Origin of the sequence: Corynebacterium ulcerans, assembly GCF_900187135.1 — a bacterium.
Taxonomy (GTDB): domain Bacteria; phylum Actinomycetota; class Actinomycetes; order Mycobacteriales; family Mycobacteriaceae; genus Corynebacterium; species Corynebacterium ulcerans.
Genome location: NZ_LT906443.1, coordinates 1,614,799 through 1,845,484, shown reverse-complemented (window position 1 = coordinate 1,845,484; position 230,686 = coordinate 1,614,799). Strand labels below are relative to the sequence as shown.

Sequence of the window (230,686 nt, the reverse complement as noted above, 5' to 3'; positions counted from 1 at the left end):
TTGGATGCCCCACCACAATCACCTGCTCCGGCTTGGTATTGACCACGTAGCCTTCAGCGGAAACCTGCTCATGAGCAAATATTCCGGCTGCCAGCGGGTGCACGGGGTGATAGGGGGCGGGGGCGCTTGGCTCGGCGATGGTGGGGACATCTTCCAGCCCAGGCACGTCCCATGCTTCATCGCCAGCGATGACGAGGGTGTTGCGGCTGAGGTCTATCTCTACTTCGCCGTGATCTACCACTTCACTTTTTATCGGTGCCTTTTTCACATTCTCGGCAGGCGACTCCGGCAGGGAGTCCCCCACCAAAGGCGTATCCAGCTCCACATTGATATGAACCTGGCCTTTGTTAAAGGCCGCATCGATGAGTTGTACGTCTGCAAGCGTAGCTACGGAGGTTGTAGGAACGACTCCGAAGATCCCTCTTTGGTTGATCGTCTGATTCGCTCCCGTCCCCTGCAGTCGCGCCGGGCGATCCGCCGAAATCATAGCGATGGGAGTGTGTGAGTGGTAGGCCTCCACGATCGCGGGCAGACAATTGGCCACCGCGGTGCCAGAGGTGGTGACGATTCCCACATGCCGACCGGACGCCCGCCCCATGCCTAGCGCTAGGAATGCTGCGCTGCGTTCGTCGATACGCGTATGCACTCGGATATCTCCCCGCGCAAGCAACTCCAAGGAAAGCGGAGAGTTACGCGAGCCGGGGCATATCACCACATCGGTGAGGTGGCGGGCGAGTTCGGCAGCGACGGCGCGTGCAAGCTGGGGCGATGACATCATGTCCCATATTTTAGGCGTTCCTGCACAGCCAATGACAGTGGGGCATGCACCACGGCTTTTGTTTTAGTGGGTAAGGAATTCCCACGAGTCTTGTAGCCGTTGCAGCCACGCGTCGCGGCGGTGACCGCTCACGCTCAGATCAGACAGTCGATCGGGGTCCGGAGCAAGCATGTCCACAGCCAGATGTCCATCGACGATGTGGCGCGGTGCAGTGATGTCTTCTACAAAAAGTCGCTGTGTGGCCAGCCCAGCCGCAGCCGGAGGCACATCAAAGTCTTCATCATCAGTGTGTTTGGGTAGGGCTGCCACCGCCGCCAGCCCGGCGTTCATGCCCACGCCTGTATCGAGAGCACTAGCCACCGTAATGTCCAGGCCGCGCGCACGCATAAACTCGGCGATCCGGAGTAATGTCCGCGGGCCTCCTAATGGGGCGGCTTTCACCACCGCAACGTCTGCCCCCTGGGCCCGTGCCACCTCATAGGGGTCTTCTGCCCTGCGTATCGACTCATCCGCAGCGACCCGAACAAACAGGCCAGCCCGAATGAGGCGCTGACGCAACTCGACGAGCTCCGCAACCGTCGCACAAGGCTGCTCCATATAGTCCAGAGGGCCCAACTGCTGGGCGGCGAAAAAGGCTTGGTCAACAGACCAACCACGGTTCGCATCAACGCGCACTATCGCCGAAGGCATGACCTCCCGAACGGCAGCCACACGAGCGACGTCATCCGCAAGCGACTGTCCTTTCTCCGCAACTTTTACTTTGAAGGTTCTGCACCCAGCAAAATGCGCCATCACCTCAGGCACTTGCTCAGAATCCACTGCGGGAATAGTGCCGTTGACCTCCACGCAATCGCGCATCGCCTCCGGCGGACCCTGGTACGCCATCTCGAGGCCTGAAGAAAGCCAATGAGCGGATTCTTCAGGGGTGTAGTCCGCAAAAGGCGCGAACTCTCCCCATCCAGCGGGACCTTCGATGAGGAGGGCTTCACGTGTGGTCACACCACGAAAAGGCACCGCCATAGGGAGTGCAACCACGTGCGCTCGCTCAAGTATCTCGTCTAACGTGGCGCCCCACGTTGATAGGGGTTTCGCTTGTGTCATACAGCTAGGTTACCGCCCTGTCGCCAATCTTCATCATTAAGAATAAAAATGTTTAACTTATTGAAAACCCTAAGTGGCCCATACTCCCAACTGCCAGGAACCAGCACTCCCGAAACAAAACGGTCAGACATCTTCAAAAATGAAAAACGTCACTTTTAAATTGGAATGTGATTGATGCTGCTAGCGTAATAAATGATTGGTTATAACCAGCCCCTCTTGGGAAGGCCTGCCGCATGCTCTACATCATTATCGCTCTGCTGGCCGTCGCCGCAGTCGTTTATCTGATAGCCAAAAAAGTTCACGCCGCCGCAGCCATTTTCTTTGTAGGCGTACTACTCCTCATGGCTGCCGCTCTCACAGGGCGGACAGAATTCCGTTCCACAGACATAGACCCTTCTGGAAATGCACTCTACGACCAATTGCTCGTCGTAGAGGCTCTATTTAAGAGTCGTTTCTCCGGAATTGGCATGGCTATCATGGTGCTCTTTGGCTTCGTTTCCTATATGCGGCACATCGGAGCTGATGCCAAGACCGTGGTCATCCTTTCTGCACCATTACGTCGCTTTAGAGGATCTTATTGGCTCGTTCCAGTGGGTTTTCTCATCGGCAACCTTTTATCCCTCGTCATCCCCTCAGCTTCGGCTCTGTCGCTTCTTCTCGTCGCCACGCTTCTACCCGCGCTCATAGCCGCAGGGCTTACCCCTCTGACGGTAGGGGCAATCGTGGTCACCTCTTCCACAATCATCCCCACTCCCCTAGAAGCCGGGTTGATTCAGGGCGCCGATCTTACCGATATGACGGTCACGGAATTTGTCTATGGACATGTCGCATGGGCAACCGTTCCAGCACTGGTCATCACCGCTTTTGTACACATGTGGTGGCAACGTCATTGCGACATCGTAGACGCACGACATTCCCACAACATCCCCCAACATGGCATGACCAACCTGGAAGTAAACGCTTCCGATGCTGCCACCAAAGACGCACTTGAGCGTGCTTCTGGTTTGCCTGGCTATTACGCAATCCTCCCATTGCTTCCCCTGCTGTTGATTATTGCTTCTGCCCTCCTCAAACGTCTTGACATACTTTCCTTTGAAGCTGGGATCCTACCGGTTACTGTGGTGTCTCTCTTTACCGCGCTCTTCATCGAATCCTTACGCAAATGCACAGTCACAGGTGCCGTCGACTCTGCCTCAAGCTTTTTCAAAGGCATGGGCGAAGGCGCTGCCGGCGTAGTCGCACTATTGGTGGCCGCTGCAGTATTAGTCGAAGGCATCACTCAGATGGGCGTGATCGACATGCTCATCAGGGCAGCCGAAGATTCCTCCGGCGCAGCTGTACTCATCATCCTCATTTTTGTCGCAGCAACCGCAGCCATGGCTACCCTCACGGGATCTGGCACCGCACCCTACTTTGCATTCTCTGAGGTTGTCCCTTCTTTGGCAGCACAGTCTTCTATTCACGCACCTCAAATGCTTACAGCTATCTGGGGAACCTCTAATTTGATGCGCCAAGTCTCCCCAGTCAACGCCGCAGTTCTTATTGTCTCCGGCGCCATCAATGTCAATCCGATCCGACTGGTCAAACGCACACTTGTCCCCATGACTGTTGCGACGGTACTCAATACGCTGTTTGCTTTCTTGTTTATCGGCTAGCCCGCACACTTTCCCGCACACGTCACATCACCGGCTAAGCAAGAGGTTTTAGCTAAGCTGAGCAGTATGACACTTCTTGCTGAAGCCCTCTCTGAGCGCGCCGAGGCCCAAGCTCGCTTAGAGAGCCTCCGCGAACGCCTCATGTCCGTCGCACGTGTCCAAGAAGGCGACGTTCCCGATGAGGATCCTGCCGTACTACTCGCCGAAGCTGAAGCTGTGGCACGGCGTATCGACGCCCTGGTGATCGCCATCAACGCCACCAACACCGCCACCGCGTTCGATGAGACCAAAAACCTCACGCAAGCACTCGCAGAACGCGATGGTCTGCTCCGGTTGCGCCGGCTTTATGCCGAGGTGGCTAAGGTCGCCGGCACCCGTCAAGACCGCTACTCCCGCACAGAGATCAAGTTCGTCTCTACTCTTCCGGTAGCTGAACTACGGGCCCAAGCCGATACCTACGCTCAGGCTTATCGCGAATTGGATACTCGCATACAGCAGCTCAACTGGAATACTCCGCTGGTAGAGTAACTTTTTACTTGTAGTTGGTAGTCCAAGAACAGTCAGCGAGCGCACCCCTTGCTCAGAAGGACTTATCTGAGCTCATGGCGCCCAATAGCGGTATAAGGGCCGAGGTGTTCGTATCACCTCACAGTACTCATTACCCCGCCGCACTGTGCACATGAGAACATGCGGCTTATAGTCCGCGGCACATCGCACAATTCACCACCACCGCGCTGGGGCTATTTCTTGGATGAGGGTCGGGTTCGGGGACTACATTCTTTATTTATGAGCGAGCAGAAAAAATACAGCACCGACAATCCTTTTGATGCGTCTCAATGGAAGACCGTCGCAGGATTCGAGGATCTTACTGATATTACGTACCACCGCCATGCAGGCGAGGGGCGGGAAAATGGAATTGTACGCATAGCGTTTGACCGCCCAGAAGTCCGTAATGCTTTCCGTCCACACACTGTCGACGAGCTCTACCGCGCGCTCGATCATGCTCGTCGCACGCCCGACGTAGGCACGGTGTTGCTCACTGGCAACGGTCCGAGTGAAAAAGATGGTGGCTGGGCTTTCTGTTCCGGCGGTGACCAGCGCATCCGAGGCCGCTCCGGGTACCGCTACGCTACCGAGCACGCTCACGACGACGCCGTCGCAGACGAATCAACGGTGGATACCGCACGAGAAAAAGTCGAGGGTGGCAGGCTGCATATCCTTGAGGTACAGCGTCTCATCCGCACCATGCCCAAAGTGGTCATAGCAGTGGTCAACGGCTGGGCTGCCGGTGGTGGACACTCCTTACATGTTGTGTGTGACATGACGATTGCCTCCCGGCAGGAAGCGCGCTTTAAGCAGACTGATGCCGATGTGGGATCCTTCGACGCCGGCTATGGTTCCGCATACCTAGCAAAAATGGTGGGACAAAAATTTGCCCGCGAGATCTTTTTCCTTGGCCGTGCATACGATGCAGAGACGATGCAACGCATGGGTGCTGTGAACATCGTGGCCGATCACAAGGACCTGGAACAAGAAGCTATCCAGATGGCGCGCGACATCAATGGCAAGTCTCCTACCGCCCAACGCATGCTCAAGTTTGCTTTTAATCTCACCGATGATGGGCTCATGGGCCAGCAAGTTTTTGCTGGCGAGGCTACCCGTCTGGCCTATATGACGGATGAGGCTGTAGAAGGCAAAGAAGCTTTCCTGGAAAAACGCGATCCTGACTGGAGTGAGTTCCCCTACTACTACTAGGAGATACCTTGATTGGGGCAAGGGATCGGGGCCAGGCGATGTTAGCACTAAACTTTAAGTGTGCATGTACTTGAGCCTCTCGTTGTTCCCGCGCATGACCCTGCCAGCATTCTTGATAGCCTGGAGCAGGCCATCGTGGGACAACGCAGTTTTCTGCCCGTTCCGTCCAACGATAAGGATCGGGCAGATCTTCTGTGCAGAAGCCAACGGGTGGGCCAACCCATTGATCCGGATATTGCCCTGGTCATGAGCACGTCCGGTTCCACCGGGATGCCCAAGGGAGCTATGCTCACCGCACGCAATCTCGTGTCCTCTGCAGACGCTACGCATCAGTTCCTTGGTGGTGAGGCTCAATGGCTGCTAGCCATGCCGGCTCATCATATTGCGGGGATGCAAGTACTGGTTCGCTCGCTGATCGCTGGTTATGATCCCGTTGTCGTCGATGTTTCACGTGGTTTCAACGTGGCTTCCTTTGCCACTGCCGCCGCAAGTCTCGAGGGCGAGCGCGTTTACACGTCACTCACTCCCCTACAGCTGCTTAAAGCAATGGATACGTTGGTGGGAATTGAGGCACTGCGGACCTTTGCTGCGATCCTCGTGGGCGGTGCTCCTTTGCGTGCCGACGACCTCCGCGCCGCCAAAGAACTCGGTATCACCATAGTGACCACCTACGGTTCCTCCGAAACATCTGGAGGCTGTATATACAACGGTCGGCCGATCCCCGGCGCGAGTGTGCGCGTTGTCGGCGAGAGAATTCATCTGGGTGGCCCCATGATCGCGCAGGGCTACCGGAATATCCCCGATCACGACGCTTTCGCTGAGACTGGGTGGTTTGCCACCTCCGACTCTGGAACGCTCACCGGCGGAATACTCAATGTCACCGGAAGGCTAGACAACGTCATCGACTCTGGCGGATTAAAGATCCATCCCGAGGTTCTAGAGCGCACACTGTGCGACATTCGCGGAGTCACTGCGGCGTGCGTGGTAGGCCTGCCGGATAGACGATTCGGACAGGTTATTGTCGCGGCATATGAGGGTAGCGCGCATCCTACAGACATCATCTCTGCACTTGATGACCTGCCGCGTTGGCAACTGCCCAAGGACATCCGTCGGGTGGAATCTTTGCCGCTCATCGGCCCCGGAAAAGTCGATCGTAGGGGCGTCACCGCTCTTTTCACACAACAGTGAGACAATGGACAGCATGTCGAAAGCTACCTTTGCCGATTGGAAAGAAGGCGCACGCCCCCACACGTGGGCTAATGCCTTTGCCCCTGTCATTATCGGGTCGGGCGCTGCTGCCCAGGCTAATGGTTTTAGCTGGTGGCGAGCCCTGCTGGCGCTCGTTGTCGCATGGGCCCTTATTGTAGGTGTGAATTACGCCAATGATTATTCTGATGGCATCCGAGGCACAGACGATGACCGCACTGGCCCACTTCGTCTTACGGGATCCGGGCTGGCGCAACCAGCTTCCGTGAAACGCGCCGCTTTTCTTGCTCTCGGAGTGGCAGCAATCGCCGGTATCGCGCTGTCTTTAGCAAGCGCATGGTGGTTGATCGCTGTAGGCGCTCTTTGTATTCTCGGCGCCTGGTTTTACACCGGTGGGAAAAACCCCTATGGGTACCGTGGACTCGGCGAAGTATCAGTCTTTGTGTTCTTTGGTCTTGTTGCTGTCATGGGTACCCAGTTCACTCAGCTCGGCAGAATCACATGGGTTGGTTTTGGCTGTGCCGTAGCGGTAGGCGCAATGTCTGCCGGGGTAAATCTTGTGAACAATCTCCGCGATATCCCCACAGACTCTGTGGCTGGAAAAACGACCCTTGCCGTCATCCTTGGGGATAGCGCAACACGACGCTTGTATTGCCTTCTCGTGTCCATACCGTTCGCGGTTTCGCTAGGCTTCTTCCTCATTTCCCCCTGGGCCGGCATCGGAATCATTGCACTTCCCCTTGCAATAAAAGCAGCAATCCCCGTGGTGAAAGGACGCCAAGCCAAAGAGCTCATTCCGGTGCTAGGTGCTACAGGAAAAGCCATGGCGGTATGGTCCGTGGCCACCGCACTAGCGTTAGCGATTAGCTAGTTCGCTTTTCACCCAATCCTTCTCAGCCTTGCGTTGTGCACTCCACAGGGCCACAGCCTCAGTGGCGTGTACCCGGATACCTTTAAACACAAACATCGACAGCGGCATGGCCACGATTAATGCCAACGTGGCCGAGATGAGGATTGGCACTGGGGCCCCAATGGCCACCGCGATTCCCTGAATGATTGCGGTCAGCACGATAAATAGCGCGCATCGTGCGAGTCCATACACGATGACGGCCTTGCGGGCAGCCGTCTTTACCTGCGGGTCGACGATCGGTCGAGAATTCTCTGGCATTGCAGTTTCGCTCACACACAGCACCCTACTCAACAGTTCTTCTTTCGGGGTAATCTAGGCTCACAGTCACATAACCCCATAACTTTATCTTTTTGAAAGGATTCTCCGTGGGCCGTCTTATTCTTCTCCTCCTCCTTATCGCAGCCGTTGTGTTGGTGTGGAAGGCATTTGGCCCTAAAACGTGGCAGAAAAGTGTTACTCCGGAACCTCCCCGCATCAAGGGACCAGATGACGATGAGGAATTCTTGTGGCGTTTGGAACGAGATCAGTTTAAAAAGCGTCGCGCGGAGGAAGAGGCAAAGCGCAAAGCTGCCGAGAAAAAGAAGCGCGAGGACACAGAAAATCCTGCGCATCCCGAACGGAAAAATCCACAGGATAACAAGGACTTAGGCGCTTAACCTCGCATTTTGTTGACATATAATACTTTAGAAAAGTTTTACTTGAGAAATAGTTGCCGTTATAGTGCTGTGCATGAATTCTCCCTCGAATAAAGCACAGCGTCTTTTTAGCGCGCTTGCCGATCCCATGCGGATTCGGATTCTTTACCTCGTGGCAGAACACCGCGAAGGTATGAACCGAATGGAGATCACTAGTACGCTCGGGATCGCGGCGCCCATTTTGGCGCAGCATATGGCCAAACTCGCAGAAGCAAACCTGATCTGCACGCACAAAGATGGAAAGCGCATCAGCTACCACGTAGTTCCTGAAGAATTCGCACGAGTTCAAGAGCTTTTCCTTGCTATCAACGCCAACCCACGCATCAGTGCGTTCCTCAACCGGCCCCGTTAATAAGCAAAACCCCTCAGCCGTATCAACGGCCAAGGGGGAACATTCACATCTTATATTCGGTTAATTCAGACCCGCGTACGAGTGCAAACCAGAGACCACCATATTGATAAAGAAGAGATTGAATACCATGGTCACAAGCGCCGCAATATTGATCCACGCAGCCCGCGAGTCGCGCCAGCCAGAGGTAGCGCGCGCGTGTAGATAAGCCGCATAAAGGATCCATGTTGCAAAGGCCACGGTCTCTTTAGGATCCCAGCCCCAGAAACGCCCCCATGCACTTTCTGCCCAAATGGCCCCCAAAATAATACCTAGGCCAAAGACCGGGACGGTGATGATCGCGGTGCGGTAAGCGATGGCGTCGAGAAGCTTCGCAGACGGCAACGGCTTAGCCAACGCTCCCATTATTCCCTTTTCTTGACCTTGCGCCTGATACAAGCGCAACAGATACAACACAGAGGCAACACCAGAGATCATGCCGATGGAAGCGCCTATAGATACTGTGGATACGTGAATCGGGAACCAGAACGACTGCAAAGCGGGTACTACCGGCGCAGAATCCGCATAGAGCTTTGTTCCGCCGAAAAAGAGTAGAGCCAGAATGGGAGTCAGCACCCACGGCCACAGCACACGCATCTCCCGGCGCTGCAAGAAGAATGCTGCAATCCCCACCGCAAAACAGCTGATGACCAAAACATATTCATAGAGGTTGCCAAAGGGGAACCGTGAGGCCGACAGGCCACGCAAGATCGCAGAGGTAGCGTGGACAACAACACCCAGCCACACAATCATCTGGGTCATACCAGCAAACTTTTCCGCGGAGGCTTCTACCTTAGAGATCCGCTCATCCGAGAAGTCCGCTTCCTGGCTAAGCCCACCAGAATTGCTGTCGGACTCGTTCCCCACCGCAACGAGCTCTCGCTCGTCCACTCTTTCCCGTTTCAGGTCAATAAGTGTTCTCGTCCTCATATAGAAAACAATGGAAAGAACAAGCGCAATAAAATAGATGACGAAGCTCGACGCAAATGCCATATCGGATAGCGACGCAAGATTCGAGTTGACGTTCATGGTACCTCTAATCAGAGTTAGTGATCTCGGAACAGAATACCCGTAAAAAGTTTGATGTCTACCACACCGGCTCATGTTCCTCTTATGATCAGAGTTTTCACCCCAAAAGGCGCCATTCTTTCGGCCCCCGCATGCAACGATCCAACCTAATACTCGTCTTCCCCGGCTGTTTTTCAATAAGGGCTAGTGCTACAGTCTGATTTTGGCAATCATTTTCGGCTTGTTGTTACCAGGCAGGGGCGGCCAACTCACCATGCAACGTAGAAGACACCACAGCAAAATCACAACAGTGGTGCTCACAATCATGATGCTTTTCATTCCGGCGTTGAGTGTATCCATCGGAGCCGCAGGTGTTGCACCTTCCCACGTGTTTGGCGTTATCTTAAGCCACGTCCCGTATCTTCCCATCACTATTAGTTGGGACAGAGCGACTGATGCAATCATCTGGCAGAACCGCTTTCCACGAGTGTTGCTAGGTCTTGCAGTCGGGGCGATATTGGGTGTCTCTGGTGTGGTTTTTCAAGCTATGATTCGAAATTCCTTGGCAGAACCCTACGTTTTGGGAGTCAGCTCTGGAGCATCCACCGGTGCCGCTTTTTCTTTGATCACTCTCGGTTTAAGTTCCGCATGGGCCATGGGATTCTTTGCCTTTGTCGGTTCTTTGATTGCCACCTGCGCCGTTTTGCTCATCGCTGGGCGCAGCTCATCTCCGCTCAAACTTGTACTCTCCGGTTTAGCTATTGGCTTTGGAATGCAAGCGCTTACCAACTTCATCATCTTTACTAACGGTTCCCCGGAGACAAACCAAGCAGTGATGTTTTGGATGTTGGGTTCCCTTAGCCGGGCGCGTTGGCAAGCTGTGGTGGCAACAATTATTGTTGCTGTCCTTTTAACCCTACTTATGGCGTTAATCGGGCCAATACTAGATGCACTCGCCAGCGGCGATGAGACCGCGCGAGCGGTAGGCGTGCCTCCCGAAATTACTCGTTTACTCGTCCTCATCGCGGTATCCGCCGCCGTGGCAATAGCCGTAAGCAGCTCCGGTGGTATTGGCTTTGTTGGCCTGATTATTCCCCACATCATGCGCATAGTGTCTGGCTATAGCCACCGTATGTTGGTAATCAACACTGCCTTGGCTTCCGCATTATTTCTTGTACTCGCAGACGCCTTGGCACGAGTGCTACTCAACCCGCAAGAACTCCCCATTGGTGTGTTGACCGGGCTGATTGGCGCCCCAGTTTTGGCAATCCTTATCAGGCGGGCCAAGAGCGTATAGCTTTCCCTCCCTTTTACTCAATTCACACGAGGAGATCTCATGAAAAAGACCGCTGCTAAGTGCTTAGCTTTGGTGTCTATTATGTCGCTGACACTCGCTGCCTGCGGCGAAAGCGCTGCAGACAAGCAGGCTGCTCAGGATAAGACCACAATATCGAACGCCAAGATACACGTGGCTAGCTGCGATGAAACGTTGAGCTTTGACAAAGCCCCTGAGAAAGTCTTGGTCATGTCCGAGACAGATATTTCGATCCTCCACGACCTTGACGTTATAGATAAAGTCGTGGCAAAAGCCGGTACCAAACGGGTCGAGGGTATCAACCCCGGCTTGGAAAAAGCGATAGCAAACATTCCAGCTATCGAGGCCGGTGAGCTAGACACCGGCGGAGCAAAACTTTCTACAGAAGCTGTTATTGCTCTCAAACCTGACCTTGTTATCGGGTTTGATACAGGAGCGGATCGACAAGCGTTGAAGGAAGCCGGCATCCCGCTGTACTCCCCTGATGCGTTCTGTCCTAACGCACCAGAGAAAAAGGCTGATTGGAAGCTCGTGGACAACGAAATAGACAAGCTCGCCACAATCTTTGATGTCAAGGACAAAGGGGAAGAGCTTAAGAAGTCTGTCCATGAAAAGCTCAAGCAGCAAGGAAGCACTCAGGGAGACACTTCTGCTGTCATGCTTTATATCACTCCTGGTTCGGATGAGTTCTATGCCTATGGCAACACCTCAATGGTGCAGCCCATAATGGAGACCAACGGGCTCAAGAATGTCTACGCGGACAACTCAGAGCGTGTTTTTGATTCCTCTATGGAAGAAATCCTGGCTAAAAACCCCGATCGGATCATCCTGCTCTCTGAGTCTGCAGATTCCGACGCTGCCATGAAGACTTTCCTGAATTTCCCCGGGGCAAAAGAGCTCAAGGCTGTTCAGAATAACCACGTTGCCCACATGCCCTTCGTCCTGACGGATCCGCCCACCACCCTATCCGTAGAAGGCGCCTCCTACCTGCGCAATCTGATCAATAGCGTCGTATGATTACTGCTAGCGACCTTCATGTTACGGTCCAGGGCACTCCCATTCTCCAGGGTGTGAATCTAAGCGCGCAGGGCGGGCACACAATCGGCATCGTGGGACCAAACGGGAGCGGAAAAACCACTCTGTTGCGTACCCTCTACCGCTCTTTGGTTCCTCAAAGCGGACGGGTAGAAATAGATGCTGAAGATTTGTCTTCGCTCACGCCACGTCGAATTGCACGAAAAATCGCGGTGGTAGCACAGGAACGCGATTCTTTCCTGCCCTTGTGCGTTTCTGATTGCGTGGGCTTGGGTCGGCTGGCACAAAGCACACTATTGTCCTACTCCGATGCTAAAAATCAAACGATTGTGGCATCCGCCCTGGAGCGCGTAGGACTGACCGGATGTGGCGATCGATTAATCTCGGAGCTTTCCGGCGGGGAGAGACAACGTGTTCTTATAGCCCGCGCTATTGCTCAACAAGCCGATCACGTGCTTCTCGACGAACCGACGAACCACCTCGATCTCGCTCATCAATTTTCCATCATGGAACTTGTTACTGCGCTTAAATCAACATCCGTGGTTGTTCTCCATGATGTCAATCTTGCGGCGCGTTTTTGTACCGAAGTCATTATTCTTAACCACGGCGTGGTGGTAGCGCAGGGCAAACCAGAACAAGTCTTCAACGCGGAAATGTTCGCCGAGGTCTTTGGGCTTCATGCTCAAGTTCTTCACCACGAAGGCTCTCCCCAATTCCTTTTTTCACCGCTATCTTCTCGTACTTCTTAGCATCGAAAGGACACATACATGACACCCCAAGAACTACTTGCGGCATGGCATGAACAGCAGACGGCTTTCATTGAGCATCGCGATCTCAGGACTCGCACGATCATCGATGTCCTCAAAGCACGTTATGCCGACGCTCCCATTACCGTCCTCGATCTTGCGTGCGGCCCGGGCAGTCTGGGGGCGGAGATTCTCCGTAAAATGCCCAGTGCCACGATCATCGGTGTAGACCGGGACCCGGTATTGCTACGTCTGGGCACAGAAACAAACCAATTCGGCGAGCGTCTTCGCTTTATCGACGCCGATCTCGCCGATTCACATTGGGTAGAACAACTTCCTACCACGGACTTTGATGCAGTTATCAGCGCCACAGCATTGCACTGGTTCGAGCCCGATCAGCTGTCTCGGCTCTATCTAGATCTCACCCGAGTAGTGAAACCTGGCGCGATCTTTATGAATGCCGACCACCTGCTGTACGACGCCCACCACAATCCAACCCTAGCCACCCTTTCTGAGACAATCCGGGAGGACTTCCGCACCCGCACGGTCTCAACAGGAGTCCTCACATGGGAGGCCTGGTGGGAAGCAGCCTTCCAGATGCCGGGCTGGGAAAAAGAAACCGAACTGTGGCATCAGCGTTGGGCAGATAAATCCCCCACGGTGAAGGTGGACACGGCCTACCACCTCGCGGCTCTGCGCTCCGCGGGGTGTACAGAAACCGGCCACCTTTATCAGTGGCTCGATGACTATCTGATCTACGGCATCTGGCCCACAAACTAGGGGCTTTTAATCCTCATCAGGGTCGGGAAGCCCAAGGATGCGTCGGTGAATCCGCTCGTATTCACTTCCCCACCCAGCGCGGTCAGTTCGGGCTAGACCTGCGGTCTCCACAAACGTAACGGTGTCTGAGACAGGCCGTATGCGTACCCAGATTCGCCGGCGTCGGATGAGCAAAGAGCCAGCAAGCGATCCCAATGCTATGACGGTGAAAAAGAGCACCCAGAGCTGCGCTGGGTCGTGGCTAATCTGGTAGTTGGCAAATTGTTCGGCACCATCAAATGAGACCACTGTTCCGTCATCGAGCGTCACGGACTGGCCCACACTCAAGTTGACGCGTTCCAGCTTCTGTAACTGCCCGGAGTGGATCAGGGAGCTGTCTAGGCTAAAGAGGTTCTGGCCTCTACCTGAGTCCAAGCCGTTGTCACCCCGGTAGATGTCAATGGCTACCGCAGGATCAGTCATAGCCGGGTACCGGGAGGTCAGCAGCGATTTGTTTTCGCCCTCCCATGAGGCGGTCGGTGCAAACAGCCCTTGAATCGCCAGCTGGTTTTGGCGCTTTTCAAAGGCGTCTTTGTACATCCCGGCCGGTGGATCAAAACGAACCACGCCGTCCGACAGGAAGTTCATAAGGTCAGTGGGCTGCCATTGAACGGTCTGGGTTCGCTTTTCCCCGTTAGGCCACGTAACGGTAAACGTTGGCGCGTAGCCGTGGCCTTGCAGATACACTCGATCGCCAGCGATGCGCAGTGGGTGATTGACTTTGAGCGTGTACTGTTTCCACGTCTCGGTGTCTTTGAAGATCTCTTCACCCTCTGCGTAGGAAACCAAAGAGGTAAACATCTTCGCTTGACCGTTGGGGAGATAATCGGCAGAGAAGTTGTGCGCGATAAAGCAGAAGGGGTTTAATCCGGTGCCGTCGAAAAGCGAGCCGGCACGGAAGGAATCGTAGTTTGCTGTCGCGGTGTTGCAGAATTCCGTGCTCTTTGTCTTATCTTCGCTGGCAACGATGATCACTTGCCCCTCGTAGAAAAACAGTTTGCCCACTGCAATCGCAACCAACATACCCACCAAGCCGAGGTGGAAGGTGAGGTTGAAAAACTCACGGAGATACCCTCGTTCAGCAGAGAACGAGCGCATTCCGGCGCGATCTTGCTCCGGGGTGTATTCCGCCAGCTTCCAACCTTTGAGCTGCGTGCGTATATCTTCTTCAACGTCGCTCAGTGGCTTTTCGACGTTCCCCTCGCCATGCAGCGGCAACCGGCTCAGGTTCTTTGGGGCCCGAACCGGATCGGTCTTCATAGCTTTGTAATGATCCCACGAGCGCGGAATGATGCATCCGATGAGGGAAAGGAACAGCAGCGCAAAGATTGCGGTGAACCAGGTGGAGCTGAAAACGTCGAAAAGCTGCAGCTTGTCATAGATCTCGGCGGTTCGGCCATTATTAGCGATGTATTCCGTAACCTTTGACTGGTTGAGGGAGCGCTGTGGCAACAATGCGCCGGGAATCGACGCCAACGCCAGAAGAAATAGCAGGGCTAGTGCCGTGCGCATACTCGTGAGCCAGTGCCATGCTTTTAGTGGATAGCTCAGCAGCTTCCTCGTCCGATTACTCATTCACATGCTCTTTCTAAATAAAAGTTGCACCGTACTCGACGGTCCACTGGCGCACCCAGTTAATAAACATTCCCCACGTTCCGGAGACTAACGCTGCGCCGACCACGATCAACGCCACTCCGCCCACTATCTGAATAGTGCGCGAATGGCGTCGCAATACCCCTACGCCGTGCATCGCACGCGCAGACCCCAGGGCGACAGCCACAAACGGCAGTCCCAATCCAGCACAGTACGCGAGGATAAGGGCTACTCCCCTAGCCGCGGTGGTCCCTTCTGTGCCAGCAGAAATAGAGATAATAGCCGCCAGGGTAGGCCCCAGACAGGGAGTCCACCCCAGAGCAAAAACCCCTCCGAGCAGCGGCGCGCCCAGCCACGTCGACCAACGTTTGGGAGCCATACGCTTATCTTCTTGCAGGAACGGGACCCACCCCAAAAACACCACGCCCATGAGCACCGTAACCACTCCGCCGACACGCATCAAGGTCTCCGCATTGAGGGTAAGGGCACTAATAGCACCAAAAACGGTTGCCGTAGCCAGGGTAAAAATCACAGTAAAGCCAAGGACAAACAGGAGAGCCGCGCCGGTCACCCGCCAGCGCCCCTTCTTAGCTACCTGCGGACCCTGATCACCGAGTTCCATCTCAACACCTACCACTCCCGCCAGGTAGGACATATAGCCCGGCACCAAGGGGATCACGCAGGGGCTGGCAAAAGAGACTAAACCCGCAAGCGCTGCGGCCAAGAGGCCAAGCAGCAAAGGCCCAGTGGCTGCAGCATCTGCGATCTGCTCTCCAATACCGCTAGCTATGACGTCGGTCATGCGATTTTTTCAATCACATCGATGACGTCCTTGGCTGTAATTTCCCGCAGGAACACCGCTGCCGGACGATGCTGTTTGTCCAGGATAATTGTTGTGGGGACCACGGCGGCCGGGACTCCTCCGAGCTGCGCGGCAGTTTTAAACGGCGGATCATACAAACTGGGGTAGGTCAGCCCATTATCTTTGACAAAATCTTGGGCAATCTGTTTGGAATAATCACGCACGTTGATTCCCAGCACTGTGCCACGCTTTTCCTTTTCCAGGTATTCCTGCACAGTTTGTAAATCATCGGACTCACTGCGGCAAGGCGCGCACCATTGTCCCCATGCGTTCAACACAACGATCTGATCTTTGTAATCATCAAGACTGATCTTGCCGTCCGAGGCCAAAGACTCACCGGAGATGTTCTTCACCGGAGCACGGTCGGCCTCATCGTAGAAGATTTCCGTCTGACCACCTGGGGAATGGAATTGGAACGTCCCGCCGATGGCTACCGCGTCTGTCCCCGCAGTGTCTTCGGAGCTACATGCGCTCAGTACGCACAGGCTCGCTATCATCGCCGCAGCGAGAGTCCTTTTCACTGTTAGATCTCCTGTGCTGGTTCCGTGTAGATATAGTCAACGAGCTGGCCGCCTTCGAATACCAGCGAGCTCACGCTAGCCAAGTTACACTGCCGTACCGCTGGGTTATGTGCCAGTGGTTTTCCTTGGACATGCCGCTGAACACACACAATAGGCAGCTGATGGCTCACCAAGATCGCTTCGTGCCCTTCAGCAGCACGACGAGCCTCTTCCACCACCTCCATCATGCGATCTCGTTGATCCACATAGTGCTCGCCCCAGCTGGGCAGGAGCGGATTGGCCATGAGCGGCCATCTGACGGGATTCCATAGTTGGGACCGCAATCCCTTGACGCGCAGGCCTTCAAAACGGTTGCCGGATTCCAACAGGCGGTCGTCGAGACGCACGTCAAGCCCTAATTTCTCCGCGAAGGGCGCCGCTGTCTCCTGTGCTCGCTCCAGAGGCGAGGACATCAAGACAGTCACGTCGTGTCCCACAAAGGAGCTAGCGGTACGAGCCGCCATGCTGCGCCCGCGTGAGGAGAGGTGGTAGTCAGGGATTCGCCCGTACAGGATGCGCTCTGGGTTAAAGACTTCTCCATGCCGGACGAGGTGGACGATAGTAGTACTCATGAGGCCTTTCAGTGCTTGTGTGCGGCTGCCGCAGCCTGGGCCGCTGGGCGTAGGGCGTTCTCGATCTTCTCGAAATCTTCGTCGGTAAGCGCCGCGGACACAAACCACGTCTCAAACACGCTCGCCGGCGCATAGATGCCATTATCCATGAGCGCGTGGAAGAAAGGAGAAAAGCGGAATGTCTCAGCAGCTTTCATCTCATCAAAGTTGTGTCCTTCGCCTTCTGCGAAGCGTATGGACAGCATCGTAGCGGCCCGCTGAATATGGTGAGCCACGCCCTCACGTTCTAGCGCGGTACTCAACAGCCCCGCCAAGCGATCAGCATTGGCACGCACCACGTCATAAACCTCAGGGGTGGCAAGCTCAAGCGACTTCATTCCTGCGGCCACTGCTACCGGGTTACCCGAGAGAGTTCCGGCCTGATATACCGGCCCCTCGGGAGCAAGGTACTTCATAATGTCTGCGCGTCCACCAAAAGCTGCCGCGGGAAGTCCGCCGGAGATGACTTTGCCAAAGGTGGTGAGGTCGCCGGCCACATGGTCTACGCCAAACCAACCGCTATAGGAGGTGCGGAAACCCGTCATCACCTCGTCCAGGATGAGGAGTGCACCATGAGCGTGAGCGAGCTCTTTAAGCTGCGCATTAAAGTTATCGCGTGGGGCAACCGTGCCCATGTTGCCCGCCGCTGCCTCGGCGATGATGCAGGCAATCTGCCCCTCATTGTCCGCAAATGCCTGAGCAACAGCCTCGATGTCGTTATAGGGAACCACGATGGTGTCTGCGGCGGAAGCACCCGTCACACCTGGGGAATCCGGCAGTGCAAACGTCGCTACGCCAGAGCCTGCAGATGCCAGCAATGCATCGACGTGGCCGTGATAGCATCCATCGAATTTAATGATCTTGGGGCGGCCGGTGAACCCACGTGCCAGTCGAACCGCAGACATGGTTGCCTCGGTTCCCGAGTTGACCATGCGAACTTCTTCCACTGAGGTGCGCTCCACGAGCATATTAGCTATACGCACCTCAGCCTCGGTGGGCGCGCCAAAGGACAAGCCATTCTCCGCTGCCTTTTGCACCGCACCAACGATTTCAGGGTGGGCATGGCCCAAAAGCATCGGGCCCCAAGAACACACCAGGTCCACGTATTCGTTGCCGTCTACGTCGTAAAGCTTGGATCCCTTCGCCGATGCGATGAAACGTGCTTGCCCGCCCACGGATCCGAAAGCACGCACCGGCGAGTTCACACCACCTGGGGTTACTGTGCAGGCTTGGTGGAAAAGCTCACGGGAGCGCTGAACGTTAGAGGAAGTCGGGATAACAGTCATGCGTACCATCCTATTACGTAACGAGCGCGCAAACTTTAGACCCACTCTTTCCTCCGCGCACTGCGAAGAGCATTCCGTCTTCTTTATCATGGCGCCATGACTATTGCATTTCTTGGAACCGGACGAATGGGCACAGAACTAGCGCTCCACTTGCTCAAAGAGCACGACCTCGTGGTCTGGAATCGCACCTCAAGCAAAACTGAACGCCTGGTAGCAGCAGGCGCCACACTCGCTTCTTCTCCCGAGGAAGCCGTTGCCGGTGCCGATATCATCGTGACGTCGCTTTTTGGTCCCGATACAGTGCGAGACGTGGTTATTAACCCTCGCCTTATCCCCGAGGGGGTGTTGTGGGTCGATACGACCACTGTGAGTCCAGAAGACTGCACCGAGTTCGCTGAGGCAGTACCCAGCTATGTCGCAGCCCCTGTCGTGGGTACCCTCGGCCCCGCCCGCGCCGGCTCTTTAGGCGTTTACGTAGGCAGCGCCGATGAGCATTACCGTCATGCCGCTGCCGCACTCGTCGCCCCGTGGGCAGACCCAGAACGGCTTGTGCTTGTCGACGCCGCCCCCAAAGCCGCCGTCGGAAAATTGCTAGCTAATCTCGCCCTTGCAGTGAGCGCCCAGGGACTCAAAGAAGCCCTACTTCTCGGCGACTCCAGTGGTTTGTCGGCTGAAGAAACCCTCGACATGCTCAACTCCACCGGGTTGGCTTTTATCGCCGGGATGAAGCGCCCCTTTGTCTTAGGCGAACGTCCCACCACACCTGGCGATTTCACCGCAGATGCGATTGCAAAGGACGCTCGTCTTATGCTCAACACCGCTACCCAGCCGCTCCCGGCTGTCGCCTCCGCTCTGAACTCCTTGGAAGAACAACACCAGGCCGGGCATGGAGATGAGGATTTCTCTGTGATACTGACGCGCCGCGACAGCTAAAAGTCTTTAGGCAAGCGCGCGTTTGGCCGCAGCCTTCGCTGCGTCGATCACTGCAGGAACGCCGACGCCATCGGCCCATGCGCCGGTAGCGTCGATGCCCTGGACCTCAGCAAGAGCGTCCTTGATTGCAGCCACCGTTTCCAGGTGCCCTGGCCCATACACCGGCAAGCCACCGAACCAGCGTTGGACAAAGATCTCCGATAAACCTGCGGCGCGTCCGTCGAATCCCGTAATCGTCTGCAGATCGTCGAGGGCTGCGTCGACAAGCTCATCCTCGTCTGCGCGTGCGATGGCGTCATCGCCAAACCGACCAAAAGAGGCTCGGACTAAAGCGCCGCCGCGCTCGCCAAGATGAGGCCATTTCTTGGAGGAGAAGGTAAAGGCCTTTGCTTTCACATCGTGAGCATCGGTGGCAACAAGGATCCCTGAATTCTCGGGGAGCCCTTCGGAATGATCAAATTTCATTCCGACTACAGCAGAGCTTGCTAACTTGATGGTTTTAAGCTTCTGTGCGGCCTCCGGTACAAGGTTTTTCAACAGCAGTGCAGCAGTAGGCGCTGGTACCGTCAACAGCACCTTGTCAAAGACACCTTCAGCGCCTTTGAGAGTGAATCCTTCAGCGGTCTTATCGATTGCGGTGATAAAGGCATCGATGTGAATCTTGGCCTCACTGAGCTCAGCAAGGGTTTCATACATCTCCGCATAGCCGCCCGCGAAAGACGCGAAGACGCTAGGAGTATATCCCCGTGCTTTGTTGCGGGTCTCTCGTTCAGAAAGAAGGCGCTGGACAGCACCCGTGATAGTTACGGGCTTCCCCTCTTCTTTGAGCCGGTCAAAGGCCCGTGCTAGCTGGGGTACCGTAGCTCGCACGCTTAGGTCATCTGAAGTGGAAGAATAGACGCCACCTTGCAGCGCCGATACCACGTGATCCACAACGTCATCACCCAAGCGTTCCCGCAGGAGTGCCCCCAGGCTTACTTCTTGAGGCCACTCAATCGAGCCCGCATCTTTCTCCTCATCAATGCGTTTGAGGGTTTCCTCGCTCACCAAGTCCCCCAGTCCCTCACTTGTACCGGGAATACCCATGATCGTGTTAGAAGGCATCCCGTGGAGGCTTCCTCCCACGTACAACAAAGAAGGTAATCCCGAGGGCGAGCGCAAGCTCTCACCGAGTCCTAGCTCTTTAAAGAACTCGGTAGTGTCTTCTCTAAAAGCTAAGTACGCTTCTGCGCCCATATCGGTGGGGCCAGACGCAAACGGAACCGTAAACAGTTTGCCGCCGATCCGATCTGTCGCCTCAAACACCTCTACTTCCACGTGAGGATCGAGTTTATGGATCTCATAAGCAGCCGTTAGTCCCGCTAACCCTGCACCGATAATGGCAATGCGCACGTGGATAGAACCTTCCTTGAAACGTAACTGTGTTGTGACTTGGGAGAACTGGTCTCCGAGACTTTTAAAAGCCGTGAATCAGCTCTACCGCACGAGTGATCGCTTCAGGATCAGTGTGCGGCAATACGCCGTGTCCGAGGTTAAATATATGCCCAGTGGCGTGCCCTGCAGCAATGGCGCGATCGGCTTCAGCACAGATGCGCTCGATCTCAGTTTTTAACACGTCTTCTCCAGCAAAAAGCAACGCTGGGTCTAGGTTTCCTTGCAGCACCTTTGCCCCGGAACGAGCATAAATGCGCTCGGCGGCAACGTCGAGAGGCACGCGCCAATCCACGCCCATCACTTCAGAGCCAGCCTCGCTCATCGTGGCGAGCAGTTCACCGGTGCTTACGCCAAAGTGAATGCGCGGCACATCCGCTACCGCTTCCAAAATCTGAGTGGAATATGGAAGCACGTGATTGCGGTAATCGCGCTCTGTGAGAAAGCCCGCCCAAGAGTCGAAAAGCTGCATGGTCTGAACGCCTGCGTCGATCTGAGTCCGCAGGAATCGCACGATGGTGGGAACCAAACGCTGCATGAGGGCATGCCAGGTCTCGGGGTCGCCATGCATCATGGACTTAGTCTTTTCGTGGTTCTTACTGGGCCCGCCCTCTACGAGGTAACTCGCCAGTGTGAATGGCGCGCCGGCAAAACCGATCAGCGTCTGCTGCTCCGTCAGTTCGTCTTGAATAATCTCGATACCTTGGGCTACTTGCAGAACATCGTCTTCAAGAATCGGGAGGGCATCCACGTCTGCACGGCTTTGAATCGGCCGGTCCATAACGGGACCACGACCAGGGATGATTTCTACTTTTACCCCAGCGGCTTTCAGCGGAACCACGATGTCCGAGAACAATATCGCGGCATCGACGTCGTGGCGACGCACCGGCTGCAGTGTAATTTCCGCGAGAAGCTCTGGCATAAAACAGCTGTCCAGCATGCCAATACCTTCCCGCACCTGGCGATACTCAGGTAGCGAGCGGCCGGCTTGGCGCATAAACCATACGGGACGACGCGTGGGAGTTTTCCCCTGAATGGCGTCAAGAAGTGGCGCATTGAAAGGTTGTGACATGCCACCAATAATGCACAATAAAACTCCTAAAGGAAAGCAAGCCGACCCTATTTCAGCCGAGAACCCTATCAACCATTTGATTGATAGGGTTCTGATGGCACTACCGCCGACACTCGTCGCGTTCCTCAGCTACCTACATGCTGCGCAACCAATGTGAGCGAACCTCAATAATCACGCTCGACCCCAGCATCAGCAGAGGCGCAATCATCGGGTGCAAGACTCCCGCGACTGCCGCCACAATAGCCAGCAGGTTATAGGTCCACGCAAAAATCAGATTTCCACGGATTCTACGATTTAGGCGACGCGCGAAATGGAACAGCCGAGGAATCGGCGCCACGTCCGGCTTGAGCATGACCACATCCGCCGCAGGATGCTCAAGCGCAAGCGCCCCCTGCGGACCCGACATCGCACTAATCATGATGCCCACGTTGGCAACTCGGTAACACTCCTCCACCGACTCATCGCCCACCATGGCGATATTTGCTCCATGGGAACGCACAGATCGAACAGTCTGTGGCTTCCGCCCAGGCTGCACGCCAGCCAGCACGTGAGATACTCCCACCATATCGCCGTATCGACGCGCCACCGGGTACGTATCCCGGCTGAGCATCATCGTTTCCAACCCCATCGACTCAAGCGAATCCACGGCATCCACGGCATCATCTTTGGCACCGTTGTACAGCGTGATCACGCCGCGATCTTTGTTCTTCCACCGAACAACCAATGGACTACTACCGGATACCGCAGCCGCTGCTAGACGACCATGCAAGTCAGAGAGGTTGCGCGGACGCCATAACACAGCTTCCACGCTCCGCAGTTCTTCTTCCCCGTCGCTATTGACTACCGGCAACTCCACGTGACCGCGGAAACTTCCCTCCTCGTCCACCTCCGAGTGGGTGACGTCAATCCAACCGGGAATTGAATCATCGGTAGACGCATCTCGCGCTTCGCGTGCCGCGCGCACCAGGGCACGCGACACGGGGTGCCCGCTTTCCATGGCTAAAGCACCGGCAACTCGAAGCACCAGATCGGGATTTTCCCCACGGTCAGCGGTGACTGTTTCTACAGACATCTCAGGCCTGGAAATGGCACCCACACGATTGAAAATAACCGTGTCCACCTCGTCGACGTTGCGCAGCGTCTCACCCGATTTAATCAGTGTTCCACGACGTGCAGCACCTTCAATGCCTTGTCGCATAGCCAACGACGCAGAGGTCGCAAGCGCTGCCGGAGCCACGCATCCCAATACAGCAAGCCCCGTGGCAAACGCCTGGTTCAGGTTATTAGTAATCAAGGCCCACAGAGCAAAATCCGTGGCCGCAATAACAAACGACACGGGTACGAGCATAGAGGCAGCCTTGGTAGCTATGGCATCGGAGCGATTCTGATGCACATTGGCATCCACCACCCACCGATTTATGGCAGCCAACCAGGTTCTATGGCCAGTCTGCAACACACGAACTTTGAGTTCCTTGCTGCCATTGATGCATCCTGCATACACCCGATCATTGACTTTCACTTCGCATGAGCCAATGCCTAAAGCAGTACCGTCTAGGATGCCTCCACCGCCGACCACTATTCCGTCGACAGGAACAAGTGCCCCAGCGGGAATGATGACGTCATCGCCCACATTCAGTTTCTGGATCGCCTTGTCTTCTTTCCCGACTCCACCGGCTTTCCGTTTTTTAGACACCACTGTGACTGTGGAAGCAGGGTTAGGTTTGTATTTAAGAAGATCATCTTGCAGACTGCTGCGGGCTCTTCGGGCAGCGAGCCTTCCTGCAAGGAGAATCAGGGTCATTCCGCAGGCTACGTCGAAAAACAGCGCGCCAGACTCAAAAATCGTAGGATCGATCGCTATCCACTTCGGCCGCGCCCGATACTCCGGATCTCCCACCGGAGTAAAGAGCACCATACTCAACGACCACAGCCACGCCAGCAGAATTGCTACCGACGAGGCACTGTCCAACGCAGACATTCCCCGACGTGCCCCACCCAATGTTGCCCGGTGAAAAGGCCAGGCTCCATAGAACACGACGGGGATGGAAAGCGCAGCCAAAGCCCACTGCCAGTTATCAAATTGCAGTTCCCTGGAGTAGCTAATAGCAACAACTGGAATCGTAAAAAGTGCGCTGATGCCCAGACGGGTTTTAGTCATGAGCGACCTCGCGGTAAAGAGGACAGCAGTGCTTGACTCTTTACGTGAGGTGTCCTCGCGGCGTTCTAAGAACCCGGCCCTGCGCGCTAGCTCAAAACGACGCTCTTCTTCATCCACGCGAGACCCAAAGCGGCTGATCCGCCGGTCACGTCGCCGTGACCTCTTATACCGGCCTTCTTCCACGTCAGACCAAGCGAGCCGACGACGCAGTGATGAATCTGTCAATGTTGCGGTAATTCCGAATCTCTGGAACACATCCACAAACATCATCGGGTCAATGGTACGGCTCGCGCTCACCCACGCCATCGACGAGGGGTAAACGATCTTTGCGTCTACGCCCTCCAGCTCGCCTAGGGCATCTTCTACTTCAGACACCGAAGAGGCACTGGAGAGGCCTTTGAGTTCAAAGGCAAAAGAGGTTCTCCCTGCGTGAATAGCAGCTGCCGCAACTTCTTCCGGGTCAATGGCATGGAACGCCCCCGTGTTAATGCCAGCCTTAGCGGCTGCCCGTTTCGCCTTTTCGATAGCGTCGGCAAGCCCTTCCTGCGTGCCTAAGGGACGCGCACCTGCCCCGCTTTCGTCTTTGAGGCCTCGATTATTGCTAGGAGTGTCCATTCTTCCCCCTAGAATTTTCCCACTCGCCAGTCCACGCCAAGGTTTCAGGCCGCATCTTAAAGATGAGCGCCACAATGGCCGCAACGCCCATGCAGATCTGGACACAACCATCAACGGCATACACTGCGACGGGGACGGAAGGTGAACTTGGGGTCAACAAGAAGACTGTCACCAGCCGAACACCAAAATAAATAGAGAAATACGTAAGGATGCGGCGTGCTAAAGCTGCAGATTTGTTGCCTTTATAAAGAAGCACGGCTAACCATGCAATGACGCACAGCACGATCAAGGAAAAAAGTCCCGCCAGGATGATGCTGAAGACCGCTGCCAAGTTCATGATTTCGGGAGAAAGATTCTCATCCTTCATCGACTCTTTGAGCTTAGAAATCAACTCAGGTTTGTTGGCAAAACCAACAATGATATTGATGATTTGGTGTACCGTCTCCACGCAGATGGCAAAAATCCACACACGAACCGCCCAGCGAATCGCGTCGGGACGCTCCCGCTTAGCGTCGGGAGTGGTCGGTTGAGATGGTGATCGCTCGAGTCGCTGTTGCTGGTTGGTCATTATTTCCCTAGTGCTGTAGTTTTTTCGCCGCATCGACGGCAAAGTAAGTAAGAATCTGGTCTGCGCCAGCGCGTTTGATAGAAATCAATGATTCCATCATCACACGTTCAAGGTCGAGCCAGTTATTACGGGCGGCCGCATGCAGCATGGCGTATTCGCCTGATACTTGATAAGCGGCAACTGGTACGACCGACGTGGCGGCCACCTCTGCTAACACGTCAAGGTAAGGCATTGCTGGTTTGACCATAACAAAGTCCGCACCCTCTTCAATATCCAGATCGACTTCCACTAGCGATTCCCGGAAGTTAGCAGGGTCCTGCTGATAGGTTCTGCGGTCGCCTTCCAAAGACGACCCCACTGCCTCGCGAAACGGCCCGTAGAAAGCCGACGCGTACTTGGCGGAGTACGCCATGATGGCCACGTCCTGGAACCCATGAGCGTCGAGAGCTTCGCGGATTGCCGCAATCTGCCCATCCATCATGCCGGAGGGACTTACCATGTGTGCGCCTGCCTCAGCCTGCGCCACCGCCATCTTTTTATAAAGCGGAATGGTCGCGTCATTATCCACGATCACCTCGCCAAAGCGATCGGTGCTCAGCACGCCACAGTGGCCGTGATCAGTGAACTCATCAAGGCAGGTATCTGCCATGATGATGACGCTGTTACCAAACTCCTGGCGTAGCGCGGTGATGGCTCGGTTGAGGATCCCCTCTGGCGCCCACGATTGAGATCCCTGCGCATCTTTGTCTGCGTCGAGAGGAACGCCGAAGAGATCGACGCACTTAATTCCCACGGAAATGGCTTCCCTGACGGCCTCGATTAAGGAAGGAATAGTGTGCTGGTAGACACCGGGCATAGAGGAAATCTCGCGAGGCTCAGTTATTCCGTCTGCGACAAACATAGGAAGAATCAGGTCAGCAGGACGAAGCGTCGTCTCTGCCACTAATTCGCGCATCACCGGCGTGTTTCGGAGCCTGCGTGGACGACGAATCAGGTGGAGATCTTCGTTGCTCATAACTCAATGCCTTCTTCCAGTTTGGTGGGTCTGACGTCGTAACAACGTTACTCGCGATTTTTCCGGGCGCGTCGTTTCTTCCTAGGTGGTGGTAGCTGACCAGCTGCACGCAGTTGTGCCACGTGAGCGGCAAGGCTGTTCACCAGGTGTGGGACATCCGCCACCTCAGGAACCACGTCCACTCGCAGTCCTAATTCTTTTGCCGCAGCTTCTGCCATAGGACCGATGCATGCGATGATCGTGCGCTGATGCGGTTTCCCGGCGATACCCACCAGGTTTTTCACCGTCGACGCAGAGGTAAAGCACACTGCATCAAAACCGCCACTTTTAATCATGTCGCGCACTTCCGCACTCGGCGGCGCAGCGCGTACCGTGCGATACGCAACCACATCATCGACTTCCCAGCCCAAGCCCTCTAGGCCTTCCACCAGGACGTCTGTTGCAATATCTGCGCGAGGCAAGAGGACCCTTCCCACTGGGTCAAGGTCTTCCACATATTCCGGGAACACCGACACTAAGCCTGCAGCATTTTGCTGATTCCTAGGCGGCAATAGCTCGGGAGTAATCCCCAGCTCGCGGATAGCCTTAGCGGTTTTTGTTCCCACCGCACCGATGCGTACGCCGGCAAAGGCGCGGGCATCGAGGCCGAAAGAACCGATCTTTTCTCGCACAGCTTTCACCGCGTTAACGCTGGTAAAGATCACCCACTGGTAGCGTCCCTCGACGATTCCCTTAATGGCTTTCTCCATTTGCGCGGGATTGCGCGGCGGTTCTACGGAAATTGTGGGGACTTCTTGCGGAATTGCCCCCTGCGAAGCCAACAATGTGCTCATGGGGCCGGCTTGTTCTTTAGCGCGAGGCACCAGGACTCGCCAGCCAAAGAGCGAGCGATTCTCCCACCAGGAATATTTGGTGCGCTCGTCCACGGCTTTGCCTAAGGTGACCACGAGAGTGCCAGCGAGATCCCCGTCTAGCTTGCTTAGGGCGCTCAAGGTGACGTCAAAGCTTCGCTGCAAACGCGTCGTGCCATGAGCGGTCACCGTCACCGGGGTCGATGCCGCCAATCCACGGGCCTTGAGCTCTGCCGCTATCGTGGGCAGATCTTCTTTGGTCGCCTGCAAGACCAGCGGTTGAGGTGCTGACGCCAGCTGTTCCCAATCCACGTCTTCGCCGGTCACATCAGTTTCCGTATAAGAAGACCCCAGTGCGATGCCGGCAAAAGCGGGAACGGTCGCTGGCAAGGACATACCTGGAACAACATGGAATTCCAGTCCAGCTTGAGTGACCGCAGATATTTCTTCCAAAGTACGGTCGCAAGACAAAGGGTTCCCCTGTACAAGGCGGATAACGTCCTCGCCCGTAGTCAAAAGCTCCTTAAGCTTGTCGACGATCTCCGCCACCGGAACCTCATCGTCCACCTCCGTGATCTCAGCTGCGGTCGGGGCATCTGGACGCTGCGGCTTACGGCGAGCGCCGGCCTCTTTCGCCTCTGCGCAGAGGCGCTCGTATTCTTCCTCAGCCGCCTGAATCTTATCGGCCGGAACATCCAGTTCACGTGCGACTACAGAGCGAACCCCCGGGAGTACTTCTGCGTCTACTACGGCAAAAGCGGTATGGCTGAGAACTTCGCGGGCGCGAACGGTGAGCAGATCAGGGTTTCCTGGTCCTGCTCCTACGAAGATCACTTTTCCCTCCGGCAAAGGGGTAACCGGATTGGGCTGCGGAGTGAGACTCATGAACAAGTATCCGTATTTCTAGGAACTGCAAAGAGCTCCGAGTTGTGGAGTGGGCGAAAAGTAAGAGGGACTGCTAAACACAAATTCACGCCGCTATAAATCACTAAGAGGGGGCCTCGTGATTGAGCGGCGTCAAGCGTGTGGTAATACAACGACCTTTGAGGATAATTGAGCAAGACGTTTAATAAAAACCGGCGGAATATTGCCCTATAACGCCCAGCTCAATTACCTCATAGAACAGGAGAAATTGAGTGCGTCAGGAAAGCACCTCGGCAGCGCCATCCCGGATAAGTTTTGCCGCAACAGCTTCTCCGATAGCTACGGCCTCCGTCACTGCTCCGGTCATCGTGGTGCGAAGAACCTTGCGTCCGTCGAGAGACACAACCGCTCCCGTGACATGCAGCTCTTGTCCGCTGATCACAGAATGCGCAGCCACAGGTGCCGTACATCCGGCTTCCAACCGATTGAGCACCACACGCTCAGCGAGTGCACAGGTCTCATCATCCACGTCCCGGATTGAGTTGATAGCAGCAATAGCAGCCGCGTCGTCGATACGGCATTCGATAGCCAAAGCTCCCTGCGCCGGCGCGGGAAGGAAACGATCTGGGTTGAACACCTCTGTCGCTTCATCGCCACGGCCCACACGCGATAGGCCGGCATAAGCAAGGACGACTGCATCGAGTTCTCCGGAAAAGACCTTGCCCATTCGGGTGTCGATGTTGCCACGCAACGGTACACATTCCACATCAGGGCGCAAGGCTTTGACCTGCGAGATTCTCCGAGGAGCTCCTGTTCCTATGCGCGCCCCCTGGGGAAGTTTCTCCAGCGTCAGGCCGTCGCGGGCTACAAGGCAATCGCGGGCGTCGGCACGCTCCGGCACTATTAAGTGGAAACGTGGATCGCGCTGCGTGGGCAGATCTTTGAAGGAATGCACAGCAATGTCGCAGCCACCTTCAACGAGGACTTCGCGCAGTGCTTGCGTAAAAATGCCCACACCAATGCGTTCCACGGGTGCCATATTGACGTCCCCAGGCGTGGTGACGATGCTCAATTCTGCCGAGTATCCATGAGCAGCGAGGGCGTCTCGCACGTGCCCCGACTGAGTGGTAGCTAAAAGGCTACCTCGCGTACCAATAGTAAAAGTCATGGTCAGTCTTCCTTGATGGCTCGGATAATCTTGTTGGCGTCGCTAACCCCTAGGGCCATAACGTCGGCATCGGGCAAGTCGCGGACGCCGCGCTTTACGCTTTGAGCTTCCACCGGCAGGCCAAAGAGATCCTGCAGAGCGGTCTCGTAGGAAACCGCTCCAGAACTTGCCGCGAGCTCTTTGACTCGAACCGTCGGCTGATGCAGGAGCTTATCCACGACCCGGCGTATCGTACGTTGCACTTCTTCAAAGTCTTCTTCATCCATGCCGGGGGTTCGGGCGTGCAGTCGCTCCAGCTCAGAAGCTATCAGCCCAGAAGCGTGTCGACGCAACGCCGATACCGCAGGCGCCACATCCCGAACCCGCTGCGCAGAGGTATACGCGCTGAGTTCTTCTGCAACGATTTTGTGCGCAGCGCCGTCGACATCTTTTCCTTCAGGCTTAGCCTCATGCAGCTTTTCTATGTTGACCAGCTGAACTCCTGCGATATCTGCAACGTCATCGTTGATATCGCGAGGCATGGAAAGATCAACGAATATCAAACCTAAGTGTTGTTCCGGCACGTCTTGAGCTGAGATCGTATACGTGTGCGCGCCTGTCGCGGAGATAGCGATATGCACCCCGCTCAGGGCGCTCCCCCGCGAAGCAAAATCGACGACCTCCGCGGGCACCCCAGCTTCACGAGAATGCTCGGCCAGCCGTTCCGCTCTACTGCGGGTTCGATTGGAAAAGACGAGTCCTTCTATACCTAAGCGCCCCAGATGGGTAGCCGCCAAAGAGGCCATCGCGCCGGCGCCCAAGACGAGCGCTTTTTTACCACGCAGATCACTCAAACCGGCATCCGACATCGCCTGATCAAAAGCAAAGGAAACCATAGAGGCCCCTGCATCGTCTATGTCAGTCTCCGTGTGCACGCGCTTCCCTGTGTGCAAAGACGCCTGAACCAGACCATGTAAAGCGGGGCCCACGGTTCCCGACTCGATAGCCTGCTGATACGCAGTGCGCACCTGACCAATAATTTGTTGCTCCCCCATCACCATCGAGTCCATACCCGAGGCCACCACCATCATGTGTTCCGCAGCGGCATCCGCATAGCGCACATAGAGATACCCCCGGAGGGTGTCCATGTCCACGCCACTCATGGTGTGGAGCACTTCCACCACGTCATTGACACCCGTATGAAAACTAGATGTCATCGCATAGACCTCTAGGCGATTACAGGTGGACACGATCATTGCTTCAGTCAGCGAGGGACGAGCAATGAGGTCGGTAGCTGTTTGGGAACGCACCTCGTCGTTCATACTCAGCCGTTCCAGGAGCGTCACTGGAGCCGACCGGTGAGACATCCCAACAACCAGCACACTCACGGACCAACCACCGCTTTCATACCGTCTACCTGGATCATTTGATCGATTTTTCTTAAAATCTTAGCTAAAAAGGCAACGCTATCAATCTTTAGATTGACTGTTTCTTCGCCACTCTGATGCATCAACGCTAGTCAAGCGTTAAGAAAGTCACAAGAAAGCATGGGCTAACTACCAAGTTCGGCAGCAAGCTCATCGTTGTCTACTTCCCAACACGCAAACTCTTCACCGTCGATAACAACAACGGGAACCCTATCGCCATATTCGGCGGCCAACGCCCGATCCGTGTCTACGTCGATAATGCTCAGTATCGCCCCCGCTGCGGCGACCACGGGGGCGATCTGTTCAGCTACCCTTGCACAGGAACCACACGTCCTACGGGTCATAAGCTCCACTTCGTGCATATTTGTTACACCAGACACAAAAGAGATCACCGGCCCTTTTTTACTGTTCGACACTACGATGGACTGAGACTACTCTTAAAGCTCCACCCTGTCGAAAGGCCCGATCTTCAGCCGTGAGCACCTCACAACCCGACCCCACTTGGCCCCAAACCCCACAAGAATTCTTGGCCGGTTGGTCCACCTCCCGGGGCAACCTGCGTCGCTTCTTTGAGGAGCACGCGCTTCCCCCTATCGACGCACAGGCGCAGCGTGAAGCCGGAGAAGCTGCTGCAGCACTCGCCGCCGCCGAAATCTACGGGATTGAACTCGATGAATACACTTCCGGGCTGGAGTCTGTATCAGGATCATTCGAGGCCGCTGGCGCTACGCATGTCACCAGCCCCGATCCCAGCATCCCGCAGGACCTCGGTGCCGCCGCATTCTTTGACATCGACAATACGCTGATTCAAGGCTCTTCCCTGGTTGTCTTTGCTCTGGGACTAGCCAAAAAGCGTTATTTTAAGCTCAGCGAGATCCTTCCTGTGGTCTGGAAACAGATCAAATTCCGAGTCACCGGTGCAGAAAATGCAGCGGATGTGGCCGAGGGGCGCAAGCAGGCGCTCGAGTTTATTAAAGGTCGCCGCGTGGACGAACTCGTTGAGCTCTGCGAAGAAATCGTGGGCAACAATATGAGTGAAAAGCTCTGGCCGGGAACCAAGTCCCTCGCAGATCAGCATATTGCTGCTGGCCAGCAGGTCTGGCTGGTGAGCGCCACCCCTGTCCAACTGGCGCAATCGCTGGCCAAGCGACTTGGCTTTACCGGGGCTTTGGGCACTGTCGCCGAGGTCAAAGATGGTGTCTTCACCGGAAGACTGGTCGGCGATATTTTGCATGGCCCCGGCAAGTTACACGCAGTTGCAGCGCTCGCCACCATTGAGCGACTCGACCTCAGCCGGTGCACCGCTTACTCCGACTCCATCAACGATGTTCCTATGCTTTCCATGGTGGGCACTGCGGTAGCCATTAACCCCGATCGTCCGCTAGCCAAGGTGGCTAAGCAGCACGGCTGGGAAATGCATGACTACCGCAGCCTGCGCAAAGCTATGCGAACCTACGGTTTACCCGCACTGATCACCGCAGCATTTAGCCTCGGCGGTTGGAAAGCGTGGCGACGCTAATCCCGTTTGCCTTTCTCCGGCGTCCGGAGAATATAGATCACCAGCCCGACCGCGATAATTCCTAGCACGATCAACACGGACGTCAGGTTGCTCACGTTAGCTGCTACATTGAGCACCCATGCTTGGATTGCGGACTGGGTTTCAATGCTGAGGAGCCCCGGCAGACCAGTCGTGGCGTGCGTGAAGATAAAGACTAATCCGATGATCACAAAAATCACGCCGGAGATCATCGACATAGTGTTGAGCTTTAGCGGGCCCACGTTCACGATCTTGCCGCCTAGCGCACCGCGCGGAATGCGTTCCCAAAACAGTGCCAATATCACCAGGGGAACAACCATTCCCAAGGCATAGCAGCCTAAGACGAGGGCGCCATACGAACTTGATGCGCTCACAACGGCAGTGGTGAGCACCGCACCGAGCAATGGACCTGCGCAGAATCCCGAGAATCCATAAGCCGCGCCTAGCAAAAAGACAGAGAGCCATCCTTGTCCGCGCACTCGGCCTGCCAATCCAGACAAGCCTGGCAGGGATATGCCACCGCCGAAAAAGGTAAAAATACCCAGGACTACGATCACGATCCCGCCGCCGAGAATCAACGTTTCACGGTGCAGCGCCAAAAATCCACCGAGCCGGCCCGCAGCGGTACCCACTGGAACTAGCACAGCCGCTAGCCCAAGGAAGAACACGCCTGTCCGTGCCATGATCTGCGAAGATCGTTGGAACGCATAGGCAAAGAACGCCGGGAGCAGCAGCGCAGAACACGGACTCAGCAGCGCTAGGATTCCGCCCAGAAATGCGCCAAGTAATCCAATATCAGACACGTGGAACGGCAACCTCTCCATCTGCGACCTTGGCTAATTCCGCCTCAATAGCGCGGACAAAGACCTCAGTGGGTTGTGCACCGGAGACATACTGGGTACCCACGACAAAGCCGGGAGTTCCGTTGATCCCCAAGGAACCAGCGTATTCGCGGGCCTTGTTCACCACGGAGTCGTACGTGCTATCGGTGGCCTCTCGGCTAAAGCGCGTCATGTCTTTCACGCCTGCCTGCCTAGCGAACTCCTCGAAGTTGGCCAACTTATTTTCGGGATGTCCCTTGATAGTTTTGCTGGCCTGGAAAAGCGCGCTGCGGAACTCATTGAATTTACCTTGCGCCGCAGCAGCTCGTCCGGCTTTAGCCGCCAAGACCGCATCGGGGCCGTTAACGGGCAGGTCATTCCATTCGATACGAACAAGACCCTTGTCAACGTAGTCTTTAATGATCGTCGGCTCGGTCTCGTTGGACCACTTTGCACAGAAAGGGCACTCAAAATCAGAGTATTCCGAGATCACGACGGGTGCGTCGAGTGCGCCGATCGCAAAAGGATCCTTTGCGTTTCGACGATGCACATTAAGGATGTCTTCCGCTGATTTCAGTTCTTTTCCGGGACCGTAGATCATGGCGTCATAAGAACCGTTTGCCAGTGCGACGGGGCCATCAGTCTTTGTTCCCGGCGTTACCCGGGAGGAACCGGTCTTACCCGTAAAGCCTGGAGGCAAGGAAGGCCCTGCAGATTCTTGTGACGTGCCTGCCTTGTTAGCAGAGGTGCCCTCGTTTTTCGTGGCAGAACCACGGCCCAAGGTATAAGCGCCAATGCCAACGATGAGAAGAATAACGATAAGCAGCGCCACAACCGCTGGACGCTTTGCTGAAAACATAAAGTTAGGGCTCCTTTTGTTGTGAAAAACCTTTTTACACCATAACAAAACCGCCCAGGGTAATCCCTGGGCGGTGAATGCTTTATTTACCGAGCTTTCTACGCTGAACGCGAGTACGGCGCAGCAACTTGCGGTGCTTTTTCTTGGACATGCGCTTGCGGCGCTTCTTGATGACAGAACCCATAACGGTTTCCCTCGCTTTATTGATCGGTGTACGTACTTCCCTGTCAGAAGCCCCACGGTCTCTTTTGCAATGCATACGCGGCCGAAGTGCACATCCGCCCGCGCAGGGTTACTGCCTATCTTGGGAGGGCGGTGACCCTCACTAGACATGCGGCAACCGCCGGTTGGGGCTGTTGTCTGACACGAATGGTCACAATAATACCGACGCTCACACCAGAGACCAAAAACGCCCCCAAGAGTCACACAAATAACGAGGGGCAGTCACCCCAGAAATACTGGCGGAAACTGCCCCTCGGCAAAGCTCTCAAGATGTTTATCCCACGTCGTAGTAGGAGGCATCCAGGTACTCGTTAACAGCCTTTTCGTGCACGCGGAAGCTGCGTCCCACGCGAACTGCCGGAAGCTCACCGGAGTGAACCAACCGATAAACGGTCATTTTAGATACGCGCATAATCTCCGCGACCTCGGCGACTGTCAAAAAAGTGCCATTATCTTCTCTAGCCATAATTTATCTAACCCTTCAGCAAGTCACGCGCTGCAGGCTTCCCCTCCCGCAGAACGAACACGCACGTGCTTAACAAAGCTTAGCGTGAAACGTGTGACACTTGCGACCCACCTGTTATTTTATTTCCTCAAGCGCAACATAAGTCACGCAAATACCCTCCACTTCCCAGTAGAAACAACTGGTCACAGGCGAAACATCAAAACCCCAACCCTCAAGTACAGGTTCAGTAAAAAGGGGAAAGCTCAAGGGGTAGAAGACCTGCATCCATCCCTTGAGCTTTTGACGAAATTAACCCAGCTCGTTATTTCTCTTCGCAGCAGCTTCAGCCGCACGATATACCATTCCCCGCAAGCCGCTTTCCTCCAGCTCACGGATAGCTGCAATAGTGGTGCCTGCCGGAGAACAAACGTTAGAGCGTAATTGCGCAGGTTCCTCCCCAGTCTCCTTAAGCATTGCAGCCGCCCCATAAAATGCGTTAACTGCCAGTTCCTTGGCTTGATCGCGATTCAGACCCAGATGCACGCCGGCGTCGATAAGCGCCTCAGCAAAGAGAAAAACATATGCCGGCGAAGAACCCGATAAAGCGACAACAGCATCTAAATCAGATTCTTCTATCAACGTGACGTTACCGACTGTTTCCAGCAGCTTACACACCTGCTCCACCGCGGATTGATCCGCGAAACGGCCAGGTGCGACTGCTGAATTCCCTTTGCCCACCAACATCGGAGTATTAGGCATAACACGGATCACGGGCGAGCCCGCCGCCAAAATCTCTTCGATAGCCGCGGTACTCACACCTGCCGCCATAGAAACCACGATGGTGTTGGAGTTGTTATCGACCGCGTCTGCGATCTCCTCAACCACATTAATAATCTGTTTTGGTTTGACGCATAAAAATACAACGTCAACCTCGTCAACGGCAGGAATATTCTCCGTAAAAGATACGATGCCGTACTTTTCTTTAAGAGCCTGACCGTGCTCCACGTTCCTGTTGGTGACGTTGATATTTTTAGGGCTCATGCCCGCAGCAATGAGCCCCGAGATAAGGGCTTCACCGATCTTGCCGCCACCAATCACTGCAATTGAAGTCATGGCGACCACTCTGCCACGCTCGACACAGCAACAGCAAAAGAGAAGGGCCGACAGAAGATCACTCTCCATCAGCCCTTAATAGCCTTGACGCAGGGATTAAGCCACAAGCAAAGGCCCGAACGTCATAACCAAGCCGGCAACGCCTGCAAGGATCATAGATTCACGGTCACGTTCAGTACGCAAAGCATGAACAACGCCAACAATAGCTCCAGTCACAGCCACAGCCAACGCCGCCACAATCGCTTTACCCAAGGCACCCCACAACTGTTGGAAGCCTAAGAAAATCACAACGCCGAGGGCGATTCCTGCCAAAGCCATAAAGATGACCCCCATGGCAGAGACTTGTTCCTCTTCCTCATCTTCGTAGTATTCATCGTATTCGTCATACTCATCATCAAACTCGTCTGCGTCTTCGTAGGCCTCGTAGTCATCTTCTACGTCATAAAACGCCTCATCCTCGTCTTCTACAACCGCAAATGTGCTGGTCTCTTCAGCAGCATTGAAGGTCTCCACAGGAGGAATATCTGCGGCCTCGGCAGGATCTGCGGCCGGCACGCCAAGAGAATCAGCCGAAACCTGCACCTCATCATTGTGCGAATTTTTCGACACCGCCGGGAAGGAGTCAGTAGTCAGACGAACCGGATCTTTCTCGTCCACAACACTAAGAACAATGGTTTGTTCCTTGCTGGGGATCTCGGCTACAGAAGTTTCCGGGGCGACAGGTGTCTCTGTCTTATCAGCTGCGAGAAGCTCCTCAGCTTGGTTTGCAGCTTGGCGCTCCTGAGTCTTCTCCGACTGTTCCTTGACCGCGTTAAACGCAGCATCGCGTTTTATGGCTTGAGTCCGAGAAGTCGTGGGGAATGCGTCCGCGAACGGGGCAGGGGCATGAGATGCAGGGTCTGCAAAAGCCGCAGGTTGCGTACGGGGGTCTTGCGCAACGCTCTCCGGTTCTCCCACGCTAGACGACGCGGCAGAGGAAGCAGGGACGTCGATAGGCTGGCTGGAGTGCTTCGACTCGGCGGGTTTAGCGGCCACCTTGGGAATGCTGCCAGTCAACTCCGCAACGGAAATGCCACCGTCTTCCAGGTTGCGGCGTCGACGTCGCGGAGTTTCGGAGCTACCGCCGTTTTTGCCGGAACGCGCCAATAGTTCCGCAACGGTGAGTTGTTTCTCGCTCATCTCTCCCACTTCTCTACTAAAAGGGTTTCCTTTGGCACAATACCCTGTTCTATACGCCGAAGTATGACGCCCTCACGGAGTGCCCATGGGCAAATTTCTAAATGTTCAATTCCGAGCGCTCTCATAGCGGCTTCTGCAACAAGCGCCCCCGCTACAATCTGCTGCGATCTATTAGCACTCACGCCTTCCAACTCCGCCCGATCCGCGGCCGTCATCCTGGAGATAAAAGCAATCAATTGCCGCAGACCAGGGGCACTAAGCTCTCTCTTAACAAAGGGACCGGCAGAAGAAGGAGCAGCACCAGTGAGACGACCCAAGGTGCGGCAAGTTTTTGAGGTTCCCACAGCCAGGCGCGCCTCACCATAGGCCTTCAGTGTTTTCGCGCTCTCAACCAATTCAGCATCAATAAAGTCCCGCAGAAGGTTGATTTTTTTACGCTCAGGGGGATCCGTATCAAACCAATTGTGCGTAAGACGAGCGGCACCGAGGTCCAAAGAGAAAGCTGCATCCGGGTTCTCGTTCTCCCCCGTCGACATTTCTAGCGATCCGCCACCAATATCCAGGTTAATAATCCGCCCGGCCGACCAACCATACCAACGGCGTACGGCAAGAAAAGTCAATCTGGCTTCGTCCCTGCCAGAGAGCACTTCAAGGTTAACCCCCGTATGTTTGGAGACCTCCGCAAGCACCTCTTCAGAGTTAGTTGCTGAACGCACCGCAGAAGTAGCAAAAGGCATGAGCTCTTCACATCCAAGTTGCTGAGCTAAAGCAGCGGCTTCCGCAACCGAAGCCACGAGTTTATCCACTCCGGCAGCGGTGATAGCCCCCTTCTTATCCAGATAGCCCACCAGCTTTAAGGTGGTTTTCCAGTCACTCATTGGAGTCGGGCGACCACCCTGTTGGGCGTCCACCGCCACCAAGTGAACCGTGTTACTTCCCACGTCCAATACACCTAATCGCACTACTCCAGGGTAGACCGTATAGCCTGTCCAGTGTGAATGACCCCAAAACCACTCCCGAATCTGCTCCAGTGCATCTTGGCTTTCCCGAGTTTTCGCCGGCTGCAGAGTCGATCCGACGCGGCGACGAATTACCGCCAGATTTTCCGCGACAATGGTTTGAGTTCACCAATCCGGAAGACCCGATGCATCAATTCAGCATCGACCTCACCTGGATCGAATCCACATATTCCTGTGCCTTTGGCACTGAATCATGCAGAGGTATCGACGCGTCTCTTCCTTCCGTAGGATGTTGCGGCCACGGGGCTTATCTATCCGATGACGAGGACCGCGAGCAGCTGTTACAGGCCGTGTCGCAGATGCCCGCGCGGTATTGGCAGCTGCGCCCAGAAGGAACTGACGCATTCCTTTCCACCTACGACCCCACAGAAACAGAGCCCTGGCTAGTGTGGGATGAGCTAGACGACGATAACGGCGAACCAGAACCAGCATTGAAAACCACAGTGGTCGACGGCGCATGTATCTTTGCCAACCGCGAAGGCTGGCCCACCGGCACCGGCTGCGCGATTCATCAATGGGCGCTCGACACAGGCCACGATCTCACGGTGGTCAAACCAGAAGTATGCTGGCAGCTTCCGTTACGCAGACTCGAAGCATACGAAGAGCGTGCCGACGGCGTGGAGATCCTGCGCACAACCATCACAGAATATGAACGGCGCGGTTGGGGCAACGGCGGCGAGGACTTTGATTGGTACTGCACCACCGCGCCTGCGTGCCACAATAACTCCGATCCGTTATGGGTGACTCATGAGGCAGAGCTTAGGGCACTCATGGGAGATCCTTCATACGAATTTCTAGCGCGTGTATGCCGCACGCGGGGTGACGCCCGGCGTAGCGGCGTTCCCGCAGGTATTTTTAGTCCGCATCCGGCTAGCGTAGCTGCGGGCACTCACGCCCTCGACGGATCCTAATCTTCAAACTTGTAGCCCAATCCCCGCACTGTAACCAGATGTTTAGGAGAAGAAGGTTCTTCTTCAATCTTGGAGCGCAGGCGCTTAACGTGGACGTCCAGTGTCTTGGTATCTCCCACGTAATCTGCGCCCCAGATGCGGTCGATAAGCTGACCCCTCGTGAGGACTCGCCCAGAGTTACGCATGAGATATTCCAACAGGTCAAATTCTTTCAGTGGCATAGAAATGCTTTCTCCTGCCACGGTAACCGTGTGGCGTTCCACGTCCATGCGTACGCGGTCACCACCGAGGATGTCGTCGCCGTCTTCCTCATATTCTGCTACTTGTTGCTCGCCACCGCGTCGCAACACTGCGCGAATTCGTGCAATAAGTTCTCTCGCCGAATAAGGCTTAGTCACATAATCGTCTGCGCCAAGTTCCAGGCCCACGACCTTGTCTATCTCAGAGTCGCGAGCGGTCACCATAATCACTGGGACACTCGACACCTTGCGCAACCGCTTGCACACGTCGGTTCCAGACATGCCAGGCAACATGAGGTCGAGCAGCACGATGTCGATGTCGTTCTTTTCAAATTCCACTAGCGCTGTAGGGCCGTCGCCAGCGACGACCACCTCAAACCCCTCCTTGCGTAATAAAAACGCCAGCGGATCAGCAAGGGACTCTTCATCTTCAACCAGAAGAATAGTAATCATTTAGGCCTTGTCCTTTCGGCGAGAGTCCCCACGAGGCACGCTGGGGTGGAGCAATAATTCTGAATCCGATTCGGTATCAACGGAATCTGCAGACGCAGGTTCCTCGGGGTGATAGATCGGTAAGTCAATGGTAAACGTCGAGCCGGTTCCGGGACGTGACCACAGTTTTACATCCCCTCCATGATTAGCAGCAACGTGCTTCACAATAGCCAGACCCAAACCGGTTCCTCCGGTAGAGCGCGACCGTGCTTTGTCCACTCGGAAGAATCGCTCAAAAACTCGACTTTGGTTTTCTGGGGAGATACCAATGCCGCTGTCGATAACGCGGATGAGCACGAGCTCGTCGAAAAGCACTTTGGTGGTCACTGATACCGGCATCGCATTCGGAGAATAATTAATAGCGTTGCTGATGAGGTTGGATACTGCCGTAACCAAAAGGCTTCTATCCCCCATCACTTCAACGCCGCACTTCTTCCCCCGCGTCAGCTCAATGCCCGCATTCTCGGCGGCGAGGTGATTCCGGCTCAGGGCTTCATCGATGATCTCATCCACCGCAACTGGCTGTAGATCAGGCAGGGCCTCCGCCCCCTGCAGCTTAGACAAGGAGATCAGCTCATTAATCATGTCTGCAAGCCGATGCGCCTCTTTTTGTAGGCGTTTACCAAAGTATTCAACCTGCTCTTGATCATCTGAGCCTTGCGTTATTGCCTCTGCTAGCAAAGCCATGCCCCCCACCGGGGTTTTCAGCTCGTGAGACACATTGGCCACAAAGTCCCGCCGTGCAGCCTCCATACGCTGATTCTCTGATTCATCGGTACTAAAGACGATCACGTAGCGGTCATCCACCAAAGTGAGGGGTTTCACCATCGCCCGTACCGACGTAATGCGCGTACGCCTATCTGCAATAGCCAACTCCAGGGAGTGGGTATCCCGATCCTCAAAAACCTCTTGGGAAAGCGCCCAAATATCAGGATTCAGGGTTCTTTCATGCACAATGCCCATGTCATGAGCCCGCGCATTGGACAAGAGAACACTGCCCGTGCGATCCACCACAGTGACTCCCGTGGGCGATCCCTGCACAGCCAAGTGCAGCATTTGCCCCACCGTAGTCACCTGGTTGGCATGGGCGCCGGCGAGCGTTCGATGGTATCGCCCGGGCCGTCCTTGCACCCATTTAAACGCGGGTAGGGCGAGGCCCATAAGAGCCGCGCCCAATACGAAAGCTAGTAAAACGTTCACTAGCTCACCATCGTAACCTGTTATTTGCCGCCTTGTGCAGCAACTGCCGCAGCACCTGCTGCCGCTGCCTCTGGATCAAGGTAGGTGCCACCCGGGTTAAGAACCTTTCCGTCCTGGTCAAGCTCGTATACCAGCGGAATTCCAGTAGGAATATTGAGCTCGGCAATATCTGCATCCGAGATATTGTCAAGATGCTTGACTAATGCACGCAAAGAATTGCCATGCGCTGCAATAAGAACAGTCTCGCCCTTCTGTGCCCGCGGCAGGATTTCCTCTTCAAAATAAGGAACAAAACGGTCCACGACGTCTTTCAGGCATTCTGTGCGTGGCACCTGAGGAAGATCGGCATAGCGAGGATCGTTGGCCTGGGAGAACTCGCTGGAATCTTCCAGCTCTGGAGGAGGAGTTCCGTAGGAACGACGCCATTCCATGAACTGATCTGCGCCGTACTTATCCTTGGTCTCAGCCTTGTTCAGACCCTGCAGCGCACCATAGTGACGCTCGTTGAGACGCCAGTCGCGCACGACAGGGATCCAATGGCGATCTGCTGCGTTAAGCGCGATGTTGGCGGTGCGGATTGCTCGACGAAGAAGTGATGTGTACACAACAGTTGGCAGGACATCCTGTTGCTTCAGCATCTCGCCGCCACGTTTGGCCTCGGCCTCGCCTTGCTCGGTGAGGTTAACGTCCACCCAACCAGTAAATTGGTTGGAGGCGTTCCACTCGCTTTGTCCGTGACGGAGAAGAATCAGTTTTCCGATAGTCATAGGCTCAGTTTGCCACGAAAATTTTCGCCTGGCAGCGATCACACTAAAATGTGGGATTATTTACACTTATGCCCGACCGGACTTTAGTGGGGCGGCAGCGTCTACCCAAAGAATCCTGACCCATTACCCCTCAGCATGACGCTCTTTACATTCGTCAACATCAATATTGAGCGCAGTCTCATAGACTTCCTCTAGCTTCTCTGCAGAGGCAGCCCACGTAAAGTTCGCAGCATGGCGAACCGCTTCCGCTCCCATCTGGATCCGCAGCGCATCGTCGTCAAGCAGCTGCGCCAGTGCGTCAGCCCAGATTTCCGGCGCGTGACCGTCGACAAGCAACCCAGTCTCCCCATCGGACACTGCAATGGGTAGACCACCTACCCGAGCCGCAATCACTGGTGTTCCGCTCGCCTGAGCCTCCATAGCAACAAGACCAAACGACTCGTTATAAGAGGGCACCGCAACAATATCCGCTGCTTGATAGATAGAAACCAGTTCTTCCGGCGGACGCGGGTCAAGGAACCTCACTCGTTTACCTAGCCCCAAACGCCGGCTTAATTCGATGTAATGCTCAACGGTCGCTGCAGCGCCAGATGGGCCACCACAAAAAATAACTCGAAGTTCACGATCAGGATCGCGGCGTATCAGCTCAGCCACAGCAGCAAGCAACACTTGTGGGCCTTTAAACTCCTGCAGCCTTCCCACAAAAGCAATGACCTTGATATGCAAAGGAATTCCCAGGCACCGTCGAGACACCTCCGTATTGCGCTGCGTACCCGGCGTGAAAAGGGAAATATCCGTGCCCGGCGCGATCACCGCCACCTTGTCCGGCAGTGCATCATAATGACGAACAAGGTCGCTGGTTTCTTCCGGAGTGTTCACCACTAAAATATCCGCATTATCCACCAGTTGTTGTTCACAAATCCGGCGAGCTTCCGACTCACGCATATCAGAAGTCGAGCTATGGAAATTTTTCACAGCCGCCAGCGTATGAGCAGTATGGACCAGCGGAATCTCCCAGAGATCGCGCAGCAGCCACCCCACCTGGCCAGACAGCCAATAATGACTATGCACTACGTCATAAGTCAGCGCATTGCACTTTACAAACTGCACTATTCCGCCTGCGAATGCTGCCAGCTGAGTAGGCAGCTCCTCTTTAGACAACCCTTCATAAGGTCCCGCCACGATATTAATAACCCGAAGGCCTGGCTCTACGTCGACGATCTCTCCGTGACCGAGGCGTGTCGCCCGTGTAAAAACGTCCACGTCTAGCCCACGACGCGCCAGCTCCCGCGCTATCGACAAAACATAAACGTTCATTCCACCGGCATCGCCGCTACCCGGCTGCTGCAGCGGTGATGTGTGCATCGAAATCATGGCTATGCGCATAAGAATCATTCTAAGAGGAGAATGGTCTCAGCGTTGTGGTACCCCTGTGCACCGTCGGTGAATTCATGACAGCCGCAGTAACCATTCCCGCCTTATCCTCACCAGTTAATGCCCTTAGCTGATGGCTTAGCCCTTAGGCCTCATCCCTTTTCGGTTTCCACGCTATCTCGCGCTGCCGCGTCCCCTCACAAATCCATAACGTTCCAAAACCACCAGCGTATAGATTCCCCCGGCGTTCAAACATGAGGGTATGCTCGTATTAAAACTTACCGGTGCGTAAAGTTCATCCAACTTTGAAGGGACATCATGTCAGCATTTGAGACCAAAGCGTGGCTACAGTACTACCCCAGCTGGACACCCCACAGTCTTGATTATGGAGACACCACCCTCCTTGATATTTATGACAACAACCTAGCCATCAATGCCGACAAACCTGCCACTTACTTCTTTGGTAAGCGCCAGAGCTACGCGGAGTTGGATAAGCAAGTACGCAGTGCAGCTGCTGGACTCCGCGCACTCGGCGTCCGCGCAGGCGACCGAGTGGCCATTTGCCTTCCCAACTGCCCTCAGCATGTCGCTGCCTACTATGCGGTGCTCAAGCTTGGGGCGACCGTCGTCGAGCACAACCCTCTTTACACAGCACATGAGCTGGAAGCACCATTCACCGACCATGGCGCTCGCGTAGCTATCGTGTGGGATAAAGCTGCATCTACTCTGGAAAAACTACGACGCACCACCCCGCTGGAAACCATCGTGTCAGTCAATATGATCGACGCGATGCCGCCACTGCAAAAATATGCACTCAAGCTCCCTATCCCTGCTCTGATGAAAAAGCGCGATGCTCTTACCGCGCCGGCACCTAACACCATTCCCTGGCAGATCCTCACCGGTAATGCGCTCGGCGGCCAGGGCGAAGACATTGTCTCTTGCCCCGAAGTCACCAAAGATTCCGTAGCGCTCATCCTGTACACCTCGGGCACTACAGGAGCACCCAAGGGCGCCCAACTTACCCACGGCGGACTCTTTGCTAATCTCCTGCAAGGAAAAGCCTGGATCCAAGGACTTGGCGACCAAGATGAGCGACTCCTCGGAGCCATCCCCATGTTCCATGCATACGGCGTCACCATCGTTCTCAACCTAGCGATCTACATTGGCGGAGAAATGGTTTTGCTACCAGCTCCTCAAATTCCATTGATCATGCAGATCATGAAGAAAGAGACCCCCACCTGGGTCCCTGGCGTCCCCACTCTGTATCAAAAGATCGTCGAAGCCGCAGAGAAAGACGGAATCTCTATTTCCGGAATCCGTAATTCTTTCTCAGGCGCTTCCACGCTGCCAGTAGACACAGTTACACACTGGGAAGCTCTCACAGGAGGACTCCTCGTCGAAGGCTATGGGCTTACGGAAACCTCTCCCATTATCGTGGGCAACCCAATGACTACTGATCGACGCCCTGGTTATGTAGGCATTCCTTTCCCTGACACTGAGGTCCGCATCGCTAATCCCGAGAATCTCGACGAGACGATGCCAGACGGACAAGAAGGCGAAGTCCTCGTTCGAGGCCCTCAAGTATTTGCCGGCTACCTCAATCAGCCTGAAGCCACCGCACGTAGCTTCCATAATGATTGGTACCGCACAGGCGACGTTGGAATCATGGAAGAAGACGGTTTTATCAAACTCGTTGCCCGGATTAAGGAAGTAATCATCACCGGAGGCTTCAATGTTTATCCGGTAGAGGTAGAAGATGTTCTGCGCCAACACCCAGACGTCTTAGAAGCTGCCGTCGTCGGCCTCCCTCGCGGTGATGGATCTGAGTCAGTTGTCGCCGCGATCACTCTCAATGAAGGCGCCGCACTTGATCCCGAGGGGCTCAAAGATTATTGCCGAGAGAATCTCACTCGCTACAAAGTCCCGCGCACCTTCTATCACTTTGAGGAGCTTGCCAAAGATCAGCTTGGAAAGATCCGTCGCCGTGAGGTTCAAACAGAACTGATCCAGAAGCTCAAGAAGTAACGCGGCAACTCTTCTGAACCAGCCCTGCATTTCCATAGACAAAGCGCGCTCTAACGCCCGCTAGAACCCCTAACGTCTATGGAAATGCAGGGTTTTGCTTAATGTCTCATACACATTCGGACTAAAATTCGACACCGATCCACACCGGCTCAGGCTCCAGAGCTACTCCAAAAGTTTCGTGGACTCCATCACGAATATCGTGTGCCAACGCCACCAGATCTGTTGTGGTCGCGTTACCCCGGTTAGTCAGGGCCAAGGTGTGTTTAGTGGAAAGGCGAGCCGGCGCGCCTTCGGGATAGCCCTTCTTATATCCAGCCCTATCTATCAGCCAGGCTGCAGAAAGCTTCCATGCACCGGGACCCATCGCGTAGCACGGCATGGCGGCAGCTTCCTCTGATTCGCAGACTTCCGCCACTCGCACCCGCACTGTTTCCAAGAGAGCATCGCTAATAATCGGATTGGTAAAAAACGATCCGGCAGACCACGTGTCGTGGTCAGCTGGGTCATAGACCATTCCCTTACTCCGACGCAGCTGCAGGACAGCTTCTCTCACTTCCCGGATATTCCAGCGGGTTTCTTCCACACCAGGGGCCTCTACGCCTAACATGCGTGCTAATTCCCCAAATCGCAGTGGCGCAGAAAGCCCGTCTGGGGAGAGCTGCAGCGTAATACCTAGCACTACGGCCCTACCAGTGAACTTCAAGTTGGAATATCTATACGCCAGCTCTAAGTCCGCAGCCGGGACTTCAGAAATCTCACCAGTAGTACGATCCAAAAGCTCGACGCTCACCAAAACGTCCGCGATCTCCGCCCCATACGCTCCAACGTTTTGTACAGGGGTCGCCCCCGCAGAGCCGGGTATCCCGGAAAGACACTCGATGCCCCCGAGTCCTGCGTCGACGGCAAACGCGACGACGTCGTCCCACACTGCACCGGCGTCTGCCACAAGACGTCCAGTATGCATGTCTGCTGAAATTTCTTCGCATTCTACGATCACAGCAACGACTGGAATATCGCCGTCAGCGATCACAAGATTGGATCCCCCACCCACAACAAGCAGTGGGATACGGTGGGCGTCGAGAAGCTTCACCACGTGCGCCACAGACTCACGCGAGCCGCAACGAACAGCGGCGATAGGTGTGCCACCGAGATGGAGAGTAGTCAGTTCGGAGAAGGAAAGAGACTCGACACGAGTATCGGCATGACGCTCGATCTCGGGGCGAATTTCGGCGAATGTTTGGGTCAGCGATGTATCCGTCACCCCTTTAAGGGTAGTCTGTACGCATGACAACGCGTAGCGAGAACACTGTCACCATCAATCAGCCAGCTGAAAAGGTGCATGCAGCCCTGACCAACCCCGATTATTGGGCGTTCGTCGTGGAAAACCTGAGCCCCGAGCCGGGCCAGGTTCACGAGTTCGCAGACGCCAATGGCGGCGCTGTAGTAACGCTTTTTGAGGTCCTCCCCCTTGAGGTCCTCCCCGAAGCTGTTCGTGCAATGATCAGCCAAGCATTGAAGGTTAAGCGTGTAGTAACTGTCGGCGGCCTCAACGGTGATACCGCCCCCATCAGCTACACCGCTGACGTAAAAGGCACCCCCGTAGATTTCAAAGGCGAGATTGCCCTGACAGGCGCTGGACAATCCACCACCCTGTCCTATGCAAACGAGGTCACCGTGAACATCCCGTTCATGGGCGCAGCCATCGAGCCCAAGGTTGGCGAGGCTCTCGGCGAGCTCTTCCAGAATGAAGGCAACCTCACCGCACAGTGGATCTCCGAGAACCTCTAACTCGATTTTTTAACATTTGACCAATGGCCGACCATGCCCACAATCTCCGAACGTCTTTTGGGCACGGTCGGCCTTTGTCGCGTCCTGTCGGCGTGATCACTCGTGGGACGACGGGTTTTAACCGTCTCCGCAGATGCGATAGGTGGATGACTCACCATCCAGACATCAGCGCGGCACTGCGTAGATCCCAAACACCATTGGCCTTGGACGTGGGCTATGGAGCTAGTTTTACCACCACCGTAGAGTGGGCCCGTTGGTTGCGCACAATACGTCCTAATATCCAGGTCACAGGGCTAGAAATTGACCCGGAACGGGTTTTACCGCCACGTGATGGAGTTACCTTTGAACTGGGTGGTTTTGAACTAGCGGGTTACCAACCCACGATCGTGCGAGCTTTCAATGTCTTACGCCAGTATGACGTAGACCAAGTGCACGATGCGTGGACTATGGTGACCTCACGCCTCCAACCCGGAGGATTCTTCATCGAGGGCACATGCGACGAACTCGGACGACGCTCAACATGGGTATTACTCGACAGCTCAGGCCCACTATCACTCACTCTTGCGTGGGATCCTTTCGACATAGAACGCCCCTCTGACATCGCTGAGCGGCTCCCCAAAGCACTTATCCACCGAAACGTTCCCGGCGAGAAGATTCACCGGCTACTTTCGCTTGCCGACGCCGCCTGGAACCACAATGCCCCCTGGGCAGCCTATGGCCCCCGCGTACGTTGGAGAGCTGCCCGCGCTTCCCTCATAGAACAGGGTATCCCCATGATGCCGATTCGACGTCCAGTACGCGACAACCTCATAACCGTCCCGTGGTCTCTTGTAGATCCAGGGCAGTGCTAACCCCTTACCCAACCACCAAGAAGCTCGCGCATACATTAGCGTCCCGTGATTGTCACGCTTTTTCCCTGTGATTCCAGCCAAAACGGTTTTTCACCTATTTTCATTGCACTTTTCAATTGAATAAATAGGTTCAACCAAAATCCAATCAAACGTATACACACACCGACTGTCGCCGCCCGCTCCCGCCCCTACCGAGCGTAATCAAAGCAGCTAGTGCCACATTATTTCCGGTAGATGTACAGGTTTTCACCTTTTTCCACACGGGCAAGGTCAGACGTAATCACACAATCCCACACTCCCACTTACGCTGTTGTGAGCTACAAGTAAAAACGAAGCAGAGTGAGATAACTCACCCACTTCTATTTATGCAGAGCCGGGTCACTATTACTACACTCGAATTTGTTCATGGCAAAAGCCGTCAAAAATAGCTCAGCCCCGACGTACGCACCCAGGACCGAGTAAAAACTAGCGGCTATGCCATCTAGGAATCTCTGTATCCCCGAACCCGCAGGGATTACAGCAACTCGATTTTAGAGAGGGCACTTTCTCGATGACCACCGCCCAACAAGAAACGAACGTGTCTGCTTGGGAAGGCTTTGCAGCCGGCCCATGGCAGGAAGATATCGATGTTCGCGACTTCATTCAGCGCAACTACACCCCCTACGATGATGATGCCAGCTTCTTGTCCGGCCCTACGGAGAAGACCCTCCGCGTATGGGACACACTGGAAAAGAATTACCTTTCCGTAGAGCGCAAGAAGCGCGTTTTCGATGTAGACACCGATACCCCTGCCGACATCGACGCGTTCCCTGCCGGCTATATCTCCGAAGATGACGACGTTATCGTCGGCCTGCAGACAGACGTTCCACTAAAGCGCGCGATGATGCCTTTCGGTGGTTGGCGCATGGTCGAGACCGCTATTAAAGAAGCGGGCAAGGAAGCAAACGAAGATATCAAGAGCATCTTCACCAAGTACCGCAAGACTCACAACGAGGCAGTCTTTGACATCTACACTCCTCGTATCCGCGCAGCACGTTCCGCTCACATCATCACCGGTTTGCCTGACGCATACGGTCGCGGCCGTATCATCGGCGACTATCGTCGTGTAGCTCTGTACGGTGTTGATTTCCTCATCGAGGAAAAGAACCGCGCCAAGGACTCGGTAGCAACCGAGAACTTCTCCGAGCACTGGGCACGCTTCCGCGAGGAGCACTCCGAGCAAATCAAGGCTCTGAAGAAGCTGAAGATCATGGCCGCTGCATACGGCTTTGATATCTCTCGCCCAGCCAAGACGGCTCAAGAGGCTGTTCAATGGACATACTTTGCTTACTTGGCATCCGTTAAGTCCCAAGACGGTGCGGCCATGTCCATCGGCCGTCTCTCCGCATTCCTGGACATCTACTTTGAGCGCGATCTCGCCGCCGGCCTCATCACCGAGGAAGACGCTCAGGAAATGATCGATGCCCTTGTGATCAAACTGCGCATCGTCCGCTTCTTGCGCACCATCGATTACGATCAGATCTTCTCCGGCGATCCTTACTGGGCAACCTGGTCCGACGCTGGCTTTGCAGAAGATGGCCGTTCGATGGTGACCAAGACCTCCTTCCGCCTACTGCAGACCCTTCGCAACCTCGGCCCCGCACCAGAGCCAAACATCACCATTTTCTGGGATCCCGAGCTACCCGAGGGCTACAAGGATTTCTGTGCCGCAATCTCCATTGAGACCTCGTCTATTCAGTACGAGTCTGACAAGCAGATTCGCGATCAGTGGGGCGATGACGCCGCTATCGCCTGCTGTGTGTCTCCCATGGCTATTGGCAAGCAGATGCAGTTCTTCGGCGCCCGCGTGAACAGCGCAAAGTCGCTGCTCTACGCTATGAACGGCGGTCGCGACGAGGTCTCCGGCAAGCAGATCACCGAGCCCGGATTGTTCGCACCTATCGAGGGCGATGGCCCCTTGGACTTCGATGAGGTCTGGGAAAAGTACGAGAACATGCTTGACTGGGTCGTCGGCACCTACGTCGAAGCACTCAATATCATCCACTTCTGCCACGACCGCTACGCCTACGAGTCCATCGAGATGGCGCTGCACGACTCCAACATCATCCGCACCATGGGCTGTGGCATCGCAGGTCTGGCTATCGTCGCCGATTCCCTCTCTGCCATCAAGCACGCAAAAGTCACCCCAGTGCGCGATGAAACCGGCTTGATCGTTGATTACATCACGGAAGGCGACTTCCCGCGCTACGGCAACGACGATGACCGCGTCGACGACATCGCCGCCACCATCGTGCACACGGTGATGTCCAAGATCAAGGAGATCCCACTCTACCGCGATGCTATCCCGACCCAGTCGGTGCTCACGATCACCTCAAACGTGGTCTACGGCAAAGCAACCGGCGCCTTCCCATCCGGCCACAAAGCTGGTACCCCGTTCAGCCCAGGCGCAAACCCAGAGAACGGTGCAGACACCCACGGTATGGTTGCTTCCATGCTCTCTGTGGGCAAGCTGGACTACCAGGATGCCCTCGACGGCATCTCCTTGACCAACACCATCACGCCTTCCGGCCTTGGCCGCACAGCTGATGAGCAGGTCAAGAACCTGGTCGGCATCCTCGATGCCGGATTCATCATGGACGAAGAATAAGCCTTCACACCATCCCTAACCATTCATTCCCACAAGAAATCGGAGAAACTTATGTCTTCCAAGACTTTTGAAGAGCGCCTCAACGACATGAAGACCCAGCGCAATGCAAACAATGCAAATGCAGGTCTGTACCATGCAAACATCAACGTCCTCGATCAGAAGACTCTTGAGGATGCTATGGAGAACCCTGACAAGTACCCGAACCTCACCGTTCGTGTCTCCGGCTACGCCGTGAACTTTGTCAAGCTCACCCGTGAGCAGCAGCTCGACGTTCTCTCGCGCACCTTCCACCACTCCGCATAAGGAGTAGCGCGCTCAGCGTGCATCTTTAGCTGCCACCGCCTCGAGTTCGCTTGAGACGGTGGCATATTTTTGCCCAGACTTTTGTTGTACTTCAGTGACAGCGACTGGACTACCAATCACCCCTAGTTTTACCCCTCGCAGATCTACCGCCCGCGTACGTCGCGATCGAAAGGAATCCTCATGGCCGATGGAATTAACTCCACCGTTACGGTCGAACGCTCAGATGGCCCGCGTCTTCGCGGCACAGCCGCAGGCATCGGAACAGATCTTGAGCTTGAGGATGTTTCGCATAAGGAGCTGATCGAAGCCCGACGCACCGGCGACATCGCCCTGGTGCACTCCTGGGAGCTGGTCACCGCCGTCGACGGTCCCGGTACTCGCATGACGATGTTCATGGCGGGCTGCCCCCTGCGCTGCTTGTACTGCCATAACCCAGACACTATGCAGATGAAGGAGGGGACGCTCGAACGCGTGGAAGATATCGTTAAAAAGATCAAGCGCTATCGCAGGGTCTTCAAAGCCTCCGGCGGTGGGCTTACGATCTCCGGCGGCGAGCCGCTCTTCCAAATAGCCTTCACCCGCCGGGTCCTCAAAGAGACGCACGACGCAGGAATTCATACCACTATAGACACCTCAGGTTATCTGGGCGCTCGCCTTAGCGACGAGGACTTAGCAAACATCGATCTTGTGCTTCTCGACGTCAAAGCAGGAGACGAGGAGACCTACCACCGCGTCACTGGCCGCGAGTTACAACCGACTATTGACTTTGGCAACCGCCTTCATGCAGCGGGCAAGCCCGTGTGGATCCGGTTTGTGCTTGTCCCGGGTCTTACCGACTCTCCGGAAAACATCAATAACGTGGCGGACATCGTTGAGCAGTGGAAAGATAACGTCGAGCGCGTTGAGGTACTTCCTTTCCACAATATGGGTGCAGATAAGTGGCATGAGCTTAATCTCCACTATGAGCTTGAGGGCGTCAAACCACCGACAGAAGAATCAGTTGCTTTTACCAAGAACGTCTTCCGTTCTCGCGGTCTGCTAGTCCCTTAGCCATCCTATGGCCCGACTCCTCGTAGAGGAGTCGGGCCATAGCTTTTCCGCTAGTGGCGATACCGCCAAAAATAGGCGACACTGGAACCCGTGTCTAAAACTATTGGTTCTCGCATTAGTAAAATTATCCTCACAATCATCGTTGCCCTTGTAGTTCTCTTGCTGCTGGCCGAATTCGGCTTGCGCTGGACTATCAGCAAACAGCTCAAAGATTCTGTGGGTTCCAATTCCACTGGTCAAGAGGCCAGTATCTCTTTCGGTCCGACTCCCCTACTTTTTTCAGCAATAACTCACAACGTCCCCCACGTAAATATTGAGTCACCTTCAACCGTCAACATTAAACACCCCGGCGACGCCAACGCTGTCCCGGAGGTCACCGGCACGCCGCAGTCTTTTATTAACGTTAATTCTTTAAATATTTCCGATCCTGATAACCCGGTTGCCGGTTCGCTCTCACTTCGTACCACGCTTGCCGACGACTACCTTCTCGCCGTATTGCAAAAAAGCATCGCTGAAAATCAGAAGCACCAGGCCGCCCCTGTTGAAGGAGAGGGCAATGATCTAGGAGCACTTGCAGGTGCCTTTCTGCAGCAGCTCATCCAGGTAACAGGAATCACATCTAATCCTGCAGACGGCACGGTAAAGGTCGACATCACAGGAGGAGCAGCCAATCTCACGCTTAAGCCGGAGGCTATCGACGGCCGTCTGTCTTTCACAGCTACCAATGCCAGCCTTCTCGGCGTTGAGCTACCTTCCACGGTTTCTGACGCACTGACTCAGGGGCTCCGCGATCAGGCAAACACTATGACAGGAAATCTCACGATTAAAAGTGTTGAAGTTGTAGAGCATGGCATCACAATCGAGGTTGCCGGAGAAAACGTCAATCTCAACGAACTGAGCACGGAGAAAGGCCAGCAACCAGTAGTCCCCGTACGCTAGATTCCAGTTACCAGGACTCCATATGCCCCCGCTGCCTTATGCACGGGGGCTTCGCTTATGTCACATAGAACATATAGTGGGATTCCGCCCATCTCATGGGCACTCGCGCTATAGGAGACCACGGCATCTACGCCTATCTTTGCCAGCCACGTGTGCGCACGGGTGCACAGTTCATCATCAAGAAGGGTGTCGTTGACAAGCACTGCAAGCTGGGCAGGGTGCGGCACGGCCTCACGCGCCGCCGCAATCTCGCTGATAAAAGCCGCGCCGGTGGCGTCGAGAAGCGACGCTGGGTCAGGCACGTAAATCACCATCGTCGCCCCAGATTGCACCGCGAGGCGAGCCTCAGAAGCCTTAATCAATACGTGGTGCTTGCCCGTAGGATATCCCGCCCAGGAAATCACAGGAAGCTGATCGCCATGCACCATTGAGGTATCGATTGCGTGCAATAGCGAAGGCTCTACACAAATGCCCATCCCTTGTTGCTTAGCGTTTGCCACCAACTGTTTGACATCAGTAGCGGTTGCCAGCGGGTCAAGGAGTGTGACCACCACCGTATTATCGCTTGTCATGATCGATTACCAGCCGTAATTGCCATTAAGAATGTTCTTGATTTGGGGGCGAACATCAAACCAATACAATCCGATGATCACCAGGCCAACCCAAGAAAGGAACTGGACTCTCAAGTAAACCATGAGGGCCGCTAGTACAAGCAGGCCCACCCAGATCCACTTGTTCTGTCGGTCTCCGGCTTCAAAAGCATCGGCTCGCGTCGCAGCGGCTAATCCTGCACCAATCAGGGCAGCAGCCACTGCAAGGTAAACCGCCGCCTTAATGATGTAGCTGAAAATCAGGAAAACAAAGGTCATGAAGAGAATTCCTCGAATATATACATGGGACTTAGCGGTGTCTACAGCGTTTTACGCCCCGCTTACACTCCAAAGAGCGAATATGAAACAGTGTAGATGGCCAAGCCAGCAAGAGCACCCACGACTGTTCCGTTAAGACGAATGTATTGCAGGTCTTTACCCACCATCAACTCGATCTTGTCGCTGGCCTCGTCTGCGTCCCAGCGCTCGATCGTTTCTGAAATAATCGAGGTCACCTGATCCGCATAATTGTCTGCGAGGAAAGCTGCAGTCTTAGTGATGCGCGCATCAAGATCTGACCGCAAAACATCATCGGAGTGAATCCGGTTTCCCCACTCCAACGCGTACTCTTTAATTTTTTGACGCAACAAGGAATCCGCGTCTTCCGCAGCAAGAATCACGTTCTTGGACACACTCGCCCAGATCGTCGATGCGGCATCCTGCACCGGCGCTGACCCCATTACATCGTGCTTAATATCTTCCACCTTCTGAATCACAACCGGATCCGTCTGAAGATCATCAGCAAATTTCTCTAGAAAGCGCCTGATCGCCTGACGCGCCTCATGATTCTTATCGCTCTCCACCGCAGCCGTCCACTGAATAAGCTCACGATAGACTCGATCGCCCACCAGCTCATTGACAAACTTTGGCGCCCAGGAAGGCGCACGCTCCCCCAAAATCTTGAGGATTAAGCTTTCCGACGTCAGCGCCTTCTTGTGCAGCCAAGAAACCAGTTGATCCACTATTGGTTCCGTTTGACCGCCCTGATTGAGTTGCTGCAAGAGTCTTCCCAGTGGTGGACCCCACTCCGGCTCTGCAAGCTTTTCCACGATTGCTTTCCGAATAACTGCCTCTGCATCGTGAGGATCCAACGCCCTGACTGCCTTCGCGGTAAAGGCACCGACTTCGCGCGACACAGTCTCGGCGTTATGTGGATCAGACAGCCAGTCACCGATGCGACTAGCGACATTCGCTTGAGATACTTTCTCTGTAATTTGTTCTGCGTTAAGAAAGTTCTCGCTTACAAACCCACTTAGGGCCACGCCTACTTGGTCTTTCTTCCGGCGCACAATCGCCGTATGAGGAATCTTGATGCCCAAGGGGTATCGGAACAAAGCCGTCACCGCAAACCAATCGGCCAAACCGCCAACCATTCCGGCCTCAGCAGCAGCCCGAACAAAACCCACCCATGCAGGGGTGGGGTCAGTCACCGAGGTATACCACTGACAACTCAAAAATATCGCCGCAGCGACAAAAAGTAATCCCGTCGCAATAGCTTTGTGCTTCCGTAGCGCACGCCGCTTTTCAGCCTCTGCTTCAGGCGAAGGACCAGGAACCGCGAGTCCGCGTGGAGCTGCATGTTGTGCCATGCCACTCATTATCCCGTACTGTTCACCCCAGCCGGTAGCCAGTTCGCCCAGAGCACGCCAAAGGCGCCCCAGTTATAGAGGCCGAATTGCTTGAGGTACGGCGTTGGAGGATGCTCGCGCCCTTGAGCCCGAAAGACCAGACTTTGCTGGAGTCCTATAGTGCATTCCATCCGGCCACAATGTAATTAATACCGATCAGGGTCGCGGCCAACGTCATAAGTATCCATAACACTTTTCCCCGTTTATCATTCATAGTTTTGGATATTAATCGCGGATACACAAAGGCTCCGACTTCCCCAGGGGATATCGGAGCCTTTGTTAATGGAGGTGTCGCGAACGCTTAGTTCATGCGACCGGTTTCAGCGCGATACTGACGGTAGTTGCGACGCCCACGGTGGACCAACACAAAGCCACCGATAAGCAGAGCAAAGCCTAGAACCGCACCGATAATGACATAAGTAGCCCAGGATTCCTGGCTGCCTACAGAAGCAGCACCCAAGCCAAAGATCAGCGCGCCGAATCCTGCGAGGGAAACAAGAATGGCACCCATGCCCACCCACGTACTAGTACGCTGAAGCGACGAATGCGGTGCCCAAAGGCTCGCGGGATCGTAGCCATCGATGTAGTGCATGCGTCCCTCGAAAACTGGGTATCCCGCAGTCTCCTGCGTCGCAGGTGCTGAATGAGACATAATGTGCCTTTCTAAATTTTTCCCTTTTGAGTGAGCCAGCTCGTTGCGTTAAACCTTAGCTTAGTCGTCCTTACCGCGGAAGAAAGCGCGGGCACGCTCCTTGTTAATAGCCGCAACAGCGGACAGCGGAATACCTGCCGGGCAGACATCAGCGCACTCGCCGTACAACGAGCAGTGACCAAAGTTGGTTTCAAGCTCATCAATCATATTGCGGGCACGCTTGCCGCGCTCTTCACGACCCAAAGGCATAAGAGCAAGGTGAACAAGCTTTGCTCCGGTGAACAGGTGTGCTGCGCCGTTGGGGCAGGCAGCCACGCAGGCACCACAACCAATGCATGCAGCATGGTCAAGAGCAAGCTCAGCCTTCTCATGGTTCTGGTAAATAGTGTCCGCATCAGGAGCCGTGCCTGCGTTGATGGAAACGTAGCCACCCTTTTGCATCACGCGGTCAAGAGCCGAGCGATCAACCGCAAGGTCCTTGATCACAGGGTAAGCAGCAGAACGGAAAGGCTCAATCTTTAGGGTCGAGCCGTCTGCCACGTGATCGAGGCGCTGCTGGCAGGAAGGCTTGTTCTTGTCCAAGCCATGTGGTCGGCCGTTAACCAGCAGGCCACAGGTGCCACAGATGCCTTCACGGCAGTCAGAGGCGAAGACGAAAGGCTCTTTGCCTTCTTCAACCAAGCCTGTATTGACGTGGTCCAGAAGCTCAAGGATCGACATCTGTGCTACGGCGTCTTCGACGTCGATGGACTCGAAATGACCTTCGCTGTTAGGACCGGCCTGACGCCAAATTTCAAGATGGAGTTTCATTACTTGTAGTTCCTTGTCATCAGCGGGATCGATTCGAACGTGAGTGGCTCAGCATGGCGAATGAACTCGTTTTCATGCGCGCCTGGCTCCCATGCAGAAACGAAGCACCAGTTATCGTCGTCACGCTCCGCTTCACCTTCAGGAGAAAGGTGATCGTCACGGAAGTGCGCACCACAGGACTCGTCGCGGTCGAGTGCGTCAACGCACATGAGCTCGCCGAGGTCGATGTAGTCTGCTACGCGACATGCGTACTCAAGAACCTGGTTCATTTCCTCTGCCTCGCCGGTAATGCGGAGGTTCGCCCAGAATTCCTTACGGAGCTTCCGGATATTCTCAATGCCGGCCTTCAGGTCTTCGATGTTGCGGGCAACGCCACAAGAGAAGTAGAGGATATCGCCTAGCTGGCGGTGGTAGTACTCAGGGCCATGAGGGTCATCGCCCTTGATGTTCATGAGCTTGTCAATACGAGCCTGAGCTCGGGCGACTGCTGCTACTGCTTCAGGAGCGTCCTCAGGCAGCTTGGCTTCTCCAAGGTGGTTAGCCAAGTAGTTCGGAATGGTAAATGGCAAGGTGAACCAGCCATCAACAGAAGCAGAAAGCAAGGAGTTAGCACCCAGACGGTTTGCACCGTGGTAAGTCCAGGAGCACTCACCGGCGGCAAAGAGACCGTCGATGGAGGTCATCTCGTTGAAGTCCGTCCACAGACCGCCCATGGTGAAGTGGCAGGTCGGTGCAATACGCATCGGAGCCTTGAACGGGTTCTCGCCGATTGCCTCTTCATACATCTGGAAGAGGTTGGAGTAGCGCTCACGGATCGTGTTCTCACCCAGACGCTCAATTGCATCACGGAAGTCCAGGTATGCGGAGTTGTGCAGAGGCCCAACGCCGAGTCCCTTGTTGATCTGCTGAGAAATAGCACGCGATGCCACGTCGCGAGGCACGAGGTTACCGAATGCCGGGTAACGGCGCTCCAGGAAGTAATCGCGCTCTTCTTCGGGGATCGTGTTGGGGTCGCGATCGTCTTTGGGCTCGATTGGGGACCAGATGCGGCCGTCGTTACGCAAAGACTCAGACATCAAGATCGTCTTCGACTGCCATTCCGAGTTGACCGGAAGTCCGGTCGGGTGGAACTGGATGAACGACGGAGAAGCAAGATAAGCGCCGAGGTCGTACGCACGCATCATTGCCGATGCATTGGAGTTCTTAGCCAGCGTAGACATGTGATAAACGTTGCCGTAACCGCCAGTAGCCAAGATGACTGCGTGGCCTGTGTGAGGTGTGAGCTCACCAGTGATCAGGTTACGAGTGACGATACCGCGGCAAGTTTTCTTGCCGTTTTCCTCGGTGATGATCAAGTCATGCATGTCTGCATGCGTGAAGATCTCTACGGTTCCAAGACCAATCTGACGCTGCAGCGCAGCTGCGCCAGATAGCTGAAGCTGCTGGCCTGTTTGACCACGCGTGTAGTACGTGCGGGAAACCTGCACACCACCGAAGGAACGGGTAGCTAGGGTTCCGCCATACTCACGGGCGAAAGGTGCACCGATAGCATTCATATGATCGATGACGCGTACGGATTCGTACGCCAGGCGCCAACAATCAGATTCGCGACAACGGTAGTCGCCGCCCTTCACGGTGTCTTTCACATGGCGGTAAGCGCCGTCGTTATCCACTTTCTTGCCACGGGCGGAGTTCACGCCACCCTGCGCAGCAATAGAGTGCGCACGACGAGGAGCATCGTGGTAAGTGAAGACTTTAACGTTGTATCCCAGCTCGCCGAGGGCAGCAGCAGCGCCACCACCGGAAAGGCCAGTTCCCACAACAAGAACCGTGAACTTACGACGGTTCAGGGGGGAGACCAGGTTCATGTGGTCTTTCTGGTACTCCCACATGTCCTTGGTAGGAACACCCTTGGGCTCATTGGACTCAAGGATGCTGCCCAGTTTCACGCCATCGACGATGGAGGCTGGCTGGGTGAACTCAGGGCGAGTAGCGGTTTCAGAGTTAATGCTCATTAGTTATTACCTTTTCGTCCTAGCTGATCCAGCCGCATGCGATAGACAGCGGAATTGCGATGTTGCCAATCATTACGATTGCGGGAACGAGGTAAGCGAGGAAGAGAATGATTGCACGCCAACGCTTACCGGTGACGCCCAAGTCGCTTGCGGCAAGCCAAATACCGTGCGACAGGTGCATGAAGAGTGTCAGCATCGCAATGATGTAGAAGATAGTGACGGGCCAACGGCTAAAACTTGCCACCATATTGGCGTAAATATGACCGTGCTCAAACACCTCGGAGGCAGCCGGTGTAGCACCAACAGTCAAGTCCAAGATGTGGAAGACGATGAATGCAAGCAAAATGATGCCTGTTACCAACATCGTGCGAGTGGTAAAGGAATTCATGCCACCCATGAGGTTGGTGCGACGGAACTTACCGCGAGAACGGCTCGAACGGCCGATGAGTGCAAATGCGCCGTAGATGTGTAAAACGATGCAGAGAAGCAACGTAATGCGGAACAGCCACAGGAATGCACCGTGCGGGAAGAGCGGATAAAGAAGGTTGCGCAACCACTCGCCATAAACGTCGATCGGATGCGTACCGTCCTCATAGAACGGCAAGAAAACTTTAAGGTTTCCGACCATGTGGAAGACCACAAAGAAGCAGAAGATTAGGCCAGTGACGGCCATAGTGAGCTTCAGTGCCCAGGTCGGGTACTTTGGCCGCTCACGTAGCGGCTTTTCAGTGATTTTGCCGTGCGCGATTGCGTCACGGTCGATGTTATTTACAGTCATGGCACCTCCAGTGTCGTATTAACTTTACGACCCACCGCCATGGATAAACCACTTACCACAACCTATGGTGACCCCCCTCACATAGCATAAAAATGCCCACTTACCTGCAATTTAGGATAGCCTGACTTAAAAAGCAGCCCTCCATAACGTCCAAAAGGGCGCTCCTACCGGCCTTTTCACCCGAGCGCAAGACGACACCTATGAGATATATTGCATTGGATTTTTAACTTTTTATCAACACCCATTCACACCTATTCGGCGTCATCCAAAATGCGTACTTTTATCAACCATGCGAGCACCCCTCTGATAGTCATTTAGCAAGGCCAGTGCCACATTACAGCCATTAAGAGTCCGCAAATCCAACCGTAAGCACACAACCACAATTTGTTACCCACGTAAACGCAAGTGTCTGTTGGTACCCAAAACCAACAAATATATCCCCTCGGTGAACTTGCTCACGTATCCTTTAAGTCCATGAGCAAGACATACGTTGGTTCGCGGCTGCGGCAGCTGCGTAAAGAGCGTGGCCTCAGCCAGGCTAATTTAGCCGGCACGCTTGAACTTTCCGCAAGCTATGTCAACCAAATTGAGCACGATGTCAGGCCCCTCACTCTTCCCGTGCTCCACCGAATCACCGAAGTCTTTGGCGTCGACGCCACATTCTTTTCCAAAGATGATGATTCACGACTCCTGGCAGAAGTCCATGACGTCATGCTGGATAAGGAGCTATGCCCCGAGGATATCGACCTACAAGAACTCTCTGACCTAGTAGATCATCATCCCGATATAGCTCGTGCCGTCGTGGAAATGCATCGTCGTTATCGCAATGTCCGTGACAAGCTCTCGGCAGCCACAGATGTCCGCTTGGTCAATAGTCTCGATGAAACCCAAGCAATTTCAGAAGCTCTTTCCATGCCTCACGATGAAGTTCGCGACTTCTTCTACGCGCGTCAAAATTATCTCGATGAGCTTGACCATACTGCCGAGGCAATCTCCGCCGAGTTAGGTATCACCACTTTCAATATTCGCGCCAACGAAGCAACGCTCATAGATCGCTTGGAATCCCGGCACGGGGTCACCATTAAAGCCGGAATAGACATCGGAAGCACCCTGCATCACTTTGACACCCACACCCGGGTACTCACTTTGTCCACCCGACTCATCACTGGTCAACGTGCTTTTCGACTTGCCACAGAGCTTGCTTTCTTGGAGGCCAACGAGCGTATCGACGCCCTCCTCGCCGACGCCTACTTCACATCCACGGAGGCACGCACCCTAGCCCGGCGTGGCATCGCTTCTTATTTCGCGGCAGCTGTCATGCTGCCTTACCGAATGTTCCATTCCGAAGCAGAGCGTTCCGGCTACGACATTGAGTACTTATGTCAGATGTTTGGAGTCGGTTACGAGACTATATGCCACAGGCTCTCAACATTGCAGCGCCCTAACCTGCGAGGCATCCCCTTCACCTTTGTCCGCGTGGATCGCGCCGGCAACATTTCCAAGCGTCAATCCGCTACAGGGTTCCACTTCACCCATGCTGGCGGCACGTGCCCGCTATGGAATGTCTACGAGACCTTTACCAGCCCCGGCACCATCATGCGACAGCTGGCGCAAATGCCCGACGGACGCAACTATCTCTGGGTTGCGCGGACAGTGCGGCATCACCAGGGACGCTTTGGGGAAACAGGAAAAATGTTTTCCATCGGCTTGGGGTGCGAGGCACGTCACGCAGCACGTACTGTTTATGCCCACGGCCTCGACGTAAAAACTTTTGCCAACGCAGTCCCTATCGGGGCAGGTTGTCGCGTATGCACCCGCGAGGACTGTGCACAACGAGCTTTCCCCGCAGTCAATAAGCTCATTGCTATCGACGCCCACACGTCCTCCGTGGCACCATACTGATACAGATCCCATAGCTAAACCCCAGGTCGCAGATCTTTTTCTGCAAGCCTGGGGTTATAAGCCACTTAGCTGTTACAGGTTAATCATGTGTCCCATGATGCCTTCTGCGGCCTCTTTCATCGCTTCAGACAGGGTCGGGTGAGTGTGAACGTTGCGTCCGATTTCCTCAGCCGTCAGGTCAAAGCGCTGAGCCAACGTGAGTTCTGGCAGCAGCTCAGAGACGTTTGCGCCCACCATGTGAGCACCAAGAAGCTCTCCGAATTCCGCATCCGCAACAATCTTGACAAAGCCAGCGGACTCTCCGAGGCCCTGTGCCTTGCCGTTAGCTGAGAACGGGAACGTAGCAGACTTGATTTCCCGGCCAGCGAACTTCTCCTTGGCCTGTTCCTCGGTGTATCCGAAGGAAGCTACCTGCGGGTTACAGAAAGTAGCGCGAGGCATCATCATGTAGTCGCCCAGCTCTTGGGTCTCTGCACCAGCGATGGTCTCGGCCGCCACAACGCCTTGTGCCTCAGCGACATGCGCTAACTGCAGTTTCGCGGTTACATCGCCAATAGCGTAGATGTGGTCAACGTTCGTACGCATGAAGTCGTCGATCTGAATAGCGCCACGCTCAGTGAGCTTTACGCCAGTGTTCTCCAAGCCGTAGCCTTCCACGCGTGGCGCGAAACCGATGGAAACCATGACGCGTTCTGCCTTGATGGTCTCCGACTTAGAGCCATCTTTAGACTCCACATCCACCTCTACGCCATTGCCGTTATCGCGGATGGCAGTAGTCTTGTGGCCGGTGAGGAGCTTTACGCCAAGCTTCTTGTACTGCTTAGCGATCTCCTTGGAAACGTCTGCGTCCTCGTTAGGAAGTACACGATCCATGAATTCCACGATGGTGATCTCTACACCGTAGTTGGCAAGAACGTACGCAAATTCCATGCCGATGGCGCCTGCGCCAACGATGACCATGGATTTAGGTGCTTCTTCCTTGAGGATCTGCTCTTCAAAGGAAACAATGTTTCCACCGATTTTTACGCCAGGAAGAGAGCGAACGACGGATCCTGTCGCAATGATGCAATCGTCAAACGTAACGGTCTTTCCTGCATCTTTGCCCTCGGAGATTTCAATCGTTTTAGCGTCTTTGAAACTACCAAGTCCATCGATCTCAGTGATCTTGTTCTTCTTCATCAAATAGTGAACGCCCTTGACGATTCCCGAAGAAACCTTGCGGGAACGCTTGTGCGCGACACCGAAGTCAAAAGAAACATCACCGGAGATACCAAAGGTCTTTGCCTCATGGTTAAAGATGTGCGCGACCTCAGCGTTCTTGAGCAAAGCTTTGGACGGGATACATCCAACGTTGAGGCAGACACCTCCCCAGTACTGCTTTTCAACCACGGCGACTTTCTTGCCGAGCTGGGCTGCGCGGATGGCGGCGACATAGCCACCAGGGCCAGCGCCGAGTACTACAACGTCATAATGTTCAGTCACAAGTCTCTAGAATACGTGTCTCTATCCAAAATGTCGTGTAGTAGCTCACCTTTACCGAGTCAGACTCATTCCGTCGAATAAAAAAACCACATTTACGCGGCCACAATACCCCGATTGCCCTACCCCGAAATGTGAGACCTCCAGCCTCAGCTTCCCCCGCAGTACCCCATGTGCAAGGGCTTGTGAAGAATCACGAGCAACCTCCCCACAGGCAGAAAAATAACGCAAGCCCCGAACGTTGCTGCGCAGTTCCCGGCTTGCGTTATTACAGGTGAATTTTGATTAAAGCAGTCCAATCAGGTGCCAGAAGTTGCTCAAGCCTGCAGAACCTGCCTGCACAGTGGCACCAATAGCCTCGTTAATGAAGGCCTGGATAGAGCCGAGTGGATTGCTGAAAAAAGCAGCGATCTTTTCCATAAAAGTTACATCCTTTTCGCTTGAAAAAGTCTGGAAGAACAAAAGTGACAATCAGAGTGTAAGCCTAAACACCCGTTTCCGTCGCCTTTGAACGATTCAAAATAACATTAAGCAGCCCTTCCCAGAGCAACCTTCCAACTAATATGACATATAGCGCAGCCTTGCCCAATGCTTAGAAAAATCTCACAAAATGTTGTGGGCATCACGCGTTTTTGTGCAAAAAACTGGTTTTATTTGGGGCTGGCTACTACCCCACCACACAGGAACCTGTTAACGTTCTACGTGAAGAAAACGATGTAAATGTTGACGCCAGCAGGCTCTCGGGCAATGGCGAGCGTCGAAAAGCATATCCTTCCATTTGCCCACTAACTGGATAGAAAAACAAGGAAGAAAAAGCAGTATGAAGTTCCTTCGGTCGATCGCAGCCTTCTCGGTTGCTACTGCAGCTACCGTTAGCCTTCTCGGCACGGCCGTCGCACCTGCTGCCGGCGCAGCGGAGAAGACTCCCGCACAGATCAGCAACGGCACAGCTCTAGCAGACGTTCACTTTGGTGCAACCCCTGACATTAGCCCGGTATGGCGAGAGAAGCTCGACAACGATCGCTTGGTTGAGGCATGGGCACATTCCCCATCCATGAACCGCAACATTCCGATGGTAGTCCTCAAAGCTTCGAGCCCTAACCGCCCAACTGTTTACCTCCTTAACGGTGGCGATGGCGGAGAAGGCCGCGCGAACTGGGTCATGCAGACCGATGCGATGAACTTCTACAAGGAGAAGGACGTCAACGTTGTCGTCCCTATGGCAGGTAAGTTCTCCTATTACACTGACTGGGTTTCAGAGAACGCTTCCCTAGGCGGCAAGCAAAAGTGGGAGACCTTCCTTACCAAAGAGCTTCCCGGACCGATGGAGTCCATGCTTAAAGCAAATAACAAGCGCGCTATCGTCGGCATGTCTATGTCCGCAACCAGCTCGCTACTCCTCGCTGAGCATGCCAAGGGCTTCTACGATGCAGTAGGTTCTTTCTCTGGCTGTGCAGCTACCTCTACTCCCATGGCTTATCAGTTCCTGCGACTGACTCTGCAACGCGGCAACGCAACTCCTGAGCAGATGTGGGGCCCCATGGGTTCTGACTACAACCGTTACAACGATGCAGTTGTGATGGCTGAGGATCTCCGTGGCACGGAAATCTACGTCTCCAACGCCAGCGGCGTCGCAGGTGGACATGACACCTTGGCTAACCCTCGCTATGCTGGACTCGACCCGGCAGTCGCTTCCGCTGGTCTTACCGCTGTAGTGGTAGAGGGTGGCCTCATCGAAGCTGGAACTAACATGTGCACCAACGACCTCAAGGTCCGCTTGAAGTCCTTGAACATCCCAGCTGATTTCAACATGCGCAACACCGGTACCCACTCCTGGAGCTACTGGCAGGACGACCTTCGCGCTTCTTGGCCTACGTTCGAGCGTGCTTTTAACAAGTAAACCTACGCGATTCTTTCCCAGTTAACCGCCCGCCAGCGATCTTTCGCCGGCGGGCGGTTCCTTTTAATGAGTAATCTCAGAGGCAATGACTACTACATCTTCCTCATCCCCAGAGCATCGTGAATTAGCTGATCTCACCTTTGATGCTGCGTCGCTTGAAATCATCGATTCCCCGAAAGCACTTGACTGGGCTAAACGCTGGTCTCAATCTACGGAATCGGCACTTGATTTTTCCGATCTCCAACAGAGGATGCGCGCTGCGCTCAATGTAGACACCAAAATTCCTTATGTGATTCGTCGTGGTGAATACCTCTATAACTTCTGGCAAGACGCAGATCATCCCAGGGGCCTTTGGCGCAGAACTACGCTAGATACTTTCCTCTCAGGAACAGATGAATGGCACATTCTGGTAGACGTGGACAAGCTTGCGCATGAGGAAAAGGAAAGCTGGGTGTGGAAGGGCGCCCATGTTCGCCCTCATCACTTCGACCAAGCTCTTATCCAGCTGTCCCGGGGTGGCGCTGATGCCGTAGAAATTCGCGAATTCGATCTACGCACTAACACCTTTGTCTCCGATGCCCCCTTTTATATTTCAGAGGCCAAGACTCTCGTCAGCTGGGTGGACATAGATACTCTCCTTATAGGAACAGATCTGGGTCCAGGAACACTAACTGATTCTGGGTACCCGGCGCGGTCTTATATGTGGCGGCGCGGCACTCCTATCCGCTCTGCCCAAGAATTTTTTGCTGGTAAGACCAGCGATCTGGCAGTGTCAGCGTGGGCAGATTCGACTCCTGGTTTTGAACGAAAATTTGTCCGACGATCCTTGGACTTCTATCGTTCACACACCTTTATCGAACACGATGGCGCGTTACAGATAGTAGAGGTCCCCGAGGACTGCGAGCTCACGTTTCATCGGCAATGGATGTTTGTCTTCCCACGAGAAGATTATGCTGGAGTCCCCGCTGGCGCGGTCGGTGCCATTGATTTTCAGCGCTTCCTCGACGGGAGCCGGGACTTCCATACTGTGTTTACTCCGACTCCTACGACGAGCGTTCAGGATATCTCCTTTACCAAGACCCGAATTATCTTGACGGTGCTGGATAACGTCAGCTCCAAGCTAGAGGTGTTGAGACTCGATTCTCCAGAGTCCGGCCACACAGATATTCAGTTACCACCCCTCACAACGGCACGAGTCGTTTCCACCTGTGATGATAGCGACGAGGCTTGGCTGGGCGCTTCCTCTTTTACACAGCCCGATACGTTATTCCGCGTCGATGTGAGCGAGTCTCTTGTTCCTGTTGAAGTACGGCATGCACCGGAGCTTTTCGACGCACAAGGTATGGAAACTCGCCAACACTGGGCCACGTCTGCAGACGGGACAAAGATCCCGTATTTTATCGTCGGCGATTTCTCCCGTGGCCCTCGTCCCACGCTGGTAGGCGGTTATGGTGGGTTCGAGGTGTCTCTGGTTCCCGGCTATTCAGCCACGCGGGGTTTAGGTTGGCTGGAGCAAGGCAACTTTTATGTTCAGCCTAATCTGCGTGGTGGTGGCGAGTTCGGTCCCGCATGGCACGAAAGCGTTATCAGGAAGAATAGACCGCTTATCTACCAAGATCACCAGGCTGTGCTTAACGACGTCGTCTCTCGCGGGTACGCCTCCTCCGTCTTCGTGCGGGGTGGTTCCAATGGCGGCTTGCTCACGTCTGTAGCTCTCACGTCTTATCCTGAGCTGATTCAGGGGGCCGTTGTTCAGGTCCCGCTGACTGATATGCTGCGATACCACGAATGGTCCGCTGGTGCATCGTGGATTGCTGAATATGGCGACCCCTCGGATCCCCAAGAACGCGACGTCTTGGCGAGCTATTCCCCGCTGCACAACATCCGCGATCATTCAGAGGTCTCCTATCCGCCAGCACTGGTTACCACTTCTACGAGAGACGATCGCGTCCACCCTGCGCATGCCAGGTTATTCGCCGCAGCGCTAGCCGATTGTGGGCAACCAGTTGATTACTACGAAAACGTTGAAGGTGGGCATGCGGGCGCTGCTGATAACGACCAGGCCGCTTTCATGGAGGCCCTGATCTTCACATGGTTGCAGGACCGTGCAGCCACTGCATCTGATTCCTGCAAGCTCTCCGCTGAGGGAGGTACCCATCATGGCTAGGCCACGATTGCGTTCTACGCCTGTCCCAGGAACCCGAGATTCTTATACCGGAGTGGATTTTAACCTTGGGTTCCACGTCCGTTGCTACGAGCTCATCATGGATTATGCGGTGGGCCCCAATCGGCTGGCGGCAGAGGCGACCTTATATATGGACAATTACCTGCCTCTTTCGCATCTGACTCTTGACTTCGCCGATAGCCTCCGGGCTACGTCAGTGAATATCACGGTAACCGGTGGCGTGCACACAGATGTGAAGCGATTCCGGCAGTCGGGCAATAAGCTCCGCGTCTCTTTTACCGAGCCCATCCCCGTAGATGCAGAGTTCGCACTCAGCGTGCGCTACTCCGGAAACCCGCACCCTATCCGGACTTTGTGGGGTCTCATTGGCTGGGAGGAACTCAGCAATGGCTCGCTTGTGGCTAGCCAGCCGTGCGGTTCGCGTTCCTGGTTGCCTTGCGACGACACCCCTGATGAGAAGGCAGTCTTTGACATCACATTCACCTGTGATTCCGATTATTCCGTCATCACCAACGGCGGCCTCATAAGTAAAAGCACAAGCGGAGCCCGCACTACCTGGCATTATCGCTCTGAGCACCCGCTTGCCACGTATTTGTCCACTATCCAGGTCGGACAATATAGAGAAGAATCCCTCAATCAGAATCCTCCGCTCACTACGGTGCCCGTTAAGGGCTATGTCCCCCCACATATGGTTTCCGGCTTCCGTCATGATTTTGCGCAGCAGGAAAAGATGCTTGCCGTATTCAGTGAACTTTTTGGCAGTTATCCCTTTGATTCCTATTCAGTAGTGGTCACGGAAGATGAGTTGGAGATTCCGTTGGAGGCGCAGGGGCTGTCTATCTTCGGCGCCAACCACACACGCGGACACGGCCAGTGGGAGCGTCTCGTGGCCCATGAGCTCTCGCATCAATGGTTTGGCAATTCTCTTGGTCTTGCTCAGTGGAACGATATCTGGTTGAACGAGGGTTTCGCGTGTTACTCGGAATGGCTGTGGTTTGAGTATTCCGGCCGCGGGCCAACTGCTCACGAGTCCGCGCGCTTCCATTATGATCAGCTCGCTGCGCTGCCTCAGGATGTGCTTCTTGCAGATCCCGGACCAAGGGATATGTTTGACGACCGCATTTATAAACGGGGAGCCCTCACTGTCCATGCTCTGCGCTGTGAGCTTGGCGACGCCCCCTTCTTCCGCGCCGTCCAACGCTATGTCGCGGCAGGGCGCCATTCGGTGGTAGAACCGCATGACCTGCGCCGCGAGGTCCTCAAGGAAGCCTCCAACCCACAGCGCTGTGAAGAGCTCTGGACCAGCTGGCTTTATCGGACGGAACTGCCAAAGTTCCCCAACCCATAAAACGCCCCGTAAGGTGTGATTCCGTGAGAAAGAATTTGCTTGTTACCGGCGGCGCCGGCTTTATCGGTTCTAATTTTGTTCGCCGCACCCTAGAAACACGCGACGATTATCGCGTGAGGGTGCTCGACAAGCTCACCTATGCGGGGAATAGCGCCAACCTCGACGGCTGCGACGCGGAGCTGGTTGAGGGCGATATTTGCGATGCGACGCTCGTCGATAAGCTTATGCGCGACGCGGACGTCGTGGTGCATTTTGCGGCGGAGTCCCACAACGACAACTCCCTTGATGACCCTTCTCCGTTTATTCACACCAACGTAGTGGGCACGTTCACGCTGTTGGAAGCTACTCGACGCCACCGCGTGCACTTTCATCACGTTTCCACCGATGAGGTCTTCGGTGATCTTGAGCTTGACGACCCACACCGCTTCACCGAGCACACCCCCTACAATCCTTCCTCCCCTTATTCCGCGACCAAGGCCGGTTCTGATCACCTAGTTCGGGCATGGGTGCGGTCTTTTAACATCTCCGCCACGCTGTCTAATTGCTCAAACAACTATGGCCCGTACCAGCACATCGAAAAGTTCATCCCGCGGCAGATCACCAATATCCTGAGCGGGATTTCTCCCAAGCTCTATGGCACTGGGGAACAAGTGCGGGACTGGATCCATGTAGATGATCACAACGATGCTATCCATGCGATTCTCGACCGTGGACGCATCGGAGAAACCTATATCATCGGTGCTGACAACGATCACGTGAATAATAAGCACGTCATCGAATTGATCTGCGAGCTCATGGGCGCAGATTCTTATGAACACGTCGCCGACCGTCCCGGCCATGACATGCGCTATGCCATGGATTCCACCAAGCTGCGCACGGAACTGGGCTGGCAGCCCCGTTTCACGGACACTGCGACCGGTATGCGCGAAGGATTAGCTCATACGATTCAGTGGTATCGCGACAACGAGCACTGGTGGCGGCCGCTCAAAGAGACAGTGGAAAACAACTACGCCAAGCGGGGACAGTAGACGATGAAGATAGAAACCTGCCCTATTCAAGGCATGATGGTCATCCATCTCGATCTACATGAGGACGCCCGCGGCTGGTTCAAAGAAAACTGGCAAGAGTCCAAACTCGCGGATTTAGGGTTCTCCGGTTTCAGACCAGTACAGAACAATATTTCCTTCAATGCGGAAGTCGGTGTAACCCGAGGGTTACACGCAGAGCCCTGGGATAAGTACGTCTCCGTAGCAACTGGTTCAGTCTTTGGGGCCTGGTGCGACTTACGTGAAGGCTCTGCGACATTTGGCGCCACGTTTACCTTGACCATTACTCCCGAGATAGCTGTCTTTGTTCCGCGAGGAGTTGCCAACGGGTTCCAAGCCCTTGAGCCCACTGCATACACCTATCTGGTCAACGATTACTGGTCGCCAGATGCCCACTATTCTTTTGTGAATCTCGCTGATCCCGCATTGGGCATTTCTTGGCCTATCCCCCTCGATCAAGCAACGCTCTCTGAAAAGGACCTGGCACACCCTCCACTGGCCTCAGCGATACCTGTCCCCGCCAAGAAAATGCTTATTACCGGCGGGAACGGACAACTTGGACAGGCCTTAAAAAAGGTATTTCCCCATGCCGAGATCTGCTCTCGCGCGGAATTAGACATCACTGCAGACATCACAGAAGCGCGTCGTTGGGCGGACTACAGTGTGATCATCAACGCCGCGGCTTACACCGCCGTGGACGCTGCCGAAACTGATTCAGCCACCGCGTGGCGTACAAATGCGGAAGCGCCCGCACGCCTCGCCGCGATTGCGGCTCGTTATGGGATCACGTTGGTACACATCTCCAGCGACTACGTCTTTGATGGCACCCACCCTGTTCACACCGAACACGAACCTTTCACCCCGCTGAGCGTCTATGGCCAGTCAAAAGCCGCAGGCGATACTGCGGTAAGTGTTGCGCCACAGCATTATGTAGTGCGCACCAGCTGGGTAGTGGGAGAAGGAAAAAACTTTGTGTCCACGATGGCGTCCCTAGCTGCACGTGGAGTCTCTCCGCAGGTGGTGGACGATCAACTAGGCCGGCTCACCTTTACCGATGATTTAGCTGCGGGCATTCAGTTTTTGCTCGATAATCACGCCCCCTATGGGGTGTATAACCTGAGTAATTCTGGTGAGGTTGTTTCCTGGGCTCAGATAGCACAGCGCGTGTTTGAGCTGGCGGGTCGTTCAGCTTCCGATGTACAGCCGCTTAGCACAGCCGAATACTTCGCAGACGCCGTAACCGCTGCCCCACGCCCCCAGCATTCTGCTTTGGATTTGAGTAAGATCACGGAGCTCGGGTTTTCCCCACGTGACTGGCAGGATGTGCTCGCGCACTACTATGCACGTTACTGCTCACACGACTGCGCTGCCCCGGATACAAAGGAGATCTAAGCTGTGAAGGGAATCATCTTGGCGGGCGGGTCGGGAACCCGGCTGCACCCCATAACTCTCGGCATTTCCAAGCAGCTTATGCCGATTTATGACAAGCCGATGGTCTACTACCCGCTCACCACGCTCATCCAGGCGGGCATCTCTGAGATCTTGGTGATCACCACCCCTGAAGACCAACAGGCCTTTCAACGTCTTCTAGGCACTGGCGAGCAATGGGGTATTTCCTTGTCCTACGCAGTGCAGCCATCCCCTGATGGACTTGCGCAAGCACTAGTGATCGGCCGCGATTTCATTGGCAACGACGACGTAGCACTCGTCCTCGGCGATAATATCTTTGACGGTAGCGACCTCGACGCCTCGCTTCAACGTTGCTATACCCCAGGTAAAGCCACTGTTTTTGCCTACGAGGTCTCGGATCCTCAACGTTACGGCGTGGTTAACTTTGATGCTCGCGGCATGGCCACCGCAATCGAAGAAAAACCGGCCCACCCTACGTCCAACTTTGCCATCGTCGGCCTCTATTTTTACCCTCATGACGCTGTTACAATCGCAGAAAACCTTATCCCCAGTGAGCGCGGTGAACTAGAAATCACCGCACTGAACAGCGCCTACTTGGAGCAAGATAGGCTGCGCGTTCACAAACTAGAGCGCGGAAGCGTGTGGCTGGACACTGGCACAATCGACTCTATGAGTGAGGCCTCCTCCTATGTTGAGGTTCTGCAAAAGCGCACCGGTTCCATCATCGGTTCCCCTGAGGTTGCCGCGTGGCGAGCTGGTTTTATCGACGATTCCCAGCTCCGAGCCTTAGGCCAGTCCCAGCTAAAGTCTGGCTACGGTAAGTATCTGCTGCGCGCTCTGGGCGAAGGCTGGTGAACGACAGCAGGGATTAAGCATCCCCTCTTGGCGCAACGCATACAACGCATAAAGCAGAGGTGCTCTCCACATCGTCGCGGAGAGCACCTGCTCTTTTAAATGCCTAAGAAGCCTCTATTTAGTGCCTAGCTATTAGCCAGGATCTCGCCGATACGCTCATGACCTCGAGCGTTGATATGAAGCGGCATATTGCCTTTTCCAGCGGTGAAGTCAATAACACCGGAGAAGTAACGGTCGGCATCAGGTGCGCACATTCCGTTGTTGCGAGTATGCGGCTTGAGGTCTAGGAATTCCACGCCAGTTGCGCGAGCAAGGTCTATGTTCATACCCTGCGCAAGGTTCTCCCAGCGTTCCATTGCTCCAGCCGGCACTGGAAGAGTGATATTAGGGATAATGTGCAGAGGGCAGATACGGCTACCAGTGACGATGGTCGGATACCCGACAATCTGAATGCGCGCGTGCGGGGCGGCCGCGCGGATTCGATCAATTTGCGGACGCATCGCCGCAACAAAACGCTCACGCGTTGATCCCTCGGATTCACCACCGTTGAAGTAGGTGTCATTGAATCCATGTGTGATCACCACTCGTGCAGTAGCCACATTCAAGGCACCGCTGTTAAGCGCTGAATCTACTTCTACGTTGAAAGGCCCGCCGGCAAAGGAACCAGTGGAAACAGATTGAACACCTGGACATGAGAAATTGCGCACAGGAAGCCCCAAGCGACGCCCGGCCTGTTCGGCATAGCTATCCGGGGAGCGTCGACAGTTCCTCGATGATGTGAAGCGATCTGCTAACAACTGTGTCGCCGGAGAATCGGCAATGATGGAGTCTCCGAGGACAACCATATTGCGCTCAGCTGCGACTGCTTGAGGGGCCACAGAGAGGGAAGCCAAGATCGCCGCTGAGGTGAGGGCGGTGACAAGTTTACGAAGCATATTCTTCCTAACAGAGACTTAGTTTTGCTAAGGCAAATATTCAGGTATTAAGTTACAGATGTTACTGATGTTGCTAACGTTTTGGTAGTTCTTAGCGATATTCATTAGTAGATCTTCAGAATCCATAACTAAACCAACGTTCTCTTCTGACCATCGGCACACAGCCCTTTTTTATTACAACCTGCTCTTCTACAAGGAGTTTCCCTACACATGAAAGCACGACTTGGAGTTCCGTCAACGCTCAAGGCAATGGTTCAGCTTGCCCCAACACTTATCTCTTCAGGGATTCTCAGCGTAGAAGGCAACCCCTCCGCGTTTTTCTCCATTCCACAGCTTCTTGCTCGGTATCGCTTTACTACCGCACGCGAAGTTGAGCAGGCATACCGAATTTGTCCACTCCGCATAGCACTTATCGACGACGACGGCACCCTAACCTTCAGCCAGCTACGCAACGATTCGCTCACAGTCGCTCGACACTTCAAATCTCTCGGCCTCGATGACTTAAGAATCGGCGTCATGGCTCGCAATGGCCGCGCTTCCATTTATCCTCTTACGGCCAAAGGCTACGTGGGGGCATCGATTTACCTTCTCAATATCGGCTCTTCCCCCGAGCAACTAGCCGGATGCATTAAACGCGATGGCATCAATGTCTTGGTCATCGACGAGGAATTCGTCGACCGCCTCCCCGCCGACCTCACCGGCCTACATGTCATTGTCGGCCACCGTGAGGAAACCCCTGCTCAACGCACCGCAGAACTGCTCACCCTAGACGATATTGTCAAAAAGCCATGGGAGACCGCGGGTGTTTCTTTGCCCACCTTCCCCAAACACGGCAGCATCGTGCTTATGTCTTCCGGCACCACAGGCATCCCTAAAGGCGTCATGCGCAAAGAGCTCACGGCCCCCACGGTCCTAGAAAGCGTGCTCACTCAAGTTCCATGGCGCGCAAACATGACAATCCAACTCACCGGTTCCATCTTCCACACATGGGGATGGGCTTGCCTCAACATTGCCTTCGGCCTGCGTTGCACGGTTATTACCCGTCGCGTATTCGATCCCCAAGAGGCTCTTGCCGACGTCCAAAAGCACCAGATCGACGGAATGATCTCCTCCCCCATCTTCCTCAAACAATTCTTTGCGGTCGAGGGCCAAGAAAACTACGACTGCTCTAGCCTCACATTCATCTTCTCCTCCGGGCACTCGCTCTCTCCATGGCTTGTCGACGCCGTCCACGAGCGCTTTGGCAAAATCCTTTGCAACCTCTACGGCAGCACCGAAATCTCTGCCGCGGCGATCGCAAGCATGGAAGAGATCGCAAAGAATCCTGCTGTAGCCGGAAAAATCTGTAAAGGTACCCAGCTGGTCATCCTCGACGACAACGACAACCCGGTAGGCCCCGGAGTCCCTGGACGCATCTTCTGCCACAACAACTTGTCACTCACTGGATACACCGACCCCACCATCCCCATCCAGCGTGTCGGCGACCTGGTCCAAATCGGCGACCGTGGTTACATCGATGAGAACAACTATCTCTTTGTGCTCGGACGTGCCGACGACATGATCATCGTGGGAGGAGAAAACGTGTATCCCCGCTCTGTCGAAGAAGTCCTTGAGCCCATGGCAGGCATCGCAGATCTCTATGCGAGCGGTGTGGAAGACGAGGCCATGTTTGAGCGCATCGCCGTATGGATCGTCCGCGAAGACTCTCCAGAGGGTGCCGCTCTTACCGAAGATTCCATCCGCGACTGGGTGAAAAACAACCTCGCAGAGCACTCCATCCCTCGCGACGTCCACTTTGTGGATTCCCTCCCTCGTAATGCCACGGGCAAAGTAATACCCCGCATGCTCAAGCCCTAAAAGGGCCCTAAAAGGGCACAGTGCTCGGCTGCCACAGCTTTTGTTGTACGCGGCCGAGCACTAGTGTGCTGTGAGGCGTCGAGAAGCCTAACCCTTTCTGCAAAGAAAACACCCTGTTCTAGTAAAGTTTTCCTCATGGCCTCGTCCCGCTCGCAACGTTCCTTGCCCCACAACAACAAGACCTATTCCGCTACTTATATAGTGGCCGGTGTTCTCCATGCCATTTCCTGGATCGCTCTTGTCCTGGTGTGCATCTTTGCATTTAAAAATGGCCACTTCTCCGAGCAACTCATCGGGCTTAGTTTTATTGCCGTCGCAGCCACCGGAATCTGGGTGGCGATCTGCGGGGTTAACCGCCGGCGAGACAACTAAAATCTCCGACTAACGATCGCTTTTGTCGTTTTTGAGAACGCTAAAAAATCTCTCCTGCGGTTTTGTAGGCGAGATACCCGCTACTGTTCTCAAAAACGACATTTTTGTTTAGCCCCGCTATCGTGTGAGCTAAATGTTCGGATTTTGTTCGGGATGAGAAGCAATCACCTGCAACAATACGCAACACATTATTGAAGACTTACAAGTGAAACCCCAGCTAGAAACTATCTTCTAGCTGGGGTTTTATTGAGCCGCCTGCGAGAATCGAACTCGCGACCTTTTCATTACGAGTGAAGCGCTCTACCGACTGAGCTAAGGCGGCTGGGCTTAACGCAACAGCGTCATGTCCGCGGATAAGCTTACAACATAGCGGTCAAAACTTTAAAACGAGGTGCGTAGGTGCCACAAAATCGCTGTGCGTTCTCAATAGATCCCGTTGGGTACCGCCACCCTCTACTTAGCGGGCTCCGCAGGCCAGACGAATGCGTCCGATCATTGCGTCAAAAGCTACTTCTGGGCGAACGTTGTGGTTAATGTGCTCCCTACATAGATTTATCGCATCGACGCAGGCAACCAGCCCTTCAGCGCTTACCTGCTGCGCTAATTCCTCTGCCAGGCCAACCATATCTGGATGCGTCCGAGCTACGTCTGCGCGCGAGCTGACTATGATGGCGTCACGGTATAGCCCTGCTAGGTCAACAAGGGACAGATCCAGGCTATCGCGGATTGCTCGCGTTCTCCGCTTTTTCTGTCGTTCCTCTAGTTCACGCACAGAAGCCTCATACCCCCGCAACGCTTTATGCACTCCTTTGCCCCGAGCCCCCATTCCCAGTGAGTTACGTAGCTTATCCAGCTCTGCGTCGTTTTCTTGTGATAGTTGTTCCTCTACTTGTTTTGTCACAGTTTTCACGATTCCGGTCACTGCTTGGAATGCCTGGTCACCATGAAAAACAAGTTCAGCCATGTTCAGTATGCTTGCGCGGCGTCGCTGCGCCTCAACATCGCGGGCCAGCCACCGTGCTCGTCCGATGTGCCCGCCGGAGGACGCCGCTGCCAGCTGCGCGTCTTGTTCTGTGATTGAGCCATCGCGAGTAAGCACCGCAACTACTTGTTCCGTGGTGGGCTGCGGAACATACACGTGACGGCTCCTAGACAGCAGCGTCGGGATAATGTCTGTTGGGTCTGTCGAGGGGGCGCACAGCATAATCACGGTGTGCGCGGGCGGCTCTTCTACGGTTTTAAGTAGGGCGTTGGCGGCTCCGTCGGTAAGCCTGTCTGCGTTATCCAGGATCACCACACGCCATCGTCCTACCGTCGGGCGCTTTGCGGCTGGTTCAACGACTTCCGCACGCATCGTCTCAACGGAGATAGATAGCTCACGGGGAACGATGTGAACTACGTCGGCATGCGCGTTGGCAGTCACCGAACGGCACTGAGGGCACCGGCCGCAACCAGCCACATGGGGGTCCTCGCATTCCAATGCTGCTGCGAAGGCTACTGCTGCCACTGAACGCCCCGACCCAGGGGGGCCAGTGAACAGCCACGCGTGGGTCATTGCGCTGCTGTCCTCATGCGCTCGCGCCGCATACGCCGCAGCTCGGAGGGCTGGTGCAATGTGTTCGCTCACGCCCATATGCGAGAAGATGTCGTTGGTGCTCATCACTAACAAGAGTATCGCTAGTTTTGTATGACCGTTAAAGTAGTGGCATGACCAAAATGTGGCGCGCCTTTAAATGGCTCTTTGGCACATCGTGGCCGTTATACGCCACCACTGTCCTCGGCTCTAATGTGCTGGGGGCAGTTGGCGTCATGCTGTTTTTACGATACCTCGTCCCCATGCCAGAGTTTGCGGCTTTTACCAAGGGAACCAGCTATCTTCCCACTTTAGGGATTAGTTACTTGGTGGTCGCGGTTGCTTTTGGCATCGTGGTGACGTTCAGGCTGTTCCGTCCTGTCCTGGATTGGCAGCGTCACCCAGATATTCACGACCCCAACATGGTGCGCAACCTCGTCATGCGCATCCCCTTTTATCAATCGGCTCTGTGCGCTTTGGTGTGGCTTATCGGCATCGTGATTCTTGCGGTGGCTTCCGCACAGACTTCGCCGCGCTTAGCTCTGGCCATTGTCGTCGCCACTACGCTAAGCGGGTCTGTTGTCATTGTTTTGACCTATCTTGAAGCCGAGCGCCTCGTACGCCCTGTGGCGGCCACTGCCTTAGCCCGCAGGTTTGAGGACTCGACTCTTGAGCCTCCCATTGCTTCTCGTCTGCGCCTCACCTGGCTGTTGACGTCAGCGGTCCCCATCTTCGGCGTGATCCTTATGATCGTGGGCTACCATGCGGGTTTCTTTGGCCATAATATCCGCGACATTATCCCGGCTGTTCTCACACTCTCTCTAGTTTCACTTGTCACCGGATTCTTGGGTACGACCCTGTCCATTATGAGCGTTGTAGACCCCATCCTGGAGTTGCAGGGGGCCATCAACAGGGTGCGCCGGGGAGAAAGCGATGTCCAGGTGGACATCTACGACGGTTCCGAGCTGGGCGTACTGCAGGCAGGTTTCAACGAGATGATGCGTGGGCTCAAAGAGCGCCAACGCGTCCGCGATATTTTTGGCCGTTATGTGGGTGCTGAGGTCGCGCGTCGGGCGCTCGAAGAAAAACCTCAGTTGGGCGGCGAGGACAGAGAAGTCGCGGTGGTCTTTGTCGATGTCATCGGCTCCACCACCTTCGCCGTCAACCATGGCCCAGAAGAGGTCGTGGCAGAGCTGAACAAGTTTTTCGAGCATGTAGTCGGCGTGGTTCACCGAAACAAGGGCATCATCAACAAATTCCAGGGTGATGCCGCCCTTGCGGTTTTCGGTGCACCTATTACGCTTTCCGACGCCACCGGGCATGCACTCGCCGCCGCGCGTGAGCTACGACAAGAGCTCAGTGGACTACGGCTGGAAGCCGGCATTGGTGTTGCCTCAGGGCACGTGGTTGCAGGGCATATTGGCGGTCTTGACCGTTTTGAGTACACAGTCATCGGAGACGCTGTGAATACCGCAGCGCGTCTCACGGAGATTGCCAAAGACACTCCTGGTCGTGTTCTCACTAACGCCGCAACGCTCAAGAAAGCCAACGAGGCAGAACAGGGCCGCTGGACTCTCATGAAGTCCGTGGAGCTGCGCGGACGCAGCATGATGACGCAGCTTGCACGCCCCATCCGACCGACGCTTGCAGACCGTTCTTAGCAAGAAGAACGCTGACCCCTCCTTCCTTTTACACACGCACGTAGAAGATGATGGCCTGGGCACACGCTGTTGCGCGTTGCTTATCTGTCGACCGAATGGACTTTTACTGGGCCTCAGTTCTACGCTAAACCCGATCTTTTTGTGATTCTTGCGCGTTTGCTGTCCCTCTGTGAACCGCGCATCTTTCCCCACATACTAGGAAGGAAATGTCGTGTCTGACACCGACATTGCGAAACCAACCACGGGTTCCAGCATCCGCGAACTCACCCTGCGCGCCGTCATCATCGGCGGCCTGATCACCCTCGTGTTCACGGCCGCCAATGTTTATCTGGGGCTTAAAGTTGGTATTACTTTTGCCACGTCCATCCCCGCTGCGGTTATCTCGATGGCGATCCTGCGTCGTTTCGCAGGACACACCATCCAAGAGAACAACATCGTTCAAACGATTGCGTCTGCAGCTGGCACGCTATCCGCCATCATCTTCGTCCTCCCCGGCCTCATTATGGTCGGATGGTGGAGCGGATTCCCCTACTGGACCACGGCTTTTGTCTGCGCAATTGGCGGCATCCTAGGCGTGATGTACTCCATCCCGCTACGTCGTGCACTGGTCACAGGGTCTGATCTTCCTTACCCCGAAGGCGTGGCAGCAGCTGAGGTCCTGAAAGTCGGCAACGACGCAGGCAATGCTCAAGAACACGAAGGTAATAAAAAAGGCCTAGTCGTTATCATCTGGGGCGGTATTGCTTCTGCTGGCTACTCTCTGCTCACTGCAATGAAGGGTGTCGCAGGATCGGTCTCCACCACTTTTAAAGTCGGTGCCGGCGGAACTATGTTTGGTTCCAGCTTGTCCCTCGCGCTCATTGGCGTAGGCCACCTGGTTGGCCCTGCTGTCGGTATCTCTATGATCGTCGGCCTCCTGATCTCCTACGGCATTCTGCTTCCTTACTTCTCTGCAGCCCCTCTAGCGGCAGGCGGCGAGCTTTCGAGCGTCGTAAGTTCTACTTTTGTCGGCGAGGTTCGCTTTGTCGGCGCCGGTGCGATGGCAGTCGCAGCAGTATGGACGCTTATCAAGATCATCGGGCCCATCGTCAAGGGCATAAAGGAATCCCTCGCGTCCTCCCGCGCGCGTGCCGCAGGCAGCGACGTCGAGCTCACCGAACGCGACATCCCATTTAAGCTGGTCGTCGGAACGATCTTAGCCGCCATGCTGCCCGTGGGCGCCCTGCTCTATCTCTTCATTCACGCATCTGAAATTTCCCACCACACAGCAACGCTCGTGATCCTCAGCATCGTATTCGTGCTGCTCATTGGCCTCATCGTTGCCTCTGTATGTGGTTACATGGCCGGCCTCATCGGCGCATCTAACTCCCCGATCTCCGGTGTGGGCATCATCGTTGTTCTTGCATCGGCCCTGCTTATCAAGGTAGTTACTGGGTCTGAGTCCGACTCCAACGCTCCTGCTCTGGTTGCTTACACACTGTTCACCTCTGCGGTGGTCTTTGGTATTGCTACGATTTCAAACGACAACCTGCAGGACCTCAAGACCGGTCAGCTGGTCAATGCTACCCCGTGGAAACAACAGGTCGCTCTCATCATCGGTGTGCTCTTCGGCTCGATTATCATTCCTCCCGTCCTCCAGCTCATGCTCGATGGCTTCGGTTTTGTAGGAATGGAAGGCGCTGGCGATAATGCTCTCGCGGCCCCGCAGGCAGCGCTGCTCTCCTCGGTGGCAAACGGCATCTTCGGTGACTCTCTCAACTGGAGCCGCATTGGCCTCGGCGCCATCATCGGCGTTATTGTCATCATTATCGACGAGGTTCTCAAGCGCACCAAGGGCTGGAGCCTTCCTGCACTCTCCGTAGGCATGGGCATCTACCTCCCCATCGCCCTCACGGTCATTATTCCGGTCGGCGCATTCATCGGATACTTCTACGACAAGTGGGCAAAGAAACAAAGCAATCCGGAGTTCTCCAAGCGCATGGGCATTTTGCTTGCCACCGGCGTGATCGTGGGCGAATCCCTCTTTGGTGTATTCAACGCCGCCATGGTCGGCGGCACGGGAGACGAAGAACCACTAGCTATCTTTGGTTATGGCGAAAATGTTGCCACCTGGGTAGGGCTCATAATATTTGTGCTCATGGTGGTCTCGCTCTACCGCTGGGTTCGTAGCAAAGCCTCTGCTTAAAGCCGACGCAATCCCCTCTGACTGAACTTCTGTGAGTTCTGACAGAGGGGATTTTTGCGTTCAAGGCCCCAAGAAGCTCCAGAGCCTGCATTACCGTAGACAGTAGAGGCTTCAAAGGCCCAAAAACTGCTTAACGTCTATGGTAATGCAGGCTTAAAACAAGAACTCATACCTAAACACAAAATTAGGCCCCTTTGAGGAGCCTAATTTCAGTAGATCATTTCTTGCGTCCAGCCTTGACCACTCGTTTTGTGGTCTTCGCAGGCTTTTTCACAGCCTTTTTCGCTGTGGTTTTCTTTGCCGTCTTCTTCGTGGCTTTCGCTGTGCCGCCATCTGCGGCTTCCTTCGCACGACGCTCTGAGAGAAGCTCGTTAGCGCGCGCATCCGTAAGCGCCGTGGGGTCGTCGCCTCGTCGCAAAGAAGCGTTGGTAGTGCCGTCGGTTACATAAGGCCCGAAGCGGCCATCGCGCACGGACATGGGCTTGCCGGAGACGTCGTTATCGCCAAGTTCTTTGATCACGGATTGAGAGGTGGCGCCTCGGCCGCGTCGTTTAGGCTCAGCGTAGATTCGGCGGGCCTCGTCGAGAGTGATAGTAAAGATTTGCTCTTCTTTGGCCAGCGAACGCGAATCGTTGCCCTTTTTCAGGTACGGACCGTAGCGACCGTTCTGCGCGGTAATGGGCTCATTATCGCTGGGGTCAACACCAACTTCGCGCGGAAGGGCCAGAAGCTGCAGGGCTTCCTCAAGCGTGACGGTAGCAGGCTCCATGGCTTTGAACAGCGACGCGGTGCCTGGCTTCAGGGTCTCGTCGACGATCTCAGCGATCCGCTTTTCTTTCTGCTTAACTGCGGTCTTGGTCTCCCAATTCTTGGCGCGCTTACCTTCGGCGGCACGCTGCTCGTCTTCGGCTTTGCGCTCAGCAGCAACGATCTCTTCTGCCTTGGTCTCCACCTGAATACGCTCATCGTCGTTGACCAGCTCTGTGACGTAAGGACCAAAACGCCCTTCCTTGGCCACGATCATGCGGTCGTTCTTGGGATTCCTCCCCAGCTCACGGCCGGACTGAGGAGTCGCAAACAGTTTCTCCGCCACCTCGAGGGTCAGCTCGTCTGGGGTTGTGGTGTCTGACAAGTTGGCGCGCTGATATTCGGCCTCGCCATCAGCGGTCACACCGATCTGTCGTTCGATGTAAGGTCCGTACCTCCCAACCCGGACGTTAACAGCGCGGCCTTCTGAGTCCTGGAAGAGCTCTAGAGAGTTGACCAAGCGCGCGTCAATGTGTTCGAGGTTGTCGCCAACCAGCGCCTTAAGCCCGCCATGGCGTGCGATGGATTCTGCAGTGGCGTCGGAGGCTTCAGCATCACCAAAATAGAAACCGGTGAGCCACGCGGTGCCGTCTTCCCGTCCTGCGGCGATGTCGTCTAGTTCGTCTTCCATCGAGGAGGTGAAATCGTAATCGACAAGGGCGGAGAAGCTCTTCTCCAAAAGCCCGACAACTGCAAAAGCGACCCAGCTGGGGACGAGCGCGTTACCGCGGGAATAAACGTATCCACGATCTTGGATGGTCTTGATAATCGAGGCATACGTCGATGGGCGTCCAATGCCTAGCTCTTCCATTTTCTTCACCAGCGACGCCTCTGTGTAGCGCGCAGGCGGGTTGGTGGAGTGCTCGTCGACTTCCAGCTTGTTCACGTCCAATGCATCGCCCTCAGCGAGACGAGGCAGATGATGCTCGGCGTTGTCGGCGAGGTCGCGGCCGTCGGAAAGCTTGGTGATTTCCACGTATGCGCGTAGGAAGCCCGGGAAGGTGATCGTTCGTCCAGTCGCTGAGAACTCAGCGTTCTTTCCTGCGATGGTCACCTTCATGGAGGTGCCCTTGGCGTCGGCCATCTGGGAAGCGACGGTGCGCTGCCAGATGAGCTCGTAGAGTTTAAATTCCTCGGCATCGAGCTGGGAGTGAAGTTCTCCGGGGGTTGCAAAACGCTCGCCCGCCGGGCGGATAGCCTCGTGAGCCTCCTGTGAGTTCTTCACCTTACGGTCATAACGACGCGGCCCATCGGCCACATAATCATTCCCATAAAGGGAAATCGCTTGTTCGCGGGCGGCCTTGAGGCCTTGCTCCGACAGAGTCGTGGAGTCTGTACGCATATAAGTGATATGGCCGTTTTCATACAGACGCTGCGCAATACGCATGGTGCGCTCGGACGTAAAGTGCAGCTTGCGGCCGGCCTCTTGCTGCAGAGTTGAGGTCATAAACGGCGCATAAGGGCGGCGCGTATAAGGCTTTTCTTCCACCTTAGCCACGCTCATGGGAGCGCCCGTCAGTTCCGCAGCCAACGCCTCAGCGCGCTGCTTATCGACGACCACAACGTCGCCTTTGAGCTCACCACGATCATTGAAGTCGCGGCCCGTAGCTACGCGCTTGCCGTCAACGGAGGTAAGACGGCCAGTGAATTGGTGTGGGTTTCCATCCGTATCGGGCTTACCCGTATCGAATTCCGCCTCGATGTCCCAATATTCAGCGGAAACAAAAGCCATACGCTCGCGTTCTCGTTCAACGATCACACGAGTAGCCACCGACTGAACACGGCCCGCAGAAAGCCTCGGCATGACTTTCTTCCACAGCACCGGAGAAACCTCGTAGCCATAGAGGCGATCGAGGATACGGCGAGTTTCCTGTGCGTCGACCAGGTTTGCGTCCAACTCGCGGGTATTCTCCGCAGCCGCCAGAATTGCTGGTTTAGTGATCTCATTGAACACCATGCGCTTCACGGGCACTTTAGGCTTGAGAACCTCAAGCAGGTGCCATGCGATGGCTTCCCCTTCACGGTCGGGGTCTGTGGCAAGTAGGAGTTCGTCGACAAGCTTAAGCTTCTGCTTGAGGTCTGCGACTTTTTTCTTCTTGTCTGCGCTGACTACATACAAAGGCGCAAAGCCATTCTCTGTGTTCACGCCAAGCCGAGCCCACGGCTCCTTTTTGTACTTAGCTGGAACATCTGCAGCGCCTCGCGGGAGATCGCGAATATGCCCCACGGAGGCCTCAACGATGTAGTCATCGCCTAAGTAGGGGGCAATTTTCTTAGCCTTCGTCGCAGACTCGACGATCACAAGGCGCTTAGGTCCGCTCTTTTCAGCCATAAAAGGTGAAAACCTCAATTCACAAAAAGCACGATAAAAATGCGTTGGCACCTTATAGTACGGGTCTACTACGCACCTTTGTCCAACGCAGGAATCCCAAAACACTAATAAGGCAGGAAAAAGGGCGTTTCCTACTCCCCTTATCGGGATGGTTCAACTATAAAAAAGTACCCCCGACGGTCATCATGTGACCGCCGGAGGCACTAAAGCTTGTAGGTGCTACGCACTCCCCTTACGAGGAATTACAGAGCGTGAACCTGCTGAGCCTGAGGACCCTTAGCTCCCTCGCCGATCTCGAACTCAACCTTCTGGTTCTCTTCGAGAGTGCGGAAGCCATTGCCCTGAATCTCAGAGTAATGAACGAAAACATCAGCGGAGCCATCGTCCGGTGCGATGAAGCCGAAACCTTTTTCAGCGTTGAACCACTTCACAGTTCCCTGTGCCATATTTAAAACCTTACTTCTAGAATTTTCGGTGAATACCGAATTGCAGTGGAGCCGTTCATCCTCACACCTCGGAAACACCACGAACTTTCATGTTGGAAAGCCCGCAGATCACCTCTGTAAAAATGCCACCAACCGTTAGCTGGATTCGGCGACCATAGCCCAGTGTGTCACGTTTAAGCGCTCAGCGATAGGTCATTCAAAAAAATGCTAGATTGTTGCAGGTCGCACTAAAATAATTAAGGATTTCCCATGGCTGGAACTAACCCCGATATGGGGTATCAATTGGGCCAAGAGCTCGCTTCCATCGTGGCAGACAGGTACCCCAACTCCACGTGTACGCACCTGGAAACCGCCCCAGCCAAGCCAGCACGCTACGCAGAATGGCCAGAATGGGTCTATCCCCCTATCAAAGAAGCCCTTGTGAACCGGGGCATTCAACGGCTGTACTCCCATCAGCAAGAAGTCGCACACAATGCGTGGGAAAAAATAGACACCGTCATTGCAACAGGTACCTCCTCCGGTAAATCACTGGGTTATCAACTCCCCATACTTTCGTGCCTCGCATACGACTCCACTGCATGCGCGATCTATCTCACGCCCACGAAGGCACTCGGATCAGATCAGCTCAATGCAGTCACGCAGCTGGTGCGAGAAGCGCAAGCCATGGGAGGCGATACGTTACGCTCTGTCCATCCTGCGCCTTACGACGGCGACACCCCCTCCGATGCACGCTCCGGTATCCGTGAACAGTCCCGTTTCATCTTCACCAATCCCGACATGCTCCACGCCGGAATTCTTCCCAACCATCAGCGCTGGGCCCGGCTATTCCGACACCTGCGGTTTATCGTGATCGACGAATGCCACTCCTACCGAGGAGTTTTCGGCGCTGGGGTCTCCCTTGTTTTGCGTCGGTTTCTCCGGATAGCGGCCCGCTATGGAAGTACTCCCACGGTGATCTTGGCATCGGCCACAAGCAACAACCCTGCTGAGCACGCCGAATTGCTCCTAGGTCGTCCCGTACATGCGGTTACCACGGATTCAGCCCCCACTGGCGCACGCACCGTCATGTTGTGGGAACCAGGCTTTCTCGACGGCGTGGAGGGCGAGCATGGCGCTCCTGTACGGCGCGCAGCGTCATCGGAGGCAGCCAGCATCATGGCTACTCTCATCGCAGAAGGCGCACGAACCCTCACCTTTGTTCGCTCCCGACGCCAAGCCGAGCTCACCGCTTTACGTTGCGCAGAAGAACTGTCCTATCATGGCCGCCCTGATCTAGCCCGCCGAATTTCAGCTTATCGAGCCGGCTATCTGGCCGAAGACCGCCGAAAAATCGAAGAACAGCTAGATAACGGCGAACTCCTCGGCGTCGCCAGCACCAATGCCCTGGAACTCGGTATAGACGTCGGAGGACTCGACGCAGTAGTGACCGCAGGTTTCCCCGGAACTGTCGCTAGCTTTTGGCAGCAGGCAGGTCGAGCTGGCCGACGCGGCCAAGGTTCTTTAGTCACCCTCGTCGCCCGTGATGAACCCATGGACACGTATTTAGTCCACCACCCAGAAGCTCTTCTTGGTAGACCCATCGAACGCACCGTTTTCAACCCACATAACCCGCACATTCTTGCTGGACACCTCTGTTGCGCGGCATCAGAAGCTCCACTCTCCGATGCGGAGATTAATGCTCTAGGGGCCCAGCAAGTAGCTGAGCAGCTAGAGCGCGAAGGATTGCTGAGACACCGCCGCCACGGGTGGTTTGCTGTTGAGAAACCCGGCGAACCACCCGCACATGAGCTAGTGAGCCTACGAGGGTCCGGATCCGCCATCACCATTGTCGATGAAACTGACGGTCGAGTCTTGGGAACCATCGAACAGACTCGAGCGGTCTCCCAAGTCCACCCGGGCGCTGTTTATCTCCACCGGGGCGAGACTTTTGTTATTAACAGCCTCGATCTTGACCAACGCCTTGCACTAGCCCGCCCTGACGCTCCCGATTACAGCACCTACGCCCGAAGCACCACAGACATCCGCATCCTAGGCGAGGTAGACAAAGTTGCTAACCCCGCACCCGGCCTGTGGGTTTCCAACTTACATGTGGAAGTCACCGACAGGGTCACGGGTTATGTAGTGAAGGCACCAGACGGATCGGTTCTAGACATGGTGCCTCTCCAACTACCACCGCAAACGCTTGTCACGCGCGCGGTTGCGTACACAATTGATCCGCTTGTCCTGACTCAACTAGGGATCACCGATATCCCCGGCGCGCTACACGCCGCCGAGCATGCGGCGATTGGCATCCTTCCGCTGATTGCTACATGTGATCGCTGGGATATTGGTGGTGTGTCCACAGAGCTTCACCCAGACACTGGGCTACCCACAGTCTTTGTCTACGACGGACACCCTGGTGGTGCGGGGTTTGCCGATTGCGGTTACGATCGCTTCCCCGAATGGATTGCCACGACCTTTGACGCGATCCGCTCATGCTCGTGCGAGTCGGGGTGCCCATCGTGCGTTCAATCGCCTAAGTGCGGCAACGGGAACAGCCCTCTGGATAAGGGCGGCGCGCTAACGCTGCTTGGCGCCATGTGCGCGATGCTCGGTGTCACGCCTTAGCCGGAGGTCTCTGTGTTCATAGAGGTTCCGAGCTTATAAGGATCCCGGTTTATAAGGGCCCCGCTCGCGCTTTCGCCGTTTGTCTGTCCACTTTGGCTTCGGTGATGACGTCCTCGTAGGCATGCGTGCAGTCGATGAGGACTGCGCCGTTGAGTACCGCTATTCTTTGGGATTCTTCACAGGCGTTCAAGCCTTGCGCTGCGGCGGCCGCTCCTGCGATCGCAGAAAGGTCTGCCGCGTTTTGGGCGGTGTGCTGATCTAAAACAGGGTTGGCGATTACTACAAAGCAGAGCAGCACAGCAGAGAGTGCCGCCATTATTCCAGCTCCCAAAACTGTTGCATTTCCGTCTTGATTGCGTACAAGCAGTTGAAGATTTTTCATGGCTGTTCCTTGGGAAAAATCGCGGTAGCTGTTCGTGTCCCTAGTGGACTCGGAACACGCGCTGTAGCGGTAACTAGTCCACCGGATTCCGTGAAATCAATCGTTCCTCGCGTTGCTACAAACTCCACGCCTATGGCATGAGCCCGTGCGGCGGCACCAGCATTATCAATTGCGGCTAATTGCGCAGCGACGCTAACAATCCCGCCACACATCGCCGCAGCAACAATAATGAGTGCCGCCGATGCAATTGCTGTTTCTATGGTGCTCATGAGCGCTTATTAACCTGGCGTTTTGTTCAAAGCATTCGTGATTATGCCTTCCAGAGCAGTTGATACTGAGCCACTCGTAGCCACTAAATACAGCGCGCCTGCCAAAGCTGTGGCTGCCAGCGCTCCCATGGCGTACTCGATGGTGGTCATCCCATCTTCATTATCAATGAGTTTGTGACAGTTATGGATGAATGCAGTAAGCATGACTTTTGTTCCTTTTCGTTGTTATGTCGGTTATGTCGTTGTTTCGTTTTCTGTTTTGGCAATCGCGTGGGTCAATCAAGAAAAAATCCCAATCCCCAAGCTGATGACCACTGGCGCAAGCCCGAGTAAGAAGAATGCGGGAAGAAAACATACGGTCAATGGCAGTGCAATGAGCACTCCCGCACGTTCTGCCCGAGCAAGACTTAGGTCTGATGCCCGTGCGCGCAATTGCCTAGCCAGCCTCTCACACGCCTCAGCCAACGTCGCTCCTGATCTCTCCGAAGCTCGCGCAACTGTTACCAATTCTCCTAGCGCGGGGTGCCTAGCGAGGGGCTGCCATGCACGCTCAGCAGGCACTCCCATTTCGAGCATGATGGCCACATCCGACCATTCGCTCCTGGTCCGAGTTCCCCCACATGATGATTCTTCCGTCAAAGCCACAGCATATGCAGCTTGTGAAGGCGTCAAACCCGATTGCGCGCAAGCAGCAAAAAGATCCAGTTGAGAGGCACTCTTACGTAGAAAATCTCCCGATAGCTGAGTCGCAAAAAACTTGTTCGTTAGCGCGTCCCAATGCTTTTTCACCCCAGCGGACTTTCTCTGAGGTCCATCACGAGCGCGATGGATTCGGTATACAACATCAGGCCGTGTGATGCTGGCCGCTAATGCTATTAATGCCACCGCAATAACCGTCATCATCGCGCTTTCTCCATTATCGCTTGGCTCCACAGGTTCCCCGCGCAGACCAATAGTGTCCCCAGTATTAAAAGCACTGCTCCGATACGTGTGTGAAGCAAAAACTCCAAGGCATTCACACCCATTCCTCGCCCCAGAAGAATCCCTGCAAAAGGTAGTGCGGTGAGGATATATGCCGTGGCTTTAGCTCCTTGCATGGCAGCTTGGGTGCATTCTACATGGCGCAGATCTTCATCCAATGAGGCTCTGTTTTTCTCCAATAAAGGCGCCAGCGCAATCCCGTACCGTTCACTCAGGCGCCAGGCATGGGTTATTTTCTCTATGCCATGAATAGCAACAGCTCGTTGTTGCCAATATGCGGACGCTGATCCTCCAAGGCGCGAGCTTCTCGACGCCGCCATGAGCGTATCCCTCAGCGCCGATTCAGGAAGGGTCTGAGCCACGTTTTCTAAAGCCCTGGAAGCTTCGACTCCCGCCCGTAAATCCCCAGAGAGACTTCCCAATACAGTTGATATTTCCTCTTGTTGCTTGCGTTGAGATACCTCTGATCTCCTCTTATTCCAAGCGTTCACAACTGTAGCGACGATGAGCCCTCCTGAAACCACGAGGGGAATATGATGCCGAAAGGGAAAAATTATGACCGTTACAAGGGCCACGGTTGTGGCTTTCTTCTGCCATCGTCGTGTGGCTTTGCTCCCTATAACCCGCTGTTTCGGAGACGGACATGCTGAAACCCAGGCGGCAACTGCAAGCATTATGAAGGATTCCACGAGGGCGCTCCTTGCATTGTGTCGTCCCACACCGAATGCACTTCAAGCGGGTGTCCCTGAAGAACACCGATCTGCTGAAGCCGTCTCCCCTGCGGGGTTCTCTTCATAGCCAAAATTACAGGTGAAGCAGCTGCGAGTTGGGAATGCAAAGCTTGCCGATCAAGCCCACCAAGAGCTGCTAGAGCTTCAATCCGGGCTGGTACTTCTTGCAGCGAATTGGCGTGCAGGGTTCCTGCGCACCCCTCGTGCCCGGTATTGAGGGCCGCGAGCAAATCGACCACCTCTGGACCGCGTATTTCTCCGAGAACAATGCGATCTGGCCTCATCCGAAGAGCCTGACGCAACAAAGTAGTCATTGTTATCTCGCCACTACCTTCAGTGTTTTTAGCTCTAGAAACAAGCGACACCACGTGAGGATGTGCAGGTCGGAGTTCCGCAGTATCTTCAATGCACACTATGCGCTCTCCTGGGTCTACTTGAGCAAGCAGGGCACTCAGCAGTGTCGTTTTCCCGCTTCCCGTCCCACCAACGACCAAAAAGGGTTTGCGCAACGCAATCATTTCTTGTAGCCCACCAGCTACTTCTGGGCTAAAAGTCCCCGTTGCGGTGAGTTGTTTTATCGTCGTCGTTGCTTGTCTGAGTACCCGGAGGGAAAGGCAGGTACCGCTTTCCGACGGCGGACTCAATACCGCATGAACGCGGATACTTGTGGTGTCATCCCTGGTGATTCGCCCGTCGCCAAAGCAATGTGAATGATCAAGCCTGCTGCCGGATGCCACTAAGAATCTGGTAGCTAATCGCCTGACTTCATCATCTGAGGCAAAAGCCACGTCGGCGCGTTCCAATCCTTGCCCGCGATCAAACCACACTCCTGTGGTTCCATTGACCACGATATCGGTCACTCCGGGGATAACCAGAAGTCTCTCTAGCTGGCCAATCCCAACGGAGTCGTATCTCAGTTGCCTAAGCAGCGAGATCATGTCTACGTCGCTTATTACTCCGTGTGCTTCTTGCCTGACCAGACTCGCAAGCGATGCAGAATCCGCCAACTCTGGGTCTTCTGCGATTCTGCGTTGAACACGCGCTACCACGTCTTGATGGTTCATCATGCTGCCTGCGCTTCTTCCAGCACTGCCGTCGCTGCAGCCTTGAGACTGCGCGGCAAAGGCGACGAAAGACCCGTGTATTCGGTGGTTTTTGTCAGCCGGGACAGATTTCCTATTTCCGCTACAACATCGAGGTGCGCTGCTCTTTCAACATCAGTGGCATCCACCGATGACCATAAGCGGTGCCGCAGCACGCCAACGACTTTGATGTTGCGGGCACGCATCTGTTGGACCAATTTTTCTGCGGCTGCGACCGCGCGAATTTCGGCGGGAATGCACAGCACTACGCAATCGGCGGCGTCAAGAGCGGAATCGGCAATGCTCGTTCCACGTAAAAGGTCGACAACCACGCTGGTGTGCCCACGCAAGCTCCGAATAACCGCATTCAATGTTGTGTCATCAATAGTGTGCGCGTCATTGCCACGGGCCACAGTGAGGACGGAAAGCCCTTGAGCAGTCTTAGGAAACGCCGCAATGAGGTCGTCAGAACGCACGTCACCTTGGCGCAACGCCAGATCATTCCACCTCATACCCGGTGATTCCTCGATGCCTAGGAGAAGATCTACACCGCCAGAAGAAGGATCGGCATCAATCAGCACAGCGTTCTCACAACTGAGCGCTATAGCGCTGGCAAGAGTTGACGTCCCCGCCCCACCGACGGCGCCCATAACCGCTATCACAACGCCTTCCGCTGGTGGCGGATCATCGTCTCTACCAAGCGCTTTGAGTAATTCTGGCGCTTGCGCCGGCACAACGTATGCGGCCTCTGCATGGCACGCCATGGCCAGTTTCCAATCGATGGGGCCAGGTTCTGCAGCGATAAGAAACCGCCGAGTGCCAGTGGGAAGCGTTGCTGCGTGCGGAGCCGTTGTTGCGTCGACAAGCACAGCAGCAGCTCGATGAGCATGGCGAGTAATTTCCCGGGGGTCAGTGCTATCGATCATGGGTCGCCCCGTAGCTGCGACTATATGCACAGCTTCGGGGTGCACAATGGGATCCGTTACTGCTATGAGTACTGGTGCTGGCTTCATAGCTGACAGCTTTCACGCAACGCCGGCTTATGACGAGTGTGAGTAAAACACTTCTGTGGATAACACGATTCTCGTCTCGTTTTTGCTAATTTCTGTGGATAACTCCCCGACTGGGTTGTGTAATGGGGATGAAACTCACTATTGGGCACACGAGGCCACTGGTTTGTCGTTTTTGAGAACGCTAGCCACTGAAGCAGACACACAACCAGGCAAAACCCCAAGGTAAGTTTTCTAGCGTTCTCAAAAACGACATCGCACACTCCAAAAACCGCGCAGAACAGATCAATCAGCTAGATGAACTGGTCTTCCCTATCAATTGGGTTCACCCCTACCCACGCAGGAGCAATGCGAAAGAACATAGACTGGAAAATACTTTGATGGGACAGAACTGAACTATTAGCCATGGCCGGTTAACGGAATATAAATTTCTGCCCCTTCATCTTTCATTCTTCTCAGTTCCACAAAATGTTTGGGATCGTAATCTCTGTCCCCTCCGAGCCATTTAATCTTATCGTCGGAGCCATAATCTAAATCGGGGGCAATTGTATTACCAGCAAGTTGATCCACCCATCCTTTGACGGCAGTATCTTCTTCCGAAGAGACACCCTCACTGCTCGGTATTGGGGGCATTTCCATGCCAACGTACGCAATTCCTTGTGCGGACATCACTGAAAATACGCAATAGACGTGCTCGGAGGTTCTCCAAGTAGCTCGCACTTCAACGTCCTCGGGAGGCATAGCAACATCGCCTGCAAAATACCTTTTTAGTAGAGAATTCATATAAAACCCAAAGGACGATAGGTTCCAGTTAGCTGTCATGTTTCACGATCCGTATTTCAATACACAGAAAACTTCGCTTTAGCTCATATCACTTCATTTATTTTATATCCACTACCACAAGTGCTAGAGCGACCCAATAGGTAGGGGTGGGCATTGCGTCCGTTGGTACAGCAAACGGTAGAAGAACCTGACAGAAATAGAAGCAAACCGATAACCAGCAAGTCCCACTTCCAACTCAAAGGCAAACCGCAGTGAAGCTGTTCACTATGCAGTCTCGGTACTGAGGGACAAGAGTTAACCGAAGACTAGACCCGCCACCACTTAACCAGCAACGGCCGCTTAAACATACAAAAGGGCGGCTCGCGCTAGGGGGGGTAAGCACGAGCCGCCACCCGGCCACAGGGGGGGGGCGGGCCGGGGCAGGCCACACTGTATATCGGGGCCTTGCACTCGCCATTATTACACAAACCACAACAACAGGCAATACCCCGCGAGACATCGAGCACATTTTTTCTTTTCAATACACCTTCAGTACACCTCTAGTCCGCCGCTAACGCGTCGTCGCCGCACCACACGCCTGACATTTTTGCTCGTAACGGCGTAAAAACAGCTACAATCGCTAGGCACTATGGCACATTCATCCGAGCACCCCCGCCCCGGAGCATCACACGATGATTCCGCCCCTGCTTCCGGCATGATATTTCCCGCCGACTCTTCCAAAATTGTCGCTTTTTTTGACTTGGATAAGACGATCATCGCGACATCCTCCGTCTATGTGTATGGCCGAGAGTTTCTCCATTCCGGTTTGATCTCCCCTGCCACCGCTTTGCAGATTTCCATAGCTAAAGCCACCTATATGATCGCTGGCCACAGTAGCGAGCAAATGGATACCACTCGGGACCAATTGGCTCAGATGATTGTTGGGTGGAGCGAGGAACAGGTAAAAACCATCGCCACGGAGACGATGCACTCACTGGTCACGCCCACCATTTATGAAGAAGCCCGTGAGCTCATCCGCATGCATCAGGAGGCAGGCCACGATGTGGTCATCATCTCAGCGTCAGCTCGTATTTTGGTGGAGCCGATCGCTCAGGAGCTGGGAGTGGAAACGGTTGTTGCCACAGAGTTGGTGGTAAAAGACGGCAAATTTACTGGTGAGATGCCCTTTTATTGCAAGGGGGAAATGAAGGCTCAGGCGATTGCAGAGCTCACTCAACAGCGGGGATACGCACTGGAGTCCAGCTTTGCGTATTCAGATTCGGTCACGGATCTTCCTATGCTCGAAGCCGTCGGCCACCCGATTGTGGTGAACCCGGATCGAGCGCTGCGTCGAATAGCTACGGAAAAGGGCTGGGAAATCCGCACGTTTAAAAACCCTGTTCCCCTTTTTCCCAAGCCTACGATGCGGGAAGTCCAAATCGGCACGGGTGTCGCTGCAGGAGTCGCCGCGATGCTGGGAGGCGTGGTGTGGTGGAATAAGCGGACGGATAAGCGCACTTAAGCGCACTTAGCTTGCCGACGCCCCACTCCTTCCCACAGCCCCATCACCGAGCCGCAGCTGCGATGGATTCCGCCTCCTCCGCACCAGCTATCATCGCTTTGAGATACAGCTCTATGAATGTCACCGCCTGCTCCTGACCTGCCGTGAAGTGCGCTGCGCTCGCTTGATACTCGGATCGGTGCCTGCGCAGATAGGTTTCTGGCACACATAATCCACGCGGATCACTGCCAAAGGTGACCGCTGCACTACGAGCAGCAACGCGCGCCACGAGCGCACTTCTAGGGCCAAAAGCTCCGCGCCCGATGATCTCCCCATGCACAACAGCCGGTATCAGAGCCGGATTGGGGCCCGATGTGATCACGCGAGCTAGGACTTCAAGTTCCGCAGATGCAGAGGTAGGCCTGCCGGGTCCTCCCGCCAGAGCGTCTATGCGCGCAAGGACTTGAAGTGGCGCACGGAGAAAGGTCCTCGATGTTTGTTCGATCACAGCTGGCGCAAGCATGCTGTACCCACTGATGTGGTACTTTTCCCCCAGTTCGGGATCAAGAGCGGCGCTGGTTCGTGCGCCTCGTAGCAGCGATTCTGAGGAGGTAACTTCATACTTGCGCAGGTTGACTGGCCTGCGATGAACTGCGGCGATGCCATCTGTAGCACGTTGAACGAGTGCTTTAATTTCACCGAATGCGAGTAGATGGTCCAAGGTTGCCATGAGTTTTAATACTACAAATACACAACAATCTATCCAGTAAATTCACCTTCACGCGCGTTTCGTGGCACGATTGAAGATAACTGTTTTAAATGAATTCGATCTGAAGGGATCAACCTGTGAGCAAGGACAACGGCTTTTTCACTGATGGCGCGGATCAATTCGACGCAAAGGTTAATGGAATCCCCCTGACTGATGTCGATGCCACCAACAAAGGCTCCATCGGTTCCCTCGTAAGTGACGCTACCGCGCAGATGTCCTCGTTGTTCCGCGCAGAGGTCGAGCTGGCTAAGACCGAGCTTGCTGCAGAAGCCAAAAAAGGCGTAATCGGCGGCGGCCTGTTTGGCGTCGCTGGCACTATCGCCCTCTACAGCTCCTTCTTCTTTTTCTTCTTCCTTGCAGAACTGCTCAGCGTCTGGCTGGATCGTTGGGCTGCATTCCTCATCGTCTTCCTCATCATGATCGTCCTCGCGGCCCTTCTTGCCTTTGTGGGCTTTAAGAAGGTCAAGAAGATCGGCAAGCCCAAGCAGACTATTCAGTCCGTCACAGAGCTTAAGAATCTCGTTCCGGGAAAGGCACAAGCCAACCTGGAGACTAAGCAGCGCGGAATGTATAGCTAACGTTTACAACGAAAACACTAGTGCGCCCCTCACACGCCGTTGTGCGGGGCGTTTTGCGTCCTATGAGCCTCCACAAGAAAGCTTAAAAGATTGAAGAAACATCGGCAGCCGCTGTCGCCTTCTGTAGTTGCGTTGGAAGGGCCTTTCCATCACCAGATGCTCCATACTCGTGGGCTGCGCCTTCACGCTGCTACAGCGGGCGACCCGCAGAATCCCGCCATTGTGCTTCTGCACGACTCTTTTGGGGGCTGGTTCGATTTCCGCCACGTCATCGAGCCTTTAGCAGAGGCTGGTTTTCACGTCGCAGCGCTGGACATGCGCGGATACGGGCTCTCGGACAAGCCCCCAAGCGGCTACGAACACCGCTTTGCCGCGGGCGACATCGCAGGTTCCATCCGGACGCTCGGGCATAATTCTGCCCACGTCATCGGGGTGGGCTCTGGAGCTTCTATCGCATGGTTGCTAGCCGCTAATTATCCCGATCACGTGGATTCTTTACTAGCCATTGGAGCGCTGCATCCCGCCGATATGCGCCGAGCAATTGGTCTTCGCCCTTGGCTGTTTTCCCACATTCTTCCGCTGACCATGATGTTCCGGCTCCCCCATCTGCTGCGTTCCTGGTGTTGGTCCCGGCGCGACCGTCTCATTGAACGCGATCTGCGGCTCACCACCGGCCTTGGTTTTCACGTCAGCGAGCGTTTCGAGCAGGAGCTTCGTTTGCGTCGTAGAGCGATGTCCATCGATTCCACATTCCTCCCGGTAACAAAGACCTCTCGTTACAGCGTTAACGTTCCTCCTATGAAGTGGACGCTGCCTAAGGTCCAGGTGCCTGTGCATATGCTTGTCGACGCCTCCGCCACGTCCGCATGGCTCGCCCGCCGCGCGCACTCACGGTCGGCAGCGGGACTTAGTACCTCCACTGTGGGGGGAACAGGCCAGCGCCCGCACCTGGAAAACCCTAAAGGTTTTGTTTCCGAGGTGCTGCGTTTTATCCGGTCTGTCTAACTAGCTACGCACTTCTGAGTGTCTGCGGGGTTTTCCATAGCGGCGATGTCGCCCACGATGTTTTGTACTTCTTGAGCGGTAAGCACGTAGCCGATGTCGCTGCTGTCTACAGATGCCCCGAAGACCACTCCCAGCACGTTTCCTTCAGTATCCACCATGGGCCCACCGGAATTTCCTTTTCGGATGCTACCGCGCACGGTATAGGCCTCACGCTCAACCCTGCCGTTGGAATAGATATCTGCGCCAGAGATTGTAATGCGGTCGCTCACACGTGCTGGGGCTGCTTCAAAGGGGCCCGACTCTGGGAATCCCATGACTATGGCATCCGCACCAGATTCAGCCGGCTCTTGAGCCCAGGAAAGAGCAGGAAGACTGATTTTGTCAGACTTCAGTACTGCTATGTCCAGCTGCGGGTTGTAGTACACGACTTCAGCGGCAAAGACACCCTCGACGGTATCCAAGCTGACTTTATCGGTGCCAGCTACCACGTGTGCATTAGTGATCACGTGAGATTCGTCTATAACAAAACCAGAGCCCATCAGACGTCGGCTGCATTTTTCAGATTCTCCCAGAACATGAATCACAGAGGGACGTAGACGCTCCACAAGAGCTGTGTCAGCAACTTTAATCGCGGGCGCTTCTACTTGCTTTGATTGTGTTCCCTCCACAAAGGGAGAAATCAGAGGCGGCAGCCCGGACTCGTTGAGCATCGCGGAGATCCGGGAAGGCAACGTCGACAAGGCAGCTGGAATGTTGCGATCAACAAAGCCCAAGATGGTGGAGTTCTTAATGCCCTGCGATACTGAACCGCTCAAGCTTGTGGCCAGCGGGATGGCAACCAACCACGCAACGATCAATGTAGCGAGCGCCTGGAATAAGGCTCCCACCATCGAATCGATCGCCAGAGTCTTGCGCCACTGAGCTCGATCCCGCAGCGACGAGCCAATCAGCCCTCCAACGAGATTGCCTATTCCTACAAGAAGAATCACCGTGCCCAAAGCAAGCAGGAAGCGCAATGCCGTGGATTCCGTCTGTTCCATGACTACCGGGGCCAGGGCAGCTCCGCATATCAGGCCTGCTATCACGCCCAAGGTTGAGAGCACCGAGGCGAATGCTCCCTGTCGCCATCCAGAAAAGATAGCCAAGATGAGCGCCAGCCCGATGATTATGTCCACGACTGTTCCTGGAGTCACGTCTGTGGGATACCTTCCTATGAGCGTGTGTACTAAAGCGCACTAGGCGCGATATCTGAGAGCCTGACCGCAGTCGGTGTTTTACCTGCGCGGATACAACTGGCCAAGCCGCTCGTTGTTTCGCGATTCAGACAGTGTCTTGTGCAAATCGTAGTGGGTGGTTTTATCCCATGGATGCTCCCATCCCGCATGTGCGATAAGAGCATCAAGCAGTCCTCCGGTAAAACCCCAGATCACATAATCATTGACCCGGAATGCCGGCCCAGACCAGTCTTTGTGTTGCACCATAAACCGGTTAGCGGGATCCGTGAGAGACAACACGGGGATGTTAGCCACTGAGTCAGCTTCTTGTGGACTGACCACGCCAATGGGGCCGATGCTATGCCAGTGGGCCAACACAGGAAGCACTGGATAACCTGTTGCGCGAATATGTACTTCAGGAAGCTGCGCGAGAGGTGTCACGGTCCGACGGTCTAAGCCAGTCTCTTCCCATGCTTCTCTGAGAGCACAATCCACCGCATTCGCATCAGTCTTATCCAGGCGACCACCCGGAAAAGCTATCTGCCCAGAGTGGGCTCTCATGCTTGGCGAACGGTGCGTGAGTAGCACGGAGGCGTCGTTAGGCATCTCCGCCGAGGTTTCCGCTCCGGCGAGAAGAACCAGCACCGCGGCGCGTTTAGTTGAGTCTGGGGAAGACTCCGGACGCAGTGCCCGCCGGATTCTGCCGTCGATGGCGCCACCAGTCACATCCCCGACTAGGCGCCTCATCCATACGGGAGCGCGTTCAGGACGCAGCGTGATATTTTCCCCAGGAATATCTGGACGTGGGAAATCACCAAGTCTCCCCTCGTTGATGTCCATCAGGAAACCTCCGTAGGGGTAGCAGTTGCAGGAAGATTTCTTAGCACTGCAGACTCAAGATCTTCATAGTGTTCAAAGGGCTTCGGGATCGTCGAGATGAGCTTTCCATTCTGATCAAAAACAAGGGTGATGGGCACTACCTTAGGCAACCCAAGTGAAGCTGCGAAACTATTGTTATTGTCTTGTAACGATGGCATCTGAATACCAAGATCGTTGAGCAGCGCAGCCCCGTTAGCAGCATGAGTGTCTGCGTGAACTCCTACCACGGAAAACTCTGGATGTTTAGCCGCGAGTTCGTCAAAAAGCGGTAGCTCCTTGCGGCACGGCTCACACCACCAAGCCCATAGCGATACCACCGTCACAGCAGGCATAGGATGAGCTCGGTGTTGAGCGCCCAAGCACGGAAGCGCGACCCCACCCACGTCCGCAACAGGACACTCCGGGCGATTCTGAACGTTCTGGGCCACAGTGTCACTACCCTCAGCCCCGGCGCTTTCCTTCTGGTCACCCGAGCCGCCACGCAGGAGATGCGGAACGACCGCGATAAGAAGCACAAGCATCACGACAAAAACGCCAAAGGAAGCAGCGATTGTCTTTTTCATACTTAAGCTCCTGCCAACTCCAATAATGCTTCACGATTATCCCCTACCACCAACGCAGATGCCAGCTCGGGATCTATAGGCCCCTCAGCGCCAAAGCTCGGGCATTCCGCAGCCAGAAAACAAGCCCCACAGGCAGCTTTACGCGAATGGCATACACGACGACCATGGAAGATGATGCGGTGGGAAAACATCGTCCATTCTTTCTTCTCTATGAGTTCTGCGAGTTCGGCCTCCACTTTCAAAGGGTCAGTGTGTGAACTCAAGCCCATGCGGCGCACCAGCCGGCCAAAATGCGTATCCACGGTCAGGCCTGGGATATCAAAGGCATTTCCGCGAACTACGTTGGCAGTTTTCCTTCCCACGCCAGGCAGGCTGATCAGGTCCTCTATGCTCTGCGGGATTTCGCCGTCAAAGTCAGCCACCAGCTTCTGCCCCAACCCGATGAGGTGCGAGGCCTTTGCTTTATAAAATCCGGTAGGCCGGATGATTTCTTGCAGCTCAGATTCATTCGCATTGGCATAATCCCATGCAGTTGGATACATGGAGAAAAGACGAGGAGTCACCTGATTAACACGAACATCAGTGCATTGCGCGCTCAGTACTGTGGCCACTGTGAGTTCTAACGGATTTTTAAAATCCAACTCACAATGGGCCTCTGGGTATCCCACGCTCAGAAGCCTGTTAATCCTCCGCGCCCGACGTTTCTTCCCTAGGGGAGTCTCTTGCCCACGCGCAGCCTTATGCGCCCCCACTTTGACCCGGGCAACCGGCGGAGAGGTTGGCAACTCTAATGGATACTGACTCGACATGGCACCTACCTTATTCCAGGCCCATGACATTGGTCCGAAACTGCGCTGCACGCCGCCTGATGCAAGGCTACAGTGGCAGCATGAGCTTCCTGTTGGTATTTTTTGTCCCCTTTGCTCTCGCACTGTTCCTTTTATGGATGGATCGCCTAGAGATCAAGGTCCTCCATCCCCATGGATCCCCCGAGGAAAACAACGCCGCAGCCGAGATCACTGATCTCCCACTCACCAGCGCAGACGCAGAGACGCCAGACCCCACGGGCGATGCTAAGAATTTTTTATCTAGCGAAGAAAAATAACCCCACCTTTTTGGCACCCCCGCTGCGGACCCCGAACCCCACGGCAAAGTAATTTACTCGTGATAATTCAAAAATTTCACCCCCATTCAGCACCCAAACCCCTCACTTTGTGACCAATCTATTTTGAGGGTGCAAAAGTGACGCAGTACATAGTATGGTGATCTAGGAAACATTAACTAAACCGGTCGAAGCAATGCGAAAGTGCTCTCCACAATCGTGCCACGATCCGGTTATAACGCCGCACTAGCTATAGCCCAGGCTTGGAGAGATTCCTAGCGCGGCCTACTAGAGGAGTATTGACGTGGATGGTGTGCAGGATATTCTCTCCCGCGCCGGAATTTTTCAGGGTGTAGATCCAGTTGCGGTCGGCAATCTGATTCAGGAGCTTGAAAGCGTCCGATTCCCGCGCGGGGCAACAATCTTTGAAGAGGGTGAGCCTGGCGACCGTTTGTACATCATCACTTCCGGAAAAGTGAAGCTGGCCCGCCACTCACTCGACGGTCGCGAAAACCTCTTGACAGTCATGGGTCCTTCCGACATGTTCGGCGAACTGTCCATCTTCGACCCAGGCCCACGTACGTCTTCCGCCGTCTGCGTCACCGAAGTTCATGCTGCCACCATGAATTCGGAGATGCTGCGCCAGTGGATCAGCGATCACCCAGAGATCTCCGAGCAACTGCTTCGTGTCCTGGCTCGCCGCTTGCGCCGTACGAATGCATCCCTCGCAGATTTGATCTTCACCGACGTCCCCGGCCGTGTTGCTAAGACGCTTCTGCAGCTGGCAAACCGCTTTGGCACCCAAGAGGGCGGTGCCCTCCGCGTGAATCACGACCTCACCCAGGAAGAGATCGCTCAGCTCGTGGGCGCAAGCCGTGAGACTGTGAACAAGGCTCTAGCCACATTCGCTCACCGCGGTTGGATCCGCCTCGAAGGCAAGTCGGTTCTGATCGTAGACACCGAGCACCTGGCAAAGCGCGCACGCTAACGCTTTCCAGCGCTCACATGTAGGGAGTTGAGTCTTCACTCCCTACAAAAGGCCTGGTGGCCCGGCTCCCACATGGGAACAGCCGAGCCACCAGGCCTTTTGTAGATGCAGTTATTCTTGTTCCGCCAGATAGCGCAGTGCCACGCGGGTTGATTGTTCTGCGGCACCTCGCAGAACTGGGTCTACGTCATCATAGACGGCGTCGATAAGCTGTTTGATAGATGCATCTTCGCCGAGCTCGGCGCGCGCTGCGCGGATTTGATCTAAGCGCTGACGACGACGCTGGGTGTACCAATGAGCAAAGCTTGCAACGTCATGACCTTCCGGCCCGTGCCCCGGCATAAGGCACACGTCTTTGCCACGCTCCTCCAGGAGTGCGAGAGTATTGAGATAATCCCCTAGATCACCATCGGTCTCGGAAATCATCGTGGTATGGCGTCCCGCAATGGTATCGCCAGTGATAATCCCCTCTAGCTCCGATGCGTGCGGTTCCCCGCTCCATACAAAGAAACATACAGAGTCGGCGGTGTGTCCCGGCGTAAAAACAACCTCTACTTGGGGGGTAACGCCGTCCACGGTGATTAACTCGCCGTCGATAAGCGGCGTTCCGCCTTTGCAATAAGCCGGGTCCTGCGCCCGAACAGGAGCGCCCTCTGTGAGCTGATAGAAGCGCGGCGCTCCGTCAGCATGATCGTGATGCCTATGCGTGAGCAGTATCAGACCAACCTCATTGGCCTTGCTATTGAGCACATTAAGGTGACCCTCGTCCTCAGGACCAGGGTCAATAACTATGCTGCGCGAGTCCCCCTCCGCACGCACGACCCACGAATTAGTTCCTTCGAGAGCGGCGTACCCCGGATTGGGACAAAGTACCACCGAAACGGACGGACTAACCGGCCGTAGCTGACTGTAAGCAGGATGCTCCATGCTCATCAGCTTAGCGATTATTGCCATGCCAAACTACTTAAACGGAACCCCATCGTTAGTTTTGCGGGGTCCGTTTGCATAGAAGACTGCCAACTCTTTCCTACTCAGCAACCTCAACAACAACTTCGATCTCCACTGGAGAATTCAGCGGCAGTTCCGCCACTCCTACGGCGCTACGCACATGCGCCCCGGCCTCGCCAAAGACTTCCCCCATGAGTTGCGAAGCACCGTTGACCACGCCAGGCTGCCCGCCGAAATCCTGAGCAGAGGCAACAAAGCCCACGATTTTCAGAACTCGGGTCACATTATCAATGCCCACCACAGCATCGATGGCGGCCAGAGCATTCAACGCGGCCACGCGAGCATAGGATTCAGCCTGTTCCGCGGATACATCCGCCCCGACCTTGCCCACTGCCGGCAGTGCGCCGTCGATAAAAGGTAGCTGACCAGAGGTCCACACCTGGTTTCCTACCTTGGTGGCCGGAATGTAGACAGCCACGGGCGCTGCAACATCCGGCAGCTCTATTCCCAGGTTTTTAAGGTTTTCGCTTGCCGTCATCACTCAACCTCACGCTTCATGTAAGCGACAACATTCTCCGGGTTTGGCCCCGGCACAACGCTGACGAGCTCCCAGCCGTCCTCGCCCCAAGTATCCAGAATCTGCTTAGTCGCGTGAGTGAGCAAAGGTACAGTGACATATTCCCATTTAGTCATGCCTATAACTGTACCTGCCACAACCTCGCTTTAAAGGCTTAAGGGATGCAGGAGCGTTACGACGCCCACCATGCAGCAATCCCGCACGCCCAGTACGCGCGTGCCAGCCTGCCCGTCGCGCTCGTGGGCGCAGCGCACAGGTTTCCACCTTAGCGGTGGCACTAGGGCCTCCTCGCTATATTCCAGTTATATTCCGGCGAGCTCGCCGCCACGTGCAAAGAAATCTCGCCAGCTCTCAATGTCGGGATTGTTGCGCAGAATGGAACGTCGTTGCCGCTCTGTAAGGCCTCCCCACACTCCAAACTCCACACGATTATCAAGAGCATCAGCACGACAGCGCATCATCACGGGGCACTCACTACAAATCGCTGCCGCCCGTCGCTGCGCCGCGCCACGGACAAAAAGGGCATCCGGGTCTTCATTACGACAGTGGGCATACATTACCCAGTCTCCACGCTCCAATGCCCGAAGTGACCCCAGCGCATCTTCCTCTAGGGGGCTGATCTTACGTACGTTCATCAACGAAGTTGTCATGATGAACTCCTCCTGACATAAATCTTGGAACGAACTAGAGACTCAAAAAAGCCAAGTCTCTGCACCCTTTTACAGGCGCCCAACGTGAACTCATGTAAGTCTATTCACAGAAAGTTGCATAAGTCGAATGCATCACACTTTGTGGGGATATTTCCTACTTCCCCCTACAACGGTTGCTTAGCTAGGGTAAAGGGGTGTCAAAGTGGAATTCACTCACCAGGATCGTCGCCGCTGCTGTAGCAGCAGGGGCTGCCAGCGCCCTAGCGCTCTCCCCCGTAGCTGCCATCACAGGCGTTGCAGCTGCACGCACTAGTGCAACAATGCAGTCCAATCTCCAAGATTTGACCGATGGGTCTGCCCCGGGAGTCTCCACCATTTTAGATAACCAAGGCTCACCGATCGCCTGGTTATACACCCAACGCAGGTATTCTGTGCCGTCTGAAGCAATCCCACAGACGGTAAAAGACGCGATCGTCTCTATCGAAGACCGCCGCTTTTATGAGCATAAAGGCGTAGATCTACAAGGCAATCTGCGCGCAATCGCCGCCAATCTTTTTGCCGGAGGCGTTGAACAGGGTGCATCCACTCTGGACCAGCAGTACGTGAAGAACTACCTGCTTCTTGTCACGTCGAACAATGCAGACGAGCAAGCAGCAGCCACGGAAACATCCATCCCACGTAAATTACGCGAGATGCGGATGGCCTCGACCATCGACAAGATGCTCTCCAAAGATGAAATCCTGACCCGCTACCTCAACCTGGTGCCCTTTGGAAATAATTCCTTTGGCATCGAGGCGGCAGCACGGACTCACTTTGGTAAATCCGCCTCTGAGCTCTCCTTAGCTCAGTCTGCGATGTTTGCCGGCATGGTGCAGTCATCCTCCTTCCTCAACCCCTTTACCAATGCGGATGCGGTTCTTGAGCGCCGCAATACCGTTTTGGATTCCATGGTGATGAACGGCTACATCAACCAGGAAGAAGCCGACGTGGCCAAAGCAGAACCACTCGGTGTGCTAGACGCACCTCAGGGGTTGGCAAATGGTTGCATCGCCGCTGGCGATAGCGGGTTCTTCTGCGACCACGTCCTTAATTACCTCAACAAAAAAGGCCTCAGCACCGAGCAGATCACTAAGGGCTCTTACACGATTAAAACCACGCTTGACCCTCAAACTCAGACGGCCGCTCACAACGCTGTCACCAGCCAGGTCAATGCACAATCCCCGGGAGTCGCAGATGTTATGAACATCATTGAACCCGGCACTAATTCGCGCAAGATCCTGGCGATGACGTCCTCCCGTGATTATGGTTTGGATCTCAACGCAGGTCAGACGGTTCTCCCACAAACGTCCTCGCTGGTGGGTGCCGGCGCCGGCTCAGTCTTCAAGATTTTCACGGCCGCGGCTGCACTCAAGCAGGGCTATGGTTTGGACACTGTCCTACAGGTTCCTCGCCGCTATGAGGCCAAGGGGCTTGGCGACGGCGGCGCCTCAGGCTGTGCACCCGGGACTTACTGCGTAGAAAACTCTGGTTCCTACGCTCCACAGATGTCTCTGCGCGATGCTCTGGCGTATTCGCCCAATACCCCCTTTGTCCAGCTCATCGAATCGGTTGGCGTGCGCGATGTGGTTGATATTTCCGTAGCATTGGGCTTGCGTAGTTACTCCGAGAAGGGTTCTTTTGACCAAAATAACTCCATCGCGGACTACTTCAAAGAGCACAATCTGGGTTCCTATACCTTAGGCCCCACAGCCGTCAATGCCCTTGAGCTCTCTAATGTTGCGGCTTCCCTGGCTTCCGATGGCATGTGGTGCGAGCCAAGCCCTATCGAGTCAGTAACCGACCACAACGGCAACGAGGTGTACCTAGAGCGTCCTGCGTGTGAGCAAGCTGTCAGCAAAGAAATTGCCAATGCGCTGGCCAACGGCCTGAGCCAGGACACCATCAAGGGAACCGGCGCGGCTGCGGCAAAGGCCGCGGGATTCCGTGCCCCAACAGCCGCCAAGACAGGTACCACGGAGTCACACCAGTCGGCCGCTTTCCTCGGCTTTAACTCCAACTTTGCGTCTGCGGCCTACATTTACAACGACGGAACAACCGTGTCCCCGCTGTGTACCTCACCGGTCTCCCAGTGTGGAAAAGGCACTCTCTTCGGCGGCGACGAACCCGCCCGCACCTGGTTCTCAGCTGCGACGGCAGCCGGCCGCGCCGCAACCGGCACCCTGCCTGCTTATGACACAAAGTACAATCGCGGATCCTCAGAAGACCTCGGCAGCTCCTACATCGGCCGCAACGGCGACGACGTAAAGCGCGAGCTCACAGGCAAGGGATACAAAGTTGTCACCGAATACACCGCAGGCAATGGCCTCCCCAAGGACCATGTAGTCCGCACCGAGGTTCCTGTCCCCCTCAAGTCCGACTCCACCATCAAGCTTGTGCTTTCCGACGGCACCGCCCCCCGCCGAACCACCAGCCCCTTGATACCACGAGACGAAGCCCCCGCCGATGACAACCGCAATCAGGGAGGCAACGACCTAGCCAACCTGCTGGAACAGCTACTTGGCAGGTAGTCACCACCCTGGAAAGGGCTTAGGCTAGCGCCGCACGAACTGCCGTGGACAGGCGCTTGCCATCAGCCTGGCCTGCTGCTTTAGCTGTAGCGATCTTCATAACCTGGCCCATGTGCTTCATGGTGACGTCGCCATGCTCCGCGGCGACTTCTTCCACTGCTTGAGCAACGAGTGCGGCGAGTTGAGCGTCGTCTAGCTGGGCGGGCTGATATTCCGCAAGAATATCTGCCTCCTGAGTTTCTGCGTCGGCTAGCTCTTGTCGGCCCGCTCCGGCGTACACCTCTGCGGACTCGCGGCGCTTTTTAATCTCACGAGCAATGACCTTGAGCACATCCTCATCAGTCAACTCGTGCTTTGTTCCGCTCGTCTCCTCTGTCTGGATCGCGGCTAAAAGCATACGCAACGTGCCCGTACGCTCCTTTTCCCGGGCTTTCATAGCGGTGGTCAAATCTGCACGGATCTTCATCTTGAGTTCACTCATGGTTGTTAAGCCTACTCGCAGGTACGCTGTACGAGTGGCTTCATTGAAAAAGACTCTTCTCACGGCAACCGGCGTGCTGGGACTCACCGGACTTTTCACCCTTGCATGGGCATATCGCGAATGCTCTAACTTTGAGCTCAAAATCGTGGAACTGCCCATCCTAGAACCTGGAGTCTTAAGAGACGAAGACGAATTTAGGATCCTGCACCTCAGCGATCTCCACATGATCCCCAACCAGATTAAGAAGCAAGAATGGGTAGCACAGCTGGACAAGCTGGCCCCAGATCTGGTTGTGAACACGGGAGATAACCTCAGCGATCCCAAAGGCGTGCCCGGAGTGCTGCGCGCACTCGGCCCGCTACTCCGACGCCCAGGACTCTTTGTTTTTGGTACCAACGACTATTTTGCCCCCAGCATGGTCAACCCCTTCCTCTATCTCTTTGGCAAAAAGCGCAAGCCTAGCGAGGTAGCACTGCCATGGAAAGGAATGCGTGCCGCCTTCATAGAGCACGGGTGGCGCGACGCAAATCAGGCTCGACACGAGTTCCAAATCAACCATGTGCGCATCGCCGTTGCAGGTGTCGACGACCCCCACCACGACCTCGACGACTATGAAGAAATAGCCGGCCCACCGAACCCGGACGCAGACCTCAGCATTGCGCTGCTGCATGCCCCCGAGCCACGCGTACTAGAGCGCTTTGAGCGCGACGGCTACATGTTGTCCCTCTCCGGTCACACCCACGGAGGCCAAGTCTGTTTGCCTGGCTCCCGTGCCCTTGTTACCAACTGTGGGATCGATGCACAGCGAGTGCAGGGACTGCACACTTTTGGAAACATGTGGATGCACGTTTCCAATGGTCTGGGCACTTCTAAATTCGCCCCTATCCGGCTTTTCTGCCGCCCTTCTGCCACGCTGATCCGCGTCACGGAAAAGCGTTAAGGCTAGCTGCTGGCACCTTACGGTGCACTCGGTGCAAATGCATTTCGCGCACCATCTGCAGTTTTGCTGTTTCCCACGTCGATCAACTAAAGTATGTCCAGTATCGACGGGATATGGCGCAGCTTGGTAGCGCGCTTCGTTCGGGACGAAGAGGTCGCAGGTTCAAATCCTGTTATCCCGACCACTGAGATAAGCCGGGACATGGTGCACACCATGTCCCGGCTTATTCCTTTTTCTACTCTTAGCCGGAAAACGCCCTCACGATACTCAACACTAACTTTCCTGTGAGGCCAATGTTCTACGTTTCGGCTGTGAGCGTAGCTCATTAGGGGAAATACCGTTGTGCTTGGACTAACTCACACTTCGCGATGGTTTCTTGCGTATCTCTGTTACTGATTATTGCGGCAGCCCCGGTAATGATGATCAGCGCTTAACCCCAGTATGGGCCATTCCAATACCTAGATCCGAAAAACCGTCTAAAGAATATCGTTACCGTGCTACAGTGGCCCCTACTTTCGTACGATAATCAGCCAAAAACAAGGACATAGCTTGCTTAAATTCGATAACGTACAGAAGAGTTTCGGCTCAAAACAGGTGCTCAAAGGCGTAAATTTTTCCGTGGATCGCGGAGAAATAGTTGGCCTGCTTGCTTCAAACGGTGGGGGCAAGACTACCTCGATGAGAATCGCACTCGGGCTCATGAAACCAGACATGGGTCAGGTTTTAGTTGCGGGGCAGAAAATCGCTCCCGATTCAGTTCGAGGCGTCGGATATATGCCTGAAGAACGTGGACTTTACTCTGATGAGACTGTGGTCAACCAGCTCCACTACTTTGCGCGGCTACACCGAATTCCAAAAGAGAAGATAAAACCTCGAATTAAAGAACTCCTGGAGAAGCTGGAAGTATCCCAATTCGCTGACTCAAAGGTTAAGGAACTGTCGCTAGGAAACAAGCAACGGATTCAGATTGCTTCTGCTTTAATTCATTCGCCAGAGTTGTTGGTTTTGGACGAACCCTTTTCAGGCCTTGACCCTTTAGCTGTTGATCGTTTTCAACATCTTCTACGGGAATACGCTGACAGCGGTGCCGCAATATTATTCAGCTCGCATCAGATCGAAATCGTAGAGAAAATATCCGATCGTGTAGTCATTATGAAGGACGGGATAGTTTCATATGACGGAGACACATCAGGCATTTCCTCGCCCGAGGATAAAGTATTGGTCCATATATCGCTGAATCTTAGTAAAGATAGAAAAATTGAGGATATCACTTTTGAGAATAACGAGAAAATAGAATCGGCTCAGGCTGTTACTGATGGCGTGAAATTGATCTTGAAATCCGGGGAGATTTCTGTTGGCGAGTTAATGCAATGTGGATTAAAACCCGAAGAAATACGCGAAATGAGATACGAGAAAAATTCGCTTCTTGACACCCTATCAAGCATTTATGGCAAGGACACCTGATCAATGATAATTGCAAACGATTCTTTTCGATATTCTCTTGTATTTCTGGTGGCCCAAAGAGAGGCACTTCTTAGCGTTAGAAGTAAATCAGTCTCGATAGTTTTTGCTGTGGTTGCCTTGGGCGCGATTGCCTTAGTCGGCTTTTCTTCGAAACAAGTTGTTAATTCCGGCAAAGATTTCAATCCACACGATGTAAGTGTTGTCGTGGGGTTATTTATGCTGGTTGCATTGTCAATGTCCATCATGATGAGCTCACCCCTACTAGGCGCTTCCATGGTTGACGAGAAAGACAACAAAGTTGTTGAGATTCTGCTTTCTTCGATCCGTGCCGATGAGCTATACCTAGGAAAGGTATTTGGCCACGTTATTATCGGACTATTTCAACTAACTGCCCTCTGGGGAATTACAGCAGTTTCTTCTATTTTATTTGGATTGTCGGATTTTGCGAGTTTTCCATGGTCAAGAACATTCATAGTGCTCTTGTTTATGTTTCCTGGCTACCTTGTTTTTACTGCTTTATTTGGCATAGCAGGTGCTATTGTTTCAAGAAATGAAGACTACTTAGCTGCACAACTTCCGATCCTTATCCTCTTTTTTGTCACACTATTTGTCCCGTTTTTGCCGTTGATCAAAATTGGCTCTTTTGAAAGTGGTTGGCTTCCAGCAGTTTCTTGGATTCCACCACTGTCCATGGTGGCTACTCCGGTTAGGGAAATCTATATTGGGGAACCCAACTGGGTGGTCGTAATTTCTTGGATTTTACTGCTGGTATTATCAGCTTTTCTCTTCTTCCTGGGTGCTCTTACTTTTAAGAAAAATATTCTGAAGTAGAACTATGTAGCGCAGAATAATTGGCGAATCCCTCGGTGTATTCCAACTAACTTGTCACCTATCACCACCACAGTGGAGCAGCGCCAAAAGTGCCAGCTTGGAGCTAACTCAAATCCTGTTATCCCGATCACTAAGAACAGGCTAGTGATCCACTTATGGATTGCTGGCCTGTTTTTCTGTGCGCTATCGCACCGCCCTGCCGACACTGCCATCCTTATCACCGACAGACCCTGCATTTCCATAGACAAAAGCCCAAAATCAGGCCACACGCTACCCCTTTGTCTATGGAAATGCAGGCAGCCCAACTCAGCACCCCAAGGTTTTGTCGTTTTTGAGAACGCTAGAAAAATCGACCTGGGCTTTTACCCCGCACACCCCCGCTAGCGTTCTCAAAAACGACAACCCCCTCCCCGTCACACAAAAATATCAGCCTTTATTACTGATATGCTCATTTGATTCGCGTGAAGTATATAGAAAGGCATGCAATGAGAATGACCCGTCGAAAAACGTTGACGGTTGCCGCCCTCATCACTGTTAGCTCGTTCACCGGTGTAAGCACCGGACACGCCATCGATTTTGGGACAATCACGAGACTGCCTTCCGCTTTATTCTCAGGATCCTCTGGTTCCTCCGGCTCTTCCGGCTCCTCGATCCCCGACGCTAAGCCCGCCCCGCAGCGTCCAAACCGGATCTCCGAGGGGCTCACGGTCACCATGCTCGACGATCTCTTTGGACGCGGTAAATCCGATAAGTTCGGCATCCTTTCCGGCGACCTAGGGGAAATGGTCCGGCTGGCCAAGGATGGTAAAGAATTTGCCATCATCTTCGGGGATTCTTTCACTGGCGAGGGCCTGCAAGGCGAGTGGAAAAGCCCGATCGGATTGGTAGCCAAGCTGGGAGAAGACGGGAAAATACAGATCCTTCGCCCGCTCAACGAGGGCGAAAAAGCCGAGCAGCTTATTAAGTACGAGCACAAAGACCGCCTGACGCTCCTCCCCTCGGACGTCATTAACATCGACGGAACAATCTACATGCAGGCCATGTGGCATAAGGGTTTGGGCAACGTCATAAAAACTCAGATCTGGAAGTCCACCGATCAGGGAAAGACCTGGTCTAGCGTCAACGAGATACCCGCTAGTTATATGAACGAGTTCGGCAGCCTTCTCTCCTGGGAAAACGGCGACGACGGATACGTGTACATGGTCTCCTCCAAGTTTGGCCGCGCACACAGCGTCTATCTCACCCGCTTCCGCCCTGCTGACATCAGCAATGAGCAGCAGTGGGAGCACTATAACCCCACTACAAGCACCTGGTCCACGCATGTCGATGGTGCACCCCTCACACCGATCCTCAGCAACTCGGTGAAAGCCGGCGAGATGTCCCTGCGTCGAATCGAGGGGCACTGGGTACTCAGCATGTTCAATGAAGAGACCTGGGCCATCGAGGTACGCATCTCCGAAAAAATCGACCAGAGCTGGGATGATATTAAGCCGGCTCACGTGGTGGTCGCTGGCACCGGCGGCTGGGGAGCTAAGCAAAGTGAAAACAACTTCACCCAGCTCTACGGCGGCTATATCACGCCTTTTTCCACTCTCGCCGACATGAATATCGTGGTGTCACAGTGGAATACCTCAAATAACAGCCGTTATAACTCCACGCAGTTTAACGTCAAGGGCTTGGATAAGTTCTTCAACGTCACGCCTAAGCTTGCCGACACCCAACCAACGCCGCAAGCAGTCACCGCTTCCCCCGAAGGCACGGCAGATCAAAGCGTTATCGAGGTCTCTGAGGTAACGCCAGTGGATCCGGGCAAGGCCGCGACACCAGAGCAAGAGATCCTAGAAAGCGTCGCGCCGGTAGAGGTGTTACCCCTTACCGGCGCGCATGATTCAGAGAAAAACTAGTAGGTGATGTCCTCGGGTGCTGCATGAGCACCTGAGGACTCGCGCCTGCCCAGCAGCTTCAGCGATACTGCCCCGGCGGCTGCTAAACCAGCAGTGACCAGGACGGCGACCCAGAGCGCTGGGGAGTTTGTCCCGTTGCCGAGCGAGCTTAGCGCCAGCGTGGGATAGTTCAACGGCATAAGGTTCACCAGTGCCTGGGCGGTTGTGCCGATCTGCGCTGTCGCTGCAGAATTCCACACCCATCCCACGATGCCTACCTGTGCGATAATCCCCACGAGTGCGGCAAGATAGCCCCATGTAGCACCAAACGCACGGATCAGGACTGCTGTGCCAAGCCCAGATGCTAAGACAAGCAAGGCACATATGCCAGCGGCTGCGGCAGCCTCCGCCGCGCCGAGCTCGGCACCCAGGATCGCTACGAGTGCGCCTCCTAGAGCAGCAAGCGCTATGCCTCCAACAAGGCTCACTACCCATGATCGGCCACGCCCGTAGGTACCGGCAGCAAGCATGACTCCTGCGGCGATGAGGAAGGCGTACATCGGGGCAAGGGTTTTGGTTATTCCTGCTTCTTCTGCCTCGGGGGTGCCAGCCTGGATAACAGGCAGAGCTCGGGATACCGCTCCCACACGATCTTGGTTTGTTTTTGCCATCCCGTCGACTTTTTGAGCACCCTGATCTAGCTGCTCTACGCCTTTGAGGGCCTCGTCTACACCGGCAGCGAGCTCATTAAGTCCTGCGGAAAGCTCTTTGGACCCTTTGGTGGCCGAGTAGATGCCGTCGTGGAAGCCATAGCCCGGCACGTGCAGCTGGTTGGCAAGCTCTCGGGAGCCATCGCGGAGTTTGGTCAGCTGGTCGGTGATGTTTTTGTCCACCTGGAAGGTGTCTACCTGGCTGCGGAAATCTTCCAGTTGTGGCTTGAACTCCGCGGCCTTGGGGTCTTTGCTCTTGGCGATGTCTCCGATGGTTCGATCAAGCGCACCGAGAATTTGCCCACGAACGGCTTCCAGGGCAAAGAGCTGCCCCACTGCTTGGTCTACGCCGTTTGCGATCTCCGTCGCACCGTCCCCCAGCTGGCCGGTGGCCGCCTGAAGTTGATTCATGCCGTCGGCAAGCTTGGCGGCGCCGTCGCGGGCTGCGGTTGTTCCTGCGCCGAGTTGCTTGGAGCCGTCGGCAAGCTTGTGGGTGCCGTCCGCAAGCTGTTTGGTGCCGCCTTTGAGTAATCCTGCTTGGGCGCCTGCTTCACCAGCGGCGCGGCGGGCGTCGACAAGCGCTGCGTCGTCATGCACGGCGGGGGCCCCGGCTGATTCTTCCCCCGTAGACCAGGAACTGGCAAGATCGTAATCAGTGCTCACTGCATACACAGTGCCGGCGATCAGTGGAGCGGCCAGAAGAATAGCTGCGCTGAAGTGGCGAACGGCAAATCGACTCATACTATAAAAATGTACTTAGCCAGCTGATTTTTCGGTTAACGACCCACCGAAACGCCCCAATATGCATGCAAAACTTCTATGCTGTAAGCCCCACCTGACCATAGTAAACACAACAAACACTGGTAACGTGAAAAAAGTTGACCAAAATCTAAAAATTCCCCGAATCTGTGGGTGTGAGTGATCTGTGACCTTATTGTTAGTTCTCGTGCTGGCTGCCTTTACGGTATCCTGCGCGCCTGTAGCCGTCCGGGCCTGCGATAGAAAGGCGGGGTGGCCCTTAGCTGCCCTGCTGCTCATCGCGGCCGGACTCCTTTGTAAAGAACTCCCTACCATCCTCGATGAGAGTCCTCTCATCTGGACATACACGTGGATACCCGACGCCCTCGGCCACGGCATCGACATACAGTTAGCTTTGCGTGCCGATGCCCTCAGCGTTTTCTTTGCGCTCCTCGCCCTTGTTATCGGCTCCATCGTCTTTATCTATTCTGCGTCCTATCTCCCCAAAAAAACGGGGAATACCAGCTTCTACACTCTGATGACTGCTTTCATGGCTGCCATCCTTATGCTGGTGCTTGCCGACGACGTCTTCACCCTCTTCATCGCATGGGAGCTCGTTTCTCTTGCTTCCTTCATGCTCATCGCCAGGTCTGGCGGCAGCGGTGGAGAATTAGGCTCGCAACGCACACTGATATTGACGTTTATCGGTGGCCTTACCCTGCTGGTGTCTATGGCAATCGCCGCCACCCAAGCGGGAACCACTAATATCCATGAGATTCTGGTGTCTGACTTCTGGTCAGAAAAGCCGGTGCTCACCACGGTGCTCGGCGTGCTCGTTGCGATCTCCGCGTTTACTAAATCCGCGCAGTTCCCCTTCCACTTCTGGTTGCCGGAGGCAATGGCTGCCGCTACCCCGGTTTCTGCGTTCCTTCACGCCGCAGCCGTGGTGAAGGCCGGCATCTATGTGCTAATGCGCTTCAGCGCTGTGTTCCATAACAATCACACGTGGAATCTCCTACTGATAACGGTAGGCATGCTTACCGCTGTCATGGCGGCATTCTTTGCTATCCAAAAAACAGATCTGAAAAAGCTCACCGCATACTCCACTGTTTCCCACCTTGGTTGGATCGTGGCCACCATCGGCGTAGGCACGCCTTTCGCTTTGGCCGCAGCACTAGTGCACACGCTCGCGCACGCGCTGTTTAAGTCGTCGCTCTTTATGCTCATCGGTGTCATCGACCACCAAACCGGAACACGAGACGCATCCCGTTTGGGCTCTTCCTGGCGGCAGCTACCGTTTACCTTCGGATCCGTCATCCTGGCGGCAGCCTCGATGGCCGCGGTGCCTCCGATGCTGGGATTCGTGTCTAAAGAGGGCCTGCTCGCAGCCTTGAGCGAGGCTCCCCTAGGCAAAGCCGGAATCGTAGCCCTCCTGCTCACGGCAGGCGTCGGCGCGCTCTTTACCTTTACGTACTCCGTGCGCATCGTTGCCGATGGCTTTATCGACGGCGACCGCGATATGACGCACGTCAAAGAAGCCCCTGTCTCACTCTGGCTTCCCGCAGCACTCCCCGGCGCGCTCTCCCTACCGTTAGCTTTTGCCCTGGGTTATCTTGATGCCCCTATCTCTGAAGCTGTCGACGTAGTCGCAGAGGATCCCCACACGCATCTTGCCTTGTGGCACGGCCTATCGGTTGCGTTCATCATCTCCATGGTGGTGTTTGTGTTGGGAATCGTGGGAGTTATTTTCCGCAAGCAGATTTGGGCAGCTTTGGGCAGCCGTCCGCTATTCCCAGCCAGCGGCAATGACGTACTCCGGATCATGAATGAAGGTTCTTCCCGCCTGGGTCGCTCGATGGGCAAGATGGCAGACTCCATCGCTCCTACCCGTCATCTGGCGTATATGTTCCTGGCCATTATTATCTTCGGCGCATTCTACGTTCTGCCGGGCCTCGTGAGCGGCGGAGTGGATGGCATCCCGGTGCCTGCCCGCATCTCTACGGATCGCTGGTATGACGCCATACCTTTGGTCATGGTCTTGCTCGGAGTGATCGCTCTGGTGCGCACCAAAAAACGCCTGAGCGGTGTGGTTCTGGTCGGCGTGGTCGGCGCAGGTGTAACGCTGCAGGTCTTCATGCTCGGTGCTCCCGACGTCGCAATGACGCAGTTCATGGTTGAGGCACTGACCGTAGTCATCATGATGATGGTGGTGCGCCAGCAGCCAAGTCACTTCCATAAGCCTCGCAAGAGCCAGAAAGCTCTCGGTATTGCGATGGGAACCGGAGTAGGCCTGTTCGCTTTCCTCTCGGTCTGGGTACTGTTGTCGCGCCACGAGCGCAGCGAGCTAGCCATGTGGTACCTCAACGAGGCCCCCAAGATTTCTGGTGGCGATAACGTGGTGAACACCATCCTGGTTGAGTTCCGTGGGTTTGATACCTTGGGTGAGCTCTCGGTTCTGGGTATGGCAGCTATCGTAATCGCCGCAGTGATTACGTCTATGCCTCGCTACCCCTTTGCCAAAGACACCCACCCGGCGCCTTTTGGCGGCGCGAATCTCAACGCGATTCCGCTTCGCGTCCTGCTTAAAGCGCTGGTACCTGTGCTCGTGGTGCTGTCCGTCATGATCTTCTGGCGTGGCCATAATGCACCAGGTGGCGGTTTCATCGCAGCCCTTGTGGCAAGCACCGCGATGATGCTGAGCTATCTCTCGTTCCCTCGTGACAAGCACATCTTCCCAGTACGTACTCCCATTTATCTCACGGGCATAGGAATTTTGACCGCCATCTTTGCAGGTTTCCTCGGCCTGACTCACGGTTCCTTCCTCTACGCGATTCACGGGCACTGGGCCGGGCAGCACTGGACCACCTCCATGATCTTTGACGTCGGTGTGTACCTTGCTGTGTTAGGCATGGTCAGCATGGCCATCAACGCTTTGGGCGGTTATCTTCGCCCTGGTCTGGATTACGAGAACCTGAACTACAACCGGGAGGATTCGCCTTTGACTCCCCTGCCCAAGGTGGGCCACCTGGATGACTTTGGGGCTGAGCCTCACCTGCCGCCTTCTGAACCAGAGCGCGCTCGTTTGGCCAAGAAGGCCGAGCTCGCGTCCAAGGCTCTCCGAGAAGATAACGACCGACATCTCGACGCCGCATCATTCACCGCAAAGGAGGAGAAGTAAGTGATTCTCGCACTCACAATCGCCATCCTTGCCGCCGGTGGTGTGTACCTGGTGCTCCAGCGCGGCATGCTGCGCATCGTCATCGGTATGACGCTGATTAGCCATGCCGCAAACCTCATTATTGTGGCTATCGGAGTACCAGCGTGGCGCGGCGAGCCTTTCCCCAGCATCACCGATCTCAGCGTGGCTGCTGATCCTGTCCCTCAGGCCTTTGTCCTCACAGCCATTGTTATTGCCATGGCAACCACCACGTACATGCTTACGTTGTCTGGCCTAGGCCGCTCCGACGATACCGAGCCGGAAGAAGTTGCCGACGAAGATTCGCCATTGCAGACTCTAGGGCGATCCACCACCAACGCTGAGCTCGCGGAAGACGAGGCGCACCTCGTACGCGAACGCGCCCGCCGCGCGCGACAGAACTCCGCGGATGATCACACAGATAATAAGGAGGCTCACTAATGGATTACGTGCTTCCATTGTTTGTTGGTATCCCGCTTGCGTTGGTCGCGGTCGCGGCAATCGCTCCATGGCGCGTGCTCCGCGATGCCCTCGCTCTTATCACGCCGATAGGAACCGGAGCCGCAGGTGTGTGGTTGTTTGCCTACGTATCCGAGCACGGAACCATCGCGCACTCTGTGGGTAAGTACGTCGGCGGCGTAGCTATCCCCTTTGTTGGTGATCATTTCTCAGCGATCATGATCATCACGTGTTCTGTCGTGGCCTTTGCATCCAACTGGTTTGCCATTGTTGTCGGTGAGACTCGCTCGCGTTTTTATTCCTCTCTATCGCTCATGCTGCTCACCGGCGTGATGGGCGCTTTGCTCACCGCCGATCTCTTTAACTTCTTTGTGTTCATTGAGGTCATGCTGCTTCCGAGCTATGGCCTGATGGCAATGACCGGCACCTGGGCACGTCTCAGCGCTGGCCGCACGTTTGTACTGGTCAACCTGGCTACTTCTACGTTGCTGCTTATCGGTGTCGCCATTGTTTACGGTGTTGTCGGTGCAGTAAACATTGCAGCACTAGCGGGAGCCGCCGCTGGCAACGGCCCTGTGACGGTAGCCATGGGTATCGTCGTCGTGGCCATGGTGGTCAAAGCGGGCATTTTCCCGGTTCATACATGGCTGCCACGTTCTTACCCTGCAACTTCCTCCAGCGTGATGGGGTTGTTCTCTAGCATGCACACCAAGGTTGCTGTGTACATGCTGATGCGCATCTACGTGGTGATTTTTGATCTGGATACCCGCTGGATCTGGCTGATTATCACGATCTGCATCTTGTCCATGATCGTGGGTGCTTTCTCAGGCTTGGGCGAAAGCGCCATGCGCAGGGTTTTGGCGTATCAGATGGTCAACGGCATGCCGATGATTCTTGTTGTCCTTGCCTTTGCCTCTCACAACGCCAAGACCGTGATTGCAGCAGGCATTCTCTATGCTTTGCACCACATGATCACTGTGGGCTCTCTGATTCTCACGTCTGGCTCGGTCGAGGAAACCTATGGCACGGACAAAATGTCTAAGCTCTCTGGAATCGCCCATCGGGATCCGTGGGTGGCTGCGGTCTTTGCTGCCGGCGCGTTCTCCGTTGTTGGTTTCCCGCCGTTTTCTGGGCTCTGGGGCAAGGTCTTCCTGATCTTGGGAATCGCAGATTCTGCATCATGGCAGGCATGGCTGGTCATCGCGATCATTATCCTGGCTAGTTTCGGGGCGTTTCTCTCCATGCTGCGTCTCTGGCGCGAAGTCTATTGGGGCGCTCCGATGAATCCGCAACGCATCCCCGAAAGTCTGCGGGTACCGTGGTTGCGCTTGGCCCCCGGCGCTTTCCTCATCGTTGTTTCTTTCGGGATGTTCCTGTTCGCAGGCCCGCTCGTGTCTGCTACAAACGACGCATCGGAGTCGCTTCTCGACGTCAACTCCTATTCCACCGCAGTCCTCCACCAAGGCGAGGACGCGCCGGTAGGTGTTGCCACTAACACCACGCTGCAGGGAGGCCGCTAATGCTACATGCCATCAAGTACACATTTTGGCTTATTGGCCAAGTTCTCATAGCAGGTTGGGTCCTGACTAAGGACACTCTCACGGGCAGCAAGAACTTAGATCCTTGTGTGGTCCGCTATCCCTTGCGAGTAACAAAAGATTGGCAGATTACGGTTTTTGCGGCGTCGATCACGGCCACTCCGGGAACCATGTCGATCACGTTGGAGGAAGACGACTCCGCCGAATCCTCTGGCCAGCGCTATCTTCTTGTTCACGCGGTTGCCGGCGCTGACCCGCGTTCTGTGCTTGCAGATCTTGCTCACATGGAAGAGACTCTTGCGCCTCATGTGAAGGGTCTACATCCTGACTTTGCTGCAGTTCTTGACCAGGCGACTTGGGAATATCCCTCGCCTAAACCAGTGTTTAAGGAGGACAACTAATGTTTCTCATCGCCTCCTCTATTGGCATGGCTGCCACCACACTAGGCATTATTGCCACGATTATTCTGATGATCCGTACCAAAGATCAGCTCACCCGAGCCGTGATCTCAGACATGGTGTTTTACTCCATGATCGGCTTCTACATGATCTGGTGCATGGTCAACCACACACAGATCAATTATGAGATCGCCTTGCTCGCTGCGTTGGTTGGTGGCATCTTGCCCACGATGTCGGCAGCGCGCATCATCTCGAAGGGACGTCGCTAATGTTTTATGACTTTGCAGCAAGCGCGTTGATTCTCATAGCGTCGTTTTTGATCATCACCACACTCATCGCTTTGCTCCGCGCCCCGGATGCTCTTACCCGAGCAAATCTTATGGGTACTGCGACAAGCATCGCGCTGCCTCTTATCCTGATTGCTTCCCTTATCAATAACATCGGCAATGGCACTTTCTGGTGGGGAAACCTGGTTCGTGTCATCATCACGATCGCTGGTTTGCTCATCGTCCTAGCCGTGGGCAGCTTCCTCATGGGCCGTTCCCTCTACGGGATAGCTAAAGAACAACAAGACTAAAAAAATCCCCGGCGTAGTCCTTCCTCTTAGAAGTGCACTAAGCCGGGGATAACTCTAGCTAATGGCTTTGAGTAGGCCTGCGATGGTGTGCATCGCCTCATCGACATAGCCCTTGAGTTGGGGATCTGAAAGCCCCACGGTGGCGTCGCAACGCGCGCGAATAACCATCCGCGCTGCGGGCTGTCCCAGATTCTCCGAAGCTGCTTTTTGCCCGTCTTCATCGAGAACAGCACAGATAAGATCCATGGAGTCGTTGAACTGCGCCGTCGCGTTTATCAGCGCTGCAATATCATTGGGGCCGCTGGCGGGTAGATCCTTAAAGCTAGAGATCTCCAGGATGCGGGCGGGCCCTGTTGGGGTCTCCGCTGGATGAACCTCTGCAACAAATTCTCGCCCCTTCACGGTCATATGCACAGTTTTTTCAGACACCTCCCCGGAGTACAGCGCCGCAACCCGATCCGCTGTCACCTCAGGTGTTTCAAATTCCGGAGTGTCTAGGTGAGCTGGAATTTCTGCGAAGAGTGGGTGCTGCTCAGGTGGCTCTGGAACCTCAAAGTTTGTCCCAAACATGTCGTCATACAGAGCTGAAGCCTCGGGCAGCACGTCTTGAAGCGCCGCTTGAACAAAGCGGAGATACTGATCAAACGTTGCTCCGTCCTCGGCGCGTAGCCACGTGCGACACACAACTGCTGTGTGTCCTTTGGAAGTGTCCACGCGGAAGACACCGATAGAGGAATTCACGTTCAGCATGTGTGCGCCCACCACCGCATGCATAGTGTCTTCTTGGCTGAAGGTTAACGGCCATTCGATTTGAGCGTGATACAGGCTGGGATCGTTCCAAAAGTAAACCGTCAGGTCTCCTAGCGTCACCACGTTCACTTCTCCGCCGTTGCCGTCGGGAGCAATATCTGGGGAGTATCCCAGCGCCATAAGCGCCATCCGGATCACCGGAGTCTGCGGTTGCTGCTGTTTTTTCTTTCCAAACCCAAAGAATCCCACTAGTCCCACCACACTTTCAGTATCAGGGAGCCGTCTGGCCCCGGAATAACAACAAGTTCGTCGCCCGCTGCGGCAAGCGTTGCGACGATCTCCTCACGGTTTCCTCCCGGATCGCCCACGCGAACCAGCATTGTGGCTTCAGTGTCTTCTGAAAGTGCCACCAACTCCATCCCCCACCTCTTGTTCCAGAAGTAGAGCATCCGAGCAAGTTCCCACTCCAGGGCAACATTCACGCAGCCCTCCCACCGAGTAAACAGCACTGCACTCCAGGAGAAATCCCCAATTTCTACGGGGATCCCCGCAAGGTCGGCGAGTTCGCTATCTGTTTCTTCAGCAACGGGATACGTGACATGAGAACCCGGCTTAATTGCCTCAAGGTATCCCGACTCCGGCAAATCAAACGATTGGGAGGCCTCCGCTACCGAGCAAGCTGCAAAAGAGTCAATGGCCTCAACAATCTCAGCCATATCGCCTTCAACGATCTGATCTTCTAAAGATTCTGCTGCGGAGTCTGAAATAGCCACATGCCCAGGTGCAAAGGATAATGATGCTGCGGTGGGAGTAAAAAGCTCTTGATCCGCGCAGACATCAATTCCGATAGAACCGTTATTCCACTTAGCCATGTTCTCCTGCTCTCTCAGTACAATCCCTGATCAACCAACCATTGCATATGGTCAGGGCTAAAGCCCATCATTTTCTGCCGTTCTGCAAACGGGCGAAAATCTTCATTACTAGGAACCATCTGCCTAGGGTCCCGTGCTTTAAAAACTATCTGTCTCCCCATATAAAAATCTGGGTTAAAGACATCAAGTCCTAAATTTTTCCCCCACCTATCAACAACTTTATGATTAAACCACTCATAAACAGGGCGATCAGGGTCAGGACGAAAAGTGGGGTCGGGACCCCACTCTGACCAATCAAGCTCCATGAAGTTAGGATTCTTCTTCCGTCCCTCTTCAATCTCACCTGGCCATGAATTAACTGAAAAACGAGTCAGCCCCTGAGACCCAAGAGTGCTAGCAGCCCACAGGCTCCTACGAAAGTGGTGTGAATAATATCTATTTTCAGGACTTTGTTCTCCTAAAATGGCAGAAGAGCCCCAGCTACACGCTAAGTATGTTGGCCTTGCCCCACCAAAAGAGGGAAAACGTGGATCCTCTAATTCCACTGTGCAAGCTTTGATAGAAAACTGCTGTGCCAGCTCCTGTTTCTCAAGCAAATTCTCCTGAAGAATATAATCGCACATCTCTGGAGAACTTCCTATAAAAATCTCGTAAGGTTCATCCGAATTATTCTGAGGGAAGTAGGCCATAGAGGTATCGATGTACGGATCAACTATAGCCACCCATTCAGCGTTAGCTGTTTCCTGAATAACAACATTCTGATGTTGCCAACTGATCAGAAGTTCTTTCCATCGAGAATACGTACCAATACCCGATTCACGCAGACAATCAGAAGGGGATCTTTGACAGGATTCGATATACCGAGTCAAGTATTCAACAAATGAATCAAAAGGAATATTGACGTAATATATACATGAATCCAACGGCTGGAACATTTTAGTTTTTAAAATATCCACTACTGCCCCACCAATACAGTCATTCGCCCTTGATAAAAATTCAAATCTTGTAAGTTAATGCCCAAAAATCCAAGATAAGAAAGCATAATATTAGGATTAAAACGGTCTTTCTTGAGGCGGTTTGAATAATTACTAGCTTCCTCAAATTCAAGAGGAGCGTCTGTGCCACCCTCAAAGGACCAAGATTCACGCTCAAAGTACCACCCGTCTACGTTCTCACAAAAGATGCTTAAGTGCTCAGCGCGCCACCTAAATTGTTGATCGACTTGCCAGTACTTCATCCGTTTATATTTCAATGCACATTTAGGGACTTCATTATCTTGCCGAACAGAAACAGTCTCTACCCCCTTAGAAATTGGATAGCTATCGCCCCAAAATGCGGTATTGCTTGGAAGGAAAAATCTATTGGCCACCGCAAATTTTCCTGTACCCATTACAGCAATCCAACGCGGATTGATGGTCTCTACTGCCAAAAAAGAATCTTGTCCAACAGAAATTTTCTCAATAAATTCCCCGGAGGAAACAGCATAATCAGTTCTAATTGGAAAATTGACACCCTTTTGGGTCACTCGTAGTTGATCCCATGCATACTCAACAGCGCTCTCATACGGAAGATTCACAAACTGAACAAGGCCACCAATTTTATCCTTATGCTCAGGGAAAATATCTTCTTTAAATTCCATTACACCTCCCCATTCATATGGAGTAACCACCGCTTCTGGATTTGAGTACTTCTGTAGACATAAAGCTCAATCGTTAAAGGGGAAGCTAACATGTTCAGGTGGCAAATATGTCGGTTTTGAAAAACTTCACCCAAAAGTGTCCCGACCAAGCCACCCAAGCCCAAAAAACACCTATCCCCTCGAACTTCGCGGGGAAGCTCGTAGGGATAGGCGTCGTAAAGCTTAAATGCTTAGTTGTTACTTCTTGGTGGCAAAAACTCGCTTAATTTCTGCGCCAAGGTTCTCGTCGACCTGGGTCCAATACCAGTAAACTCGCTCCTCAACCTCTGGAGAAATACCTGCCATAGCGTTGGTAACGTTGTCTACAAAGCGCTCCTTCTCTCCGTCGTCAAAAACCTCACGGTAGAGAATGCCTGCCTGGATAAAGTCATCATCCTCAGCATGCTTTACATAAGCCGCACGGGTGAGATCCGTGCCGTGAGGATCAGGATTAACAAAAAGATCACTGGCCTGACCATAGGTAACACCCGAAGAAGACGTCTCACCATCGTCGAGGTAACCAGCACCCTTGTCATAGCGGTTTGGCGAATACACCGGCGCATCTGCCGGATTGAACTGATACGCCATCGGACCCTCATGCTCATAGGTGTTCACCGGAACCACCGGCTGGTTAATCGGCAGCTGGCGGTAGTTTGCACCAATACGCGTGCGCTGAGCATCTGCATACGCAAACGCACGAGCCATCAACATGCGGTCAGGCGACAGACCTACACCTGGAACCAAGTTCGACGGATCGAGCGCCAACTGCTCGATCTGCGTGAAGAAGTTCTTGGGGTTGCGGTTGAGAACAAAGTATCCAACGTCGACCAGCGGGTAATCCTTCTGCGACCAGGTCTTGGTCAGATCAAAGGGGTTCCAACGGTAGTTTTCTGCGTCCTCAAAAGGCATGATTTGGACCTTGACGTCCCAGATGGGGAAGTCGCCGTGCGCGATAGCGTTGTAGAGATCCTCGCGATGATGATCAGCATTCTTGCCCGCCATCTCCTGAGCCTCAGCGTCGGTGAAGGTGTCCCAGCCCAAGCGAGACTTGAAGTGGTACTTCACCCATACTGGCTTGCCCTCTTCGTTGATCCACTGGAAGGTATGGGAACCAAAACCATCCTGGTGGCGGGAAGTCTTAGGAGTGCCACGATCACCCATCAGGTATGTCACCTGGTGAGCAGATTCAGGGGTGCGGGTCCAGAAATCCCACTGCATGTCCGCATCGCGGAGGCCGTTACGGCCTAGGCGCTTCTGGGAATGGATAAAATCCGGGAACTTAATGGCATCGCGTAGGAAGAAGGTAGGGGTGTTGTTACCCACGATGTCGTAATTGCCGTCCTGGGTCCAGAAACGCAGCGCGAATCCGTGCACGTCACGCCAGGTATCTGGGGAACCTTGCTCGCCAGCCACCGTGGAGAAACGGATAGCCATCGGGGTAACTGTGCCCTTTTGGAACAGCTTGGCCTTGGTGTATTCCGACACATCTTCGGTGATGTGTAGCTCACCGAAAGCGCCGTGGCCTTTAGCGTGAGGGTTACGCTCCGGAACGCGCTCGCGGTTGAAGTGGGCGAGCTTCTCAATCAGGTGAAGATCGTTGAGAACGTTAGGGCCCTGTGGTCCGGCAGTGATGGAAATGTTCTCACTAGGAACTGGCTGTCCGCCTTCGCGCGTTGTGTGAGCAACAGACTCTGTACGCTCTCCGGCGCTGATGATGGGATCGACTGGTGAGTTCATGGAAATTCCCTCCTTCAAGGGCTGGTTTGGGTCTTGGAATGAGTCTTAAGTTAAAAATAACCTTACATTGAAAACTAAAACCTTGCAACAGATTTTTATTGAGAGGTTCACCTTACAACTTTTGTTTAGGTGGTAAAGTCCTTAGTTATGAAGAACTCGGAACGCGACGATCGCGTCACCCAACTGGCACTCGCTGCCGGCCGCGGCGACAAAACCGCACTTACCGAGTTCATCCGTGAGACCCAAAATGACGTCTGGCGCCTGCTCGCCCACCTAGGTGGCAGCGAAATCGCCGACGACCTCACACAGGAGACGTACCTCCGCGTCATGAGCGCACTCCCCCGATTCGCTGCGCGCTCGTCAGCACGAACATGGCTGCTCTCACTCGCACGCCGCGTGTGGGTGGACAATATTCGCCATGACATGGCCCGTCCCCGAAAGTCTTCCGCGGAAGTAGAAGACCTCGACCCCGCCGTACTCTCCACCAATGGCGAAAACACCTGGTCCGACTGGATCGACGTGCGTTTGCTTATCGACGCCCTCCCCGCCGAACGTCGTGAAGCCCTCATTTTGACGCAGGTGCTCGGCTATTCCTACGAGGAAGCAGCGAAAATCGCCAACGTCCGCATCGGTACGATTCGTTCCCGCGTAGCTCGCGCCCGTGCCGACGTAGTCGCTGCAGCCGGACGCCCCAACGCTGCTAGCGCCTAAATACGAATAAGCGCGGCACCTCCTCGGATATGAGGAAGTACCGCGCCTACAGCAATTACGCTTCACTTACACAAGCAACTCTGCAATCTGAATAGCATTCAGTGCTGCGCCTTTGCGTAGGTTATCGCCGGAAACCACGAACACCAGGCCTTTATTGTCATCAACCGTTTGATCTTGACGGATGCGACCAACCAGAGAATCGTCACGACCTGCAGCAGCAAGCGGAGTAGGTACGTCTACTACTTCTACGCCGGGGGCGTCGATAAGCACTGCCCGCGCCTCATCAGGAGTAATAGCTTTTTTAAATTCCGCATGCACCACCATTGTGTGCCCGGTGAACACCGGGATGCGTACACATGTACCAGCTACTTTGAGCTCAGGAAGTCCCAGAATCTTGCGCGACTCATTGCGCAACTTCTGCTCTTCGTCGGTCTCATTCAGGCCGTCATCAACCAAGCTGCCTGCAAAAGGAAGCGCATTGTACGCAATCGGAGCGACATAAGGGCCGAGCTCCTCCGGGGCCTCCACGGAACCATCGTGAACTAATTCCACACAACGATCACCGATCTCAGCGGTCTGCTTGGCCAGCGTCTCCACACCGGCGAGACCTGAACCGGAAACCGCCTGGTAGGAGGCAACATGCATCTTGGTCACCGATGCAACGTTATGCAGCGCCTTGAGCACTGGCATGATCGCCATCGTGGTGCAGTTCGGGTTAGCGATGATCCCCTTGACCAGGTTGTCTTTATCCTCCGGGTTAACCTCGGAAACGATCAACGGCACGTCGGGGTCTTTGCGCCATGCAGAGGAGTTATCCACCACGGTGGCACCGGCAGCGGCGAACAAGGGAGCGTACTGCCGAGAAGTGCTGCCACCAGCGGAGAACAATGCAATATCAATGTCCTTGAGTGAGTCCTCGGTCTGAACCGCGAGGTCTTCCACTTCAATGTCTCCACCGTTGAACTGCAACGTAGTTCCAGCAGAACGCGCAGAGGCAAAAAAACGCACCTTATCTGCAGGGAACTTTCGCTCCTCGAGGATCGAACGCATTACTCGGCCAACCTGGCCTGTTGCACCCACGACGGCGACAGTAGTCATAGTCAAAGTTCCCTTTCTTTTGCTCCGGGGGCGTTGCGTGTCATTGTGCAACACCCACCACTAAATACCGAGCCTACACATAAAAGACAACCCTCCATAGCCCCACCATAACCCCATGATTGCCCCCCCTTATAACGCGATAGTGGATCCTCGCAGCGCCACAATAGCCGTTGCGTTTTAGCCCCTCTTTCTGCTCATAATTTCATGCGCCATTCCGCCAGGGCGGGTTAAGGGATGCTAGAGAATACCAAAGGAGGCGAAAGGTTTCCCTCTCGCCTCCTTATGAATAGGAAGGTCACTTATTTACAAGCTAAACACTCCTATGAGTTGTTACCGCGCCTGCGGAGGAATGCTCCCAACAGCACAAGGAGTGCAGCGATAACAATAAACATCCATACGTTAGCGCCAGTGCGTGCCAGAACCTTCTTCTCCTTCTGTGGCTTCTTTTCAGGAGCCTTGGGGGAAGGCTGCTGTTCCGACGGCTTCTGCGGTGCCGGCTGTGGAGCTGGCTGCGGTGCAGGAGTCGGGTGCGGGAACAACGGCAGCAACGGAATGATCACAAGTGGAATCAGCGGGATGAACCAAGGGAAACCAGGCTTGGAGTAAGCATTGGTTACACCGACTTCATACACCTTAGCCGGACTCTGAATGGTGATCTGACCATCCTCTGCAATCCGATGTGTCCACGTGGTTCCAGAGATACTTGCGTCCCGCTCAGTAATGGTGCACTTGGTACCTGCAGGGAAAGACTCAGGAATCTCGGTTGCACCCTCACCAGTGATGTTCACAGAACCTTCAATAGCCTCGTTATTAAGAACGCAGCTGTAATCGAAAGTAAAGGTCTTGTCTTTTGCCTTATCCTTTGCCGGACCTTCAAGCTTCTTCACAATCTTGACCTTGCTTTCTGCGTACCTGTAGGTATTCGTCGCAGAAACAATCACGTCTTGCTTATCTTTGTCGATCGTGAATTCCTGGTTTTCCCAGCTTGTAATGAGCCTTGCGTCTTCCGCTTCAGCCTCCAGCTCTTTCACTGAACACTTGGTGCCCACTGGGAATGCGCGGTCAATTCCTACACGACCCTTGCCGTTGGTAACCCGGACAACCTCAGAGCCTTCAGCCTCGCCGCACTGCCACGTGAACGTAAATTCCTTCGGCGTGACGATGCCTTCCGATGCATCCACAATCTTTTCAATCGTGAAGCTTCCCTTGTGCTGGCGGTAGTTGTTCTTTGCAAGAATGCTTATCGACGGCTCGCCTTCAGCAGGAACCGTAAACTCAGCGGTCTCTCCTACCGACGTTCCATTGACATTTAAGTCAACGGTCCAGTCAGTGTCTTTAGCAGGGGCCTCGACTTCCGTAACCTTACAGGTAGATGCTGCAGGAATGTTGTCGATTGCCTTCGGGGTTCCCTCAGTGACCTCTGCAGTGCCATCGATGACAGCGCCGGTTGGTGCGGTGCAGGTGTAGTTGAACGTGTAAGAACGCTTCTGCAACTCTTCCAGGTTGGTTGCGTCACCGGTCACGTTCTTGGACAGTGTGAAACCACCGTTCTGCTGCTTATAGGTGTTTGTGGCAGTAAAGGCTAGGGCTTTATCCTTTTCGATTTCAAAGCTGGTAGCTTCCTCAGGACCTTCAATCTTTCCACTCCACGTAAAGCCGTTTGGCACCTTAGCATCCGACTCCTCGACGGTGCACTTTGTGCCAGCGGCAATGCCTTCAACCTTCTTTGTTTCACCGTCTTTGAGCTTAAACTCACCGTTGTCAGCGCCACAGGTGTACTTGAAGCCAAATTCTTGATCTTTGAGCAGCGGCATTGCCTCAGCTGATGCATCGATCTTCTTCTGGACGGAGAAGCTACCAAGATCCTTGGTATAAGAGTTGGTTGCAGCGAACTCTACCGGGGAGCCTTGCTCACCATCAGCTTTGATAGTGACATTGCCCTTGGGCTGTTCAGAAGTCAGTGAATAACCAGGAACCTTTGCACTCTCAAGGTCCTCCTCTATCGTACAGATTGTTCCCTCAGGATAGTCTCCCGATTGCCAGGGCTTGCCTGCAGTTACTTCTGCTGGTTGCGGCTCTGTATCGGCATCACCATCTGGTGCTTTACAGGTGTAATTGAACTTGAAGACTTTATCTTTCTGGCCAGCATCAAGGCCATTAACCGTCTTCTTGATAACAAACTTGCCCTTCTTAGCTTCTGGCTTATTGGGGTAGGTGTTTGTGACCTTGACATTTAGGGTGGTGGAGCTGTTCTTGTTGAACTTTACCGTTACGCCATTGTCGATCGGAACAACGTAGGCTGGTTTACCCGTTTCTTCATCTACTACTTCAAAGTCGACTGTAACGCCTTCAGCAACGTTCTTTTCGGTAATAGAGCATGTAGAAGAAGAGCGTTGGGTAAAGATATCTGAGGTTTGTCCGGCAGCAACGGAAATATTCTGCGTTGTGTCACCACATTTATACTCGAAATCAAATTTGTTTCCCTGTACAGGTGCAGTTTCCCCGACTACTTCCTTTTGAATCTTGATCTTGCCTTGGAAACCTTGGCCCACCCCCCCAGCGTCGCCGCGGTCTACCTGGTATTCTACATTTTCGATTTTATTAGGACCGATTTCAACAATCGCCTTATTCGTAATAAAGCGAGAAGTATCATCATTGATAGGTGTCTCAAGCCCGATGGTCAGCGATTGTCCAGCTGTCAGATACCTTCCGTGCTCATCTGGCACCATGCTGACAATTATTCCGCCATCTTTTTCCTCGCACTTCCATCGATTTGGATCAATGGGTGTATCGCGGATCTCAGTATGAGGGTAAGGGGTGCGATCAAAAACCTTGACATCAGAACATCTAAACAGCAGCTGGGTATTTCCAATATCTTTGACAACAACGGGGGTATAGATATCAGTATCCGCTGTTTCGACATAAATGTTCCAGCGCGCAGAATCAGTCCTAGAATCATAGACTCCGGTCTTTGATGTTGCTTGAGTAGTACCCCCTACACCTTCTTCAGGTGTTTTTCCGTTAAGAGTTCCGCTTCCTTGACATCCTGAAAAAGTCAATGGGTACGGTGTATTTGATTGCGTAGTAGACCTATCCCATTGAACAGTGAAAAATGCTGTACCAGAAATATCACCGTGCCCATTTGCATATTCGGTAAGGGTAAAGGTCCAGGTTTTGTTACTTCCGTCCCAAACTCCCTTAGCTACTTCTTGTCCATCGGGGGCAGTAAGCGTTAGATCTTTGTTACCCAAGCGAGTGAGCTGGTCTGGAAGTTTCAGAGTGAATTGATCACCAGGGTTAGCGTTGGTGTCAACTTTCCAGTTGAATTGAACGTCTGCCCCCTGCCCATAACTACCAACAAATACTCCATCTTTGATATTTGTATTGTTCTTCCACTGGATATTGCTAACTGTGCCTTTACACTCTGCTGCACCAGCAGAAGGAACACGAGGGGAAACCACTAGACCTACGCAAACAACGACCACCATCATCAGGGTGATCAGCCTGCGCATTGGGGAGCGTTCATAAAAACGCGAATCGACCATCTTTACTCTCTATCTTATTTTTCACAAGGCACCTGAGGATTTTCCCAATCAAAAAGAGCGTCACATGACCAGGCCAAGTCTCAAGGTTCATATCGCATAATCATCTCGATATGTAACACCAGATTGACCGATCGGACACTGTATCCTCACGGTCACCAAAGAGTAAGAATAGCAGAAATAATAATAAGGTTTATTAACGTTTTAGAGACTTTTGCATAGATTTTTCTTACACTTATCTTTACCCCACCCTTTAGGGTGAGCCCCATGCAAAATTAAACAATCACACCAAAAAGACCTCTTGCATACTATGTACAAGAGGTCTTTTATAACACGGTTTTCTTAAGCCACTCCCGGCTTACCGCCCCGTCCCAGCGTAAACCTTAGCTTCTTCGTCTCCACCAAGCTCGAACTTTTCGTGGAGAGCCCTCGCTGCTGCAGGCAAGTCGGTTTCACGGATCAGCACGGAGATGCGGATCTCGGAAGTGGTGATCAGTTCAATGTTAATCCCCTGGTCGCGGAGTGCTTCGCAGAATTCTGCGGTAACGCCTGGGTGCGATTTCATACCGGCTCCGACAAGGGAAACCTTGCCGATCTGATCGTCGTAAAGCACGTTCTGCCAGTCGTTCTGCGGCTGCAGGTTGCGTAGGAGCTCCATGGCGTGGGGGCCATCGGCACGCGGGCAGGTGAATGTGATGTCCGTGCGATTGTCTTCCAGGGAGGAGATGTTTTGCAGGACTGTGTCGATGTTGATTTCGGCGTCGGCAAGCGCACGGAAGACCACAGAAGCAGCACCGGGTGAATCAGGGATGCCCAGGACCGTGATCTTGGCCTCGGAGTTATCAGTTGCTACGCCAGAAAGTACTGCTTCTTCCACAGGAATATCCTCCATTGATCCGGCAACTAGGGTTCCGGGGTCATTGCTATACGACGAACGAACGCGCAGGGGAACGCCGAATGCACGAGCATATTCGACGCTGCGCAGAACAAGAATTTTTGAGCCACTCGCTGCAAGTTCCAGCATCTCTTCAAAACAGAGTTGATCTAGCTTGCGCGCGTTGCTCACGATGCGAGGGTCGGCCGTATACACGCCGTCTACGTCTGAATAGATCTCACATACGTCAGCATTGAGCGCCGCGGCAAGGGCAACTGCCGTGGTGTCCGAGCCGCCACGTCCCAGCGTGGTCACATCTTTAGACTCGCGGTTAACTCCCTGAAATCCGGCAACAAGACAGATTTTTCCGCCATCCAGTGCTTCGCGCACACGCCCTGGAGTAACGTCCACGATGCGGGCATTGCCATGGCGTTCGGTAGTAATCACGCCTGCTTGTGAACCAGTAAAAGATTGGGCTTTCGCACCAAATGATTCGATCGCCATGGCCACAAGTGCGTTGGAAATGCGCTCTCCTGCTGTAAGCAGCATGTCCATCTCACGCGCAGGTGGTACCGGATTAACCTGGGAGGCGAGGTCGAGAAGCTCATCAGTGGTGTCTCCCATTGCGGAGCACACCACAACAACATCGTTGCCTTGTTTTTTAGTGGCCACGATTCGCTCGGCAACGCGACGAATTCTTTCCGCGCTTTCCAGCGAAGAACCGCCATATTTCTGGACGACAAGTGCCACGGGCAACGCCCTTCCCGGAGCCATCTGTACTGGATGTGCCCCTAGATCAAGACCATACGATTGCGAATAACTATCATACAGTCTATTTTTCACGCCGCAGTAAAGAGGCGGCTCATGTAAGTGGTCAAAACAAAGTTTTTTAAAAACCACCTATATTTTTACACCCTCCCGGCGCGACATAAAGAGAAAATTACTGTCGTCCGCATTACTTTCAGCATGCTGTTCTTCTCATGCTCCACTTTTATTCCACTCCAATGTCCCTGCGGTTAAAGGCACTACACCCGATAACACAGAGAAGAGCAGATACAACCAGAAGCCCTAGCACTCCCCACCCGTGAGCATCGGATTCCATCACATGCGGTATGTGATGGAAGGGGCTAAAAGCCATTGTCCAGTCGGGGGCTTTAAATGTGGGACCAAAGATGGTGATGGAGAATGACTCAAGCACTCCAACCCATGCTGCAATCGCAAACCTCGGGCGCACACCTACTACCACCGCAGCGATTCCTATGATGGGCCATGTTGCTACCGAGGTCACTGCAGCCTGGATAAACACATCCAAGAAACTAAGCCCAATATCAGCACGGCTGCTCAGCCACGCCACCAGGACACCAGCGGTGAGAAGACACATGGTGCTTGTTGCAGCTGCAGCGGCCAGTGTTACCGCACAATACCGGAGTCGGCTAATTCCACCAGTGAGAATCGGCTCAATCCTTTGACTATTCTCTTCCGAGACTATTCGCAGCACCACTTGAACTCCTGGTATAGCCGCAATGATCCCCAACATGCTGAGCATGGTTACCGCAAAGTTGTTGACCAATTGCGCTGGATCCACAGCGCCGCCCGCCATCATGGCTGCCATCGCGGGACTTGAAGCTAGTAGGTCTTTGACAGACCCGATGAAGTATCCAAAGATCACGCCTAAAGCCACAAAGGCGATGACCCAGGTAAACGCGGGTGCTTTATTGAGTCGCCAGATGAGGCCTTCTACTCCTCTCAGCGAACCATGCGCGGAGCCAGGTTGCGACGGGATGATGCCCTGCCCAAAGTCGCGGCCAGATGACAAGCCAAAGGCCACAGCCGTCACGATGAGGGTAAACACCAATGCGTATAAGAGCGGCCACCAGTGGTTGTCCGTGGCAGGGCGGGTTTCATCCAACCAACCGAGCGGATTTGCCCAGTTAGTCCACGCGGGTGCTTCCAGTGATAATAGGAATCCTCGAAGGATAAAAAGCACGGATAATGTGCTCACTGCCAGGGTGTTAGCGGCTCGGGCGGTAGATCCAAGTTGTGCGGCGACTGCGGCTACAGCGCTCATCATCCACCCGGTAGCAGTAAACGTTGCTGCCAGTAGCAACGTCGCATCTGCTTCCGCCCCGCAGAGGAGTGTGCATAGTGCCGTCACCACTCCGACCAGCGTTGAGCCTATGATCCCCAGCAACACGGCCACAGCCAATCGAGCGCCGCGTCCCATAGCCCCGGAGGCAAGTAACTCTGCTTGTCCAGAATCCTCTTGGCCTCTGGTTGCTTTGGTCACGGCAAAGATGGCAGCGATACCGGTAAGAAAGCCGCCTAAAGCAAAAGCCCGCCAGGTATTGAACCCCTCGTTGGTATAGAGGTTTCTCGCGGGACCGAAGATGAGTCCTAAGGCCGGGTTTCCGCCAATGGTGGCATCTAATACAGCCCGGTCTTCTCGATGCGGAAACATCCACGCATAGGCAAGAATTGAAGAGGTGGACAGCATGGTCACTATTGCGATCCACGGAATAAACCTTTTCAGCTCGTGGCGCAGCGTGGCTTTGAGCAGCACACCTGTGCCTACCAGGGGGCGTGTTGTCCCGATCATTGCTCCTCACCTGGCTCTGATTCTTCCCCGTACAGGTCTTTGAACAGGCTTTCCAGGGACGGCGGCTCCACCGTCAACTTATCAATGCCCAGCGGAAGCACTCGTTCCAGTATCGCTCCGACCTGCTTTTGTGGGACGCTAACAGTGAGAGTGTTCCCGTTAACTTGCGCTTGTTCAGGGCAGTCTTTGGCATCAGGCGCGCGGTGTAACACCGCAGTAATGGTGGTTGCCGCAGTTTGTTGTAGTTCTTCTAGCGTGGCGGTTCGAACGATGCGACCTGCTTTAATAATGCTCATTCTGTCCGCTAGTGCCTCTACTTCCGCGAGGATGTGGCTGCTAAGAAACACCGTCGCTCCTCGCTCTTTAGCTTCACGCACAACGTCCTGAAATACACTTTCCATAAGAGGGTCAAGACCACTGGTGGGCTCGTCTAAGATCAGCAGTTCCGCGTCAGAAGCTAAGGCAGCAACAAGCGCAACCTTTTGGCGGTTGCCTTTAGAGTATTGCCTCCCCTTCTTCGTCGGGTCGAGCTCAAAGCGCTCTATGAGCTCCGCCCTGCGCTGTGCGTTCAGTCCGCCCCGGAGAGAACCTAAAAGGTCGATAGCTTCCCCACCACTCATTCCAGGCCATAGGGAAACGTCGCCTGGCACATATGCGAGCCTGCGGTGTAGTGCAACAACGTCTTTCCACGGATCACCACCCAGCAGTTCTACCTCGCCTGCATCGGCCTTGAGCAGCCCCAACAGTACGCGAATCGCTGTGGACTTCCCTGCCCCATTAGGACCCAAAAAGCCGTGCACTTCCCCACGGGCAACGGTCAGGTCGAGTTGATCGAGTGCTTTAAAAGACCCGAAGCTCTTGTCTAGATTCCGGACACGGATAACATCTTCGCTGTTTTTCTGTGCAGAAATACCCTTGTGCGCTGCCATTTTCTTCTCCCCTGCTGTGGAGCTGACCTTGGATATTTTTACGGTAGCACCGCGATTCAACACTGGGGGCTTTCATTCAGCTTCCGCCACCCCTGTTCGCAGCACATGCACAGTGGGGGCACTATCTTCCGCACGTGCTACGTCGTCTAGCAACAACCCGTATAGGCTAGAAGTCGATGTACAGCACTCTTCTTGCTATGGGGTTCGCCCTGGCCTCGGCGCTCACTATCGCCTGGGGCACAGTGGTGCGCCATCGTATTGCAGAAGAGGCACCCGCCGAGGGCTCCCCTTTCTTGCAAGCTATTCGACGCCCCGCCTGGTGGTTAGGTAGCTTCACCGCTTTATCGGGCTACGGGCTGCAAATTATCGCCCTGGGTTTTGGCACGTTATTAGTGGTGCAACCAATCCTCGTGTTGTCCCTGATGTTTACGCTTCCGCTTTCCGCGCGTTACGACGGCCGCCGCATGGCAATCGACGAAATAACGTGGGCGGGGCTGCTCACGGTGGCCGTCGCTGTGCTCGTGCTTTTGGGAAATCCTTCCGCAGGCGACCCGCAGCCCCCGCTGGGACGCTGGCTTCCCGCACTGGCCATAGGTTTTCTCGTCCTCTTTGTCTTAGAACGATTCGCTCAAAAACAGATCAGGAACGAAAAAGCCCTGCTCTTAGGCATAGTCACCGGTGGCATTTATGGCTATGTAGCCGTTCTTTCTAAGGCCACCGTAGACGTACTCACCCACGGAGGCTTCTTTGCCCTTGCCACCACATGGCAGGGCTATTCCCTTGCGGCCGGGGCGATTCTAGGTACGGTCGTACAACAATATGCTTTTAACGCCGGAGCTTTAAAAAACTCGCTACCAGCCATGACGGTTACAGAACCCATCGTTGCTTTTGCTTTGGGGTATGCCGTCCTGGGCGAGCAGTTCCAAGTATCGGGAGCTAACTGGTTGTGGATGGCTCTGGCTTTGATCGCCATGATTGTGTCCACTTTTGCGCTATCACGACGTGGCGTGGGCAGTTCATAGCTGGCAGAAGAAAATACCTGCTAGATCGCCCACTGGAACACCGCGATCATATATGCGGAAAACCATGCGCCCACGAGCAACCAGCACATCGCGGCTGCGGGTAATGCGTAACGCCCCCTGGGGAGCTGGAAAATAACGGGAAGTAAAAGCACCACTGCTGGGAGTAGAAGTCGGGGACGTGAGTGCATGATGCCGTCGGAAAGCACAACGTTAGCCGTAATCGCTGCGCCAAACAGCCAATATGCCAGTGGAAGCCGTCGAAAAGACAGGATGACCGCGCCTAATGCTCCCACAATGGACACGATGGACAGCAGATAGCCCACGTTGTTGCCTTCACGCAGCTGAGTGCTCACCCAGATCGCAGTAGCGCGACCAAAGTCAAAGGTAGAGTGCCAGCCTTTGGTCTGCATCCCAAAGTAACCGCCAATGTCACGCGTGTAATGCGATGCGTACATCAAGTAGCTCACCAACGGGACCGTAGATACTGCGACGGCACCCCACGCTCGCCAATTGCGGGCCGCATAGATTGCAACTACCACAGCAAAAGCCGCCACAAGATCAATTGCGGTCAGTCGGAAAAAGCCCGCACAAAAAGTACATACTCCCGCCAGTAACCAGCGCTTATCCACCATGGCGACCAAAGCCCACACAGCACAGGCCAAAAAGATTGCTTCGGTATAGACCATTGTGAATGTGGTGCTCATAGGTGCACCTAGCACCAGCATCGCGGCAGCCAATCGCAACCGTTTGTCGGCCCCCATCCGTGCGGCCATCGCCATCACGCCGGCGGTCATCACGACCCCTGCGACATACGAGATCAAAAGTGCACTGGTGAGATAATTCAGCCGGGTCACTGCGTGCACAGCGGCTATCAGACCTGGATATCCCGGGAAAAATGCGAGCCGCGTCTGATATATCTCGGGATCTGGTACGCCCCCGGCCTCACTAAAATACCCGTATTGAGCAATGGCTAAATAAATCCGGCCGTCCCACTTAGACACCAAAGCCTCAAGGCTCGCGTCGCCACGCATCCACAGCAAAAAGGCGAGCCGTACCAAAGCCGTAGCCACAAAGAGAACCGCGGCAGCCAGCCAATCCTGCCAAACCACCATGCGGCGCGGCCTGACACTAGGAAAATCCAACCACGTGACAAAAGACCGATATCGCTGCCTCAGCACCCCATCTCCCGAGGTTGTGCGGACTGTGTCCCTGCGCATAAATGTCCGTCTTTCGTCTCGTATGCCTACTTATGGCGGATGCACACCGCATTGTATCTGCATTTGCTTCTCGACGACACCACAAACAAGGCGCTACCCAACAACGTGGATAGCGCCTTATTTAATGCTAGTTATCTAGTAGCCAAGAACTAGTCTTGACGACGCAACCTCACAAGGAATACACCAGCAATAACCAGCAGCAATGCTGCCAATAGCGTGTACAGAACGCTCGCACCAGTAGCAGCCAACTGCCGCTTCATAGGAGCCTTTGGTGCAGCAGATTCCGGAGTCTGAGGTGCCGCTGTAGCTGGGGTCGTGGTGGACCCTGGTGTCTTAGGAGCAGTCGGAGCAGGAGTTCCAGGGGAGCTACTTCCCTGCGAAGAACCCCATACCAAAGCACCAATAACAGGAATCAGAGCGAAAGGAATCAGATACTTCCAGTTAAAGGATGGTCCTTCTGGATCTTCATCATCCGGGAAATCAGGGTTCTCTGGATCTTCGACTTTAATAAAGCCAAAGTCGAGGGAGTTATCTTCTGCATCCGGCTTGGTCAGGTCCGCGGTAGTCTCGGCTTGATCCGTGGAGGAATCTGTATCTGTTGTTCCCTCACCCGTTTTGGTTGGCTCATAGCCTTCAGGAACCTCTACGACCTTCACCGTGTACTTCTGGCCTTCTTCCAATACTGGAAGATCGCTGAAGGTGTACTTGCCGTCTGCACGCGTGGTGGCATTCTCGACTAGCTTGCCGTTGACGTCTGTCACTGGCTTGCCGTCTGTGCCAACGAGCTCCAAAACTACATCTGAGAGTCCCTCTTCACCTTCATCCTGGATGCCGTTACCGTTAGCATCAACCCAGACAAAATCACCGACGGAGACAGAACCCGGAACGTCAGGCTCAGGCTCAACAAAACCAAAGTCAAGAGAGTCGTCCTTGGCGCCGTCTTGAGACAGATCCTTGTACGTCTTGGCCGAATCCTTAGAGGAGTCATTATCCTGCGTGCCTTGGCCGGTCTTAGTCGGCTCGTAACCAGCGGGAACTTTAACTACCTTCACTGTGTAGTGCTTGCCATCCTCCAGCGTTGGGAGGTTGTCAAAGGAATACTTGCCATCGGCACCGGTGGTCACGTTCTTTACTTCTTCACCGTTGATGTCCTTGACTGGGTTCCCCTCAGAATCAACGATCTGAAGCTCTACACCGGCCAGGCCCTTTTCATCAGCATCCTGAATACCGTCGCGATTGGAATCAATCCACACGAAGTCACCGACAGAGACAGAACCTACGGGCTCATCAACTCCCTTTACCGGGACACAATCCCAGTTGTTCTTGTCTTTTTCTGCGTCAGCGTCAGCCTCATTGTTTTCATCTCCAAGGTAGACCTTGTTAACGATTCCCTTGGTTGTACCTGTGCCGCTTTGATCCGAGCACTCTCCAATAGCATCTGCCTCAGCCTTGGTTAGTTCGCCGGTGGCTTTATTATCGGCAGCACGCTTGTAGGTGACCTTTACCAGGTACTCTTGCTTCTCTTCACTTGCTTTGAAGTCTTTCTCTGCTGCGATCAGATAATCCTTGCCGGTTTTCTCAACTGGATTTCCGTTGACAGTAAGAGATTCAATTTCAAAGCCGGGAACGCTCAGAGGCTCGTCAAGCACCTGAGGAGCCTTTCCTGGAATACCAGGAGTCTCATTCTTGACCGTGATCTTGTGCTCAACAACGAGCTTTCCGTCCGCAAGTTCACGCGCTGTTGTACCAACCTGTTTGCCAGCATCAGTTCCGTCGAGAACCTTGGATACAGAGAAACGAGCCTTTGCGATCAAACCAGCGTCAATATCCGTGCGATCCTGCTGCAGATCCACAACGTCCGTCGTAGACGTTAGACCCCCAGGAGTGACATCAGAATCGGTGTCATCGTTTTGGTCCGGATCCGCACCCTTTGAGGTGAAATCAGAGAAGCTTGAGATTCCTTCTGGAAGCTTATCTGCTGGCACCGTCGACGCATCGAACTGCACCTTGTACTTGCCCTTAGGCAGCTTTTCAAAGAGGTACTTGCCAGAATCATCCGTGGTAAGCACATAAGGCTCGCTCGTGCCTGGCTTGTTCACGGGTTTACCGTCACCATCAAGTAGGGAAACTTTTACGCCACCGACACCGGGTTCGGTTGTTTTATCCCCTTGCTTGCCGTCACCGTTGCGATCGAACCATACGTAATCTCCGAGGGAAACCAGGCCCTGGTTGAACACAAACTGTGCAGTCGCAGAAGCATCCTCCGGAGGACGGACGAGTCCAACGTAGACGCCAGAGGCTTCGACGTAGGTGTATTCACGTTGCAGAGTCGGATATGGTGAATAAACATTTGGTGAGGGGTCAACAAACTGCGGATTATCTTTCACATACTGCTCATCGACCTTTGTTCCACAAGGATTCGTATAAGAGTACGTAACCTTTACAGGTACTGTAGGCGCGAGCCATTCAGAAGACGTAAACGGCGGTACGTCCTCAGTAATATTTAGATCGCCGATTAGACGCCCAATTTGAGGATCCTCGCCGTTATACATGGGCTGTAAATTCCCAATTTTTTTATCGCCAACAAAAGCTTCACCGGAGATCAGCCTCGGACGGTATCTCCGCATATCTTGGTATTGCGTCGGGAGCGAAGCGTATTCCTTCACTTCTTCAGGATTTGAAGCAATCCGAATGTTCTGCACCCAATAACCAACATCTTGCTTAACTAGCTTGGTTTCATAGGTAGCATCCCAAGTACATGTACCGTTGCCGTCATTAGAAACAAATACTGCCTTGCTTAGCTTGTCTTCCAAGCTAACATCAGCAAGCCGGCCTGATGTAACCGTGAGGGACCCTGTGGAAGCTGCTCCATCAGCATTCATTACTTGTGCAGGAATCTCAATTGTGAGATCAGTGGGTGGTGTCCAAGGTGTAGCCCTGAAATCCTCAGCGGTAGACCACATTGGGTGCGCAGTGTTGTTTACTTTGAATAACCCATCATTATGGGCATTTGCAGCTTCGGTATTTCCCCACTGCCAAGCTTCGTACTCCGCACCCAGCACAACAGACCACTCATTAGGACCCGTTTGGGTCACTACAGCATCCGCAGGAATACCGAACTTTCCTGCAGCTGGAGCCTCCGTGAAAGGCACCTTCGGGTCCTGCGTGATCACCATGCGAACCCACCGCTGGGCAGTCACATTGTTGGGATCTTGTGGGAAGCCGGTCTTTACAGTGTATTTGTAAGTAACTGAGTCCCCTACAGATACAGATTGGCTACCACCGACGATTTCAGGCTTTAGTTTCTCTAAAAGCTCTGTTCCAATCTCATTGCGGCCGATGTTATCGGAATATGCGCTAGCAGCCGCAGCAGAAGCAGTAGGTACAAGAAAACCACTAAAGCTCACGCTTGTTGCTGTAACAACTGCAGCAACAGTGCGTCCAAGACGTTTAGTGGCAGGCTGGTTAAAAGGGCTTACTTCATTCAAGTAAGAGTCCATCCTCGCTTAACTGGACTAAGCTGCACCCGCAACTGACGCTTAGCAGGGAATCTTCGACCCTTCACCTAAATGGCTTTAAGTCCATCAAGCTCAAGACATAAGTGAGGGGTGGGGCGAGCTTAGTATTTTTCACTAGTCAAAAGAGTCCAGCTCGCAGATATTCTTGCTCACTGTGAGGGCCTGTCCTCTTTGAGTAACTCAGCCTATCTACCTCGAAAAATATAAAAAAATAAAATGCCCTTTACCTAAGAAAGTGAGATATTTTCTCATATAGAAAAGAATAAAGTTCAATAATCTCAAAAGACCTTTAATTTTCCCTATATTTAAGATCGGAAAAATAAACATGACCAGCGAGAATATTAATTCTCACAAATGTCAGTAAATTATCAGCCTATATATTCATGTGTAAACATTGCATAAGAACACCCCCGTACCACCCCATTTTTGCAATGGTGTCTCATTACGGAAAGTACGACAGAACCATCACTTGCACATCATTAAACCAACATTTCGCTTCCCAGAACGCCCCTATTGATTCATAGCAAGCAAAAGGCACCACTCCTTTAATATCAGGAGTGGTGCCTTTATTAAAAACTAGCTTCCCAGCAATCGGGACTAATCGTTACGACGCACCCACACAAGGAACACACCAGCAACAACCAACAGCAGCGCTGCCAGTAGGGTATAGAGAACGCTCGCACCAGTAGCCGCTAGTTGCTTCTTCGCAGACGCTGCAGACGTAGCCACAGGAGCCGGCGCCGCCGTAGTGGTAGCAGCAGCTGGTGCCGGAGCACCTGGAGCAGCGTATGCCGGATTCGTCGGAGCTGCCGCGGAGCTACTTCCCTGCGAGGATCCCCATACCAAAGCACCCACCACAGGAATCAAAGCAAGCGGAATCAGATACTTCCAGTTGAAAGACGAATCATCCGGATTCGCTGGAACAAGCTCATCATCGCCGTCGCCAGGAACAACATCTTCTTCAACAGAGACCGTCTGTGCAGCATCATCGATATCTTCATGGCTAGCAACAACAGTGGTCTTGTCATCTGCCTTATAAAGCTTTTCAAATGCCACAAGAGTCTTGCCAGCCTGATCAGCATCGACATCGAAAGTTACATCCACCGTACCGTTAGCACCTGAAGCGGTGAACTCAGTTTCTGCTTTAATTCCGGTAGTTTTACCGGTCCCTTTGTCCATAAGTTCGCCTTCAACAAGGTACTTCTCGCCCTCAGTAAGGCCAGTGTAGGTAACCTTGTCCACGACTTTTCCACCAGTTGCAGAAATCAGCTTGTCATCATCAGCCTGATCAGTTGCAGATGTCTTCAGCGTTGGCTTAACCTCTTCCGGCTTCGGCTCTTGTGGCTCTTGCGGCGTTTGAGGTTCAGTCTTGGGAGCTTCAGGTTCCTTAGGCTTCTCGGACTCAGTCTTCGGAGCCTCAGGCTCTTTAGGCGCGGTCTTGGTTGGCTCTTCAGGATCGACAGAATCGCCAGTCTCCGGACTTACGAACTTAATGCTCAAAAGATTCTGGTAATTAGCAGACTGACCTTCCAAGCTGTAAGGGCTGTAAATCTTCAGCGTTACCAGCTTTGGATCGACCTCTTTAAGGTCAACAGACGCTACCTCCAGTCCAGAAAGGATCCTTGCAGCTTGTTCGATCTTGTTCGCGCTCGTACCAGCACCTGTGAGGTATTTGCTGCCAGGATCACTATCCGTCCAGTACCACACGGCAAGCTGAGTAGCGTATCGGAATTCTGCATCCGTAAGTCCAAGTGATTCTTTCAGACCTGCTGCATTATGGCTATGTCCATTATAAATAGCCCGAAGTACGCCAGCATCAGCTTCTGATCCACGCCACCTGGTGGCAAAGTTTTGAAGAGAAACGCCGTAGTTACTCTTGTAACGAAGGCTAATTCCCTTATTGAATACGTCACTCGTATTGGACGTCAAAGAATCCTTAAGAACAGGATATGGCTTTGTTATGTTGAAGCAATAAGCCAGCTCTTCAGTTTCACTACCTTCCGCCTTGACTACCAGCGGTGGAACGGAAGAATAATTTTGGTAACCATCATTACCAAAGGGCTCCTGTACAGCCGCGGTCTCATCAAGATAACCAAGGTAAGCTGGGCCAGCTTCCTGAGCTTGAACACTGGTGTTAACACTGAATGCAACAGCAATACCAGTAATCAAAGCAACTACTTTTTTAAAGGGCTTACTTCTCATTTTTTCCTAGTACCAGGTCCTCTATGACGGTAAACACTGCGCTCACCGCCAGAAGACCTCAAAGTTTATGGGGAGGGAAAATCAAAAAGCCCTGTTCGTGGATTTCTCATAACCTCGTGTTTCCAGCTTTTTAATGAACAGCAGCGTAAGCCTTGTATGAAAGATATCTAAAATAGAAAAATACCTATAACATCTATAATGATATTTCTCTCAGGTTTTCCAAATCTCACCCTTCAGGATTGCGTACACATCCCCTAATTTCCCACACAAAAGCCGCTGCTCGACCCACTACCCTCCCCCAACACCACCCCCCGACTCCATACATTAGAAAGACAAAACAAACACTAATTTAACCCCCGTCCGAAAATTGACCACTGATTCAAGACTGTGCAAAGGTTGCATTAAACCTCCCACCAACCCACCCCCGCCACACGCTACGCATACGTATGCATATCAAATCTACTATTCAATAAGCCCTGCAAGTAGCTACTTTGTTACCGCAAAGCAATCTTTCTTTTTGCACCCCCGAACATAGCTAAATCCCCGCTAAAAATAGCGAGGACTAGCTAATATTCACAGTTACATGCCTAAAACCCTGTGCAAGTCTTCGGCGATCGCGGCGAGTCGATCTTGTGCCCCTTGACGGTCCACGCCATCCTCGCCCACCGGCCGGACGACCTCTAAATAGCATTTAAGCTTCGGCTCAGTTCCGGAAGGACGGCAGATCACCCGATCATTATCTTCCGTCAGGAACATCATTCCGTCCGTGGCACCAAAACCTAGTGTTCCCTCCGCCAGGTCAATCACTTCAGTAATCTTCGAACCGGCAAGCTCCGTCGGCGGCGTCGTACGCAAAGTCTTCATTCCCTCAGCAATGATGGACAGATCCTCCACGCGGAATGTCAACGGTGCTGTCATATAGAGACCGTGCGCTTTGGCGAGGTCGTCGAGAGCGCAATCAAGCGTCCGTCCAGCTGCTTTAAGCTTTGCGACGAGACTTGCCACAACCACCGACGCAGAAATTCCATCTTTGTCTGCTACTGCCTCTGGATCGCAGCAATATCCAATGGCTTCCTCATAACCAAAAGCAAGGTTGGGAGTACGAGCAATCCACTTAAACCCGGTAAGCGTCTGCGCATGGTCCAACCCATGTGCTTTAGCCACCTGCGATAGGAGTCGACCAGAAACTACCGAGTTAGCATAGGATCCCTTAACCGTAGTTCCAAGGTATTCACCCAGAAGCGCACCTGTTTCATCGCCAGTCAGTTGGCGCCATCCGCCCTCAGCGTCAGCGTCTTTAGTAGCTACAGCGCATCGGTCAGCATCGGGGTCATAGGCAATAATGACGTCGGCGTCAATGGCATGTGCATGGGCTTTGGCTAGGTCCAGCGCCCCTTTTTCTTCAGGGTTGGGGAAAGATACAGTGGGGAAATCTGCATCAGGTTCTGCTTGTTCCGGAACAAGGGAAACCTCAAATCCCGCTTTTTCCAAAATCTCTTTACCCAGCGCAGCGCCTACGCCATGCATAGCCGTCAACGCGATACGCACATTAGCTCGTGATTCCTTACTAACGTCTGCACCAACAAGCCCTGCAGTCCGCTCGATATAGTGCTCGCGAGTATCAACCTCAAGAATATTGTCACGATTGCGCGCAATTTGATCTGCGAACGGAGCCGCTGCGATAGCTTCAGCGATTTCTGCATCGGCGGGTGCGATCAGCTGCACGCCTTCAGCGTCGCCAGTGGCTATTCTGCCGCCCAGATACACTTTGTACCCATTATCAGCCGGTGGATTATGGGATGCTGTAACCATAATTCCTGCATCCGCTCCCAGCTTTTTCACCGTGTACGCCGTGAGAGGAGTCGGGTTTTGTTTAGGCAGAACTAACGCTTCGCCGCCGGCTGCGGAAACAACCTCTGCTGCAGCATCATAAAATTCTGACGACCCATGCCGAGCATCACAGCCAATCACCACGCGAGGTACTGAGTCGTGGCCCAAGTTCTCCAGCAGCCACGCCATGAGTCCAGCCGTGGTGCGCAGAATCGTTGCTTCATTGAGTTGCGACTCACCCGGCCCCACTTGTGCACGCAAACCTGCGGTGCCAAAGTGAAGAGGACCAGCGAAAGTACGCGCGAGCGAAGACTCATCATTCGCATCAATCCATGCCTCAATCTGCTCACGGCTTTCCCGATTCGGATCGTGTTCTGCCCAAACACGCGCACGTTCAATCAATGTGTTTGTCATTTCCGCTGCACCACTTTCCGCTACTCGTCGAAGCCGTCCAGAACAGCTGCGGAAGCGGACAATCCCAATCGGGTTGCTCCTGCAGCAATCATGGCCTTTGCAGTCTCTGCATCACGGATGCCACCTGATGCTTTGATGCCGAGGCGACCGCCAACAGTGCGGTTCATGATCTCCACGGCATGCACGCTGGCACCACCTGCCGGATGGAATCCGGTGGAAGTCTTAACAAAGTCTGCGCCAGCTTTCTCTGAAACTTCGCAGGCACGAGCGATCTGATCGTCGTCAAGCGCTGCGGTCTCAAGGATCACTTTGAGGACGTTTGGAGCTGGCACTGCTGCGCGCACTGCGGCGATTTCCGCTTGAAGGTCCTCAAAGCGTCCCTCTTTGACCAAAGCCAGATTAATTACCATATCTACTTCTTCAGCGCCATCGTGAACTGCACGAGATGCCTCATTGGCCTTAATTTCGGGCTTGACTGCGCCCGAGGGGAACCCCACCACGGTAGCAATATGTACGCCTTCCGGGACCTCCACTGGCAGCAACGAAGGTGAGATGCAAATAGAATACGTGCCGAGTTGTGCAGCCTCTTTGACCAATTTCTTCACGTCCGCTTCAGTAGCTTCCGGCTTGAGCAGGGTGTGGTCGATCATTACGGCGACCTGAGAGCGGGTGAGTTGAGACGACATGGAAAATCTCCTTAGTATTTGAAGAAAAGTAAAAATAATGCTGAAGGCTGGTTAGCTGCTATGCCACATACACACCACGTGCGCGTTCAGTACTAGACATACGTCGATCTGCAAGGACGTAGATGACTGCACCAACCAAAGCAATCCCGGCCAGCACCCAGAGGATCGTCGAGTAGCCAAAGTTCAGGTCCATGAGCTTTGCGGTATAGGCAATACCAAGCGGAATTGTGATGTTGATGGTCAGGTTATAAAAACCGATAGCGATGCCCGACTTTGCAGCGGTGATATTTATCAGTGCGGTATTCACCAATGGTGCGTACATAAGGGCAAAACCAGAGGCAAAAAGGATAATTGCACATATCAGTACTGCAATATGGAGGTTCAAACCAAGCGCCGCGATGACCAATGACAGGAAGATCATGGTGAGAGCTGCGTAAATAGTCTGCCGAGAGCTCAAAACCTTACCGATCGCGCCGGAGAAGACGCCCACTAAAATCGCGCAGATATAACCCGGGACCATGAGTAATGCAGCTTTATCCTGCGAAAGCCCGTGAACGTCAGACGCGGCGAATGGGAGTAAGAAGATAAACCCTAGCTGCGTGGAATAAATCACGAATACCAAGACAATCGCCCACACATACCGACCATTAGTAAAGAACTCCGGCGATACGAGTGCTTTCTTGTTCTTCTTTACATGAACCACAAAACCGACAATTCCGAGCACCGTAGGAATCAGCCACAACGGATTGAACTTTTGCATGTACATGGTCAAAGATGCTGCAAACACAGACACCAGGAAAAGTCCTAGAGCATCAAATGTTCCCTCAACAGCCTCGTCCTCCGGAACCATCTTCTGGATGAAAGGAGCCACAAGAATCAAGATCAGCGGGACCAGGAACATGGCGGTCCATGAAACGTATGTGGAGATGAAACCTGAGGTCAAGGCTCCGATCAGCAGTCCGCCTTGGAAAGCGGCGGTGGAAAAGCCCAGGTAGGTCTTCTGGTCATCTTCAGAAAGGTGCTTGGTCACATAGATCACGTACAGCGTTTCCGCAGCAGCAAGACCAGCTGTCTGGACAATACGACCAAACAGAACCATCGGCCACGAACCGGAAAACACAAAGCCCATGATCGAGCCAACCGCAATCAACCCAATGCCTACGAGCATCAATTTGCGGATGGAGATCGTATCGGCAAGCGCTGCATACACCACAGCACCGATACCGATAATCACACCGGCCAGAGAAGCCTGAAGGCTCGCGGTGTTGGGGTCAATACCCAAACCTGCGGCCATCGGGCCAGTCATTGTTTTAAATCCATTGTCCACAATTAAGCAAAAGACAAAGGAAAACAAGAGTACAGGCACTGCAGCTTTAGGATTAACTATGCTCGCGTGGTTTGTGCCGTTACGTGCATCGACGTTTGTATGAGACATGGCAACCCTTTACTAGATTCCCGCGAGCGGAAGGGCGATTTCCATCATCGAGGTAAACGCTTTTTCACGTTCCTCAGATGTGGTGCTTTCTCCCTTAGGTATGTTGTCCGACACCGTGAACAAACCGAGCGCATGAGCACCGGCATACGCGGCAATGGAATACAATGCTGCAGACTCCATCTCCACACCCATAACGCCCATGCGTGCCCAGCGAGCATTTGCAGTCTCATCGGCGTTGTAGAAGATGTCTGAAGACAAGATATTGCCCACGTGCACCTTCTGACCAGCCTTGTCTGCCTCGTCAACCACAGCTTTCAGTAGTTTCCAGGACGCAGTAGGAGCATATGTTCCGGGCAAGTTGTACTGCTCTAGGAAGTTGGAATCCGTGGAGGCTGATGACGCCACGATGATGTCATAAAGGTTGATGTCTTCCTGCAAAGAGCCAATCGACCCCACTCGGATAACGTTGCGCGCACCAAAGATATTGATGAGTTCCCACGAGTAGATGCCAATGGAAGGCATTCCCATTCCCGAGCCCATCACAGAAACCGGGGTGCCTTTATACGTTCCGGTGTATCCCAGCATGTTGCGTACCTCGTTGAATTGAACAACGTCATCGAGGTACGTCTCTGCAATGAATTTCGCGCGGCGTGGGTCACCAGGAAGCAGAACCGTATCTGCGATATCAACACCGCGTGGATTGATATGGGGCGTGGACTTTTCAGCCATTTCAGTTACTCCTCACGATAGAAGCGTTAAGAGACCGTGCCCCTACTCATGCTCCGAGGCATCGGTGCACAGCACGTGGTGTGCTACAACCACAGGGTAAGTCCGCGACGGAACATATGTCAATACCTCATTTTACTTTCGTTCCACCCTTCTGGGGCCTCCCCTTTCCTTCCGACCTCCTCTCCTCACCTGGAAAAACCAAAAAACCGAGGGCCCAGCGTCCCTCGGTCATTAGTTATTCTCTGAGTTACTCCCCCAGCACAGCCTGGGCAGCGCCAAAATCCGTCACCAGATGCGTGGTGGTCCCCATCTCAAGAGCAACACGAATCGCCTTGGCTTTATCCACTCCACCAGCGATAAGCACACGCGTTGGTCGCGAGCTTAAGTCTTCAATGGAAATACCCACGGTACGTGCATCAATAGCAGGGTCAGCGATCTCACCCGTAGCAGTGTAGAACCGCGAACAAATATCTCCGACTGCATGCGTAAGCAGCCGATCAATCTCTTCCTCTGAGAGATACCCCAGGTTGAGCAGCAGACTTTCTCGCTGGACAGACCCCACAGTGAACACCACGACGTCGGCATGCGCACCAGCGCTGAGCATGCAGGAAATGTGGCGATCACGTACGACCAAGTCTTTAGCTTCACGACTATCCAGAATCACCGGCAAAGGAAGGAGCTTCATCTCCGCGTTAAAAGCACGTGCGAAACGCGTTAACGTACTCAGGTCATTCGTGCTACGTTCACTCAACGAGTGCCCTCCCTTGAGCTGCACCACACTCACATCGTGACGGGGAAGCGAACGCAAATGCTCCGACACATTGTTAAGGGTGTTCCCCCAAGAGATGCCTACCGACATCCCATCACATACCAAGTCCTCCAATAAAGAAGCACCGGCGTTGCCCAACTCACGCAACAGCTCTTCCTTGTCGGGGCTGACGGGGCGCACCACGCGGACGTCGTCAAGCAAAAAGCGCTCTTTGAGACGTTGTGCAATCTCATCGCCCTGCTCACGCGGATCATTGAGCGTAATGGTGACAAAGCCCTTTTCCCGCGCATAACTAAGCAGCTTAGAAACCGTAGGGCGCGAAATACCCAAACGCTGTGCAACCTCTGCTTGCCCAAGACCGGACGCGTAATACAGCTTCGCCGCGTCTATGGCTTGTGCATCTCGTGCGTCAATCATGATGCCCCTTACTTCACCCCCAAAAGTCTAATTTCACTGGAAACATTTCACATCATATGTATGCTATGCCACATGTCAGGCATGAACCTACTTCTTCTATGCCGCGGCGGGTCACAGGCCTAGAAAACACGGCCGGCACCCCGTCGCGGAGATTTGGTGTAGCCGGCCGTGGGACAGCACCCAGATTACTGTCCTTCTCCCAATGATTACATTCAAGGATATTCATCATGGCCTCCTCTGACGCTTTCATCTCCGCACCGGCAGACATTCACACCCCTGCCGGCAACTTTGCCGCTGGACAAGCAGCGTGGAACAAACAGCGCTCATCCGATCTCCCGGTTCACCGCTATCGCCCCTTTGCTGCCGAAGTGGAAAAGATCGACCTGCCAGATAGAACATGGCCCAGCACCATCATCGATTCTGCCCCACAGTGGTGCGCCGTGGATCTGCGCGATGGCAACCAAGCGCTTATCGATCCCATGAGCCCCGAACGCAAGCGCCGCATGTTTAACCTGCTGGTCACCATGGGATACAAAGAGATTGAAGTGGGATTTCCCTCTGCCTCACAAACCGACTTTGATTTTGTCCGTGAGATCATCGAGAAAAATATGATCCCCGATGACGTCACCATCCAAGTCCTGGTTCAAGCGCGAGAGCACCTCATTCGCCGCACCTTTGAGGCCTGCGAGGGAGCCAAAAACGTTATCGTTCACTTCTACAATTCCACGTCTATTCTGCAGCGCGACGTTGTGTTCAGAAAAGATAAAAAGGCAATAAAAAAGCTGGCCACAGACGCGGCAGAACTGATTAAGACTATTGCTGCCGATTACCCAGACACCAACTGGCGATGGGAATACTCCCCCGAGTCCTTCACCGGCACCGAGCTCTCTTACGCAAAAGAGGTGATCGATGCAGTAGTCGAGGTCATGAACCCCAGCCCGGCACATCCCATCATCATCAATCTGCCTTCCACCGTGGAAATGACCACCCCCAACGTCTACGCAGACTCCGTGGAATGGATGCACCGAAACCTGAATCGTCGCGATTCCATCATTCTGTCTCTGCACCCACATAATGACCGTGGCACCGGTGTTGCCGCCGCCGAACTCGGATACATGGCAGGCGCCGACCGCATCGAAGGCTGCCTCTTTGGCAATGGCGAACGCACCGGAAATGTCTGTCTGGTCACCCTGGGGCTGAACATACTCACCCAAGGAGTAGACCCACAGATCGATTTCTCCGATATTGAGCAGATCCGCCGAACCGTCGAATACTGCAACCAGCTGCGCGTTCCCGAGCGTCACCCGTACGGCGGCGACCTGGTGTTTACGGCTTTCTCCGGTTCCCACCAAGATGCCGTCAACAAAGGCCTGGACGCCATGGCATCGCGCGTTCGACCCGGCGCGACTCACACCGATGTCTCGTGGGAAGATCTCCGCGAAGAGGCCTGGGAAGTCCCCTATCTGCCCATCGACCCCAAAGATGTGGGCCGCAACTACGAGGCAGTCATCCGCGTCAACTCGCAGTCCGGCAAGGGCGGCGTCGCGTACATCATGAAAACTGACCACGGCATTGCGCTTCCCCGCCCTATGCAGGTCGAGTTCTCCTCTATCGTCCAGCGTGTCACCGATGCCGAGGGTGGCGAAGTAGAGTCCAAGAACATGTGGGACATCTTTGCCCAGGAATATTTGGATCGCACCGCGCCGATCGAGCAGATCACTATGCGTGTCGACGCCGCCCAGAATGAAACAGACGAAGCCCACATTGCTGCAACACTAGAATTCCAAGGCAAGGAAACCACCATCGAAGGCCACGGCAACGGCCCCATCGCTGCCTATGCCAATGCGCTCGAATCCCTGGGCATCGACGTGGAAGTGCAGGAATACGAGCAGCACGCCCGCACTGCAGGCGACGACGCAGAATCTGCAGCCTACATTCTGGCCGACATTAATGGACAGCGCTTCTGGGGCGTAGGTATCGCAGGATCAATTACTTACGCTTCCCTCAAGGCCATTACCTCAGCGGTCAATCGTGCCCTGAGCTAGACATCCCCTACTTTGCCCCACCAAAGCATAGTTTTGGTGGGGTTTCCTGCGCCCGCGCTGCATGCGACCCCGCTACAGTTGAGACTCATGAACGAGACAATCCGCACGCAGCTCAACCACCGCACGATTCGCGAGTTCACATCTGAACCAGTCACGGAAGAAATGCTTGACCAGATCTTCCAAGTAGCATTGCATACCCCCACCTCCCTTGGCATGCAGACCGCGAGCATTATCCGCGTCACCGATCCCAAGCTCCGCGAACAGCTGACCGAAATCGGAACTCAAGAATATGTGGGTCGAGCACCCATCTACCTTCTTTTTATCGTCGATTTACATCGAACCAAACGCATCCTTGCCCATAACGACGCCCCGACCGAACCCGCCGGATACCCACGCAATTTCGTCCAAGGCTTTACCGACGCCTGCCTCATGGCCCAAAACGTATGCATCGCGGCAGAGTCCCTCGGTCTGGGTGTTAATTTCCTCGGCAACGTTCACAACGACGCTGCCGCCGTAATTGACGTGCTCGCACTTCCGGAACTCACCTTCCCCGTTGTTGGCATGACTTTGGGCTGGCCAAATCAGTCGCCCCAGCTCAAACCACGCATGCCCAAGAGCCTCCGAATCATGGAAAATGGCTATCACGAGCCAGAGGATTGGTCAGAGTCTATGACTTCTTATGACTCCACCATGACCACCTATTACGACCTCCGCAATGCTAACCAGCGAGTGGACAGCTTCACCATCCAAACTCTCCAAAAGAATCCACCGATCAAAGACAACCGCGACCTTACCTTTGAGATTGCTCGTTCCCAAGGCTTTGATCTTTAGAGCGCAAAAGGCGCTGCCCGTGTTCGGGCAGCGCCTTAAGATTCCAGGCCTATACACCCGGTTTTCTTATATTTAACGGTGGTGGAAGAAGCGGTCAATGATTGGCTTGAGGAAGCCACCAATTCCGATGATCGCTGCGATAGCCGAAATCACACCAAAGACTGTGGCCAGTATAGAAGCAGTGTTGAGCTTGCCTTCGGTCTCGCCAAGCTTGTCCAAGTTCTTCTTGTTCAAATCTTCCAGACGCTTATTGTCGTTCTTCAAACCCAAGATATCGCGCTGAGCTTCGGCGTACTTCTTCTCCAGCTCTTCAATCTTTGATTGCGCATTAGCAAGCTGATTCTTCAACGCATGATTCTTCTCTGCGAGTTCTTTGCTTTCCTCTAGAGACTTCTTCAAGGCGTCTAGTGCTTTTTTGTAATCCTCGCGCAGAGCATCGTTTTCTTCGCCTAATGCGTCGTTATCATCTTGCAGGTCCTCGATCTGATTATTTAGATCCTGAAGATTTTTCTGTTGCTCTTTGATTATACGATCTTGCTCTTCCGTAATTTTGAGACTTTCTAGCAGGAATTCATTCAGCTTCTCATTGTCTGCGTTAAGTTTACCGAGCAGTTTATGTACATTTTCTACTTCAGCGTCAAGCTCTGATACTTTTTTCTTCAGTTCCGCTATTTTTAGTTTTTGTCGCTGATTATCCTGCTTCAGTCTATTAATTTCAGCTATTTTTTGATAGATTACCTGAATCAAAAATTTATTATAGGCTTGTTCGTTTTCCAGAATTCCAGCAAGCTCAAAAAATCTTTCCGCCTGTTCCTCTAGCTTTTCCTCTTGTTCACGAGCTAGCTTGTCTGCGTTAAGAAGTGCATCAGCCAGTAGTTTTATCGATGCATCTTTGCACTGCCTTATCCGTTCTTCAGAACTTTTCTTGCTATCAGCACTACAAGATACGGTGACAGACGGACTTCCATTTGAGTGACGCATTATCAGCAGCTCATCAATCCGAGTCTCCTGAGCACCAGCCACCGGCGCAGTCAATATCGATCCTGCGATCGCGCAACTTACCACTGTTGAGACAAGCTTCTTCATACTTTCAGATCCTCCACGATCTTTGACGTGCCAGATCCCCATGCAAATAACATCCAGGGGCAGGTTTCCTTAAGGCTACTTAATAGCAATGTCAAAGTAATGTATGGCATACACTTATTTCAAGTTAAGGTTTCTTATTCGGTAAAACCGTACCCCCGCCTTAAATCTCCCCACAGTAGCCCCGGATGTCCAAAAATGAAATCTTTCACATTCGGAAATTCGCCACACAGCACCCTTCACCAACCGCACTGAGCTCACACTTTTATCAAAATGGCCACCTTTTCACCCCGCCCCTTGTGTATGTATGTGAATTTTTTAGCTAACCACACAAAAATCCACCAGGCTACCGATAGCTTATATTGTTATAATAATGTTACCTATGTAAATGCGTCCTTCCTCCCCCTTTCTTTTCCGCTAACCCCGCAAATCCGCGTCACGCTTACCCGTCAAATACGCCGACTACACTGTCCCTATGACCAATAAGCAAGTAGACGCCCCCAACGCAGAGCGAGCTGCCGAGATCGAGCATGCTCCTTACGTAGCGTTATCGATACAAACAAGCGGTATCCACCCGTCTACTTCTCGCCTCATTACTGTCGATGCAGTCACTTTCACCGAAGACGGGGAAGAAGTCGACCATTTTCATGCCGTCATCAACCCTGGTGATAACCCCGGCCCTTTCCATCTCCACGGACTCAGCCGAGAAGAAATCACGCAAGGTAAAAAATTTAGTCACATACTAAAACCGCTGGGCAAGCTTATCGACGACCGCACCCTTATCCTCCACAACACGCCTTATACATGGGGTTTCCTCGTGTCCGAGTCTCGTCGAGCCATGAGTAACGCCGCACGGGCAAACCGCGCTCGCCACAGGCACCGCAACCACCGTCGACAACGAGTAGGGCATATTCCGCGCCCGCGTTTGATCGTCGATACGCTAGCAACGGCGCGCCGTCAAGGCGTTGCTTTTGAAGACATCCGTATCCGCGCTGTCGCTCATGCGCTAGGCCTCGATTCCCCTTCTCCGGTTGCTTCGCTTGAGCGCGCTGCGCGTCCTGAGCAGCATGTATCCCGCGAGGAAACCCTGCTCATCGCACGCATGCACTTTGTGGAAAAAGCGTGTGGAGTCATCTCTTCTTATACTCCTGATCAACTGCGGGCAGACAAGTTTGGGTTGCAGCGCTCAGACATTCGAGTAGACGCCATGGAGGTTCCTCGCGAGTACGAAAATCCAGGCGTTTACTCCCCTTCTAATGGCTTTGTACAAGGCATGGAGGTAGTGATCGCCCCAGAAATCACGGAAGATCCAGACACCATCATCGAGGCAGTCCTGCGTACCGGGTTGGCTTATAACGAAAAACTCACACGCAAGTCCAGCGTTGTGGTGTGCAATAAAAAAGAAGACCTTGTTGGAAAAGCCATGCATGGGCACCGAAAAGGAATTCCTTTGATAACAGATAAGGAATTCCTTCGGGCTGTCGTAGACGTCAAACCAGGCAAGGCGCGCGAAGACGACTAAACTCTGGTCCCATGAGTTTGAATCTGCGCACCCGCCTTGCCATCGGCGCTGCACGCTTGGCCACAACCGCTTCGCGTGCCACCGGTCGTGGGTCGGGCGGAATGATTGGCGGCCTTATAGCCGAGAAAATCGACCCGAACATCATGGCGTCGCTAGGCGACGACCGTCCCGTTGCCCTTGTCACTGGCACCAACGGTAAATCTACAACCACTCGTATGCTCGCATCTGCGGTGCGTGCACAACATACTGTGGCAACTAACGAGGGCGGCGACAATATGGACGCCGGCATCATCTCCGCACTCATGGCAGGTCAGGAGGCTAGCCATGTGATCCTTGAGGTAGACGAACTCCACGTTCCAGCCGTAGCAGATCGTCTCAAGCCATCATGCTTAATCCTCCTCAACCTCACCCGCGATCAACTGGACAGGGTGGGAGAAATCAACAAGATTGAGCGTGCGCTCCGTGAGTGCGTGATGAAGCACCCCGAGATGACTGTGATCGCCAACTGCGACGACGTACTTGTTAGCTCCATCGCCTACGATGCCAAAAACGTTGTATGGGTATCCGCAGGCGCTGGCTGGCAAGGAGATTCCGTTTCCTGCCCACGCACCGGCGGACACGTGGTCCACGACGGCACCGACTGGTACGCAGTCAAACCGCTGCCCAACGGTGAACAATTCCGCCGGCCGACCCCGCAGTGGAGCATCTCCGCTGAAGGTATAACCTCCCCGGCTCGCACAGACGCCCCTGCCACGCAGGTATCCGCTCTGGATCTGGCGCTTCCCGGCAACGCTAATCGCGGCAACGCCACCCAAGCGGTAGCTGCAGCCGTAGAGTGTTTCCATGTTCCGCTTCCCCAGGCGATTCGCGCGGTAGAAGCTGTCGACGATGTGGCGGGGCGCTACTCCACCATCACTCTTGGGCAACACCAAATTCATCTGCTTTTGGCCAAAAACCCAGCAGGCTGGCAAGAAGCGCTATCCATGGTCGACCGCACCGCAGAAGGCCTCGTGATTGCGGTTAATGGACAGGTCGCCGATGGTGAAGATCTCTCTTGGCTCTGGGACGTTAAGTTTGAGGAGCTCGATGAGCTATCCGTAAAAGCCTCTGGCGAACGCGGCACTGATCTGTCCGTGCGACTGACGTATGCCTCGGTAGAGCATGAGCTCATGAAGAATCCTTTGCACGCCATCAAGGCTTGCCCAGCTGGTCGCGTTGAGGTCCTTGCCAATTACACTGCATTCCGCGATTTGAAAAAGGCCATTGCGGCCGCAAAGGAGTCCTAATGACTGATCTTTCTATTGGACTCATCCTTCCCGATGTCCTGAGCACATACGGCGACGACGGCAACGCTTTGGTGTTGCGGCAACGCGCCCGCATGCGAGGTTTCACCGCAGAAATTCATACGGTGAAACTGGGCCAAGCGGTACCGGAATCCTTGGATATTTATTGCCTAGGCGGTGGTGAAGACACAGCCCAGATCCTTGCCGCTGAGCACCTCATCGCAGATGGCGGCCTTACTCGCGCAGCAAACGCCGGGCGCCCAGTCTTAGGTATTTGCGCCGGGCTTCAAGTACTCGGTCGTTCTTTCCGCGCAAGCGGCAGGATGGTTGATGGTGTAGGACTTATCGACGCCACCACCTCTTCCCTAGCCAAACGCACTATCGGAGAGCTCCACACCAGCCCCACCAGCAACGGCATTACTGCCGAGCTAACAGAGCCCCTCACCGGATTTGAAAACCACATGGGCGCCACGATCCTTGGCCCTGATGCACAGCCATTGGGAAAGGTCACTCGCGGTGTGGGCAACACAGATGAGCATGGTATCTCTCAGGCGTCGGCGAACTCTGAGCAGATAACTGCGGAAGGTGCGGTGCAAGGAAACGTTATCTGCACATACATGCACGGACCCGCGCTTGCCCGTAACCCCCAACTAGCTGATCTCCTGCTAGCCAAGGCTATGGGTATAGCCCTCAGCGAGCTTGCTCCTCTCGAGCTGCCTGTGGTTGATCAGCTACGCAAGGAACGTCTAGCGTAGTTTTCGCCACTGTAATCCCCGCCCCTGAGCTGGAATGTTTAGCTTCCAGCTCAGGGGCGTAGTAGTTTTCTGCCTCGTGACAAGGAAATTGTTGTTTTTGAGAACGCTAGAGCCCCGGCGCCCTGCAAAACCACTGGCCGCGATTTCTAGTGTTCTCAAAAACGACAATACGACAATCAACACAGCCTAAAACGAGTGCTTCGTACCTTCACACAGGCCGCACCTGCCATGTGTTACATATATCTCACGCTGCTTGAGGGGCATGCTTGTTTCCCTCAGACTGGTCGCCACTGGCGATAACCTCCCTGCACACAAAGCTTGGATTCTCTGCGCTAAAAAAGAATCAGTGTCAAGAAGCTAACATTACCGCCTTTATTGCACACGCACGAGCCACCAGACTCCCTGTAATCGGTGGGATGACGTAGTTACACTGGCGTCCACTCATCCCGAGTTCGTAAGTATCTAACCAATCAGGAGGACTTCTCTTTTATGAGTAACACCAATGATGTGAATGAAGATGCACGCATGTACGAGGATATGGAAACCGCGCTGCTGGAAGGTAAAGCAAGCAGCTTCAAAATACATAATGTAAACGGTGCGATGGAGGAAGCCCTCTAGCCCCCTAAGAGTTCTCAGAGAAAAGGTGGCCACCGACAATCCAGCCGGTGACCACCTTTTGTAGTCTTAGGTCGTGCTCTTTTCTTCTATGAGCTGGTTAATCTCTTCGCCCAGCGCTGTCACTTTGGTAACGGCAGTAAGAAAAGAAACTCTCCCTGCATTATCGCCATCCCAAGGGTTGCTTTCTAAGACATTGACTAAAGCAGCCTTGTGCTGCTGCACAGCCTCACGCAGCGCGGCTTCCTCCTCTGCGTAACCTAAATCCGATAGGTATTTATCAAACTTCCACGCGTTGTTTTCCTCGCGCTGCCGGGTCTCCTGGTAGATCATCGGTAGAAGAACTTCAGCTTTTTGTACCTGTTTGGCTTCTTCCGGCGTGGGGAAAGAAAATTCATAATCTTGCTGCCAAGGGATCGCTAGAGAAGTCATATCGACATCTTGGTTACGGATTATAGAAACACTCGCGCCTGTGTTTTCCCAGGACAACGACCCTAGTGTTTGCCCTACGTACCCTTTCCCGGGAACCCAGTTAGGCCCTCCAGAGTCACCGCTTATCGTGCCGAGCTGGCCGGTCACCGTAAGATACGAGTCCGTATTCAGCACTTCCGAGCATGAAGTCTTCTTTGAGGCGGCACCGTAGTAGCACACTGTGTCACCCTTTTGCGGCTGATATATCTGGTTTCCAGAAAAGACATTCTTTCCCGCAAAATTCTTATCGGCAAGCTGCACGTACGCAAGATCATTCGCTCGGAAATTATGATGCCCGCGTGGCCATTGCCCTTCTGTCAGCTCTTTGTCGTATCGCTGCTTAAGCGTCCCTATTTCTCGTTTATGCTTGTCATATACCTTGGCGCCGTCTGCTCCACAATGTCCAGCTAGCCATACCCGACCGTTTTCAACGTCTACGTAGCCAGCAGTGCAATAGGAATGCCCATATCGAGAGTTTTCCGGATGAATCTGATCGCCTTGGTTTACTTTTATTTCCCCTGGCACATTCGCAGTGTCAAAATACCCGTCGGAGGGGAGCGCATGCCCGCTGGGAGCTCCTGTAGCAACAAGAACACCCATAGCTACAATTGTGCACAATCTTCTTAAAACCACCGAGAAACCCTTTACACTTTAGTAAGTAAATGAAAACCTTTCCCTTAATATTACTTACTAAACCCTAAGGCAATTGTAAACTAGCTAAGATTTTTGCCACCCTCAAAAATGGTCTTGTTGGCAATGTGCCCTAACCCCTCAATGCCCACTGTCACCACATCGCCATCACTTATGTATCTCCGGGGATCACGGGCATGCCCAACCCCGCCAGGAGTTCCAGTTACAATCACATCCCCCGGATCCAATGGATACAGATGCGTGATGTACTGAATAAGATCGGCCGGTTTAAACACAAGATCGCTGGTAGCAGCGCTTTGCATCTTTTCTTCATTCAGATACGTGGTCAACTCCCCACCAAGATCAAAGGAGTCTCTCGTGGTTAGCCAGGGGCCAAACCCTGCCGTCTTTTCCAAGGATTTCCCTTGGTGCCATTGAAGCGTTGCGTATTGATAATCACGGGCACTGTAGTCGTTCATCACCGCATACCCAGCGATATAGTTCTCTGCCTCTGAGGCTTTCACCCTGCGGGCACGCTGTGAGATCACCACGGCTAGCTCACCCTCCCAGTCGAGGGCACCATTAGCCCACGGAGGAACCAGGATGTCGTCGAAAGGCCCGGTAAGTGCATCGGAAAATTTAATAAATAAAGTCGGGACTTCCGGCAGCGTGCGCCCCATTTCCTTGATGTGATTGACATAGTTCAGCCCCACGCAGATGATCTTTGTGGGAGACGGAATAACCGCGTGCAGATCCTGCAGGGAAAACTTCACAGTCGTTCCTTCAGCCGATTCCGCCAACTCCCGCCAGTTGGGGTTACGGAGCAGCTCACCGACGTCAGCAAAGCCCGGGATAGTTACGGCGAGATTCTCGTCTTCAATGCGTGCAGCGGTCGTTGTTTCTTGGGTTCTTATGGTTGCAAGACGCATAATGTTTGCTCCTTTGGGATCGTTTATTCCACGCTAATACGCGCAGGCGCCCCAGTCGATGGCATCAGGTACGGTACATTTCCCAGTAGGAAGTATTTGGAAGGAAAAACCGTGCGCACCGATCTGGTCACTCAAGGCATCGAGAAAATAATGGACGCCATCGCAGATGGCACGTTCCGCCCTGGCGACGCCCTTCCGCCGGAAACAAACCTAGCCGCCTACCTGGACGTTTCACGTCCCACGATGCGCGAGGTGGTGCGAACCCTGGCAGACCGCGGAGTCGTGGAGGTAGTCCATGGACGCGGCACCTTTGTCACCCCCATCAACCAGTGGAATTATGTGCGCTCCCGCATGGACGTGATTTCGCGCAGCTTAGACCCCAAAACCATCGGAATTTACCTCACGGAAGTCCGACGCATGATCGAAGTCGGTTCATCGGGACTGGCCGCGGCCCGCGCCACCGAGGCGGATATTGAAAAGATGAAGCAGGCGCTTGCTGATTACGATGCTGCCACCGAACGTGGCGACGTCGCAGCCACCACCGACGCAGACGTTGCTTTTCATACCGCGCTACTTGAGTCCACGGGAAACCCCTTCGTCTCAGCGCTCATGATCCCGCTGGCGGGTGCCTTAGCGGAATCGCGACGCAAGACCAATGCCGTGGATGAGGTCCGTAAGCGCGCGAGCAGACATCACCATGCGATCTTAGATGCCGTTATTGCAAGAGATGAGCAAGCTGCCAAAGACGCCATGCGCGCGCATATGACTCAAACCTTCGACGACATTTCTACGTTCTTACCAGGATCGATGGGCTAACACAGAGCCGATGCCCAGTCGGGCATAAACCAAATTTTTCCTATATTTCCTTGTAAAAGCTTGTCACCACGTGAGCTAGACCCTAGTCTGAGACACACAAGACCTCAGAGGTCTAAGAACTAAGTATCTCCAAGGAGTTGGGATGACCCTCTACCAGCTTTCGGAACTCACCGAAGGGTGCCCCGCACCGCTCAACATCCATGCCAGCACAGTCAAACAAGCAATAGCAGCACACAACGTGCTTGTCGTTCTCGATGATGACCCCACTGGCACCCAGTCAGTAGCGCATCTACCTGTACTCACTCGCTGGGAACAAGAAGACTTCGCATGGGCACTCGCCCAGGACACCCCGGCTATCTACGTCATGACCAATTCACGGTCATTCAACCCAGATCAAGCAGCAGCCATCAATGTCTCCGTCGCAGAGGCAGCCTATGCCGCCGCCGAAGCTGCGGGGAAACGCCCCATCTTTGTCTCTCGTAGTGACTCCACTCTCCGAGGCCATTTTCCTTTGGAACCGGACACGCTTGCCGGAGTCGTCGAAAAGCATGAAGGACCGGTAGACGGCTACATTATTGTTCCAGCATTCGGCGACGCGGGACGCATTACCGTCGATTCTGTCCACTACGCCGGAAACGCTGCCACAGGTTTTCAGCCCGTGGGAGAAACTGAGTTCGCCCGCGATGCCACCTTTGGTTATTCCGCCTCCCGTTTACCTGAATGGGTTGAGGAGAAAACCACAGGCGCCGTCCCAGCATCCGACGTTCTTCGCATTACATTGCACACAATAAGATCCGATGCCAACGCCATCGCAGAGAAACTTCTCCAGGCAACTCATCGCCAACCCATCGTGGCTGACATCGTCGATGAACATGATCTCCGCGCACTATCTTTAGGAATCCTGCAGGCAGAACGCATGGGGAAGCGATTCATCTACCGCGTGGGACCACCCTTTGTCCGGGCTCGCATCGGGCAGGACATTCCCGAGGTACTCAGTGCAGAAACAATCGCGGCCTCGCGTCATGTCCCCGCCACCGTACCAGGCGGGCTCATCGTGGTCGGATCACATGTGCCCACCACCACGCGACAACTTAACCACCTGCTGCAGGCTTCTTCCCCCGCCGTCATCGAGTTAGACGTCCGCTCAGTGCTGGCAGACGATTCCGAACGCTATCTTGATCACCTTCACACCCAGCTACTTCAGGCAATAAGGAAAGATAACGTTGTCTTCCACACCTCGCGCGAACTGGTGACCGGAGCAACCGGCGAGGAATCTCTCTCCATTGCGCGCAAAGTCTCTCAAGCACTTGTCTCTGCGGTCAATCGCATAGTTCATGAGGTGACGCCTCGGTTTGTGGTTGCTAAAGGCGGCATTACGTCCTCAGATGTCGCCTCGCAAGGACTAGAAATGACCAAAGCAATGGTCATTGGCCCGATGCAGCCGGGAATCATCTCGCTGTGGTCCACAGCAGAAGGTCCTGCGGCAGGCGTGCCCTACATCGTCTTTGCCGGCAATGTGGGCACAGACTCCTCACTAGCCGATGTAGTTTCTACCCTCTCTCAAGACTAAACCCTCACAAACACTACAAAAGGAACCGCATGTCTCTCATCATTACCGTTGTCGGCTTGGGCGCTATGGGACTCCCCATGGCCACCAACCTCGCCCATGATTTCACTGTCCGAGGCGTCGACGTTGCACAACCCCGCATCGAGCTAGGTAAAGCCGCCGGATTGGATACCTTCCAGTCGGCGCATCAGGCAGCCGCAGGGTCTGATGTGGTTTTGCTTGCTGTTCGCAATGAGGAGCAGCTTATCGACGCCCTCTTCGGCCACGGCAACATCGCCGCAGCACTCAAACCCGGCGCGGTCGTACTTCTAACCTCCACCGTGGGCATCACGGCCGTTGAAAAAGCTGCCGACCGGCTTGAATCGCTAGGAATCGACGTTGTCGACGCCCCCATCTCCGGCGGACCCATACGCGCAGGAAGTGGGGAGCTGCTTGTCACGGTAGGTGCCAAGCCTGAGGTGGTTGCCCGCATCAGGCCGGTGCTCGAAGCCATGTCCTCCCACTTGGTGATTGTTGGCGATCGTCCAGGAAAAGGACAAGCACTCAAAACCGTCAATCAGCTTTTATGCGGAGTCCATATTGCAGCCGCAGGCGAGGCATTAGCGCTGGCCGACCGGCTAGGACTCGACCCCAAGGCCGCCCTCGATGCCCTCATGGGCGGTGCCGCAGCCTCCTTTATGCTTGGCGACCGCGGCCCCCGCATGCTGGAAGCCTATTCGGAGGAGGGGCCCGAAGTCCGCAGCCGCCTCGACATCTTTGTCAAAGACATGGGCATTGTCACCGCCGCGGCAAAATCTGCAGGTATTGGCGTGCCGCTAGCCGCAGCAGCCGAGCAGCAATACCTAGCTGGCCTGGCACGCGGGAAAGGCGCGCACGACGATTCCACGATTATCCAGGTTGTCGCTCCTACCCAGGCGCATGAGACGAGGAGTAAACAATAATGACTGGTCTTTCTTTGCTGATACTCGGCATAGTCGCCGTAGCTGTCCTCCTTGCCCTGGTGATATGGGCTAAGGTTCCTGCTTTTGTGGCATTGATCGGTGTGTCCATAGCCACCGCTATTGCCGCTGGTATCCCGCTTGCAGATTCCGTTAGCACCGTGACCAACGGCGTGGGCAAAACCCTAGGTTCCGTGGCCGTTGTGGTCGGTTTGGGCGCGATGCTGGGGCGGATTATCGAGGTATCCGGGGGCGCCGAGGCAGTCGCGCGCTACTTCACCGACAAACTCGGCAGACACCGCATCACGGCCGCCGTGACCATCGCAGCCTTTATCCTCGGCATTCCGGTGTTCTTTGACGTGGGATTTATCATCCTGGCACCCATCGTGTTCGGCTTTGCCGCCGTAGCCAAGATCAACCCATTAAAAATCGGGCTTCCTGTGGCAGGTGCGATACTCACCGTGCACGTCACGTTGCCACCGCACCCAGGACCTGTTGCCGTGGCCGGAATCTTCGGCTCCGATCCCGGACTCATGCTCACCTTGGGCCTACCCATCGCTGCCGTGACCTGCGTGATCGGCTATTATGCCGCCAAGGTACTCAACCTAGAGTCAGTGGAACGCGGCCCCTCCCCCGTGGAGCTTTCCGACGCCTCCCCTAACCACCAGGCCCCTTCCCCCTTCGCGGTCCTTGGCCTTATCTTGCTCCCCATCATCCTCATCATGGTGGGCACCACCTGTGCGATGTATACCGAAAAAGGCACTGCGATTCATTCCTTTGTCAGCTTCATCGGGTCCTCTCCTGTAGCACTCCTGATAGCAGTGGTCGTTGCGTGGTTGAGCATTGGCAAACAACAAAGCTGGAATCGCGAGCACTCCGCAGGTGTCTTGGATTCTGCTCTTCCTGCCGTAGCTATCATCATCTTTGTCACCGGTGCCGGTGGTGGTTTTGCCAATGTGCTCGTGGAATCCGGTATCGGCAAAGTGCTATCGGACATGCTTGTGGCAGCTCATATGCCCCTGATACTCATGGCATTCCTGTTGTCCTTAGCCTTAAGAGCATCCCAGGGGTCGGCGACCGTCGCTATGCTTACAACAGCGGGGCTCCTGGCGCAGCCGTTAGCAGAAGCCGGGCTGAGCAGCATACAAACAACGCTCATCATGATCGCCATCGGTTTCGGCGCCATGTGCGTGTCCCACATCAACGACTCCGGCTTCTGGATAGTCACCAAATATTTAGGGCTATCTGTGAAACAAGGTCTGCGTACCTGGACGTTGCTGTCCACAGCCTTTGGCGTTGCCGGATTCATCCTCACCGCACTGGTGTACGCAGTGGTGTAGTACTTGTTTAAATCGTCAATCGACCGCTGAGGGCGCGGGACAACGTCAGTTCATCGACAAACTCCAGGTCCCCGCCCAAAGGCATACCAGAAGCAAGACGAGAAACCACCAAGTCAGGGAAATCGCGGAGCAGACGCGCAAGATACGATGCCGTCGCCTCACCCTCAGTATTGGGGTCGGTGGCAAGAATTACCTCTGTCACCGTTGGGGTGGCGTCGTAAAGCGGTGCCTCAGGCGTAGAATCGGCCAGCTCCCGATCCGGAAGCACACCTCCGATGCGCTGCAACAACGTGGAAATGTTCAGTTCACGGGGGCCAATATTGGCCAGTGGATCTAGTGCACCGCCTAGCACATGGTAGCGGCCATTATATTCACCTGTCCGCTCAATGACCTGAATATCTTTGGGTTCCTCCACCACACAGATCATTCCGCGGTCACGGCCAGAATCCGCGCAGATACGGCACACCGATTCACGCGAGATATTGCAGCAAATACGACAAAAGGTTACGCCGTCTCGGACGGCCCCGAGAGCGTCCTGAAGCCTCGCAATGTCAGCGGGCTCCACGTGGAGCAAGTGAAAAGCGATGCGTTGCGCAGATTTAGGACCCACGCCGGGGAGCCGTGAAAGCTCATCAATAAGGTCCTGAAGCGGTCCTTCGAACAACAGCTGCCTACCTTTTGTCGTTCCGGTTGTTTAACCATAAAACTATGGCACACAAAGAAGACCAGCCCGGCCAACGAAACTCGGACGAGCTGGTACTGAAAAAGCCAATTCGCTTAGAACATGCCGCCAAGGCCGTCAAAGCCCTGGGACAGCGGCCCCATCTTCTGATCGGCAAGCTCGCCAAGCTTCTGATGAGCCTCAGCAAACGCACCAACAATCAGATCCTGAAGGGTATCCACGTCTTCCGGATCCACAACCTTAGGATCAATGGTGACACGGCTCACCATTCCGTTGCCCTGAATATCAACGGAAACAAGGCCGTTGCCTGCAGTACCAGTAACGGTGCTAGCGAGGATCTCGCGCTGCGCCTCCTGCAACTGAGCTTGCATCTGCTGCGCCTGTGCCAAGAGCTGGGACATGTCCGGCTGAGTCATGAAAACTGCCTTTCGCGTTTGTTTGCCGCCTCCCATAACGGAAGGCGATCGGTCAATGGGCCAGTGTACCTACTTCACTTCTGTGAAGCTCATACGGGGAAGCCTAAAGCTGGCGCGCGCCCAACTGCTCTGCGAGTAGATCCATCGCAACGGTTAAAGCATCGCGGTGATCACGGGTCACCGAGCCACTCGCAGCCTCGCGCACCATCTCCTCTTCCTCGTCATGATCTGGAACATTAGACGTTTCTACCGCAGGTGTTGGTTCCGAGGAACGGTGCCTTTGATACTTTGATCCCTCCTGCGAGGGCTGAGGTGCTCCCCCCGCGGGTTCTGGAAAGCCTTCGTCGGCAGCGTATCCATACGGCTCCTCCGGCGGGGTCCAGTCTTCCGAGTCGGGTGCGCCACAATCATCCGGTTCTGGTGGCAGTGGCACACCATCGGAAAACTCTGGGCGCGTTGCCCGCTCTTCTGCGGCTTGAGCACTACGCGCCACGGCCTCCTGCCACCGCGACTTTGGTTTCTGGGCCGGCGGTTTCTGAGCTGGCGGCGCCTGGGCCGGCGGTTTCTGAGCTGACGGCGCCTGGACCGGCGGTGTTTGGATTGGCGGTGTTGCAGGCACGGGCTTAGGCGCAGCGGGAACAGCGTCTCGCTGCTCAACCTTGCGTGCAGGCTGCTGTGACGCACCCTGTACCGATTGCTCCGACTTAGCCGGTGAATCATTCACCACGTCAGGCTGGCCGCCGAGTGGCGCAGGTTCTCCCCACCCCGTGGTTTGAGCCACCTGCCTCGGGGGTTCTGTTCGTGGTGCGCGCCGGGTATCTCCACCAATCGGCGCGGGTTCTCCCCACGTAGAAGCAGTAGACTCAGCCGGTGCAGAGGGTTGCTCAGCAACAGGTGACTGCGGGACCGGCTGCGCCGCGTCTGGTTGTTTCTCCTGCTCAGCAGCACTGCTTTCCGTGACAGCGGGCGTGGCAGCAGGCTCGGGAACAGCAGCGGACGCGGGAGCCTCTGGATCAGACGCAGCCGGTTCCGGAGTCCAAGCCTTCTCTGCTGGAGGCTCGCTAAAACCCGCCGCAACAGGATCTGTTCCCACGATGCAGTCGACAGTGACGTCCCGCCCTAGTTCAGCGCGAATAACCTCCACGATAACGTCATTGTTTTTAGCAAGATTCAGCCCCTGCGCGAGCGGCCCGGTGTTATGCCCCAGCACCAGCGTTCCCTCGCGCATTCCCAGAACGCACGATTCAGCGAGCAAGATACCTGCGACAGCGCTCTTCTTGTGCACCATCTTCCGCAACGTTGACCATCGCGCGCGCACGTCTGCGACAAAGGCATCGTCATTGCTTATCGACGCCCCCTCCGCAGCCGTTTCCCCGTCATCCGAGGGCGCTACCGTAGGTGTCTGCAACTCAGGCGCTGGCGTAGCTTTTTCCGCACTAGGCGTCTCAGGCTTCTCCGCCGCGTGTTCTTTCCGCGGCTCTGGTTCCGGAGCCGAGGCCTGCTTCTCCGCCTGTACTACCGGCTGAGGCGTCTCCTGCTGCACAGCCTCACGCTGAGTAACCTCCCGCTGAGCTGCTTCTTCCTGCGCAGCTTTCCGTTGGGCAGCCTCACGAGCCATACGGACAGACTTGCGCTCATACTTAGCCGGAATGGCAGCAGGAGCCCCTGAAGGCTGTCCACCCGCCGGAAGACCGGCAGGCTGCGCATTACCGGGAGGGGGTGTGAGAGCCGCGCTGGCTGGAGCGCTAGGCAGCAGCATCTTTGCACAGAGAATCTCCAGTAGCAGGCGCGGAGATGTCGCTCCTTTCAAACCACGTAGCCCATCATTGACCAATGCGGCCAGGTGAGCGACTTCGCCCTGATGAAAATCTGCGGCTTGGGCGCGCATCACGTCCGCGCGGTCAGTGGGGGCGTCGACAAGCCCTAGCTCAAAAGCGTCCGGAACGGCCTGCAGAACCATGAGGTCGCGCAGACGGTCAAGGAGGTCTGTGGCAAAGCGTCGTGGATCAAGCCCGGCCTCGACGGCAGAGTCAATGGTGGTAAACAGTGCGGCTTTATCTTGTGAGCTCAGTGCCGTGATGGCGGCGTCGATAAGCGCATCATCGGTGGCGCCCAGCAGCAACCGCGCGGTTTCATAGCTCAGCCCCTGTAGTCCGGTTCCCGCGAGCAGCTGATCCAGGACAGACAGGGTATCGCGAGGGGAGCCGCCACCAGCGCGGATCACCATGGGATACACAGAATCCTCGACTAGCGCGCCTTCGCTGGCCACCGTGGTTTCCAGCAAACCCCGCATCGACTGCGGGGTGAGCAGCCGGAACGGATAATGGTGCGTCCGCGAACGGATCGTGCCAATAACCTTCTCAGGCTCCGTAGTGGCAAAGATAAAGATCAGGTGCTCTGGTGGCTCCTCCACGATTTTGAGCAGGGCGTTAGCACCCTGGGTGGTCACCATATGAGCCTCGTCGATGATGAAGATCCGGTACCGCGACTCCGCCGGCGCATACATGGCCCGGTCGCGTAGCTCCCTCATATCATCGACGCTGTTGTTACTCGCGGCATCAAGCTCAGTGACGTCAAGGTTTCCTGGGCCATTGGGCGCCAAAGAAATGCACGAGTTGCACTTGCCGCACGGAGTTGAGGTAGGACCTTCAACGCAATTCAACGAACGCGCCATAATGCGCGCCGAGGAGGTCTTGCCGCAACCGCGCGGGCCAGAGAACAAGTAGGCGTGATTGATACGTCCACTGTCCAAAGCCACAGACAACGGCTGAGTTACCTGCTCCTGCCCCACTACCTCAGCGAATGAAGCGGGGCGATACTTGCGATATAAAGCCACTGTCCTAGCCTACCTACCGTGTCCAGTCCGATAGATCCACGCCCTCGTTGCCTAGCGCTTTCTGCAACTCATGGATCCCGTAGGTTGTAGCGTAATCGAATTCATTCTGTGTGAGCATAATAAGCTGCAGCAACGCTGTTAGCTGCGATGGCTCCGAATACTGCGGCACCTGTCCTCCCCACACATACGGAGCCACGAATAAACCGTGCTTAACCGTGCACCTATCTAGAGCGTCCGTCATGCTCCCCAAAGCCGGCACAAGCTGGCCCGGCTGCGCAGGTATAGAGCCGCCCACGTTATCCAAAAAGACAGCTAATCGACGCAGCACCTGAACCCCCACCTCTGTTGGGAACTGCCCGACAGTAAAGATCTCGCTACGCACATCTACCTGGTCGCTGCCATCCCCCAAGGTAAGACCAGTATCCACCCCGTTAAAGTCGAGCGTGGTGGCCAAAACCTGCTGGTCTCCCAGGTCCACAGTTCCTATATGAAAAGCCTCACCATAAGAGGTTTCCGGCAGATGGATCGTCATTTCACCGGGGATTATCCCGTCAATCCACACAGCCGTCTCTTCCAAGATCACTGCCTAGCCCACATCCCCTCGGGTTTTGTCATCCACAACACGGGGGTAGGAATCTCTCCTACCCCTATGTGAGGATACATCCCTAGGCGCGCTCCGCTAAGACCTTCTCCACGGCTGCGAGCAAAACGCAGGTAGCAAAGCCATCCATAGCCACTTCCAGTTCAGCGACCGGAGGAAGCGATGGTGCCAAACGAATATTTCGGTTCTGCGGATCGCGGTGCAATGGGAAGGAAGACCCGGCACCCGTCAAAGCAATACCAGCCTGTTTAGCCAGGTCCACCACCCGAGAAGCAGTCCCGTCAACCACATCGACAGAAATAAAATAGCCGCCTACCGGCTTAGTCCACTCGGCAACCTGATATTCCGCCAGGCGTGAATCGAGGATCTCTAGGACTCGCGCGAATTTCGGAGCAAGCGAACCCGCATGCTTGCGCATATGAGCACGCACGCCCTCGGCGTCCCCAAAAAATTGGGCGTGGGCCAGCTGATTAACCTTGTTCGGGCCAATGCCCCGCACATCCGCATGCGCACCATACCAGTCCAGATTCTCCTTGGAAGAAGCGAAAAACGCTACGCCAGAACCCGCATGAGTGATCTTTGAGGTAGAGCTCATAAACCAGAAACGATTCGGGTTGCCAGCACGCTCAGCGAACTCCAGCACGTTATGCACTACAGGGAATTCATCAGTCAACGTGTGCACTGCGTAAGCATTGTCCCAGACAATGCGGAAATCAGGTGCTGCCGTCTCCAGCTCCGCCAATGCACGGCAGGTCTCCTCGCTAAATGTGATTCCCGTGGGGTTAGCAAAAACAGGTACTGTCCACATGCCCTTAACCTGCGGATCTTTAACCAGCTCGCGCACCACATCAAGATCTGGCCCTTGGTCCGTCATGGGTACGCTGATCATGTCACAACCAAAATGCTCGGTGATAGTGAAATGACGGTCATAGCCGGGCACAGGACACAGCCATTTAACGGTCTCCTCGTCCTTCCACGGACGCTCCGAATCATTGGTGCCAAAGGCATAGGCATAAGAAATCAGATCGAACATGATGTTCAGGCTGGACCCATCACCTGCAATGAGATTCTCAGCAGGAAGGCCCAGAACCTCAGCCCAGAGCTCCCGGATATCTGAGATTCCCTTTGAGCCACCATAGTTACGGCAATCAGTGCCGTCTTGAGCACGGAAGTTCTCGCCCGGAAGCGACAACAACGCATTGGAGAAGTCCAGTTGTTCCGAAGAAGGCTTTCCACGAGTGAGGTCCAGCTTCAGATTCTCTGCCTTCAGGGCCTCGTACTTAGCGCTAATATCCTCATGGAACTGTGCAAGGCGTTCAGCATCGAAATCAAGCAAAGACATGGATTTCCCTTTCCTCGGTGGGAGCTAGGAGCACAACATTTAGGGTGCAGGAACCGACCACCAATTGGCTATCCCGCACTGTTTAAAAGAATAGACATCCCCACGCATTTGGGCATCCTTTTGTGACGCGAACTTTTACCTCCCACGCTCCCCCCTACTTTCTGCATATGCCAGGGAACTTGTTTGGGGCGCTTTCAATGCGACGTGCACGCTTTGCCTCTGCAGTGCACGCACTTTTGCAGCGCGAGCTTTCATCCAAAAGATGTTGTTTGAGTGGCAAAGGCTGGAGATACAAAAAGGGGACTCCGCACACCCGCCAGAGCCCGCTGACCCTTGCTGCATTCCTGCCCTGGGGGAGTTCACGGGATAAACGCCATGCGAAGTCCTGCCACATAGCGTAGCCCATACGTAGACCACCGCGCAAAGAAACCCCTACTCGGCAAGATTGGCAAGCACACATATGGTTTTATCATGCGATTTGTTAGTTCTTCACTGCACTGTGTATCATTTCCGGAGTAACACGGATTAACCGTGCATACGCTGGAGGATTCGACTAGCGGCCTATGTCACACGCCTGGAACGCGTGCGGGTTTCACGACCCTCGTGGGTTCAAATCCCACATCCTCCGCCATAAACCCCAGTTCATTGAACTGGGGTTTTGCTTTTGAATAGGCATGGCAATCGGGGGCCATTTCTAAGATCCGAGACAGGCACAAACCCTCAACATAAAACGGATCGTTATAGGTGATACATGCAACGCTCGCTGCTTTCACAGTCAGCCACACCACTGCCACCTCAAGCGACTAGTCCGTTTTATACTCAGTCAATGACCACATTCGATGTCACAGGAAAATTAGCGCTGGTCACAGGCTCAACACGCGGTCTCGGCCGTACACTCGCTGCGGGCCTCATCAGCGCGGGCGCACATGTCATTGTGCATGGCTCCGACAAGCAGCGCGCCGCCGCGGTGGCCGAGGAATTAGGAGCTTATGGCGCAATCGGTTGCCCTCTGACAGACACTCAAGCTACCAATCCCGCGATCTCAGAAATGCTGCAAGAGTACGGAACCCCGGATATTTTGGTGAATAATGCCGGAATTCAGCGTCGTAACCCTATCGAGCAGTTCGAGGACTCTGATTGGGATGACATCATCGGCGTGAATCTTTCAGGGGTTTTCCACGTGACCAAGCCAATTGCTGCAGCGATGAAGTCCGTTGGTCACGGCAAAATCATCATGATTGGTTCTGTCCAATCCCGTCTGGGACGCGCTACCATCGCGCCTTATTGTGCCACCAAGGGCGGCGTAGCAATGTTCGCTCAAGGGCTAGCCGCAGAGCTTTCTCCCCACAATATTCAGGTAAATACGCTCTCTCCTGGGTACTTTGATACTGACATGAATGCAGCGTTAGTCGCCGATTCAGAGTTCACTGACTGGGTCTGTAAGCGCACCCCTGCAGGGCGTTGGGGCGACCCCCAAGAGTTGGTCGGCCCCTTGTTGTTCCTGGCTAGCGACGCTTCCTCCTTTGTCACTGGGCAGAATCTTGCCGTCGACGGCGGAATGACGGCGGTGGTCTAGCGATGACACAAGAACGTATGCAAGCAGCCGTTATCAGCGGCGCTCACCAGTTAGAAGTCACGGCTCTCCCCTGCCCCTCTCCCGCACCCGGCGAGATCCTAGTCACGGTCGCTTATGTGGGAATTTGCGGCTCTGATCTGCATTATTACCAGGATGGTGCGGTAGGAGCTTTTGAGGTTAAGCAGCCGCTGGTTCCGGGGCATGAAATGTCGGGCACTCTGCCAGACGGAACTCCAGTCACTATCCATCCTGCCACTTTTGGTACGTGCGTGGAAGGCATAGAGGACCACCCGCATTTGTGGCCTCATGGCGCGTATTTAGGCAGTGCCTCTACATGGCCGCATACTCAAGGCGCGATGCAGGAACAGTTGCTGGTGCGGGAGGATCAGATTCGTCGTTTGCCTGAGGGCGTCCCGCTGAAGCGGGCGTCGCTTGCCGAGCCTCTCAGCGTGGGCCTCCACGCCATCACCGTGGCAGGAGGAGTGGAGGGTAAGCATGTTCTGGTTTCCGGTGCCGGACCGATCGGTCAGTTAACTGCCCTGGCAGCAGTGAGCAAAGGCGCTGCGGCGGTCACAATTTCGGATGTGGTGGATGGTCCGCTCGAGCGCGCTCACAAGTCTTTGACGCGTGTGAATACTACGCACACAACGTTGAGCGATGAGTCTTTTGATGTAGTTTTGGAATGCGCCGGCGTTCCGGCAGCTACCACTGATGCGCTTCGAGTGGTGCGACGCCGAGGGGTTGTAGTCCAGGTAGGTATGTTGCCTAATCAGCCGGTTGGCATAAATATGGCCCCGTTGGTGTCTAAAGAAGTGCTCCTACGAGGCACTTTCCGTTTCCTTGACGAGGTAGACCAGGCAGTTGAAATGCTCAAAGACCCTATGTTTGACAGCGTGATTACGCACGAGTTCCCCCTCGCAGATGTGGTCACGGCGTTTCATGTCGCCGCCGACTCGCAGGTCTCTGGAAAGGTTGTGGTGAAGGTTTCATGAGGATCATAGTGATGGGTGTTTCCGGCTCCGGAAAAACCACGGTGGGCACGCTACTGGCCCAAAAACTAGGAGTCCCCTATTTTGATGGTGACGACCTCCACCCTCAAGAAAATATCGACAAGATGGCGCAAGGCATTCCGCTTAACGACGCCGACCGCTGGCCCTGGCTAGCACAAGTCGGGGAATGGCTCGCCCACCAGCCCGAAGGCGGGGTCATCGGGTGCAGCGCACTTAAGCGCAGTTATCGCGATCTGCTTCGCGAACACTGCCCCACTGCCGTTTTTGTGCATGTACACGGATCCCGCGAGGTGCTGCTTGCCCGCATGAATCATCGACAAGGGCACTTCATGCCCGCTTCTCTCTTGGATTCCCAGTTTGCCACCCTTGAGCCTTTAGAAAACGACGAAGTCGGCCGCGTCTTTGACGTGACCGACTCCCCAGATCAGATTGCTGATAGTGCAAGCGAATGGATTAAAACGCGAGGCTAACTCCGTAGAATCCCAGAACGATGGCAAAGCCAACGGCGCCCACTAGCGCCTGGTTCATCGTCCAGGTTCGCAAGGTCGTGGAGACGTCCATACCCATGAGGCGTCCCACTAGCCAGAAGCCTGAGTCATTAACGTGACCGGCAAAGACTGAGCCTGCGGCCGAGGCCAACACCATCAGGGCAATCTGGAACTCATTGAATCCACCAGCTGCTACTGCGGGGGCCATCAGGGCTGCCGCAGTAGTCAACGCGACGGTTGCCGAGCCCTGCGCCAAACGCAGAATAGCGGCGACCAACCAGCATCCCACGATCACCGGCAGCCCCAGGTCAGACATCGAATCAGCCAATGCGCTGCCGATTCCGGAGGTGCGCAGCACCCCACCGAACATTCCGCCTGCGCCAGTAATCAACACGACGGAGCAGATGGGGCCGAGGGCGCCGTCGAGAAGCTTCTCAAGCTGCTCTTTCGGCTCACCGCGACGAATACCCAAGAAGTACAGCGCGATCAGCGTGGAAATCAGCAAGGCAATCGGCGTATTGCCCAAGAACTGCAGCGTACGCACTACTGCCGAGGTTTTCTCCACCCAACCTGCAGAAACCGCCATGCTCATCCCGGTGTTGCCAAAAATCAGCAGCATCGGCAGGAGCAGCAACACCACCACTAACTTGGGCGATGCCGGGTTCTTAGGATCAGCAGCCTGCGGGCCGCCCGCCAGAATATCCGGTACCGGCAATGGGTACTTAGCACCCATTTTCTTGCCCCACCACAGACCAGAAACCAGCCACGTGGGGATAGCCACCAGCAGGCCAAGCAGCATCACAAGCCCAATGTCCGCACTATAGAACTCAGCCGCGGAGATGGGACCCGGGTGCGGGGGCAGGTAAATATGCATCACCGAGAACGCACCAGCTGCAGGAATACCATAAGCCAGCACGGGGCCATTCAGGCGACGAGCCACTGCAAAGATGACCGGAAGCATCACGATCAAGCCGGCATCGAAGAAAATGGGGAAGCCCATCACCAACGAGGCCACGCCCAGCGCAAAGGGGGCGCGCTGCTCACCAAAACGAGCAACCAGCGTCTCTGCCAGGCTCTTTGCACCGCCCGAGGTCTCAACGAGCCGCCCAAGCATCGCTCCCAAACCGACAAGCAGCGCGACAGACGCCAGCGTACTTCCAAACCCCTTAGTCATCGTGGACACGATGCCGTCCAACGGGATACCCGCAACAAGCGCGGTAAGGGCGGATACAACGATCAGCGTGAGAAACGCATGCAGTTTAAACACAATGACCAGGATCAAGATGAGCGCAATTGCGGCAGCCGCAATCCCCAACAAAGGGCCAGCGCTCAGTGTAGGAACCCAATCTTCCATTGGTTTTCTCCTTGAGGGAAGGTAAAAAGACCACCTAAATGTATGCCCTCCGCGCTATTTCGAACAAAAGGGGTACAAGAGTACAGACTTTTGTTTCTTAGCCACCCCCGACTCTTCAAGCCTGCATTTCCATAGACATAGACCCTCATATCGCACGCACAGAGGCATTTTGTCTATGGAAATGCAGGCTTGAGGTTAGATTATGCAACAAAAAATGGGGGTGTTCCCTCACGCTCACCTAAAAATGTAGGGCTCGCTGGGTAATGCTTTGGGATCAAAGTGCCCTAAGAGCTCCGTGAGAGTCTGCCCCTTAAGGCCCAGGGAGTGCGCGATGCGCGGCAGCACGTCGGTCATCTCACGGAATGTCACCGCCCCATCCCGCTTGGCCAGACGCTTGCCTTCCTCATTGAGCACAAGCGGAACATGGATGTATTCGGGGCTCGGGTGTCCGAGCAGATGACCCAGATACGCCTGACGAGGCGCAGAAGAGAGAAGGTCGTTTCCACGCACTACCTGATCAACGCCCTGCGCAGCATCATCGACGACCACCGCAAGGTTATAAGCCCAATCCGGTTGCTGGCCGCCGCGGCGCAAGATCATGTCATCCACATCCCCTACGATCTCGCCGGCATAATAGTCGTGGATGCGCCAGGTGGTGGTGTCGGCACGCAAACGCAATGCAGGCACACGGCTCTGCGCCGCAAGCTCTTGTCGACGCCGCTCCCGCGCTTCAGGCGCGAGATTTCGGCAGGTACCGGGGTACTGGCCGGGGATGCTATGCGGTGCACGGGAAGCTTCTTGAATATCCTTGCGCGAGCAGTAGCACTCATAATGAGGAAGCCGCTCCAGCGCCGCGAGGTAGCGATCATAATGATCGTGCTGGTAGGTGGGTTCTTCATCCCAGTCGAGGCCAAGAGCCGCAAGATCCTCAAGCTGCCGCTGAGCAGATTCCAATGAGGAGCGTTGGGTGTCCACGTCCTCGACACGAATCAGGAATCGCCTGCCCGTGGAACGCGCGAAAAGCCACGCCAACACAGCGGTGCGCAGATTACCAAAGTGCAGATCACCGCTGGGACTCGGGGCATACCTACCCGCGGGCATAGTAGCGACCCATGAACTCCGCTTTGTACTCCTCGTAGGTGCCGTTATCAATGGATGCGCGAATATTATCCACAAGCTGCACCATAAAGGCCACGTTGTGCATCGTGCACAGCGTTCCTGCGAGGAATTCCTTCGCTTTCAGCAGATGGTTGATGTATGCGCGAGTGTATTCCACGGTAGGACCACCGAACTCTGCATCAATAGGAGTGAAGTCGCGCTTGAACTTAGCGTTGGTCAAATTCATGCGCCCATCCAAGGTGTACACGCCACCACGACGCCCCAAGCGCGTGGGTGCCACGCAGTCGAAGGTGTCCGCCCCGGCCTCAATAGCGGTAAACAGGTCGTCCGGTTCACTGATCCCGAGGAGGTGGCGAGGCTTTTCCTTAGGAATCTCATCGCAGACCCAGCCGACAATGGTGCCTAGGTTTTCCTTCTCCAGCGCACCACCGATGCCAAATCCGCCAAATCCGCGACGCCCCTCAGACTCAGCCTTATCGCTCAATTCCAGCAACCCGCGAATAGCCTGCCTGCGCAAATCCTCATACTGAGCCCCCTGGACTACGCCCCAGAGCGACTGCAACGGCTTGCCCACGCGCTCGTTGGTCAGGCGATCATGCTCGACCAAGCAGCGTTCTGCCCACCGGTGTGTGCGTGCGACCGAACTTACCTGGTAGTCGCGCGTATCAATCAAGGTCGTGAGCTCGTCAAAAGCAAACATGATGTCTGCCCCGAGTCCATGCTGAATCTGCATGGAAACTTCAGGGGTAAAACGATGACGAGACCCGTTGAGCACGCTGCGGAAGTCCACACCGTCCTCGTCCACCTTGGCCATGCGCTCGCGCTTCTTCGCCCGGATGTCGGCTTCTTCATAGCCCTTAATGTCCATGGCTAAGACCTTTTTAAAGCCCACACCCAAGCTCATCACCTGGAATCCACCCGAGTCGGTATAGGTGGGACCATTCCAGTTTTCAAACGCAGCGACGCCGCCGGCCTCATCCACCACATCATGCCCTGGCTGCAAATACAGGTGATACGCGTTGGACAGGATCGCCTGGGCGCCGGTCGAACGAATTTGCGGCGGCGTCAGTGTCTTGACCGTTGCCTTTGTAGCCACTGGGATGAACGCGGGCGTAGCAATATCACCGTGCGGTGTATGGATAACACCAGTGCGGCCATGCCGGCCCGGCTCATCATACAGTTCAGTTTTCAGCTCAAAGGTTGTGTCCATAGCCTGCTAGTTTAGCTAACCCACCGCGCAAACTGAGACTCGCGCCTTCTATGCGCCCTTGGCAGCTGTCTGCCGTGCGGAATGCTCCCGCTCCAAAGCTGCGCCCTCAACATCAAGGCGTGGCAGTACCTTGTCCAACCACCGAGGGATATGCCATGTGCTGCGGCCCATGATGAACATAGCCGCTGGGACAAAGGCCATGCGGATGAGGAAGGCGTCGAAAAGCACTCCTGCGCCCAACGCGAACCCGAAAATTTTAATAAACGGCAGAGGTTGGCCAATAAAAGCAGCAAAAACAGCAATCATGATGAGCGCCGCGGCCGTGACCACCCGAGCGCTAGAGGCAAACCCCTCCACGATCGACTCTTCCACCGCGTTATATCTGCTCTGTGAGCTGGCTGTTCCTCCGCTATGGGTGTAGTGCTCACGCATCGCGGAGACAAGGAACACCTGATAATCCATGGCTAGACCAAAACACACGCCGATGAGGAAGATCGGCATAAACGCGATGATCGGTCCCGGCGTAGAGACAAATCCCCATAGTCCTTGCTGCCAAAACAGAACCGTGACACCAAACGCCGCGCCCACAGACAACAGGAATCCCAGCCCCGCGACCATAGGCACCCAGAAGCTACGGAAAATCACCATGAGAAGGACAATCGCCAAGCCCACCACAATGGCTAGATACAGCGGCATCACGCCGGAGAGCCTGTTAGTCACATCCTGCTGGACAGGGACTAGACCCGTGATGCCCGACTCGACACCCGTCGCCGACTCAACCTCCTTTTGCTGGATAAGCAGCGAGTTTATGAGCTCTTTAGTGGCATTATCTTCCGGCGAGGTCTTAGGCGTAAGAAGCAGCTGAGCGGCCAAACCGTCCTGCGATAGCCCCACAATCTGAACATGCTTTACGTTCGCATTGACCGAGTACTTCTGCACTATGTACTGGTAACTAGCGTTTGCTGCTGCTTTACGACGAGACTCCTCATCCGTAGGATTCTGCGCCCGGATCAGTGGATCCAACGCCACCGACTCCGGATTTGCCTGATGCGCATCCACCACCACGAGGAATGGCGAGTTAATGCCCGGACCAAATGCCTCCGCCATAATGTCGGCTTGCTTACGCTGAGTGGTATCAAACTCAGACTGGGTATCCGAAGGCAAGGACAAATGCAGCTGAAGAGCGGGCAACGTCAATGCACCTAAACCAATCACGGTCACGGCGATCACCACGCCAGGCACTTTGTGCACAAACTCCACCCAGCGTCGGCCCATAGTCCGTTGTGGGGCGACGCGCGTTTTTTTACGCCAGCGAATTCTGCCCTTAAACACCTTGTCACCTAGCACGCCTAACAATGCTGGTACGAGGGTGAGAGCAATGAGGACAGAGATAAACACAGTAAACGCTGCAGCAAATCCCATATAAGCAAGGAATGGAATATTAGCCACGGCCAAAGCCACTAGCGCAATGATCACAGTGAGGCCGGCGAAGACCACGGCTGATCCGGCTGTTCCCACCGCCATCCCTGCGGCTTCCTCACGCGTTCGGGTCAGTAGCTCACGCCGATAACGGAAGATAATAAACAGGGAATAATCGATTCCCACAGCTAGGCCAATCATCACGGCCAAGACCGGCGTCACATTGTTAAGCGACACCCACGCGGTGGCCAACGTAATGGACAAAGATCCAATACCCACACCAATAATGGCGGTAAGAAGCGGCAAACCCGCAGCTACAAGAGCGCCGAAAGTGACCATCAGAATAATGGCAGCTACAGCCACACCGACGACCTCCGAGGTGGAACTGATAACGATCGGGTCGCCAAATCCTGCCCCACCGGCCTCTACCGTGAGTCCCTCCGAACGCCCCACGTCAAGCGCCGCATTGATCGCAGCACGTTGTTCCTTAGTCACGTTTGCCGGCAGTGGAACATCCAATGAGAAGGTCGTATATCCCACTGCCCCATCCGCGGAGATCAGACTTAAGTTCTCTGCATCTTTACGAGCAGTCTCCTCAGGGACTCCATTAGCCACCATTTGGTCGATCACGCCCTGCTGCAGCAGAGGATTCAGAGTCACGGGGTTGCCGTACCGTTGCGTATCCACAATCCCCTGAAGATTCTCATTGAGATGTGCCAGCACATCATCAATGGCTTTCTTATTCTGAGGATCCTCAAGGCGCTCACCTTCCGGCGCCTTAAACACGATGTTTACGCCAGTGCCCTGCAGGGGATTTTTTGACTCGGGAAAATTCTTAAGATAAAGCTCCGTCGCCTTTTTGGCTGGCGTGTTGTTGATTGTAAACAGGTCATTAAATCCCGCTTGAAACGCCACCGCTGAACCACCCACGGCAGCAAGCAAGACGAGCCAGACTGAAATAACCAACCACTTAGCCCGAAACGACCACTTGCCAATTCGATAGAGCAGTTTTGCCACCGACGAACTCCTAACCAGCACACGCCCACACGAATCGACCCCCGTGAAAGCTTCTTTATCACTCAACTGTACCGGTGCTTTCGCCGCTCAGAGCATAAGCATGCGTCTTTTCCGAACACAGAAACGGATTTTCCTAGGGCTCAACGGATCTCTATGCGCGCTATGTGTCGTTTTTGAGAACGCTAGCGGGTGTTCGGCGCGCAAACTACCAGGTCGCGTTTTCTAGCGTTCTCAAAAACGACAATTGTGGGCTGAGTAGCAAAAAGAAAAACCCCAGTTCAGTGAACTGGGGTTTTGGCGGTAGCGGCGGGATTTGAACCCGCGGTTGGGGGTTACCCAACACTCGCTTTCGAGGCGAGCACCTTCGGCCGCTCGGACACGCTACCGCGATTTACAGTAGCCAACCGCTTAGCTCTAACGCAAACCCTCAAAAAAATGGGTCATTAAGGCGGCGCATTCATCCTGAAGAATTCCACCACGCACCTCCGGCACATGCAGCGCAGCAGGGTCTCTGACCACGTCAAAGGCTGACCCACAAGCACCAGTTTTGGGCTCATAGGCACCAAAGAAAATTCGACCAATGCGCGCCCCTACCAATGCACCCGCGCACATAGTGCACGGTTCCAACGTGACGGCAAGGGTGCAATCGGTGAGTCGCCAGCCATCACCGTGATTGGCGACTGCCTCGCGAATCGCCATGATCTCAGCATGACCCAATGGATCCTTGTCTGCTTCCCGCCGGTTCACTCCCCGTCCCAGCACCTCACCATCAGGACCAAAGATCACGGCGCCAACAGGAATATCTCCCGGGGGCGTGGCCTGCGCCTGGTTGATGGCTTGGCGCATGAGTGATTGGGCGTCGATGAGCATGCGGTGCGCGGGCAAACTCACAGCGCGTCGTCGAGTTCCTCGTCGCAGCCCAACTCCTCCGCGATTCGCTGAAGCTGCTCCGAAGCCCACCAATCCGTCTCATCTGTAATCACAGACATAATCTGTTCACCCACGCCAAGGTCCGCAAGAATATCAAAATCACCCTCAGCATAGGGGGCATCGTCCGCATCCGGGAGATCTGCATCCAGCTCATCCAAGATCTCCGACGCGAAATCATCCTCCACGGCGGCAGTCGCATCAGAGATCAACAAACGTACGCCCTGAGGGGTGGGACGTACCAGCACAAAATAATCATCATCCACGCTGAGCATGGCAAACGCAGCCCCCTCCGCGCGTAAAGAACGCACAGCGTTAATGGAGGTCTGCAGGGAAGAAAAATCGTCCTTAAAGACGCGGACCTGCCAGGCGGCGTCTACGCGCGCAACCGTCACAGCGAAATCTGACTTCATACCGCATAACCGTAGTCGGGTATGCCACACTTGTCAGGTGACCATCAATGAAGTTTCTCGCCCCGTCTGCATCCTAGGCCTCGGACTTATCGGAGGCTCTTTACTTCGCGCGCTTAAAGACACTGGCCTGCCAGCCTTCGGTTTCAACCGATCCCCCTCCGCCGCCCGTGCCGCCGAGAAAGAGGGCTTCGACGTCCACTCCGATCTCGTAGAAACTCTCCAGCGCGCAGAACGCGAAAACGCGTTGATCGTCCTTGCCACCCCCATGCCGGCAATTGATTCCCTTCTGGAGGTCATGCAAGAGCACGCTCCTAGCTGTGGGTTCACTGACGTAGTGAGCGTCAAAGGCGAGGTCTACGAGCTGGTATGCGCACGCGGGCTCGCCCACAAATATGTGGGTGGGCATCCCATGGCAGGAACTGCCAATAGCGGTTGGGAAGCCTCCTACCCTGAGCTGTTCCGCCGCGCACCGTGGGTTGTTACTTTTGATCATGCATGTGACGGCGCAGATCCGGAGTGGATTCAATTGTGGACTGACGTGGTCAATATGGCGTCCAGCGTAGGAGCTGAGGTTATTCCATCGCGTGTGAGCAGTCACGATGCAGCGGTCGCGCGCATCTCGCACCTGCCGCATGTCTTTGCGGAAGCCCTCGCAATCGTCGGCGACAACGGCGGTGCCCTCGCATTATCCCTGGCAGCGGGAAGCTTCCGCGATTCCACACGAGTAGCAGGTTCTGCCCCCTCGCTGGTGCGAGCCATGTGCGAAACCAATTCGGAGGCCTTGTTGACTGCGCTCGATGAGGCCCTCGTGCTGCTTAACGATGCCCGCGCGCATCTCGCAGAAAAGCGCCCCAGCCTCGAAGAACTCGTGGACACAGGCTACCGCTCACGCATTCGCTTTGAAGCCCGCTCAGGCGCGAACGCACCAGAAAGCGCCGGGCCGACCAGAATTTCTCACCGCCCCGTGTTCCGACTACAACCAGGTGCTCGCGATTGGATCAGTCAGCTGATCCAGGCAGAGGGCTTAGGAGCGCGGATCGAAGTGTTTTAGGCGCGAACGCGAAAGAGAAAATGTCGTTTTTGAGAACGCTAGCGGGTGTCCCGTGCACAAACTACCAGGTCGCGTTTTCTAGCGTTCTCAAAAACGACAAAGACGCTATGCTATCGGCTTAATCCAGATCCCAGTATGACCCCCATTTCCAGAAACCACGGCGCCACATCGGCTCTTCATTAATTTCTGGCAGGGTTTTCGGCAGGCTTTCCGGAGCACACTCCACTGCGGTTTTAATCTGCTCAACGATGATTCGTTCATGATCAAACACGCATCGAGCCGAGTACCGAAGTACGATAAATCCCCTTAGCGCAGCATCGTTAGCTTTCCAACGATCGATTCGGAATTGCGTACGGTTTTCCGCCATAAGGCCATGGTGTGCATAGCCGTCAACCTCGATAAGTACATTTCCTACTTTGATGTCCCACCGATAATCCCCGATCAGCACATTATTGGTGCACTGTAATCCTGCGTCACGCAGCGCATAGATGAGGTTCTTTTCAGCTGGAGAATCAGTGCCTATCGCCGCTTGAGCAATGAGTTTTCTTGTTCGATTGGGAAGTTTCCGCGTAGTACTTTCAAGCCTCTCAAGACCATCTTTTCCCTTGTAGGCTTCTTCCAATAATTCGATCGCTGCTTCATCGTCCATATACGCGACTGCGAAAACTGCCGAGTGCAAACGCAACCCCAGATAGCCACAGCTGTCGGTGTTTCTTACCCGATGAAACCTAATAAACCTGGTACTTTTCACACCTCTCGTAGTGGCTACATGCAGTGGAAACGTAACGGATTGCTCTTTATACACTTGCAATTGTGTTGGGCCAGTAATCATCATGCCTTGCCACGTGAGTTCTCTCAGCAACTCGGCTGGGTCAGGCACGCCCTCCCAGTAAATTCCAGCTCCGATTTTATATAGCTTATTTTTTGATACTCGGTATTGAAGAACACGAGCAGATTCATTCCCCCGATAAACCCCCATAAGGCACGAGCATAGCCTGGGTTGTCGTTTTTGAGAACGGTAGAAAGCGCCTCCTGTGGATTCACTCCCACTACAAGCTCTAGCGTTCTCAAAAACGACAATTCCGGCAGGAATTTTGGTTGGAACTACTCCTGCCCACCTCTTATCTCACCCAGCCACGCCTCATGCAACCGAGTTTCGCCTGCCGACTCCGGGTGAAAAGCATATGCGTGTATCAATCCCTGCTTCACTCCCACCACGCGCTCTGCCACCTGCGCAGTCACCTCGACGGCTGGTCCCCACGAGATAATCTCCGGCGCCCGGATAAAGGACACATCGGCTTCTATCTGATCAAATACGCGTACTCGGGTGTCAAAGGAGTCGGTCTGCCGGCCAAAAGCATTTCTTCGTACAACCGCATCCAAGCATCCAAGACTGCGCTGACCAGGGGCAGGATTGTCCACTTGCCCTAGATAGATCAGTCCCGCACAGGTAGCAAAAACTGGCAGTCCTTCCTCTATGACTTGGGAAAGCGGTACCGCCAAGCCCAAGGAGCGAGCTAGTTTGTCTATCACGGAGGACTCACCACCGGGTATCACTAGCCCTTCAATCCCTTCGAGGTCTTGGGGAACGCGCACGCGACGCGTCTCTACTCCGAGTTGGGATAAAACCTCGATGTGCTCAGCAAAACCGCCCTGAAGCGCCAGAACTCCGATTACCATCCGCGTTCTGCAAGCCGGTGGGGTGCGGGAACGTCCGCTACGTTGATGCCTACCATGGCTTCGCCCAATCCACGCGAGACTTCAGCGAGGGCCGCGGGGTCGTCGTATAGCGTGGTGGCTTTAACGATGGCTGCGGCGCGCGCGGCGGGATTGCCGGATTTGAAGATTCCGGATCCCACGAACACGCCTTCGGCGCCCATCTGCATGACGAGTGCGGCGTCGGCAGGCGTTGCCACGCCCCCGGCCACGAACATGACGACGGGAAGCTTGCCCGTTTCGGCGACTTCCTTGACCAGATCATAAGGTGCCTGAAGCTCCTTAGCTGCCACATAGAGTTCATCGGCATCCATGCTGCGTAAACGATTAATATCGCCGCGAATGGTCCGCAGGTGTTTGACGGCCTCGGAAACGTCACCGGTACCGGCCTCGCCTTTGGATCGAATCATCGCAGCACCCTCGGTGACTCGGCGCAGTGCCTCCCCAAGGTTGGTAGCGCCGCACACAAACGGCACTGTGAAATTCCATTTGTCTATGTGGTTGGTGTAGTCGGCGGGGCTAAGGACCTCGGATTCATCGATGAAATCGACTCCCAGGGACTCAAGAATCTGAGCCTCTACAAAATGTCCGATACGGGCTTTCGCCATGACCGGGATGGAGACTGCGTTGACGATCCCCTCGATCAAATCGGGGTCGCTCATCCGGGCAACTCCACCTTGCGACCGGATATCCGCTGGAACGCGTTCGAGCGCCATCACTGCCGACGCCCCAGCGTCCTCTGCGATGCGGGCTTGCTCGGGTGTGACCACGTCCATGATGACGCCGCCTTTGAGCATATCTGCGAGACCGCGTTTGACGCGGGTGGTGGCTGTAGAAGTTGGTGTTTCAGTCATGGGTTCCATCCAAGCCCACAAAAGTGGTCTACTACCAGATCCAAATAATGCATGTTGCACTAGACCACTTTTCGAAAGAAAATAAGCACATGCGATCCGAACTAGTCACCCAGCTCTCTATCGCCGTGGACCCGTCGTCATCGCAACCGCTCCCAGTTCAAATCACCTCGCATATCCGCTCTTTGGTATCCCAAAGAATCATCGCACCCGGCGACCATATTCCCAGCTCACGCACGCTCGCCACCCAGCTAGGGGTCTCCCGGGGAACAGTCGTGGCCGCCTATGAACAACTCACCGCTGAGGGGTATCTCCTTGCATCACATGGATCAGGAACCACGATTAACCCTCAGCTCGCGGCCTTACAATCCCCACCACCCCCAATCAGTCACACCCCCAGACACCCCTCCCCTCCTCCGCTTCTCAATCTGGAACCCGGCATCCCCGACACTGCCACGCTTGCCGATTCCTCCTGGCGCGCCGCCTGGCGTGCCGCATGCTCAACTCCGCCGGCAGTATCCGATCCTCTTGGGCTTCCCCAACTCCGCATGGAAATCGCCGAACATCTGCGCCATATGCGCGGCCTCATCGCAGATCCCGAGCAGATTGTGGTCACGGCCGGGGCTCGCGAGGGGCTCAGTCTCCTGCTCACGCCTTCCCAGCACCGCCTGACTATCGGTGTGGAATCGCCCGGATATCCCAGCCTCCGGCGTATACCTCATGCGCTGGGACATCGCACAAGCAACCTTCCCACCGACGCCGAGGGACTCAACCCCGATTCCCTCCATGATGGCCTCGACGCGGTGCTGGTTACCCCGAGCCACCAGTACCCGCATGGCGGCTCGCTCTCTGCCGCACGACGCACAGCACTCTCTGCGTGGGCCAGCGACACAGATTCCCTTATCATCGAAGACGATTTTGATTCCGAGCTTCGATACGTCGGCATGCCTCTGCCAGCCCTCACCGCTATCAACCCCGAGCGCGCTGTCCTTTTGGGCACGTTCTCCTCGGTCATCGCCCCGCAGGTAGCCACCGGGTATCTGGTCGCTCCACCTCATATCGCGAATACCTTGCGCGACTTACGCGCCACGCTCGGCCAGCCAGTGAGCGCAATTTCCCAGGATGCGATTGCTCGCTACCTTGCCACAGGAGCGTTACGACGCCGCACCCAACGACTTAGACGCATCTACCGGCGCCGACGCGAAATGGTGTCCGCAAAACTTGGCCACCTCAACTCCGCAGAATTACGCCCCATTGATGGCGGCCTCCACGCGGTCCTCTCCTGTCAGCGCCCCGAAGCAGAAGTTATAGCGGATTGCGCCGACCGTGGCATTCATATCGTTGGACTCTCCAGCTATTGGGGAGGCGCCGGTGAAAACTCTGCACCCGGCGACAATGGCATCGTCTTTGGCTTCGGGTCCCATGACGATCAGACCCTGATAAAAGCCCTCGATGTACTGGCTGCAGTTGTGGCGTAGACGAGGAGGTTCAGCAATCTCCCCAGCGTAAGACCTTCACCTTCATCTGGATATTGGATGAAGGTTCCCAGTCAGCACCCCACGCGATAGAGATGCAAGCCCGCATGGTTTTGCAAAGCGAAGCTATTTTAGATATATCTAATCTAAGCTTAAATTTAGTTAAATTTAAGCTTTATTAAACACGATATACAGGCAAGGTTTTTATGCACTTTAGTACCACAGCATCCCGTTTTTACGCGGCCACAGCCGCCGCCACTGTCCTAGCAATCGCGTCACTACACCCCGCGGCAGCTTCCGAGCAGCAGAGCAATACCCTTACCAGCACGACAATGCTTCCCACACAGGCAAAAATCACAAAGACTTTTACCGTAAGTAGCACCAAAGGAACAGCCCGTACAGATCCTGGCAGCAATTCCATAATTGTACGGCCAGGCGACACCATTTCAGTCAAAATTGAATCACAAGGCGGAAGAACGGAATTCAGCGAACTTACGGAATTTGTTCCTTCCGTAGGACGACTCCACACAGAATCAATTACGTTCAAAGAGGGCGGCAATGGCCCTCATGCGTTATCAACCGCAGGCTGGAATGCGACTTCCCAGGCAGATCGCGTGATTTTTAGAACAAATGACGGGAAGCCTAAATCGATCACACTCGATACCACACTGGAGTACTCCTACACCGTAGGTGTACGAACAACCGGAGATCCTTCCACCAGGCTTCAGCTCAGCAATAGTGACAGTAACACCGTGCTCACTTCTCCCGATGGTCCTAAAATCCGCGTAGAAAGAACCCTTCCCTCCTGGCTTTCAGGATCATTCCCCGGAGCGATTTTTGACAGTCTGACCAACTTACTGTCGCCAATTTTGCGAGCCTTTAAAATCATATAAATAATTCAGACCCCAGTCGCCAAACAAAGGCTATGGGGTCTGCTTATTTTTCTTCAGTAGTGTCTCCACAGCCGCAAACAACACTGCCAGCACAATCGTGGTTGCCACAAATACCGCGGCTACAGCTAACATCCGATCCCCGCTAGAAAATATTTCTTTCGGAGGCCAGTTCAAAACGATCACTGAGATCAACGAGAAAAATATGGCTTCAGGGAGCTTTCGGAAAAACATATTGAGCATGCTACGTCTCCACTTCATCGGTCGAGTCAGAACAAACACCACATCCCAATGGCTCATCAACCTCAGACACAAAGAAACCCCAGCCCACACATACTGTGAACTGGGGTTTTAACCGTGCGCCCGGAGGGATTCGAACCCCCAACCTTCTGATCCGTAGTCAGATGCTCTATCCGTTGAGCTACGGGCGCTTAGGTGGATTGCTCGACGCGATGCCGTGCAACGGATTTAAACTATACTCCACTGGCATACATCGAACAAAACACCTGCTTAAAGCGAGTATTAGTCGCTTAATTCTGGTTAACGGTTAGATAGCTGGAACGTTGCGCCCTGCGGGTCTGCAACTGTGGCGATCCTGCCGAAAGGAGTGTCGACGGGGCCGTCGAGAAGCTGGCCGCCCAACTCCTGAAGCTTGCTCACGGTCGCGTCAACGTCAGCAACCGTAAAGTACGTACGCCAATGGCTGGGGATCTCTTCCGGAAGGAAGGAATTTGCCTCGCACATGCCAGCCGTAGCTGCCTCGCCCGGCGCGTTGGCGGCGTAGCGAACTCCGTCGCCTGGCTCGTCGGCAGGCTGTCCATCTTCACCGATGTAGCTCAGCTTCCAGCCGGTGACCTTTTCATAGAACGGTGCCGCTGCATCGAAGTCCTTGGTCATAACTTCAAACCAAGCAGGTTGCCCGTTGACTGCTTCGCGCGTGATGCCCGGGAAGTCCAGAGCCTGCCACAGACCTACCACGCCGCCCGCGGGGTCGGACACGATGGCCATGAAGCCCAAGGTCCCTACCTGCATAGACGGGAGGAGGATCTGTCCGCCAGTTTCCAGCGCAGCGGCGAGAGCGACGTCCATGTCATCAACCTTGAGGTATATGGTCCATGCGGTGGGAGCCATCGGGGTCTCGGAGCGGCCTTCAGGGCCCATGTGGGAATCCATGGCGCCGCCGACTGGTTCACCTTCCGACAGGATGATGTTGTAGCCACCATATTCTTCGCCCTGGCTGTTGAACTCCCAACCGAAAAGTTCCTTGTAGAAGGTTCGTGATCCTTCAAGATCGTGGGTGGAAAGATCGATCCACGTAGGATCACCGTGCAGGATGGGGGACATTGCGCCTCCTAAAAAGCGGCCTCGTAAATGTGTTAGGCCGACTCTACGCGCATAGGACAAGAAAAGCTGCACAACAAAATCTGCTAGATAGAATTAATCCCCTGCAATGAGCCGCAATGCGGTTATACAGGGGATTAAAATTCTTTTTAGCAGGTGGGGTTAATTCAGAAACACCGTCGCTTTTTCTGCACCTGTTTCCACACGATCCACGCATTTCTTATTGGTAAAAACCACAAGGGTGACGGGATCGTATCCGGCTGCTCGTACTGCATCAAAATCTACGGTGATCACCGTTTCCCCTTGAGCTACGTCCTGTCCGGATGTTTTGTGGGCAACAAAACCGCGTCCTGCCATCGCAACGGTGTCAAGACCGATATGAACAAGCACTTCAAGACCATCGGGAGTCTTGATAGCAAAAGCATGCCCGGTTTTGAACACCGTGACCAGTGTTCCCGATACTGGCGCCACAATATCCACGGAACCTGCGCTTCCCGTTTCTTGTGCAGGCTCAACGGCGAATCCTTGTCCCATCATCCCTGAGGAGAATACTTCGTCGCTGACGGAGCTAAGCGGTAGCAAGGGGGCGTCGATAGGCGGAATAACAACGACTTTCTTCTTGGCAAACCCAAACATTATTCGCCCTGTTCACCTTTCAGCGACACTTTTCCGGCCAGCTGTGCGGCGACTTCATCGTAGACAAATTGCACCTGAGGACCGATCACTACCTGCACGTTTTTAGCGCCGGGGCGCATCACGCCGATCACGCCTGCTCGTTTGATCGCAGGTTCATCAACGCGATCAGAATCTCGAACAGTCACGCGCAAACGAGTAGCGCAATAATCCACAACGTCGATGTTGCTCGGCCCGCCTAGACCGTCAATAATCTGTGCCGACATCCCAGACGTGGAGGCATCTGCCGTGCTTTCCGACTCCGATTCCTCCTCATCTTCCCGCCCTGGGGTCTTGAGGTGTAGGACGCCGATGAGAGTGTAGAAGATGCCAAAATACAGCGCAAAGTAGACCACTCCCAGGACCAGCAACATCCACCACTGGTGTGCCAGCGGGTTCTGCGCGGAAAGGAACATGTCAATAAAGCCCGCGGAGAATCCGAACCCTGCCGTCCAGTGGAAGACGGAAGCGATAAAGAGCGACAGACCAGTAAGAAGCGCATGGACAACATACAAAACTGGAGCTAGGAACATGAAGGAAAACTCCAATGGCTCCGTCACGCCAGTGAAGAACGCAGCCAATGCACCAGCAAGCATCAAGGAGCCAACGACCTTCTTACGCTTAGCTTCCGCGCGTAGATATATAGCCAGTGCAGCACCGGGCAGACCAAACATCATCACTGGGAAGAATCCCGCCTGATACTGGCCGATAACACCCACAACCTGGCACGACCCATCGATCCAGTTGCCGGGACAGGATGCGGCGTCCGTGGCTGCTTGGGCAGCCTCAATGGTCTTGCCGCCGCCAAGGAATTTACCGATGTCATTAATACCGATCACGTCGAACCAGAAGATCGAGTTGACTGCGTGGTGTAGACCAGTGGGGATCAGGAGTCGGTTAATAAAACCATAGATGCCCGCGCCGGCAGGCCCCATGCCCTGAATCCACTCACCGAAGTTAAACAGCACGTTGTAAATGATCGGCCAGACAAAGTACATAATCCCGGAAAGGATTATTGAGAAGAACGAAGTCAGAATCGGAACAAGTCGCCGACCGGAGAAGAAAGCCAAGAAGTCCGGCAACTTTGTCGCGTGGAACTTGTCATACACCCACGCCGCGAGCACACCGACCAGAATGCCAAAGAGCACATTCTTGCCGCCGATGGCGCTCCACCCCTGCGATGCCCATTCCAGGGCAGCATCGCCTTCCAGTTTGGTTGGATCACCGATCCCTTTGTAGCTGGCTACCGCTTTTGGCCCTATCAACTGGGTAATCGTGGCAAAACCCACAAAACCTGACAGAGCCGCAGCGCCATTGGAGTCTTTGGCCAGTCCAAAGGCAAGAGCGATGGCAAAAATCCAACCGAGATTATCCAGAATCGCTAAGCCCGATTGAATAAAGATTGCCGCAACTGTGTTGTCCGCTCCCCAGCCGACAGGATCGATCCAATAACCAATACCCATCAAAATGGCCGCAACCGGTAGCACCGCAACCGCCCCCATCAGGGCCTTTCCCAGGCGCTGCAGGGCATTCATAACAGAACCCATCATCTATCCCTTCTCTTAGATTGAGAGATATTTAGTTGTTTTCTTGCGTCCAACCGTGCAAAAACACCGCGAGGAACGCAGCCTCCCCGCGCACGGACGGCGGGAGCTGCGGCTCGCCAGATAAGTCAGCAAGCAAAGCCGCCGCGACCGAATACTCACGCGGTAAAAGCTTTTCGACGCTCGCCAGCAGCACGTTATGGCGCAACTGCTTGCGCTGGAGGCGTCGATAAGCCAAGGCCAGCTCCATGGATAGTGCGTCATTCCCGGCTTCCGTGGGGGCGTCGAGTAGCTTGCGAGCTTTTGCGGTCACCCTCCCGATCCTGTTTGCCACCGCGAGCGGTTGTTTCACCGTGCCGCCGGTGCGGGCCGCGTGGAGGTGGAGGGCGATGAACGCGGCTTCGTCGATAGGCAGCACAATCGAATCAAGGTGTGTGTTCAGATAGTTGACCACCAGTTCGGCGGCCGAAAACTCCTCCGGAACCACCGCTTTGATCTCCGCGACGAGGGAGTTGCGGATAGTTTCACCCCGCCCGACTCGCTGCACAGCAAAGGACAGATGCTCCGCGAGGATCACATAGACGCTCGGATGAAGCGTGCCCAAAACATCGGCAGCAATGTCAATGCTCGCTGAAATAACGTGAAAGGTGGCCTCATCAATGCTGCTCAGCCCCTCAAGAAGCGCACGATGCTGCTCACTAATCTCCACATACTCACGGCTACCACCGCCGTGCTCGACATAGTCCCCCGGTTTTTTGGAAAACCCTATGCCCTTCCCCACCAGAATCCGCTCCCCCGCCTCTGAGCAGCTCTCCGCAGCGAGCACAGCATTATTGCTTAGCACGCGGCGAATAATTAGCTCAGGCATAACGGCTGCTCCTCAAGGCTCATATGGCCAACAAGATGTAGGCCACGGTGGACTTAGCGGGGGGATCATCCGGTCATGCCTGAGGACACCGGCAATGCACAACACCAACAAAAGTGCACTCTGACCGGCTCAGTAACACCCAGAGGGAAGCTCACTATTACAATAACCCGCCACCCAAACCCTTGGGAATGATTTAGTGATTTTAACGTCAGACGACTGCTGTTTTACAGGATTTTCGACCCTTATTGGGGGCAAAGTTCAGTCACGCAAAAGCACCGAACATCACAAGACATTCGGTGCCGTACTGGGTGTTTAGTCGGTTAAAGAACTATGTCAAAGACCGGGATCGCCAAGAAGTAGGTCACCAAAGTAACCAGAATGATTCCGATCAAGTTCAGCCACACGCCACCCTTAACCATGTCGCCGATCTTTACAAAGCCAGAGCTATACGCGATTGCGTTGGGTGGGGTTGCCACTGGAAGCATGAACGCACAGGTCGCCGAGAGCGCAACCGGGATAGTGAGCAGAAGAATATTCTGATCACCATTCGCATTCAGCCCAATGCCCACTGCCACACCGGCCATAATCGGCAGGAAGGTCGCCGCAGTTGCAGTATTGGACGTAAATTCCGTGAGGATGAGCACCAGCGCAGCAATAGCGCCGATGAGCAAGATCAACGGCAAGACTCCCAGACCCTTAGCTGTCTCACCAATCCACAGAGACAATCCCGACTCCGAGAACATCTTGGACAATGCCAAGCCGCCACCGAACAACAACAGCACATCCCAAGGAAGCTCATTAGCGGTCTTCCAATCCATCAAACGGATACCCGTCTTACGATCCGCAGGGATCAGGAACAACAGCATCGAGGCAACCAAACCGATCACAGCATCTGCAATGGAGACCTTCCATCCCATCCACTTAATAACCAGCGGAACAAAAACCCATGCAAGGGCTGCGCCCGCGAAGATAACAGCCGTGGCGGCTTCACCGAACTTCATCCCGCCCATCTTGTGCAGCTCTTCCTTGATCATCTCTCGACCGCCAGGAATCGTGTCCACTTCCGGCTTAAATACAGTCACCAAGACGAACCATGCGATGACCATATACACCAGGGCAAGTGGCACACCTACGAGCATCCACGTACCAAAACCAATGTGAACATCATGGTTCTCCGCCATGTACGCCACCAGCAGCGCATTCGGAGGTGTACCAATGATCGTTCCCAATGAGCCGATCGAAGCAGAATAGGCGATAGCCAGCATCAGGCCCGTGGCAAACTTCTTCTGCGCACGCATTCCACCAACGGATTCCGCAGTGAGCTGAAGAACAGAAACGCCAATGGGAAGCATCACTACGGCCGTTGCGGTGTTAGACACCCACATGGATAAAAACCCAGTCGCCAGCATAAAGCCAGCGACAAGCTGCTTGGGCTTAGTACCAACCAGCAGCACTACGCTCAAAGCCAGACGACGGTGCAGATTCCAACGCTGCATCCCGAGCGCCAAGATAAACCCACCCATGAACAAGAAAATCGTTGGCGAGGCATACGGTGCCGAGATCTTAGAAAACTCAATGACCTGCAACAAAGGGAACGCAACCAGCGGAACCAGGGCCGTAGCCGCCAGAGGAATGGCTTCAGTCATCCACCAAGCCCCCATCAAAACCGCAATAGCGGCTGTAATCCTCAATGCACCGTGAGTATAGGAACCCTTGGAATCGGCAGAGCTCACCACGTCTACAGAAGACTCAGGGAAAATCAGATACACCAACGCTGCCAGCGCCAGACCAACAAAAAGGCCAATAATCTGGCGACGGCGTTCACTTTGATCGCGGACTTCTGCGTCTTCAGCCAACGCGTGTTCTGAAGACTCATGTGTAATGGGGGTACTCACGGACTCACTTTCCAGCTAGTTCGCGCACATTCAGTGCAAAATGATCAGCTTCTCCACCATCTGGGTGCATGATTATCACGGTGATGTGAAGAAAGACACTCAGTAATCTACAGTGACAAGTCACAATCTTTACCCCCTATAAGGGAAGTCTTTCCCAAAAATTCCAAGACAAATCCGCAAAAATCGCTTCACCTGCACAAATGCCAAGCGTGCATAGACCCGCCCCTCCCCCATAATGGGGAACGATCGCTAGATAACACATAAGTAAAGGTTTTCTGTGGGAAAAACAGGCAGGAAGGATAACCCCAAATGAACGTTATGGTGGGCGCTTGCCACATGCACAGGGTTAGGGACCGCGGCTAGAGCCTGTGGCTAGACTTTGTGTCGTTTTTGAGAACGCTAGGGGTTGTCCAGCTAGCAAAACGCCAAGACGAGGACGTGCTGCGTTCTCAAAAACGACAAACGGGTAAGAAGAAGAGGACAAGGCAGGCACCCAGGCAACCCCAAACATACAAAGAAACCCCAGCCCACACATACTGTGAGCTGGGGTTTTAATCGTGCGCCCGGAGGGATTCGAACCCCCAACCTTCTGATCCGTAGTCAGATGCTCTATCCGTTGAGCTACGGGCGCAAGTTCCACCAGGCCCGGTGAAACGCTCCCACCGAAGTGAGAGTGAGCGGAGACGAGAGGATTTGAACCTCCGGACCTGCGCAAACAAGTCAACTCCTTAGCAGGGAGCCCCATTCGGCCGCTCTGGCACGTCTCCAGCGATTCCGTTTAAAGAATCTCGCCCAATACTAATCGCGAACGGCGTTTTAGACAAAACGCAAGGCCAGTGAACGAAATTCCTAGCCAAGGGATAAACTAACGCCATGATCCGAGAAGACTTAGCACAAATTCCCACTTATGTTCCGGGGCACCATGCAGACCATACGCTAAAGCTTTCTAGCAACGAGGTCGCTTTCGGCCCGCTTCCTGGTGCAGCGGAGGCAATGGCAAAAGCCGCTACCACCGTTAATCGTTACCCCGACATGGGCGCTGAGGAGATTAGAAAACGTCTGGCTGAGCATCTCGGTTTAGGTATCCAACAAGTGGCAGTGGGCTGCGGTTCTTCCGCTCTCTGCCAGCAATTAGTTCAGATCTCCGCAGGGCCAGGCGATGAGGTGATTTTCCCTTGGCGCAGCTTTGAGGCCTACCCCATCTTTGTGCATGTGACTGGCGCTACGCCGGTAGCCGTACCACTTAAAGAGGGCTTCAACGATCTTGATGCCATGGCCGCAGCCATCACGGAAAATACTCGACTCATTTTCGTGTGCAACCCCAATAATCCAACGGGCACTCTCATCTCTCAAGACGCGTTCCTAGCGTTCATGAACAAGGTCCCAAGCAATGTGCTTGTCGCGCTTGATGAGGCCTATATCGAGTACGTCCGCGCAGAGGATACGCCTCTTGCTACAGAGCTTATCGACGCCTACCCCAACCTCGTAGGCCTCCGAACCTTCTCTAAGGCTTTTGGTTTGGCAGGCATCCGAATCGGTTACGCTTTCGGCTCCCCTAGCCTCATTGAAGCGCTCAATAAAGTCGCTCTCCCCTTCGGTGTGAACGCCGTTGCTCAGGCGGGCGCAATCGCCTCATTAGAAAACCTCGACGAGCTCATGGAACGCACTGAAGAGGTAGTGACCAATCGCGACCGCGTAGCTGACCACGTTGGTGCAGGCCACTCTCAAGCTAACTTCGTATGGATCCCCGCCGATTCCCGCCCAGAGTCCCCCATGGAAATAGCGGAGCAGCTCCGCAACCATGACGTGGTCGTCCGCGCATTCCCTGAGGGAGTCCGAATCACCGTGACCAATAGCGAGGAAACTGATCGCCTTCTTGCTGCCTGGGATGCAAGCTTCTCATAGCAGCGGTGTAGAACAAGTCGCAGCATGAAACCCCAGCCTCAGCGGGCTTGGTTCCGTCCGCTGAGGCGTCCGGACCGAGATTCTGTTATCTTTGCCGGAAAAGTTCAGCTGGAGGAGGGGCCTGTTGAGTGGCAACAAGAGCGACTTTCCGAGAATCTACTCAACAGAGAATGGGATGGCAGCGCTGCAGCTTTAGCTGCTCTTGGCCACCCTGTACGTCTGGAGTTATTGAGGTGCATCATGAATGGAACTCATAAGACGGTCGATTTGGCTGTTCTGGATATTTTGGGGACTACAGGCCAGCTACATCATCACTTACGATAACTTGTGGATGCCGGCTGGCTACAGGCAGTTACTCGCGGCTATTACGAGATTCCTGCGGCCCGAGTGATTCCATTAATGGCCTGCATTATCGCATCAGGAGAGTAGGACTATTGTGGAAGTCTGCTTTTGGAGAAGCGATCATGGAAGTACTGCAACTTTGGAAATAGGTGCAGCATGAAGGATAAACTCACGCACCTTTACGGTGATCACTTGTTATCGGCGAAACTTCAACGCGAGCTGGACGGAACGGATCATCTCGGAGCGTGCGTAGCGTTCGTTAGCCCTGGACTCCCAAGCGGATCACTTACTGCGGGAGTGGGGGTTGCTCCAGAGCGTACGTTCCACATGGGTTCGATAGGCAAAGCCCTTAATGGGTTGATCTACTCCTCAATGGTCGCTGAAGGCACTGTGTCAGGAGAAGACACCTTGGATAAATTCCTTCCATTGACTGGTGTGGCCGCCGGTTTAGTAACCCTGGAATCTCTCGTGACTCACACTTCCGGATTGCCAACCATTGGTGGCGGACGACGCGCTTCGTTCCAGTCTCGTTGGCGTCTGTTGCGGAAGAAAGATCCCCAACCGGAAACTCTCGAGGAGTTTGTCTCCCATTTAAGAAAAGCCCCTGTCCACCCCGAAGGATTTCACTATTCCAATCTTGGGGGTTCTGCGCTTGGGCACGCCCTGGCCGCCGCTGATGGAGTCTCCTATCCGGATCTCATTGCCAATCGCATAGCAAAACCGCTGGGCTGCCCGAACCTGTATGTGCCGGGACCTGGCGATCTAGAACTGTCTAGCGACGTTCCCGGATTGAGCATATTCAACACCTCACAGGAACCGTGGACGGGAGAAGGCTACGCTCCAGCTGGTGGGGTTCGAGCGTCAGCAGGCGATATGGTGATCATTCTGGACGCCATACTCAACCATCCACTGCCGGGCTGGACAAGCGCTTTCACACCATTAAGCCGTACAGATTTTGAAAGCTCTGACGGCCTATCGCATTCCATCGGAGCCGGGTGGTTTATTCAGGAGGCCACTGGTTCCACTGGTGAGCTGGCGTGGCATAACGGTTATGCCAACGGATTTGGGTCGGCGATTGTCCTAGATCTAGAGAATTATCGTGGGGCTTTTGTTTCCGTCCTAGACGGAAGTATGCAAGTGGACACAGTGTCCACTGTTTTATCTTTAATGAAGAAAGAAGATTCTCATTGTTGACTGAGTCTCGCCCCTGCTACCCCTAACTCACACTCGCCCCTACAAAAAGCCAAGAACACCTCGTTCGAAAGGGAAATGGTTGCGCCCTTCCTTCGAATCACCAAAGAACGCCTTCACCCCCACTGATTGAAAAACGACCAGCAAACAGAGCAACCAGCTCTTTACGACACGCCGACCCGACATACATTTTTGCCCCTGACCCCCACATATCCAGACAAAAAGAAGAAACCGCAGGTCACTCACAACCTGCGGTTTCGCTACCGGCGGAGACGCAGGGATTTGAACCCTGGGATGGTTTCCCATCGCTGGTTTTCAAGACCAGTGCATTCGGCCGCTCTGCCACATCTCCATCGCGTTCGCGCGCTTAAAGCGTGCCAACAAGTTAAGGAGTCTACCCGAAGTAGGCGAATTTCTTTAAAGTGGGTGGATATGAAGGCAATCATCATCGATGAGAACAAGCAATTATCGTATCAAGACGTCGCCGATCCGCAGCTAGAATCTGGTTGTGCCCTGATTCGGGTTAAGGCCAGCGGGGTTAACCGTGCAGACCTACTGCAGGCTGCGGGACATTACCCGCCGCCACCCGGAGAGTCGGAAATTCTGGGACTTGAGTGCGCTGGCGTTGTGGAGGATCCAGGCGATACTTCGTGGAAGAAGGGTGACAAGGTTGCCTGTCTTTTGGCTGGTGGCGGCTATGCGGAGCTCGCTGTGGTTCCTGAGGGACAGCTCATGCCGATTCCTGCTGGTTATTCCTTTGCCGAGGCCGCGGCGATCGTTGAGGTCGCGTGTACCGTGTGGTCGAATATCGGCATGCTGACTGGTCTCAAGCCGGAGCACACAATCCTCATTCATGGCGGTGCCGGCGGGATCGGCACGTTTGCTATTCAGATGGCTAAACATATCGGCGCCACGGTGGCGGTCACGGCGGGTTCCGCGGAAAAACTTGAGGTGTGTCGCGAGCTCGGCGCGGACATCCTGATCAATTATCGTGAGCAAGATTTCGCGGAGATTCTCAAGAACAAGTGCGACCGCATCTTGGACATCATGGGAGCCAAGTATCTTGACCAGAATGTCCGTGCGCTAGCCATGGATGGACATCAGGTCACCATCGGAATGCAGGGCGGGGTGAAGGGCGAACTGAATGTCGGCCGGTTGCTGAGCAAACGCGGGACGATCTCGGCCACCGCTTTGCGTGCGCGCGACCGCTCGGATAAGGCTCGGATAGTCGCTGACACGGTGAAGAATATCTGGCCGTTGCTGGAATCGGGCAGAATCGTTCACCGCATTCATGCCATGATGCCGCTGTCGGAGGCTCAGAAAGCCCATGAGCTGCTGGATTCCGGCGAGGTGTCCGGCACGCTTGTATTGCTTGCCGACGCCACCAGCTAGGCCAAGCTCGCCACAACACGAATAAGCTGATCCACATCCGCGACCGTGTTGTAGGGCCCTAGTCCCACGGAGATGGCCCCCTTGGTGTCACCAATTCCCATTGCTGTCAGGAGGGGGTCTGGCTCGGCTACCGTGGTCACCAGCCCATTGTTTATCAGCCGTTGCTGGATCATGTCGGCTGGAACACCGTTGATGCAGAAAGTCGCGTGCGGGATCCGGTCCACGTCTGAGCCCGCGGCGGCTTCACCGGTCACGCCGAAGACGTGGGTGTTGGGGAGCGACTCAATGGAATCCACAAGGTAGGTCCCCAGCCACCCCAGATAGTTTGCTGCAGACTCCACGCCCTGCGCCAGGCGATAGCGGCGGGTTCCGCGTGCGTCTTCGTCAAGGTCTGCAAGGTGGTCTACGGCTGCGGGCACACCAGCGGCAAGACCAGCGGCAACAGGCGTATCAAAAGCTTCCATGTCTATGCGGGGGAACATCATGGTGTCGCGGAATGCCAGGGCGGCAACTTGGGGTCCACCAAAGGCAACGCAGTCCACGCTTATGATGTCCGCACCTAGGGCTTCCAAAGTGATGGGGCGATGTCCGGCGAGTGGGGTGGCGTCGACAAGCACCCACGCGCGGGAGGAATCATGCACATGCTCCGCGATCTCTAGAACGGGGTTAATCGTTCCTACTTGGCGGCTAGCGGCGGAGAGCGCAACGACGCGGGTGCTGCCGTCGACAAGCTTGGCAAACTGCCACGCAGGCACCTCACCTGTGCCCAGATCTGGCTCCGCCCAACGTATTTCCGCATCAAGGTCAAGGCCGCAGGAATCTGTGCGCGAAAACACAGCGGAAGATCCACGCCGCAGCAACGGCCGCAACGCGCGCGACAACCGGGCAAAAAGCACATCACGGCTCGGGCCAAGAAGCACAGCTTCCGGTGACGTTCCCGTCATATCCGCAATTGCCATCCGGGCGGAATACAGGTGATCGTCGGCAATAAAACGCCCCGCACGCTGTAATAGAGCATGCGATCCCCCACCCCGCTCTATTTCTGCTGCCAGTGGCGCACTGCGAAAACCTCGGGAAACCGCAGACGACACCCGTTCCGGGATTTGCGGTTGCTCCTGTGCATTGAGATAAGTCCACGTACCGCTCACGGAGGTGTAAGCACCTCGCACACGAGCTACATCAAACGCCATCTCTCACTCCCTGAAAGTTCCAGAGCATCGCTTAAAAAATACGCAAAGCAACACCACCGCAACGGAAACAACTGCTAATTTCATCCCAACGAACTCACTTATTATGCCTGCCGGATTCATTCCGCGCACCAACCCAGCTAGGGTAGGTATTCGTGCAGGAACAGACCAAAGTAAATAATCCCGAGAGTCTCGAGTCGATGATCGCTCGTATCACGCATGTGGACGACGTTGACCCCAAGCCATCGCGGTCCAAAACCTTGGCAGCCGCATGGTCTGATCTCGTCCGCGGATTCAAGCAACACGAGCTCTGGCTACAGCTCGGATGGCAAGACATTAAGCAACGCTACCGCCGAAGCGTCCTAGGCCCATTATGGATCACCATCGCCACTGGTGTCATGGCCCTTGCCCTCGGGTTGCTTTACTCTGTGCTGTTCAAGATCCCTGTCGCCGAGTTCCTCCCCCACGTCACCGTGGGTCTTATCATGTGGAACTTCATCTCCGGATGCATCAAAGAAGGCTCCGAAGTCTTTATCACCAATGAGGGGCTGATCAAACAACTCCCCTCTGCCCTTTCAGTACACGTGTACCGGCTGGTATGGAAGCAAACGCTCTTCCTCTTCCACAACATGGTGATTTGGCTCATCCTGATGCTCGTGTTCCCGCGTCCTTTGGGCTGGGACATCCTCCTAGGAATCCCGGCCATCGCGTTGCTCGTGGTTAACGGCGTGTGGGTGTCCATGTTCTTTGGCATTATCGCTACCCGCTACCGTGACTTCTCCCCTCTTCTTGAGGCCCTCACGCAGCTCCTGTTCTACGTCACCCCCATTGTGTGGACCACGCAGACCCTCTACGCACAAGGCGGAGCTGTTTCCGAACGCGCCAAACTAGCTATGCTCAACCCCCTTTATCACTACATGGAGGTTGTTCGCGCTCCCTTGATCGGCGCCCCCATCAACCCATTGAACTGGTACGTTGTCATCGGATGCACCGTCGTGGGCACTTTCCTCGCCATGCTTGCAATGAAGCAGTGGCGCTTCCGTGTGAGCTACTGGGTATAGAAGGAGTACAACACCATGGTTTCCATTGATACCTATAACGCCTGCGTCGACTTCCCCATTTTCGACGCCAAGTCGCGTTCCATGAAGAAAGCCTTCCTCGGCGCTGCCGGCGGTGCCATCGGGCGCAACAAAGACAACACCGTGGTCGTGGAGGCGCTTCGCGACGTCAACCTGCATCTCAAAGAAGGCGACCGCATCGGCCTCGTAGGCCACAACGGCGCCGGTAAATCCACACTGCTCCGGCTACTCTCTGGCATTTATGAGCCCACACGCGGCTCAGCTCATGTTCGCGGACGCGTCGCCCCTGTCTTTGACCTCGGCGTTGGCATGGACCCGGAGATCTCGGGGTTTGAAAACATCGTGATCCGCGGCCTGTTCCTGGGGCAGACGCGCAAGCAGATGAAGCAAAAAATGGATGAAATCGCCGAGTTCACCGAACTAGGCGATTACCTGGCCATGCCGCTACGCACATACTCCACCGGCATGCGTATTCGTCTTGCCCTCGGGGTAGTCACCTCGATTGAGCCCGAAATTTTGCTTCTCGATGAAGGCATCGGCGCCGTCGACGCCGCCTTCATGGCGAAAGCCCGCGAGCGTCTCTCCGACCTCGTACAACGATCCGGCATCCTCGTCTTCGCATCGCACTCTAACGACTTCCTCGTGCAGCTCTGCGACTCCGCCCTCTGGATCGACCACGGGACAGTCAGGCAGGCAGGCGCCGTCGACGACATCGTCGAGGCCTATGAGGGCAAAGGTGCCGCAGACCACGTGCGGCGCCTGCAAAAACGCATCCGCGAAGAGTCCAGCAAGTAGGTTTCTTGTCGTTTTTGAGAACGCTAGAAAATCTGTCCTGGGGTTTTCTCAGCGATGCGACCACTAGCGTTCTCACAACGACTAACCCGGCGCCCCACGTTATCGAGCAGGTTCCACACGAGGGGCGCTACCGTAGTACTCCAGATAACCGCAGCTATCACATCCGTGGGGTAATGCACTCCCATGGTCAGCACCACACCTGCGATACCTAGGGCAGCACAGAGCACGAAAAGGGCCCGTAGAACCAACGGCAGCCGCGCCCCTACGGTAAGCATCAGCATCATTGCTAAAGCCGTCACGTACGTCGTGTGTCCGCTGGGGAACGACCAATCTCCCGGAGTCACGGGGATGGGATTGGAAAGCATCTCTGAGCTGGGTCGAGGGCGCTCGATAAGCATCTTGACAAAGACTACGGGCACCCATGTGACCGCAATGGCCACTGCGCATTGCAGCCCTATCCGGACTTGTTTGCACGCAAGGCCTACGAACGCAGAAACAACCAGCGTGAGTACCAGCGCATAGGCGGGCTCCAGGCCATAGTAAAGAGCATCCACGAGGGTCCCAACAGCGCCTTTTCGTTGGTTGTTCATGGCTTGGGTGATAAAAAGATCGCTGGTTATCGGCTTAATTATAAAGCCCATGATCACCACGGCTAGAACTCCGATGATCGCAGTCCACCATCGCTGCGCGCTTATTGCTTCGCCCCACGGGCGGGAGGGCGGTACTACGTGAGTTTCCGCTGCCATTGTTTTTTCCACTCCAAGAGATGTACTCCCCGCTTCTGTGCGTTTCCTCCAAACACTATGGGAAAACCGTGGCCAAATAGCACAACTTCCCAGCAAAACGCCGGGAAGTTTTCGGATTAGCCCTTGTACGCAGCGGCAATCGTATCCGCGTTGTAGCGCAGCGCGCCGGTGTAGGTATCCGCAGGCGCTGTGGCGCCGAGTGAGTCACTGTAGAGTTCTGCGCTACTGACAGTAACTTTTCCGCCCTTAGCTGCCACGTTTTCTTCCAGAGATTTTACTGCCTGCGGGTTCGCGGAAGCGTCTTGGAAAATGACTGGAACTTTGTGCTCCACAATGAACTCTGCCAGGTCGTTCAGCTCAGAAGCAGACCTTTGCGCATCCGAAGTCACAAAGTCAGTCGCCTTAATTTCTAAGCCAAACTGCTTGCCAAAGTAACGGAAGGCATCGTGGCCAGAAACTAATGTGCGCTGTTCAGCAGGAATCGTGTTGATCTTTTCCTGCACATAAGCTTGAGTCTCGTCGATCTTCTTGTTGTAGTCTGCGCCGTTGGACTTGTAGGTATCGGCTTTATCGGGATCTGCCGCAGACATCTTCTTTACTATCTGATCAACGACGAGCTTCCAGTTATCTGTGGAATTCCATACATGCGGATCCCAAGCTCCATGATCGTGGCCCTCGTGGTCATGTCCCTCATGATCGTGTTCGTCGTCATGTTCATGGTCACCATCTTCATCCCACGGCAACAGCATATTTTCTGGAATCTGCTCAGCCAGCGCGATTTGCTTGTCTCCCAGGCCTTTAAGCTGGTCAATCATGTTGGCTTCCATGCCCAAGCCGGACCAGAACACCACGTCTGCTTCCTGCATAGCCTTCACATCCGAGGTGGAGGGCTGGTAGGTATGAGGGTCGCCGCCAGGTCCCACCATCACGGTAAGGTTCGCGTCGGGAGCCACATTTTTAACAGCATCTCCGATGTATCCAGTGGTGGCAAAGATCTTCAGGGAAGAGCTATCCTTCGCCGGTGCTGCTTCTTTGTTTTCGGCAGCGCATGCAGAAGTGGCGAGCAAGCCCACTACTGCAATAACGGCACCTGCGTTTCGGAAAAATGAGCGATTCATACAGCCACTATAGGAACAGAAATTTTTACCCTGCTAAATGAAAATACCTATCTTCAGCGAGCTGGACATAATCAGTTTTATTTTTCAATAAGTCTCCCTCATGTGTGTGAATGGGCAGGCTAAACAACGTCCGCGCGGATGCGAGCCTCTTTGCGTTTGCGCAGCACACGAACACCAACCCAGAGGGCAAGAAAAATGAGACCATCCACAAAAGCCATCGTCGGAGACGTTGCGGCATCGATCCGATACGCCACCCAAAAACCAACCTGCGAGCTGGCCGCGGCGATCACCAATGTCACCACCACCATTGCCGTCTGTGAGCGGGTGACCATCAGCGCTGCTGCAGCTGGGACAATCATCAACGCCACGGCCAAAACCGCGCCAGCAGCATCAAAAACCACCACAATGGTCAGAGATACCAACACCATGACCAGGTAATTCAACAGGCGAGTCCGAATCCCCACCGTTACGGCAAAGGTGGGATCAAAAGTAGAAATCATCAGGGGCCTACGCGCCAGCACGACAACGGCCAATGCAACGAGCCCCACTATGCCTATCGTCCATGCACTCTTCGGGCCAAAGTCGATTCCCCACGCCACCCAGTGATTCAGCGCTGCAATGTTGAGGTCTCCGACCAGCACGGTGTGTTCCGAGATCGTCGAGGTATTAAAGCGCGTAGAGATGAGGATGACACCAATGGCAAAGAATGCCGGGAACACCAGGCCAGTCGCGCTGTCTTCCGTGACCTTCTTCCGATCACGAATCCACTCGGTGAGAGCGATCACCGCAACGCCGCTTAATGTCGCGCCCACCAGCAAGAGCGGGTCGTCCGGGGACGCGGTCCAGAGCGCCGCCACCGCGATGCCGGGCAGAACGGCGTGAGAGAGGGCGTCGGAAAGCATAGCTTGCCGACGTAACACCAGCACGATACCGGGGATCGCCGCGGTCAAAGACACGACGAGCGCCAACACAGAGACAGATGCTGCAAAACTCATCGGACCACCGCCACGCGACGAGGGGAAGCCACAAGGGCCACAATCACAAAGGCCGCAAGCACCAAGACGATCACTGGACCCGTGGGAACTTTACCTGCAGAAATAGAGATGTATGAGCCCACAATTGCAGACACCGCGCCGATCAAGCCAGACACCACGACCATCTGTCCTACCGTCCGAGTCCACTGACGCGCAGCTGCTGGCGGGAAGACAGCAAAGGCGATCATCAAAATCAGGCCGACCGCTTTGACCCCAATCACGATCGCAACCACGACCAATAAGAAAAGCACATGCGATATCCATCGCGGCATGCCTGAAACCTGCGCCAGCACTGGGTCAAAAGTGACCAGCGTAAAAGGCCGCCACAGAATGACCATCAGCAGCAGAATCGCTATGGCCACCACAAGCAGGGTCTTTACATCCAAGTTGGTCAATGTGGCTGCGTTGCCAAACATCAGCTCTTCAATTCCGCCCTTGCCTCGAATATGACCACGTTGGATCACCTGAAGCACTATCAGGCCACCGCCCAGGAACAGGGAGAGCATGACCGCCATCGTTGAGTCAATGCCAATACGAGTGCTCTCAGCGACCGCATTAGCCAACACCGCCGAAGCCAACCCCGTGATCATTGCTCCGATGGTGATCACGGGCATCGAGCGGGCATCGATGCCCCAGTCAGCGAGCAGCTGTGACTCGCTTAGCCACGGCGTGGTGGCAAAGAAAAGAAAAGCACCCATTACACCGGGAGTCGCAGAATGACCGATCACGTCACTCATCATGGACTGCCTGCGCAGATACAAAAACGTTCCCATTGCCCCTGAGCACAGCCCAATGAGCAGCGTTCCCCACACCACTCGCCGGTAGGAGAACTCGGCAAGAAAATCAAGAATGCTCATAGCAGCCCCAGGCCAAAGGCAGCGTTCACGGTCTCCCTGGTAAACGCTTCTTCTACAGTTCCGGTTGCCACGATTCGCCGATTGATAACGGTCACGTGATCGCAAAGCTCTGCCACGGTAGACAGATCATGATGGACGATAACCACCGATTTCCCCGCCTCACATAAACCATGCAAGACCTCGCGGATCACGCGTTCGCTGGCTGCGTCGACACCGGCGAAAGGCTCATCCAACAGGAAGATATCGGGATTTTGCACCAGAATCCTTGCCACAAAGACCCGGCGGCGCTGGCCACCAGACAGCTCGGAGATATGGCGTTTAGCCAGATCAGCGATGCCCACCCGCTCAAGGGCGTGCCGAACCTCCTCCCGATGCACGCCGGTGAGACGCTTGAACCACCCCACGCGAGAATAGAGACCCATCCCCACCACCTGCTCCACCGTGATGGGATAGTCCCAGTCCACGTCAGCAGATTGGGGCATATACGCAACGCGATCGCGCACGTGAGAAAGAGGTTGACCAAAGAAGGAGACCTCACCATCATGATCTACGAGATCGATCGCAGATTTGATAAGCGTGGATTTCCCTGCCCCGTTGGGCCCAATAAAACCCATCACAGCACCGGCGGGAACCTCAATGCTTGCGTTTTCCAAGGCCACCGTCGGCCCATAGCTCACGCTGATACCCGTCATTGTCAGTGCCGGTCCCACTAGATTGGTCACGTTGCCCCTCTATCCTCAATCACCACATGCGAGTGAAAATCACTACCGACTGCTACTTTACTGTCTCCGACTACTTGGTCAGAGCCGCCTTAATAGCATCAGCGTTGTACTTTAAAACACCCAGATAAGTATCGGTGGGAGCCGATTCTCCGAGGGAATCCGCATAAAGCTCTTTATCCGAGACCTCAACGTTCCAGCCTTTTGCTTTCACTGTCTCTTTCAACGAGTTAATAGCTTGAGGGTTGGCCAAATTGTCCTGGAAGATCGTCGGTATTTTCTTTTCTGCGATGAACGTACCCAGTTCTGCCAACTCAGTAGGAGACATCTCCGACTCCGAGGTAACAAAATCCGTGGCGTGAATCTCTATGCCAAACTGCTTACCAAAATAATTGAAGGCATCGTGCCCAGTAATCAAGATGCGCTTTTCCGCGGGGATGGCGTCGATTTGCTCCTTAACATAGGCCGCGGTCTCATCGATCTGCTTTTTATACGTTTCAGCGTTCTTTTTGTAGGTCTCCGCGTTTTCTTTGTCTACCTCGGAGAGCTTCTTCACGATCGCATCAACAACGTACTTCCAATTTCCCGTGGAGTTCCATACGTGCGGGTCCCAGAGCTTTTCACCGTTATCGCCGAGCTCAGGCCATTCAAGACGCTCAGATTCCGGTATCGCTTCCGCCACCGCTGCTTGTCGATCTCCCTGCGTAGCCAGCTCGTCCAGCATTTTGGCCTCCATGTGCAATCCTGACCAGAGGACAACGTTGGAAGTCTTAATCTTGGAAATATCCTGCGTGGTGGGCTGATAGGTATGTGGGTCGCCGCCAGGCCCCACCATCACGGTGACGTCAGCGTCGGGGGCAATATTTTTCACGGCATCGCCGATATAACCAGTGGTAGCAAAGACGGAAAGGGCGCCGGTTTTTGCTTCGTTAGTCTTTTCGCTGGAGCACGCGCTGAGCCCGCCTATTAACGTCAGTGCCGTGAGTGTGGAGACCGCAGCACGGAGAAAACCGCGCCGGCCATAGCGAGAGAATTCCTTAGTCATGAGTACGGATCCTATTACCGTTCTGCGCTGCCGGATAGCTTTTTCTTTGCTTACCCTTACTTAGTTTTTCCAACCCTTATAAAACGCCTCATTAAAAACTGAAAATAACCACCTCACCATGCCGTTTTTCAATCCACCACCAATAGCCTAGAGGTGCATATCACAACCAAAATTGGGCAATTCCATCACAGCACTAGACACAGTCTCCTCGCCCCGCGCAGACTATGCCACAATAAATCCCATGCCTATCGCTTCTACTGGTCGCATCGCGGCTGTCATTGTCACCCACAACCGCGTCGAACTGTTGCAGAATTCCTTGAAGATCGTTGCGCAACAGACGCATCCCGTGGATCACATCATCGTTGTAGATAATGGTGACGACCCCGCCGTCGAAAGCTTAGTCACCGATATCGCCGGAGAGCGCGCCGTCTATCTAGGAAGCAAACATAATCTAGGCGGAGCTGGCGGGTTTGCTCTTGGCTTTCTCACAGCACTGCGATTAGGAGCCGACGCAGTCTGGTGCGCCGACGACGACGGCCAGCCGGAAGACGAAAACGTTCTGGCAACGCTCTTACACGTAGCGGAAAAGTACCAGCTTGATGAGGTCTCCCCCGTCGTCTGCAACGCAGAAAAACCCGACCAGCTAGCCTTCCCGCTACGTCGTGGCACCACCTGGCGTAGGTTCCGTAGTGAGCTCGGCAGCGAGGACTTCTTGGCAGGCATCGCCTCGCTCTTCAACGGCGCTTTGATCTCTGCCGATGCCATGCAGCGCATCGGTGTCCCCGATCTGCGTCTGTTTATCCGAGGCGATGAAGTCGAATACCATCGCCGCCTGGTGCGCTCCGGACTCAAGTTTGGCACCTGTCTCACGGCCGCCTATCTCCACCCGGACGGCTCGGATGAGTTCAAACCAATTCTTGGCGGCCGTATGCACACGCAGTACCCCGATAACGAGGGAAAACGGTTCTTCACCTACCGCAACCGCGGGTACCTCATGAACCAGCCCGGCATGCGCCGGCTTCTCCCCCAGGAATATGCGCGCTTTGGATGGTTCTTCCTTATACAGCGCAAAGATCCTCAAGGATTTGTGCAATGGCTCAAACTCCACCGCATGGGCCGATCGGAGCGCTTTGAACGGCCTTAGCTACTTAAAGATAAAGATGCGCTGAACAAAGAAGTTAATCACGGTAGCTGTCCCCTGCGAGATCACGAAAGCAATAACGAGGGCAATCCGCTCGCTCAATCCGTAATGAGTCATAAACGAGAAGAGCAGCGCATGCCCGCCCACGTTAACAAAGTAAGTAATCGTATACAGCGCAGCCACCTGTAAGAATCGCTTGGTCGATGCCTCAGCCTGGAAGGTCCAACGCCGGTTGATCAGGTAAGCAGTAATCGTGCCAAAAATAAAGCCAATGGTGCGTCCACCTGCAGCCGAGAACCCAAAGACAATCTGGCATAGATAAGTCAATCCGAGGTCCACGACTGCGGAGATTCCTCCGGAGATGATGAACTTAATGCCTTGAGATGCCACGCTCTCCGAGGAGGGACGGATAGTCACGTTGGGAGCGTCATTCGCGCCGGTGTTGGAATTAGCCACGAGGCGCGATTTTACCTCTTTCGGAGCAATTCCCGGTAGATATCAATTCTTTCCACAGCGGATAGTGCGTGAACACCACAGCCACCGAGCTCTTCTAGCTTGCTTATCGACGCCCCACATAACTCACGAATCCGCTCGTCCGTCAGGTTTTCTCCCCAACCCAGCTTCCGCATAAGCTGTCTGGCCACCCGCAATCCCAAGTCTTCACCGCCCAAGCACGCCATCCCGATCACACATGACCACCACGCATCCCGCGCCTGACGCGATTGCTCCACAGGCAGAGCATGCAGACCTGGCATCGCGTGGTGCGGTTCGTCTTCAAGCCCTAGCGCCTGAAGGAGCGGAATCAGCCCAGTTTCCTGGGTACGTTGAATAATGGCGACGACTTCCTCATTCGCGTGAGACAGCCCTCCGATAGCCATATTGATCCGGGCCGTGTCCACTGGTGCATCCGGTTCATAGAGGTTCCCGCTTCCTCCCAGACACAAGGCCTCTGGCGTGGAAGATTCACGGGATGATGTCCCCAGGATTGAAAGGCGTACTCGCCACAGTCCCCAGTCGTATTCGAGCTGCCCGGCGCGAATCGCAGCAACGTGCGCGTGAAGGCAGTCGTTCATCGATACCTGCTCGCCACAGCGATAAAAGGATTGTGGTGAGGCGGAATCAAAACCAAAACACGTCTTGATAACCTCAGCGACCCCCGCAAGCTTCAGCGTGTCCCTCACACCGATAACTCGATGCAGTCCCCCGGCTGCATCGATAACCTTAAGCTGTAAAAGTATTACCCGGGCTCGTCTGCGTCGAGCAACAGTCCGTACACGGCGCAGACGTGCCTCGTTTATCGAGATCACTCCGTTACGCCGTATCACATTGCCCAGCGTAGCGATTTTTATCAGAGCGGTAACGGCCGAGGGTCAGAACCAAACGCTTCCTTGAGATACGCACGGCTTCTGCGCACAGATTCTATGTCGAGCCATTGCTGCATCCAGCCAGCTACTGCGCTGGCCATCATCCAGGCATCCCGCGCCTGAGACTCTCCCCGGTATGCGTCACGGAAATCCTCCGGAGAGATGTCCGCGAGGGCCTCAAAGCGCGGGATGACGAGTTTCTCGTTCTCCGCTTTTGCTCGTGCAGCTTCCTTCTTGATGGCATCGAGCCCTGCCTGAACTGCTCCTGCAACGTCGTCAAGATCGATACATTCGACGTCTACTAATGCGCGAGCTTTATCGTTCAGGGGAAGAGCCATTGTTCCTGCAAGCAGGTCCGGAAGCCTATCGACGGGCGTAGCTTCCCCCGCCCCAAGCATCCATGCCCCGGACATAAGGCTGGTGGGATAGTTGGGGTCCGTGTGCACGTGCCAGAGCACGACGGTGTGATCCGGCGCCTCCCCGAGGACGTCGATAATGCTAATCACTGCGAATCTCCGGAAGAAACGAAAACCAGCGCTGCCCCGAGAACCCCGAGGAGCGTATGAGGCTTGGAAACACCGCGGCGACGCAAAAATGCAACGACCTTTTTGTTTATCGTTCGGTCTATTTTATTGATCCCGATGAACACCAGCAGTAGCAACGCAAAAGCAGTCCACGTAGCAACCGGACCAAATTCTTTAGCCTCATCGCCCTCCAGCTTTTCGCGCACACGTGCAGCAATCACGTCGGGGTCATTGTCCGGATCTTCATCTTGTGTGTTTGCGTACAATGCAACGCTTAATAAGGAACCGAGAATAACAGTGTTAATAACCCATCGATATGCCTTAGAGTGCACATAATCCGGCAAGGCTGTGACTAGTCCTACCGCCATGGCCTGGGAGATACGGCCTGTCATGGTGTCATCTAAAGGGTTTGCGTTTCTGGCACGCTGCTCAGTAGTGGTGTCCTTCATATACTCCAGAGTAGCGAAACCCACAGGAGGTACAGTGACTTCTATGTTTGGATTCCTCAAGAAAAAGAAGGCCGTCGAAACGCATATCGCTGCGGAGCAGACAAATACTCCCCTGGATTCGCGCATGACGCTGCTCATGGCTGAAGAAATCCCTATGCTGGATAGTGCTTCCCGAGTGCGGGTCTACCAAATTCTTGAAGAATACGACGGCCCTCAGATCACATCGCAGGAAGAGCTCCCTCAGGAAATCCGAGACATGATGGACCTCTAAACACCTTAAACGCGTTTTAGTGAGGAAAACCACCCTTTCCAGCACGCTTAGACGTGGTCACATTCGGAAGTAAACGGGTACGGTGGTTAGACGATGACGAGCGCCAAGGGCACGTCCAGCACCGCAGCTTCGAGCGGTGTCTCCGGAGCCTTACACACAGAAGCCATGAAACTCACCGGCTGGGGACGCACTGCCCCCACGACCGCAGAGGTCCTCGCAACTCCAGATTTGGAGACCATCGTCAAGGCCGTGCGCCAAGTCGCCGAGCAAAATGACTCCAAGCCAGACTATCTCCGCCGTGGTGTCATTCCTCGCGGCATGGGACGTTCCTACGGCGACCCTGCACAAAATGCTGGCGGTCTTGTCATTGATATGCAGCCTTTGAACAAGATCCACTCTATTGATCCAGAGACCGCTATCGTCGATGTCGACGGTGGCGTTACCCTTGACCAGTTGATGAAGGCAGCTCTCCCTTACGGGCTGTGGGTTCCTGTTCTTCCTGGTACTCGCCAGGTCACCATTGGCGGCGCTATTGGTCCAGACATCCACGGAAAGAACCACCACTCAGCTGGCTCTTTTGGCGATCACGTCACCTCCATGGAGCTACTAGTTGCCGATGGCCGTATCCTGCACCTTGAGCCAGAAGGCTCTGCAGATGACCCAGATGGCTCTATCTTCTGGGCGACCGTTGGCGGCATGGGCCTCACCGGCATCATTGTCCGTGCGAAGATCCGCATGACCAAGACCGAGACTGCGTACTTCATTGCAGACGGTGACCTCACCGCTAACCTCGATGAAACCGTGGAATTCCACTCCGACGGATCTGAATCCAACTTCACCTATTCTTCTGCATGGTTCGATGCCATCAGCCCAGAGCCCAAGCTCGGCCGTGCCGCTATTTCGCGTGGTTCGCTGGCAACCCTTGCTCAACTAGAAGAGCTCGCCCCCAAGCTGGCTAAGGACCCGCTGAAGTTCAATGCTCCGCAGCTGGTAACAGTGCCGGACATTTTCCCGTCCTTCACCATGAACAAGCTGTCAATGATGGCGATCGGTGAACTGTGGTGGCTCAAGTCCGGTACTTACAAGAATAAGGTGCAAAACCTTACCCAGTTCTACCAGCCGCTCGACCTCATCGGCGAGTGGAACCGTGGTTACGGTTCTAAGGGCTTCCTGCAGTACCAGTTCGTCGTTCCGCGTGAGGCTGTCGAACCGTTCAAGGATATCGTCCGTGACATCCAGCGTTCCGGTCATTACTCCGCGCTCAACGTGTTCAAGCTCTTCGGAGAGGGCAACCGTGCGCCGTTGAGTTACCCGATGCCAGGCTGGAACGTCTGTGTAGACTTCCCAATTAAGCCAGGCCTGGGCAAGTTCCTCGACGACCTCGACCGCCGCGTCATGGAGTTCGGTGGACGCCTCTACCTGGCCAAAGAGTCCCGTACCAGCGCCGAGAATTTCCACTCGATGTACCCGGGCATGGAAGGCTGGCTCAAGACACGTAATGCGATCGACCCCACCGGCGTTTTCGCTTCCGATATGTCCCGCCGCCTCGAGCTGCACTAATCCGCCGAAAGAAAGATTCCTATGCTGAACGCAGTGGGCAAAGCCCAAAACATTCTCCTTCTCGGTGGCACGTCCGAGATCGGCCTCGCCATCGTGAACGAGTTCCTTACTCACGGTCCTGCGCACGTTACCCTTGCCGCGCGCAAGGACTCCCCGCGTATCGACGCCGCCGTGAAGGCTATCGAGTCCGCTGGCGCATCCGCTGTTGAGGTCATCGACTTCGACGCAACCGCTTTTGATACTCACGCTGATGTCATCGACCAGGCATTCCTTGTGGGAGATGTCGACGTAGCTATCGTCGCCTTCGGCACCCTCGGTGATCAGGAAGAACTCTGGCAAGACCAGGCCAAGGCTGTGGCAAGCGCTGAGACCAACTACACCGCACCGGTGTCCGTTGGTGTGCTTCTCGCAGAGAAATTCAAGGCTCAAGGACACGGCACTATCGTCGCTCTGTCCTCTGTTGCAGGCCAGCGTGTTCGCCGTTCTAACTTCGTTTATGGCGCATCGAAGGCTGGTATGGACGGCTTCTACGTCAACCTCGGCGAGGCTCTTCGCGACCACGGCGTTAACGTCCTTGTCGTGCGCCCCGGCCAGGTACGCACCAAGATGTCTGCCGATGCAGGAGAGGCTCCGCTGACAGTGGATCGCGAGGACGTGGCCAAGGCCACTGTCCAGGCAGTGTTGTCCGGCAAGAGCTCCATCTTCGTTCACCCGTTGTTCGAATATGTCTCGCTTGCTTTCAAGTTCATCCCACAGACGATCTTCCGAAAGCTACCGTTCTAACCTTCTAGCCGCCGTGCTCCGCACGGCGGCTTTTACGTTTCGGTGCACTTTAACAACAAAATCAGTGATGATCGTCACTAAAGTCGCTGTCACCGGCAAGAATATCAACGGTACTTCTTAAAGGTCTTAAGAGCATGTGACACACTGTTCTCTATGATCAATCGTGCCCGCAACGCAGATTCCCAACCGCCGAAAGACGACTCGGAAGCGCCGCACACCTCCGCTGCAGCCAGCGATCCTTTTCCGGTGATGCTCAAGCACCCGGATAAGGCCAATCCACGGGATAAGAGTTACGACTTTGACTACACCCCCGATATCCAGGATGCTCCACATACGCTGTTCGGAATAGCCGCCGCGATCCTGGGAGGTGGCCTCTTCACGCTCATCTCTTGGTTCATACTTAAGCAGGTCAATCTCCCAGCATTCGGGCCTTCTTTAGTAACGCGCGCACTGGCCACTGTCTGCACGCTCCTTGTAGTCCTTGCGGTCACAGCACTCATGATCTGGTGGGTTCATTATGAGAAGACAAACCAAAAGCGTCCTCGCTGGTTTACATGGCTCACCTATGCCGTCACTTATCTGTCACCAGCTGGCCTCATAGTGGCTTCCCTCGGGATACCGCTGTCCCCGACCAAGCTCTACCTCGACGGACTGACCGTCGACCAGGTTTTCCGCACCCAATACATGACGCGGCTGACAGACTCCTGGCATCTCACCGATATGAACTACATCGACCTTCCGGCTTACTACCCCGGCGCGTGGTTCTGGTTCGGTGGTCGACTGGGTGCGCTCCTTGGCTTGCCCGGTTGGGAAGTGTTCCAGCCGTATTCGCTTATTTCTCTCAGCATGGCTGGCTGTCTCCTCGTACCGGTGTGGCAGCGTATTGTCGGCAGCTTGCCCGTGGCCACTGGCATTGCCTTAGTGACCACCACCGTTGCGCTCGTTATGTGTGCAGAAGAGCCCTACGCATGTGTTATTGCCATGGGCATACCCGCCGCAGTTATTATTGGCCGTCGCGCCTTGTCGGGACGCAAAAGCGCTATCCTGGCTATCATTTTTTACTTGGGCATTTCCGCGTCCATGTATACCCTTTACACAGCGATTATCGCATTGAGTTTGATCGCCATCAGCGGTGTCATTTCGGCGTTGATCCTGCGCTCGTGGAAACCCATCGGACGCATCGTCCTCATCGGTGTTTCCTCCATGGCCATCGCTGCTATCGCCTGGGGCCCGTACTTTACGTTCCTATTGAGCGGTAAACACACCTCAGGTGCCACCGCTTCCCACTTCCTTCCCGTTGAAGGCACGGAAATTCCACTGCCTATGTTTGCAGCCAGCATCATAGGAGTCCTCTGTATGCTAGGCCTGATCTACCTACTGGCGCGGGCTGCGGATCCGGATATCAACTCACTAGGCGTTGCCGTTGTGGTTTCTTATATCTGGGTCATCGCATCCATGGCTGTCACACTCACGGGCTCGACACTCCTCGGTTTCCGCCTGGATCCGGTTATTACGATCATCCTGGCAACCGCAGGTGTACTGGCTATAGCGGATTTCCGCCTCGTGGGAATCCATCGCCTCTACCCTGTCCAGTTCTCTCCTAGCACTTCACGCCAGATCACGATGGTCATTGCTATCGTCGTCGCTCTTGGCGGCATCAAATATGCGCAGGATATTCCAGCTAAAAACTCCCACTCCATCGACCACGCTTATTCCAGCACAGATGGAAACGGCGAGCGTGCTGACCGCTACCCTGCAGATGCCACGCAATACTATGCAAGTATCGACGCAATTCTGAGGGAAAAAGGCTCAATTCCCCGTGAGACTGTGGTCCTCACAGATGAAATGAACTTCATGGCCTACTACCCCTACCGCGGCTTCCAGGCCTTTACCTCGCATTATGCAAATCCTCTCGGCGAGTTCAACGAGCGAAATAAGAAAATAGAGCAGTGGGCAATGGATAGCTGGCAACAGCTCAAGGACCCGCAAGCCTTCGACGACGCGCTGCACTCTACTCCGTGGAAGGCACCAGAGGCGTTTATTTTCCGCGCCGATGCCACGGCAGAAAAATCAAGTGGTTGGAACTTCGACCTTGCTGAGGACATCTACCCCAATAACCCCAACGTCCGTTTCCGCGGAGTAAAAATCAATCCCGAGGTCTTCACTGGTAAAGACACCCCGTGGAAGGTCAATCAGGTAGGACCATTTGTGGTGGTGACCCGTGGATAAGCATGCCGTAGACTCGAATTCCGTGTCTAGTTCAGTTTCGCAGAATCCAGTGAGAACGCTCAAGCTTTTGGCGGTTTTATCAGGCGTTCTTGGCTTTTTGTTCTTCCTCTTGACGCCGTTTATGCCAGTCAATCAAGTGCAGTCATCTCTGTCCTGGCCGCAAAACGGAACTCTCAATAGCGTTAATGCGCCGTTGATGAGCTACTCCCCTCAAGAATTTAACGCGACTATTCCGATTAGCGCTTCTGAAAAACTCCGCCCGGGGCAGAGCCTCATCGTGGGAACCCTACCTGAGGACAGCGAAGATGCTGCAGCTCGTGGCCTCTTTGTACGCTCTTCCGACGGCGGAATTCAGATCACGTCCCGTGGCGAGCTGGTCTTTGAACTCACCGCAGATGAACTCAAGAAACTGCCTGCCGACGCTACAATCGCCGTCTCTTCCACCAAGGACGCAACCACCGCTTCCGTCGGTGAGCACAGCGGCTCTATAGATGAAGACAAGCGTCCACAGCTCACGGGTCTGTACTCTGAACTCGAATCCCAGGCAGCGAGCGCTCTCAGCAGCGCAGGGCTTAAAGCCAACGTAGAGATTAACTCCCGCTTCACTACCTCCCCTACCACAGCAAAGTACGCAACTATGTGGCTGGGCGGGATCATGACCGTGATTGCTCTTGTCTGCTTGGGGCTACTGGATCTGCAAGACAACAAAAAAGTGCGTTTCCTCCAGCCAGGCGCTTGGCGTCCTCGTGGACTTGATGCCATTGTCGTTGCGATCCTAGGCTTCTGGTATTTCATCGGCGCCAACACCTCCGATGACGGCTTTATCCTCACCATGGGCCGAATCGCAGCACACGCTGACTACATGGCCAATTATTACCGTTGGTTTGGTGTTCCAGAATCTCCTTTCGGCGCACCATACTACGATCTCCTGGGCCTCATGTCGCATGTCTCCACATCTTCTATCTGGATGCGACTTCCTTCCCTGATCTCCGGTCTTATCGTGTGGTTCGCACTTTCCCGCGAGGTTCTTCCGCGTCTGGGAGAAAAAATTGCTGGACGACGCGTCTCTCAATGGACCATGGCCTTCGTATTCCTTGCCTTCTGGCTGGCGTATAACAACGGTCTGCGTCCAGAACCGATCATCGCTGCTGGCACTCTGCTTACCTGGCTTTCCTTCGAGGTCGCCATCAAGACTGAGCGCCTCCTCCCAGCTGCCGTGGGAACTCTTCTAGCTGCATTCACCCTCGCATGCGGCCCTACGGGTCTCATGGCTGTTGCCTGCTTACTTGCCGGTCTGTCCTACCTGATCCGCATCATCTACCGCAGGATCCCGCTCTTAGGAGGCAAACCTGCCTTCAGCATCGCGGCCATGGTCGCGCCTTTTGCCGCCGCTGGAACCGCAGTGTTGGTAGCTGTTTTCGGTGACCAAACCCTGATGAACGTCTTCGAATCCATTCATGTCCGCTCGGAGACGGGACCGTCGTTAAGCTGGTACAACGAGTTCGCTCGTTATCAGGTTCTTATGCAACAGACCGTGGACGGTTCTTTTGCCAGAAGGGTCGGCGTTTTCTTCACCTTCGTCTCTGTTGCTCTCGTGGTCACCTCGATCCTACGAAACGGAAAGGTTCCTGGCAGCAACAAGGGACCGGTCTTCCGCCTGCTGCTCGTCATGGTCGGAACGCTGTTCTTCATGATGTTCACGCCTACCAAGTGGACTCACCACTTCGGTGTATGGGCTGGTATCGCAGCGGCTCTCGCTGGCGTTGGCGCGGTAGCACTCTCGCACATGGCGTTGCGTTCTCCTCGATCGCGCACTCTTCTCACAGGTGGAATACTCTTCGTCTTCGCCTTCGCTCTCTCCGGTACAAACGGCTGGTGGTACACGTCTAGCTACAGCGTGCCGTGGTGGGATAAGACGATTCAGATCCATGAGATCGAAGCCTCTACCGTGATGCTGCTCATTTCGCTCATCGTGTTAGCCATCGGCGTTTTGCAGTCCTTTAAAAAGGACGTGGCGGAAGAACGCGGCGAGGCTCCTGCGGCTTTCCGCAAACAGCGCTTTGAAGGCCTGGCTGCTGCTCCAATTGCAATACTCAGCGTCCTCGCCGTAGCGTTCTCTATGGCCTCCCTGGGTAAAGGATTTATTTCGCAGTACCCGGCCTATTCTGTCGGCTTAGGTAACCTGCGCGCGGCTGCGGGCAATACCTGCAACCTCGCTAACGACGTCCTCGTGGAGTCAAACACCAACGAGTCCTTCCTCCAGCCGCTACACAGCACGCTGGGCGAATCGCTCACCTTTGGTAAGAATCGAGCATTCGATCCCAACCACATTTCGTCCGAGGCCTACACAGAAGAAAACAAGTCCTCCTCTAGCACTGCTGGAACCGCAAACAGCACGGATACTGCCGAAACTAACACTGAAGGCAAAGAGCACCGCGCAGCTGTGGGTGTAAACGGTTCTACCGCGCAGCTCCCCTTTAATTTGGATTACACGCGCGTACCAGTTCTTGGCTCGTGGACCAGCGGCGATCAACACTATGCTGAGGCCGTCTCGGATTGGTACAAACTGCCAGAGCGCAGCGAGTCTGCTCCTATCATCGCGGTTTCTGCCGCCGGAAGTATCGAGCATCTCGATCTGGACGGAGTCAAAAAAGAAGGACAGAAACTGCTCATTGAGTACGGCACCGCCTCAGATGGCAAGGTCACGATGCTCGGAGAAAAGCAGATGATTGACATCGGCCCCGATCTCAAATGGCGCAACCTGCGACTTCCGCTTGCAGAGCTTCCTGCGGAGGCCAACGTTATTCGCATCCATGCCACGGACGGCAACCTCAGCCCCGACGAGTGGCTAGCGTTTACGCCACCCCGCGTGCCCACGCTTGAGACGCTTAACGACGTCTACACCGCAGACACCCCCGGATTGCTCGACTGGGCAGTACCGCTGCAGTTCCCCTGCCAGCGCACCTTTAACCACTACGCAGGCGTGGCAGAGATTCCTCAGTTCCGTATCTCCGCCGACGCAGAAGGCCGCGCTTCTGGTGCTTCCTTCCAGGACTACTTTGGTGGTGGCGTGACCGGAATCGCGGAAGCAGTGAACTATAACTACCAGCTTCCGAGTTATTCCAAGAACGACTGGCAGCGCGATTGGGGATCCATCGAGGTTTACCACCCTCGCCCCAACTCGCAGGGCAAGGAACCTGATCTGGCTACCGTCACCACAGAAGTAGTGACGCGATCAGGCCTCTGGTACCCCGGACCGATGAATATCAACACTGACCACTAGTGCGCTTTTAGCCATTCTTTGGCAATCAGCGCACTAGGCAGCTGTTCTGTCACAGAACGCGTATTGAGCTGGATCAAATCCTGGGTGGTTAGTTTTGCGTTCACTTCATTAAGTACTGCCACGGCATCTGCATCTAATTTCTTGCTGGCTAGTGGCACTACGCGTGAGGAAAGAAACTGTCCTTTGGGGTCCTTGAGACTCACCAGGTTATTCGCGGCGATGGATGGGTCTGCGCTGTAGATGATCGCCAGTTGAATATCGCCATCTTTGAGTGCTTTGACTGTTAGTGGACCGCCGGAATCCTCGATAGGAGTAAAGGCGGCATCCACTCCATACACGCTCTTGAGGCCTTTGGGACCGTTAGGGCGATCCTCTGCCTCAGAGTTAGCTCCCAAGGTTATGTTCTGGACCTTTCTAAGATCCTGAATAGACGTCACCCCATGTTCCTCCGAATATTCCTTAGTAACAACATAGGAATCTTGGTCGGAGGCTTCTGCCTGGTTTAACACCTGCAACTTGTCTGGAAGAGCGGATTGTAATTCCGCATAGACGTCTTCTGGCAGCCGGGCTGCGGTATCTGGTTTCCAATACTGCAACAACGGACCTGAGTATTCAGGGAATACATCTATGGATCCGTTTTCTACCTCAGCCATATAAACTTCCCGCTGCCCGATCTGGAACTGACGGTCCACTTTATGCCCAGCTTTTTCCAGCGCTTGCGCATAGATCTCAGCGATGACTTCGTTGGAATAATACGCCTGAGATCCGACAACGATCCCGTCAGAATCCCGGCCGCCGTCGATAGATTCGAGAGAGCCACAAGCCGTTAGGCACATCGCGACTCCCAGTATTGCAATGCGTTTATTCATCGTTCCTCACTTGGCTTACTAACGTTAATGGCGAGGTCATGCGAATCACGCCGAGGTCAGCCGCAGCATCTCTGTGACATCTAATCCACAGATAAATAACGAGAGGATAGAGGAACACCGATACCGCGATCACGTTGATGATAGCCGCAAGGTTTCCTTCCCACGTGAGATTCCAGCAGAAATGAAAAACAAAGGCTACTAGCAAAGCAACGCCCGCTACTTGAAAACGACGGACTCGATCCCAACCATACGTAAACACGGCTAGGCCGATTCCATACCCAGCTATTGCTGTGAAAAAGACATGAAGTCCAGGGCCGGCAATACTCCGTAATCCCCAAGAAAATAGTGCTCCAGGTGCATCGGAGTTTGCGTCCGTCATCCCTCCGATAACCCCATACATCAGGTTTTCAAAGACTTCGAACCCCAAGCCGACCATGCCACCGGTAACAAAACCATGCCAAGGGCGGCTGATCTTGGAGAAAGTAAACAGGATAAGGAGAACACCAAGCGCTTTGGAGATCTCCTCAGGATATGCTCCCCCAAAGGAAGCACTCACGACCTTCCAGCCCAGCTTGTCCGTCAAATCAATAATGGGCTGTGCCGAGGCCATAACCAAGGCGAAAGAAGAGCACGCGCCCCACCCGAGGGAGGTCAAGTACCACTTCCACCCCGCTTTAGGCCACATGGGCGACACCCGAAATATCAAGGTTCCCACGATCAAGTATGCAGCTCCGCACAGCAGACCTACAGCCGCTCCACTGGGGGAGAGCAATATATAAACTCCCAAAAAGAAGAGAGACACCGGAGTGGAGATGGCGATGATCGCCCACATCACCCAAGAAATAGACGTTGGATGGGCAGCTGGCTTTACAGGACCTACCAAAGTACTCACGCGGTGACTCCCCTATAGCTTTGAAAATTGTTCACAATGAGTTGCACGGCATTGCCCGCATCCGGACCTTCGACAAGAACAAACAAGGTGTTTTGCTCACCGTCGTCTCCCTGTACGGCCAGGCTTAGTCCAATTTGGTCATCAGCGCCTTCGACTATTCTGATATTCCCTTCACGGAATATCTCTGCATTTTCCGGCAGCGGGCTCAAGGCATTAAAACGCATCATCCTTCTCAGCGTGTGGTCTTGATCCGTGCTGCCTTTTACCACCATGGAGTTAATTTTTGTACCTTCACAATTCCATTGAGGCTGAAACAAATCGGACATTTCTTCTTTGCATTGCAATCGTGCACCATCGTCGAGCAGCACCGGAAGCTCAATGCTATCCGCTTCTCCTAAGGTCACGTTTTTCAGTTTGAGATCAATGCTGGGAACAACGGCATTGAGCACGGCGGGGAGGGCAAGAAGCAGAGTGACTAACGCAGCGATGAGCCACCAGGATTTTGCCGACATCGCAGGCCGGAACTGGAAGTAAGACATACTGTTCAAACTACCTTCTTCATCGAACATTCGATATATCCTGGGGACCATGACTTCTCAGCAACTTGTAATGAAAGATTTGTATCGTTTTGTTAATGGTGAATGGCTAGATACTCACGTTATCCCCGACGACCGAGGCGTGGACGGAACTTTCCATGGCTTGCGCGATCAGGCAGAGAGCGACGTCCACGAGCTAGTTAAATCTTCAGACTCACGGGCCGGAAAGCTTTATGCTTCTTTCATGGATGTCCCCGGAATTGAATCCGCCGGAATATCCGCTATTGATGAGGACCTCGATCTCCTAGAAACAAACGATCTGACTACTGCATTAGGCAAACTAGACCGCCTCGGTGTCGGCGGCCCCGTAAGCTTCTGGGTATCCAAGGATTCCGCTGGTAGCGATGCCGTGGCCTACATTGTGCAGTCGGGGCTTGGTCTCCCTGATGAGGCTTATTATCGGGAGCACCCAGAGATCCTCAAGGCATACACATCCCACGTTGCCACAATGCTGGGTTTCCTCGATCCTCAGCGGCTCGGTGGTTTATCCGCCGAGGAGGCAGCAGACCGCATCGTTGCTTTAGAAAAGGACATCGCTCAGGGGCACTGGGATGTGGTGAGCACTCGCGATGCGCTAAAAACCTTTAACCCAACTGAGTTTTCTGAGCTTCCGGAGAACGTCGCAACGCTCCTGCGCGCGGCCAAGCTTCCCGAATCCCGCGTGATCGTGATGATGCCCTCCTACTTGGAGCACATAGACGCTCTATTGTCCCAGCGTATCGACGATTGGAAGCTGCTTACTACCTGGCATATCCTCCACGCTCGCGCAGGCGTTCTCACCCCCGAAATCTCGCGCGCAGACTTCGCTTTCTTTGGTACTACTCTTTCTGGCGCCACTGAGCAGCGCGACCGCTGGAAGCGCGCCGTGGGCCTTGCAGAAAGCTTTGTTGGTGAAGAAATTGGTCAGCTCTTTGTTCAAAAACACTTCCCGGCGTCCTCCAAAAAAGACATGGTCGTTTTAGTGGACTACCTCATCGCTGCATACCGGGAACGCATTCAGAATCTTGAGTGGATGACCCCGGTAACCCGCAAGCGCGCGCTGGAAAAGCTAGAGAAATTCAACGCTAAGATCGGCTATCCCGACACCTGGCGTAACTACGGCGATCTAGATTTCTCCGAATCTGGCCAAGACTTGCTGCGCAACGTCCGCACTGGTTCCGCTTTTGTCCATGACTACGAGCTCTCCAAGCTGGGCAAACCCGCAGATCGCTCCGAGTGGGTCACCACGCCACAAACCGTCAACGCTTTTTATAATCCGGTGGTCAACGACATCACCTTCCCTGCCGCCATCTTGCGAGCACCGTTCTACTCCGAAGCAAACACCGCAGAAAACTTTGGAGCGATCGGCGCAGTCATCGGCCATGAGATTGGTCACGGCTTTGACGACCAAGGCAGCCAGTACGACGGCGACGGCAATCTCCACTCCTGGTGGACAGAGGAGGACCGCGAAGCGTTCACACACCTTACCTCGCAGCTTGTCGAGCAATTCCACGGACTCGTCCCCTCCGTCCTCAAGGAATCCGTCGGCGTTAACGGCAAATTCACGCTCGGAGAAAACATCGGGGACCTCGGCGGCCTAGGCATTGCCGTGGTTGCTTATCAGCGCTACGCCGCAGATCAAGGGGAAGAAGCCGATCTCCAACGCTTCTTCTTATCCTGGGCTCGCATCTGGCGCACGGCGATTCGCCCCGAGCTAGCAGAACAATATCTAGCCATAGACCCACATTCACCAGCAGAGTTCCGCTGTAACGTCATCGCAGGCAACATCGCTGAGTTTTATCAGGCCTTTGACGTGCCAGAAGATTCCCCTATGTGGATCGCACCAGAAAAACGCGTCGCGATCTGGTAACCCCGGCGTACCATGGGCCGCATGGATGAATTTGAAGTCGGCGGCAAAGATCGGAAACTGACACCCGAACAACAATTGGAACAGCTTTCCACATACATAGCGGCCCATTATGAACGCCCTGCAATGAATCCCCCCTGGTCGGTCTCCCCCTCTGACCCCCATGTGCTGGACACTTACGACGCCCGCCTCGCCGACCGCATCACCCACGCTTCCATGCTGATGCTTGGTTCCGCGCTGGATCACACCACGCCGGGCGTCGCTTTTAGCGACGGTGTAACCACCGAAGACATGCCCAACGCTCAGATCATCCGCCCCGCACGCCCAACCGGGGTATGGGGCATTTCACTCCACCCTGGCGGTTGGTGGAAAGGCTCGGGAGTCGCCTTGGAAAACTCCTGGCGCCCAGAGGTCGCAGCCGTGGCCAACCTCTCCGGCATCACGTTCCTCGATCTTGACTACCCGCTTCTACCAGAACATTCACTCTCTGAGGTGACCGCCGTGGTCCGTCAGGCTGCCCAATGGATACGCGACATGAACCCGCCGCGCCTTGTTGCCTGGGGATATTCCTCGGGTGCCGCATTAGCCGCTCTCACCAGCGATCTGTGGGATGCACAAGCCCTCACGTTTCCGCACCTCACGCTTGATCACCTCCCCGCTCACTTACGCGACGCAGAATTCCCACAGACTTTCCCGCCCACTTTCTTGCAGGTGGCCACACAGGATTCTGTCGCTGATCGCTACCCGTGGGCGGAGGCTCAGGCTTCTGTCAAGGAGTATGTTTCCGAACACCGGGTAGCCACTCCGGAAGTCATGCGCGAACGAGTAAAAGACGTAGCAGATTTCCTACAGTGATTAAAAACACATAAATTTTTCCTTGTCTTATTCTGTACGATCTTTAGTCACCTACTACCAAAGGACAAAAATGACTGGAGTTGAATATCTATATTGGGAGTTTTTTGGAACAACCATCCTGCTTTTGATGGGTAATGGCATCTGCGCATTGGTCACCCTCCGCACATCGGCGGGACGCAATGCAGGCTGGCTCGCCATAGCCTTTGGCTGGGGTTTGGCCGTCTTTGCCGGCGCCAGCATCGCTGACCCATCTGGCGGACATCTAAACCCTGCAGTAACACTCATGCTCGCCATCAAAGGCAGCGTCGCATGGAATCTGGTCCCCTGGTACTTTGCAGGCCAACTGCTCGGCGGTATCTTCGGCGCATTCCTTTGCTGGGCAGCGTTTAAGCAGCTTTTCGACGCCAACAACTACGACGAAGACGGAAACCCGGGTGGCAACAAAACCACTGGCGGCATCTTCTTTACCAACCCAGCGCATCCGAATAATTTCTGGAACGCAGTCACTGAGTTCATCGCAACCTTCGTGCTTCTGGCCTTCATCGCTTTCGGCCCCTCTGGAGACGTTGGACCACTCAAATACTTCGCCGTTGCGTTCATCGTGATTTCCATCGGCCTTTCCCTAGGCTCCCCCACCGCATATGCGATCAACCCGGCACGTGATCTCGGACCACGCATAGCGTACGCATTCATCCTTCCAATCAAAGACAAAGGCAGCGCAAACTGGTCTTATGCATGGGTTCCGATCGTCGCACCTATGCTTGCTGCCGTTGCCGCAGGCCTACTGTAAGGAGTAATCATGTACATAGCAGCCATCGATCAAGGCACTACTTCAACCCGCTGCATCATTTTTGACCACGACGGCAACCAAGTCTCCGTCGGTCAATACGAACATGAGCAAATCTTCCCACAAAAAGGCTGGGTGGAGCACGATGCCATCGAAATCTGGGACAATACCCGCCGTGCAGTAGGCACCGCCCTGGCCGACAGTGATCTCTCCGCCAAGGACATAGCCGCCTTAGGCATTACCAACCAGCGCGAAACCACAGTAGTTTGGGACAAAAAGACCGGCGAGCCCGTATACAACGCCATCGTGTGGCAGGACACGCGCACCACTACAATCTGCAAAGAGCTCGCTGGCGACGAAGGCGCCGACCGCTGGTACCGCAAGACCGGCCTCCTCATCAATTCCTATCCCGCCGGACCCAAAATCAAATGGATCCTAGATAACGTCGACGGCGCCCGCGAACGCGCAGAAGCAGGCGAACTGCTCTTTGGCACCATCGACACATGGCTCCTGTGGAATCTCACCGGTGGAGCTGACGGCGATGACGGAACGCCAGCATTGCACGCAACCGACGTCACCAATGCTTCCCGCACCCTCCTCATGGACATCGAAAAACTTGAGTGGGACAAAGACCTCTGCGACGCCATGGGCATCCCCATGGACATGCTCCCTGAAATACGCCCCTCGGTCGGCGATTTCCATCAGGTCCGTGAACGCGGATCTCTCTCCGGGGTTCCCATCCGTTCGATGCTTGGCGACCAGCAAGCCGCCATGTTCGGCCAAGGTTGCTTCCGCCCGGGCGAAGCAAAAAACACTTACGGAACAGGCCTCTTCTTACTCCTCAACACAGGAACCAATCCCAAGTGGTCAGAAAACGGCCTGCTCACCACGGTTTGTTTCCAAATCGAAGGCCAAAAACCAGTCTACGCACTGGAAGGTTCGGTCGCAGTCGGAGGATCGCTAGTCCAGTGGCTGCGCGACAACCTCATGCTTGTCCCCAACTCTCCCATGATCGAAAACATGGCACGCAGCGTTGAAGACAATGGCGGCGTTTATATCGTCCCAGCCTTCTCCGGACTTTTCGCCCCATACTGGCGACAAGACGCCCGCGGAGTCATCGTCGGACTTACCCGCTTTGTTAACCGCAATCACCTAGCCCGCGCTGTTTTGGAAGCTACGGCGTACCAGACCCGCGATGTTGCAGACGCCATGGTCGCAGACTCTGGTGTGGAGCTCACTGAGCTTCGTGTCGATGGCGGCATGACCTACAACGAACTCCTGATGCAGTTCCAGGCAGACATTCTCGGTGTTCCAGTTACCCGCCCTAAAAATGTGGAAACTACAGCTACTGGAGCAGCTTTCGCCGCCGGTTATTCTGTGGGTTATTGGGAGAATCTTGAGTTCCTCACCCAACAAAAAGGCGATTTGCACGTCTGGAAGCCCAAGATGGAGCAGGAAAAGGTCGACGAGCTCTACCACGATTGGAAGCGCGCAGTGAAGCGTTCCCTGAACTGGGAAGAAAACGTAGACGAGGTCTAGGCACTCTGGCGGGTAGGTGTATCCGCCAGTCTTATCCGATAACCCGCAGACTTGCGCCTAGCTGGAGATTCATTCTCTTCTGGAGGAGCACCCGGTCTATAAAATTTTACGACCCCCGCTTCCTCCCCATAGTGCCCCACGCCAAAACGAAAATCTCTTCTATCGTTGTTGCTGGTGTGGTGGTGTCTGCATAATAGGGTTAAATTTTCAAGGTCCGTGCGCCCACCCTCAAACCACGCTACCAAGTGGTGAACGTCGCAATGAGAAGCGGGTTGTTCGCAATGAGGGTGCGAGCACACGGCCTCCCTAGCCACCAGCGCTAAACGTTGATAGACACTAGCTGTACGCTTACTCCGCCCCAGCTGCAGTGGAATCCCTTGTTTGTTCATGAGACAAGCAAAGAGATCATCTCTCAGGCCTAACATCAGCAGGTCTAGAGGCGAGAGCTCAACATCTGTGTTTGTATAAAACCGAGTGGAAAAGTTAGCTTTTTCAAGTTCTTCCATGGTCGCAGACACAATCACAGTCCCTACGCCGCCATGTTGTTTTGCAATCATGGAAGAATTTTGAGCTAAGCATTGGTGGAAAACATCTACTCTCCGCTGTGCCCAGGTTCGCTTATCTTTTTCCGGAGCAACCGGTGATGCAGCACCTTTTCGCCTCGCAGGTGTGAGCAACGATTTAAGCAAAGCACCAGTGGCCGGCGGCAAATAACCGCTCACGTATACCCCGCCGTCTTTATCTGGTTTGCTTACGGTGAGTTTTCTTCTTTTAAGCGCAGCATACGGATCCGGGTCAGACTTACAGTTAATCTCTTTCACGCGATTTCTCATGTATTGCCCAAGAGCTTCCGCACCCATGTCTTGCGCTTTCGAGATAAATTCTGCCCGTAGGCGATGGGTCCCTATCTCAGTATTCTCCTTGAGACTCCGCAACTCTCGATCAATGATCTTTAATTTCTCAACTTTTGTTTTCGCTGCATTCTCTCGAAGATTGTTACATTCTTCTGCAACCACTAGTGGAGAAGAAAAAAGATTAATGCCCCTGGCAAGCCTGTCTCTGGCTTCCGATAAAGAAAGGTCTAGACCGTTAACAAGAAAATCAACGGACTTTTTACTCCCTACGAGTGTGCCTGCATTATTAATATGCGCACAGTAGGCCACGAAAGCATCACTATAGCCTTTAAAGGAGAAGGCTTGCTCTAATTTTACAAAGGAATCGACCACTTCAGAAAAGTTAATCTTTTCCGGTTCGGTCAACAGCTCACGCAAAGAAGCAATATCATCTGCAATTCGATCAATAGCTTCAGATATCTCTTGCATGACCCACCCCCTGTGTCTAATCCCCTTCAGTATAGAACAAACTTTCTAAAATGTGCAACCCCCACCCCATCGAGATTTTTTCATAGAAACACTTTTTCCATTGTGCGCAATATTTTCTAAATCCCAGTACCTAACTGCACGATCAGCCACGTGGCTACTCCCATCCGCTCTCACTACCCTCCACCAAGCAGTCAAGTGTCCCACCGTAGCCATAATCTTCCCGACTTGTCGCGGACCGGTACCTACAATTTCTGCAATATCCCCATAAGAAAGCACGTGGCCAGCGGGTATACCGTCGACCACGTCAAGAACTCTCGAACTGAGATCATCAAGCTCATACATGTGTTTAAAGACCGAATTGGCTGAGATCGATCCCCTCCAGAGGGTCGGACTCACGTCCTTCTTCCACGGCTTCTTCCACTTCACATATTGTCACCGTGGCACCTGTTGAATCGGAAATGATGCTCATCAAACCAAATTCTGAAGCAAATGGCTCACGAATTACTTCTCCGCCGTATTCCTTTGCCTTCCGCACTGCTTCATCCATATTGGAGACGCCAAGATAGGTCTGCCAAAAACTGGGCACCTGGGGAGGAAACTGCCCTTCTGCATTGAAAATCCCAGCGAAAGCACCCCCATCGGTCTCTGCTGTGGTGTACTCAAAATTATGATCCGAGTCCATCGTCGCCGTGGTCCAGTTGAATAGGGAGGGGTAGAATTCCACTGCTTTGGCATAATTAGTTGTACACGTTAGCTCATGCCAAACAGGCGTCCCTGGTTCACCGGCTGCAATAAAAGCATCTTCTCCAGCCGGCTGGATTAATCCAAAAAGGGCACCCGAATTATCCACGACAATGGACATAAGACCGAGTCGCACTTCCATCGGCGCCGCAAGCACACGCCCACCTAGCTTTTCGACGCTCTCACAATCAGCGTGAATGTCATCAGTCAGAAAGTAGGTCACCCAGGTATCAGCTTGCTGCTGATCCTCTGGTCTTTTAATAAATCCTGCGACTGGGAGTCCTTGCACGCGGGCTAGATAGTAATCCTGACCAAATTCTTCGATTTCCCATCCCAATACCTGCGCATAGAAATACGTTGATTTACGCAGGTCACTGGAGGTCAGATCAATCCAGTATGGCATTCCCGATGCAGCTTGGAAAGCTGGCATTAGATGTTCCTCCATACTTCCGGGTCGAAGTCGTCATCGGCTGTCTTCTCGTCAAAGTAGTCATCTTCTTCAGCCACGGTTTTAACGCGGGCGCAGAGTGCGCCTATACAGACCACGTCTCCGTCGCGAAGCTTCTTACCACGGCGAGTGTCCACGGCACCATTAACCGTGACCTCACCGTTCGCAATGACTTCTTTTGCGATTCCACCGGTCTCTACAAGACTGGCGAGCTTAATAAATTGACCTAGCTTGATCTCTTGGTCACGAATGGTGACATCCTGCGCTTGCATGATGCCTAGTCTATCGTGCAGCCCGCCACCTAGTAATTTTAGGCAAAACGCACTGCTGTACCGGTCGCAGAAACCATCATCATTCCGTTATCTGAGCCGAGAGTTTGATAGTCAATGTCCACGCCAACTACGCCTTCAGCGCCGAGCTCGATGGCACGCTGCACCATCTCCGCTAAAGCTTGTTCGCGCGCGTTTTTCACTTCACCTTCATAAGCCTGGCTTCTGCCACCCACCAGGTTTCTAAAACCAGCAGTAATATCTTTGAACACGTTGATACCGACGATGGTTTCTCCCGCCACCACCCGGACGTACTCAGAAATTTCCCGGCCAGAAACAACACTGGTCGTAGTAACAATCATAATGTCTCCCAACTTGTCATACTGAAACGAAAAAGCACTCTTAGTCTACTTTTATCGCACAATCCCCGTAATCCCCTCAAAAACCATAACTACAGAGATAATCACGAATAATGCGCCAGCAATCATGTCCAGCCAGAGACCATTTCTTAGCAATCTTTCTGCCAGTACCCGCACCATCACCGCAAAACTAATAAACCAGCACAGGCCAATCGTGATGAGAAAAACGGCAATAAAAATAGTCCAAGCAACGCTCATATCCGGATGAAGGAACTGTGCAAATACTGATGCAAAAAACACTAATGCCTTGGGATTGGATAGGTTGGTTGCCATTCCAGTTTTTAGTGCATGAAACAGCCTCAAAGTTTCATTGTCTTGCTGCAGACTGTTCACAATCATGTCCGGTGAAGGGCCGTGTTTCAGGTCCCGTATCCCTTGAAAGCCGGATTTCAAAGAGGTGAATCCAATCCAAGCAATATAGCAACCCCCGATGATCTGTACGAGACGCATGAGGACGGGCTGTGCCATGAAGATCGTGGATAAACCCATAAGGGAAGCAACAATCCATATGGTGCTTCCCATCATGATTCCTATGGCACACCAGACGCCAGCGCGACGGTCTTTTGTCCCCACCCGAATGACCTGAAGCAAATCTGGGCCCGGCAAAATTAACACGCATACCCATACAACAAAAAGCGCACCAAGTTCCCCTAGCGTCACGTTTTCTCCTCTTAAACGATCTGATCGCGCGGAGTAATGACCATCCGATCAATGTTCATATGCTCGGGAACTGAAGCTACCCATCTGATGGACTCGGCAATATCTTCTGCAGTGAGGTTGAGCTTGTCTGCATAAACTGCATCGGCTTTAGCTTGATCACCGTGAAAACGGATGAGCGAAAAGTCCGTTTTCACTCGTCCTGGATTAATTTCCGTTACCCGTAGATTACGCTGAGCAAACTCAATGCGCATCACTTTATTGATAGCGGTAACACCAAACTTTGCTGCGTTATAGCCCGCACCACCTGCATAGGGAGCGATACCAGCAATGGAACTAATATTTATGATCTGTGCGCCGCCGTTGAGTACATCGAGAAGAGAGCGGGTCACTCGGAGTGTGCCAAGTACGTTAGTTTCGTACATCCATTGCCAGTCTGCAACCGATGCCTCCGCTATGGGGTCTAAACCAAGCGCACCCCCAGCATTATTGACAAGAAGGTGACACTGTTGAATACAGGAAGCAAAATGAGCAACTGACTCATCACTAGTCACATCTAGTTGTATAGCCTCACCACCAATCTCTGATGCAATGCGGTTTAATCTGTCCATCCGGCGTGCTGCCACAATGACATGCCAGCCATCGGAAGCCAACGCCCTAGCTGTGGCTTCCCCGATTCCAGAAGAGCCCCCAGTTACAATTGCGGTCTTTGGCATGCCGCTACTCCTTTATGCAGATCATCGTCGAGTAATTTCGATGCTCCCACAGGCCTATCATCGATCATTCCAATAGCCTGGCTTAGCGCGTAGCACGTCGTTGGGCCGATAAAGGTAAAACCGGCTTTCTTCAGCGCTTTTGCTAAGGCTTTTGAGTCATTAGAAACCGTGGGAGTATCTGATAGCGTAGCTGGCGGTTGATGGTCTTTAGGCGCAAATCCCCAAATAAAAGCATCTAATCCCCCAGTTTCACGCAAAGCAATCGTCGCACGCGCATTAGTTATTACGGCTTCAATCTTGCGACGATTTCTGATAATTCCAGAGCATCCTAATAAACGAACGACGTCGCCCTCCGTAAAACGAGCAACTGTATCCGCATCAAAATCATAAAATTCTGTGCGAAAAGCATCGCGTTTGCGCAACACGGTTGCCCAGCTGAGACCAGATTGGAATGCCTCTAACGACAAGCGCTCTAATAAGCCTGATTCTGTGTGAACAGGTTTTCCCCATTCATAGTCGTAATATTCTTTGAGCAACGGGTCTTTTGCGGCCCATTCAGGGCGTACTCGTCCGTCTTCACCTACAACAAGCCCCTTTGTAAGTACGGCGCTTGTGTTCAATGGTTTCAGTGCATTGCTGGTATTCATGTGGCCACTCTATAAACTCGCTATGACGCTCATACCCCCTCCCCACCCCTTCAGCCAGCTAACAAGGCGAAAAACTACAGCTCTACCTGCCTAAAAGTCATATTGATTCGCCCCTTTTCAAGCCCGCAGTTGTCCGGGACAGTGGCGGCGTCGATACGCTTAATACCGTGAAATATCTTCCTCGAAGGACCGCCAAATACAAGTGCATCGCCACTTAATAACAGTACGTCTTGCCAGGGCTTATTCCGATTTTCCGAGTTTCCTGCTCTAAACACCGCCGTGGCCCCTATGGATAGTGAAACAACCGGGGCCGAGGACTCCTCGAAAGCATCTTGATGTAGCCCCATCCCTGAGCCTGGCGGATAGTAGTTCACGAGTGCAGCATCGATACGGTAATCAGAAGTCCACGGGGCCAAGGAGGAATCGAGACAGGCTGCCTGCCGCATGGCTTCATATGCTTGAACCAAAAATCTGTCTGGGATGGCAGGAACTTTCTGCCCCTGCCATTCGGATACATACTGATGAGATCTATATTCCCAGTGCTTTCCCAACGACATAAGATGCGCACTCATCGTCCCTGTTTTCCACTGCTGCTGGTGCATTGCCAAAAGCGTATGAGCTAATCGACGCGCAACTGCACGCGCTTTCCCCACCATTGCGCGCTGTTCTGCGAGCGAGAGAAAACCAGGGAGATGCACGATCCCAGGCCTGACTACCTGCGGAGATCTAGGTACGGGATAAGAATCGAAAAGCGTAGGCACTCACCCAAATGTAGTAGCAATGTCAAACGCAGTTTTTAGAATCGTGCACATGAACTTTGATCCTCTAAACCACAGCACTTTGAACGATCTTCGCAGACAAAAATGGCACCTTCCAGTATCTGCTGAGATTAGAGAACAAACCGAGCGGACCGCAGAGTTGGTGTATGACTACAACCACACACGACCATCGGATTCAAAGCGACTAAAGCAGCTACTCATGCACATATTGAGCCCTCAATCTGAGGATTGCACAATTAAACAACCGATGACCATTGAGTACGGGTGCAATACCACCGTGGGCAAAGATGCCTTTATTAATTACAATGTGACGATCCTTGATACTGCTGAAGTAACCATTGGCGCCCATGCCATGATCGGGCCCAATTGCCAGCTCGTCACGGTCACACATCCCGTTGATGATGCGGAGATGCGAGCAGGTGGCTGGGAGATAGCCCATCCCATTGCCATAGGCGATCATACTTGGTTGGGTGCAGGAGTAATTGTGTTACCAGGTGTTTCAATCGGACAACACGCGGTTATCGGGGCTGGCAGCATCGTTTCTAAAGACATTCCTGATTATGCCATTGCTATGGGACAACCCGCGCGCGTCGTCAGAATGCCTTCAGAAGCTAGTTATGAACGATCAGAGTTAGCTGCAGGGCTTCCGATTCAAGGCCTCAAATCGGCAGTGAGAACTGATGATGTCACGCAGTAGCATATATCCCACTATGACTTTCTTTGATCTCGATTCCATTGGCAGCGGGCTTCCAGTTATGGGTTCGATTTCCGCAATAGAATCGGCTTTGTTCTCTTCTGGTGTCGTGATAGTCCAAGCTCCACCAGGTACAGGAAAAACTACAGTCGTTCCGCCACTGATTGCCAATATTCTGCGTAAAAGCAGGCCTCAAAATCAGGGAAAAGTACTTGTGGTGGTGCCTCGTCGTGTCGCTGTCCGCGCAGCTGCTCATCGACTCATGTTCCTCGATGGCTCACATAAAAAGGACGCGCGCGTGGGCTTCAGTATGCGAGGAGAGTCTCAGCACGGCAAGCTCGTAGAGTTTGTTACTCCAGGAGTGCTTCTGCGGCGCCTTATCTCAGACCCAGAATTGCCTGGAGTTTCAGCAGTCATCGTGGACGAGGTTCACGAGCGACAACTAGATACCGACTTGGTTCTCGGTATGCTCATCGAACTCCGAGAGTTGCGTCCCGACTTACTCCTCGCAGTTATGTCTGCAACTGTAGATGCGTACAACTTTTCACGTCTTGTCGGCGCAGCTCCCATTGTGGCAGTAGATGCAATTACGCACCCCGTGAACATAGATTATCTTCCTGCACCAGGGCGCTCGGAGTTCAGTCGGGACTACATCCATCATCTAGCCTCAGTGACCGCACAGGCTGTATCCCAGTCAGAGAATTCTGCGCTCATCTTTGTCCCCGGTGTCCGTGAGGTTTCCGCCGTCTGCGCTGCGCTAGAGTCTGCTACACACATCAAGGTTCTTCCACTGCATGGGCAACTGAACAACACCGAGCAAGAAGCTGCGCTTCGCCCCGATGAACAACGAATAGTCGTATCCACTTCTATCGCGGAAAGCTCTCTTACCGTCCCTGGCGTGAGAATCGTCGTTGACGCAGGACTTTCTCGTGTCCCTAAACGGGATGCGGGAAGAGGAATGAACGGTCTGATCACGGTAAGCACTAGTCAATCTTCTGCAGATCAGAGAGCTGGCCGAGCTGGACGTGAGGGACCAGGTAGCGTACTGCGGTGTTATTCAGCCCAAGAGTTCTCTCACTTTAGCCCCCATATCTCACCAGAAATATCTTCCGCCGATCTCACTCAAGCAGCCTTATTCTTAGCTAGCTGGGGTGCCCCAGAAGGTAAAGGATTCCCGCTGCTTACCGCCCCACCAACAGCAGCAATGGCGCAAGCACTAGATACGCTTACTCGATTAGGAGCCCTGGATGCTTCAGGGCATTGCACAGAACTTGGTCGTACACTAACAACGCTCCCTACAGACCCACGGCTCGGACGGTCCCTCCTGGAGTGCGGTGTTTCAGCAATCCCCACTGTCGCCGCCTTAGGCGCGCATATTCGAGGCGATGTTTCCAAAGAAATCCGAAACCTTACTGGGCAGCGCCACTATGAGTCAGAGAAAACTAGATTAGAAAGACTCCTTTCACACAAAGGTGGTGTTTCTTCTCCCGAGCGCCACGCCTACCAGGAAAAGTCCGCCCCCATGGTTTCTCCTGGAGAAGCCATTGGGCGTGCTTTCCCAGAAAACATTGCTCGGGCAGAGGGCGAATCATATTTATTGGCCAAAGGTACAAGAGCGGTTCTCCGCAACATTCCATCGTT

Annotated in this window: 209 protein-coding genes, 8 tRNA genes, 1 other RNA gene and 2 pseudogenes (2 of these 220 running past the window's edge); 87 read left to right on the top strand and 133 right to left on the bottom strand. The window is 54.4% G+C overall.

Annotated features, from left to right (window positions below):
• Nucleotides 1-778, bottom strand: the 5' portion of a protein-coding gene (gene menD / locus CKV68_RS08305; RefSeq protein WP_038617542.1) for a 2-succinyl-5-enolpyruvyl-6-hydroxy-3-cyclohexene-1-carboxylic-acid synthase. The gene continues 836 nt to the left of window position 1, outside the view; 778 of the gene's 1,614 nt are visible here — the first part of the coding sequence; its start codon is at nt 776-778; its stop codon lies beyond the left edge, outside the window.
• Nucleotides 779-841: 63 nt separating this feature from the next.
• The gene (locus CKV68_RS08300) at nt 842-1,879 is read right to left on the bottom strand and encodes an o-succinylbenzoate synthase (RefSeq protein WP_095076002.1); all 1,038 of its coding nucleotides are present in this window, start codon (nt 1,877-1,879) and stop codon (nt 842-844) included.
• Between the two features lie 233 nt (nt 1,880-2,112).
• On the opposite strand from CKV68_RS08300, the gene dcuC reads away from it, so the two are divergent.
• The 5 genes from dcuC (at nt 2,113) to CKV68_RS08275 (ending at nt 7,366) form a co-directional block, all read left to right on the top strand.
• Nucleotides 2,113-3,534: a C4-dicarboxylate transporter DcuC gene (gene dcuC / locus CKV68_RS08295; RefSeq protein ID WP_095076001.1), complete on the top strand. Its 1,422-nt coding sequence runs from the start codon at nt 2,113-2,115 to the stop codon at nt 3,532-3,534.
• Between the two features lie 66 nt (nt 3,535-3,600).
• Nucleotides 3,601-4,062, top strand: a complete 462-nt coding sequence (locus CKV68_RS08290) for a DIP1984 family protein (protein WP_044032698.1) — start codon at nt 3,601-3,603, stop codon at nt 4,060-4,062.
• A 258-nt stretch (nt 4,063-4,320) separates the two neighbouring features.
• Nucleotides 4,321-5,289, top strand: a complete 969-nt coding sequence (locus CKV68_RS08285; RefSeq protein ID WP_014835898.1) for a 1,4-dihydroxy-2-naphthoyl-CoA synthase — start codon at nt 4,321-4,323, stop codon at nt 5,287-5,289.
• A gap of 60 nt (nt 5,290-5,349) precedes the next feature.
• Nucleotides 5,350-6,477: an o-succinylbenzoate--CoA ligase gene (gene menE / locus CKV68_RS08280; protein ID WP_014835897.1), complete on the top strand. Its 1,128-nt coding sequence runs from the start codon at nt 5,350-5,352 to the stop codon at nt 6,475-6,477.
• 13 nt (nt 6,478-6,490) lie between these two features.
• On the top strand, nt 6,491-7,366 hold the full coding sequence (locus CKV68_RS08275; RefSeq protein ID WP_095076264.1) for a 1,4-dihydroxy-2-naphthoate polyprenyltransferase: 876 nt from the start codon (nt 6,491-6,493) through the stop codon (nt 7,364-7,366).
• On the opposite strand, the gene CKV68_RS08270 is transcribed toward CKV68_RS08275, so the two are convergent.
• Nucleotides 7,352-7,663 carry a DUF4229 domain-containing protein gene (locus tag CKV68_RS08270; RefSeq protein WP_013910741.1) on the bottom strand — a complete coding sequence of 104 codons (312 nt, stop codon included), beginning with the start codon at nt 7,661-7,663 and terminating at the stop codon, nt 7,352-7,354. The two genes, CKV68_RS08275 and CKV68_RS08270, sit on opposite strands and share 15 nt — an antisense overlap.
• 107 nt (nt 7,664-7,770) lie before the next feature.
• On the opposite strand from CKV68_RS08270, the gene CKV68_RS08265 reads away from it, so the two are divergent.
• Both CKV68_RS08265 and CKV68_RS08260 read left to right on the top strand, forming a co-directional pair.
• Complete coding sequence (locus CKV68_RS08265) at nt 7,771-8,061, top strand: hypothetical protein (RefSeq protein ID WP_014835894.1); 291 nt, start codon at nt 7,771-7,773, stop codon at nt 8,059-8,061.
• Nucleotides 8,062-8,134: 73 nt separating this feature from the next.
• The gene (locus tag CKV68_RS08260; RefSeq protein ID WP_014835893.1) at nt 8,135-8,452 is read left to right on the top strand and encodes an ArsR/SmtB family transcription factor; all 318 of its coding nucleotides are present in this window, start codon (nt 8,135-8,137) and stop codon (nt 8,450-8,452) included.
• Between the two features lie 60 nt (nt 8,453-8,512).
• Here the strand turns inward: CKV68_RS08260 and ccsB are convergent, their stop codons facing one another.
• A complete protein-coding gene (ccsB, locus tag CKV68_RS08255) occupies nt 8,513-9,517 on the bottom strand; it encodes a c-type cytochrome biogenesis protein CcsB (protein ID WP_095076000.1) in 1,005 nt (334 codons plus the stop codon).
• Between the two features lie 253 nt (nt 9,518-9,770).
• Between ccsB and CKV68_RS08250 the strand changes: the two genes are divergently transcribed.
• From CKV68_RS08250 to CKV68_RS08235, 4 genes are read left to right on the top strand one after another with little or no spacing between them, the layout of a single operon-like run.
• Nucleotides 9,771-10,793, top strand: a complete 1,023-nt coding sequence (locus CKV68_RS08250) for a FecCD family ABC transporter permease (protein ID WP_095075999.1) — start codon at nt 9,771-9,773, stop codon at nt 10,791-10,793.
• A 39-nt stretch (nt 10,794-10,832) separates the two neighbouring features.
• Entirely contained in the window at nt 10,833-11,828 is a 996-nt protein-coding gene (locus CKV68_RS08245) for an ABC transporter substrate-binding protein (protein WP_095075998.1), read from the top strand.
• Nucleotides 11,825-12,595 (top strand): ABC transporter ATP-binding protein, encoded by a 771-nt coding sequence (locus CKV68_RS08240; RefSeq protein WP_095075997.1) that lies wholly within the window; start codon nt 11,825-11,827, stop codon nt 12,593-12,595. The genes CKV68_RS08245 and CKV68_RS08240 overlap by 4 nt, the downstream gene beginning before the upstream one ends.
• 18 nt (nt 12,596-12,613) lie before the next feature.
• On the top strand, nt 12,614-13,372 hold the full coding sequence (locus CKV68_RS08235; protein ID WP_095075996.1) for a class I SAM-dependent methyltransferase: 759 nt from the start codon (nt 12,614-12,616) through the stop codon (nt 13,370-13,372).
• 6 nt (nt 13,373-13,378) lie between these two features.
• Here the strand turns inward: CKV68_RS08235 and CKV68_RS08230 are convergent, their stop codons facing one another.
• From CKV68_RS08230 to hemL, 5 genes are read right to left on the bottom strand one after another with little or no spacing between them, the layout of a single operon-like run.
• Nucleotides 13,379-14,986 carry a cytochrome c biogenesis protein ResB gene (locus CKV68_RS08230; RefSeq protein ID WP_029974531.1) on the bottom strand — a complete coding sequence of 536 codons (1,608 nt, stop codon included), beginning with the start codon at nt 14,984-14,986 and terminating at the stop codon, nt 13,379-13,381.
• A 13-nt stretch (nt 14,987-14,999) separates the two neighbouring features.
• The gene (locus tag CKV68_RS08225; protein WP_013910732.1) at nt 15,000-15,806 is read right to left on the bottom strand and encodes a cytochrome c biogenesis CcdA family protein; all 807 of its coding nucleotides are present in this window, start codon (nt 15,804-15,806) and stop codon (nt 15,000-15,002) included.
• Entirely contained in the window at nt 15,803-16,387 is a 585-nt protein-coding gene (locus tag CKV68_RS08220; RefSeq protein WP_013910731.1) for a TlpA disulfide reductase family protein, read from the bottom strand. The genes CKV68_RS08225 and CKV68_RS08220 overlap by 4 nt, the downstream gene beginning before the upstream one ends.
• Nucleotides 16,388-16,389: 2 nt before the next feature.
• Entirely contained in the window at nt 16,390-16,998 is a 609-nt protein-coding gene (locus CKV68_RS08215) for a histidine phosphatase family protein (RefSeq protein WP_014525287.1), read from the bottom strand.
• A gap of 8 nt (nt 16,999-17,006) precedes the next feature.
• A complete protein-coding gene (hemL, locus tag CKV68_RS08210) occupies nt 17,007-18,332 on the bottom strand; it encodes a glutamate-1-semialdehyde 2,1-aminomutase (protein WP_013910729.1) in 1,326 nt (441 codons plus the stop codon).
• A gap of 87 nt (nt 18,333-18,419) precedes the next feature.
• On the opposite strand from hemL, the gene CKV68_RS08205 reads away from it, so the two are divergent.
• A complete protein-coding gene (locus CKV68_RS08205; RefSeq protein WP_095075995.1) occupies nt 18,420-19,256 on the top strand; it encodes an NAD(P)-dependent oxidoreductase in 837 nt (278 codons plus the stop codon).
• Between the two features lie 6 nt (nt 19,257-19,262).
• On the opposite strand, the gene CKV68_RS08200 is transcribed toward CKV68_RS08205, so the two are convergent.
• The 9 genes from CKV68_RS08200 to CKV68_RS08160 all read right to left on the bottom strand — a co-directional run bounded on the left by CKV68_RS08200 (nt 19,263) and on the right by CKV68_RS08160 (nt 30,766).
• Nucleotides 19,263-20,648, bottom strand: coding sequence for a protoporphyrinogen oxidase (locus tag CKV68_RS08200; protein WP_038617519.1), 1,386 nt, complete (start codon nt 20,646-20,648; stop codon nt 19,263-19,265).
• A gap of 64 nt (nt 20,649-20,712) precedes the next feature.
• Nucleotides 20,713-21,759, bottom strand: coding sequence for a uroporphyrinogen decarboxylase (hemE, locus tag CKV68_RS08195; protein ID WP_014525285.1), 1,047 nt, complete (start codon nt 21,757-21,759; stop codon nt 20,713-20,715).
• A 133-nt stretch (nt 21,760-21,892) separates the two neighbouring features.
• The gene (locus CKV68_RS08190; RefSeq protein ID WP_014835884.1) at nt 21,893-24,532 is read right to left on the bottom strand and encodes a heavy metal translocating P-type ATPase; all 2,640 of its coding nucleotides are present in this window, start codon (nt 24,530-24,532) and stop codon (nt 21,893-21,895) included.
• Complete coding sequence (locus CKV68_RS08185) at nt 24,519-25,100, bottom strand: hypothetical protein (protein ID WP_013910724.1); 582 nt, start codon at nt 25,098-25,100, stop codon at nt 24,519-24,521. Before CKV68_RS08185 ends, CKV68_RS08190 begins: the two co-directional genes overlap by 14 nt.
• 7 nt (nt 25,101-25,107) lie before the next feature.
• Nucleotides 25,108-26,115, bottom strand: a complete 1,008-nt coding sequence (gene hemB / locus CKV68_RS08180) for a porphobilinogen synthase (protein ID WP_095075994.1) — start codon at nt 26,113-26,115, stop codon at nt 25,108-25,110.
• Between the two features lie 47 nt (nt 26,116-26,162).
• Nucleotides 26,163-27,851, bottom strand: coding sequence for a bifunctional uroporphyrinogen-III C-methyltransferase/uroporphyrinogen-III synthase (locus CKV68_RS08175; protein WP_095075993.1), 1,689 nt, complete (start codon nt 27,849-27,851; stop codon nt 26,163-26,165).
• Nucleotides 27,852-28,107: 256 nt separating this feature from the next.
• Nucleotides 28,108-28,998 (bottom strand): hydroxymethylbilane synthase, encoded by an 891-nt coding sequence (gene hemC / locus CKV68_RS08170; protein WP_095075992.1) that lies wholly within the window; start codon nt 28,996-28,998, stop codon nt 28,108-28,110.
• Nucleotides 28,999-29,000: 2 nt separating this feature from the next.
• The gene (locus tag CKV68_RS08165; RefSeq protein ID WP_095075991.1) at nt 29,001-30,365 is read right to left on the bottom strand and encodes a glutamyl-tRNA reductase; all 1,365 of its coding nucleotides are present in this window, start codon (nt 30,363-30,365) and stop codon (nt 29,001-29,003) included.
• Between the two features lie 164 nt (nt 30,366-30,529).
• The gene (locus CKV68_RS08160; protein ID WP_013910718.1) at nt 30,530-30,766 is read right to left on the bottom strand and encodes a glutaredoxin family protein; all 237 of its coding nucleotides are present in this window, start codon (nt 30,764-30,766) and stop codon (nt 30,530-30,532) included.
• A gap of 113 nt (nt 30,767-30,879) precedes the next feature.
• On the opposite strand from CKV68_RS08160, the gene CKV68_RS08155 reads away from it, so the two are divergent.
• On the top strand, nt 30,880-31,923 hold the full coding sequence (locus tag CKV68_RS08155) for an HAD-IB family hydrolase (RefSeq protein WP_014835878.1): 1,044 nt from the start codon (nt 30,880-30,882) through the stop codon (nt 31,921-31,923).
• Here CKV68_RS08155 and CKV68_RS08150 read toward each other — a convergent pair.
• The 7 genes from CKV68_RS08150 to CKV68_RS08120 all read right to left on the bottom strand — a co-directional run bounded on the left by CKV68_RS08150 (nt 31,920) and on the right by CKV68_RS08120 (nt 37,542).
• Nucleotides 31,920-32,744 carry a cytochrome c biogenesis CcdA family protein gene (locus CKV68_RS08150; RefSeq protein ID WP_013910716.1) on the bottom strand — a complete coding sequence of 275 codons (825 nt, stop codon included), beginning with the start codon at nt 32,742-32,744 and terminating at the stop codon, nt 31,920-31,922. The genes CKV68_RS08155 and CKV68_RS08150 overlap by 4 nt on opposite strands.
• Nucleotides 32,737-33,621 carry a DsbA family protein gene (locus CKV68_RS08145; protein WP_014835877.1) on the bottom strand — a complete coding sequence of 295 codons (885 nt, stop codon included), beginning with the start codon at nt 33,619-33,621 and terminating at the stop codon, nt 32,737-32,739. The genes CKV68_RS08150 and CKV68_RS08145 overlap by 8 nt, the downstream gene beginning before the upstream one ends.
• A gap of 82 nt (nt 33,622-33,703) precedes the next feature.
• Entirely contained in the window at nt 33,704-33,805 is a 102-nt protein-coding gene (locus CKV68_RS08140; RefSeq protein WP_003402602.1) for a 30S ribosomal protein bS22, read from the bottom strand.
• A 312-nt stretch (nt 33,806-34,117) separates the two neighbouring features.
• The gene (locus CKV68_RS08135) at nt 34,118-34,309 is read right to left on the bottom strand and encodes a helix-turn-helix domain-containing protein (RefSeq protein ID WP_013241124.1); all 192 of its coding nucleotides are present in this window, start codon (nt 34,307-34,309) and stop codon (nt 34,118-34,120) included.
• Between the two features lie 288 nt (nt 34,310-34,597).
• Complete coding sequence (proC, locus tag CKV68_RS08130; RefSeq protein WP_014835876.1) at nt 34,598-35,401, bottom strand: pyrroline-5-carboxylate reductase; 804 nt, start codon at nt 35,399-35,401, stop codon at nt 34,598-34,600.
• 96 nt (nt 35,402-35,497) lie between these two features.
• A complete protein-coding gene (locus tag CKV68_RS08125; RefSeq protein WP_095075990.1) occupies nt 35,498-36,580 on the bottom strand; it encodes a hypothetical protein in 1,083 nt (360 codons plus the stop codon).
• Nucleotides 36,577-37,542 carry a Ppx/GppA family phosphatase gene (locus tag CKV68_RS08120; protein ID WP_095075989.1) on the bottom strand — a complete coding sequence of 322 codons (966 nt, stop codon included), beginning with the start codon at nt 37,540-37,542 and terminating at the stop codon, nt 36,577-36,579. Before CKV68_RS08120 ends, CKV68_RS08125 begins: the two co-directional genes overlap by 4 nt.
• 32 nt (nt 37,543-37,574) lie before the next feature.
• On the opposite strand from CKV68_RS08120, the gene CKV68_RS08115 reads away from it, so the two are divergent.
• Nucleotides 37,575-38,510: a hypothetical protein gene (locus CKV68_RS08115; RefSeq protein ID WP_095075988.1), complete on the top strand. Its 936-nt coding sequence runs from the start codon at nt 37,575-37,577 to the stop codon at nt 38,508-38,510.
• Here CKV68_RS08115 and CKV68_RS08110 read toward each other — a convergent pair.
• The 4 genes from CKV68_RS08110 to mshA form a co-directional block, all read right to left on the bottom strand.
• On the bottom strand, nt 38,507-39,202 hold the full coding sequence (locus tag CKV68_RS08110; RefSeq protein ID WP_095075987.1) for a response regulator transcription factor: 696 nt from the start codon (nt 39,200-39,202) through the stop codon (nt 38,507-38,509). The two genes, CKV68_RS08115 and CKV68_RS08110, sit on opposite strands and share 4 nt — an antisense overlap.
• Entirely contained in the window at nt 39,203-40,441 is a 1,239-nt protein-coding gene (locus CKV68_RS08105) for a sensor histidine kinase (RefSeq protein WP_013910709.1), read from the bottom strand.
• 20 nt (nt 40,442-40,461) lie between these two features.
• The gene (locus CKV68_RS08100) at nt 40,462-41,208 is read right to left on the bottom strand and encodes a phosphoglyceromutase (RefSeq protein ID WP_013910708.1); all 747 of its coding nucleotides are present in this window, start codon (nt 41,206-41,208) and stop codon (nt 40,462-40,464) included.
• Between the two features lie 123 nt (nt 41,209-41,331).
• On the bottom strand, nt 41,332-42,594 hold the full coding sequence (mshA, locus tag CKV68_RS08095; RefSeq protein WP_414017496.1) for a D-inositol-3-phosphate glycosyltransferase: 1,263 nt from the start codon (nt 42,592-42,594) through the stop codon (nt 41,332-41,334).
• Between the two features lie 306 nt (nt 42,595-42,900).
• Here mshA and CKV68_RS08090 point away from each other — a divergent pair, with 306 nt between their 5' ends.
• Complete coding sequence (locus tag CKV68_RS08090; RefSeq protein ID WP_013910706.1) at nt 42,901-44,607, top strand: long-chain-fatty-acid--CoA ligase; 1,707 nt, start codon at nt 42,901-42,903, stop codon at nt 44,605-44,607.
• Between the two features lie 121 nt (nt 44,608-44,728).
• Here the strand turns inward: CKV68_RS08090 and CKV68_RS08085 are convergent, their stop codons facing one another.
• Nucleotides 44,729-45,868, bottom strand: a complete 1,140-nt coding sequence (locus tag CKV68_RS08085; RefSeq protein ID WP_095075985.1) for a UDP-N-acetylmuramate dehydrogenase — start codon at nt 45,866-45,868, stop codon at nt 44,729-44,731.
• A 23-nt stretch (nt 45,869-45,891) separates the two neighbouring features.
• Here CKV68_RS08085 and CKV68_RS08080 point away from each other — a divergent pair, with 23 nt between their 5' ends.
• The 6 genes and pseudogenes from CKV68_RS08080 (at nt 45,892) to CKV68_RS08055 (ending at nt 52,185) form a co-directional block, all read left to right on the top strand.
• Nucleotides 45,892-46,395, top strand: a complete 504-nt coding sequence (locus CKV68_RS08080; RefSeq protein WP_013910704.1) for a DUF2505 domain-containing protein — start codon at nt 45,892-45,894, stop codon at nt 46,393-46,395.
• A 23-nt stretch (nt 46,396-46,418) separates the two neighbouring features.
• Nucleotides 46,419-47,246: an SAM-dependent methyltransferase gene (locus CKV68_RS08075; protein ID WP_095075984.1), complete on the top strand. Its 828-nt coding sequence runs from the start codon at nt 46,419-46,421 to the stop codon at nt 47,244-47,246.
• A 550-nt stretch (nt 47,247-47,796) separates the two neighbouring features.
• Nucleotides 47,797-49,575 (top strand): annotated as a pseudogene (locus tag CKV68_RS08070) (pyruvate formate lyase family protein); the annotation flags it as partial.
• Nucleotides 49,549-50,196 (top strand): annotated as a pseudogene (gene grcA2, locus CKV68_RS11515) (autonomous glycyl radical cofactor GrcA2). The pseudogenes CKV68_RS08070 and grcA2, both read left to right, overlap by 27 nt.
• Before the next feature lie 180 nt (nt 50,197-50,376).
• The gene (pflA, locus tag CKV68_RS08060; RefSeq protein WP_013910700.1) at nt 50,377-51,246 is read left to right on the top strand and encodes a pyruvate formate-lyase-activating protein; all 870 of its coding nucleotides are present in this window, start codon (nt 50,377-50,379) and stop codon (nt 51,244-51,246) included.
• A 90-nt stretch (nt 51,247-51,336) separates the two neighbouring features.
• Nucleotides 51,337-52,185, top strand: a complete 849-nt coding sequence (locus CKV68_RS08055; protein WP_013910699.1) for an LmeA family phospholipid-binding protein — start codon at nt 51,337-51,339, stop codon at nt 52,183-52,185.
• Here the strand turns inward: CKV68_RS08055 and CKV68_RS08050 are convergent.
• From CKV68_RS08050 to CKV68_RS08020, 7 genes are all read right to left on the bottom strand, one after another.
• Nucleotides 52,182-52,757: a beta/alpha barrel domain-containing protein gene (locus CKV68_RS08050; RefSeq protein WP_013910698.1), complete on the bottom strand. Its 576-nt coding sequence runs from the start codon at nt 52,755-52,757 to the stop codon at nt 52,182-52,184. The two genes, CKV68_RS08055 and CKV68_RS08050, sit on opposite strands and share 4 nt — an antisense overlap.
• 6 nt (nt 52,758-52,763) lie before the next feature.
• Complete coding sequence (locus tag CKV68_RS08045) at nt 52,764-53,054, bottom strand: DUF2516 family protein (protein ID WP_014835867.1); 291 nt, start codon at nt 53,052-53,054, stop codon at nt 52,764-52,766.
• Nucleotides 53,055-53,116: 62 nt separating this feature from the next.
• Entirely contained in the window at nt 53,117-54,424 is a 1,308-nt protein-coding gene (locus tag CKV68_RS08040) for a DUF445 domain-containing protein (RefSeq protein ID WP_013910696.1), read from the bottom strand.
• Between the two features lie 340 nt (nt 54,425-54,764).
• Nucleotides 54,765-55,115 carry a hypothetical protein gene (locus CKV68_RS08035; RefSeq protein ID WP_013910695.1) on the bottom strand — a complete coding sequence of 117 codons (351 nt, stop codon included), beginning with the start codon at nt 55,113-55,115 and terminating at the stop codon, nt 54,765-54,767.
• Nucleotides 55,116-55,175: 60 nt separating this feature from the next.
• Nucleotides 55,176-55,925 (bottom strand): succinate dehydrogenase/fumarate reductase iron-sulfur subunit, encoded by a 750-nt coding sequence (locus CKV68_RS08030; RefSeq protein WP_013910694.1) that lies wholly within the window; start codon nt 55,923-55,925, stop codon nt 55,176-55,178.
• Nucleotides 55,925-57,940, bottom strand: coding sequence for a fumarate reductase/succinate dehydrogenase flavoprotein subunit (locus CKV68_RS08025; RefSeq protein WP_013910693.1), 2,016 nt, complete (start codon nt 57,938-57,940; stop codon nt 55,925-55,927). Before CKV68_RS08025 ends, CKV68_RS08030 begins: the two co-directional genes overlap by 1 nt.
• A 19-nt stretch (nt 57,941-57,959) precedes the next feature.
• Nucleotides 57,960-58,718: a succinate dehydrogenase cytochrome b subunit gene (locus tag CKV68_RS08020; RefSeq protein ID WP_013910692.1), complete on the bottom strand. Its 759-nt coding sequence runs from the start codon at nt 58,716-58,718 to the stop codon at nt 57,960-57,962.
• Nucleotides 58,719-59,192: 474 nt separating this feature from the next.
• On the opposite strand from CKV68_RS08020, the gene ramB reads away from it, so the two are divergent.
• Nucleotides 59,193-60,620, top strand: coding sequence for an acetate metabolism transcriptional regulator RamB (gene ramB / locus CKV68_RS08015; RefSeq protein WP_013910691.1), 1,428 nt, complete (start codon nt 59,193-59,195; stop codon nt 60,618-60,620).
• A 72-nt stretch (nt 60,621-60,692) separates the two neighbouring features.
• On the opposite strand, the gene lpdA is transcribed toward ramB, so the two are convergent.
• Together lpdA and CKV68_RS11445 are read right to left on the bottom strand one after the other, a co-directional pair.
• A complete protein-coding gene (gene lpdA / locus CKV68_RS08010; RefSeq protein WP_013910690.1) occupies nt 60,693-62,102 on the bottom strand; it encodes a dihydrolipoyl dehydrogenase in 1,410 nt (469 codons plus the stop codon).
• Between the two features lie 282 nt (nt 62,103-62,384).
• The gene (locus CKV68_RS11445; RefSeq protein WP_013910689.1) at nt 62,385-62,519 is read right to left on the bottom strand and encodes a hypothetical protein; all 135 of its coding nucleotides are present in this window, start codon (nt 62,517-62,519) and stop codon (nt 62,385-62,387) included.
• 400 nt (nt 62,520-62,919) lie between these two features.
• Here CKV68_RS11445 and CKV68_RS08005 point away from each other — a divergent pair, with 400 nt between their 5' ends.
• The 6 genes from CKV68_RS08005 (at nt 62,920) to rfbA (ending at nt 70,843) form a co-directional block, all read left to right on the top strand.
• Nucleotides 62,920-63,999 carry an alpha/beta hydrolase gene (locus tag CKV68_RS08005; protein ID WP_014835866.1) on the top strand — a complete coding sequence of 360 codons (1,080 nt, stop codon included), beginning with the start codon at nt 62,920-62,922 and terminating at the stop codon, nt 63,997-63,999.
• Nucleotides 64,000-64,084: 85 nt separating this feature from the next.
• Nucleotides 64,085-66,166: a prolyl oligopeptidase family serine peptidase gene (locus CKV68_RS08000; RefSeq protein WP_095075983.1), complete on the top strand. Its 2,082-nt coding sequence runs from the start codon at nt 64,085-64,087 to the stop codon at nt 66,164-66,166.
• A complete protein-coding gene (locus CKV68_RS07995; protein ID WP_095075982.1) occupies nt 66,159-67,532 on the top strand; it encodes a M1 family metallopeptidase in 1,374 nt (457 codons plus the stop codon). Before CKV68_RS08000 ends, CKV68_RS07995 begins: the two co-directional genes overlap by 8 nt.
• Before the next feature lie 23 nt (nt 67,533-67,555).
• Nucleotides 67,556-68,560, top strand: a complete 1,005-nt coding sequence (gene rfbB, locus CKV68_RS07990) for a dTDP-glucose 4,6-dehydratase (RefSeq protein WP_038617478.1) — start codon at nt 67,556-67,558, stop codon at nt 68,558-68,560.
• A 3-nt stretch (nt 68,561-68,563) separates the two neighbouring features.
• The gene (rfbD, locus tag CKV68_RS07985) at nt 68,564-69,970 is read left to right on the top strand and encodes a dTDP-4-dehydrorhamnose reductase (protein ID WP_014525267.1); all 1,407 of its coding nucleotides are present in this window, start codon (nt 68,564-68,566) and stop codon (nt 69,968-69,970) included.
• A gap of 3 nt (nt 69,971-69,973) precedes the next feature.
• A complete protein-coding gene (rfbA, locus tag CKV68_RS07980) occupies nt 69,974-70,843 on the top strand; it encodes a glucose-1-phosphate thymidylyltransferase RfbA (RefSeq protein ID WP_095075981.1) in 870 nt (289 codons plus the stop codon).
• A 125-nt stretch (nt 70,844-70,968) separates the two neighbouring features.
• Here rfbA and CKV68_RS07975 read toward each other — a convergent pair whose 3' ends face one another.
• A complete protein-coding gene (locus CKV68_RS07975) occupies nt 70,969-71,778 on the bottom strand; it encodes a GDSL-type esterase/lipase family protein (RefSeq protein ID WP_013910681.1) in 810 nt (269 codons plus the stop codon).
• Between the two features lie 210 nt (nt 71,779-71,988).
• Between CKV68_RS07975 and CKV68_RS07970 the strand changes: the two genes are divergently transcribed.
• Nucleotides 71,989-73,635 carry an acyl-CoA synthetase gene (locus CKV68_RS07970; RefSeq protein WP_095075980.1) on the top strand — a complete coding sequence of 549 codons (1,647 nt, stop codon included), beginning with the start codon at nt 71,989-71,991 and terminating at the stop codon, nt 73,633-73,635.
• Between the two features lie 135 nt (nt 73,636-73,770).
• On the top strand, nt 73,771-74,007 hold the full coding sequence (locus tag CKV68_RS07965; RefSeq protein ID WP_013910678.1) for a hypothetical protein: 237 nt from the start codon (nt 73,771-73,773) through the stop codon (nt 74,005-74,007).
• Nucleotides 74,008-74,256: 249 nt separating this feature from the next.
• Here the strand turns inward: CKV68_RS07965 and CKV68_RS07960 are convergent.
• Nucleotides 74,257-74,329, bottom strand: a tRNA-Thr gene (locus tag CKV68_RS07960).
• Between the two features lie 135 nt (nt 74,330-74,464).
• Nucleotides 74,465-75,667, bottom strand: a complete 1,203-nt coding sequence (locus CKV68_RS07955) for a DNA polymerase III subunit delta' (RefSeq protein WP_095075979.1) — start codon at nt 75,665-75,667, stop codon at nt 74,465-74,467.
• A 47-nt stretch (nt 75,668-75,714) separates the two neighbouring features.
• Here CKV68_RS07955 and CKV68_RS07950 point away from each other — a divergent pair, with 47 nt between their 5' ends.
• Nucleotides 75,715-77,241, top strand: a complete 1,527-nt coding sequence (locus CKV68_RS07950) for an adenylate/guanylate cyclase domain-containing protein (RefSeq protein ID WP_013910675.1) — start codon at nt 75,715-75,717, stop codon at nt 77,239-77,241.
• A 211-nt stretch (nt 77,242-77,452) separates the two neighbouring features.
• Nucleotides 77,453-79,426 carry an OPT family oligopeptide transporter gene (locus CKV68_RS07945; RefSeq protein WP_013910674.1) on the top strand — a complete coding sequence of 658 codons (1,974 nt, stop codon included), beginning with the start codon at nt 77,453-77,455 and terminating at the stop codon, nt 79,424-79,426.
• A gap of 217 nt (nt 79,427-79,643) precedes the next feature.
• Here CKV68_RS07945 and topA read toward each other — a convergent pair whose 3' ends face one another.
• Complete coding sequence (gene topA, locus CKV68_RS07940) at nt 79,644-82,565, bottom strand: type I DNA topoisomerase (protein ID WP_095075978.1); 2,922 nt, start codon at nt 82,563-82,565, stop codon at nt 79,644-79,646.
• A 242-nt stretch (nt 82,566-82,807) separates the two neighbouring features.
• Nucleotides 82,808-83,011 (bottom strand): cold-shock protein, encoded by a 204-nt coding sequence (locus CKV68_RS07935; protein ID WP_013241084.1) that lies wholly within the window; start codon nt 83,009-83,011, stop codon nt 82,808-82,810.
• 249 nt (nt 83,012-83,260) lie between these two features.
• Here CKV68_RS07935 and CKV68_RS07930 point away from each other — a divergent pair, with 249 nt between their 5' ends.
• Nucleotides 83,261-85,618 carry a Zn-binding domain-containing protein gene (locus CKV68_RS07930; protein WP_095075977.1) on the top strand — a complete coding sequence of 786 codons (2,358 nt, stop codon included), beginning with the start codon at nt 83,261-83,263 and terminating at the stop codon, nt 85,616-85,618.
• Between the two features lie 49 nt (nt 85,619-85,667).
• Here CKV68_RS07930 and CKV68_RS07925 read toward each other — a convergent pair whose 3' ends face one another.
• The 8 genes from CKV68_RS07925 to CKV68_RS07890 all read right to left on the bottom strand — a co-directional run bounded on the left by CKV68_RS07925 (nt 85,668) and on the right by CKV68_RS07890 (nt 90,895).
• A complete protein-coding gene (locus CKV68_RS07925) occupies nt 85,668-86,000 on the bottom strand; it encodes an Rv3654c family TadE-like protein (protein ID WP_014835853.1) in 333 nt (110 codons plus the stop codon).
• Nucleotides 85,997-86,269: a hypothetical protein gene (locus CKV68_RS07920; RefSeq protein ID WP_013910670.1), complete on the bottom strand. Its 273-nt coding sequence runs from the start codon at nt 86,267-86,269 to the stop codon at nt 85,997-85,999. The genes CKV68_RS07925 and CKV68_RS07920 overlap by 4 nt, the downstream gene beginning before the upstream one ends.
• 9 nt (nt 86,270-86,278) lie before the next feature.
• Entirely contained in the window at nt 86,279-86,473 is a 195-nt protein-coding gene (locus CKV68_RS07915) for a DUF4244 domain-containing protein (protein ID WP_013910669.1), read from the bottom strand.
• Between the two features lie 75 nt (nt 86,474-86,548).
• A complete protein-coding gene (locus CKV68_RS07910; protein ID WP_095075976.1) occupies nt 86,549-87,172 on the bottom strand; it encodes a type II secretion system F family protein in 624 nt (207 codons plus the stop codon).
• The gene (locus tag CKV68_RS07905; protein ID WP_095076263.1) at nt 87,169-87,924 is read right to left on the bottom strand and encodes a type II secretion system F family protein; all 756 of its coding nucleotides are present in this window, start codon (nt 87,922-87,924) and stop codon (nt 87,169-87,171) included. The genes CKV68_RS07910 and CKV68_RS07905 overlap by 4 nt, the downstream gene beginning before the upstream one ends.
• Nucleotides 87,924-89,048 (bottom strand): TadA family conjugal transfer-associated ATPase, encoded by a 1,125-nt coding sequence (locus CKV68_RS07900; RefSeq protein WP_095075975.1) that lies wholly within the window; start codon nt 89,046-89,048, stop codon nt 87,924-87,926. The genes CKV68_RS07905 and CKV68_RS07900 overlap by 1 nt, the downstream gene beginning before the upstream one ends.
• Nucleotides 89,045-90,076: a septum site-determining protein Ssd gene (ssd, locus tag CKV68_RS07895; protein WP_095075974.1), complete on the bottom strand. Its 1,032-nt coding sequence runs from the start codon at nt 90,074-90,076 to the stop codon at nt 89,045-89,047. Before ssd ends, CKV68_RS07900 begins: the two co-directional genes overlap by 4 nt.
• A 396-nt stretch (nt 90,077-90,472) precedes the next feature.
• Nucleotides 90,473-90,895, bottom strand: coding sequence for a hypothetical protein (locus CKV68_RS07890; RefSeq protein WP_095075973.1), 423 nt, complete (start codon nt 90,893-90,895; stop codon nt 90,473-90,475).
• Between the two features lie 589 nt (nt 90,896-91,484).
• Here CKV68_RS07890 and CKV68_RS07885 point away from each other — a divergent pair.
• Nucleotides 91,485-92,357, top strand: coding sequence for an HAD family hydrolase (locus CKV68_RS07885; RefSeq protein ID WP_095075972.1), 873 nt, complete (start codon nt 91,485-91,487; stop codon nt 92,355-92,357).
• Nucleotides 92,358-92,400: 43 nt separating this feature from the next.
• Here CKV68_RS07885 and CKV68_RS07880 read toward each other — a convergent pair whose 3' ends face one another.
• Nucleotides 92,401-93,066, bottom strand: coding sequence for a hypothetical protein (locus CKV68_RS07880; RefSeq protein WP_095075971.1), 666 nt, complete (start codon nt 93,064-93,066; stop codon nt 92,401-92,403).
• A 116-nt stretch (nt 93,067-93,182) separates the two neighbouring features.
• Here CKV68_RS07880 and CKV68_RS07875 point away from each other — a divergent pair, with 116 nt between their 5' ends.
• Together CKV68_RS07875 and CKV68_RS07870 are read left to right on the top strand one after the other, a co-directional pair.
• Entirely contained in the window at nt 93,183-93,683 is a 501-nt protein-coding gene (locus CKV68_RS07875) for a phage holin family protein (protein WP_013910662.1), read from the top strand.
• Between the two features lie 90 nt (nt 93,684-93,773).
• Nucleotides 93,774-94,688 carry an alpha/beta fold hydrolase gene (locus CKV68_RS07870; RefSeq protein WP_013910661.1) on the top strand — a complete coding sequence of 305 codons (915 nt, stop codon included), beginning with the start codon at nt 93,774-93,776 and terminating at the stop codon, nt 94,686-94,688.
• Here the strand turns inward: CKV68_RS07870 and CKV68_RS07865 are convergent.
• The 4 genes from CKV68_RS07865 to nth form a co-directional block, all read right to left on the bottom strand.
• Nucleotides 94,685-95,881 carry a MarP family serine protease gene (locus tag CKV68_RS07865; protein WP_095075970.1) on the bottom strand — a complete coding sequence of 399 codons (1,197 nt, stop codon included), beginning with the start codon at nt 95,879-95,881 and terminating at the stop codon, nt 94,685-94,687. The genes CKV68_RS07870 and CKV68_RS07865 overlap by 4 nt on opposite strands.
• Before the next feature lie 81 nt (nt 95,882-95,962).
• Nucleotides 95,963-96,742, bottom strand: coding sequence for an NUDIX hydrolase (locus CKV68_RS07860; protein ID WP_013910659.1), 780 nt, complete (start codon nt 96,740-96,742; stop codon nt 95,963-95,965).
• Entirely contained in the window at nt 96,742-97,344 is a 603-nt protein-coding gene (locus tag CKV68_RS07855; RefSeq protein ID WP_013910658.1) for a TlpA family protein disulfide reductase, read from the bottom strand. The genes CKV68_RS07860 and CKV68_RS07855 overlap by 1 nt, the downstream gene beginning before the upstream one ends.
• Nucleotides 97,345-97,346: 2 nt before the next feature.
• Complete coding sequence (nth, locus tag CKV68_RS07850; RefSeq protein ID WP_095075969.1) at nt 97,347-98,153, bottom strand: endonuclease III; 807 nt, start codon at nt 98,151-98,153, stop codon at nt 97,347-97,349.
• Between the two features lie 80 nt (nt 98,154-98,233).
• Here nth and CKV68_RS07845 point away from each other — a divergent pair, with 80 nt between their 5' ends.
• Nucleotides 98,234-98,449 carry a hypothetical protein gene (locus CKV68_RS07845; RefSeq protein WP_014835842.1) on the top strand — a complete coding sequence of 72 codons (216 nt, stop codon included), beginning with the start codon at nt 98,234-98,236 and terminating at the stop codon, nt 98,447-98,449.
• Nucleotides 98,450-98,750: 301 nt separating this feature from the next.
• Nucleotides 98,751-99,434: a CRP-like cAMP-activated global transcriptional regulator GlxR gene (glxR, locus tag CKV68_RS07840; RefSeq protein ID WP_013241065.1), complete on the top strand. Its 684-nt coding sequence runs from the start codon at nt 98,751-98,753 to the stop codon at nt 99,432-99,434.
• 111 nt (nt 99,435-99,545) lie between these two features.
• On the opposite strand, the gene CKV68_RS07835 is transcribed toward glxR, so the two are convergent.
• The 4 genes from CKV68_RS07835 to CKV68_RS07820 form a co-directional block, all read right to left on the bottom strand.
• Nucleotides 99,546-100,388 (bottom strand): MBL fold metallo-hydrolase, encoded by an 843-nt coding sequence (locus CKV68_RS07835; RefSeq protein WP_095075968.1) that lies wholly within the window; start codon nt 100,386-100,388, stop codon nt 99,546-99,548.
• A 73-nt stretch (nt 100,389-100,461) separates the two neighbouring features.
• Nucleotides 100,462-100,920 (bottom strand): RidA family protein, encoded by a 459-nt coding sequence (locus tag CKV68_RS07830; RefSeq protein WP_013910654.1) that lies wholly within the window; start codon nt 100,918-100,920, stop codon nt 100,462-100,464.
• Entirely contained in the window at nt 100,920-101,075 is a 156-nt protein-coding gene (locus CKV68_RS07825) for a DUF4177 domain-containing protein (RefSeq protein WP_095075967.1), read from the bottom strand. The genes CKV68_RS07830 and CKV68_RS07825 overlap by 1 nt, the downstream gene beginning before the upstream one ends.
• Nucleotides 101,076-101,261: 186 nt before the next feature.
• On the bottom strand, nt 101,262-101,609 hold the full coding sequence (locus tag CKV68_RS07820; RefSeq protein ID WP_013910652.1) for a WhiB family transcriptional regulator: 348 nt from the start codon (nt 101,607-101,609) through the stop codon (nt 101,262-101,264).
• 194 nt (nt 101,610-101,803) lie between these two features.
• On the opposite strand from CKV68_RS07820, the gene CKV68_RS07815 reads away from it, so the two are divergent.
• Nucleotides 101,804-104,176 carry a transglycosylase domain-containing protein gene (locus CKV68_RS07815; RefSeq protein ID WP_014525255.1) on the top strand — a complete coding sequence of 791 codons (2,373 nt, stop codon included), beginning with the start codon at nt 101,804-101,806 and terminating at the stop codon, nt 104,174-104,176.
• A 19-nt stretch (nt 104,177-104,195) separates the two neighbouring features.
• On the opposite strand, the gene CKV68_RS07810 is transcribed toward CKV68_RS07815, so the two are convergent.
• Nucleotides 104,196-104,657 (bottom strand): GatB/YqeY domain-containing protein, encoded by a 462-nt coding sequence (locus tag CKV68_RS07810; protein ID WP_014835837.1) that lies wholly within the window; start codon nt 104,655-104,657, stop codon nt 104,196-104,198.
• On the opposite strand from CKV68_RS07810, the gene CKV68_RS07805 reads away from it, so the two are divergent.
• From CKV68_RS07805 to CKV68_RS07780, 5 genes are all read left to right on the top strand, one after another.
• On the top strand, nt 104,656-105,597 hold the full coding sequence (locus CKV68_RS07805) for a metallophosphoesterase (RefSeq protein ID WP_095075966.1): 942 nt from the start codon (nt 104,656-104,658) through the stop codon (nt 105,595-105,597). The two genes, CKV68_RS07810 and CKV68_RS07805, sit on opposite strands and share 2 nt — an antisense overlap.
• A 107-nt stretch (nt 105,598-105,704) precedes the next feature.
• Nucleotides 105,705-105,781 (top strand) — tRNA-Pro (locus tag CKV68_RS07800).
• Between the two features lie 365 nt (nt 105,782-106,146).
• Nucleotides 106,147-107,061 (top strand): ABC transporter ATP-binding protein, encoded by a 915-nt coding sequence (locus tag CKV68_RS07795; RefSeq protein WP_095075965.1) that lies wholly within the window; start codon nt 106,147-106,149, stop codon nt 107,059-107,061.
• Nucleotides 107,062-107,064: 3 nt separating this feature from the next.
• Nucleotides 107,065-107,892 (top strand): ABC transporter permease, encoded by an 828-nt coding sequence (locus CKV68_RS07790; RefSeq protein ID WP_014835834.1) that lies wholly within the window; start codon nt 107,065-107,067, stop codon nt 107,890-107,892.
• 485 nt (nt 107,893-108,377) lie between these two features.
• On the top strand, nt 108,378-109,796 hold the full coding sequence (locus tag CKV68_RS07780; RefSeq protein WP_095075963.1) for a DUF4185 domain-containing protein: 1,419 nt from the start codon (nt 108,378-108,380) through the stop codon (nt 109,794-109,796).
• Here the strand turns inward: CKV68_RS07780 and CKV68_RS07775 are convergent.
• Nucleotides 109,793-111,226 (bottom strand): hypothetical protein, encoded by a 1,434-nt coding sequence (locus CKV68_RS07775; protein WP_095075962.1) that lies wholly within the window; start codon nt 111,224-111,226, stop codon nt 109,793-109,795. The genes CKV68_RS07780 and CKV68_RS07775 overlap by 4 nt on opposite strands.
• 184 nt (nt 111,227-111,410) lie before the next feature.
• Here CKV68_RS07775 and CKV68_RS07770 point away from each other — a divergent pair, with 184 nt between their 5' ends.
• The 6 genes from CKV68_RS07770 to CKV68_RS07745 are packed head-to-tail and all read left to right on the top strand — an operon-like array spanning nt 111,411 to nt 117,391.
• Complete coding sequence (locus tag CKV68_RS07770) at nt 111,411-114,401, top strand: DUF4040 family protein (protein ID WP_095075961.1); 2,991 nt, start codon at nt 111,411-111,413, stop codon at nt 114,399-114,401.
• A complete protein-coding gene (locus CKV68_RS07765; RefSeq protein WP_046095439.1) occupies nt 114,402-114,860 on the top strand; it encodes a cation:proton antiporter subunit C in 459 nt (152 codons plus the stop codon).
• Nucleotides 114,860-116,398, top strand: coding sequence for a monovalent cation/H+ antiporter subunit D family protein (locus tag CKV68_RS07760; protein WP_014525247.1), 1,539 nt, complete (start codon nt 114,860-114,862; stop codon nt 116,396-116,398). The genes CKV68_RS07765 and CKV68_RS07760 overlap by 1 nt, the downstream gene beginning before the upstream one ends.
• Nucleotides 116,398-116,817, top strand: coding sequence for a monovalent cation/H+ antiporter subunit E (locus CKV68_RS07755; RefSeq protein ID WP_014525246.1), 420 nt, complete (start codon nt 116,398-116,400; stop codon nt 116,815-116,817). Before CKV68_RS07760 ends, CKV68_RS07755 begins: the two co-directional genes overlap by 1 nt.
• A complete protein-coding gene (locus tag CKV68_RS07750) occupies nt 116,817-117,083 on the top strand; it encodes a cation:proton antiporter (RefSeq protein WP_014525245.1) in 267 nt (88 codons plus the stop codon). Before CKV68_RS07755 ends, CKV68_RS07750 begins: the two co-directional genes overlap by 1 nt.
• Nucleotides 117,083-117,391, top strand: coding sequence for a Na+/H+ antiporter subunit G (locus tag CKV68_RS07745; RefSeq protein WP_014525244.1), 309 nt, complete (start codon nt 117,083-117,085; stop codon nt 117,389-117,391). The genes CKV68_RS07750 and CKV68_RS07745 overlap by 1 nt, the downstream gene beginning before the upstream one ends.
• Before the next feature lie 54 nt (nt 117,392-117,445).
• Here CKV68_RS07745 and CKV68_RS07740 read toward each other — a convergent pair whose 3' ends face one another.
• The 5 genes from CKV68_RS07740 to CKV68_RS07720 form a co-directional block, all read right to left on the bottom strand.
• The gene (locus tag CKV68_RS07740; RefSeq protein ID WP_095075960.1) at nt 117,446-118,390 is read right to left on the bottom strand and encodes a hypothetical protein; all 945 of its coding nucleotides are present in this window, start codon (nt 118,388-118,390) and stop codon (nt 117,446-117,448) included.
• Entirely contained in the window at nt 118,390-119,013 is a 624-nt protein-coding gene (locus CKV68_RS07735; protein WP_095075959.1) for a hypothetical protein, read from the bottom strand. The genes CKV68_RS07740 and CKV68_RS07735 overlap by 1 nt, the downstream gene beginning before the upstream one ends.
• A gap of 14 nt (nt 119,014-119,027) precedes the next feature.
• Nucleotides 119,028-119,969 carry a hypothetical protein gene (locus CKV68_RS07730; RefSeq protein ID WP_095075958.1) on the bottom strand — a complete coding sequence of 314 codons (942 nt, stop codon included), beginning with the start codon at nt 119,967-119,969 and terminating at the stop codon, nt 119,028-119,030.
• Nucleotides 119,969-120,652 (bottom strand): hypothetical protein, encoded by a 684-nt coding sequence (locus CKV68_RS07725; RefSeq protein WP_111690607.1) that lies wholly within the window; start codon nt 120,650-120,652, stop codon nt 119,969-119,971. The genes CKV68_RS07730 and CKV68_RS07725 overlap by 1 nt, the downstream gene beginning before the upstream one ends.
• 237 nt (nt 120,653-120,889) lie before the next feature.
• Nucleotides 120,890-122,428 carry a catalase gene (locus CKV68_RS07720; RefSeq protein WP_013910628.1) on the bottom strand — a complete coding sequence of 513 codons (1,539 nt, stop codon included), beginning with the start codon at nt 122,426-122,428 and terminating at the stop codon, nt 120,890-120,892.
• Between the two features lie 147 nt (nt 122,429-122,575).
• On the opposite strand from CKV68_RS07720, the gene CKV68_RS07715 reads away from it, so the two are divergent.
• Entirely contained in the window at nt 122,576-123,139 is a 564-nt protein-coding gene (locus tag CKV68_RS07715) for an RNA polymerase sigma factor (RefSeq protein ID WP_013910627.1), read from the top strand.
• 66 nt (nt 123,140-123,205) lie between these two features.
• On the opposite strand, the gene CKV68_RS07710 is transcribed toward CKV68_RS07715, so the two are convergent.
• The 5 genes from CKV68_RS07710 to CKV68_RS07690 form a co-directional block, all read right to left on the bottom strand.
• Nucleotides 123,206-124,237 carry an aspartate-semialdehyde dehydrogenase gene (locus CKV68_RS07710; protein WP_095075957.1) on the bottom strand — a complete coding sequence of 344 codons (1,032 nt, stop codon included), beginning with the start codon at nt 124,235-124,237 and terminating at the stop codon, nt 123,206-123,208.
• A gap of 320 nt (nt 124,238-124,557) precedes the next feature.
• Nucleotides 124,558-127,782, bottom strand: a complete 3,225-nt coding sequence (locus CKV68_RS07705) for a DUF5979 domain-containing protein (protein WP_095075956.1) — start codon at nt 127,780-127,782, stop codon at nt 124,558-124,560.
• A 355-nt stretch (nt 127,783-128,137) separates the two neighbouring features.
• Complete coding sequence (locus CKV68_RS07700; protein WP_014835808.1) at nt 128,138-129,403, bottom strand: aspartate kinase; 1,266 nt, start codon at nt 129,401-129,403, stop codon at nt 128,138-128,140.
• Between the two features lie 241 nt (nt 129,404-129,644).
• A complete protein-coding gene (locus tag CKV68_RS07695; protein WP_095075955.1) occupies nt 129,645-131,249 on the bottom strand; it encodes an ABC transporter permease in 1,605 nt (534 codons plus the stop codon).
• Nucleotides 131,246-132,178: an ABC transporter ATP-binding protein gene (locus CKV68_RS07690; protein WP_095075954.1), complete on the bottom strand. Its 933-nt coding sequence runs from the start codon at nt 132,176-132,178 to the stop codon at nt 131,246-131,248. Before CKV68_RS07690 ends, CKV68_RS07695 begins: the two co-directional genes overlap by 4 nt.
• Before the next feature lie 176 nt (nt 132,179-132,354).
• Between CKV68_RS07690 and CKV68_RS07685 the strand changes: the two genes are divergently transcribed.
• Nucleotides 132,355-133,200: a DMT family transporter gene (locus tag CKV68_RS07685; RefSeq protein WP_023634951.1), complete on the top strand. Its 846-nt coding sequence runs from the start codon at nt 132,355-132,357 to the stop codon at nt 133,198-133,200.
• Nucleotides 133,201-133,220: 20 nt separating this feature from the next.
• Here the strand turns inward: CKV68_RS07685 and CKV68_RS07680 are convergent, their stop codons facing one another.
• The 8 genes from CKV68_RS07680 to CKV68_RS07645 form a co-directional block, all read right to left on the bottom strand.
• Nucleotides 133,221-134,312 (bottom strand): hypothetical protein, encoded by a 1,092-nt coding sequence (locus tag CKV68_RS07680; protein ID WP_095075953.1) that lies wholly within the window; start codon nt 134,310-134,312, stop codon nt 133,221-133,223.
• 254 nt (nt 134,313-134,566) lie between these two features.
• Complete coding sequence (locus CKV68_RS07675) at nt 134,567-137,905, bottom strand: SdrD B-like domain-containing protein (protein WP_095076261.1); 3,339 nt, start codon at nt 137,903-137,905, stop codon at nt 134,567-134,569.
• Nucleotides 137,906-138,532: 627 nt separating this feature from the next.
• Nucleotides 138,533-140,137, bottom strand: a complete 1,605-nt coding sequence (locus CKV68_RS07670) for a VaFE repeat-containing surface-anchored protein (protein ID WP_095075952.1) — start codon at nt 140,135-140,137, stop codon at nt 138,533-138,535.
• A 579-nt stretch (nt 140,138-140,716) separates the two neighbouring features.
• Nucleotides 140,717-142,381 carry a phospho-sugar mutase gene (locus CKV68_RS07665; RefSeq protein ID WP_095075951.1) on the bottom strand — a complete coding sequence of 555 codons (1,665 nt, stop codon included), beginning with the start codon at nt 142,379-142,381 and terminating at the stop codon, nt 140,717-140,719.
• A 20-nt stretch (nt 142,382-142,401) separates the two neighbouring features.
• Nucleotides 142,402-143,067 carry a deoxyribose-phosphate aldolase gene (gene deoC / locus CKV68_RS07660; RefSeq protein ID WP_095075950.1) on the bottom strand — a complete coding sequence of 222 codons (666 nt, stop codon included), beginning with the start codon at nt 143,065-143,067 and terminating at the stop codon, nt 142,402-142,404.
• Nucleotides 143,068-143,125: 58 nt separating this feature from the next.
• Nucleotides 143,126-144,502 (bottom strand): MFS transporter, encoded by a 1,377-nt coding sequence (locus CKV68_RS07655; RefSeq protein ID WP_013910615.1) that lies wholly within the window; start codon nt 144,500-144,502, stop codon nt 143,126-143,128.
• Nucleotides 144,503-144,514: 12 nt separating this feature from the next.
• On the bottom strand, nt 144,515-145,231 hold the full coding sequence (gene deoD, locus CKV68_RS07650) for a purine-nucleoside phosphorylase (protein ID WP_013910614.1): 717 nt from the start codon (nt 145,229-145,231) through the stop codon (nt 144,515-144,517).
• Between the two features lie 247 nt (nt 145,232-145,478).
• Nucleotides 145,479-146,417: a sugar-binding transcriptional regulator gene (locus tag CKV68_RS07645; RefSeq protein WP_013910613.1), complete on the bottom strand. Its 939-nt coding sequence runs from the start codon at nt 146,415-146,417 to the stop codon at nt 145,479-145,481.
• Nucleotides 146,418-146,644: 227 nt separating this feature from the next.
• On the opposite strand from CKV68_RS07645, the gene leuA reads away from it, so the two are divergent.
• Both leuA and CKV68_RS07635 read left to right on the top strand, forming a co-directional pair.
• Entirely contained in the window at nt 146,645-148,462 is a 1,818-nt protein-coding gene (gene leuA / locus CKV68_RS07640) for a 2-isopropylmalate synthase (RefSeq protein WP_095075949.1), read from the top strand.
• A gap of 87 nt (nt 148,463-148,549) precedes the next feature.
• Nucleotides 148,550-149,293, top strand: a complete 744-nt coding sequence (locus tag CKV68_RS07635; RefSeq protein WP_013910611.1) for an NADPH-dependent oxidoreductase — start codon at nt 148,550-148,552, stop codon at nt 149,291-149,293.
• Between the two features lie 72 nt (nt 149,294-149,365).
• Here CKV68_RS07635 and CKV68_RS07630 read toward each other — a convergent pair whose 3' ends face one another.
• Complete coding sequence (locus CKV68_RS07630; protein WP_013910610.1) at nt 149,366-150,379, bottom strand: coiled-coil domain-containing protein; 1,014 nt, start codon at nt 150,377-150,379, stop codon at nt 149,366-149,368.
• Nucleotides 150,380-150,851: 472 nt separating this feature from the next.
• Between CKV68_RS07630 and CKV68_RS07625 the strand changes: the two genes are divergently transcribed.
• The 4 genes from CKV68_RS07625 to CKV68_RS11440 all read left to right on the top strand — a co-directional run bounded on the left by CKV68_RS07625 (nt 150,852) and on the right by CKV68_RS11440 (nt 154,554).
• Entirely contained in the window at nt 150,852-151,898 is a 1,047-nt protein-coding gene (locus tag CKV68_RS07625; RefSeq protein WP_095075948.1) for a DNA polymerase III subunit epsilon, read from the top strand.
• An 11-nt stretch (nt 151,899-151,909) separates the two neighbouring features.
• A complete protein-coding gene (locus CKV68_RS07620; RefSeq protein WP_095075947.1) occupies nt 151,910-153,184 on the top strand; it encodes a Mur ligase family protein in 1,275 nt (424 codons plus the stop codon).
• The gene (locus CKV68_RS07615) at nt 153,184-153,936 is read left to right on the top strand and encodes a type 1 glutamine amidotransferase (protein ID WP_095075946.1); all 753 of its coding nucleotides are present in this window, start codon (nt 153,184-153,186) and stop codon (nt 153,934-153,936) included. The genes CKV68_RS07620 and CKV68_RS07615 overlap by 1 nt, the downstream gene beginning before the upstream one ends.
• A gap of 489 nt (nt 153,937-154,425) precedes the next feature.
• Nucleotides 154,426-154,554 carry a hypothetical protein gene (locus tag CKV68_RS11440; protein WP_013910606.1) on the top strand — a complete coding sequence of 43 codons (129 nt, stop codon included), beginning with the start codon at nt 154,426-154,428 and terminating at the stop codon, nt 154,552-154,554.
• Nucleotides 154,555-154,620: 66 nt separating this feature from the next.
• Here the strand turns inward: CKV68_RS11440 and CKV68_RS07605 are convergent, their stop codons facing one another.
• Nucleotides 154,621-155,622, bottom strand: coding sequence for a S1 family peptidase (locus CKV68_RS07605; RefSeq protein WP_231910426.1), 1,002 nt, complete (start codon nt 155,620-155,622; stop codon nt 154,621-154,623).
• A gap of 113 nt (nt 155,623-155,735) precedes the next feature.
• Nucleotides 155,736-156,581 (bottom strand): fumarylacetoacetate hydrolase family protein, encoded by an 846-nt coding sequence (locus CKV68_RS07600; protein WP_095075944.1) that lies wholly within the window; start codon nt 156,579-156,581, stop codon nt 155,736-155,738.
• Nucleotides 156,582-156,692: 111 nt separating this feature from the next.
• On the opposite strand from CKV68_RS07600, the gene CKV68_RS07595 reads away from it, so the two are divergent.
• The 4 genes from CKV68_RS07595 to CKV68_RS07580 all read left to right on the top strand — a co-directional run bounded on the left by CKV68_RS07595 (nt 156,693) and on the right by CKV68_RS07580 (nt 161,242).
• A complete protein-coding gene (locus tag CKV68_RS07595) occupies nt 156,693-157,397 on the top strand; it encodes a FadR/GntR family transcriptional regulator (protein ID WP_095075943.1) in 705 nt (234 codons plus the stop codon).
• A gap of 142 nt (nt 157,398-157,539) precedes the next feature.
• Nucleotides 157,540-158,967 (top strand): four-carbon acid sugar kinase family protein, encoded by a 1,428-nt coding sequence (locus tag CKV68_RS07590; RefSeq protein ID WP_095075942.1) that lies wholly within the window; start codon nt 157,540-157,542, stop codon nt 158,965-158,967.
• 29 nt (nt 158,968-158,996) lie between these two features.
• Nucleotides 158,997-159,905 carry an NAD(P)-dependent oxidoreductase gene (locus CKV68_RS07585; RefSeq protein WP_095075941.1) on the top strand — a complete coding sequence of 303 codons (909 nt, stop codon included), beginning with the start codon at nt 158,997-158,999 and terminating at the stop codon, nt 159,903-159,905.
• A complete protein-coding gene (locus tag CKV68_RS07580) occupies nt 159,905-161,242 on the top strand; it encodes a GntP family transporter (protein ID WP_095075940.1) in 1,338 nt (445 codons plus the stop codon). Before CKV68_RS07585 ends, CKV68_RS07580 begins: the two co-directional genes overlap by 1 nt.
• A 7-nt stretch (nt 161,243-161,249) precedes the next feature.
• On the opposite strand, the gene CKV68_RS07575 is transcribed toward CKV68_RS07580, so the two are convergent.
• From CKV68_RS07575 to ffs, 6 genes are all read right to left on the bottom strand, one after another.
• On the bottom strand, nt 161,250-161,906 hold the full coding sequence (locus CKV68_RS07575) for a recombination mediator RecR (protein WP_013910599.1): 657 nt from the start codon (nt 161,904-161,906) through the stop codon (nt 161,250-161,252).
• Nucleotides 161,907-162,019: 113 nt separating this feature from the next.
• Complete coding sequence (locus CKV68_RS07570) at nt 162,020-162,340, bottom strand: YbaB/EbfC family nucleoid-associated protein (protein ID WP_014835791.1); 321 nt, start codon at nt 162,338-162,340, stop codon at nt 162,020-162,022.
• A 103-nt stretch (nt 162,341-162,443) separates the two neighbouring features.
• Entirely contained in the window at nt 162,444-165,176 is a 2,733-nt protein-coding gene (locus CKV68_RS07565) for a DNA polymerase III subunit gamma and tau (RefSeq protein ID WP_095075939.1), read from the bottom strand.
• A 13-nt stretch (nt 165,177-165,189) separates the two neighbouring features.
• Nucleotides 165,190-165,759, bottom strand: a complete 570-nt coding sequence (locus CKV68_RS07560; protein ID WP_013910596.1) for a suppressor of fused domain protein — start codon at nt 165,757-165,759, stop codon at nt 165,190-165,192.
• A gap of 82 nt (nt 165,760-165,841) precedes the next feature.
• Nucleotides 165,842-167,119: an aminotransferase class I/II-fold pyridoxal phosphate-dependent enzyme gene (locus CKV68_RS07555; RefSeq protein ID WP_013910595.1), complete on the bottom strand. Its 1,278-nt coding sequence runs from the start codon at nt 167,117-167,119 to the stop codon at nt 165,842-165,844.
• Nucleotides 167,120-167,412: 293 nt separating this feature from the next.
• An RNA gene (gene ffs / locus CKV68_RS07550) (signal recognition particle sRNA small type) lies at nt 167,413-167,509 on the bottom strand.
• Between the two features lie 152 nt (nt 167,510-167,661).
• Between ffs and CKV68_RS07545 the strand changes: the two genes are divergently transcribed.
• The 4 genes from CKV68_RS07545 to CKV68_RS07530 all read left to right on the top strand — a co-directional run bounded on the left by CKV68_RS07545 (nt 167,662) and on the right by CKV68_RS07530 (nt 170,175).
• Nucleotides 167,662-167,750 (top strand) — tRNA-Ser (locus CKV68_RS07545).
• 195 nt (nt 167,751-167,945) lie between these two features.
• Complete coding sequence (locus CKV68_RS07540) at nt 167,946-168,695, top strand: SDR family oxidoreductase (RefSeq protein ID WP_095075938.1); 750 nt, start codon at nt 167,946-167,948, stop codon at nt 168,693-168,695.
• 17 nt (nt 168,696-168,712) lie between these two features.
• Entirely contained in the window at nt 168,713-169,687 is a 975-nt protein-coding gene (locus tag CKV68_RS07535) for a zinc-binding dehydrogenase (RefSeq protein ID WP_167376982.1), read from the top strand.
• Nucleotides 169,684-170,175 carry a gluconokinase gene (locus tag CKV68_RS07530; RefSeq protein WP_095075936.1) on the top strand — a complete coding sequence of 164 codons (492 nt, stop codon included), beginning with the start codon at nt 169,684-169,686 and terminating at the stop codon, nt 170,173-170,175. The genes CKV68_RS07535 and CKV68_RS07530 overlap by 4 nt, the downstream gene beginning before the upstream one ends.
• On the opposite strand, the gene CKV68_RS07525 is transcribed toward CKV68_RS07530, so the two are convergent.
• The 7 genes from CKV68_RS07525 to CKV68_RS07495 form a co-directional block, all read right to left on the bottom strand.
• The gene (locus CKV68_RS07525; RefSeq protein ID WP_095075935.1) at nt 170,159-171,547 is read right to left on the bottom strand and encodes a GntP family permease; all 1,389 of its coding nucleotides are present in this window, start codon (nt 171,545-171,547) and stop codon (nt 170,159-170,161) included. The genes CKV68_RS07530 and CKV68_RS07525 overlap by 17 nt on opposite strands.
• A 234-nt stretch (nt 171,548-171,781) precedes the next feature.
• Nucleotides 171,782-172,648 carry a tRNA glutamyl-Q(34) synthetase GluQRS gene (gene gluQRS / locus CKV68_RS07520; protein ID WP_095075934.1) on the bottom strand — a complete coding sequence of 289 codons (867 nt, stop codon included), beginning with the start codon at nt 172,646-172,648 and terminating at the stop codon, nt 171,782-171,784.
• The gene (tgt, locus tag CKV68_RS07515) at nt 172,635-173,876 is read right to left on the bottom strand and encodes a tRNA guanosine(34) transglycosylase Tgt (protein WP_014525213.1); all 1,242 of its coding nucleotides are present in this window, start codon (nt 173,874-173,876) and stop codon (nt 172,635-172,637) included. Before tgt ends, gluQRS begins: the two co-directional genes overlap by 14 nt.
• A 48-nt stretch (nt 173,877-173,924) precedes the next feature.
• Nucleotides 173,925-176,312 carry an MMPL family transporter gene (locus CKV68_RS07510; RefSeq protein WP_095075933.1) on the bottom strand — a complete coding sequence of 796 codons (2,388 nt, stop codon included), beginning with the start codon at nt 176,310-176,312 and terminating at the stop codon, nt 173,925-173,927.
• A 295-nt stretch (nt 176,313-176,607) separates the two neighbouring features.
• Nucleotides 176,608-176,698, bottom strand: a tRNA-Ser gene (locus tag CKV68_RS07505).
• Nucleotides 176,699-176,726: 28 nt separating this feature from the next.
• Nucleotides 176,727-177,182 carry a nucleoside deaminase gene (locus CKV68_RS07500; protein WP_014525211.1) on the bottom strand — a complete coding sequence of 152 codons (456 nt, stop codon included), beginning with the start codon at nt 177,180-177,182 and terminating at the stop codon, nt 176,727-176,729.
• Nucleotides 177,183-177,199: 17 nt separating this feature from the next.
• Complete coding sequence (locus CKV68_RS07495) at nt 177,200-177,652, bottom strand: tRNA adenosine deaminase-associated protein (RefSeq protein ID WP_014835782.1); 453 nt, start codon at nt 177,650-177,652, stop codon at nt 177,200-177,202.
• A 37-nt stretch (nt 177,653-177,689) separates the two neighbouring features.
• Here CKV68_RS07495 and CKV68_RS07490 point away from each other — a divergent pair, with 37 nt between their 5' ends.
• Nucleotides 177,690-178,703 (top strand): prephenate dehydrogenase, encoded by a 1,014-nt coding sequence (locus CKV68_RS07490; RefSeq protein ID WP_095075932.1) that lies wholly within the window; start codon nt 177,690-177,692, stop codon nt 178,701-178,703.
• Nucleotides 178,704-178,821: 118 nt separating this feature from the next.
• Here CKV68_RS07490 and CKV68_RS07485 read toward each other — a convergent pair whose 3' ends face one another.
• The 3 genes from CKV68_RS07485 to pdxS all read right to left on the bottom strand — a co-directional run bounded on the left by CKV68_RS07485 (nt 178,822) and on the right by pdxS (nt 181,273).
• On the bottom strand, nt 178,822-179,583 hold the full coding sequence (locus CKV68_RS07485) for a hypothetical protein (RefSeq protein WP_231910425.1): 762 nt from the start codon (nt 179,581-179,583) through the stop codon (nt 178,822-178,824).
• Between the two features lie 224 nt (nt 179,584-179,807).
• Nucleotides 179,808-180,383: a pyridoxal 5'-phosphate synthase glutaminase subunit PdxT gene (gene pdxT / locus CKV68_RS07480; RefSeq protein ID WP_095075931.1), complete on the bottom strand. Its 576-nt coding sequence runs from the start codon at nt 180,381-180,383 to the stop codon at nt 179,808-179,810.
• Nucleotides 180,377-181,273 (bottom strand): pyridoxal 5'-phosphate synthase lyase subunit PdxS, encoded by an 897-nt coding sequence (pdxS, locus tag CKV68_RS07475; RefSeq protein WP_014835777.1) that lies wholly within the window; start codon nt 181,271-181,273, stop codon nt 180,377-180,379. Before pdxS ends, pdxT begins: the two co-directional genes overlap by 7 nt.
• An 89-nt stretch (nt 181,274-181,362) precedes the next feature.
• Here pdxS and pdxR point away from each other — a divergent pair, with 89 nt between their 5' ends.
• A complete protein-coding gene (gene pdxR / locus CKV68_RS07470) occupies nt 181,363-182,748 on the top strand; it encodes a MocR-like pyridoxine biosynthesis transcription factor PdxR (RefSeq protein ID WP_095075930.1) in 1,386 nt (461 codons plus the stop codon).
• 203 nt (nt 182,749-182,951) lie between these two features.
• Nucleotides 182,952-183,638, top strand: a complete 687-nt coding sequence (locus tag CKV68_RS07465; protein WP_095075929.1) for a hypothetical protein — start codon at nt 182,952-182,954, stop codon at nt 183,636-183,638.
• 30 nt (nt 183,639-183,668) lie between these two features.
• On the opposite strand, the gene CKV68_RS07460 is transcribed toward CKV68_RS07465, so the two are convergent.
• The 9 genes from CKV68_RS07460 to CKV68_RS07420 all read right to left on the bottom strand — a co-directional run bounded on the left by CKV68_RS07460 (nt 183,669) and on the right by CKV68_RS07420 (nt 190,722).
• A complete protein-coding gene (locus CKV68_RS07460) occupies nt 183,669-183,869 on the bottom strand; it encodes a hypothetical protein (RefSeq protein ID WP_145955126.1) in 201 nt (66 codons plus the stop codon).
• Between the two features lie 124 nt (nt 183,870-183,993).
• Nucleotides 183,994-184,066, bottom strand: a tRNA-Arg gene (locus tag CKV68_RS07455).
• 109 nt (nt 184,067-184,175) lie between these two features.
• Nucleotides 184,176-184,979: a VOC family protein gene (locus tag CKV68_RS07450; RefSeq protein WP_095075927.1), complete on the bottom strand. Its 804-nt coding sequence runs from the start codon at nt 184,977-184,979 to the stop codon at nt 184,176-184,178.
• Nucleotides 184,980-185,138: 159 nt separating this feature from the next.
• Nucleotides 185,139-185,612, bottom strand: coding sequence for a PTS sugar transporter subunit IIA (locus tag CKV68_RS11315; protein WP_095075926.1), 474 nt, complete (start codon nt 185,610-185,612; stop codon nt 185,139-185,141).
• Nucleotides 185,612-187,198 carry an N-acetylglucosamine-specific PTS transporter subunit IIBC gene (gene nagE / locus CKV68_RS07440; protein WP_231910424.1) on the bottom strand — a complete coding sequence of 529 codons (1,587 nt, stop codon included), beginning with the start codon at nt 187,196-187,198 and terminating at the stop codon, nt 185,612-185,614. The genes CKV68_RS11315 and nagE overlap by 1 nt, the downstream gene beginning before the upstream one ends.
• Before the next feature lie 28 nt (nt 187,199-187,226).
• The gene (locus CKV68_RS07435; protein ID WP_095075924.1) at nt 187,227-188,060 is read right to left on the bottom strand and encodes a PRD domain-containing protein; all 834 of its coding nucleotides are present in this window, start codon (nt 188,058-188,060) and stop codon (nt 187,227-187,229) included.
• A gap of 320 nt (nt 188,061-188,380) precedes the next feature.
• Nucleotides 188,381-189,955, bottom strand: a complete 1,575-nt coding sequence (locus tag CKV68_RS07430) for an SLC13 family permease (protein WP_095075923.1) — start codon at nt 189,953-189,955, stop codon at nt 188,381-188,383.
• Nucleotides 189,956-190,513: 558 nt separating this feature from the next.
• Nucleotides 190,514-190,586 (bottom strand) — tRNA-Arg (locus tag CKV68_RS07425).
• Nucleotides 190,587-190,633: 47 nt separating this feature from the next.
• Nucleotides 190,634-190,722 (bottom strand) — tRNA-Ser (locus CKV68_RS07420).
• A gap of 106 nt (nt 190,723-190,828) precedes the next feature.
• Here CKV68_RS07420 and hisC point away from each other — a divergent pair.
• From hisC to CKV68_RS07405, 3 genes are all read left to right on the top strand, one after another.
• The gene (gene hisC / locus CKV68_RS07415) at nt 190,829-191,860 is read left to right on the top strand and encodes a histidinol-phosphate transaminase (protein WP_095075922.1); all 1,032 of its coding nucleotides are present in this window, start codon (nt 190,829-190,831) and stop codon (nt 191,858-191,860) included.
• A 24-nt stretch (nt 191,861-191,884) separates the two neighbouring features.
• Nucleotides 191,885-192,184 carry a hypothetical protein gene (locus CKV68_RS07410; RefSeq protein WP_095075921.1) on the top strand — a complete coding sequence of 100 codons (300 nt, stop codon included), beginning with the start codon at nt 191,885-191,887 and terminating at the stop codon, nt 192,182-192,184.
• A 174-nt stretch (nt 192,185-192,358) separates the two neighbouring features.
• On the top strand, nt 192,359-193,396 hold the full coding sequence (locus CKV68_RS07405; protein ID WP_095075920.1) for a serine hydrolase domain-containing protein: 1,038 nt from the start codon (nt 192,359-192,361) through the stop codon (nt 193,394-193,396).
• Nucleotides 193,397-193,660: 264 nt separating this feature from the next.
• On the opposite strand, the gene CKV68_RS07400 is transcribed toward CKV68_RS07405, so the two are convergent.
• Nucleotides 193,661-193,745: transfer RNA gene (locus CKV68_RS07400), tRNA-Ser, on the bottom strand.
• 80 nt (nt 193,746-193,825) lie between these two features.
• Between CKV68_RS07400 and CKV68_RS07395 the strand changes: the two genes are divergently transcribed.
• Entirely contained in the window at nt 193,826-194,785 is a 960-nt protein-coding gene (locus CKV68_RS07395; protein ID WP_095076259.1) for an NAD(P)H-quinone oxidoreductase, read from the top strand.
• Here CKV68_RS07395 and CKV68_RS07390 read toward each other — a convergent pair.
• Complete coding sequence (locus CKV68_RS07390; RefSeq protein WP_013910568.1) at nt 194,782-195,975, bottom strand: aminotransferase class V-fold PLP-dependent enzyme; 1,194 nt, start codon at nt 195,973-195,975, stop codon at nt 194,782-194,784. The genes CKV68_RS07395 and CKV68_RS07390 overlap by 4 nt on opposite strands.
• Nucleotides 195,976-196,127: 152 nt before the next feature.
• Between CKV68_RS07390 and wzm the strand changes: the two genes are divergently transcribed.
• Entirely contained in the window at nt 196,128-197,033 is a 906-nt protein-coding gene (gene wzm, locus CKV68_RS07385) for a galactan export ABC transporter permease subunit Wzm/RfbD (protein ID WP_013910567.1), read from the top strand.
• A 15-nt stretch (nt 197,034-197,048) separates the two neighbouring features.
• Entirely contained in the window at nt 197,049-197,846 is a 798-nt protein-coding gene (gene wzt / locus CKV68_RS07380) for a galactan export ABC transporter ATP-binding subunit Wzt/RfbE (RefSeq protein WP_054314633.1), read from the top strand.
• A gap of 23 nt (nt 197,847-197,869) precedes the next feature.
• On the opposite strand, the gene CKV68_RS07375 is transcribed toward wzt, so the two are convergent.
• The 6 genes from CKV68_RS07375 to CKV68_RS07350 all read right to left on the bottom strand — a co-directional run bounded on the left by CKV68_RS07375 (nt 197,870) and on the right by CKV68_RS07350 (nt 203,365).
• Complete coding sequence (locus CKV68_RS07375) at nt 197,870-198,592, bottom strand: phosphatase PAP2 family protein (protein WP_095075919.1); 723 nt, start codon at nt 198,590-198,592, stop codon at nt 197,870-197,872.
• Nucleotides 198,593-198,708: 116 nt separating this feature from the next.
• Nucleotides 198,709-199,710, bottom strand: a complete 1,002-nt coding sequence (locus CKV68_RS07370) for a metal ABC transporter solute-binding protein, Zn/Mn family (RefSeq protein ID WP_029975585.1) — start codon at nt 199,708-199,710, stop codon at nt 198,709-198,711.
• Nucleotides 199,711-199,829: 119 nt separating this feature from the next.
• Nucleotides 199,830-200,705 carry a metal ABC transporter permease gene (locus tag CKV68_RS07365; RefSeq protein WP_013910563.1) on the bottom strand — a complete coding sequence of 292 codons (876 nt, stop codon included), beginning with the start codon at nt 200,703-200,705 and terminating at the stop codon, nt 199,830-199,832.
• Complete coding sequence (locus CKV68_RS07360) at nt 200,702-201,601, bottom strand: metal ABC transporter permease (protein ID WP_095075918.1); 900 nt, start codon at nt 201,599-201,601, stop codon at nt 200,702-200,704. Before CKV68_RS07360 ends, CKV68_RS07365 begins: the two co-directional genes overlap by 4 nt.
• Complete coding sequence (locus CKV68_RS07355; RefSeq protein ID WP_095075917.1) at nt 201,598-202,323, bottom strand: metal ABC transporter ATP-binding protein; 726 nt, start codon at nt 202,321-202,323, stop codon at nt 201,598-201,600. Before CKV68_RS07355 ends, CKV68_RS07360 begins: the two co-directional genes overlap by 4 nt.
• Nucleotides 202,324-202,393: 70 nt before the next feature.
• Nucleotides 202,394-203,365, bottom strand: a complete 972-nt coding sequence (locus CKV68_RS07350) for a metal ABC transporter substrate-binding protein (protein WP_095075916.1) — start codon at nt 203,363-203,365, stop codon at nt 202,394-202,396.
• Nucleotides 203,366-203,606: 241 nt separating this feature from the next.
• Between CKV68_RS07350 and glfT1 the strand changes: the two genes are divergently transcribed.
• Entirely contained in the window at nt 203,607-204,509 is a 903-nt protein-coding gene (gene glfT1 / locus CKV68_RS07345; RefSeq protein WP_013910559.1) for a galactofuranosyltransferase GlfT1, read from the top strand.
• Here glfT1 and CKV68_RS07340 read toward each other — a convergent pair whose 3' ends face one another.
• The 4 genes from CKV68_RS07340 to CKV68_RS07325 are packed head-to-tail and all read right to left on the bottom strand — an operon-like array spanning nt 204,510 to nt 206,843.
• Nucleotides 204,510-204,962 carry a GtrA family protein gene (locus CKV68_RS07340; protein WP_095075915.1) on the bottom strand — a complete coding sequence of 151 codons (453 nt, stop codon included), beginning with the start codon at nt 204,960-204,962 and terminating at the stop codon, nt 204,510-204,512. It lies immediately after the preceding gene.
• An 11-nt stretch (nt 204,963-204,973) separates the two neighbouring features.
• The gene (locus tag CKV68_RS07335) at nt 204,974-205,831 is read right to left on the bottom strand and encodes a hypothetical protein (protein WP_013910557.1); all 858 of its coding nucleotides are present in this window, start codon (nt 205,829-205,831) and stop codon (nt 204,974-204,976) included.
• A 23-nt stretch (nt 205,832-205,854) separates the two neighbouring features.
• The gene (locus CKV68_RS07330) at nt 205,855-206,376 is read right to left on the bottom strand and encodes a hypothetical protein (protein WP_095075914.1); all 522 of its coding nucleotides are present in this window, start codon (nt 206,374-206,376) and stop codon (nt 205,855-205,857) included.
• Nucleotides 206,373-206,843, bottom strand: coding sequence for a hypothetical protein (locus tag CKV68_RS07325; protein WP_041479301.1), 471 nt, complete (start codon nt 206,841-206,843; stop codon nt 206,373-206,375). Before CKV68_RS07325 ends, CKV68_RS07330 begins: the two co-directional genes overlap by 4 nt.
• A gap of 43 nt (nt 206,844-206,886) precedes the next feature.
• Between CKV68_RS07325 and CKV68_RS07320 the strand changes: the two genes are divergently transcribed.
• The 5 genes from CKV68_RS07320 to CKV68_RS07300 all read left to right on the top strand — a co-directional run bounded on the left by CKV68_RS07320 (nt 206,887) and on the right by CKV68_RS07300 (nt 214,969).
• The gene (locus CKV68_RS07320) at nt 206,887-207,114 is read left to right on the top strand and encodes a hypothetical protein (RefSeq protein ID WP_014835714.1); all 228 of its coding nucleotides are present in this window, start codon (nt 206,887-206,889) and stop codon (nt 207,112-207,114) included.
• A 93-nt stretch (nt 207,115-207,207) separates the two neighbouring features.
• Nucleotides 207,208-208,674, top strand: coding sequence for an FAD-binding oxidoreductase (locus CKV68_RS07315; protein WP_014525184.1), 1,467 nt, complete (start codon nt 207,208-207,210; stop codon nt 208,672-208,674).
• A gap of 21 nt (nt 208,675-208,695) precedes the next feature.
• Entirely contained in the window at nt 208,696-209,457 is a 762-nt protein-coding gene (locus tag CKV68_RS07310; RefSeq protein WP_013910553.1) for a decaprenylphospho-beta-D-erythro-pentofuranosid-2-ulose 2-reductase, read from the top strand.
• Between the two features lie 153 nt (nt 209,458-209,610).
• Complete coding sequence (locus tag CKV68_RS07305; RefSeq protein ID WP_014525183.1) at nt 209,611-211,686, top strand: galactan 5-O-arabinofuranosyltransferase; 2,076 nt, start codon at nt 209,611-209,613, stop codon at nt 211,684-211,686.
• A complete protein-coding gene (locus CKV68_RS07300; RefSeq protein WP_014525182.1) occupies nt 211,679-214,969 on the top strand; it encodes an arabinosyltransferase domain-containing protein in 3,291 nt (1,096 codons plus the stop codon). The genes CKV68_RS07305 and CKV68_RS07300 overlap by 8 nt, the downstream gene beginning before the upstream one ends.
• On the opposite strand, the gene CKV68_RS07295 is transcribed toward CKV68_RS07300, so the two are convergent.
• The 3 genes from CKV68_RS07295 to CKV68_RS07285 are packed head-to-tail and all read right to left on the bottom strand — an operon-like array spanning nt 214,966 to nt 217,299.
• Nucleotides 214,966-215,838, bottom strand: a complete 873-nt coding sequence (locus CKV68_RS07295; protein WP_095075913.1) for an ABC transporter substrate-binding protein — start codon at nt 215,836-215,838, stop codon at nt 214,966-214,968. The two genes, CKV68_RS07300 and CKV68_RS07295, sit on opposite strands and share 4 nt — an antisense overlap.
• Entirely contained in the window at nt 215,831-216,670 is an 840-nt protein-coding gene (locus CKV68_RS07290) for a PrsW family intramembrane metalloprotease (protein WP_048517484.1), read from the bottom strand. The genes CKV68_RS07295 and CKV68_RS07290 overlap by 8 nt, the downstream gene beginning before the upstream one ends.
• Nucleotides 216,671-216,726: 56 nt before the next feature.
• Nucleotides 216,727-217,299 (bottom strand): hypothetical protein, encoded by a 573-nt coding sequence (locus tag CKV68_RS07285; protein ID WP_014525181.1) that lies wholly within the window; start codon nt 217,297-217,299, stop codon nt 216,727-216,729.
• A gap of 19 nt (nt 217,300-217,318) precedes the next feature.
• Here CKV68_RS07285 and CKV68_RS07280 point away from each other — a divergent pair, with 19 nt between their 5' ends.
• The 4 genes from CKV68_RS07280 to glpK all read left to right on the top strand — a co-directional run bounded on the left by CKV68_RS07280 (nt 217,319) and on the right by glpK (nt 222,353).
• A complete protein-coding gene (locus CKV68_RS07280; RefSeq protein WP_095075912.1) occupies nt 217,319-219,175 on the top strand; it encodes a M13 family metallopeptidase in 1,857 nt (618 codons plus the stop codon).
• 12 nt (nt 219,176-219,187) lie between these two features.
• Complete coding sequence (locus tag CKV68_RS07275) at nt 219,188-220,027, top strand: alpha/beta hydrolase (protein ID WP_095075911.1); 840 nt, start codon at nt 219,188-219,190, stop codon at nt 220,025-220,027.
• Nucleotides 220,028-220,097: 70 nt separating this feature from the next.
• On the top strand, nt 220,098-220,817 hold the full coding sequence (locus CKV68_RS07270; RefSeq protein WP_014525178.1) for an MIP/aquaporin family protein: 720 nt from the start codon (nt 220,098-220,100) through the stop codon (nt 220,815-220,817).
• Between the two features lie 9 nt (nt 220,818-220,826).
• Nucleotides 220,827-222,353 (top strand): glycerol kinase GlpK, encoded by a 1,527-nt coding sequence (gene glpK / locus CKV68_RS07265; RefSeq protein ID WP_095075910.1) that lies wholly within the window; start codon nt 220,827-220,829, stop codon nt 222,351-222,353.
• Here glpK and CKV68_RS07260 read toward each other — a convergent pair.
• From CKV68_RS07260 to CKV68_RS07220, 9 genes are all read right to left on the bottom strand, one after another.
• Nucleotides 222,350-223,675, bottom strand: a complete 1,326-nt coding sequence (locus CKV68_RS07260; protein ID WP_080742749.1) for an HNH endonuclease signature motif containing protein — start codon at nt 223,673-223,675, stop codon at nt 222,350-222,352. The two genes, glpK and CKV68_RS07260, sit on opposite strands and share 4 nt — an antisense overlap.
• A 45-nt stretch (nt 223,676-223,720) precedes the next feature.
• On the bottom strand, nt 223,721-224,017 hold the full coding sequence (locus CKV68_RS07255; protein ID WP_038617288.1) for an MGMT family protein: 297 nt from the start codon (nt 224,015-224,017) through the stop codon (nt 223,721-223,723).
• A 4-nt stretch (nt 224,018-224,021) separates the two neighbouring features.
• Nucleotides 224,022-224,846, bottom strand: a complete 825-nt coding sequence (locus CKV68_RS07250; protein WP_014525175.1) for a VOC family protein — start codon at nt 224,844-224,846, stop codon at nt 224,022-224,024.
• The gene (locus CKV68_RS07245; protein WP_013910540.1) at nt 224,846-225,136 is read right to left on the bottom strand and encodes an RNA-binding S4 domain-containing protein; all 291 of its coding nucleotides are present in this window, start codon (nt 225,134-225,136) and stop codon (nt 224,846-224,848) included. The genes CKV68_RS07250 and CKV68_RS07245 overlap by 1 nt, the downstream gene beginning before the upstream one ends.
• A gap of 38 nt (nt 225,137-225,174) precedes the next feature.
• Nucleotides 225,175-225,495 (bottom strand): heavy metal-binding domain-containing protein, encoded by a 321-nt coding sequence (locus tag CKV68_RS07240; protein WP_013240949.1) that lies wholly within the window; start codon nt 225,493-225,495, stop codon nt 225,175-225,177.
• 51 nt (nt 225,496-225,546) lie between these two features.
• On the bottom strand, nt 225,547-226,212 hold the full coding sequence (locus tag CKV68_RS07235) for a LysE family translocator (RefSeq protein ID WP_095075909.1): 666 nt from the start codon (nt 226,210-226,212) through the stop codon (nt 225,547-225,549).
• Between the two features lie 11 nt (nt 226,213-226,223).
• The gene (locus CKV68_RS07230) at nt 226,224-226,925 is read right to left on the bottom strand and encodes an SDR family oxidoreductase (RefSeq protein ID WP_013910538.1); all 702 of its coding nucleotides are present in this window, start codon (nt 226,923-226,925) and stop codon (nt 226,224-226,226) included.
• Nucleotides 226,904-227,572, bottom strand: coding sequence for a DNA-3-methyladenine glycosylase I (locus CKV68_RS07225; protein WP_013910537.1), 669 nt, complete (start codon nt 227,570-227,572; stop codon nt 226,904-226,906). Before CKV68_RS07225 ends, CKV68_RS07230 begins: the two co-directional genes overlap by 22 nt.
• A 74-nt stretch (nt 227,573-227,646) precedes the next feature.
• Complete coding sequence (locus CKV68_RS07220; RefSeq protein ID WP_167376974.1) at nt 227,647-228,333, bottom strand: alpha-ketoglutarate-dependent dioxygenase AlkB; 687 nt, start codon at nt 228,331-228,333, stop codon at nt 227,647-227,649.
• Nucleotides 228,334-228,382: 49 nt separating this feature from the next.
• On the opposite strand from CKV68_RS07220, the gene CKV68_RS07215 reads away from it, so the two are divergent.
• Together CKV68_RS07215 and hrpB are read left to right on the top strand one after the other, a co-directional pair.
• A complete protein-coding gene (locus tag CKV68_RS07215; RefSeq protein WP_231910423.1) occupies nt 228,383-229,048 on the top strand; it encodes a sugar O-acetyltransferase in 666 nt (221 codons plus the stop codon).
• 13 nt (nt 229,049-229,061) lie between these two features.
• A protein-coding gene (hrpB, locus tag CKV68_RS07210) for an ATP-dependent helicase HrpB (RefSeq protein WP_095075906.1) crosses the window boundary here: on the top strand, nt 229,062-230,686 show its 5' portion. The gene runs 820 nt beyond the window's last position; only the first 1,625 of its 2,445 coding nucleotides appear in the window; its start codon is at nt 229,062-229,064; the stop codon falls past the right edge of the window.

Excerpts from the sequence above, each read along its gene's own strand:
- CKV68_RS08300 (WP_095076002.1), bottom strand. The coding sequence starts at position 1,879 with ATGACACAAGCGAAACCCCTATCAACGTGGGGCGCCACGTTAGACGAG.
- dcuC (WP_095076001.1), top strand. The coding sequence starts at position 2,113 with ATGCTCTACATCATTATCGCTCTGCTGGCCGTCGCCGCAGTCGTTTAT.
- CKV68_RS08290 (WP_044032698.1), top strand. The coding sequence starts at position 3,601 with ATGACACTTCTTGCTGAAGCCCTCTCTGAGCGCGCCGAGGCCCAAGCT.
- CKV68_RS08285 (WP_014835898.1), top strand. The coding sequence starts at position 4,321 with ATGAGCGAGCAGAAAAAATACAGCACCGACAATCCTTTTGATGCGTCT.
- CKV68_RS08275 (WP_095076264.1), top strand. The coding sequence starts at position 6,491 with ATGTCGAAAGCTACCTTTGCCGATTGGAAAGAAGGCGCACGCCCCCAC.
- CKV68_RS08270 (WP_013910741.1), bottom strand. The coding sequence starts at position 7,663 with ATGCCAGAGAATTCTCGACCGATCGTCGACCCGCAGGTAAAGACGGCT.
- CKV68_RS08260 (WP_014835893.1), top strand. The coding sequence starts at position 8,135 with ATGAATTCTCCCTCGAATAAAGCACAGCGTCTTTTTAGCGCGCTTGCC.
- ccsB (WP_095076000.1), bottom strand. The coding sequence starts at position 9,517 with ATGAACGTCAACTCGAATCTTGCGTCGCTATCCGATATGGCATTTGCG.
- CKV68_RS08250 (WP_095075999.1), top strand. The coding sequence starts at position 9,771 with ATGCAACGTAGAAGACACCACAGCAAAATCACAACAGTGGTGCTCACA.
- CKV68_RS08245 (WP_095075998.1), top strand. The coding sequence starts at position 10,833 with ATGAAAAAGACCGCTGCTAAGTGCTTAGCTTTGGTGTCTATTATGTCG.
- CKV68_RS08240 (WP_095075997.1), top strand. The coding sequence starts at position 11,825 with ATGATTACTGCTAGCGACCTTCATGTTACGGTCCAGGGCACTCCCATT.
- CKV68_RS08235 (WP_095075996.1), top strand. The coding sequence starts at position 12,614 with ATGACACCCCAAGAACTACTTGCGGCATGGCATGAACAGCAGACGGCT.
- CKV68_RS08230 (WP_029974531.1), bottom strand. The coding sequence starts at position 14,986 with ATGAGTAATCGGACGAGGAAGCTGCTGAGCTATCCACTAAAAGCATGG.
- CKV68_RS08225 (WP_013910732.1), bottom strand. The coding sequence starts at position 15,806 with ATGACCGACGTCATAGCTAGCGGTATTGGAGAGCAGATCGCAGATGCT.
- CKV68_RS08215 (WP_014525287.1), bottom strand. The coding sequence starts at position 16,998 with ATGAGTACTACTATCGTCCACCTCGTCCGGCATGGAGAAGTCTTTAAC.
- hemL (WP_013910729.1), bottom strand. The coding sequence starts at position 18,332 with ATGGTACGCATGACTGTTATCCCGACTTCCTCTAACGTTCAGCGCTCC.
- CKV68_RS08205 (WP_095075995.1), top strand. The coding sequence starts at position 18,420 with ATGACTATTGCATTTCTTGGAACCGGACGAATGGGCACAGAACTAGCG.
- hemE (WP_014525285.1), bottom strand. The coding sequence starts at position 21,759 with ATGTCACAACCTTTCAATGCGCCACTTCTTGACGCCATTCAGGGGAAA.
- CKV68_RS08190 (WP_014835884.1), bottom strand. The coding sequence starts at position 24,532 with ATGGACACTCCTAGCAATAATCGAGGCCTCAAAGACGAAAGCGGGGCA.
- CKV68_RS08185 (WP_013910724.1), bottom strand. The coding sequence starts at position 25,100 with ATGACCAACCAGCAACAGCGACTCGAGCGATCACCATCTCAACCGACC.
- hemB (WP_095075994.1), bottom strand. The coding sequence starts at position 26,115 with ATGAGCAACGAAGATCTCCACCTGATTCGTCGTCCACGCAGGCTCCGA.
- CKV68_RS08175 (WP_095075993.1), bottom strand. The coding sequence starts at position 27,851 with ATGAGTCTCACTCCGCAGCCCAATCCGGTTACCCCTTTGCCGGAGGGA.
- hemC (WP_095075992.1), bottom strand. The coding sequence starts at position 28,998 with ATGACTTTTACTATTGGTACGCGAGGTAGCCTTTTAGCTACCACTCAG.
- CKV68_RS08160 (WP_013910718.1), bottom strand. The coding sequence starts at position 30,766 with ATGCACGAAGTGGAGCTTATGACCCGTAGGACGTGTGGTTCCTGTGCA.
- CKV68_RS08145 (WP_014835877.1), bottom strand. The coding sequence starts at position 33,621 with ATGTTTTCAGCAAAGCGTCCAGCGGTTGTGGCGCTGCTTATCGTTATT.
- CKV68_RS08140 (WP_003402602.1), bottom strand. The coding sequence starts at position 33,805 with ATGGGTTCTGTCATCAAGAAGCGCCGCAAGCGCATGTCCAAGAAAAAG.
- CKV68_RS08135 (WP_013241124.1), bottom strand. The coding sequence starts at position 34,309 with ATGGCTAGAGAAGATAATGGCACTTTTTTGACAGTCGCCGAGGTCGCG.
- proC (WP_014835876.1), bottom strand. The coding sequence starts at position 35,401 with ATGACTTCAATTGCAGTGATTGGTGGCGGCAAGATCGGTGAAGCCCTT.
- CKV68_RS08125 (WP_095075990.1), bottom strand. The coding sequence starts at position 36,580 with ATGAGCGAGAAACAACTCACCGTTGCGGAACTATTGGCGCGTTCCGGC.
- CKV68_RS08110 (WP_095075987.1), bottom strand. The coding sequence starts at position 39,202 with ATGATTACTATTCTTCTGGTTGAAGATGAAGAGTCCCTTGCTGATCCG.
- CKV68_RS08100 (WP_013910708.1), bottom strand. The coding sequence starts at position 41,208 with ATGACTATCGGAAAACTGATTCTTCTCCGTCACGGACAAAGCGAGTGG.
- mshA (WP_414017496.1), bottom strand. The coding sequence starts at position 42,594 with ATGCGCATAGCCATGATTTCGATGCACACATCACCGCTGCAGCAGCCG.
- CKV68_RS08090 (WP_013910706.1), top strand. The coding sequence starts at position 42,901 with ATGTCAGCATTTGAGACCAAAGCGTGGCTACAGTACTACCCCAGCTGG.
- CKV68_RS08080 (WP_013910704.1), top strand. The coding sequence starts at position 45,892 with ATGACAACGCGTAGCGAGAACACTGTCACCATCAATCAGCCAGCTGAA.
- CKV68_RS08075 (WP_095075984.1), top strand. The coding sequence starts at position 46,419 with ATGGCCGACCATGCCCACAATCTCCGAACGTCTTTTGGGCACGGTCGG.
- pflA (WP_013910700.1), top strand. The coding sequence starts at position 50,377 with ATGGCCGATGGAATTAACTCCACCGTTACGGTCGAACGCTCAGATGGC.
- CKV68_RS08050 (WP_013910698.1), bottom strand. The coding sequence starts at position 52,757 with ATGACAAGCGATAATACGGTGGTGGTCACACTCCTTGACCCGCTGGCA.
- CKV68_RS08045 (WP_014835867.1), bottom strand. The coding sequence starts at position 53,054 with ATGACCTTTGTTTTCCTGATTTTCAGCTACATCATTAAGGCGGCGGTT.
- CKV68_RS08040 (WP_013910696.1), bottom strand. The coding sequence starts at position 54,424 with ATGGCACAACATGCAGCTCCACGCGGACTCGCGGTTCCTGGTCCTTCG.
- CKV68_RS08035 (WP_013910695.1), bottom strand. The coding sequence starts at position 55,115 with ATGTCTCATTCAGCACCTGCGACGCAGGAGACTGCGGGATACCCAGTT.
- CKV68_RS08030 (WP_013910694.1), bottom strand. The coding sequence starts at position 55,925 with ATGAAACTCCATCTTGAAATTTGGCGTCAGGCCGGTCCTAACAGCGAA.
- CKV68_RS08025 (WP_013910693.1), bottom strand. The coding sequence starts at position 57,940 with ATGAGCATTAACTCTGAAACCGCTACTCGCCCTGAGTTCACCCAGCCA.
- CKV68_RS08020 (WP_013910692.1), bottom strand. The coding sequence starts at position 58,718 with ATGACTGTAAATAACATCGACCGTGACGCAATCGCGCACGGCAAAATC.
- ramB (WP_013910691.1), top strand. The coding sequence starts at position 59,193 with ATGAGCAAGACATACGTTGGTTCGCGGCTGCGGCAGCTGCGTAAAGAG.
- CKV68_RS11445 (WP_013910689.1), bottom strand. The coding sequence starts at position 62,519 with ATGGAAAAGATCGCTGCTTTTTTCAGCAATCCACTCGGCTCTATCCAG.
- CKV68_RS08005 (WP_014835866.1), top strand. The coding sequence starts at position 62,920 with ATGAAGTTCCTTCGGTCGATCGCAGCCTTCTCGGTTGCTACTGCAGCT.
- CKV68_RS08000 (WP_095075983.1), top strand. The coding sequence starts at position 64,085 with ATGACTACTACATCTTCCTCATCCCCAGAGCATCGTGAATTAGCTGAT.
- CKV68_RS07995 (WP_095075982.1), top strand. The coding sequence starts at position 66,159 with ATGGCTAGGCCACGATTGCGTTCTACGCCTGTCCCAGGAACCCGAGAT.
- rfbD (WP_014525267.1), top strand. The coding sequence starts at position 68,564 with ATGAAGATAGAAACCTGCCCTATTCAAGGCATGATGGTCATCCATCTC.
- CKV68_RS07975 (WP_013910681.1), bottom strand. The coding sequence starts at position 71,778 with ATGCTTCGTAAACTTGTCACCGCCCTCACCTCAGCGGCGATCTTGGCT.
- CKV68_RS07970 (WP_095075980.1), top strand. The coding sequence starts at position 71,989 with ATGAAAGCACGACTTGGAGTTCCGTCAACGCTCAAGGCAATGGTTCAG.
- CKV68_RS07965 (WP_013910678.1), top strand. The coding sequence starts at position 73,771 with ATGGCCTCGTCCCGCTCGCAACGTTCCTTGCCCCACAACAACAAGACC.
- CKV68_RS07955 (WP_095075979.1), bottom strand. The coding sequence starts at position 75,667 with ATGAGCACCAACGACATCTTCTCGCATATGGGCGTGAGCGAACACATT.
- CKV68_RS07950 (WP_013910675.1), top strand. The coding sequence starts at position 75,715 with ATGACCAAAATGTGGCGCGCCTTTAAATGGCTCTTTGGCACATCGTGG.
- topA (WP_095075978.1), bottom strand. The coding sequence starts at position 82,565 with ATGGCTGAAAAGAGCGGACCTAAGCGCCTTGTGATCGTCGAGTCTGCG.
- CKV68_RS07935 (WP_013241084.1), bottom strand. The coding sequence starts at position 83,011 with ATGGCACAGGGAACTGTGAAGTGGTTCAACGCTGAAAAAGGTTTCGGC.
- CKV68_RS07930 (WP_095075977.1), top strand. The coding sequence starts at position 83,261 with ATGGCTGGAACTAACCCCGATATGGGGTATCAATTGGGCCAAGAGCTC.
- CKV68_RS07925 (WP_014835853.1), bottom strand. The coding sequence starts at position 86,000 with ATGAAAAATCTTCAACTGCTTGTACGCAATCAAGACGGAAATGCAACA.
- CKV68_RS07920 (WP_013910670.1), bottom strand. The coding sequence starts at position 86,269 with ATGAGCACCATAGAAACAGCAATTGCATCGGCGGCACTCATTATTGTT.
- CKV68_RS07915 (WP_013910669.1), bottom strand. The coding sequence starts at position 86,473 with ATGCTTACTGCATTCATCCATAACTGTCACAAACTCATTGATAATGAA.
- CKV68_RS07910 (WP_095075976.1), bottom strand. The coding sequence starts at position 87,172 with ATGATGACGGTTATTGCGGTGGCATTAATAGCATTAGCGGCCAGCATC.
- CKV68_RS07905 (WP_095076263.1), bottom strand. The coding sequence starts at position 87,924 with ATGCTTGCAGTTGCCGCCTGGGTTTCAGCATGTCCGTCTCCGAAACAG.
- CKV68_RS07900 (WP_095075975.1), bottom strand. The coding sequence starts at position 89,048 with ATGATGAACCATCAAGACGTGGTAGCGCGTGTTCAACGCAGAATCGCA.
- ssd (WP_095075974.1), bottom strand. The coding sequence starts at position 90,076 with ATGAAGCCAGCACCAGTACTCATAGCAGTAACGGATCCCATTGTGCAC.
- CKV68_RS07890 (WP_095075973.1), bottom strand. The coding sequence starts at position 90,895 with ATGACAGCTAACTGGAACCTATCGTCCTTTGGGTTTTATATGAATTCT.
- CKV68_RS07885 (WP_095075972.1), top strand. The coding sequence starts at position 91,485 with ATGGCACATTCATCCGAGCACCCCCGCCCCGGAGCATCACACGATGAT.
- CKV68_RS07880 (WP_095075971.1), bottom strand. The coding sequence starts at position 93,066 with ATGGCAACCTTGGACCATCTACTCGCATTCGGTGAAATTAAAGCACTC.
- CKV68_RS07860 (WP_013910659.1), bottom strand. The coding sequence starts at position 96,742 with ATGGACATCAACGAGGGGAGACTTGGTGATTTCCCACGTCCAGATATT.
- CKV68_RS07855 (WP_013910658.1), bottom strand. The coding sequence starts at position 97,344 with ATGAAAAAGACAATCGCTGCTTCCTTTGGCGTTTTTGTCGTGATGCTT.
- nth (WP_095075969.1), bottom strand. The coding sequence starts at position 98,153 with ATGTCGAGTCAGTATCCATTAGAGTTGCCAACCTCTCCGCCGGTTGCC.
- CKV68_RS07845 (WP_014835842.1), top strand. The coding sequence starts at position 98,234 with ATGAGCTTCCTGTTGGTATTTTTTGTCCCCTTTGCTCTCGCACTGTTC.
- CKV68_RS07835 (WP_095075968.1), bottom strand. The coding sequence starts at position 100,388 with ATGGCAATAATCGCTAAGCTGATGAGCATGGAGCATCCTGCTTACAGT.
- CKV68_RS07830 (WP_013910654.1), bottom strand. The coding sequence starts at position 100,920 with ATGACGGCAAGCGAAAACCTTAAAAACCTGGGAATAGAGCTGCCGGAT.
- CKV68_RS07825 (WP_095075967.1), bottom strand. The coding sequence starts at position 101,075 with ATGACTAAATGGGAATATGTCACTGTACCTTTGCTCACTCACGCGACT.
- CKV68_RS07820 (WP_013910652.1), bottom strand. The coding sequence starts at position 101,609 with ATGACAACTTCGTTGATGAACGTACGTAAGATCAGCCCCCTAGAGGAA.
- CKV68_RS07805 (WP_095075966.1), top strand. The coding sequence starts at position 104,656 with ATGGTTGTTAAGCCTACTCGCAGGTACGCTGTACGAGTGGCTTCATTG.
- CKV68_RS07810 (WP_014835837.1), bottom strand. The coding sequence starts at position 104,657 with ATGAGTGAACTCAAGATGAAGATCCGTGCAGATTTGACCACCGCTATG.
- CKV68_RS07790 (WP_014835834.1), top strand. The coding sequence starts at position 107,065 with ATGATAATTGCAAACGATTCTTTTCGATATTCTCTTGTATTTCTGGTG.
- CKV68_RS07780 (WP_095075963.1), top strand. The coding sequence starts at position 108,378 with ATGAGAATGACCCGTCGAAAAACGTTGACGGTTGCCGCCCTCATCACT.
- CKV68_RS07775 (WP_095075962.1), bottom strand. The coding sequence starts at position 111,226 with ATGAGTCGATTTGCCGTTCGCCACTTCAGCGCAGCTATTCTTCTGGCC.
- CKV68_RS07760 (WP_014525247.1), top strand. The coding sequence starts at position 114,860 with ATGGATTACGTGCTTCCATTGTTTGTTGGTATCCCGCTTGCGTTGGTC.
- CKV68_RS07755 (WP_014525246.1), top strand. The coding sequence starts at position 116,398 with ATGCTACATGCCATCAAGTACACATTTTGGCTTATTGGCCAAGTTCTC.
- CKV68_RS07750 (WP_014525245.1), top strand. The coding sequence starts at position 116,817 with ATGTTTCTCATCGCCTCCTCTATTGGCATGGCTGCCACCACACTAGGC.
- CKV68_RS07745 (WP_014525244.1), top strand. The coding sequence starts at position 117,083 with ATGTTTTATGACTTTGCAGCAAGCGCGTTGATTCTCATAGCGTCGTTT.
- CKV68_RS07735 (WP_095075959.1), bottom strand. The coding sequence starts at position 119,013 with ATGGCTAAGTGGAATAACGGTTCTATCGGAATTGATGTCTGCGCGGAT.
- CKV68_RS07725 (WP_111690607.1), bottom strand. The coding sequence starts at position 120,652 with ATGGAATTTAAAGAAGATATTTTCCCTGAGCATAAGGATAAAATTGGT.
- CKV68_RS07720 (WP_013910628.1), bottom strand. The coding sequence starts at position 122,428 with ATGAACTCACCAGTCGATCCCATCATCAGCGCCGGAGAGCGTACAGAG.
- CKV68_RS07715 (WP_013910627.1), top strand. The coding sequence starts at position 122,576 with ATGAAGAACTCGGAACGCGACGATCGCGTCACCCAACTGGCACTCGCT.
- CKV68_RS07710 (WP_095075957.1), bottom strand. The coding sequence starts at position 124,237 with ATGACTACTGTCGCCGTCGTGGGTGCAACAGGCCAGGTTGGCCGAGTA.
- CKV68_RS07705 (WP_095075956.1), bottom strand. The coding sequence starts at position 127,782 with ATGGTCGATTCGCGTTTTTATGAACGCTCCCCAATGCGCAGGCTGATC.
- CKV68_RS07695 (WP_095075955.1), bottom strand. The coding sequence starts at position 131,249 with ATGATCGGGACAACACGCCCCCTGGTAGGCACAGGTGTGCTGCTCAAA.
- CKV68_RS07690 (WP_095075954.1), bottom strand. The coding sequence starts at position 132,178 with ATGGCAGCGCACAAGGGTATTTCTGCACAGAAAAACAGCGAAGATGTT.
- CKV68_RS07685 (WP_023634951.1), top strand. The coding sequence starts at position 132,355 with ATGTACAGCACTCTTCTTGCTATGGGGTTCGCCCTGGCCTCGGCGCTC.
- CKV68_RS07680 (WP_095075953.1), bottom strand. The coding sequence starts at position 134,312 with ATGGTGGTTTGGCAGGATTGGCTGGCTGCCGCGGTTCTCTTTGTGGCT.
- CKV68_RS07670 (WP_095075952.1), bottom strand. The coding sequence starts at position 140,137 with ATGAGAAGTAAGCCCTTTAAAAAAGTAGTTGCTTTGATTACTGGTATT.
- CKV68_RS07665 (WP_095075951.1), bottom strand. The coding sequence starts at position 142,381 with ATGACAAACACATTGATTGAACGTGCGCGTGTTTGGGCAGAACACGAT.
- deoC (WP_095075950.1), bottom strand. The coding sequence starts at position 143,067 with ATGTCGTCTCAACTCACCCGCTCTCAGGTCGCCGTAATGATCGACCAC.
- CKV68_RS07655 (WP_013910615.1), bottom strand. The coding sequence starts at position 144,502 with ATGTCTCATACAAACGTCGATGCACGTAACGGCACAAACCACGCGAGC.
- deoD (WP_013910614.1), bottom strand. The coding sequence starts at position 145,231 with ATGGCTGAAAAGTCCACGCCCCATATCAATCCACGCGGTGTTGATATC.
- CKV68_RS07645 (WP_013910613.1), bottom strand. The coding sequence starts at position 146,417 with ATGATTGACGCACGAGATGCACAAGCCATAGACGCGGCGAAGCTGTAT.
- leuA (WP_095075949.1), top strand. The coding sequence starts at position 146,645 with ATGGCCTCCTCTGACGCTTTCATCTCCGCACCGGCAGACATTCACACC.
- CKV68_RS07635 (WP_013910611.1), top strand. The coding sequence starts at position 148,550 with ATGAACGAGACAATCCGCACGCAGCTCAACCACCGCACGATTCGCGAG.
- CKV68_RS07630 (WP_013910610.1), bottom strand. The coding sequence starts at position 150,379 with ATGAAGAAGCTTGTCTCAACAGTGGTAAGTTGCGCGATCGCAGGATCG.
- CKV68_RS07625 (WP_095075948.1), top strand. The coding sequence starts at position 150,852 with ATGACCAATAAGCAAGTAGACGCCCCCAACGCAGAGCGAGCTGCCGAG.
- CKV68_RS07620 (WP_095075947.1), top strand. The coding sequence starts at position 151,910 with ATGAGTTTGAATCTGCGCACCCGCCTTGCCATCGGCGCTGCACGCTTG.
- CKV68_RS07615 (WP_095075946.1), top strand. The coding sequence starts at position 153,184 with ATGACTGATCTTTCTATTGGACTCATCCTTCCCGATGTCCTGAGCACA.
- CKV68_RS11440 (WP_013910606.1), top strand. The coding sequence starts at position 154,426 with ATGAGTAACACCAATGATGTGAATGAAGATGCACGCATGTACGAGGAT.
- CKV68_RS07605 (WP_231910426.1), bottom strand. The coding sequence starts at position 155,622 with ATGGGTGTTCTTGTTGCTACAGGAGCTCCCAGCGGGCATGCGCTCCCC.
- CKV68_RS07600 (WP_095075944.1), bottom strand. The coding sequence starts at position 156,581 with ATGCGTCTTGCAACCATAAGAACCCAAGAAACAACGACCGCTGCACGC.
- CKV68_RS07590 (WP_095075942.1), top strand. The coding sequence starts at position 157,540 with ATGACCCTCTACCAGCTTTCGGAACTCACCGAAGGGTGCCCCGCACCG.
- CKV68_RS07585 (WP_095075941.1), top strand. The coding sequence starts at position 158,997 with ATGTCTCTCATCATTACCGTTGTCGGCTTGGGCGCTATGGGACTCCCC.
- CKV68_RS07580 (WP_095075940.1), top strand. The coding sequence starts at position 159,905 with ATGACTGGTCTTTCTTTGCTGATACTCGGCATAGTCGCCGTAGCTGTC.
- CKV68_RS07570 (WP_014835791.1), bottom strand. The coding sequence starts at position 162,340 with ATGACTCAGCCGGACATGTCCCAGCTCTTGGCACAGGCGCAGCAGATG.
- CKV68_RS07555 (WP_013910595.1), bottom strand. The coding sequence starts at position 167,119 with ATGTCTTTGCTTGATTTCGATGCTGAACGCCTTGCACAGTTCCATGAG.
- CKV68_RS07540 (WP_095075938.1), top strand. The coding sequence starts at position 167,946 with ATGACCACATTCGATGTCACAGGAAAATTAGCGCTGGTCACAGGCTCA.
- CKV68_RS07535 (WP_167376982.1), top strand. The coding sequence starts at position 168,713 with ATGCAAGCAGCCGTTATCAGCGGCGCTCACCAGTTAGAAGTCACGGCT.
- CKV68_RS07530 (WP_095075936.1), top strand. The coding sequence starts at position 169,684 with ATGAGGATCATAGTGATGGGTGTTTCCGGCTCCGGAAAAACCACGGTG.
- CKV68_RS07525 (WP_095075935.1), bottom strand. The coding sequence starts at position 171,547 with ATGGAAGATTGGGTTCCTACACTGAGCGCTGGCCCTTTGTTGGGGATT.
- gluQRS (WP_095075934.1), bottom strand. The coding sequence starts at position 172,648 with ATGCCCGCGGGTAGGTATGCCCCGAGTCCCAGCGGTGATCTGCACTTT.
- tgt (WP_014525213.1), bottom strand. The coding sequence starts at position 173,876 with ATGGACACAACCTTTGAGCTGAAAACTGAACTGTATGATGAGCCGGGC.
- CKV68_RS07500 (WP_014525211.1), bottom strand. The coding sequence starts at position 177,182 with ATGCTCATCGACGCCCAATCACTCATGCGCCAAGCCATCAACCAGGCG.
- CKV68_RS07495 (WP_014835782.1), bottom strand. The coding sequence starts at position 177,652 with ATGAAGTCAGATTTCGCTGTGACGGTTGCGCGCGTAGACGCCGCCTGG.
- pdxT (WP_095075931.1), bottom strand. The coding sequence starts at position 180,383 with ATGGTAATCGGAGTTCTGGCGCTTCAGGGCGGTTTTGCTGAGCACATC.
- pdxS (WP_014835777.1), bottom strand. The coding sequence starts at position 181,273 with ATGACTGAAACACCAACTTCTACAGCCACCACCCGCGTCAAACGCGGT.
- pdxR (WP_095075930.1), top strand. The coding sequence starts at position 181,363 with ATGCGATCCGAACTAGTCACCCAGCTCTCTATCGCCGTGGACCCGTCG.
- CKV68_RS07465 (WP_095075929.1), top strand. The coding sequence starts at position 182,952 with ATGCACTTTAGTACCACAGCATCCCGTTTTTACGCGGCCACAGCCGCC.
- CKV68_RS07460 (WP_145955126.1), bottom strand. The coding sequence starts at position 183,869 with ATGTTTTTCCGAAAGCTCCCTGAAGCCATATTTTTCTCGTTGATCTCA.
- CKV68_RS07450 (WP_095075927.1), bottom strand. The coding sequence starts at position 184,979 with ATGTCCCCCATCCTGCACGGTGATCCTACGTGGATCGATCTTTCCACC.
- CKV68_RS11315 (WP_095075926.1), bottom strand. The coding sequence starts at position 185,612 with ATGTTTGGGTTTGCCAAGAAGAAAGTCGTTGTTATTCCGCCTATCGAC.
- nagE (WP_231910424.1), bottom strand. The coding sequence starts at position 187,198 with ATGATGGGTTCTGTTATGAATGCCCTGCAGCGCCTGGGAAAGGCCCTG.
- CKV68_RS07435 (WP_095075924.1), bottom strand. The coding sequence starts at position 188,060 with ATGCCTGAGCTAATTATTCGCCGCGTGCTAAGCAATAATGCTGTGCTC.
- hisC (WP_095075922.1), top strand. The coding sequence starts at position 190,829 with ATGATCCGAGAAGACTTAGCACAAATTCCCACTTATGTTCCGGGGCAC.
- CKV68_RS07410 (WP_095075921.1), top strand. The coding sequence starts at position 191,885 with ATGAAACCCCAGCCTCAGCGGGCTTGGTTCCGTCCGCTGAGGCGTCCG.
- CKV68_RS07405 (WP_095075920.1), top strand. The coding sequence starts at position 192,359 with ATGAAGGATAAACTCACGCACCTTTACGGTGATCACTTGTTATCGGCG.
- CKV68_RS07395 (WP_095076259.1), top strand. The coding sequence starts at position 193,826 with ATGAAGGCAATCATCATCGATGAGAACAAGCAATTATCGTATCAAGAC.
- CKV68_RS07390 (WP_013910568.1), bottom strand. The coding sequence starts at position 195,975 with ATGGCGTTTGATGTAGCTCGTGTGCGAGGTGCTTACACCTCCGTGAGC.
- wzt (WP_054314633.1), top strand. The coding sequence starts at position 197,049 with ATGGTTTCCATTGATACCTATAACGCCTGCGTCGACTTCCCCATTTTC.
- CKV68_RS07375 (WP_095075919.1), bottom strand. The coding sequence starts at position 198,592 with ATGGCAGCGGAAACTCACGTAGTACCGCCCTCCCGCCCGTGGGGCGAA.
- CKV68_RS07370 (WP_029975585.1), bottom strand. The coding sequence starts at position 199,710 with ATGAATCGCTCATTTTTCCGAAACGCAGGTGCCGTTATTGCAGTAGTG.
- CKV68_RS07365 (WP_013910563.1), bottom strand. The coding sequence starts at position 200,705 with ATGAGTTTTGCAGCATCTGTCTCTGTGTTGGCGCTCGTCGTGTCTTTG.
- CKV68_RS07360 (WP_095075918.1), bottom strand. The coding sequence starts at position 201,601 with ATGAGCATTCTTGATTTTCTTGCCGAGTTCTCCTACCGGCGAGTGGTG.
- CKV68_RS07350 (WP_095075916.1), bottom strand. The coding sequence starts at position 203,365 with ATGACTAAGGAATTCTCTCGCTATGGCCGGCGCGGTTTTCTCCGTGCT.
- glfT1 (WP_013910559.1), top strand. The coding sequence starts at position 203,607 with ATGCCTATCGCTTCTACTGGTCGCATCGCGGCTGTCATTGTCACCCAC.
- CKV68_RS07325 (WP_041479301.1), bottom strand. The coding sequence starts at position 206,843 with ATGAAGGACACCACTACTGAGCAGCGTGCCAGAAACGCAAACCCTTTA.
- CKV68_RS07320 (WP_014835714.1), top strand. The coding sequence starts at position 206,887 with ATGTTTGGATTCCTCAAGAAAAAGAAGGCCGTCGAAACGCATATCGCT.
- CKV68_RS07315 (WP_014525184.1), top strand. The coding sequence starts at position 207,208 with ATGACGAGCGCCAAGGGCACGTCCAGCACCGCAGCTTCGAGCGGTGTC.
- CKV68_RS07310 (WP_013910553.1), top strand. The coding sequence starts at position 208,696 with ATGCTGAACGCAGTGGGCAAAGCCCAAAACATTCTCCTTCTCGGTGGC.
- CKV68_RS07305 (WP_014525183.1), top strand. The coding sequence starts at position 209,611 with ATGATCAATCGTGCCCGCAACGCAGATTCCCAACCGCCGAAAGACGAC.
- CKV68_RS07295 (WP_095075913.1), bottom strand. The coding sequence starts at position 215,838 with ATGAATAAACGCATTGCAATACTGGGAGTCGCGATGTGCCTAACGGCT.
- CKV68_RS07290 (WP_048517484.1), bottom strand. The coding sequence starts at position 216,670 with ATGTGGGCGATCATCGCCATCTCCACTCCGGTGTCTCTCTTCTTTTTG.
- CKV68_RS07285 (WP_014525181.1), bottom strand. The coding sequence starts at position 217,299 with ATGTTCGATGAAGAAGGTAGTTTGAACAGTATGTCTTACTTCCAGTTC.
- CKV68_RS07280 (WP_095075912.1), top strand. The coding sequence starts at position 217,319 with ATGACTTCTCAGCAACTTGTAATGAAAGATTTGTATCGTTTTGTTAAT.
- CKV68_RS07275 (WP_095075911.1), top strand. The coding sequence starts at position 219,188 with ATGGGCCGCATGGATGAATTTGAAGTCGGCGGCAAAGATCGGAAACTG.
- CKV68_RS07270 (WP_014525178.1), top strand. The coding sequence starts at position 220,098 with ATGACTGGAGTTGAATATCTATATTGGGAGTTTTTTGGAACAACCATC.
- glpK (WP_095075910.1), top strand. The coding sequence starts at position 220,827 with ATGTACATAGCAGCCATCGATCAAGGCACTACTTCAACCCGCTGCATC.
- CKV68_RS07260 (WP_080742749.1), bottom strand. The coding sequence starts at position 223,675 with ATGCAAGAGATATCTGAAGCTATTGATCGAATTGCAGATGATATTGCT.
- CKV68_RS07255 (WP_038617288.1), bottom strand. The coding sequence starts at position 224,017 with ATGTATGAGCTTGATGATCTCAGTTCGAGAGTTCTTGACGTGGTCGAC.
- CKV68_RS07250 (WP_014525175.1), bottom strand. The coding sequence starts at position 224,846 with ATGCCAGCTTTCCAAGCTGCATCGGGAATGCCATACTGGATTGATCTG.
- CKV68_RS07245 (WP_013910540.1), bottom strand. The coding sequence starts at position 225,136 with ATGCAAGCGCAGGATGTCACCATTCGTGACCAAGAGATCAAGCTAGGT.
- CKV68_RS07240 (WP_013240949.1), bottom strand. The coding sequence starts at position 225,495 with ATGATTGTTACTACGACCAGTGTTGTTTCTGGCCGGGAAATTTCTGAG.
- CKV68_RS07230 (WP_013910538.1), bottom strand. The coding sequence starts at position 226,925 with ATGCCAAAGACCGCAATTGTAACTGGGGGCTCTTCTGGAATCGGGGAA.
- CKV68_RS07225 (WP_013910537.1), bottom strand. The coding sequence starts at position 227,572 with ATGAATACCAGCAATGCACTGAAACCATTGAACACAAGCGCCGTACTT.
- CKV68_RS07215 (WP_231910423.1), top strand. The coding sequence starts at position 228,383 with ATGAACTTTGATCCTCTAAACCACAGCACTTTGAACGATCTTCGCAGA.